This window comes from Bacillus sp. PK6-16 (genome assembly GCF_056530295.1).
Map to the genome: position 1 here is coordinate 886,899 of NZ_CP096511.1, position 230,686 is coordinate 1,117,584.

231 protein-coding genes, 2 tRNA genes, 5 pseudogenes and 11 other annotated features (2 of these 249 only partly in view) are annotated in these 230,686 nt (G+C 36.4%); of the genes and pseudogenes, 187 read left to right on the top strand and 51 right to left on the bottom strand.

Annotation, left to right across the window (positions count from 1 at the left end; all coding sequences use genetic code 11):
- The 7 genes from ytaF to dnaI form a co-directional block, all read left to right on the top strand.
- On the top strand, window positions 1-474 hold the 3' portion of the coding sequence (gene ytaF / locus M1D66_RS04550; RefSeq protein WP_000281744.1) for a sporulation membrane protein YtaF. Its footprint begins 159 nt before the window's first position; only the last 474 of its 633 coding nucleotides appear in the window; the start codon falls outside the window, past its left edge; the stop codon is at window positions 472-474.
- Window positions 475-525: 51 nt separating this feature from the next.
- Window positions 526-1,128, top strand: coding sequence for a dephospho-CoA kinase (gene coaE, locus M1D66_RS04555; RefSeq protein ID WP_086386094.1), 603 nt, complete (start codon window positions 526-528; stop codon window positions 1,126-1,128).
- Between the two features lie 109 nt (window positions 1,129-1,237).
- Entirely contained in the window at window positions 1,238-2,266 is a 1,029-nt protein-coding gene (locus M1D66_RS04560; RefSeq protein WP_000198975.1) for a glyceraldehyde-3-phosphate dehydrogenase, read from the top strand.
- Window positions 2,267-2,656: 390 nt separating this feature from the next.
- On the top strand, window positions 2,657-3,040 hold the full coding sequence (gene speD / locus M1D66_RS04565; RefSeq protein WP_002003660.1) for an adenosylmethionine decarboxylase: 384 nt from the start codon (window positions 2,657-2,659) through the stop codon (window positions 3,038-3,040).
- A gap of 283 nt (window positions 3,041-3,323) precedes the next feature.
- On the top strand, window positions 3,324-3,785 hold the full coding sequence (gene nrdR / locus M1D66_RS04570) for a transcriptional regulator NrdR (RefSeq protein WP_001203687.1): 462 nt from the start codon (window positions 3,324-3,326) through the stop codon (window positions 3,783-3,785).
- A gap of 152 nt (window positions 3,786-3,937) precedes the next feature.
- Window positions 3,938-5,347, top strand: a complete 1,410-nt coding sequence (locus M1D66_RS04575) for a replication initiation and membrane attachment family protein (RefSeq protein ID WP_074618857.1) — start codon at window positions 3,938-3,940, stop codon at window positions 5,345-5,347.
- 33 nt (window positions 5,348-5,380) lie between these two features.
- Window positions 5,381-6,319: a primosomal protein DnaI gene (dnaI, locus tag M1D66_RS04580; RefSeq protein ID WP_000400104.1), complete on the top strand. Its 939-nt coding sequence runs from the start codon at window positions 5,381-5,383 to the stop codon at window positions 6,317-6,319.
- Between the two features lie 31 nt (window positions 6,320-6,350).
- Here the strand turns inward: dnaI and M1D66_RS04585 are convergent, their stop codons facing one another.
- Window positions 6,351-6,548 (bottom strand): DUF4177 domain-containing protein, encoded by a 198-nt coding sequence (locus M1D66_RS04585; protein ID WP_000464458.1) that lies wholly within the window; start codon window positions 6,546-6,548, stop codon window positions 6,351-6,353.
- 234 nt (window positions 6,549-6,782) lie between these two features.
- Between M1D66_RS04585 and ytxC the strand changes: the two genes are divergently transcribed.
- The 7 genes from ytxC (at window position 6,783) to M1D66_RS04620 (ending at window position 13,512) form a co-directional block, all read left to right on the top strand.
- Window positions 6,783-7,664 carry a putative sporulation protein YtxC gene (gene ytxC, locus M1D66_RS04590; protein ID WP_000569625.1) on the top strand — a complete coding sequence of 294 codons (882 nt, stop codon included), beginning with the start codon at window positions 6,783-6,785 and terminating at the stop codon, window positions 7,662-7,664.
- A 31-nt stretch (window positions 7,665-7,695) separates the two neighbouring features.
- Window positions 7,696-7,923 (top strand) — a binding site (T-box leader).
- A 47-nt stretch (window positions 7,924-7,970) separates the two neighbouring features.
- Window positions 7,971-9,908 carry a threonine--tRNA ligase gene (thrS, locus tag M1D66_RS04595; RefSeq protein ID WP_000786083.1) on the top strand — a complete coding sequence of 646 codons (1,938 nt, stop codon included), beginning with the start codon at window positions 7,971-7,973 and terminating at the stop codon, window positions 9,906-9,908.
- 210 nt (window positions 9,909-10,118) lie between these two features.
- Window positions 10,119-10,239, top strand: a sequence feature (ribosomal protein L20 leader region).
- Between the two features lie 63 nt (window positions 10,240-10,302).
- Window positions 10,303-10,806 (top strand): translation initiation factor IF-3, encoded by a 504-nt coding sequence (gene infC, locus M1D66_RS04600; RefSeq protein ID WP_000973215.1) that lies wholly within the window; start codon window positions 10,303-10,305, stop codon window positions 10,804-10,806.
- A 21-nt stretch (window positions 10,807-10,827) separates the two neighbouring features.
- On the top strand, window positions 10,828-11,028 hold the full coding sequence (gene rpmI / locus M1D66_RS04605; protein WP_001125945.1) for a 50S ribosomal protein L35: 201 nt from the start codon (window positions 10,828-10,830) through the stop codon (window positions 11,026-11,028).
- Window positions 11,029-11,065: 37 nt separating this feature from the next.
- Window positions 11,066-11,422 carry a 50S ribosomal protein L20 gene (gene rplT, locus M1D66_RS04610; RefSeq protein WP_001138362.1) on the top strand — a complete coding sequence of 119 codons (357 nt, stop codon included), beginning with the start codon at window positions 11,066-11,068 and terminating at the stop codon, window positions 11,420-11,422.
- A 442-nt stretch (window positions 11,423-11,864) separates the two neighbouring features.
- Window positions 11,865-12,356: a dUTP diphosphatase gene (locus M1D66_RS04615; protein WP_000365050.1), complete on the top strand. Its 492-nt coding sequence runs from the start codon at window positions 11,865-11,867 to the stop codon at window positions 12,354-12,356.
- Window positions 12,357-12,426: 70 nt separating this feature from the next.
- A complete protein-coding gene (locus M1D66_RS04620) occupies window positions 12,427-13,512 on the top strand; it encodes a M42 family metallopeptidase (protein ID WP_144596819.1) in 1,086 nt (361 codons plus the stop codon).
- Window positions 13,513-13,552: 40 nt separating this feature from the next.
- Here M1D66_RS04620 and M1D66_RS04625 read toward each other — a convergent pair whose 3' ends face one another.
- Window positions 13,553-14,170, bottom strand: a complete 618-nt coding sequence (locus M1D66_RS04625) for a TetR/AcrR family transcriptional regulator (RefSeq protein WP_000023661.1) — start codon at window positions 14,168-14,170, stop codon at window positions 13,553-13,555.
- 296 nt (window positions 14,171-14,466) lie between these two features.
- Here M1D66_RS04625 and M1D66_RS04630 point away from each other — a divergent pair, with 296 nt between their 5' ends.
- Window positions 14,467-15,120 (top strand): HlyD family secretion protein, encoded by a 654-nt coding sequence (locus tag M1D66_RS04630; protein WP_001071419.1) that lies wholly within the window; start codon window positions 14,467-14,469, stop codon window positions 15,118-15,120.
- A 12-nt stretch (window positions 15,121-15,132) separates the two neighbouring features.
- Window positions 15,133-16,932, top strand: a complete 1,800-nt coding sequence (locus tag M1D66_RS04635; RefSeq protein ID WP_000095295.1) for a DHA2 family efflux MFS transporter permease subunit — start codon at window positions 15,133-15,135, stop codon at window positions 16,930-16,932.
- Window positions 16,933-16,969: 37 nt separating this feature from the next.
- Here the strand turns inward: M1D66_RS04635 and M1D66_RS04640 are convergent.
- The 4 genes and pseudogenes from M1D66_RS04640 to sspI all read right to left on the bottom strand — a co-directional run.
- A pseudogene (locus M1D66_RS04640) lies at window positions 16,970-17,106 on the bottom strand (DNA-binding protein); the annotation flags it as partial.
- A 58-nt stretch (window positions 17,107-17,164) separates the two neighbouring features.
- Window positions 17,165-17,245, bottom strand: a pseudogene (locus M1D66_RS04645) (CPBP family intramembrane glutamic endopeptidase); the annotation flags it as partial.
- 74 nt (window positions 17,246-17,319) lie between these two features.
- Entirely contained in the window at window positions 17,320-17,877 is a 558-nt protein-coding gene (locus M1D66_RS04650) for an HD domain-containing protein (RefSeq protein WP_000554786.1), read from the bottom strand.
- 176 nt (window positions 17,878-18,053) lie between these two features.
- Window positions 18,054-18,263 (bottom strand): small acid-soluble spore protein SspI, encoded by a 210-nt coding sequence (gene sspI / locus M1D66_RS04655; RefSeq protein WP_000009509.1) that lies wholly within the window; start codon window positions 18,261-18,263, stop codon window positions 18,054-18,056.
- A gap of 82 nt (window positions 18,264-18,345) precedes the next feature.
- Between sspI and M1D66_RS04660 the strand changes: the two genes are divergently transcribed.
- The 5 genes from M1D66_RS04660 to M1D66_RS04680 all read left to right on the top strand — a co-directional run bounded on the left by M1D66_RS04660 (window position 18,346) and on the right by M1D66_RS04680 (window position 25,015).
- Entirely contained in the window at window positions 18,346-19,143 is a 798-nt protein-coding gene (locus tag M1D66_RS04660; protein WP_002026395.1) for a TrmH family RNA methyltransferase, read from the top strand.
- 48 nt (window positions 19,144-19,191) lie between these two features.
- Window positions 19,192-19,420: a binding site (T-box leader), on the top strand.
- A gap of 44 nt (window positions 19,421-19,464) precedes the next feature.
- Window positions 19,465-20,499: a phenylalanine--tRNA ligase subunit alpha gene (gene pheS / locus M1D66_RS04665; RefSeq protein ID WP_000388222.1), complete on the top strand. Its 1,035-nt coding sequence runs from the start codon at window positions 19,465-19,467 to the stop codon at window positions 20,497-20,499.
- An 18-nt stretch (window positions 20,500-20,517) separates the two neighbouring features.
- Window positions 20,518-22,938 (top strand): phenylalanine--tRNA ligase subunit beta, encoded by a 2,421-nt coding sequence (gene pheT / locus M1D66_RS04670; protein ID WP_000498188.1) that lies wholly within the window; start codon window positions 20,518-20,520, stop codon window positions 22,936-22,938.
- A 154-nt stretch (window positions 22,939-23,092) separates the two neighbouring features.
- Window positions 23,093-23,344: a binding site (T-box leader), on the top strand.
- A 52-nt stretch (window positions 23,345-23,396) separates the two neighbouring features.
- A complete protein-coding gene (gene asnS, locus M1D66_RS04675) occupies window positions 23,397-24,788 on the top strand; it encodes an asparagine--tRNA ligase (RefSeq protein WP_000432165.1) in 1,392 nt (463 codons plus the stop codon).
- Between the two features lie 92 nt (window positions 24,789-24,880).
- Window positions 24,881-25,015 (top strand): YuzL family protein, encoded by a 135-nt coding sequence (locus tag M1D66_RS04680; protein ID WP_000039589.1) that lies wholly within the window; start codon window positions 24,881-24,883, stop codon window positions 25,013-25,015.
- A gap of 271 nt (window positions 25,016-25,286) precedes the next feature.
- Here the strand turns inward: M1D66_RS04680 and M1D66_RS04685 are convergent, their stop codons facing one another.
- The 5 genes from M1D66_RS04685 to rnhC form a co-directional block, all read right to left on the bottom strand.
- The gene (locus M1D66_RS04685) at window positions 25,287-26,366 is read right to left on the bottom strand and encodes an RNA-guided endonuclease InsQ/TnpB family protein (protein WP_000084138.1); all 1,080 of its coding nucleotides are present in this window, start codon (window positions 26,364-26,366) and stop codon (window positions 25,287-25,289) included.
- 5 nt (window positions 26,367-26,371) lie between these two features.
- On the bottom strand, window positions 26,372-26,773 hold the full coding sequence (gene tnpA / locus M1D66_RS04690; protein WP_000606465.1) for an IS200/IS605 family transposase: 402 nt from the start codon (window positions 26,771-26,773) through the stop codon (window positions 26,372-26,374).
- Window positions 26,774-26,861: 88 nt separating this feature from the next.
- Window positions 26,862-27,095, bottom strand: a complete 234-nt coding sequence (locus M1D66_RS04695) for a hypothetical protein (protein ID WP_000994754.1) — start codon at window positions 27,093-27,095, stop codon at window positions 26,862-26,864.
- Complete coding sequence (locus M1D66_RS04700) at window positions 27,092-27,361, bottom strand: hypothetical protein (protein WP_000925559.1); 270 nt, start codon at window positions 27,359-27,361, stop codon at window positions 27,092-27,094. Before M1D66_RS04700 ends, M1D66_RS04695 begins: the two co-directional genes overlap by 4 nt.
- 116 nt (window positions 27,362-27,477) lie before the next feature.
- Window positions 27,478-28,413 (bottom strand): ribonuclease HIII, encoded by a 936-nt coding sequence (gene rnhC / locus M1D66_RS04705; RefSeq protein WP_000071610.1) that lies wholly within the window; start codon window positions 28,411-28,413, stop codon window positions 27,478-27,480.
- A 124-nt stretch (window positions 28,414-28,537) separates the two neighbouring features.
- On the opposite strand from rnhC, the gene zapA reads away from it, so the two are divergent.
- The 13 genes from zapA (at window position 28,538) to srtB (ending at window position 44,246) form a co-directional block, all read left to right on the top strand.
- The gene (zapA, locus tag M1D66_RS04710; RefSeq protein WP_000082701.1) at window positions 28,538-28,807 is read left to right on the top strand and encodes a cell division protein ZapA; all 270 of its coding nucleotides are present in this window, start codon (window positions 28,538-28,540) and stop codon (window positions 28,805-28,807) included.
- A 1-nt stretch (window position 28,808) separates the two neighbouring features.
- Entirely contained in the window at window positions 28,809-29,348 is a 540-nt protein-coding gene (locus tag M1D66_RS04715) for a CvpA family protein (protein WP_000565408.1), read from the top strand.
- 55 nt (window positions 29,349-29,403) lie between these two features.
- Window positions 29,404-31,122, top strand: coding sequence for a DNA polymerase/3'-5' exonuclease PolX (gene polX / locus M1D66_RS04720; RefSeq protein ID WP_000867543.1), 1,719 nt, complete (start codon window positions 29,404-29,406; stop codon window positions 31,120-31,122).
- Between the two features lie 19 nt (window positions 31,123-31,141).
- On the top strand, window positions 31,142-33,502 hold the full coding sequence (locus M1D66_RS04725; RefSeq protein WP_000893715.1) for an endonuclease MutS2: 2,361 nt from the start codon (window positions 31,142-31,144) through the stop codon (window positions 33,500-33,502).
- 195 nt (window positions 33,503-33,697) lie between these two features.
- Window positions 33,698-34,387 (top strand): 23S rRNA pseudouridine(2604) synthase RluF, encoded by a 690-nt coding sequence (locus tag M1D66_RS04730; protein WP_000700738.1) that lies wholly within the window; start codon window positions 33,698-33,700, stop codon window positions 34,385-34,387.
- Between the two features lie 109 nt (window positions 34,388-34,496).
- Window positions 34,497-34,752, top strand: a binding site (T-box leader).
- A gap of 115 nt (window positions 34,753-34,867) precedes the next feature.
- The gene (brnQ6, locus tag M1D66_RS04735; RefSeq protein WP_000842650.1) at window positions 34,868-36,193 is read left to right on the top strand and encodes a branched-chain amino acid transport system II carrier protein BrnQ6; all 1,326 of its coding nucleotides are present in this window, start codon (window positions 34,868-34,870) and stop codon (window positions 36,191-36,193) included.
- Between the two features lie 491 nt (window positions 36,194-36,684).
- A complete protein-coding gene (gene isdC / locus M1D66_RS04740; protein WP_000757955.1) occupies window positions 36,685-37,398 on the top strand; it encodes a heme uptake protein IsdC in 714 nt (237 codons plus the stop codon).
- Window positions 37,399-37,421: 23 nt separating this feature from the next.
- The gene (locus tag M1D66_RS04745; RefSeq protein ID WP_000476164.1) at window positions 37,422-37,880 is read left to right on the top strand and encodes an NEAT domain-containing protein; all 459 of its coding nucleotides are present in this window, start codon (window positions 37,422-37,424) and stop codon (window positions 37,878-37,880) included.
- Window positions 37,881-37,904: 24 nt separating this feature from the next.
- Window positions 37,905-40,727 carry an NEAT domain-containing protein gene (locus M1D66_RS04750; protein WP_242555022.1) on the top strand — a complete coding sequence of 941 codons (2,823 nt, stop codon included), beginning with the start codon at window positions 37,905-37,907 and terminating at the stop codon, window positions 40,725-40,727.
- A 69-nt stretch (window positions 40,728-40,796) separates the two neighbouring features.
- Window positions 40,797-41,678 carry a heme ABC transporter substrate-binding protein IsdE gene (gene isdE / locus M1D66_RS04755; RefSeq protein ID WP_002098036.1) on the top strand — a complete coding sequence of 294 codons (882 nt, stop codon included), beginning with the start codon at window positions 40,797-40,799 and terminating at the stop codon, window positions 41,676-41,678.
- Window positions 41,679-41,705: 27 nt separating this feature from the next.
- Window positions 41,706-42,689, top strand: coding sequence for a FecCD family ABC transporter permease (locus M1D66_RS04760; protein ID WP_001036848.1), 984 nt, complete (start codon window positions 41,706-41,708; stop codon window positions 42,687-42,689).
- A complete protein-coding gene (locus M1D66_RS04765; protein ID WP_000403758.1) occupies window positions 42,679-43,449 on the top strand; it encodes an ABC transporter ATP-binding protein in 771 nt (256 codons plus the stop codon). The genes M1D66_RS04760 and M1D66_RS04765 overlap by 11 nt, the downstream gene beginning before the upstream one ends.
- Window positions 43,450-43,481: 32 nt before the next feature.
- On the top strand, window positions 43,482-44,246 hold the full coding sequence (gene srtB, locus M1D66_RS04770) for a class B sortase (protein ID WP_001086120.1): 765 nt from the start codon (window positions 43,482-43,484) through the stop codon (window positions 44,244-44,246).
- 72 nt (window positions 44,247-44,318) lie between these two features.
- On the opposite strand, the gene isdG is transcribed toward srtB, so the two are convergent.
- The gene (gene isdG / locus M1D66_RS04775; protein ID WP_000587818.1) at window positions 44,319-44,642 is read right to left on the bottom strand and encodes a heme oxygenase; all 324 of its coding nucleotides are present in this window, start codon (window positions 44,640-44,642) and stop codon (window positions 44,319-44,321) included.
- 58 nt (window positions 44,643-44,700) lie between these two features.
- Between isdG and M1D66_RS04780 the strand changes: the two genes are divergently transcribed.
- Together M1D66_RS04780 and M1D66_RS04785 are read left to right on the top strand one after the other, a co-directional pair.
- Window positions 44,701-44,847, top strand: a complete 147-nt coding sequence (locus M1D66_RS04780) for a hypothetical protein (RefSeq protein ID WP_479831919.1) — start codon at window positions 44,701-44,703, stop codon at window positions 44,845-44,847.
- Between the two features lie 90 nt (window positions 44,848-44,937).
- A complete protein-coding gene (locus M1D66_RS04785; protein ID WP_001255967.1) occupies window positions 44,938-46,137 on the top strand; it encodes a class I SAM-dependent rRNA methyltransferase in 1,200 nt (399 codons plus the stop codon).
- Between the two features lie 38 nt (window positions 46,138-46,175).
- Here the strand turns inward: M1D66_RS04785 and M1D66_RS04790 are convergent, their stop codons facing one another.
- Both M1D66_RS04790 and M1D66_RS04795 read right to left on the bottom strand, forming a co-directional pair.
- The gene (locus tag M1D66_RS04790) at window positions 46,176-46,370 is read right to left on the bottom strand and encodes a YwbE family protein (protein ID WP_001014310.1); all 195 of its coding nucleotides are present in this window, start codon (window positions 46,368-46,370) and stop codon (window positions 46,176-46,178) included.
- A complete protein-coding gene (locus M1D66_RS04795) occupies window positions 46,371-46,544 on the bottom strand; it encodes a hypothetical protein (protein ID WP_001293578.1) in 174 nt (57 codons plus the stop codon).
- 168 nt (window positions 46,545-46,712) lie between these two features.
- On the opposite strand from M1D66_RS04795, the gene M1D66_RS04800 reads away from it, so the two are divergent.
- The 7 genes from M1D66_RS04800 (at window position 46,713) to M1D66_RS04830 (ending at window position 51,913) form a co-directional block, all read left to right on the top strand.
- Complete coding sequence (locus tag M1D66_RS04800; RefSeq protein WP_000018035.1) at window positions 46,713-47,405, top strand: response regulator transcription factor; 693 nt, start codon at window positions 46,713-46,715, stop codon at window positions 47,403-47,405.
- Window position 47,406: 1 nt separating this feature from the next.
- Entirely contained in the window at window positions 47,407-48,342 is a 936-nt protein-coding gene (locus M1D66_RS04805) for a HAMP domain-containing histidine kinase (protein WP_086386101.1), read from the top strand.
- Between the two features lie 125 nt (window positions 48,343-48,467).
- Window positions 48,468-49,391, top strand: a complete 924-nt coding sequence (locus tag M1D66_RS04810; protein ID WP_086386102.1) for an ABC transporter ATP-binding protein — start codon at window positions 48,468-48,470, stop codon at window positions 49,389-49,391.
- Window positions 49,384-49,545 (top strand): hypothetical protein, encoded by a 162-nt coding sequence (locus M1D66_RS04815; protein ID WP_000931815.1) that lies wholly within the window; start codon window positions 49,384-49,386, stop codon window positions 49,543-49,545. The genes M1D66_RS04810 and M1D66_RS04815 overlap by 8 nt, the downstream gene beginning before the upstream one ends.
- A gap of 34 nt (window positions 49,546-49,579) precedes the next feature.
- Complete coding sequence (locus M1D66_RS04820; protein ID WP_000475536.1) at window positions 49,580-50,284, top strand: ABC transporter permease; 705 nt, start codon at window positions 49,580-49,582, stop codon at window positions 50,282-50,284.
- A gap of 37 nt (window positions 50,285-50,321) precedes the next feature.
- Window positions 50,322-51,191 (top strand): DUF4097 family beta strand repeat-containing protein, encoded by an 870-nt coding sequence (locus M1D66_RS04825; RefSeq protein WP_144596936.1) that lies wholly within the window; start codon window positions 50,322-50,324, stop codon window positions 51,189-51,191.
- 26 nt (window positions 51,192-51,217) lie between these two features.
- The gene (locus M1D66_RS04830) at window positions 51,218-51,913 is read left to right on the top strand and encodes an ABC transporter permease (RefSeq protein WP_144596933.1); all 696 of its coding nucleotides are present in this window, start codon (window positions 51,218-51,220) and stop codon (window positions 51,911-51,913) included.
- A 63-nt stretch (window positions 51,914-51,976) separates the two neighbouring features.
- Here M1D66_RS04830 and M1D66_RS04835 read toward each other — a convergent pair whose 3' ends face one another.
- Together M1D66_RS04835 and M1D66_RS04840 are read right to left on the bottom strand one after the other, a co-directional pair.
- Complete coding sequence (locus M1D66_RS04835; protein WP_144596931.1) at window positions 51,977-52,309, bottom strand: YfjL-like protein; 333 nt, start codon at window positions 52,307-52,309, stop codon at window positions 51,977-51,979.
- Between the two features lie 136 nt (window positions 52,310-52,445).
- A complete protein-coding gene (locus M1D66_RS04840; protein ID WP_000284950.1) occupies window positions 52,446-52,949 on the bottom strand; it encodes a DinB family protein in 504 nt (167 codons plus the stop codon).
- Window positions 52,950-53,129: 180 nt separating this feature from the next.
- Here M1D66_RS04840 and M1D66_RS04845 point away from each other — a divergent pair, with 180 nt between their 5' ends.
- Both M1D66_RS04845 and M1D66_RS04850 read left to right on the top strand, forming a co-directional pair.
- A complete protein-coding gene (locus M1D66_RS04845) occupies window positions 53,130-53,300 on the top strand; it encodes a hypothetical protein (RefSeq protein ID WP_002026384.1) in 171 nt (56 codons plus the stop codon).
- A pseudogene (locus tag M1D66_RS04850) lies at window positions 53,266-53,616 on the top strand (hypothetical protein); the annotation flags it as partial. The gene M1D66_RS04845 and the pseudogene M1D66_RS04850, both read left to right, overlap by 35 nt.
- Before the next feature lie 36 nt (window positions 53,617-53,652).
- Here M1D66_RS04850 and fhuB read toward each other — a convergent pair.
- Window positions 53,653-55,689: a Fe(3+)-hydroxamate ABC transporter permease FhuB gene (fhuB, locus tag M1D66_RS04855; protein WP_086386104.1), complete on the bottom strand. Its 2,037-nt coding sequence runs from the start codon at window positions 55,687-55,689 to the stop codon at window positions 53,653-53,655.
- Between the two features lie 7 nt (window positions 55,690-55,696).
- Complete coding sequence (locus tag M1D66_RS04860) at window positions 55,697-56,671, bottom strand: ABC transporter substrate-binding protein (protein WP_025709894.1); 975 nt, start codon at window positions 56,669-56,671, stop codon at window positions 55,697-55,699.
- Between the two features lie 450 nt (window positions 56,672-57,121).
- On the opposite strand from M1D66_RS04860, the gene M1D66_RS04865 reads away from it, so the two are divergent.
- The 8 genes from M1D66_RS04865 to uvrC all read left to right on the top strand — a co-directional run bounded on the left by M1D66_RS04865 (window position 57,122) and on the right by uvrC (window position 65,959).
- Complete coding sequence (locus M1D66_RS04865) at window positions 57,122-58,276, top strand: BclA C-terminal domain-containing protein (protein ID WP_242555023.1); 1,155 nt, start codon at window positions 57,122-57,124, stop codon at window positions 58,274-58,276.
- 189 nt (window positions 58,277-58,465) lie between these two features.
- Window positions 58,466-60,151: a long-chain-fatty-acid--CoA ligase gene (locus M1D66_RS04870; protein WP_000414744.1), complete on the top strand. Its 1,686-nt coding sequence runs from the start codon at window positions 58,466-58,468 to the stop codon at window positions 60,149-60,151.
- Window positions 60,152-60,257: 106 nt separating this feature from the next.
- Window positions 60,258-60,845 carry a TetR/AcrR family transcriptional regulator gene (locus M1D66_RS04875; protein ID WP_000742223.1) on the top strand — a complete coding sequence of 196 codons (588 nt, stop codon included), beginning with the start codon at window positions 60,258-60,260 and terminating at the stop codon, window positions 60,843-60,845.
- An 11-nt stretch (window positions 60,846-60,856) separates the two neighbouring features.
- Window positions 60,857-61,633 (top strand): enoyl-CoA hydratase, encoded by a 777-nt coding sequence (locus M1D66_RS04880; protein WP_000911292.1) that lies wholly within the window; start codon window positions 60,857-60,859, stop codon window positions 61,631-61,633.
- Between the two features lie 78 nt (window positions 61,634-61,711).
- Window positions 61,712-62,485, top strand: coding sequence for an electron transfer flavoprotein subunit beta (gene etfB / locus M1D66_RS04885; RefSeq protein WP_001029028.1), 774 nt, complete (start codon window positions 61,712-61,714; stop codon window positions 62,483-62,485).
- A 36-nt stretch (window positions 62,486-62,521) separates the two neighbouring features.
- Window positions 62,522-63,499, top strand: a complete 978-nt coding sequence (gene etfA / locus M1D66_RS04890; protein ID WP_000101945.1) for an electron transfer flavoprotein subunit alpha — start codon at window positions 62,522-62,524, stop codon at window positions 63,497-63,499.
- Window positions 63,500-63,710: 211 nt separating this feature from the next.
- Entirely contained in the window at window positions 63,711-64,025 is a 315-nt protein-coding gene (gene trxA / locus M1D66_RS04895; protein ID WP_001018943.1) for a thioredoxin, read from the top strand.
- Window positions 64,026-64,174: 149 nt separating this feature from the next.
- Window positions 64,175-65,959: an excinuclease ABC subunit C gene (uvrC, locus tag M1D66_RS04900; protein WP_000544296.1), complete on the top strand. Its 1,785-nt coding sequence runs from the start codon at window positions 64,175-64,177 to the stop codon at window positions 65,957-65,959.
- Between the two features lie 115 nt (window positions 65,960-66,074).
- Here uvrC and M1D66_RS04905 read toward each other — a convergent pair whose 3' ends face one another.
- Window positions 66,075-66,524 (bottom strand): YslB family protein, encoded by a 450-nt coding sequence (locus M1D66_RS04905; protein WP_000042226.1) that lies wholly within the window; start codon window positions 66,522-66,524, stop codon window positions 66,075-66,077.
- Between the two features lie 300 nt (window positions 66,525-66,824).
- Between M1D66_RS04905 and sdhC the strand changes: the two genes are divergently transcribed.
- From sdhC to M1D66_RS04925, 4 genes are all read left to right on the top strand, one after another.
- Window positions 66,825-67,451, top strand: a complete 627-nt coding sequence (gene sdhC / locus M1D66_RS04910) for a succinate dehydrogenase cytochrome B558 (RefSeq protein ID WP_000678354.1) — start codon at window positions 66,825-66,827, stop codon at window positions 67,449-67,451.
- 13 nt (window positions 67,452-67,464) lie between these two features.
- Window positions 67,465-69,258 (top strand): succinate dehydrogenase flavoprotein subunit, encoded by a 1,794-nt coding sequence (sdhA, locus tag M1D66_RS04915; protein WP_000676750.1) that lies wholly within the window; start codon window positions 67,465-67,467, stop codon window positions 69,256-69,258.
- A complete protein-coding gene (gene sdhB / locus M1D66_RS04920; RefSeq protein WP_001291827.1) occupies window positions 69,251-70,012 on the top strand; it encodes a succinate dehydrogenase iron-sulfur subunit in 762 nt (253 codons plus the stop codon). The genes sdhA and sdhB overlap by 8 nt, the downstream gene beginning before the upstream one ends.
- Before the next feature lie 92 nt (window positions 70,013-70,104).
- Window positions 70,105-70,551, top strand: coding sequence for an acyl-CoA thioesterase (locus M1D66_RS04925; protein WP_000822732.1), 447 nt, complete (start codon window positions 70,105-70,107; stop codon window positions 70,549-70,551).
- A gap of 36 nt (window positions 70,552-70,587) precedes the next feature.
- Here M1D66_RS04925 and M1D66_RS04930 read toward each other — a convergent pair whose 3' ends face one another.
- The gene (locus tag M1D66_RS04930; protein ID WP_000720201.1) at window positions 70,588-71,367 is read right to left on the bottom strand and encodes a M15 family metallopeptidase; all 780 of its coding nucleotides are present in this window, start codon (window positions 71,365-71,367) and stop codon (window positions 70,588-70,590) included.
- A 266-nt stretch (window positions 71,368-71,633) separates the two neighbouring features.
- Between M1D66_RS04930 and motA the strand changes: the two genes are divergently transcribed.
- Both motA and motB read left to right on the top strand, forming a co-directional pair.
- The gene (motA, locus tag M1D66_RS04935; protein ID WP_000344863.1) at window positions 71,634-72,428 is read left to right on the top strand and encodes a flagellar motor stator protein MotA; all 795 of its coding nucleotides are present in this window, start codon (window positions 71,634-71,636) and stop codon (window positions 72,426-72,428) included.
- On the top strand, window positions 72,418-73,206 hold the full coding sequence (gene motB / locus M1D66_RS04940; RefSeq protein WP_001256734.1) for a flagellar motor protein MotB: 789 nt from the start codon (window positions 72,418-72,420) through the stop codon (window positions 73,204-73,206). The genes motA and motB overlap by 11 nt, the downstream gene beginning before the upstream one ends.
- A 26-nt stretch (window positions 73,207-73,232) precedes the next feature.
- Here the strand turns inward: motB and M1D66_RS04945 are convergent, their stop codons facing one another.
- Window positions 73,233-74,060 carry a 5'-nucleotidase, lipoprotein e(P4) family gene (locus tag M1D66_RS04945; protein WP_000782767.1) on the bottom strand — a complete coding sequence of 276 codons (828 nt, stop codon included), beginning with the start codon at window positions 74,058-74,060 and terminating at the stop codon, window positions 73,233-73,235.
- Window positions 74,061-74,402: 342 nt separating this feature from the next.
- On the opposite strand from M1D66_RS04945, the gene M1D66_RS04950 reads away from it, so the two are divergent.
- The 3 genes from M1D66_RS04950 to M1D66_RS04960 all read left to right on the top strand — a co-directional run bounded on the left by M1D66_RS04950 (window position 74,403) and on the right by M1D66_RS04960 (window position 77,066).
- Entirely contained in the window at window positions 74,403-75,287 is an 885-nt protein-coding gene (locus tag M1D66_RS04950; protein ID WP_000058117.1) for an ABC transporter ATP-binding protein, read from the top strand.
- 2 nt (window positions 75,288-75,289) lie between these two features.
- A complete protein-coding gene (locus M1D66_RS04955) occupies window positions 75,290-76,516 on the top strand; it encodes an ABC transporter permease (protein ID WP_242555024.1) in 1,227 nt (408 codons plus the stop codon).
- 118 nt (window positions 76,517-76,634) lie between these two features.
- Window positions 76,635-77,066, top strand: a complete 432-nt coding sequence (locus M1D66_RS04960) for an Rrf2 family transcriptional regulator (RefSeq protein ID WP_000512998.1) — start codon at window positions 76,635-76,637, stop codon at window positions 77,064-77,066.
- A gap of 60 nt (window positions 77,067-77,126) precedes the next feature.
- Here M1D66_RS04960 and M1D66_RS04965 read toward each other — a convergent pair whose 3' ends face one another.
- Window positions 77,127-77,792: an aquaporin gene (locus tag M1D66_RS04965; RefSeq protein WP_000913213.1), complete on the bottom strand. Its 666-nt coding sequence runs from the start codon at window positions 77,790-77,792 to the stop codon at window positions 77,127-77,129.
- A 143-nt stretch (window positions 77,793-77,935) separates the two neighbouring features.
- The gene (locus M1D66_RS04970) at window positions 77,936-78,901 is read right to left on the bottom strand and encodes a DMT family transporter (RefSeq protein ID WP_001201629.1); all 966 of its coding nucleotides are present in this window, start codon (window positions 78,899-78,901) and stop codon (window positions 77,936-77,938) included.
- A gap of 100 nt (window positions 78,902-79,001) precedes the next feature.
- On the opposite strand from M1D66_RS04970, the gene M1D66_RS04975 reads away from it, so the two are divergent.
- Window positions 79,002-79,574, top strand: coding sequence for a helix-turn-helix domain-containing protein (locus M1D66_RS04975; protein WP_000661924.1), 573 nt, complete (start codon window positions 79,002-79,004; stop codon window positions 79,572-79,574).
- 61 nt (window positions 79,575-79,635) lie between these two features.
- On the opposite strand, the gene M1D66_RS04980 is transcribed toward M1D66_RS04975, so the two are convergent.
- On the bottom strand, window positions 79,636-79,821 hold the full coding sequence (locus M1D66_RS04980; protein WP_000038411.1) for a PspC domain-containing protein: 186 nt from the start codon (window positions 79,819-79,821) through the stop codon (window positions 79,636-79,638).
- A gap of 184 nt (window positions 79,822-80,005) precedes the next feature.
- On the opposite strand from M1D66_RS04980, the gene M1D66_RS04985 reads away from it, so the two are divergent.
- The 5 genes from M1D66_RS04985 (at window position 80,006) to M1D66_RS05005 (ending at window position 84,759) form a co-directional block, all read left to right on the top strand.
- Complete coding sequence (locus M1D66_RS04985) at window positions 80,006-81,247, top strand: amidohydrolase family protein (protein ID WP_000219562.1); 1,242 nt, start codon at window positions 80,006-80,008, stop codon at window positions 81,245-81,247.
- A 97-nt stretch (window positions 81,248-81,344) separates the two neighbouring features.
- Window positions 81,345-82,640, top strand: a complete 1,296-nt coding sequence (locus tag M1D66_RS04990) for a purine/pyrimidine permease (protein WP_000732140.1) — start codon at window positions 81,345-81,347, stop codon at window positions 82,638-82,640.
- 165 nt (window positions 82,641-82,805) lie between these two features.
- The gene (gene gerE, locus M1D66_RS04995; RefSeq protein WP_000659484.1) at window positions 82,806-83,030 is read left to right on the top strand and encodes a spore germination transcription factor GerE; all 225 of its coding nucleotides are present in this window, start codon (window positions 82,806-82,808) and stop codon (window positions 83,028-83,030) included.
- Window positions 83,031-83,136: 106 nt separating this feature from the next.
- Complete coding sequence (locus tag M1D66_RS05000) at window positions 83,137-83,799, top strand: type 1 glutamine amidotransferase domain-containing protein (protein ID WP_000919609.1); 663 nt, start codon at window positions 83,137-83,139, stop codon at window positions 83,797-83,799.
- A gap of 321 nt (window positions 83,800-84,120) precedes the next feature.
- On the top strand, window positions 84,121-84,759 hold the full coding sequence (locus M1D66_RS05005) for a TetR/AcrR family transcriptional regulator (RefSeq protein ID WP_001233006.1): 639 nt from the start codon (window positions 84,121-84,123) through the stop codon (window positions 84,757-84,759).
- A 48-nt stretch (window positions 84,760-84,807) separates the two neighbouring features.
- On the opposite strand, the gene M1D66_RS05010 is transcribed toward M1D66_RS05005, so the two are convergent.
- A complete protein-coding gene (locus tag M1D66_RS05010; protein WP_000823847.1) occupies window positions 84,808-85,491 on the bottom strand; it encodes a type 1 glutamine amidotransferase domain-containing protein in 684 nt (227 codons plus the stop codon).
- 545 nt (window positions 85,492-86,036) lie between these two features.
- Here M1D66_RS05010 and M1D66_RS05015 point away from each other — a divergent pair.
- The 8 genes from M1D66_RS05015 to M1D66_RS05050 all read left to right on the top strand — a co-directional run bounded on the left by M1D66_RS05015 (window position 86,037) and on the right by M1D66_RS05050 (window position 91,876).
- Entirely contained in the window at window positions 86,037-87,362 is a 1,326-nt protein-coding gene (locus M1D66_RS05015; RefSeq protein ID WP_025710196.1) for an MFS transporter, read from the top strand.
- A 213-nt stretch (window positions 87,363-87,575) separates the two neighbouring features.
- Window positions 87,576-88,385: a glutamate racemase gene (racE, locus tag M1D66_RS05020; protein WP_000774005.1), complete on the top strand. Its 810-nt coding sequence runs from the start codon at window positions 87,576-87,578 to the stop codon at window positions 88,383-88,385.
- Window positions 88,386-88,566: 181 nt separating this feature from the next.
- Window positions 88,567-89,616, top strand: coding sequence for a spore germination protein GerM (gene gerM / locus M1D66_RS05025; protein WP_001126748.1), 1,050 nt, complete (start codon window positions 88,567-88,569; stop codon window positions 89,614-89,616).
- A gap of 128 nt (window positions 89,617-89,744) precedes the next feature.
- On the top strand, window positions 89,745-90,482 hold the full coding sequence (rph, locus tag M1D66_RS05030) for a ribonuclease PH (RefSeq protein ID WP_001261765.1): 738 nt from the start codon (window positions 89,745-89,747) through the stop codon (window positions 90,480-90,482).
- Between the two features lie 11 nt (window positions 90,483-90,493).
- Window positions 90,494-91,102 carry an XTP/dITP diphosphatase gene (locus tag M1D66_RS05035; RefSeq protein ID WP_000815939.1) on the top strand — a complete coding sequence of 203 codons (609 nt, stop codon included), beginning with the start codon at window positions 90,494-90,496 and terminating at the stop codon, window positions 91,100-91,102.
- A 13-nt stretch (window positions 91,103-91,115) separates the two neighbouring features.
- Window positions 91,116-91,619, top strand: a complete 504-nt coding sequence (locus tag M1D66_RS05040; protein ID WP_242555025.1) for a metallophosphoesterase — start codon at window positions 91,116-91,118, stop codon at window positions 91,617-91,619.
- 108 nt (window positions 91,620-91,727) lie between these two features.
- Window positions 91,728-91,801, top strand: a tRNA-Gly gene (locus M1D66_RS05045).
- A 1-nt stretch (window position 91,802) separates the two neighbouring features.
- Window positions 91,803-91,876 (top strand) — tRNA-Arg (locus tag M1D66_RS05050).
- 179 nt (window positions 91,877-92,055) lie between these two features.
- Here M1D66_RS05050 and M1D66_RS05055 read toward each other — a convergent pair.
- Window positions 92,056-92,148, bottom strand: a pseudogene (locus M1D66_RS05055) (DUF6572 domain-containing protein); the annotation flags it as partial.
- A gap of 152 nt (window positions 92,149-92,300) precedes the next feature.
- Between M1D66_RS05055 and M1D66_RS05060 the strand changes: the two are divergent.
- Window positions 92,301-92,501 carry a hypothetical protein gene (locus tag M1D66_RS05060; protein WP_000124460.1) on the top strand — a complete coding sequence of 67 codons (201 nt, stop codon included), beginning with the start codon at window positions 92,301-92,303 and terminating at the stop codon, window positions 92,499-92,501.
- 84 nt (window positions 92,502-92,585) lie between these two features.
- On the opposite strand, the gene M1D66_RS05065 is transcribed toward M1D66_RS05060, so the two are convergent.
- Window positions 92,586-93,200: a PH domain-containing protein gene (locus M1D66_RS05065; RefSeq protein WP_242555026.1), complete on the bottom strand. Its 615-nt coding sequence runs from the start codon at window positions 93,198-93,200 to the stop codon at window positions 92,586-92,588.
- A 519-nt stretch (window positions 93,201-93,719) separates the two neighbouring features.
- Between M1D66_RS05065 and M1D66_RS05070 the strand changes: the two genes are divergently transcribed.
- The 7 genes from M1D66_RS05070 to ysxC all read left to right on the top strand — a co-directional run bounded on the left by M1D66_RS05070 (window position 93,720) and on the right by ysxC (window position 103,157).
- The gene (locus M1D66_RS05070) at window positions 93,720-93,968 is read left to right on the top strand and encodes a hypothetical protein (RefSeq protein ID WP_001983650.1); all 249 of its coding nucleotides are present in this window, start codon (window positions 93,720-93,722) and stop codon (window positions 93,966-93,968) included.
- Between the two features lie 197 nt (window positions 93,969-94,165).
- Window positions 94,166-95,164 carry a hypothetical protein gene (locus tag M1D66_RS05075; protein ID WP_000358279.1) on the top strand — a complete coding sequence of 333 codons (999 nt, stop codon included), beginning with the start codon at window positions 94,166-94,168 and terminating at the stop codon, window positions 95,162-95,164.
- Window positions 95,165-95,473: 309 nt separating this feature from the next.
- Window positions 95,474-96,751: a trigger factor gene (tig, locus tag M1D66_RS05080; protein ID WP_000105215.1), complete on the top strand. Its 1,278-nt coding sequence runs from the start codon at window positions 95,474-95,476 to the stop codon at window positions 96,749-96,751.
- Between the two features lie 264 nt (window positions 96,752-97,015).
- Window positions 97,016-98,275, top strand: a complete 1,260-nt coding sequence (gene clpX, locus M1D66_RS05085) for an ATP-dependent protease ATP-binding subunit ClpX (RefSeq protein ID WP_000472289.1) — start codon at window positions 97,016-97,018, stop codon at window positions 98,273-98,275.
- Window positions 98,276-98,381: 106 nt separating this feature from the next.
- Entirely contained in the window at window positions 98,382-100,052 is a 1,671-nt protein-coding gene (lonB, locus tag M1D66_RS05090; RefSeq protein ID WP_000119170.1) for an ATP-dependent protease LonB, read from the top strand.
- Between the two features lie 181 nt (window positions 100,053-100,233).
- Window positions 100,234-102,564 (top strand): endopeptidase La, encoded by a 2,331-nt coding sequence (gene lon, locus M1D66_RS05095; RefSeq protein WP_000097289.1) that lies wholly within the window; start codon window positions 100,234-100,236, stop codon window positions 102,562-102,564.
- The gene (gene ysxC / locus M1D66_RS05100; RefSeq protein ID WP_000869116.1) at window positions 102,561-103,157 is read left to right on the top strand and encodes a ribosome biogenesis GTP-binding protein YsxC; all 597 of its coding nucleotides are present in this window, start codon (window positions 102,561-102,563) and stop codon (window positions 103,155-103,157) included. Before lon ends, ysxC begins: the two co-directional genes overlap by 4 nt.
- 33 nt (window positions 103,158-103,190) lie before the next feature.
- Here the strand turns inward: ysxC and M1D66_RS05105 are convergent, their stop codons facing one another.
- Together M1D66_RS05105 and M1D66_RS05110 are read right to left on the bottom strand one after the other, a co-directional pair.
- Window positions 103,191-103,607 carry an organic hydroperoxide resistance protein gene (locus tag M1D66_RS05105; RefSeq protein WP_000359781.1) on the bottom strand — a complete coding sequence of 139 codons (417 nt, stop codon included), beginning with the start codon at window positions 103,605-103,607 and terminating at the stop codon, window positions 103,191-103,193.
- Between the two features lie 2 nt (window positions 103,608-103,609).
- Window positions 103,610-104,062, bottom strand: coding sequence for a MarR family winged helix-turn-helix transcriptional regulator (locus tag M1D66_RS05110; RefSeq protein ID WP_000133922.1), 453 nt, complete (start codon window positions 104,060-104,062; stop codon window positions 103,610-103,612).
- A 416-nt stretch (window positions 104,063-104,478) separates the two neighbouring features.
- Here M1D66_RS05110 and hemA point away from each other — a divergent pair, with 416 nt between their 5' ends.
- The 32 genes from hemA to pheA all read left to right on the top strand — a co-directional run bounded on the left by hemA (window position 104,479) and on the right by pheA (window position 138,024).
- Window positions 104,479-105,813, top strand: a complete 1,335-nt coding sequence (gene hemA, locus M1D66_RS05115; protein ID WP_000547868.1) for a glutamyl-tRNA reductase — start codon at window positions 104,479-104,481, stop codon at window positions 105,811-105,813.
- Between the two features lie 17 nt (window positions 105,814-105,830).
- Window positions 105,831-106,664 (top strand): cytochrome c biogenesis protein, encoded by an 834-nt coding sequence (locus M1D66_RS05120; protein WP_000008991.1) that lies wholly within the window; start codon window positions 105,831-105,833, stop codon window positions 106,662-106,664.
- Between the two features lie 15 nt (window positions 106,665-106,679).
- Window positions 106,680-107,609: a hydroxymethylbilane synthase gene (gene hemC, locus M1D66_RS05125; protein WP_001226407.1), complete on the top strand. Its 930-nt coding sequence runs from the start codon at window positions 106,680-106,682 to the stop codon at window positions 107,607-107,609.
- A 2-nt stretch (window positions 107,610-107,611) separates the two neighbouring features.
- The gene (hemD, locus tag M1D66_RS05130) at window positions 107,612-108,364 is read left to right on the top strand and encodes a uroporphyrinogen-III synthase (protein WP_016123406.1); all 753 of its coding nucleotides are present in this window, start codon (window positions 107,612-107,614) and stop codon (window positions 108,362-108,364) included.
- Between the two features lie 20 nt (window positions 108,365-108,384).
- Window positions 108,385-109,374: a porphobilinogen synthase gene (hemB, locus tag M1D66_RS05135; protein WP_001087065.1), complete on the top strand. Its 990-nt coding sequence runs from the start codon at window positions 108,385-108,387 to the stop codon at window positions 109,372-109,374.
- Window positions 109,374-110,663, top strand: coding sequence for a glutamate-1-semialdehyde 2,1-aminomutase (gene hemL / locus M1D66_RS05140; RefSeq protein WP_000712943.1), 1,290 nt, complete (start codon window positions 109,374-109,376; stop codon window positions 110,661-110,663). Before hemB ends, hemL begins: the two co-directional genes overlap by 1 nt.
- 79 nt (window positions 110,664-110,742) lie before the next feature.
- A complete protein-coding gene (gene spoVID / locus M1D66_RS05145; RefSeq protein ID WP_002024850.1) occupies window positions 110,743-111,753 on the top strand; it encodes a stage VI sporulation protein D in 1,011 nt (336 codons plus the stop codon).
- Between the two features lie 66 nt (window positions 111,754-111,819).
- Complete coding sequence (gene ysxE / locus M1D66_RS05150) at window positions 111,820-112,845, top strand: spore coat protein YsxE (RefSeq protein WP_000350658.1); 1,026 nt, start codon at window positions 111,820-111,822, stop codon at window positions 112,843-112,845.
- A 250-nt stretch (window positions 112,846-113,095) separates the two neighbouring features.
- Window positions 113,096-113,327: a binding site (T-box leader), on the top strand.
- A 37-nt stretch (window positions 113,328-113,364) separates the two neighbouring features.
- Window positions 113,365-116,010, top strand: coding sequence for a valine--tRNA ligase (locus M1D66_RS05155; protein ID WP_000072250.1), 2,646 nt, complete (start codon window positions 113,365-113,367; stop codon window positions 116,008-116,010).
- 93 nt (window positions 116,011-116,103) lie between these two features.
- On the top strand, window positions 116,104-117,405 hold the full coding sequence (locus M1D66_RS05160; RefSeq protein WP_242555027.1) for a bifunctional folylpolyglutamate synthase/dihydrofolate synthase: 1,302 nt from the start codon (window positions 116,104-116,106) through the stop codon (window positions 117,403-117,405).
- A 165-nt stretch (window positions 117,406-117,570) separates the two neighbouring features.
- Window positions 117,571-118,521 carry a hypothetical protein gene (locus M1D66_RS05165; protein WP_000361007.1) on the top strand — a complete coding sequence of 317 codons (951 nt, stop codon included), beginning with the start codon at window positions 117,571-117,573 and terminating at the stop codon, window positions 118,519-118,521.
- A 237-nt stretch (window positions 118,522-118,758) separates the two neighbouring features.
- Window positions 118,759-119,334 carry a Maf family protein gene (locus M1D66_RS05170; RefSeq protein ID WP_001226291.1) on the top strand — a complete coding sequence of 192 codons (576 nt, stop codon included), beginning with the start codon at window positions 118,759-118,761 and terminating at the stop codon, window positions 119,332-119,334.
- A 46-nt stretch (window positions 119,335-119,380) separates the two neighbouring features.
- Window positions 119,381-120,058 carry a RadC family protein gene (gene radC / locus M1D66_RS05175; protein ID WP_001013390.1) on the top strand — a complete coding sequence of 226 codons (678 nt, stop codon included), beginning with the start codon at window positions 119,381-119,383 and terminating at the stop codon, window positions 120,056-120,058.
- A gap of 157 nt (window positions 120,059-120,215) precedes the next feature.
- Window positions 120,216-121,235 (top strand): cell shape-determining protein MreB, encoded by a 1,020-nt coding sequence (gene mreB, locus M1D66_RS05180; protein WP_000466736.1) that lies wholly within the window; start codon window positions 120,216-120,218, stop codon window positions 121,233-121,235.
- Window positions 121,236-121,276: 41 nt separating this feature from the next.
- A complete protein-coding gene (gene mreC, locus M1D66_RS05185) occupies window positions 121,277-122,128 on the top strand; it encodes a rod shape-determining protein MreC (RefSeq protein ID WP_001135488.1) in 852 nt (283 codons plus the stop codon).
- A gap of 14 nt (window positions 122,129-122,142) precedes the next feature.
- Complete coding sequence (gene mreD, locus M1D66_RS05190; protein WP_000975766.1) at window positions 122,143-122,688, top strand: rod shape-determining protein MreD; 546 nt, start codon at window positions 122,143-122,145, stop codon at window positions 122,686-122,688.
- Window positions 122,689-122,723: 35 nt separating this feature from the next.
- Window positions 122,724-123,410 (top strand): septum site-determining protein MinC, encoded by a 687-nt coding sequence (gene minC / locus M1D66_RS05195; RefSeq protein WP_000391521.1) that lies wholly within the window; start codon window positions 122,724-122,726, stop codon window positions 123,408-123,410.
- A gap of 2 nt (window positions 123,411-123,412) precedes the next feature.
- Window positions 123,413-124,210 (top strand): septum site-determining protein MinD, encoded by a 798-nt coding sequence (gene minD, locus M1D66_RS05200; RefSeq protein WP_000503309.1) that lies wholly within the window; start codon window positions 123,413-123,415, stop codon window positions 124,208-124,210.
- Between the two features lie 133 nt (window positions 124,211-124,343).
- Window positions 124,344-125,090, top strand: a complete 747-nt coding sequence (gene spoIVFA, locus M1D66_RS05205) for a stage IV sporulation protein SpoIVFA (RefSeq protein ID WP_000797471.1) — start codon at window positions 124,344-124,346, stop codon at window positions 125,088-125,090.
- Window positions 125,083-125,943, top strand: a complete 861-nt coding sequence (gene spoIVFB, locus M1D66_RS05210) for a stage IV sporulation intramembrane metalloprotease SpoIVFB (RefSeq protein ID WP_000599060.1) — start codon at window positions 125,083-125,085, stop codon at window positions 125,941-125,943. The genes spoIVFA and spoIVFB overlap by 8 nt, the downstream gene beginning before the upstream one ends.
- Before the next feature lie 67 nt (window positions 125,944-126,010).
- Complete coding sequence (locus M1D66_RS05215) at window positions 126,011-127,399, top strand: Rne/Rng family ribonuclease (RefSeq protein ID WP_000855487.1); 1,389 nt, start codon at window positions 126,011-126,013, stop codon at window positions 127,397-127,399.
- A gap of 77 nt (window positions 127,400-127,476) precedes the next feature.
- Window positions 127,477-127,554: a sequence feature (ribosomal protein L21 leader region), on the top strand.
- Window positions 127,555-127,568: 14 nt separating this feature from the next.
- A complete protein-coding gene (rplU, locus tag M1D66_RS05220; protein WP_000270907.1) occupies window positions 127,569-127,877 on the top strand; it encodes a 50S ribosomal protein L21 in 309 nt (102 codons plus the stop codon).
- An 11-nt stretch (window positions 127,878-127,888) separates the two neighbouring features.
- On the top strand, window positions 127,889-128,233 hold the full coding sequence (locus M1D66_RS05225; protein WP_002164192.1) for a ribosomal-processing cysteine protease Prp: 345 nt from the start codon (window positions 127,889-127,891) through the stop codon (window positions 128,231-128,233).
- 3 nt (window positions 128,234-128,236) lie between these two features.
- On the top strand, window positions 128,237-128,527 hold the full coding sequence (gene rpmA, locus M1D66_RS05230) for a 50S ribosomal protein L27 (protein WP_000944958.1): 291 nt from the start codon (window positions 128,237-128,239) through the stop codon (window positions 128,525-128,527).
- A gap of 63 nt (window positions 128,528-128,590) precedes the next feature.
- On the top strand, window positions 128,591-129,139 hold the full coding sequence (locus tag M1D66_RS05235; protein WP_001003581.1) for a sporulation initiation phosphotransferase B: 549 nt from the start codon (window positions 128,591-128,593) through the stop codon (window positions 129,137-129,139).
- Window positions 129,139-130,425, top strand: a complete 1,287-nt coding sequence (gene obgE, locus M1D66_RS05240) for a GTPase ObgE (protein ID WP_000497129.1) — start codon at window positions 129,139-129,141, stop codon at window positions 130,423-130,425. The genes M1D66_RS05235 and obgE overlap by 1 nt, the downstream gene beginning before the upstream one ends.
- A gap of 140 nt (window positions 130,426-130,565) precedes the next feature.
- Complete coding sequence (locus tag M1D66_RS05245) at window positions 130,566-131,273, top strand: response regulator transcription factor (RefSeq protein ID WP_012593337.1); 708 nt, start codon at window positions 130,566-130,568, stop codon at window positions 131,271-131,273.
- Window positions 131,263-132,345 (top strand): HAMP domain-containing histidine kinase, encoded by a 1,083-nt coding sequence (locus M1D66_RS05250; RefSeq protein ID WP_000865400.1) that lies wholly within the window; start codon window positions 131,263-131,265, stop codon window positions 132,343-132,345. Before M1D66_RS05245 ends, M1D66_RS05250 begins: the two co-directional genes overlap by 11 nt.
- Before the next feature lie 94 nt (window positions 132,346-132,439).
- Window positions 132,440-133,216, top strand: a complete 777-nt coding sequence (locus tag M1D66_RS05255; RefSeq protein WP_000114529.1) for an ABC transporter ATP-binding protein — start codon at window positions 132,440-132,442, stop codon at window positions 133,214-133,216.
- Entirely contained in the window at window positions 133,191-135,113 is a 1,923-nt protein-coding gene (locus M1D66_RS05260) for an ABC transporter permease (RefSeq protein ID WP_001011367.1), read from the top strand. The genes M1D66_RS05255 and M1D66_RS05260 overlap by 26 nt, the downstream gene beginning before the upstream one ends.
- A gap of 49 nt (window positions 135,114-135,162) precedes the next feature.
- Window positions 135,163-137,076, top strand: coding sequence for an ABC transporter permease (locus M1D66_RS05265; protein WP_001028680.1), 1,914 nt, complete (start codon window positions 135,163-135,165; stop codon window positions 137,074-137,076).
- A 96-nt stretch (window positions 137,077-137,172) separates the two neighbouring features.
- Window positions 137,173-138,024 carry a prephenate dehydratase gene (gene pheA / locus M1D66_RS05270; protein WP_000621701.1) on the top strand — a complete coding sequence of 284 codons (852 nt, stop codon included), beginning with the start codon at window positions 137,173-137,175 and terminating at the stop codon, window positions 138,022-138,024.
- Window positions 138,025-138,255: 231 nt separating this feature from the next.
- Here the strand turns inward: pheA and M1D66_RS05275 are convergent, their stop codons facing one another.
- From M1D66_RS05275 to M1D66_RS05285, 3 genes are all read right to left on the bottom strand, one after another.
- On the bottom strand, window positions 138,256-138,903 hold the full coding sequence (locus tag M1D66_RS05275) for an MOSC domain-containing protein (RefSeq protein WP_000510698.1): 648 nt from the start codon (window positions 138,901-138,903) through the stop codon (window positions 138,256-138,258).
- 79 nt (window positions 138,904-138,982) lie between these two features.
- Entirely contained in the window at window positions 138,983-139,525 is a 543-nt protein-coding gene (locus tag M1D66_RS05280; protein ID WP_000812275.1) for a transcription repressor NadR, read from the bottom strand.
- A complete protein-coding gene (locus M1D66_RS05285; RefSeq protein WP_000973755.1) occupies window positions 139,525-140,667 on the bottom strand; it encodes an IscS subfamily cysteine desulfurase in 1,143 nt (380 codons plus the stop codon). Before M1D66_RS05285 ends, M1D66_RS05280 begins: the two co-directional genes overlap by 1 nt.
- 152 nt (window positions 140,668-140,819) lie before the next feature.
- On the opposite strand from M1D66_RS05285, the gene nadB reads away from it, so the two are divergent.
- The 5 genes and pseudogenes from nadB to M1D66_RS05310 all read left to right on the top strand — a co-directional run bounded on the left by nadB (window position 140,820) and on the right by M1D66_RS05310 (window position 147,348).
- Entirely contained in the window at window positions 140,820-142,349 is a 1,530-nt protein-coding gene (nadB, locus tag M1D66_RS05290; protein ID WP_001138532.1) for an L-aspartate oxidase, read from the top strand.
- 19 nt (window positions 142,350-142,368) lie between these two features.
- Window positions 142,369-143,202: a carboxylating nicotinate-nucleotide diphosphorylase gene (gene nadC, locus M1D66_RS05295; RefSeq protein ID WP_001092227.1), complete on the top strand. Its 834-nt coding sequence runs from the start codon at window positions 142,369-142,371 to the stop codon at window positions 143,200-143,202.
- Between the two features lie 29 nt (window positions 143,203-143,231).
- The gene (gene nadA, locus M1D66_RS05300; RefSeq protein ID WP_000025338.1) at window positions 143,232-144,338 is read left to right on the top strand and encodes a quinolinate synthase NadA; all 1,107 of its coding nucleotides are present in this window, start codon (window positions 143,232-143,234) and stop codon (window positions 144,336-144,338) included.
- Window positions 144,339-144,563: 225 nt separating this feature from the next.
- Window positions 144,564-144,720 (top strand): annotated as a pseudogene (safA, locus tag M1D66_RS05305) (SafA/ExsA family spore coat assembly protein); the annotation flags it as partial.
- 1,983 nt (window positions 144,721-146,703) lie between these two features.
- Window positions 146,704-147,348: a YhcN/YlaJ family sporulation lipoprotein gene (locus tag M1D66_RS05310; RefSeq protein WP_001093537.1), complete on the top strand. Its 645-nt coding sequence runs from the start codon at window positions 146,704-146,706 to the stop codon at window positions 147,346-147,348.
- A 33-nt stretch (window positions 147,349-147,381) separates the two neighbouring features.
- On the opposite strand, the gene M1D66_RS05315 is transcribed toward M1D66_RS05310, so the two are convergent.
- Window positions 147,382-147,816 (bottom strand): branched-chain amino acid ABC transporter substrate-binding protein, encoded by a 435-nt coding sequence (locus M1D66_RS05315; protein WP_212125566.1) that lies wholly within the window; start codon window positions 147,814-147,816, stop codon window positions 147,382-147,384.
- 432 nt (window positions 147,817-148,248) lie between these two features.
- Here M1D66_RS05315 and M1D66_RS05320 point away from each other — a divergent pair, with 432 nt between their 5' ends.
- Window positions 148,249-148,779, top strand: a complete 531-nt coding sequence (locus M1D66_RS05320; RefSeq protein ID WP_000871175.1) for a BofC C-terminal domain-containing protein — start codon at window positions 148,249-148,251, stop codon at window positions 148,777-148,779.
- Between the two features lie 13 nt (window positions 148,780-148,792).
- Here the strand turns inward: M1D66_RS05320 and M1D66_RS05325 are convergent, their stop codons facing one another.
- Window positions 148,793-149,737: an iron-hydroxamate ABC transporter substrate-binding protein gene (locus M1D66_RS05325; RefSeq protein WP_000823606.1), complete on the bottom strand. Its 945-nt coding sequence runs from the start codon at window positions 149,735-149,737 to the stop codon at window positions 148,793-148,795.
- A 188-nt stretch (window positions 149,738-149,925) separates the two neighbouring features.
- On the opposite strand from M1D66_RS05325, the gene ruvA reads away from it, so the two are divergent.
- Genes ruvA through yajC form a run of 6 tightly spaced genes read left to right on the top strand, consistent with a single transcriptional unit; the run spans window position 149,926 to window position 154,259 of the window.
- Complete coding sequence (ruvA, locus tag M1D66_RS05330) at window positions 149,926-150,543, top strand: Holliday junction DNA helicase RuvA (protein WP_000464511.1); 618 nt, start codon at window positions 149,926-149,928, stop codon at window positions 150,541-150,543.
- A 5-nt stretch (window positions 150,544-150,548) separates the two neighbouring features.
- Window positions 150,549-151,550, top strand: a complete 1,002-nt coding sequence (gene ruvB, locus M1D66_RS05335) for a Holliday junction branch migration DNA helicase RuvB (protein ID WP_000344449.1) — start codon at window positions 150,549-150,551, stop codon at window positions 151,548-151,550.
- Entirely contained in the window at window positions 151,547-151,747 is a 201-nt protein-coding gene (locus M1D66_RS05340; protein ID WP_000138162.1) for a DUF2905 domain-containing protein, read from the top strand. Before ruvB ends, M1D66_RS05340 begins: the two co-directional genes overlap by 4 nt.
- A gap of 19 nt (window positions 151,748-151,766) precedes the next feature.
- Window positions 151,767-152,819: a tRNA preQ1(34) S-adenosylmethionine ribosyltransferase-isomerase QueA gene (queA, locus tag M1D66_RS05345; RefSeq protein WP_000354014.1), complete on the top strand. Its 1,053-nt coding sequence runs from the start codon at window positions 151,767-151,769 to the stop codon at window positions 152,817-152,819.
- A gap of 12 nt (window positions 152,820-152,831) precedes the next feature.
- Window positions 152,832-153,971 (top strand): tRNA guanosine(34) transglycosylase Tgt, encoded by a 1,140-nt coding sequence (tgt, locus tag M1D66_RS05350; RefSeq protein ID WP_000125365.1) that lies wholly within the window; start codon window positions 152,832-152,834, stop codon window positions 153,969-153,971.
- A 27-nt stretch (window positions 153,972-153,998) separates the two neighbouring features.
- Window positions 153,999-154,259 carry a preprotein translocase subunit YajC gene (gene yajC / locus M1D66_RS05355; RefSeq protein WP_000991115.1) on the top strand — a complete coding sequence of 87 codons (261 nt, stop codon included), beginning with the start codon at window positions 153,999-154,001 and terminating at the stop codon, window positions 154,257-154,259.
- 36 nt (window positions 154,260-154,295) lie between these two features.
- Here the strand turns inward: yajC and M1D66_RS05360 are convergent, their stop codons facing one another.
- Window positions 154,296-154,679, bottom strand: a complete 384-nt coding sequence (locus tag M1D66_RS05360; protein WP_000349149.1) for a TIGR04086 family membrane protein — start codon at window positions 154,677-154,679, stop codon at window positions 154,296-154,298.
- 103 nt (window positions 154,680-154,782) lie between these two features.
- Here M1D66_RS05360 and M1D66_RS05365 point away from each other — a divergent pair, with 103 nt between their 5' ends.
- On the top strand, window positions 154,783-155,430 hold the full coding sequence (locus M1D66_RS05365) for a DUF421 domain-containing protein (RefSeq protein ID WP_000454838.1): 648 nt from the start codon (window positions 154,783-154,785) through the stop codon (window positions 155,428-155,430).
- An 80-nt stretch (window positions 155,431-155,510) separates the two neighbouring features.
- Here M1D66_RS05365 and spoVB read toward each other — a convergent pair whose 3' ends face one another.
- On the bottom strand, window positions 155,511-157,070 hold the full coding sequence (spoVB, locus tag M1D66_RS05370; RefSeq protein WP_000198301.1) for a stage V sporulation protein B: 1,560 nt from the start codon (window positions 157,068-157,070) through the stop codon (window positions 155,511-155,513).
- A 185-nt stretch (window positions 157,071-157,255) separates the two neighbouring features.
- On the opposite strand from spoVB, the gene M1D66_RS05375 reads away from it, so the two are divergent.
- The 11 genes from M1D66_RS05375 to M1D66_RS05425 all read left to right on the top strand — a co-directional run bounded on the left by M1D66_RS05375 (window position 157,256) and on the right by M1D66_RS05425 (window position 171,840).
- The gene (locus M1D66_RS05375; protein WP_000886980.1) at window positions 157,256-157,540 is read left to right on the top strand and encodes a post-transcriptional regulator; all 285 of its coding nucleotides are present in this window, start codon (window positions 157,256-157,258) and stop codon (window positions 157,538-157,540) included.
- Window positions 157,541-157,808: 268 nt separating this feature from the next.
- Window positions 157,809-160,073: a protein translocase subunit SecDF gene (gene secDF / locus M1D66_RS05380; RefSeq protein WP_001119069.1), complete on the top strand. Its 2,265-nt coding sequence runs from the start codon at window positions 157,809-157,811 to the stop codon at window positions 160,071-160,073.
- Between the two features lie 156 nt (window positions 160,074-160,229).
- Window positions 160,230-161,123, top strand: a complete 894-nt coding sequence (locus tag M1D66_RS05385) for a cation diffusion facilitator family transporter (protein ID WP_000409745.1) — start codon at window positions 160,230-160,232, stop codon at window positions 161,121-161,123.
- A gap of 101 nt (window positions 161,124-161,224) precedes the next feature.
- Entirely contained in the window at window positions 161,225-163,564 is a 2,340-nt protein-coding gene (gene recJ, locus M1D66_RS05390) for a single-stranded-DNA-specific exonuclease RecJ (protein ID WP_000941229.1), read from the top strand.
- A gap of 47 nt (window positions 163,565-163,611) precedes the next feature.
- A complete protein-coding gene (locus M1D66_RS05395; protein ID WP_000346215.1) occupies window positions 163,612-164,124 on the top strand; it encodes an adenine phosphoribosyltransferase in 513 nt (170 codons plus the stop codon).
- Window positions 164,125-164,334: 210 nt separating this feature from the next.
- Entirely contained in the window at window positions 164,335-166,518 is a 2,184-nt protein-coding gene (gene relA, locus M1D66_RS05400; RefSeq protein ID WP_001262795.1) for a GTP diphosphokinase, read from the top strand.
- Window positions 166,519-166,534: 16 nt separating this feature from the next.
- Window positions 166,535-166,975: a D-tyrosyl-tRNA(Tyr) deacylase gene (locus M1D66_RS05405; protein ID WP_001266965.1), complete on the top strand. Its 441-nt coding sequence runs from the start codon at window positions 166,535-166,537 to the stop codon at window positions 166,973-166,975.
- A gap of 165 nt (window positions 166,976-167,140) precedes the next feature.
- Complete coding sequence (locus M1D66_RS05410) at window positions 167,141-167,317, top strand: hypothetical protein (RefSeq protein ID WP_001242605.1); 177 nt, start codon at window positions 167,141-167,143, stop codon at window positions 167,315-167,317.
- Window positions 167,318-167,371: 54 nt separating this feature from the next.
- Window positions 167,372-167,602, top strand: a binding site (T-box leader).
- A gap of 69 nt (window positions 167,603-167,671) precedes the next feature.
- Window positions 167,672-168,943: a histidine--tRNA ligase gene (gene hisS / locus M1D66_RS05415; protein ID WP_000027084.1), complete on the top strand. Its 1,272-nt coding sequence runs from the start codon at window positions 167,672-167,674 to the stop codon at window positions 168,941-168,943.
- A gap of 12 nt (window positions 168,944-168,955) precedes the next feature.
- Window positions 168,956-170,731 carry an aspartate--tRNA ligase gene (gene aspS, locus M1D66_RS05420; RefSeq protein WP_000840898.1) on the top strand — a complete coding sequence of 592 codons (1,776 nt, stop codon included), beginning with the start codon at window positions 168,956-168,958 and terminating at the stop codon, window positions 170,729-170,731.
- Window positions 170,732-171,072: 341 nt separating this feature from the next.
- Window positions 171,073-171,840: a tRNA threonylcarbamoyladenosine dehydratase gene (locus M1D66_RS05425; protein ID WP_000903179.1), complete on the top strand. Its 768-nt coding sequence runs from the start codon at window positions 171,073-171,075 to the stop codon at window positions 171,838-171,840.
- Between the two features lie 574 nt (window positions 171,841-172,414).
- Here M1D66_RS05425 and M1D66_RS05430 read toward each other — a convergent pair.
- Entirely contained in the window at window positions 172,415-173,056 is a 642-nt protein-coding gene (locus M1D66_RS05430; RefSeq protein ID WP_086386111.1) for an RsfA family transcriptional regulator, read from the bottom strand.
- Between the two features lie 37 nt (window positions 173,057-173,093).
- Entirely contained in the window at window positions 173,094-174,380 is a 1,287-nt protein-coding gene (locus M1D66_RS05435) for a replication-associated recombination protein A (RefSeq protein ID WP_000812943.1), read from the bottom strand.
- Window positions 174,381-174,673: 293 nt separating this feature from the next.
- Here M1D66_RS05435 and cymR point away from each other — a divergent pair, with 293 nt between their 5' ends.
- The 7 genes from cymR (at window position 174,674) to M1D66_RS05470 (ending at window position 181,067) form a co-directional block, all read left to right on the top strand.
- Window positions 174,674-175,090, top strand: coding sequence for a cysteine metabolism transcriptional regulator CymR (gene cymR / locus M1D66_RS05440; protein ID WP_000704116.1), 417 nt, complete (start codon window positions 174,674-174,676; stop codon window positions 175,088-175,090).
- 35 nt (window positions 175,091-175,125) lie between these two features.
- Window positions 175,126-176,271, top strand: a complete 1,146-nt coding sequence (locus M1D66_RS05445; RefSeq protein ID WP_000439882.1) for a cysteine desulfurase family protein — start codon at window positions 175,126-175,128, stop codon at window positions 176,269-176,271.
- Between the two features lie 16 nt (window positions 176,272-176,287).
- Window positions 176,288-177,403 (top strand): tRNA 2-thiouridine(34) synthase MnmA, encoded by a 1,116-nt coding sequence (mnmA, locus tag M1D66_RS05450; protein WP_001038021.1) that lies wholly within the window; start codon window positions 176,288-176,290, stop codon window positions 177,401-177,403.
- A gap of 109 nt (window positions 177,404-177,512) precedes the next feature.
- Window positions 177,513-178,172: a tetratricopeptide repeat protein gene (locus M1D66_RS05455; RefSeq protein ID WP_000066409.1), complete on the top strand. Its 660-nt coding sequence runs from the start codon at window positions 177,513-177,515 to the stop codon at window positions 178,170-178,172.
- Window positions 178,173-178,267: 95 nt separating this feature from the next.
- The gene (gene recD2 / locus M1D66_RS05460) at window positions 178,268-180,604 is read left to right on the top strand and encodes an SF1B family DNA helicase RecD2 (RefSeq protein WP_000528082.1); all 2,337 of its coding nucleotides are present in this window, start codon (window positions 178,268-178,270) and stop codon (window positions 180,602-180,604) included.
- A 127-nt stretch (window positions 180,605-180,731) separates the two neighbouring features.
- Window positions 180,732-180,920, top strand: coding sequence for a hypothetical protein (locus M1D66_RS05465; protein WP_000469281.1), 189 nt, complete (start codon window positions 180,732-180,734; stop codon window positions 180,918-180,920).
- 18 nt (window positions 180,921-180,938) lie between these two features.
- The gene (locus tag M1D66_RS05470; RefSeq protein ID WP_001053553.1) at window positions 180,939-181,067 is read left to right on the top strand and encodes a YrzQ family protein; all 129 of its coding nucleotides are present in this window, start codon (window positions 180,939-180,941) and stop codon (window positions 181,065-181,067) included.
- Between the two features lie 46 nt (window positions 181,068-181,113).
- Here M1D66_RS05470 and M1D66_RS05475 read toward each other — a convergent pair whose 3' ends face one another.
- Window positions 181,114-181,326, bottom strand: a complete 213-nt coding sequence (locus M1D66_RS05475; RefSeq protein ID WP_000242533.1) for a hypothetical protein — start codon at window positions 181,324-181,326, stop codon at window positions 181,114-181,116.
- A gap of 176 nt (window positions 181,327-181,502) precedes the next feature.
- Here M1D66_RS05475 and M1D66_RS05480 point away from each other — a divergent pair, with 176 nt between their 5' ends.
- Window positions 181,503-182,570 (top strand): AI-2E family transporter, encoded by a 1,068-nt coding sequence (locus tag M1D66_RS05480; RefSeq protein ID WP_000793128.1) that lies wholly within the window; start codon window positions 181,503-181,505, stop codon window positions 182,568-182,570.
- A 44-nt stretch (window positions 182,571-182,614) separates the two neighbouring features.
- Here M1D66_RS05480 and M1D66_RS05485 read toward each other — a convergent pair whose 3' ends face one another.
- Complete coding sequence (locus M1D66_RS05485; protein ID WP_000209578.1) at window positions 182,615-182,959, bottom strand: PH domain-containing protein; 345 nt, start codon at window positions 182,957-182,959, stop codon at window positions 182,615-182,617.
- 241 nt (window positions 182,960-183,200) lie between these two features.
- Window positions 183,201-183,420, top strand: a binding site (T-box leader).
- Window positions 183,421-183,460: 40 nt separating this feature from the next.
- Between M1D66_RS05485 and alaS the strand changes: the two genes are divergently transcribed.
- From alaS to M1D66_RS05550, 13 genes are all read left to right on the top strand, one after another.
- Complete coding sequence (gene alaS / locus M1D66_RS05490) at window positions 183,461-186,103, top strand: alanine--tRNA ligase (protein ID WP_000811825.1); 2,643 nt, start codon at window positions 183,461-183,463, stop codon at window positions 186,101-186,103.
- Window positions 186,104-186,179: 76 nt separating this feature from the next.
- Window positions 186,180-186,446: an IreB family regulatory phosphoprotein gene (locus M1D66_RS05495; protein ID WP_000348590.1), complete on the top strand. Its 267-nt coding sequence runs from the start codon at window positions 186,180-186,182 to the stop codon at window positions 186,444-186,446.
- Window positions 186,447-186,449: 3 nt separating this feature from the next.
- Window positions 186,450-186,863 carry a Holliday junction resolvase RuvX gene (ruvX, locus tag M1D66_RS05500; RefSeq protein WP_001221193.1) on the top strand — a complete coding sequence of 138 codons (414 nt, stop codon included), beginning with the start codon at window positions 186,450-186,452 and terminating at the stop codon, window positions 186,861-186,863.
- Between the two features lie 12 nt (window positions 186,864-186,875).
- Window positions 186,876-187,154 (top strand): DUF1292 domain-containing protein, encoded by a 279-nt coding sequence (locus M1D66_RS05505; protein ID WP_000392247.1) that lies wholly within the window; start codon window positions 186,876-186,878, stop codon window positions 187,152-187,154.
- Between the two features lie 223 nt (window positions 187,155-187,377).
- Window positions 187,378-188,448: an endolytic transglycosylase MltG gene (gene mltG / locus M1D66_RS05510; protein WP_000572139.1), complete on the top strand. Its 1,071-nt coding sequence runs from the start codon at window positions 187,378-187,380 to the stop codon at window positions 188,446-188,448.
- A gap of 203 nt (window positions 188,449-188,651) precedes the next feature.
- A complete protein-coding gene (locus M1D66_RS05515; protein ID WP_086386114.1) occupies window positions 188,652-189,293 on the top strand; it encodes an O-methyltransferase in 642 nt (213 codons plus the stop codon).
- Between the two features lie 7 nt (window positions 189,294-189,300).
- Window positions 189,301-190,230, top strand: coding sequence for a peptidase U32 family protein (locus M1D66_RS05520; RefSeq protein WP_000742801.1), 930 nt, complete (start codon window positions 189,301-189,303; stop codon window positions 190,228-190,230).
- A gap of 18 nt (window positions 190,231-190,248) precedes the next feature.
- Complete coding sequence (locus M1D66_RS05525) at window positions 190,249-191,529, top strand: peptidase U32 family protein (RefSeq protein ID WP_000217974.1); 1,281 nt, start codon at window positions 190,249-190,251, stop codon at window positions 191,527-191,529.
- A 17-nt stretch (window positions 191,530-191,546) separates the two neighbouring features.
- The gene (gene udk / locus M1D66_RS05530) at window positions 191,547-192,185 is read left to right on the top strand and encodes a uridine kinase (RefSeq protein ID WP_000537078.1); all 639 of its coding nucleotides are present in this window, start codon (window positions 191,547-191,549) and stop codon (window positions 192,183-192,185) included.
- A 278-nt stretch (window positions 192,186-192,463) separates the two neighbouring features.
- On the top strand, window positions 192,464-192,940 hold the full coding sequence (greA, locus tag M1D66_RS05535) for a transcription elongation factor GreA (RefSeq protein ID WP_000102591.1): 477 nt from the start codon (window positions 192,464-192,466) through the stop codon (window positions 192,938-192,940).
- A gap of 158 nt (window positions 192,941-193,098) precedes the next feature.
- Window positions 193,099-193,779 (top strand): hypothetical protein, encoded by a 681-nt coding sequence (locus M1D66_RS05540; RefSeq protein ID WP_000680877.1) that lies wholly within the window; start codon window positions 193,099-193,101, stop codon window positions 193,777-193,779.
- Between the two features lie 88 nt (window positions 193,780-193,867).
- Window positions 193,868-195,622, top strand: a complete 1,755-nt coding sequence (locus tag M1D66_RS05545; protein WP_242555029.1) for a peptidoglycan D,D-transpeptidase FtsI family protein — start codon at window positions 193,868-193,870, stop codon at window positions 195,620-195,622.
- Between the two features lie 116 nt (window positions 195,623-195,738).
- Window positions 195,739-196,401 (top strand): YrrS family protein, encoded by a 663-nt coding sequence (locus M1D66_RS05550; RefSeq protein ID WP_000897098.1) that lies wholly within the window; start codon window positions 195,739-195,741, stop codon window positions 196,399-196,401.
- Window positions 196,402-196,435: 34 nt separating this feature from the next.
- Here the strand turns inward: M1D66_RS05550 and M1D66_RS05555 are convergent, their stop codons facing one another.
- The gene (locus M1D66_RS05555) at window positions 196,436-196,651 is read right to left on the bottom strand and encodes a YrzA family protein (protein ID WP_000010984.1); all 216 of its coding nucleotides are present in this window, start codon (window positions 196,649-196,651) and stop codon (window positions 196,436-196,438) included.
- Window positions 196,652-196,787: 136 nt separating this feature from the next.
- On the opposite strand from M1D66_RS05555, the gene M1D66_RS05560 reads away from it, so the two are divergent.
- The 13 genes from M1D66_RS05560 (at window position 196,788) to M1D66_RS05620 (ending at window position 208,803) form a co-directional block, all read left to right on the top strand.
- Entirely contained in the window at window positions 196,788-197,426 is a 639-nt protein-coding gene (locus M1D66_RS05560) for a class I SAM-dependent DNA methyltransferase (protein ID WP_000536321.1), read from the top strand.
- A 14-nt stretch (window positions 197,427-197,440) separates the two neighbouring features.
- The gene (gene mtnN / locus M1D66_RS05565; protein ID WP_001217024.1) at window positions 197,441-198,136 is read left to right on the top strand and encodes a 5'-methylthioadenosine/S-adenosylhomocysteine nucleosidase; all 696 of its coding nucleotides are present in this window, start codon (window positions 197,441-197,443) and stop codon (window positions 198,134-198,136) included.
- A gap of 82 nt (window positions 198,137-198,218) precedes the next feature.
- The gene (locus M1D66_RS05570) at window positions 198,219-199,142 is read left to right on the top strand and encodes an O-acetylserine dependent cystathionine beta-synthase (protein ID WP_001103877.1); all 924 of its coding nucleotides are present in this window, start codon (window positions 198,219-198,221) and stop codon (window positions 199,140-199,142) included.
- A gap of 3 nt (window positions 199,143-199,145) precedes the next feature.
- Window positions 199,146-200,279 carry a bifunctional cystathionine gamma-lyase/homocysteine desulfhydrase gene (locus M1D66_RS05575; RefSeq protein WP_086386117.1) on the top strand — a complete coding sequence of 378 codons (1,134 nt, stop codon included), beginning with the start codon at window positions 199,146-199,148 and terminating at the stop codon, window positions 200,277-200,279.
- A 264-nt stretch (window positions 200,280-200,543) separates the two neighbouring features.
- Complete coding sequence (adhE, locus tag M1D66_RS05580) at window positions 200,544-203,147, top strand: bifunctional acetaldehyde-CoA/alcohol dehydrogenase (RefSeq protein WP_264622648.1); 2,604 nt, start codon at window positions 200,544-200,546, stop codon at window positions 203,145-203,147.
- Between the two features lie 126 nt (window positions 203,148-203,273).
- Complete coding sequence (locus M1D66_RS05585) at window positions 203,274-203,501, top strand: YrhC family protein (protein ID WP_000661263.1); 228 nt, start codon at window positions 203,274-203,276, stop codon at window positions 203,499-203,501.
- A gap of 157 nt (window positions 203,502-203,658) precedes the next feature.
- Window positions 203,659-204,606, top strand: coding sequence for an ABC transporter substrate-binding protein (locus tag M1D66_RS05590; RefSeq protein WP_000748452.1), 948 nt, complete (start codon window positions 203,659-203,661; stop codon window positions 204,604-204,606).
- A 5-nt stretch (window positions 204,607-204,611) separates the two neighbouring features.
- On the top strand, window positions 204,612-205,640 hold the full coding sequence (locus M1D66_RS05595) for a FecCD family ABC transporter permease (protein WP_002024813.1): 1,029 nt from the start codon (window positions 204,612-204,614) through the stop codon (window positions 205,638-205,640).
- Window positions 205,627-206,445 (top strand): ABC transporter ATP-binding protein, encoded by an 819-nt coding sequence (locus M1D66_RS05600; RefSeq protein ID WP_006926759.1) that lies wholly within the window; start codon window positions 205,627-205,629, stop codon window positions 206,443-206,445. Before M1D66_RS05595 ends, M1D66_RS05600 begins: the two co-directional genes overlap by 14 nt.
- Window positions 206,412-206,807, top strand: a complete 396-nt coding sequence (locus M1D66_RS05605) for an ankyrin repeat domain-containing protein (protein ID WP_144596917.1) — start codon at window positions 206,412-206,414, stop codon at window positions 206,805-206,807. Before M1D66_RS05600 ends, M1D66_RS05605 begins: the two co-directional genes overlap by 34 nt.
- A 428-nt stretch (window positions 206,808-207,235) precedes the next feature.
- A complete protein-coding gene (locus M1D66_RS05610) occupies window positions 207,236-207,775 on the top strand; it encodes a GNAT family N-acetyltransferase (protein ID WP_004408018.1) in 540 nt (179 codons plus the stop codon).
- 70 nt (window positions 207,776-207,845) lie between these two features.
- Window positions 207,846-208,304: a GNAT family N-acetyltransferase gene (locus M1D66_RS05615; RefSeq protein ID WP_242555044.1), complete on the top strand. Its 459-nt coding sequence runs from the start codon at window positions 207,846-207,848 to the stop codon at window positions 208,302-208,304.
- Window positions 208,305-208,425: 121 nt separating this feature from the next.
- Entirely contained in the window at window positions 208,426-208,803 is a 378-nt protein-coding gene (locus M1D66_RS05620; protein ID WP_000111564.1) for a hotdog family protein, read from the top strand.
- Window positions 208,804-208,839: 36 nt separating this feature from the next.
- On the opposite strand, the gene M1D66_RS05625 is transcribed toward M1D66_RS05620, so the two are convergent.
- On the bottom strand, window positions 208,840-209,385 hold the full coding sequence (locus M1D66_RS05625; RefSeq protein ID WP_001020693.1) for a helix-turn-helix domain-containing protein: 546 nt from the start codon (window positions 209,383-209,385) through the stop codon (window positions 208,840-208,842).
- Between the two features lie 156 nt (window positions 209,386-209,541).
- On the opposite strand from M1D66_RS05625, the gene M1D66_RS05630 reads away from it, so the two are divergent.
- The gene (locus M1D66_RS05630; protein ID WP_001071553.1) at window positions 209,542-209,946 is read left to right on the top strand and encodes a DoxX family protein; all 405 of its coding nucleotides are present in this window, start codon (window positions 209,542-209,544) and stop codon (window positions 209,944-209,946) included.
- A 22-nt stretch (window positions 209,947-209,968) separates the two neighbouring features.
- Complete coding sequence (locus tag M1D66_RS05635; protein WP_086386120.1) at window positions 209,969-210,826, top strand: VOC family protein; 858 nt, start codon at window positions 209,969-209,971, stop codon at window positions 210,824-210,826.
- A 15-nt stretch (window positions 210,827-210,841) separates the two neighbouring features.
- On the opposite strand, the gene M1D66_RS05640 is transcribed toward M1D66_RS05635, so the two are convergent.
- The 3 genes from M1D66_RS05640 to M1D66_RS05650 all read right to left on the bottom strand — a co-directional run bounded on the left by M1D66_RS05640 (window position 210,842) and on the right by M1D66_RS05650 (window position 216,534).
- Complete coding sequence (locus tag M1D66_RS05640; RefSeq protein WP_000979538.1) at window positions 210,842-211,156, bottom strand: 4a-hydroxytetrahydrobiopterin dehydratase; 315 nt, start codon at window positions 211,154-211,156, stop codon at window positions 210,842-210,844.
- Window positions 211,137-212,891, bottom strand: coding sequence for an aromatic amino acid hydroxylase (locus M1D66_RS05645; RefSeq protein ID WP_000163213.1), 1,755 nt, complete (start codon window positions 212,889-212,891; stop codon window positions 211,137-211,139). Before M1D66_RS05645 ends, M1D66_RS05640 begins: the two co-directional genes overlap by 20 nt.
- Window positions 212,892-213,053: 162 nt before the next feature.
- Window positions 213,054-213,281: a binding site (T-box leader), on the bottom strand.
- 50 nt (window positions 213,282-213,331) lie between these two features.
- Window positions 213,332-213,560, bottom strand: a binding site (T-box leader).
- 220 nt (window positions 213,561-213,780) lie between these two features.
- Entirely contained in the window at window positions 213,781-216,534 is a 2,754-nt protein-coding gene (locus M1D66_RS05650; RefSeq protein WP_242555045.1) for a S8 family peptidase, read from the bottom strand.
- A gap of 229 nt (window positions 216,535-216,763) precedes the next feature.
- Between M1D66_RS05650 and M1D66_RS05655 the strand changes: the two genes are divergently transcribed.
- Window positions 216,764-218,002, top strand: coding sequence for a TolB family protein (locus tag M1D66_RS05655; protein ID WP_000825732.1), 1,239 nt, complete (start codon window positions 216,764-216,766; stop codon window positions 218,000-218,002).
- 39 nt (window positions 218,003-218,041) lie between these two features.
- Here the strand turns inward: M1D66_RS05655 and M1D66_RS05660 are convergent, their stop codons facing one another.
- Together M1D66_RS05660 and M1D66_RS05665 are read right to left on the bottom strand one after the other, a co-directional pair.
- Window positions 218,042-218,164 (bottom strand): DUF4023 domain-containing protein, encoded by a 123-nt coding sequence (locus M1D66_RS05660; RefSeq protein WP_000071866.1) that lies wholly within the window; start codon window positions 218,162-218,164, stop codon window positions 218,042-218,044.
- A 69-nt stretch (window positions 218,165-218,233) separates the two neighbouring features.
- Window positions 218,234-218,572, bottom strand: a complete 339-nt coding sequence (locus tag M1D66_RS05665) for a phosphoglycerate mutase (protein ID WP_086386123.1) — start codon at window positions 218,570-218,572, stop codon at window positions 218,234-218,236.
- Between the two features lie 168 nt (window positions 218,573-218,740).
- On the opposite strand from M1D66_RS05665, the gene M1D66_RS05670 reads away from it, so the two are divergent.
- The 3 genes from M1D66_RS05670 to M1D66_RS05680 all read left to right on the top strand — a co-directional run bounded on the left by M1D66_RS05670 (window position 218,741) and on the right by M1D66_RS05680 (window position 220,631).
- Complete coding sequence (locus M1D66_RS05670; protein ID WP_242555046.1) at window positions 218,741-219,343, top strand: histidine phosphatase family protein; 603 nt, start codon at window positions 218,741-218,743, stop codon at window positions 219,341-219,343.
- An 18-nt stretch (window positions 219,344-219,361) separates the two neighbouring features.
- Window positions 219,362-219,898 carry a delta-aminolevulinic acid dehydratase gene (locus M1D66_RS05675; protein WP_065222835.1) on the top strand — a complete coding sequence of 179 codons (537 nt, stop codon included), beginning with the start codon at window positions 219,362-219,364 and terminating at the stop codon, window positions 219,896-219,898.
- 232 nt (window positions 219,899-220,130) lie between these two features.
- Window positions 220,131-220,631, top strand: coding sequence for a DoxX family protein (locus M1D66_RS05680; RefSeq protein WP_000236592.1), 501 nt, complete (start codon window positions 220,131-220,133; stop codon window positions 220,629-220,631).
- A gap of 41 nt (window positions 220,632-220,672) precedes the next feature.
- Here the strand turns inward: M1D66_RS05680 and M1D66_RS05685 are convergent, their stop codons facing one another.
- Both M1D66_RS05685 and M1D66_RS05690 read right to left on the bottom strand, forming a co-directional pair.
- The gene (locus tag M1D66_RS05685) at window positions 220,673-221,557 is read right to left on the bottom strand and encodes an alpha/beta fold hydrolase (RefSeq protein WP_000819810.1); all 885 of its coding nucleotides are present in this window, start codon (window positions 221,555-221,557) and stop codon (window positions 220,673-220,675) included.
- A gap of 15 nt (window positions 221,558-221,572) precedes the next feature.
- Complete coding sequence (locus tag M1D66_RS05690; RefSeq protein WP_000706687.1) at window positions 221,573-222,406, bottom strand: GNAT family N-acetyltransferase; 834 nt, start codon at window positions 222,404-222,406, stop codon at window positions 221,573-221,575.
- A gap of 261 nt (window positions 222,407-222,667) precedes the next feature.
- On the opposite strand from M1D66_RS05690, the gene M1D66_RS05695 reads away from it, so the two are divergent.
- Both M1D66_RS05695 and M1D66_RS05700 read left to right on the top strand, forming a co-directional pair.
- Window positions 222,668-224,053: an alkaline phosphatase gene (locus M1D66_RS05695; RefSeq protein ID WP_000714912.1), complete on the top strand. Its 1,386-nt coding sequence runs from the start codon at window positions 222,668-222,670 to the stop codon at window positions 224,051-224,053.
- A 54-nt stretch (window positions 224,054-224,107) separates the two neighbouring features.
- On the top strand, window positions 224,108-224,575 hold the full coding sequence (locus tag M1D66_RS05700; protein WP_000732796.1) for a hypothetical protein: 468 nt from the start codon (window positions 224,108-224,110) through the stop codon (window positions 224,573-224,575).
- 77 nt (window positions 224,576-224,652) lie between these two features.
- On the opposite strand, the gene M1D66_RS05705 is transcribed toward M1D66_RS05700, so the two are convergent.
- Window positions 224,653-225,303 carry a GTP pyrophosphokinase gene (locus tag M1D66_RS05705; protein ID WP_000456230.1) on the bottom strand — a complete coding sequence of 217 codons (651 nt, stop codon included), beginning with the start codon at window positions 225,301-225,303 and terminating at the stop codon, window positions 224,653-224,655.
- Window positions 225,304-225,652: 349 nt separating this feature from the next.
- Here M1D66_RS05705 and M1D66_RS05710 point away from each other — a divergent pair, with 349 nt between their 5' ends.
- The 3 genes from M1D66_RS05710 to M1D66_RS05720 all read left to right on the top strand — a co-directional run bounded on the left by M1D66_RS05710 (window position 225,653) and on the right by M1D66_RS05720 (window position 228,206).
- Window positions 225,653-226,279 carry a nitroreductase family protein gene (locus tag M1D66_RS05710; RefSeq protein ID WP_044306410.1) on the top strand — a complete coding sequence of 209 codons (627 nt, stop codon included), beginning with the start codon at window positions 225,653-225,655 and terminating at the stop codon, window positions 226,277-226,279.
- A gap of 194 nt (window positions 226,280-226,473) precedes the next feature.
- Window positions 226,474-226,623, top strand: a complete 150-nt coding sequence (rpmG, locus tag M1D66_RS05715) for a 50S ribosomal protein L33 (RefSeq protein ID WP_001265617.1) — start codon at window positions 226,474-226,476, stop codon at window positions 226,621-226,623.
- A gap of 89 nt (window positions 226,624-226,712) precedes the next feature.
- A complete protein-coding gene (locus M1D66_RS05720; protein ID WP_144596914.1) occupies window positions 226,713-228,206 on the top strand; it encodes a YcdB/YcdC domain-containing protein in 1,494 nt (497 codons plus the stop codon).
- Between the two features lie 43 nt (window positions 228,207-228,249).
- Here the strand turns inward: M1D66_RS05720 and M1D66_RS05725 are convergent, their stop codons facing one another.
- Window positions 228,250-229,170: a hypothetical protein gene (locus tag M1D66_RS05725; RefSeq protein WP_002024823.1), complete on the bottom strand. Its 921-nt coding sequence runs from the start codon at window positions 229,168-229,170 to the stop codon at window positions 228,250-228,252.
- Between the two features lie 152 nt (window positions 229,171-229,322).
- Between M1D66_RS05725 and sigK the strand changes: the two genes are divergently transcribed.
- On the top strand, window positions 229,323-230,036 hold the full coding sequence (gene sigK / locus M1D66_RS05730) for an RNA polymerase sporulation sigma factor SigK (protein WP_000051382.1): 714 nt from the start codon (window positions 229,323-229,325) through the stop codon (window positions 230,034-230,036).
- A gap of 289 nt (window positions 230,037-230,325) precedes the next feature.
- A protein-coding gene (locus tag M1D66_RS05735) for a phosphatidylserine decarboxylase (protein WP_242555047.1) crosses the window boundary here: on the top strand, window positions 230,326-230,686 show its beginning. The gene runs 428 nt beyond the window's last position; only the first 361 of its 789 coding nucleotides appear in the window; the start codon lies at window positions 230,326-230,328; the stop codon falls past the right edge of the window.

Sequence of the window (230,686 nt, forward strand, 5' to 3'; positions counted from 1 at the left end):
ATTGGACATATGATCGCGAAAGTATTTTCACCTGTTATCGCAACGCGTATCGGTGGGCTTGTTCTTATTGGAATAGGGATTTGGGTATTATATCAATTTTTTCGAAGTGAGAAAAAAGAAGAACCGAAGCAAGAGGAGAAGGTCTGGAAATTAGAGATTGCCTCGCTAGGTCTAGTGATTCAAATTTTACGGAAACCGACTGTTGCAGATTTTGATAAATCAGGCACCATTTCTGCAGGAGAAGCATTACTTCTTGGTATAGCTCTTTCTGTAGATTCATTTGGTGCTGGAATTGGTGCATCTTTATTAGGGTATGCACCCGCTATGATGGCGATATTAGTTGCAGTTATGAGTTCTTTGTTTTTATTTATTGGAATGAAACTTGGAACGGTTTTATCAAATATGAAGTGGTTACAAAAATTTACATTCCTGCCTGGAGTATTACTCATCATTATTGGAATTTGGAAAATGTAAGTATGGGCGTGGAACATTAGTTTCGCGCCTTTTATTATGAGGAGGATTATTATGACAGTAGTAATTGGATTAACAGGAGGCATTGCAAGTGGAAAAAGTACAGTTTCTCAAATGTTTCGTGAACTGAGCATACCAGTTATTGATGCAGATATTATTGCAAGAGAAGTTGTAGAGCGAGGAAAAACAGCATATAACAAAATAGTAGAAGTATTTGGAACGGAAGTGTTACAAGAAGATGGAGAACTAGATCGTCCAAAACTAGGAAGTGTCGTTTTCTATAATGAAGAAAAACGATTGCAGTTAAATAAAATTGTTCATCCTGCAGTGCGTGAGGAAATGAATAGGCAAAAGGAAATGTACATAAAAGAAGGTATGCAAGCGGTTGTGTTAGATATTCCTCTCTTATTTGAAAGCAAATTAACAAGTCTCGTTGACCGCATCTTAGTTGTAGCGGTTAAGCCGCATACGCAATTAGAACGTTTAATGAAACGAAATAACTTTTCAGAAGAAGAAGCAACAGCTCGTATTCAATCTCAAATGCCGTTAGAAGAAAAAGTGAAAAATGCAGATGAAGTGATAAATAATGATGGCACAATTATGGGAACGAAAACACAATTGCAGGTAATTTTAAAGAAGTGGAACATTATTGACTAAAAAATTGTGAAATTAATGAAAATGCTTAGTGACATATCCCCTTTTTGTGTTATACTATTATTGGGATTGGAGATAAATAGTATAACGCATTCAAGGGGGATAACATATTATGACTCGTGTGGCAATTAATGGATTTGGACGTATTGGGAGAATGGTATTTCGTCAAGCAATAAAAGAAAGCGCATTCGAAATTGTAGCAATCAATGCAAGCTATCCATCTGAAACGTTAGCACACTTAATTAAATATGATACAGTTCATGGCAAGTTTGACGGAACAGTAGAAGCATTTGAAGATCACTTATTAGTTGATGGAAAAATGATTCGCCTTTTAAACAACCGCGATCCAAAGGAATTGCCTTGGACAGATTTAGGTGTTGAAGTTGTAATTGAAGCAACTGGTAAATTTAATTCAAAAGAAAAAGCAATTCTTCACGTTGAAGCTGGAGCGAAAAAAGTTATTTTAACAGCGCCTGGTAAAAATGAAGATGTAACAATTGTAGTTGGTGTGAACGAAGACCAATTAGATATTACAAAACATACTGTTATTTCAAATGCATCTTGTACAACAAATTGTTTAGCGCCTGTTGTGAAGGTGTTAGATGAGCAGTTTGGAATTGAAAACGGTTTAATGACGACAGTTCACGCTTATACAAATGACCAAAAAAATATTGATAACCCACATAAAGATTTAAGAAGAGCACGTGCTTGCGGACAATCAATCATTCCGACAACGACAGGTGCTGCGAAAGCGCTAGCAAAAGTTCTTCCACATTTAAACGGAAAACTTCATGGTATGGCACTTCGTGTACCAACACCAAACGTGTCTCTTGTTGATTTAGTAGTAGATGTAAAACGCGATGTGACAGTTGAAGCTATTAACGATGCATTCAAAACTGTTGCAAACGGTGCGTTAAAAGGTATTGTAGAATTCAGCGAAGAGCCTTTAGTATCTATCGACTTTAATACAAATACACACTCAGCTATTATCGATGGTTTATCTACAATGGTAATGGGTGATCGTAAAGTGAAAGTACTTGCTTGGTATGATAACGAGTGGGGCTACTCTCGTCGTGTTGTAGATCTTGTAACGTTAGTTGTTCAAGAGTTAGCGAAACAAGAAAATGTGCAACACATTTAAGTGAATAAGGGAGGAGAGGGCAAGGCAATATTTGCCCTCTTTTTTTAATTTTTTCTGAAAAGGAAAAAAATTATATAAGTATATTTTAAAAAGTGGACATACCACGAAACGTTGTGATTACTGCATTTGTGAATCGTTTATTTTTTTTAGGGAAAAGTAAAGAGGAAAATATGACAGAAAATCGAAAAAACTGTTGTTGCAAAATGAAAATAAACAAAGTATACTAACACTCGTAAACTTAAGAGCTGAGGTACGTAGTCACTACTTAAAGGGTTAGGACCTCTCTGGACTAACTTTCCCCCGTGGTAGTGGAGCAAGCCAAATTGCAAATTAGTTTTCAATTCGAACAGTTAGAATAAATTTACAAGGGGGAACTGTAGAATGGATACTATGGATACGATGGGTCGTCACGTGATCGCTGAACTTTGGGATTGCGATTTCGACAAGCTTAATGACATGCCGTATATTGAACAATTATTTGTGGATGCAGCACTAAGAGCTGGTGCTGAAGTGCGTGAGGTTGCTTTCCATAAATTTGCACCACAAGGTGTAAGTGGAGTAGTAATTATCTCAGAATCACATTTAACAATTCATAGCTTTCCGGAGCACGGTTACGCAAGTATTGATGTTTATACTTGTGGGGATCGTATTGATCCAAATGTTGCTGCAGAATATATTGCAGAGGGTTTAAACGCGAAAACGCGTGAGAGCATCGAGCTTCCTCGAGGCACTGGTAGCTTCGAAATTAAGCAGAGAGAAACAAAAGCTCTTTAAAAAAGAACATAATTGATTTAAAATGTAAAGAGGTGTATAATGCACCTCTTTTTTAGTTTATAAAAAAGGGAAAATATAACGTACTCGTTAGTTGAATAAATTGGACTCTTGCAAATGAGGTAGTGCCCTATATACCATCTTATTTTTAAGAATGAGATGATAAAGTGATGCGCTGGAACTTAAAGTGGTAAGAGAGTTAGAATGAGTTATATAATATTGTATATATATTTTAGGTGAAGTGAGTAGAGAAAAATAAAGAGTATAGTGTAAAGGAGTGAATGAATTGCGTTGTCCATCCTGTTCTCATAATGGTACAAGAGTGTTAGATTCGCGTCCGGTAGACGAGGGGCGCTCTATTCGAAGAAGGAGAGAGTGTGAAAGCTGCTTAAGTCGCTTTACGACCTTTGAAAGGGTAGAAGAGTCACCTCTTATCGTTGTAAAAAAAGAAGGCACACGAGAAGAGTTTAATAAAGAAAAGATTTTACGCGGTTTAATTAAAGCGTGTGAAAAAAGACCAGTATCTTTAAGACAATTAGAAGAAGTAACACAAAGCGTGGAACGTGAACTGCGTAATTTAGGTATATCAGAAGTGAAAAGTGATATGATTGGTGAAATTGTTATGGAAGAACTTCGCGATATTGATGATGTTGCTTACGTACGTTTTGCTTCTGTATATCGTCAATTTAAAGATTTAAATGTATTTATTGAAGAATTAAAAGATATACTGCAAAAAGAAAGAGAGTAGAAGTTGTATTTTATTCTCTTTACATACCGTAAGTAATAGGATAAGAGAGCTAGAAGCGCAAGCTAATAGCTCTTTTTCACTAAGAATTTATATAATGAAGATAGAACGAATGAAGTAGAGGATAGATTGGATGAGAGAAAGGAAAAGCAAGAATGGAAAAACAGTCATGGATGGAGCTATTGCCGATTGATCGTTATAAAGTAAGTGCGAAAGGACTACTGCACAATTACGACCGAAAAGTGTTAACGATGTTGTATCAGCCGTTAATAGGTAGTAGAGCTTTTAGCTTATACATGACACTATGGGGAGAGCTTGAGCAAGATCGTGTATTTGGAAAAGAGAATACGCATCATTCCCTTATGGTGACTATGCAAATGCAACTTCCTGAAGTATATGAGGAACGAGTAAAGTTAGAGGCAATTGGGCTTTTGAAGGTATATATTAAGAAAGAAAAAGATATTCGAATGTTCATATATGAGTTGCAACCACCTTTATCTCCGAAGCAGTTTTTTGATGATATTGTTTTAAGTATCTTTTTATACAATCGATTGAGCAGGACAAAATATAATCAAGTAAAGCAATATTTCTTAGAAGAAGAATTTGATTTTGCTTCTTATGAAAATGTTACGCGTTCTTTCAATGATGTGTTTGGTTCGTTTAATCCAGGACAGCTTGAGCATGCGCAAGAAGACCTTCGTATTCCAAAAACGACAACTATGCCAAGTAACGAGAAGGGAGACGCTCCGAAAGTTTGGAATGATTTCTTTGATTTCTCTTTATTTGTAGATGGATTGTCCGCTCTTGTTCCTAAAAAGGCGATTACAGATCAAGTGAGAGACTGCGTTATAACACTTGCTTACGTGTATGGTGTAGATGTGTTATCGATGCAAAATATCGTTCTTGGTGCAGTGACAGAGATGCAAACAATTGATATGGAAAGGCTTAGAAAAGGAGCGCGCGATTGGTATCAATTTGAAAATGGTCAAGCATTACCGGTATTAAGTGAAAGAGTACAGCCTCATGCTGCACGTACGATGAAAGAGAAAGAGCCTTCATCGCAAGAGGAGATGCTAATAAAGCAGCTAGAGGAAATCTCACCAAAACAACTATTGAAAGAGATTTCTGGTGGTGCAGAGGCAACGAAAGCGGACTTGCAGATTGTTGAAGATGTCATGATTAATCAAAAATTGACACCAGGAGTTGTGAATGTACTTATTTATTACGTTATGCTACGCTCAGATATGAAACTTGCGAAAACGTATGTCGAGAAGATTGCTGGGCATTGGGCACGTAAAAAGGTCGGTACAGTAGCGGACGCGATGGCGTTAGCGAAAGAAGAGAACCGTCAGTATCAAGAGTGGGCTGAGACGAAGAAAAAAGGCCGTACGGCGAAGAAAACGGTGCGGAAAGAAATGGTGCCAGATTGGCTTAAGGAAGAAGAGCCGAAAGAACAAGAGAAAGAAACAGAGAAGAAAGATGTAAGTGTAGAAAAAGATGCAAGTACGCTAGAAGATGAAAGAAAACGACTAGAAGAAGTGTTAAAAAAATATAAGCGTGATTAATAGAAGAGAATGAACGCTCTTTGAGGTGAGAAAATGGAGCATATTCAAAATTCATTTGCAAAATTAATGGAAAATGAAAACTTTAAAAATAGATATGAAGTATTAAAGGCAGAAGTAATGGCGCATCCGCGTGTGAAAGAATTTATAGACGAACATAAGGGTGAAGTAACGACTTCTATGATTGAGCGCAGTCTTGTGAAGTTATATGAATATATTGGACAAAGTGTAGGTTGCGTGGATTGTCCGGATTTAGGCTCATGTAAAAATATGCTACAAGGGTACGAGCCAAAGCTTGTTATTCAAGGGAAGATGATTGATATTCAATACGATCGCTGCGTTAGAAAAGTAGCGCATGACGAGAGAAAGAAATATGAAAAACTTGTTCAAAGTGTATATATGCCAACGGATATTTTACAGGCAACTATGGAAAACTTAGATCCTTCTGATTTAAATGCACGTATAGATGCGATTGGTGCAGCGAATGAATTTTTAAGTACATATGAACCAGGTAAAAAAGCACAAGGTTTATATTTGTACGGTAAATTTGGTGTAGGAAAAACGTATTTGTTAGGAGCAATAGCGAACGAGCTTGCTCGAAAGAAAATAAGTTCGATGCTCGTATACTTCCCGGAATTTTTACGTGAAATTAAAAGTTCAATTCAAGATAATTCGATTGGTGAGAAGATTGATGCGGTTAAACGCGTACAAGTTTTAATGTTAGATGATATCGGGGCAGAAGCGATGTCAAGCTTTGTCCGTGACGATGTACTCGGTGCAATCTTACAATTCCGTATGTTAGAAAACTTACCGACGTTCTTTACGTCTAATTTTGATTTTAAACAACTGGAACACCATTTAACGTATACGCAGCGTGGCGAGGCTGAAGAAATGAAGGCAGCACGTATTATGGAACGAATTAAATATTTAGCGAAACCAATTCCGATTGGTGGGAAAAACCGTCGTCATAAGTAAAAGAGCAAGCTGAGAAGCTTGCTCTTTTGTATTATAGTGATATTTTCTTTTCAAATATGAGGTCGAAATATTCAGGTTGTCCAGAACTGCCAATCGTAGGGGCAACAATCTGTACGAACCTCCAGCCATTTCTAGCATGTTCTTGAATAATTTCTTGGTAGTCTTCAGCTGGTTTTGAGCGAGTGAACCCCCAATGTAGTTCGACTTTTACGAATTTATATTCAAACATTCGGATACCCCCTTTTATTGATAAGTAAAGTATACAATAAAAATTCATAGTAGCTTGTATCATTTTTTTCTCCCTCCCTTAATATATATAAAATTAGCAAGCCATATTGAGTGGATTTTCTAACGATAGGAAATGTAATTCTACTAAGAGTGAACTTCACGTGGAACGGACTCTTATAGGATTTGTAACGTATAGATACAGTCCTTTAGAGCGGGGATAAAAGGGGGGACAAAAGTGATTGAAATTTGCTTCGAAGAAAAAAATGATGCTATGCACGTATATAGACAATTGCTGAAAAGAGCGGAAGTGTTATATAAGGAAACGAGTGTGTATTTACAGGAACAAAAAGTGGTGATTCACATACCAGTACGTGAATCGAATTATATTGAAAAGATCTTATTGCCAGTAATGGTGTATTTCATTGTGAATGTGAAACAAAATGAGTGGATTTATACGATTTTAAAAGAAAAGTTTTTTTATGAAGAACAAGAAGAGTGTCATCAAATATTGCACATGGCACATGAGATTTTAAAGGGAAAAAGAAAAGGTGTAGCTCAGGATTTAACGCGTAACGCATTTGAGTCATATATTAAGTCTTCTTTAAATAATTGGCTTTGTGATCCGCTCTCATTCTCGTTTTCATCATATATCCGTTTTCGTCTTCGTACATATAGGGAAATGGTGGCTAAACTTGCGGAAGTGGCAATTGATGAATATAAGATGGAGCAAGAATACCAAATGTTCATTGAGACGCTTCGGCAACAAGTAAGTAGCCGTAAATCACGTTTGTCTTGCGTGCATCTTATTTTTGATGAAAGCTTTATCTTTTATGATGATAAAGGTAGACGTTTAAAACAGGAGAAGTTGGTCCAATATATAGATGAGGAATTATTAAAGCAAAATGATGTATATATTGATACGAAAGTAATTGCGCCGCTTCTTTCTATTTCGCCCAAAAAGATTTATTTATATACGAAAGAACAAGACCATAATATGATAATTACTTTGCGAAATGTGTTCCAAGAACGGGTCCAATTACATGGATTACATGATTTTGAGCGCAATGTGAAAAATTTAAAAAATAAAGGTAACGCCCTTGATTTTCTAAGTTTTTGAGCATATAATTACCTACATAAATGAAATATATTGAAATGTCATGATGAGGACATGAGTAGTTTTCTACGATTTTCAGAGAGGGAAGCCTTAGGGTGTGAGCTTCCTAGTACGGGATTATTACTTACCACCTCTAAACTTTAGCAGTGAACGGTTTTCTAGTAATTGCTAACGGACAACACCGTTATGTTGAACTTGAGCAATTAACAATTATGTTAATTGGAACAAGGGTGGAACCACGAATTCAACACTCGTCCCTTTTTACGGGATGAGTGTTTTTTATTTTGAGAAAAAGAGGAGTGACCAGTGATGGCAGATGTAGTTAAAATTACTTTCCCTGATGGAGCTGTGAAGGAGTTTCCAAAAGGCGTAACAACTGAAGAAATCGCAGCTTCTATTAGCCCAGGCTTAAAGAAAAAAGCTGTAGCTGGAAAATTAAACGATGAGATGATCGATCTTGTTACACCAATCGAAGAAGATGGTGCAGTTTCTATCATTACATTAGATTCTGAAGATGGCCTATATATTTTACGCCATTCAACAGCCCACCTTTTAGCACAAGCGTTAAAACGTTTATATAAAGATGTTAAGGTTGAGCTCGGCATTGGTCCAGTAATTGAAAATGGCTTCTACTACGATATTGATATGGAAGAAGCAATTACAGTTGAAGACTTCAAGAAAATCGAAAAAGAAATGCAAAAAATCGTGAACGAGAACTTAGAAATCGTTCGTCATGAAGTACCACGTGCAGAAGCAATTCGTCGCTTTGAAGAAATCGGCGATGAGTTGAAATTAGATTTAATTAACGATCTTCCAGAAGATGCAGTTATTTCAATCTATGAGCAAGGCGAATTCTTCGACCTTTGTCGTGGTGTTCACCTTCCATCTACAGGGAAAATTAAAGTGTTTAAATTATTAAGCGTTGCAGGTGCTTACTGGCGCGGCGATAGCAATAATAAAATGCTACAACGTATTTACGGTACTGCATTCGTTAAGAAAGCGGAATTAGATGAGCACTTACGTATGCTTGAAGAAGCGAAAGAGCGCGATCACCGTAAATTAGGTAAAGAATTAAAACTATTTACTAATAGCCAAAAAGTAGGACAAGGTTTACCACTTTGGTTACCAAAGGGTGCAACAATTCGTCGTATTATCGAGCGTTATATCGTTGATAAAGAAGCAAGCTTAGGCTATGATCACGTATATACTCCAGTACTAGGAAGCAGAGAGCTTTATGAAACTTCTGGTCACTGGAACCACTACCGTGATGGCATGTTCCCATCAATGGAAATGGATAACGAAGAATTAGTTCTTCGTCCAATGAACTGTCCTCATCATATGATGGTTTATAAAAATGATATTCACAGCTACCGTGAATTACCAATCCGTATTGCGGAACTTGGAACAATGCACCGTTATGAAATGTCAGGTGCGTTATCTGGATTACAACGTGTACGCGGAATGACTTTAAACGATGCGCATATTTTCGTTCGTCCAGATCAAATTAAAGAAGAGTTAAAACGTGTTGTAAACTTAACTCTAGAAGTGTATAAAGATTTCGGTTTAGAGAACTACTCATTCCGTCTATCTTACCGCGACCCAGCAGATACTAAAAAGTATTATGCGGATGATGAGATGTGGGAAAAAGCACAAGGTATGTTAAAAGAAGCTATGGATGAAATGGGTCTTGATTACTATGAAGCTGAAGGTGAAGCGGCATTCTACGGTCCAAAACTTGACGTTCAAGTTCGTACTGCTCTTGGAAAAGACGAAACACTTTCAACTGTACAATTAGACTTCTTGCTTCCAGAACGCTTTGAATTATCATACGTTGGTGAAGACGGTAAACAACATCGTCCAGTTGTAATTCACCGTGGTGTTGTATCAACTATGGAACGTTTTGTAGCCTTCTTAATTGAAGAATACAAAGGTGCATTCCCAACATGGTTAGCTCCAGTTCAAGTACAAGTAATTCCAGTTTCTCCGCAAGTACATTTAGACTATGCGAAGAAAGTACAAGACGAATTGCGTCGTGCTGGTATCCGTGTTGAATTAGACACTCGTGAAGAGAAGATCGGTTACAAAATCCGTGAAGCACAAATGCAAAAAATTCCGTACATGCTTGTAGTAGGTGACAATGAAGTAACTGAAAACGGCGTAAACGTACGTAAATATGGTGAACAAAAATCAGAAACAATCGCATTAGATGCTTTTGTTGACATGATTAAAGTAGAAGGAAAACGATAAGAAAAAGCCGCGGTATACCGCGGCTTTTTTATGTAATATACTTGAGAAAAATTAGAAAAAATAACCATGTAACACTTATCATAAAAAAGTATTGCAAGTATGTTAGTTGTTTGTTACAATATTTCTTGTTGTTAGTAAAACACATCGCGTCTTCTTGACAGACGTCATGTCCTATGATAAACTCATCAAGGATAATAGAATATTGTTTTGTGGAACAAGTAGAAGCACCCGCTTCTCACCTGATGGACGCATTCGCAGTTAACAGGTAAATGTATTTCTTACTTAAGATTTTACAAGTGTGGGTGTCGTATGCCCGCACTTTTTTTGTTCGGGTTCTATGACTACAAAATATGTTCTGAGAAAACCTTGGAGGTGGCTTACTATTAGCAAGGATATGATGATTAACGAGCAAATTCGTGCACGTGAAGTACGTTTAGTTGGCGCAAATGGCGATCAACTTGGAATCAAGTCTCGTAATGACGCTTTAGACTTAGCTGCAAATCTTAATCTTGATTTAGTATTAGTTGCTCCAAATGCGAAACCGCCAGTATGCCGCATTATGGACTACGGTAAATTCCGCTTTGAGCAACAGAAGAAAGAAAAAGAGCAGCGCAAAAATCAAAAAGTAATTAGCATGAAAGAAGTTCGTTTAAGTCCAACAATTGATGAACACGACTTTAACACAAAACTTCGTAATGCTATCAAGTTTTTAGAGAAAGGCGACAAGGTTAAAGCGTCAATTCGCTTTAAAGGACGTGCCATTACTCATAAAGAAATCGGTCAACGTGTTTTAGATCGCTTCTCAGAAGCTTGTGCTGAAGTTAGTACAGTTGAATCTAAGCCTAAAATGGAAGGACGCAGTATGTTCTTAGTTTTAGCACCGAAAAACGATAAGTAATAGATAGAGGAGGAAATACCTATGCCTAAACAAAAAACTCATCGCGGCGCTGCAAAGCGTTTCAAAAAGACTGGATCAGGTAAACTGAAACGTTCTCACGCTTACACAAGCCATTTATTCGCTAACAAATCTACAAAAGCTAAACGTAAACTACGTAAAGCTGGTGTAGTAAGCGCTGGTGACTTCAAACGCATTCGTCAAATGCTTGACAACTTAAAATAAGTTCGGCTGATATATAGAACAATTAGGAGGTAATATTATGCCAAGAGTAAAAGGTGGTACAGTTACTCGTCAACGTCGTAAAAAAGTAATTAAATTAGCAAAAGGTTACTACGGTTCAAAAAATACATTATTCAAGGTTGCTAACCAACAGGTTATGAAATCTCTAATGTATGCATTCCGTGACCGCCGTCAAAAGAAACGTGACTTCCGTAAATTATGGATTACACGTATCAACGCAGCAGCTCGTATGAATGGTCTTTCTTACAGCCGCTTAATGCACGGTCTTAAAAATGCTGGCATCGAAGTTAACCGCAAGATGCTTGCTGACTTAGCTGTTCATGACGAAAAAGCTTTCGCTGAATTAGCAACAGTTGCAAAAAACAACATTAACTAATTAATTAGTTGAAACCTTAGAAGAATTTTCTTCTAAGGTTTTTTTATTTGTATTCAAATAGAAGTTAGAAGTGAAAGAAATTCTAAAGATTAACGGCTATGTTGTTATCAATATGACAAAATCAATATAAAAGTTATAGCAGTATAGAAGAATATATATATGAAGTCAGGAGAATACTCCTGGCTTTTTTCAATTCTGCCCGTTTGGAAAGAAGAGTATCTTTCCTAGCTGAAACGACACTGCTATAATGGAAAGATGATATGGAACTTTCATCAGATGAACAATTTAAGAGCGATGACTGAAACGTATTTGTAAATTAAGGACAAGCTATTTTATAAAGAGTTAGATAGCTGACTTATTCATAAGAACTGAAACATAATAATGAACTTTGAGATGAAACAACATTGTTGCGTAAAATGCGATGTTGGAGGAGGACAATAGAATGGACTTACTACAACTATTTAAATTACAAAAAGAATTAGATGACCGTATTGCAAAAGAACATGACTTACAACCGAAAAAATTATTAAAAGAAAAAATGTTAGCTCTTCTTGTAGAAATTGGAGAACTTGCAAATGAAACACGTTGTTTTAAATATTGGAGCAACAAACCAGCATCAGAACGTGAAGTAATATTAGAAGAATACGTAGATGGTTTGCATTTTATTTTATCAATCGGAATTGATTTAGGTATTGATAAAAACTTCCTATTCTATAAATGTGCACAGACGAATAAAACACAAGTGGAAATTTTCTTAGACACATATGCGAAAGTAATTCGTTTTACAGATCAACCATCTATTACAAACTATATTGAATTATTTACGAGCTATCTTCGACTTGGACAAGCACTTGAATTTGAACAAGAAGAGATTGAAAAAGCATATTTAGATAAAAATGAAGTAAATCATCAGCGTCAAACACAAGGATACTAATTTAATTTTTGAATATTTCAATTTAATTATTGTATAATGAATTGACTGAAGAAAAAGGAGGGTGTTGGCAATGACAAAATTAGACGCGACATTGACAATGCTAAAAGAATTAACAGATGCACGTGGTATTGCTGGTAATGAGCGTGAACCACGTGAAGTAATGAAGAAATATATTGAGCCGTTTGCGGACGAACTTTCTACTGATAATTTAGGGAGTTTAGTTGCGAAAAAAGTAGGGGAAGAAAACGGCCCGAAAATTATGGTTGCAGGTCATTTAGATGAAGTTGGATTTATGATTACACAAATCGATGACAAAGGTTTCCTTCGCTTCCAAACGGTTGGTGGCTGGTGGTCACAAGTTATGCTTGCGCAACGCGTGACGATTGTAACGCGTAAAGGAGATGTAACAGGTGTAATTGGTTCAAAACCACCGCACATTTTACCTCCAGATGCTCGTAAAAAGCCAGTTGAAATTAAAGACATGTTCATCGATATCGGTGCTTCTAGCCAAGAAGAAGCGATGGAGTGGGGCGTACGACCAGGAGATCAAGTTGTACCTTACTTTGAATTCCAAGTGATGAAGAATGAAAAAATGTTACTTGCAAAAGCATGGGATAACCGAATCGGTTGTGCAATTGCAATTGACGTATTAAAACAATTAAAAGATGAAAAGCATCCAAACGTTGTATATGGCGTTGGAACTGTACAAGAAGAAGTTGGTCTTCGTGGCGCAAAAACATCTGCGAATTATATTAAACCAGATATCGCGTTCGCAGTAGATGTTGGTATCGCTGGAGATACACCGGGTGTAACGTCAAAAGAAGCACAAAGTAAAATGGGCGATGGACCACAAATCATTTTATATGATGCTTCTGTTATTGGACATACAGGTTTACGTGATTTCGTAGTTGATGTTGCTGATGAATTACAAATCCCGTATCAATATGATTCAGTAGCAGGCGGAGGAACGGATGCGGGTGCGATTCACATTGCTGTAAATGGTATTCCTTCTATGGCAATTACAATTGCAACGCGCTATATCCATTCTCATGCGGCAATGTTACATCGTGATGATTATGAAAATGCAGTGAAGTTAATTGTAGAAGTTATTAAACGTCTTGATAAAGAGGCTGTACATAACATTACATTTAATTAATAGAAAAAGCGAAGGAGCTTCTCCTTCGCTTTTTTATGTTTTAAAAAGGCCTTTCTAATCCTGCAGCAGTATGAGCCCCTAAAATAATTAAACGAGTTAATTGCATCGCCATAAAATGCGGGGTATATATCATTCCTCTTTTTAACCATGACATAATCATTCCGATGTGAGCCCCTGTCACATAACTAATCAAAATATCACGAGGAACCATAAGATCTTCATCATCTGGTTGTGAAATAGACAAGCTTAATGTTAAATGCACTTGTATTGTTTTCATCATTTTATAAGAGTAGTTTCCGGCAGCTTTATCCCCAAGCATAACGTTATAAAAGTTTACATTTTCTGCGATATGTTCGAATAAAGCCAAAAATGTAGGATGAGGTGAATCAAATGTAAGTTGAAAATCTTCTTTATTTCTATTTTTCGGTTTAATTACTTCTGCTAGCTTCTCTAACATTTCTTCAATGCTTTTGTCTAATAGGTCATATTTATCATGGTAATGGCTATAAAATGTAGCGCGGTTTACAGGAGCGCGTTCTGCGATATGTTGCACAGTTACATTTTCAAAGCCTTTTTCGCCTACTAAAGCGACAAAAGCATCCTGAATGAGTTGTCTCGTTCGCTTTACACGTGGATCATTTGTATTTTTAATAGACATTTTCCTTCTCCTCGTTTAATTTTCTATACTTAAACAACATATTGGTATTATATTGTTGTTTAAGCAACATTTCATACGTAAATTGTCGGTTGTAGATTCAAAATAATTATTTATAATTATAAACGATAGTCCTTCAGAAATCAGCACCGCTCGCAGGTAGATAAATTTCGATTTACGCTGCAGATGGTGTGATTTTTTTGTTAAAAGGTTAATATAATTAACAATTAAACAATCTAAACAATAAGGACATAAATAGTTTAGAAAAAAATTATATGCGATATAAGGAGAGGAATGCAATGAATCAGTTTCGAAGAATGGTAATTATCAACATTATCACATTAATTGTACTAGTTGGCGGCGGTATTGGCGGTTATTACTATTACAATCAAACGGAAAATTACTTAAAAACAGACAATGCAAAGATTGATGGAAAGGTAATTCCGGTTGCTTCACCAGTAGCAGGTAAACTAACTGACTGGAAAGCTGAAGTAGGAAAAAATTATAATGAGAACGATAAATTAGGTACTGTTACTGTAGCGGCAGCTAATGGAGAACAAACAGTAGATGTAACAATTCCACAAAATGCAACAGTTGTACAATCAAACGCGACAACAAATGCTTTCGTTGGAGCGGGTAGCCCGATTGCTTATGCATTTGATATGAACAATTTATGGGTAACAGCAAACATTGAAGAAACAGATGTTGATGATGTTCAAAAAGGTCAAGATGTAGATGTGTATGTAGATGCATACCCAGATACAACGTTAACAGGAAAAGTAGAACAAGTTGGCTTAACAACAGCGAATACATTCTCTATGTTGCCATCAAGCAACGCAACAGCGAACTATACGAAAGTAACACAAGTAGTACCAGTTAAAATTTCTTTAGATCATAGCAAATCAGTAAATATTGTTCCTGGCATGAATGTGACAGTTCGTATTCATAAGTAAGGGGGAGATGAGATGTCCTCAATTGTAATTGCAGGATATGCACTATTTTGTATAATCGTCTTCTTCCTTGTAAATCGTCTTTTACGAAAGAAAAAAACGAAAATGGGAGAAGAACAAGTCCCAGCCGTAAGTAAAATAGAAGTAAGTAAAGTTGAAACAGAAGAGAAAGAAATTGAACGAAAGCAAGAATCGGAAATTTCTAATGTAGTTGAGTTAGAAACAGGAAAGCAAGAAGAAGTAAAACAAGAAAAAGAAGTGCCGAAAAAACAAATGTCTATGCCTGTAGAGAATGTGAACGTAAAAGCAGTTGTAGCTGTATTAATTCTAGGCATGTTCGTTTCTATTTTAAACCAAACAATCATTAATGTTGCATTACCTCCGTTAATGAATGAATTTAATGTATCAACTTCAACAGCACAATGGTTAATTACAGGCTTCATGCTTGTAAATGGTATTTTAGTACCGATTAGTGCCTTTTTAGTTTCACGATTTACGTATCGTAAATTATTCGTAGCAGCAATGTTATTCTTCACGGTAGGATCTATCATTTGTGCTACTTCAGGAAACTTTACAATGATGATGACAGGTCGCGTAATTCAAGCTGTTGGTGCGGGTATTTTAATGCCGGTTGGTATGAATATCTTCATGACGTTATTCCCGCCTCATAAACGCGGAGCGGCGATGGGATTACTAGGTGTAGCGATGATTTTAGCACCAGCTATCGGACCAACTGTAACAGGTTGGGTGATTGAAAACTATAGCTGGAACTTAATGTTCTATGCGATGTTTATTATCGGTTTAATTATTACGTTCCTATCTTTAAAATTCTTTACACTAGCTCAGCCAGTGTCTAAAACGAAATTAGATATATTCGGTGTGGTTAGTTCAAGTATTGGACTAGGAAGCTTATTGTACGGATTTAGTGAAGCTGGAAATAATAGTTGGACTAGTGCAGAAGTCATTATTTCACTTGTTATCGGTGTAATTGGTTTAGCGTTATTTATTTGGAGAGAGTTAACAACGGACAATAAAATGCTTGATTTACAAGTATTTAAATATCCAGTATTTACTTTTACTTTAGTAATTAACGCAATCGTTACGATGGCATTATTCGGAGGTATGTTATTGCTTCCAGTATATCTGCAAAACATTCGTGGCTTTACGCCAATTGAATCTGGTTTACTACTTCTTCCAGGATCATTAATTATGGGGATCATGGGACCAGTAGCGGGTAAATTGTTCGATAAATATGGCATTCGTCCATTAGCGATAATTGGATTGGCAATTACGACGTATGCGACATATGAATTTACAAAATTATCGATGGATACACCGTATAGCGTTATTATGACGGATTATATTATACGTTCAATTGGTATGTCATTCATTATGATGCCAATTATGACAGCTGGTATGAACGCGCTACCGATGAAATTAATTTCTCACGGTACAGCAACGCAAAATACGTCAAGACAAGTAGCGGGTTCAATCGGAACAGCTATTTTAATTACACTTATGACGCAACAAACGACTGCTCACGTAGCTGATTACGGCAACATGTTAACAACATCAAACCCAATTTTAGTTGATAAAGTACACGGCATGGGTCAAAGCTTAGCGGCCTTAGCTGGATCAGCTCAAGCAGGAGACGCGATGAGCACACAACTATTATATGGACAAATTTCAAAGCTATCTGCAATTAACGGTATTAACGATGCCTTCTTAATCGCAACGATACTAGCAGGTATCGCTTGGGTGTTATCGTTCTTCTTACAATCAGGCAATAAACCAAATAGAAAAGCAGGGAATTAATTTCCCTGCTTTTTTGTTTTCTTATACAAGGATTCAATTAGATATAGAATGAATCACCTGCAGACATGAGAACCCAGAAAATAACCCCCAGTAGTCCCCTATGTTGTGTATACTTTTACATTGTGCTTGTAATCCATTTATCCTCGCTAATAAGACAATTAAAAAAATTAAAATTAGTATAAAGAAGTTGTTATAAAAAGAGTAAAGAGAGGTATCATCATGATACCTCTCTTTATCCTAAGAATGCTAACAGATTATTCATAATATGAAATAACATAGCTGGAATAATGGATTTTGTTTTCAGGCGTAATATTTAAATATTACATATAAAGGTGTATTTTCCGCAAAATAACAAAAGAGGTATCACCCTGTAGTGATGCCTCTTTCTCATTGATAACTATGTTCTGTCTTGTTATTCAATTTTGCTTGCTCTATTTGCAATTCACGCTCTACCAATCGATCTAATTGCTGAATTGCTTTAAGTGCTTTTTCATAAGAAATTGTTCGATAATGATGCGCTCCGCCCGGTTCTTCATCTGCTTCGTCTGCCCATTTAATAATATTTTGAAGAGATGTTCTTTCAATTTCTTGTTCCACTAAGAAAGAATCTGTATGAAGAAGAATTGCAATAGAAATTTCTTTTGCTAGTTTTGGATGTTCTCCTAATCTAATAAGTAATTTATGTGCTCTTTCAGCGCCTTTAATTGCATGGATATCATTCTTTTTATATAAGTCATAATCCCATTCGCCGCCTGTGTACCACGTATGATGTCCGATATCATGAAGGAAGCCAGCTTTTGTGGCAGCATCGACTGAGGCGTGATGCTTTTTGGCTAGGTGAAACGCATGGTAAGCGACAGCGATCGCGTGGACCATTCCAGAACGGTTTACGTATTTTTGTGTAATGTGGTGTTTAAAAATTTGTTCAAGCGTAATACGGTGCATAAAACATTCACTCCTTTTATCTTATGGTGTATATGAAGAAAAATCGATCGGTTTAAATGTATTTTGAACATTGTACTCCATCATAGTTCGTTAGTAAAGTAGAAATGTTTAGGAGAAGAAAAAATTTTTCTGCAAAAAAATCACCTTAGCTTATGCAAAGGTGATTTTCAAATTGCTTATTTTTTTAATCCTTGCTCTAGTGTTTCTAACATTTCGTGCTTTTCATTTTCATCAGCGTTTTTCCAAATGACTTCAAATAAAACGCCAAGACCTGGAAGCATTTTTTCTTCACCGCTTTGAATTGCATCGACGATTGTTTCTTGTAATTGATCTTGTGAATTTCCAGATACATTCGCTAATACGGCACCGCGTAAATTAAAACTCATTGCTTTCACCTCTTCTTCAGAATTGAAACTGACGTTAGTTTTTGTTCTTTTTTATGTAAATATGTATGAAAAATAGGCTATAATGATAAGACAAGAAGAGAGGGAAATACATATTATGAAAAACATTGATTCAGTACAAAATCCGCGTGTAAAGCAGTGGAAAAAGCTGCAAACGAAAAAAGAACGCGATAAAAAAGGTTTATTTTTTGTAGAAGGATTCCACTTAGTCGAGGAAGCTTTGAAGACAGGGATTGTAACAGAACTTATCGTTTCAGATCAGACAGACCTTCCGAAAGATTGGACAGTTAATGATGTGGAAATGTACATCGTACCTGAGGCGATTGTAAAAATACTTCGTGAAACAGAAACGACGCAAGGTGTATTTGCTGTTTGTGAGAAGCATGAGAAAGAAGTAGCTCTTACTGATGGGAAATTCCTTTTATTAGATGGCCTGCAAGACCCAGGTAATTTAGGAACAATTATTCGTACAGCTGATGCAGCTGGTATTCACGCCGTTGTGCTTGGAGAAGGTTGTGTTGATGTTTACAATAGTAAAGTACTCCGCTCTACACAAGGCTCTATTTTCCACTTGCCAATTGTAAAAGGGAACTTAGAAGAATGGGTAGACAAGTTAAAAGAAAATAACGTTCCTGTATATGGAACAGCTCTTGAAAATGGAGTTCCGTATGGTGAAGTAACGCCGGCTGGCAGTTTTGCATTAATTGTAGGAAATGAAGGAAATGGCGTACGCCAAGAAATTCTTGCAAAAACGGATCAAAACTTGTATATTCCGATTTACGGCGGGGCAGAATCATTAAATGTTGCGGTTGCAGCAGGGATTTTAACGTATTATTTGCAAAGCCCGGTTGCGAACAAATAAAAAACTTCTTATAATAAGTTGAAGTACATTATATTAAAAGTTAAATAACGAAAAACGTTGATAGAGAAGAGTAACTTACAAAATCGCCATATAGGGAGAGAGTGCCGTAGACTGAAAGCATTCTTATGGTAGACGGAAGTGAATTCACCTCTGGAGTTGACGCCAGGACCATGTATATGTAAAGGCGTTCCGGTCAGAATTGATCGTTATAACTAATGAGTGGGCAGACTTGTTCTGTCAATTTAGGGTGGTACCGCGAATTTACCTCGTCCCTTTTTGGGAGCGAGGTTTTTTTATTTTTAAAATTAGGAGGGTTCCAAAATGGAAGCACGTTTAAAAGAGCTAAAGCAAAAAGCGTTAGAGCTTATTGAAGAAGCGAAAGAGCTAAAGGGCTTAAACGACGTACGCGTAGCGTATTTAGGAAAAAAAGGCCCAATTACAGAAGTATTACGCGGCATGGGAAAATTATCAGCAGAAGAGCGTCCACGTATGGGAGCATTAGTAAATGAAGTACGTGAAGCGATTCAAACGCGTCTAGAAGACAAAATTAGTAACTTAGAAAAAGCAGTAATCGAAGCGAAACTAGCTACTGAAACAATTGATGTTACATTGCCAGGTCGTCCTGTTGAAACAGGTTGCCACCATCCGTTAACAGCTGTTGTTGAACAAATTGAAGATGTATTCATCGGTATGGGTTATGAAGTAGCTGAAGGAACAGAAGTAGAAAAAGACTACTACAACTTCGAAGCACTAAACTTACCGAAAGATCACCCAGCGCGTGATATGCAAGATACATTCTACATTACAGAAGAAACGTTACTACGTACACATACATCTTCTGTGCAAGCACGTACGATGGAAAATAATAAAGAAAAAGGCCCAATCAAAATTATTTGTCCTGGTAAAGTGTATCGCCGTGATGACGATGATGCGACGCATTCACATCAGTTCATGCAAATTGAAGGTCTTGTAATTGATAAAAACATTCGTATGAGTGACTTAAAAGGTACACTGCAAGTATTCGTGAAAAAGATGTTCGGTGAAGATCGTGAAATCCGTCTTCGTCCAAGTTTCTTCCCATTCACAGAGCCATCTGTAGAGATGGATATTTCTTGTATGATGTGTCATGGCAAAGGTTGCGGCACTTGTAAAGGAACTGGCTGGATTGAAATTCTAGGCGCAGGTATGGTTCACCCGAACGTACTTGAAATGGCTGGTTATGATTCAAAAGAATATCAAGGTTTCGCATTCGGTATGGGCGCAGAGCGTATCGCAATGTTGAAATACGGAGTAGATGACATTCGTCATTTCTATACAAATGATGTACGTTTCTTACAACAATTCAAACGAGCGTAAGGGAAGGAGAGGATAAGTATGTTCGTATCATATCGTTGGTTACAAGAGTATGTAGATATTAAAGATGTAACAGCACAAGAACTAGCAGACAAAATCACGAAAAGTGGTATTGAAGTAGAAGGCGTTGAAGTATTAAATAAAGGTGTAAAAGGTGTTGTAGTTGGTCACGTATTAGAATGTGAAAAACACCCAGAAGCTGATAAATTAAGCAAATGCTTAATCGATATCGGTGAAGAAGAGCCAGTTCAAATTATTTGTGGAGCTGCTAACATTGCAAAAGGTTTAAAAGTACCAGTTGCAAAAGTTGGAGCTGTACTTCCTGGTAACTTCAAAATCAAAAAAGCAAAACTACGCGGTGAAGCTTCTCACGGTATGGTTTGTGCTCTTCAAGAGCTTGGTATTGATGGAAAGTTAGTTTCAAAAGAATACGCAGATGGTATCTTTATCTTCCCAAGTGACGCTGAAGTTGGTGCAGATGCACTTGAAATTTTAAACTTACACGATGAAGTACTTGAGCTTGGCTTAACACCAAACCGTGCAGATTGCTTAAACATGTTAGGTGTTGCATATGAAGTAGCTGCTATTTATGGCCGCGAAGTAAAACTTCCAGCTATCGACTTACAAGAAACAGCAGAAAAAACTTCTGATTATATTTCTGTAAGTGTAGAAGCGAAAGAAGAAAACCCATTATACATTGCAAAAATGGTTAAAAACGTAAAGATTGGTCCATCACCAATGTGGATGCAAACTCGTCTTATGGCAGCTGGCATTCGTCCAATTAGCAACGTAGTTGATATTACAAACTACATTTTAATGGAATACGGTCAACCGTTACATGCATTCGATTACGATAAATTAGGTTCAAAAGAAATCGTTGTTCGTCTTGCAAAAGAAGGCGAAAAAATTGAAACGTTAGATGATCAAGAGCGTACATTACAAAGCCACCACCTTGTAATTACAAACGGCACGAAAGCTTTAGCTGTTGCTGGTGTAATGGGCGGGGCGGATTCTGAAGTTACAAATGAGACAGTAAACGTTCTAATTGAGTCTGCATACTTTGCAGGTCAAACAGTACGTCGTACATCAAAAGACTTAGGTCTTCGTAGTGAATCAAGTGCACGTTTCGAAAAAGGAATCGACCCAACACGTACATTTGAAGCAATTCAACACGCAGCTGCTTTAATGGCGAAATATGCTGGCGGTGAAGCACTTGAAGGTGTAGTAGAAGCTGACAACTTACAAGTACAAGAGCGTACAGTATCTGTTACTGCTGAAAAAGTAAACCGTGTATTAGGTACAAATATTTCTGCGAGTGAAATGGGTACAATGTTCACAAACTTGAAATTCCCATTCACAGAAGTAGAAGGAACATTCCATGTAAATGTACCAGCACGTCGTCCTGATATTACAATTTCAGAAGACTTAGTAGAAGAAGTGGGTCGTCTATACGGTTATGACCACATTCCAGTTACATTACCTTCTGGAACGATGACTCGTGGTAAATTAACATCAGCACAAACGAAACGTCGTAAAGTACGCCGCTTCTTAGAGGGTGCTGGTTTATATGAAGCAATCACGTATTCATTAACAAGCGCTGACAAAGCGAAACAATATATGGTTGAGCCAAACGAAAAGGCGCCTGTAGGTCTTGCACTTCCAATGAGTGAAGAACGTAGCCAACTTCGTTTAAGCTTAGTACCGCAATTACTAGAAGCAGTTTCATACAATGTCGCTCGTAAAAACGACAGCGTTGCTTTATACGAAGTAGGTTCTATCTTCTTACCGACAGAAGAAGGAGAACTTCCGAAAGAAGAACAGCATCTTGCAGGTGTTATGACAGGTCTTGCTCTTCACCATGCATGGCAAGGTGAGAAGAAAGTAGTAGATTTCTTCGTTGTGAAAGGTGTACTAGAAGGACTATTCGACGTACTTGGCGTTGCAAACCAAATCACATATGCACCAGCAAAACGTGAAGGTATGCACCCAGGACGTACAGCTGACATCGTATTAGATGGCGAAGTAATTGGTTTCATCGGTCAATTGCACCCAGAAGCAGAAAAACAATTAGATGTGAAAAATACATTCGTATTTGAATTATCTCTTGTAAAAGTATTCGGTGCAGACGCTGAAGAAACTTACTACTCAGCAATTCCACGTTTCCCATCTATGACACGTGACATGGCTGTTGTAGTAACAAAAGAAACAAAAGCTGGTGAAATGAAGCAAGTCATTGCTGAAGCTGGCGGAGAACTTCTGAAAGATGTAACATTATTTGACTTATACGAAGGTGAAAAAATGGAAGAAGGCAAGAAATCACTTGCATTCTCTATGACTTACTTCGATGCAGAACGTACATTAACAGACGAAGAAGTAACAGAAGCACATAACCGTGTACTAACAACGGTAGAAGAGAAATTCGGTGCGGAGTTACGTAAGTAATTAGAAAATTGCCGGATATATTCCGGCAATTTTTTTATTGGATTGGTTGTCGGATACTCTCGGTAAGTCGATATATTACAAAAATCGCTCATATATTTTCCGACACCTTGCATCTTTCTCTCGAATGTAGTACATTAATTTTAGTTTAACAAAATGAAAGACGATGATAAGGAAAAGTAGTATATACTATAATCCAAAGCGAGTCAGGGACGGTGAGAGCCTGATGAGGCGGTATATGTGAAGAACACCTTGGAGTTGCTAACCGAAATTGAATCTTGTATTCAAGAGTAGACTTAGACGGGAATCCGGCCTGTTACAAACCGGGAAGTATGTATTACATACGAGTTAAAGTTGGTCTTTATGACAAATTGGGTGGTACCGCGAAGTTTAACCTTTCGTCCCTTTATGGATGAAAGGTTTTTTTGTATTTAAATATATGAGCAAAGGAGAATTTCACTATGGAAAACACATTAGTAAAAAGTCTGTATAGAGATACAGATAAATACGCAGGTCAAACAGTACAAGTATCAGGGTGGATTCGTAACTTACGTGATTCAAAAGCATTTGGTTTCATCGAATTAAACGACGGTAGCTTCTTCAAAAGCGTTCAAATCGTTTTCGATACAGAATTAGATAACTTCAAAGAAATTGCAAAACTTCCACTTAGCTCTTCAGTTAAAGTAGAAGGTAAAGTAATTGCAACGCCTGGAGCGAAGCAACCATTTGAAATTAAAGCAGAAAAAATTGATATCGAGGGCTTATCAGATTCTGATTACCCACTTCAAAAGAAGCGTCATACGTTTGAATACTTACGTACAATCGCTCACTTACGTCCAAGAACAAATGCATTCTCTGCAACGTTCCGCGTACGTTCTATCGCAGCATTTGCGATTCACCAATTCTTCCAAGAGCGTGGATTCGTACATGTTCACACGCCAATCATCACTGGTAGTGATACAGAAGGTGCAGGCGAAATGTTCCGCGTAACAACGCAAGATTTAAACAACGTACCAAAAGGCGAAGACGGACAAGTTGATGAAACAAAAGACTTCTTCGGCAAAGAAACAAACTTAACAGTAAGTGGACAGCTGAACGCTGAAGCTTATGCATTAGCATTCCGTGATGTATACACATTCGGACCTACATTCCGTGCAGAAAACTCAAACACAACTCGCCACGCTGCCGAGTTCTGGATGGTTGAGCCTGAGATTGCATTCGCTGAACTAGGTGACGTAATGAACCTTACAGAAGATATGCTGAAATATGCAATGAAATACGTATTAGAGCATGCACCAGAAGAAATGGAATTCTTCAACAGCTTCGTTGATAAAACAGTTCTAGAGCGTATGAATAACGTAATTAACTCTGACTTCGGTCGCATCACTTATACAGAAGCAATTAAAGTACTTCAAGAATCAGGTGCTGACTTCAAATACCCAGTAGAATGGGGTATTGACTTACAAACAGAGCACGAAAGATACTTATCAGAAGAAATCTTCAAACGCCCTGTATTCGTAACTGACTATCCGAAAGACATTAAAGCGTTCTACATGCGCTTAAATGACGACGGTAAAACAGTAGCTGCTACTGACCTTCTAGTTCCTGGCATCGGCGAATTAATCGGCGGCAGTCAACGTGAAGAAAGAATGGACGTTTTAGTAGACAGAATTAAAGAATTAGGTATGAACGAAGAGGACTACTGGTGGTACTTAGAACTTAGAAAATACGGCGGTACAAAACACGCTGGATTCGGTCTAGGTTTCGAGCGCTTCCTAATGTACATCACTGGCATGGCTAACATCCGTGACGTAATTCCATTCCCAAGAACTCCAGGTTCTTCTGAGTTCTAAAATATGAAAAAAGCGAGAGGATTTCCTCTCGCTTTTTATTTTGTATAGTTTATTCTCCTGTAGCAAAAAGTAACGCGAAGGGGTGAATATAAATGAGTAAAAAAGTGAAAAAAGATCATTCGAGATCGGGCCTAGGTTCTCCAGAAGTAGAAGGACAAGGAACGACAACACATGAAACAGGTTCTCATAAAGTATCTTCATCTAATAAGAAGCAGAAACAAAGCTAACATAAAAAGGAGAGTCTTGGCGACTCTCCTTTTTATGTGTTACATCTTTTTATCATGAATCTCTTTTGTAATGTTATCTACATCCTTGTCTAATCGATCGAAATAGAAAAACCACATTGAGACTCCCACGACTAAAGTCGCAAGCCCTAATCCTTACGGATTGACGGGTGGGATTCTTGAATGACTAAACGTTCGCAGTCCATTTCTGTTTTGAACAGACTTCAAGATGAGGGCATCTCATTGCCCCTCCTAAGACAGTGCGTATAGCATCTTAGGCTGATTGACTGTTACCATCAATCACAGTTGCGTAGCGAATATTCATCGCCCCAACAATATCACGATGTTTCTCAAATCCACATCGGCATTTGTATTTTCTGTCTGGTGCTTTGTTCTTTTCAGAACATTTCGGACATGTTTGACTTGTATAAGCAGGGTTCACATATTCTACCTTAATACCAACTAAATTCGCTTTGTATTCAATGAATTGTGCTAAACGATAGAATGACCAAGTGTGTAGATTTTTCTCGTTTTTACGGCTTGTTCTTGCCGTCTGTCTAATATTCGTTAGTTGTTCTAAACGAATAACAGAAATGTTATTATCGGTTGCAAAGTCAATGATTTCACGACTTACTTTGTGGTCTTGGTCTTGCATCCATCTTTGTTCTTTATCATCAAGTTGTCGAATGGCATTTAATTTCTTATTTTCACCTAACTTCTTACGAACACTACGAAACTTACGTTTCATATATTTGTTTTGTCTACCATTGCCGAAGAAACGAACTTTCTCATCGTCTGTGATGGCTACCGCAGGGACTTTAAGACCTAAATCTACCCCTAAAATCTTCGTTCCTGTTTTTTCATTTGTAGGAATTGTGACAGATATTTGAGCAATCCACTTATTAGATTTCTTCGTGATACGAAGTGTACCTAACTTGTGTGTTAACAAATTAAAATTGCGATTATATTTATCAGTTAATAAAGCACGAACCTTTAAGCGAGTTGATTTTCCATTTACCATGAGTGGAACTGAAATGTGCGTGAAGTCAAACGAATAGTTTTGATTGTTCCATACACAAACAGGTCTCTTTAGAATCGGAATAACTTTGTATTTACTTTTTTTCACCTTTGTAGAAAACACACTTTTAGCGTCTTTAATTGCTTGGTTCTTCACTGCGCTTGGAAGATTCGCTTCAACATCTTTTGTACTTTTCTTAGTGCCCTTCTTCGCTTCAGCCATTTCAGATACAAGTGTATTAATGACTTTAATATACTCATAGCTACTTTGTTCCAATAACTGAATTTGTTCTTTTGTTGGAAGCAATTTAACTTTGACTGTGATTGTTTGTGACACAATTTTCACCCCCTCGTCTTTTGATTTTCAACATACTGTTTAATTGTCTCAGTCGATACATTTCCAGCAGTAGAAACAAAATAGGAACGTGTCCATAGACTTGGCAAGTGTTGAAGATGAGGAAACTCTCCTCTCAAACGCTTCGATGTCACTCCTTTAATTTTCGCCATTGTGTCAGCAGGACTAAGTGTTGGTAGTGTATTTAAGAACAAGTGAACGTGGTCTTTGTCGCATTCCATTGCGACAATAGCAACATCCATTTCTCCGCATATTTCTTGAACCAACTCTTTGAAACGTTCTTCTACTTTTGTGTTAAGAAAAATCTTTCTTCTGTATCGCGGGCAAAACACAAAATGGTAGTTAATTAATGACACAGTTGTTTTGGTTCTTCTATAATCATTTATCATATTCACATTGTATCAGTTTTACTTTTAAACTACACCACAAAAGATACCAATATTTTGAATACTTAAAGTACCACAAACTTAGCGATTTTTAGTGGTACTCCGTATCCAACCTCACTTTCATCCCATGCCTAAAGGCGATGGACTTTCCCGTTCGGAAAGGGCTGTAATAGATGGCCATCACGCCAAGATTATCAGATATATTTTCAAATGTAGATTTAGTAGTGAAAAAAGCTCCCCAAATGGTAGAAATAGTGAGGTAAGATAGAGGACCTACGATGTGTACGAATGCATAAAGTACCTTTTTAACTTTTACAGCGTTCATATGAAAGACCGCCTTTTTCTAATCATACATTCAAGTTCCTCACAGAAGTGTTGTAGTTTTGCTGGATTATGTATTAACGAGCGAGCATCGTGTTTCCCGATAAACCTGCGGACCCGAAAGTTTAATAAGAAAGATCGGCCATAGCGCTCTATTAAATCGTTGAACGCTCGTTGTTCACTTAGCAGCTGAATGTTTTCTCTAATTTCAAACTGCCTTTCGTGTGGATTACCTAGTAAAATATTTAGAATCATTTGTAGAAGTAGCAATGGGAATCTCCTCCTATGTTAGAATAATCTGTATATTGTAATTATAACAAAACTATAAGGACAATAGTAGGATAAAACAAAAAACAGGAGTTTGTAGGCTCCTGTTTTTGTCGATACTATTTTAGTAAGCGAAGCGCCTTTTCCGTATTAGCAAAATGCAGTTTCACAAACTCAGGTAATCGTTCTTTACCAAGCTTTTGAATTAATTTAGCGGCGGCGATATCAACTTGTTTACCTGCACCTTTTGGAAGGGGCATACCAGCTTTTTTACTTAGTTCATCAAATTGTTTTACGAATGAGTAACGAGCTAAAATGGAGGCGGCGGCTACTGCTAAATGGACGCTTTCGCCTTTCGTTGCGAAGTAAACATTTTCACGTTGTACCTGTTTTTGTTTTGCTAAATATTTGTAGTATGTATCAGGCTGTGTGAATTGGTCGATTAAGACGCCTTCAGGTTTTGTAGGTGCCATTTTAGCTAATAAGTTTGTAATAGCTTTATTATGTAGCAAAGCTTTTAGTTTACCTTGGTTGTTTCCTTTATCAAATAGCTCGTTATATTTTTCGTTATGAAGAACGAGAGAACTGTAAGGAACAACGTGAAGAAGTTGTTTCGCAATGGCAGTAATTTGTTCGTCATTTAAGTTTTTAGAGTCTTTTACACCAAGTTCTTTTAGTAGTGGAATTTGCTTCGCATCCACATATACAGCAACGACTGTCATCGGCCCGAAGAAATCACCAGTACCCACTTCATCTGACCCTACGATAGACATTGTACCGATGGAAGCAGGCGGTGCATAACGGTGTGAATCGACAGATTTTTTTACAGCTGTTTTGGGAGTTTGGAAGACAGTTTGCCAACGGGCAGCTTCTGCTTCAGCACGTCCACCTTGGAACATTACTTTTCCGGATTTATACGCTGTAATTGTGCAAGATGGCACCTTTGCCATGAAGATCCCGCCTTGCGGAGTTTTCGGGCTAAGCGAGTGTTTATATTGTTGTTTCATGTCTTCAATTACTGTAGAACTTGTTTGAATTACGATAGAATTTGACATAATGGTCGCCCCTTTTTTTATATTGTTATTTTTATCATATCGGATTGTTCTTTCTGTTTCCATATTATGAAGGTTCATGGTATGATAAACTTTAGGATTCTGTACGTGATTGGAGGCCGGTGAGTTGTCACAACAAAAGGGAAAGAAAAGTCGAATTAATGTAGAAATCTATGGTCAGCAATATTCAGTTGTTGGCGATGAAAGTACAAGTCATATCCGCATGGTAGCAGCGATTGTGGATGATAAAATGCGCGAACTCAATGCCAAGAATCCTTCGCTTGACACGAGTAGACTAGCGGTATTGACGGCGGTAAACGTCATACACGATTACATAAAATTAAAAGAAGAACATGAGAAATTGAAAGAAAGTATGACAAAAAAAGGAATGGAATAACATGATTGATATTATTATCATTTTACTGCTTGTTATGGGATTTTTCCTCGGCTTACGCAGAGGGTTTATTCTGCAACTTGTAAAGTTAACAAGCTTTATTATCGCATACCTTGTTGCATACTGGTACTGTAAAGATTTAGCGCCAGCACTTGCGAAATTTATTCCGTATCCATTTGATAAAAACGTATCTGTTCCAGAATGGATTGATGCAAATAATATTGAGACAGTATTTTATCAAGCGCTTGCGTTTATCATATTGTTTATTATCACTAAAATTGCACTTTCATTACTTGGTAATTTGTTAAATATGTTTGCAGAAATACCGGTTTTAAAGCAAGTAAATGCGTTTGCGGGGGCAATCCTCGGATTTTTAGAAGTATATATTATTTTGTTTGTCTTAATTATCATTGGGAACATTCTTCCGATTGAACAATTACAAACACCATTACAACAATCATCAATTAGCAAAATAATTGTAGACGATACACCGATTCTCTCTGAAAAGGTGAAGGAACTATGGCAGACAGGTAGCAGAGTATAACTTCTCTTTTTTCGGAAAGAGAAGTTTTTTTCTATGAAAGAAAGGCGGGACAATGATGAAAGTAAATAAAAAACAAGTGATCAAATTATTAGAGACAATCGGGCTTTTTATGGAATTAAAGGGCGCGAATCCATTTAAAATATCTGCATTTCGTAAAGCGGCAGCAGCGTTAGAAAGTGATGATCGTAGTCTTTCTGAAATTGAAGATTTCACAAAGATTCCAGGCATCGGAAAAGGAACAGCAGCCGTTATTCAAGAATATATAGAATCGGGAACATCTGAAGTATTACAAGAACTTGAAAAAGAAGTACCAAGTAGCTTATTGCCGTTATTAAAACTACCAGGACTTGGTGGTAAGAAGGTAGCTAAGTTATATAAAGAGCTTGGTGTTGTTGATATGGAATCGCTAAAAGCTGTTTGTGAGGAAAATAAAGTACAAGCTTTAGCAGGTTTCGGTAAGAAGACAGAAGAGAAAATATTAGAAGCAATCGATCAAGTAGGCTCTCGTCCAGAACGTTTACCAATTGCGATGGTATTGCCTATTGCCGGGGAAATAGAGGAGAAATTGTCGAATATTGCTGAAGTAATTCGTTTCTCTCGCGCTGGTAGTTTGCGCCGTGTTCGTGAAACAGTGAAAGATTTAGATTTTATCATTGCAACGACAGAACCAGCAGCGGTACGTGAGCATTTACTACAATTTGATAATATGATTGAAGTAATAGCAAGTGGAGATACGAAAGTTTCTGTCCGTCTTCAATATGAATATGATATTTCAATTGATTTCCGTTTAGTAAAACCAGAAGAGTTTATTACAACTCTTCACCATTTCACAGGATCAAAAGACCATAATGTAAAAATGCGTCAAATCGCAAAAGATAAAGGCCAGAAAATTAGTGAGTACGGTGTAGAGAACTTGGAAACAGGTGAAGTGAAAACATTTGAGACGGAAGAAGACTTCTTTGCTCATTTCGGTTTGCCATTTATTCCGCCAGAAGTGCGTGAAGATGGAAAAGAAATTGAATTAATTAAAGAGTATCCGAACTTAATTCAGTTTTCCGATATACAAGGTGATTTACATATGCATACAACTTGGAGTGACGGTGCTTTTTCTATTGAAGAAATGGTACAAGCGTGCCGTGCTCGTGGATATAAGTTTATGGCGATTACTGATCACTCGCAATATTTGAAAGTGGCGAACGGTTTAACGAAAGAGCGTCTTCGTGAGCAAGCGAAAGAAATTGAACGTATGAATGAAAAGTATCCAGACATTACAATTTTACGCGGAATTGAAATGGACATTTTACCAGATGCCTCGCTTGATTTTGATGATGAAGTATTAGCAGAATTAGATTATGTCATTGGAGCGATTCACTCTAGCTTCTCACAAGACCGTGAAACGATTATGAAGCGTCTACGTACTGCACTTGAGAATAAACATGTCACAATGATTGCCCATCCTACAGGACGTCTTCTCGGGCGTCGTGAGGGTTATGATGTAGATACAGATTTATTAATTGAACTAGCAAAAGAGACAAATACAGTTTTAGAATTAAATGCGAATCCGAACCGTCTAGATTTAAGCGCGAAATTATTAAAACAAGCACAAGATGCTGGTGTGAAAGTAGCGATTAATACGGATGCTCATACGCTTGAAATGTTAGAAGATATGGAAACAGGTGTAGCAGCAGCACGTAAAGGTTGGATTCAAAAAGATAACGTGATTAACACGTGGGATATTGAACGTTTATTAGACTATATTAAACGTAATAAGTAATACAAGGGGGACCTGCAACATGTTAGAAAGAACGTTGCGTGTATTAGAATACAATAAAGTAAAAGAACAATTACTTGAACATACAGCATCTTCACTTGGTCGTGACAAAGTGAAGCATTTAGTGCCGAGCACTGATTTTGAAGAAATTGTAGAAATGCAAGATACAACGGATGAAGCAGCGAAAGTTATTCGTTTAAAAGGTAGTGCACCATTAGGTGGTATTACGGATATTCGCTCAAATGTGAAGCGTGCAAAAATTGGGAGTATGTTAAGTCCAAATGAATTACTTGATATTGCAAATACGATGTATGGTAGTCGTAATATGAAACGCTTCATTGAAGATATGGCTGATAACGGTGTCGAGCTTCCGATTTTAGAAACTCACGTCGCTCAAATTGTATCTTTATATGATTTAGAAAAGAAAATTACAAATTGCATCGGTGACGGCGGTGAAGTAGTCGATAGCGCAAGTGATAAACTGCGTGGTATTCGTACTCAAATTCGTACTGCGGAAAGTCGTATTCGTGAAAAGTTAGAAAATATGACGCGCTCTTCAAACGCGCAAAAGATGCTGTCTGATTCGATTGTAACGATTCGTAACGAACGTTACGTAATCCCAGTAAAACAAGAATATCGCGGCGTATATGGTGGTATTGTTCACGATCAATCGGCTTCTGGACAAACGTTATTTATTGAGCCACAAGTCATTGTAGAATTAAATAATGCACTGCAAGAAGCACGTGTGAAAGAAAAACAAGAAATCGAACGCATCTTATTAATGTTAACAGAAGAAGTGGCAGTAGAAGCGGATATCGTTTTATCAAACGTAGAAGTAGTTGCAAATCTTGATTTCATCTTTGCGAAAGCTTTTTATGCGAAGCGAATTAAAGCGACAAAGCCGATTGTAAATAACGAGCGTTACATGGACTTAAGACAAGCACGCCATCCGCTTATCGATCCAGAAATAATCGTGCCAAATAACATTATGTTAGGTAAAGATTTCACGACAATTGTTATTACAGGACCGAATACAGGTGGTAAAACAGTTACGCTGAAAACAGTTGGTATTTGTGTGTTAATGGCGCAATCTGGCCTTCACATTCCAGTAATGGATGAGTCAGAGATTTGTGTATTCAAAAATATCTTTGCTGATATCGGTGATGAGCAATCGATTGAACAGAGTTTAAGTACGTTCTCCTCACATATGGTGAACATCGTTGATATTTTAGAAAAAGCTGATTTTGAAAGCTTAGTTTTATTCGATGAATTAGGTGCTGGAACAGACCCACAGGAAGGGGCTGCACTTGCCATTTCAATTTTAGATGAAGTATGTAATCGCGGTGCTCGCGTTGTTGCAACGACGCATTATCCAGAATTAAAAGCATACGGATATAACCGTGAGCAAGTTATTAATGCGAGTGTTGAGTTTGATGTAAATACATTAAGTCCAACTTATAAATTATTAATCGGTGTACCAGGCCGTAGTAATGCCTTTGAAATTTCGAAACGTCTTGGATTATCTGATCGCGTTATTGAGCAAGCACGCAATCACATTAGTACAGATACGAATAAAATTGAAAATATGATTGCGAAGTTAGAAGAAAGCCAGAAGAACGCAGAGCGTGACTGGAACGAAGCAGAAGCGCTTCGCAAACAATCTGAAAAACTGCATCGTGAATTACAACGTCAAATCATTGAATTTAACGAAGATCGTGATGAACGATTATTAAAAGCGCAAAAAGAAGGAGAAGAAAAAGTCGAAGCTGCAAAGAAAGAAGCAGAAGGCATTATTCAAGAACTTCGTCAATTGCGTAAAGCACAGCTTGCAAATGTGAAAGACCACGAGCTAATTGAAGCGAAGAGTCGTCTAGAAGGCGCAGCGCCAGAGCTTGTTAAGAAACAAAAAGTAAATGTGAAAAATACTGCACCGAAACAACAGTTACGTGCAGGTGATGAAGTGAAAGTATTAACGTTCGGTCAAAAAGGTCAACTACTTGAAAAAGTAAGCGATACAGAGTGGAGCGTACAAATCGGTATTCTGAAGATGAAAGTGAAAGAATCTAATATGGAATACATTAACACACCGAAGCAAACAGAGAAAAAAGCAGTTGCAACGGTAAAAGGTAGAGACTATCATGTTTCATTAGAACTTGACCTTCGTGGTGAACGATTTGAAAATGCAATGGCGCGCGTTGAGAAATACTTAGACGATGCCCAGCTTGCAAGCTATCCTCGCGTATCAATCATTCACGGTAAAGGGACAGGAGCACTTCGCCAAGGTGTACAAGATTACTTGAAGAAGCATCGCGGTGTAAAAACCTTCCGTTACGGTGACATGGGCGAGGGAGGCCTAGGCGTAACAGTTGTCGAATTAAAATAGAAAACAACGAAACAAAGGGGAAACCATTATATGTTTATGGACAAACTTGCAAAAGTATTGTTAGCTTGTTGTGGAATATTTTTGGTGATTGGGGTTATTTATTTAGTTGTTTTTGCGAAGTGAAAAAGCGTCAATCGTGGCAGAATGATATTGCCATAGATTGACGCTTTTAATATATGTGAAAAGGAATAGAACATGAAAATCAACCAATACATAAGCGAAGCAAAATCATGCTCAAGACGTGAAACAGACCGCCTTATTAAAGCTGGACGCGTGGCTATTAATGGCGAAATATGTACGCACGGTGCACTTGTGAGCGATGGTGATGTTGTAACGATTGATGGACAGGTTATTGCGAAAGAAGAGAAAGAAAAGGTGTATATCGCATTCCATAAACCAGTCGGAATTACTTGTACAGCAGCCGATCATATTGAAGATAATATTATTGATTATATCAATTACCCAGAGCGAATCTTTCCAGTTGGGCGATTAGATAAAGCATCGGAAGGACTTATCTTATTAACGAATGACGGCGGCATTGCGAATCAAATTTTACACGGTGATCATGAGCACGAGAAAGAATATGTTGTCACAGTCGATAAACCTTTTACGGACTGGTTTATTGATGAGATGTCCCGCGGTGTAAAGATTAAAGATGGAATGACGAAGCCGTGCAAAGTGACAAGAGTCGATCAATCAACATTTCGTATCGTTTTAACGCAAGGAATGAACAGGCAAATTCGTAGAATGAGTCGTGCTTTCGGATTTACTGTAATAAAGCTAAAGCGAGTACGCATTATGAATATAGAGCTAAATGAGCTTGAAGTTGGAAAGTGGCGGAGCGTTACAGCTGAAGAGTTAGAAATTTTAATAGGGCAGTTATAGGGAGGGGAAATTTTCTCCCTATATTTTTTTTGTCAGAAAAAATAAAACTATTGATTTTTTAAAAAATAGCCCATATAATAAAAAACAACAAGTTTCGACAAGATATTTTATAAAAGTAATGATGAGGACATGAGTTGTATTTTACGATTCTCAGAGAGGGAAGCCTTAGGCTGTGAGCTTCCTAATACGAAAAGACAAGCTTACCACCTCTAAACTTCAAGAGTGAACTGCATACATGATGCATTGTAATTCTTGGCGGATAAAACCGTTATCAATTTACACGAGCTATAAAATGAGCTTATTTCGTTATAAATTCATTTTATTAGAATAAGGGTGGAACCACGATTTCAACACTCGTCCCTTTGTTAGGGACGGGTGTTTTTTGCGTTCTTTTACGGGGAAGTATGCTTGAAAGAGGATATGTGACGGATTTTAGTTCAGAATATTTTGTTAATTTATTATTTTAGGAGGTTAGTAGAAATGAAATCATCTTTAAAGTTTTCAGAGATGTTTGCAATAAGTTTAATGTTATTTGCACTGTTTTTTGGTGCAGGTAATATGATTTTTCCACCAGCGTTAGGGCAAGGTGCTGGAACGGACGTATGGATCGCGTTGTTTGGTTTTATCGTAACAGGCGTTGGACTACCTTTATTAGGAGTAATTGTTATAGCTTTAAAGGGAGATATTAATGAGCTAGCAGGACGTGTACATCCTATATTCGCACTTGTTTTTATCACTGCAATTTATTTATGTTTAGGCGTATTCGTAAGTGTGCCGCGTACAGGAACAGTAGCTTATGAGATGAGTGTTGCACCGTTTTTACCAAGTGAGATAGCTGGTCAGTCATATCCACTTGTTATCTTTACACTTATTTTCTTTGCAGTCACTTTCTATTTAGCTTTAAATCCTTCGAAATTAGTGGGTCGTATTGGTAAAGTGCTAACTCCAATATTATTAGCTGTTATTGCAATTATCGTAGGTAAAGCACTTATTACACCAATTGGAGAATTTGGTGCACCGACAGAAGCGTATAGTGCTCCTCTCTTCAAAGGATTTATTGATGGATATTTAACTTTAGATGGACTTGCAGCACTGGTATTCGGAAATGTTGTAATTCATGCGTTAAAAGAAAAAGGCATTACAAATAAAAACAGTATTGCAAAAGTAACAATCTTTGCAGGATTTATTGCAGCGCTTGGTCTACTACTTGTCTATTTAGCACTTGCTTATCTTGGAGCTTCTAGTGTGTCACTTGGAATGGGCGCAAACGGAGGAATTATTTTAACAAATGTCGTGAATCATTTATTTGGTAGCTACGGAACTTTATTACTAGGGATCGCAATTACAGCAGCATGTTTAACAACTTCTGTAGGTATTGTTGCAGCTTGTGGTGATTACTTCTCTTCTTTATTACCAAAGCTTTCTTATCAAAAAGTCGTTTTCATTTTCTGTGTATTAGCATTTATGGTAGCAAACCTTGGGTTAACTCAGTTAAATGCATTAGCATTACCAATCTTAATCGCAATTTATCCAATTGGAATCGTACTTATCGTATTATCACTTGTTGAAAACTACGTTCGTCTTCCATTAGCGATGTATGTGGGCGGGATTGTAGGAGCATTTGCAATAAGTTTCTTTGATGGGTTACACAATGCAAACCTTCAAATTGCAGCGCTAGCACCTATTTTAGATAAGATTCCATTATATAGTGTAGGAATTGGTTGGTTAGTTCCAGGCATAATCGGTATAGGATTTGGTTATATAGTTTCTAAGTTTCAAAAGCAGGAAATTGCTGTAGAAAAATAGAGAAAAGAGGCTTTCTATAATAGAAAGTCTCTTTTTTTGTAAAAAAAGCCGCATATAGAGAAATTTAGATATTAAAAATTTTATACGTAATATAGTTGACAAAAAATTTATGAGTAGGCTAAGATTGACTTAGTTGTGGAAATATTGGAAGGGAAGTGAGGGAAACGGGGTTTCTATAACTATAGTGTTGTTATGGGAAGAGGTGAAAGAAGAGGAGAAGAGAAAGTTTATTTTTTTTGACTTACATTGAGAATGATAATCAATAAATACGTTTTATAATTTTTTCTCAGTTTCTATGCCTTCGTATAAGGAATAGGGTGAGATATTATTTTTAATATCCAATGAGAATGATAATCAATAACGCTTATGTTACATAAAATAATGCTAATTAAATAATAGGTAGAAGAGATTATTTTTTTCTTATGAATTGAGAATAATTATCATTTTCAGAAAAAGTGAAATGAAAGATAACCAAGGAGGAAACAAGAAAAATGAAAAAGGTTTCTGTATTACCCGCTTTTATTATAACGTTCGTATGTATGCTAGCTTTTCTTGTAATGCCATACGGGAATGCTTCAGCAAAACTAGCTGATGGTACTTACGATATTAATTACGTAATTCAAAAAGCGGAAAATGATTCAGCTTCAATGGCAAATGACTATTTTGAAAAGCCGGCAAAATTAATAGTGAAAAACGGTGAGATGAGAGTACAAGTTCCGATGAATCATAGTGCTTGGATTACAGAATTTAAAGCACCAGAGAACGGAAATTTTGTTGATGCGAAAGTTGTTAGTAAAGATGAATCGGCAGATAAAAGAACAGTAGAGTTTAAAGTAGATGATTTATCCAAACCGGCAGCTGTAAAAATTCATGTTGTTGTACCAAGTGCAAACTATGACCACCACTACACAATTCGTTTTGCTTTTGATGCAAATGTAAAAGCTGTAGGTGGCGATAACGGCGTAGCTGCTACAACAAAAAATAATGATCAAGTGAAAACAGATACACAAGTAAAAGAAGAGAAAACAACAGTAGAGAGTAAGGAAACAGCTAAAGAAGCGAACAAAGAAACAAAAAATGAAAATGGAAAAGCTGAAAAAACAGATAATCCAAAAACAGGCGATGAAGCACGTATTGGATTGTTTGCAGCGTTAATTCTTATTTCAGGTGCTTTCTTAATTCGTAAAGTGAAGTTGAGTAAATAAATCTTTTGAAGGGTGATGAATATATGTTTAAACAATTTAAAATGATTATTGCCGTATTTGCTGTTTTATTTACGTTTATCGCAACACTAGGTTTACAAGATGCAAAGGCTGCTACAAAACTAGCTGATGGAAAATATAATATTGCTTTTACTGTATGGAAAGGCGATAAAGATGAATCGTCTAGAATGAATAGTTATTTTGAAAGCCCAGCAACATTAACAGTTAAAAATGGAAAACAATATGTTTCATTTAAAGTGAAAGATAGTGCTTCTATTAAAAGTTTCCAAGTAGAAAAAGATGGTCAATTTGTAGAAACAACCGTGTTAAGTGAAAACAAAAAAGATAATACTAGAGTTGTAGAATTTGAAGTTGCTGACTTGTCAAAAAAACTAAATGGCAAGGTGAAAATTAATATTCCAATTATTAATTATAATGCTTCGTATGATATTCGCTTTGTATTTGATGGGAACAGTATTAAATAATTTTCAAAAGGGAGAGTCGTTCCATTGAACAGGTATACAAAAATTATTGTTGCTATGTTTTTAATGATATTTACATTCGTATCAACATTACAACCACTTGCAGTTCAAGCAGCTACCAAGTTGGCTGACGGTGAATATTCAATTGGCTTCAAAGTTTTAAAAGATACATCAGATGAAGAATCGATGATGAATCAATATTCAGTAAGTCCGGGAACTTTAAAAGTGAAGGATGGGAAAAAGAAAGTATCCTTTACATTAACAAATAGTTCATGGATTACGAAATTTGAAACAGAAAAAGCAGGTAAGCTAGTTGCGACAAATGTAATTAGTGAAGATAAAGAAAAAGATACAAGAGTAGTAGAATTTGATGTAGAAGATGTAGAAAAGGTATTAAATGCAAAAGTAAAAGTAGATATTGATTTTTTAAATTATCATCATGAGTACGACGTTCGTATTGCATTTGATCAAAATAGCATTACACCAATTCATGTAGAAAAACCAAATGAAAAAGAGGACCCAGCTAATAAGCCAGATCCAAATGAAACTACCGATCCAGGTCAGAAGCCCGACCAAAAGCCTGACCCAGATCAACAACCAAATTCTAACACAATTACAGATGGTGCGTACAGCATTCCATTTAAAGTGTTAAAAGATCAAACAGATGAAGAATCTAAGATGAATAGTTACATGGTAAATCCAGGAGTATTAAAAGTAGAAGACGGTAAGAAAAAAGCAATTGTAACACTAAAAAGTAGCTCATTAATTAAAAATTTCCAAACGGAAAAAGATGGCGCATTTGTTGATGCAAAAGTAGTGAGTGAGGATAAGGAAAAAGATACAAGAGTAGTAGAGTTTGAAGTAAACGATTTATCTAAAAAACTAAATACAAAAGTATTTATCGAAATGGCATCAAGAAATTATAAGCAAATGCATGATGTACAACTTTTATTTGAACAAGATAAACTTGAACAAATTAAAAATGAAGAGAAACAACCAGAAGTAGAAAAACCGGAAGCAGAAAAACCAGAAGTAGAAAAACCAGATGAAAATAAAAAACCAGATGCTGAAACAATTAAAGATGGTGAATACAGCATCAATTTTAAGGCATTAAAAGATCAAACAGACGAAATTTCAATGATGAACACATATACAAAAAGTCCAGGTGTGCTAAAAGTAAAAGATGGTAAGAAGTATGTATCATTTACGTTAACGAACAGTTCTTGGATTACAAAATTTGAATTTGAGAAAAATAGTTCGTTTGTTGATGCAAATGTAATAAGTGAAGATAAAAAAACTGATACACGCGTAGTGGAAGTAGAAGTACCAGATTTATCGAAAAAGTTAAATGCAAAAGTAAAAGTAGATATCGATTCAATGAATTATCACCATTTTTACGATATTCAATTTGCATTTGATAAAGGTAGCATTAAGTCGTTAGATAACCAAGGTGAAAATAACAACCAAGGTGGAAACAACAACCAAGGTGGAAACAACAACCAAGGTGAAAACAACAACCAAGGTGGAAACAACAACCAAGGTGGAAACAACAACCAAGGTGGAAACAACAACCAAGGTGGAAACAACAACCAAGGTGAAAACAACAACCAAGGTGGAAACAACAACCAAGGTGAAAACAACAACCAAGATAATAACACAACAATTGATCCAAAAGCTCTTAAAGATGGTGAATACAGCATTGGCTTTAAAGTGTTAAAAGATCAAACAGATGAAATCTCAATGATGAACACATACACAAAAAGCCCAGGTGTATTAAAAGTAAAAGATGGTAAGAAATACGTATCGTTTACATTAACAAATAGTACATGGATTACGAAATTTGAATTTGAGAAAAATGGTTCTTTCGTTAATGCAAAAGTGTTAAGTGAAAATAAAGAACAAAATACAAGAGTAGTAGAAGTAGAAGTAAACGATTTGTCTAAAAAATTAAATGCAAAAGTAAAAGTAGATATTGATTCAATGAATTATCACCATGTCTATGATGTTCAATTTGTATTTGATCAAGACAGTATTAAAGCTTTAGGGACCCAAGGCGGAAACAACAACCAAGGCGGAAACAACAACCAAGGCGGAAACAACAACCAAGGCGGAAACAACAACCAAGGCGGAAACGACAACCAAGGCGGAAACAACAACCAAGGTGGAAACGACAACCAAGGTGGAAACAATAACCAAGGTGAAAATAATAAACCGAGAGTAATAGTTGATCCGAAAAATTTAGTAGATGGCCAATATGATATTACATTTAAAGTATTAAAAGATAAAACAGATGAGATTTCAAAGATGCATGACTATGTTGTAAATCCAGCGAAATTAATCGTAAAAGATGGTAAAAAATATATTGAGATGGTGCTGAAAAATAGTGCGTGGATTACGAAATTCCAAACGGAAAACAAGGAACTATTCGCTGATGCGAAAGTAGTAAGCGAAGATAAAAATGCAAATACGCGAGTAGTACAGTTTGAAGTAGAAGATCTATTTAAAAAATTAAACGCAAAAGTAAAGGTAGACATCGATGAGATGAACTACCATCATTTCTACGATGTACAAATTCAATTTGATACAAATAATATCGGCGCGTTAGGAACTCTTAAAGAGGAACCGAAAAATCCAGTGACTACACCGAAAGTAGATAATGTAAAAACAGTAGGTACTCCTGATTTTAACCGAAATGCAGATGGTCAGAAGAAAAAAGAAGATACAAAAAATGATTCAAAAAAAGAGAAAAATTCAAAAACTGCAGATACAGCACAACTTGGTTTATACATGGTGTTACTGCTAGGTTCACTTGCTTTACTAGTTCGTAAATATAGAGCAGGTAGATTGTAATTTTTGGAGTCTTGATGCATATTCGCGTGTATCAAGACTTGTTTCATATTGTATGGAAAGGAGTGGTGATTGAGAGTGAAGAAAATTGCAAGTGTACTAATGGCTATTATTTTGTTAATGAGTATAGCCGGGTGCTCATCACCAAAAAAAGAATCAGCAAAGCAGGTAAAGAGTGAAAGTAAAGAGCGCGTTGTTGCAACAACAGTGGCTGTTACTGAAATTATGGATGCGTTAGAAGTAGATTTAGTTGGCGTTCCAACAAGCTCTAAAACTTTACCGAAGCGATATAAAGGTTTACCTGAAGTTGGGAATCCAATGAGTCCAGATATGGAAAAGGTAAAGTCATTAAAGCCTTCAGAAGTGTTATCTGTGACAACACTTGAATATGAATTAAAGCCGGTTTTTGATGGTGTGGGTATGAAAGCAAACTTTTTAGATTTAACGAGTTTGAAAAATATGCAAAGTTCTATTAGCGATTTAGGTAAGAAATATGGGCGTGAAAAACAGGCCGAAGCAGTAGTAACTAAATTAGATAAAAAGGTTGCTAGCATTCAAAAAGAAGTAAAAGGAAAGAAAGAACCGACAGTGCTTATTTTATTAGGTGTGCCGGGAAGTTATTTAGTAGCAACAGAGCATTCTTATATTGGAGATTTAGTGAAACAACTAGGTGGTAAAAATATTGTGCAAGGTGAACAAGTAGAATATTTAGCTTCTAATACAGAGTATTTAAAGAAAGCTGATCCAGATATTATTTTACGAGCAGCTCATGGTATGCCTGATGAAGTTGTAAAAATGTTTGATAAAGAATTTAAAACAAATGATATTTGGAAACACTTTGCTGCGGTTAAAAATAACCGTGTTTACGATTTAGAAGAGCGTTTATTTGGAACGACAGGCAATTTAGCAGCAATTGAAGCGTTAGATGAATTGAAAAAAATGATGTATCCGTGATGCATTTTAATATAAAGGAAGAGTAGAATGAATAAAAAAACTTGGAGTTTCCTCATTGTTACTGCATTGCTTATTGTTATGACATCATTGTCAGCGATGAAAGGGAGTTTAGAAGTAGGTATTGTTGAACTTGTACAAGGGATATTTACAGGTGGAAATGAAGATGTTGAAGTCATTAAAGATTTACGTTTCCCGCGTATTATTATTGCGTTGTTCACTGGAGCGGCTCTCGCTGTTTCAGGTGTGCTTTTTCAAGCTGTTATGAAAAATCCACTCGCCGATGCTGGGGTAATCGGTATATCTTCAGGAGCAAGTTTTATGACACTCGTTATTATTACGTTGTTCCCGCAATTCTTTTTCTGGACACCCGTATTCGCCTTTTTAGGTGGTGCGCTTGCATGTTATCTCGTTTATTCGTTTTCATGGAAATCAGGATTAAGCCCGCTTCGCATTATTTTAATTGGTATTGCCATTAATGCAATGTTTACTGGATTAAATGAATCATTCGTTACGATTTGTGGGTATTTTATTAAGAGTATTAAGCAAACGACGACTTCTAACATAACAATGAAGACGTGGGGCGATGTAGAAATAATGGTGACTTATGGAACGATTGGTCTTATTCTTGCTCTGTTCGTAGGAGCTTGGTGTAACTTATTATCGCTACAAGATAAGACTGCGAAAAACTTAGGCTTGCACGTGACGAGAGTTCGTCTTATTATTTCTGCCATTGCAGTACTCTTAGCGGCAGTATCAACAGCGATTGCAGGTGTTATTGCTTTTGTAGGATTACTAGTTCCGCATATTTCAAGACAATTAGTCGGTTCAGACCATAAAGTATTAATTCCATTTTCTGCTCTTGCAGGGGCGTTATTAATTTTGACGGCAGATACAATTGGAAGGTTAATTGTGCCACCTAACGAAATTCCAGCAGCAACAATTATGGCGGTTATTGGTGGTCCATTCTTAATATTTTTGCTTAGAAAGAGTGATAAAGTTCATGGAAATTAAAAATGTAACCTTTTCATACGATAACGTAACAAATCGTTTAAAGTCTGTTAGTAGTGAAATAGAAATTGGGAAAATTACAACAATCATTGGACCGAATGGATGTGGGAAATCAACATTACTTAGTGTCATGTCTAGAAACCACGCTCCTAGCAGTGGAGAAGTAATACTTGATGGGAAAGCGATTGGTGAATATAAACCGAAAGAGTTTGCTAGAAAGCTAGCGGTTGTCCATCAACAAAATGAGGCTCCAGCAGATATTACAGTGGAAAAGCTAATAAGCTTCGGGCGTATGCCATATAAAAATATATTCTCTCCGCAAACAGATGAAGATAGAGAAGCGATTGAGCGTGCACTAGTATGTACGAATTTACAAAGTAAGCGTGATAAGCCAATTTATGCTTTATCTGGTGGAGAGAGGCAGCGAGTTTGGATCGCGATGACATTAGCTCAAAATACACCAATGCTCTTCTTAGATGAACCGACCACATATTTAGATATTTACTATCAGTTAGAAATATTAGAGTTAGTGAAAGAGTTAAATGAAGTGCATGGACTAACGATTGTAATGGTATTACATGATATTAATCAAGCCATTCGTTATAGCGACCATATTATCGTTATGAAAGATGGAGAAATCATTACGAAAGGTATTCCTAATGATGTAATAACAGAAGAAATGGTTAAAGCAATATATGGTGTAGATGTCATTGTAAAGCAGGATGAAGATACCGGATTGTACATGGTACCTATGGGAATCTAAAGGCTGAGCATAATCCGTTTTGAGGTGATAATTTGAATAGTAAGAAAGGACGGAAAAAGAATTCTTTTTTTCAACGCATACTTACAATTGTGTTTTTAGGAATCTTTTTCTATTCAATTTATGAGTTGGGCGGGATTTTCATGGATTATTATGAAAATCGTAAAGTAATGGCTGAGGCACAACATATTTATAAAAGAAGTCCAATGGAAGAAAAATCAGAAGATGGAGAGGTACGTAAACAGTTTCAGGATCTCCAGAAAATTAATCCAGAGATAGTCGGATGGATTACGATGGATGATACACAAATTAATTATCCAATCGTTCAAGCAAAAGATAATGATTACTATTTATTTCGTAATTATAAAGGTGAAGATATGAGAGCGGGAAGCATTTTTATGGACCATCGTAATGATGTGAAATCTCAAAATCGAAATACGATTTTATATGGCCATCGTATGAAAGACGGTTCTATGTTTGGTAGTTTAAAAAAGATGTTGGATGAAGACTTTTTTATGTCTCATCGTAAATTATATTACGATACATTATTTGAAGGATACGACGTTGAAGTTTTTTCAGTATACACGACAACAACGGACTTTTATTACATTGAAACGGATTTTGAAAATGATGCAGCATATACATCGTTCTTAAAGGAAATTCAAGAAAAATCACTGTACAAAACGGATACGGAATTGACGGCTAATGATGAAATCGTAACACTTTCTACTTGTGATTATGCGCTTGATCCAGAGGCTGGGAGGCTAGTTGTACACGCAAAATTAGTAAAAAGAAATTAAAGAAAAAAGTATAGAATATGAGAAGTGATAGATAACGCTTCTCATATTCTATACTTTAAAAAAGGACTGTTTTTACTGTGCTGCGGCCATTGGCATACGTACAACTTTTACATCATAGTAAGCAATTTTATTATCAAGAATATATTCTGGCATTCCGCCTTGATGTGAGTGAGCATCTTTAAATGCAGCGCTCTTTGTCCAACCTTGGAAATCTTCTTTTGCATTCCAGCGAGTGCTAATTGTTACTTCATCATAATCAACTGTATTTTGCGTTAAAAGAACTTCTAGACCTAAAAAGCCTGGCATCGTTTCAACTTTACCTACTTTATTAAAACGCTCAATTAATTTATGTCCATTTCCCTTTGTAATTTTAGCTGTATTTGTAACAATAATCATGTTTATTCCTCCTATAAATGTAGCTATATTTTCAAGAACTCATATACATTAAATGATAATGAAAATCATTATCATTGTCAATGATAAATGTGAACTATATAAGTTTTTTTCTATTATTTTGGACATTGAGATTTTCATTTTAAAACGTAGTAAATATGTGGCAGTTAAGTGCGAGAATGAGCTAGTTGTACTAGCAAAGCAATAATATGGTATAGTGAAACGAGGCTGTTTTTTCAGTCTCGTTTTTCAAATGCTTCCTGTAGAGAAAGCATGCAAATGGAAAGGAAGTTATTATATGCGATCAGAAGTAACAGTAAAAATAAAACCGAAATTTATAAAAGAAATTAAAAGTGGATATCCGCTTATTTTAAAAGATGCGATTCAAAATTTAAATGATGTTCAGGAAGAAGGAACAATCATCAAAGTAGTAGATGAGAAGAACCAATTTATCGGAAAAGGCTATTATGGAAAACAAAATAAAGGATATGGCTGGATTTTAACGAGAAAAGAGAGTGAACAAATTAATCAATCTTTCTTTGAAAGTAAAATCAAATCTGCCTTACATAAACGAAAGCAATTTTACAAATCAAGTGATACGACAGCATTCCGTGTGGTGAATGGTGAAGGTGATGGTCTTGGAGGACTAATTATCGATTATTATGATGGCTACTACGTAGTAAGTTGGTATAGTGAAGGGATTTATACTTTCAGAGATGAGATTATAGCCGCTCTTCAAAAAGTAGCAAACTTTAAAGGTATTTATGAGAAAAAGCGTTTTGATACGAAAGGGAAATATATTGAGGGTGATGATTTCGTAGCAGGAGAGCGCGGCGAGTTCCCACTTATCGTAAAAGAGAACGGTGTAAACTTTGCGGTTTATTTAAATGATGGGGCAATGGTTGGGGTATTTTTAGATCAACGTAACGTTCGAAAACAAATTCGTGATAAATATGCAAAAGGAAGAACAGTGTTAAATATGTTCTCTTATACAGGTGCTTTCTCTGTATTTGCAGCGCTTGGCGGAGCGAGTAAAACGACGAGTGTTGACCTTGCAAATCGTAGTTTAAGTAAAACGATTGAGCAGTTTAGTGTAAATGAAGTTGATTATGAAGCACAAGATATTATTGTAGAAGATGTATTTCTTTACTTCAAATATGCAGCTAAGAAAAAGATGAAATTTGATATGGTCGTACTTGATCCTCCAAGCTTCGCCCGATCAAAAAAATATACATTTAGTGCAGTGAAAGATTATAAAAATTTATTAAAAGAAACAATTGCTATTACAGAAAATAACGGTATTATCGTTGCCTCTACAAATTGTAGCGCATTCGATATGAAAAAGTTTAAAGGCTTTATCGATACAGCCTTTAAAGAAATGAATGGCAAATATAAAATATTAGAAGAACATTCTTTACCAGAAGATTTCCGTACCATTGATCAATTTAAAGAAGGAGACTACTTAAAAGTAGTTTTCATCGAGAAAATTAAAGGTTAATAAAGAAAAGGAGCTCGAGTTTACTTGAGCTCCTTTTCTTATTGAACGATATTTTGTACTCTACCGACTTGTCCGTCCTGCAATCGCACTTTAATGCCATGCGGATGGGAAGGGGAGTTTGTTAAAATATCTTTTACAATTCCACGTGTTAATTTGCCTGTTCGTTGATCTTGTTTTAATACAATATCAACTTCAAGACCGGGCGCGATATTAGAACGTTTTTGTCCGTTCATTTACACACCTGTACGTCTACGTTGGTTGTTTGTTTTCTTTGTTTGTTGGTTTTGTAATTTTTTCGTTTCTTGGCTTTGATTTTTTGCATTTTGACCATTTCCATTTCCTTGCTTTTTCTTAGCAAGTTGTTCGCGCATTAAATCAGCTAAGCTTACTTTTTTGTTTTCTGACATGATAAGTCTCCTTTATATAAAGTTAATTATGAACAATCGTAGTGAATTTCATCATATCATTGTTAAGGAAGGAAGGGAAGTTGGTTTGAAAATTCATATAATTGTTTCCAGTCTGTAGTAGTTACGATACAATTGGATTGTTAACGTTTGTAAAAAGGGGATAGACATATGTCACATCATATTTTATTAGTTGAAGATGATATCTCAATTCAAGAGATGGTGGAAAAGTATTTAATAAAAGAGGGTTTTCAAGTAACAATTGCGTCTGATGGAGAAGAAGGTGTGAACACATATTTAAAAGGTTCATTTGATTTGATTATCCTTGACATTATGATGCCAAAGCTAGATGGCTTAGAGGTTGTACGAATCATTCGAGAAAAAAGTGCTGTTCCGATTTTAATGATGTCGGCAAAAGATACAGATGTTGATAAAGCTGTTGGATTAGGACTTGGAGCAGATGATTACATTTGTAAGCCGTTTTCTATGATTGAATTAGCTGCACGTGTAAAAGCGGGTATTCGGAGGTCTACGAAATATTCGGCTACAGAAACAACAGAAAAGATGATTCAAATTGGTGATTTAACAATTGATCCAATTAATTTTACAGTTGAAAAAAACGGGAAGTCTCTCAAACTTACTTTAAAAGAATTTGAGATTTTAAAGCTATTCGTAAAGAACCAAAATCGTGTATTTACGAAAGCGCAAATATATACATTAGTTTGGAATGAAGAGTATTACGGTGACGATAACGTTATTAATGTTCATATGAGAAGATTGCGTGAGAAAATCGAAAGTGATCCATCTAATCCAGAATATATTAAAACGTTATGGGGCATCGGCTATAAGTTGGAAGTGATGTAATATGGTCAATTTGTTAATAGGTATTATTTTTATATTGTTATGTGTTATTTATATGCAATATAGAATGAGAAAAAATAGTAGTAAAAATTTACGATACACATATGAAAAGTTAGAAAGTATTGTAAATGACAAAACAGGCGAGAAGTTACTCGTTATGACAGATGATCTAGAATTGCAAAAATTATTAGTGGCAATTAATCAATTATTAGATGCAAAACAGAAAACGAATGCAGATCATGCAAAAGTAGAAATTTCGATGAGAAAAATGCTTTCAAATATTTCGCATGACTTGAAAACACCACTAACAGTTATTCTTGGATATACAGAAATGTTAAATAAGGATAAAACGATAAATAAAGAAGAACAACAAATATTACTTGAAAAAGTGCATACGAAAACACTAGAAGTGATGGAGTTAATTCATAAGTTTTTTGACTTGGCAAAATTAGAATCTGGTGACAAAGCAATTGAAATGACAAAAGTAAATATGAATGAAGTTTGCCGCGAGAAGATTTTATCTTTTTATGATTTAGTGACGACGAAAGGTTTTCAGGTTCATATTGATATACCAGAAAGAAATATATACGCACTTGGAAATGTAGAAGTATTAGGTAGGGTATTGAATAATTTAATATCAAATGCGATTACATATGGAGACGATGGAAAGGCACTTGGTATGACGTTAAGAGATGATGAAACGAGTGTATATATAGACGTATGGGATAAAGGAAAAGGGATTGATGAATCTCATATTGATAAAGTATTTGAGCGTATGTACACACTTGAAGATTCAAGAAATAGGTTGTACCAAGGAAGCGGTTTAGGGTTAACGATTACGAAACGGCTTGTGGAAGCGATGGACGGAAAAATTAACCTTTCTAGTAAACCGTATGAAAAAACAATTTTTACAATTGTATTAACAAAGATACAGTTTTAGCTTGTAGAGCAGTAGATTCTACAAGCTTTTTTTCAGCGTAAGGAATTTGTAAGAAACGGGTAAGAAAAAAGAGATTTCCGTTGTCTATTATAGAAATATAGAGTATTGCGAAAGGGGAAAGTAACATGACATATATATTAAAAACGAATCAGTTAACGAAAGTGTTTAAAGGGAAAGAAGTTATTTCCGGTGTTAACATGCATGTGAAAAAAGGAGAGATATACGGTTTCTTAGGACCGAATGGTGCTGGTAAAACAACGATTATGAAAATGATTACAAATTTAATAAAACCAACGAGTGGTGATATTGAAATCTTCGGTGAGAAATTAACAGATACATCTTATGAAGTATTAAAAAGAATGGGGACAATTATTGAATACCCAATCTTTTATGATAAATTAACGGCGAAAGAAAACTTAGACCTACATTGTGAATATATGGGTTATTACGATAAAAATGAAATTGACCATGCATTACATTTAGTGAAACTGCAAGGGATAGATAATAAAAAAGTAAAAGATTTTTCATTAGGAATGAAACAACGACTCGGTATTGCAAGAGCAATCGTGACAAAGCCAGAATTGCTCATTTTAGATGAACCCATTAACGGTTTAGATCCAATTGGTATTAAAGAGTTACGAGACTTATTTAAAATGCTCTCCAAAGAATACGGTATTACATTATTAGTTTCTAGTCATATTTTAGGTGAGATGGAACTAATGGCGGATACAATTGGTGTGATTCAAAATGGAAAACTAATAAAAGAAGTTTCAATGAAGAGTATTAACGGAAAACAAACAGAGTATATTGAAATCACTGTTCCTGATGTGAAACGTGCAACTTATATTTTAGAAGATAAACTTGGTATAAAAAACTACAAAATAATGAGTGGAAACATGATTCGGGTTTATGATACGTTAGCGTCTCAGCAGGCCATTTCAAAAGCACTTATTATGAACGATGTGGAAATTGAAAGTATTAATAAGAAACATAGTTCCTTAGAAGAATATTTCTTAAATGTAATGGATGGAGAAGGTATTCATGCTTAATGGACTGTGGCTGAACCTGGTAAGTGGATTTATCGTAATGCTAATAAGTGGAATTTTATATTATAGAAAACCAGGGCGGAAATGGTTGTTCAGTGTACTAGTGATAGGAATGTTAAGCTTCGTTACTGCTGGAATTAGAATGTTAGCAGCGTAGAGACAGGTATATAAAGAATGGAGGCGTAATTTATATGTTTAAATTAATGAAGCTCGAATGGAAGAAACATAAATTATCTAGTTACTTTAAAGGGGTAGCAATTTGTATTATAGCAATTTTCGCTGCAGTAAGCCTTATGGCGTGGGGATCTAAGGTAGAGGATGATTTGATGTTCTCTAGCTATATGGAATACATGTCTTTAGCAAATATTCTTATTAGAATTACATTTATTATTTTTGCATCGGTTATTTTATCACGTTTAGTGATTGATGAATACAAGAACAAAACAATACAGCTACTATTTATGTATCCACTGCAAAGGAAAATGCTAATGAGTGCGAAATTAACAATTGTTTTTTGTTTTTGTTTTGTGAGCACGATTATCGCTACTTTCATTATTAGTTTGCTCATATTCTGTATGAATCCAATAATGGGACTACTTGAAACGCCTGTTACGATGGGGGAAATAATAGCTATCGTTCCAGCTACTATTATAAGTGCATTTATGATATCTGGTATTAGTTTAATTCCTTTATTTTTTGGAATGAGAAAGAAATCAACACCGACAACGATTACTTCTGCAGTAATAATTGGGATGATGATGAACAGTAACGTTGGTCCTGGAAATGGTCAAGTAAGTATGTTTGATTTTATAGCTATCCCAATCGTGCTCTGTTTATTAGGAATTTTCATTAGCTATCTATCGTTTCGTAAAATTGACAAGATAGATGTGGCGTGAAGCAAGCTTAAAACAAAAACGAACTGGGGTATGAATAGTGAAAAAAATGATAGTAATTGCAATATTATTCATTACAATTGCTAGTGTAGTTTTTGGTATTAAGGTATTTCAGGGGAAAGATTTTAAGAAAGAAAAGTCTTTTGATATAAATAATATAAAAGCAATAGAAGTAGACAATGAAAATTGGAATCTTGAGTTTAAAAGTACAGACGCTAATAAAATAGTAATTTCTGCTCAAGGTGAACAAGCGGATAAAGAGATAGATCCTGTCAAAATAGAAAATGATGAAAATAAAATTATGGTTAAGCAAAAACAAGAGGCGAACAAATTTTTTAATGGTTTTACGTTTAGGAAGAAGAATAGTATATGTATAGCTATTCCGAAGAAAGAAATAGATAAAATTGTATTAAATAATAAATCAGGTGATGTGAAAATAAGAGATATAGTAGTAAAAAGTATCGTGACGAAAGGCAAATCTGGGGATGGAATGATTGTAGGACTATCAGCCGAGAAAGGTGAATTCATATCGCAAAGTGGAGAGTTAGTTGTAAAAGATAGTTCAGTACAAGAATTAAATATAAAGTCTACGACTGGTGATAACTATATCGCAAATGTAAGTAACTCAAATATGAACATCACTTCAACATCTGGGGAAGTATTGCTGAAAGATATGATAGAAGGAAAATCATTATTTATAGAAACAAAATCAGGGGATATTGGCGTACGGTATAAAGGTGTCCCGGCATCATTGAAGCTTATGGCTAAAAGTAATTCGGCTGACGTAATAGTAGATTTAAAAGGACTTAAGAAAGATAAAAGTACAGAAAAAATAAAAGTAGGAACGATTGGTGATGCAAAAAACAAAGTGGAGATTTTAAGTAAGACAGGGGTCATTTATATTGATTAAGTCTTAGGAGGAGGGAGGACACTATCATGCTACATTTAATGAAGCTAGAATTGAAAAAGTTTAAGCTTGGCTGGTACGTGAAGAGAGCAATTATTGCAAATATTGTTATACTGGCATTAATGATCTTTGTGAGCATCATCGCTCAAGTAGAAGGTGATGCAGAAATAAGGAATCCAGAGACGATATTGTTAATGGCTAGCGCAATAGTAAGAGCAACGTTTATTATTTTTGGTAGTGTATTAATCGCAAGGCTAATAATTGGTGAATATAAAAATAAAACAATAATACTTATGTTTTCTTATCCTATTAACCGAAAGAAAATGATGGCTAGTAAGTTGGCTATTACAGCGATAGTAACATTTATAACAGTTATTGTATCTAACATTTTAGTAGTAGGAATTTTCTTTGGGATAGATAGTTATTTTTCAATTCTTCCTAATTCATTCACAGTAGATCAATTGATGCAAGAAGGAATAAAACTAGTTCCTTTAGCCATTGCAACTGCGGGAATGAGTTTAATCCCATTATATTTCGGAATGCGTAAACGTTCCGTGCCAACTACAATTGTTTCATCTCTTATCGTTGTCTCAATTGCAATGAATAGCAACCCATCGTTTTCTACAGCAACTTTTCTTCCTCTTCAACTAGCATTGGCAGCAATTGGAGTTGTGATTGCGTATTACGGCATTAAAAATATAGAGAAGGAAGATATAGCAGTATGATAAGAATACGTAAAAGGAGTTGGTGTTATACTAACTCCTTTTTTGTATATATATGCTTCGTTACTACTCTGTAAATTTAGAGTGTTTACTTAAATAATCTTGTACTCCTGGAGAAATGTTAAAGTTATTTGGACTTTTATATTCGATAGTAAACTCTCCGTCAGTACTTGTTTTAAAGGAGATCGCATAGCTATTCATTTTAGCATTGTAAGAAGTATTTTTGACTACCGCATCTAAATCGAAGTATTTTGTAATATATTCTTTTGATTCCGTAATTGCTACTTGTTTTCCCCAAGGGGTACCATAATAGGTGAAATAAAGAGATACACTAATAACTCCAATAAGAGAAGTTAGTAAAATAGTTCCCATAGCTATTTTTTTATTTTTTGTATTCAATTTGGTTACTCCTCTTCGTAATATGTATTCATTTTAACCTATCTTTTCCATAAAACAACCATTAAGAAAAAATAGTTTCACATGAAACAAGTTACAGAAAAAGACAAGATATGTAAACATCTTGTCTTTTTTGTCGTTACATTTTAGGAGCTTCCATTCCAGCCGCAGCCCATTCTTCTTTTGCGGGGCCATATACGCCAGGAACTGTTAAGCCAGCTTGTCGCATTAAAACCGTCATTTGTCCGCGGTGGTGATTTTGATGATTAATGAGTGTCATTAAAAATATAGAATTCGGCATAGGGCGACCAAAGAAGTCATTAATAGTAGCTAAGTCTTTATCAGTCCATTTACTTTGAAGTGTTTCAACAAAAGCCGCGTTTACTTTACGGTATTCATCTGCAATTGTTTTTGCAGAAGTTGGAACAGGATAATCTTTCGATTCTCCTTCAAACTTTAGCCCTGTGCCAGATAGTATAACAGGAATTGCCGTCACGATATGCCAAGCAACTCTTCCTAAAGTCCAATGTTCAGGTGCAATTTCTTGTGATAAAGATGCATCGGTTAATGAATCAAGCATTTTCTGAGTAGACTCTGCTTCGTATGTCCATGATTGCAAGAAGCCGTCAATGGTTTGGTACATAGTTATCCCTCCTATTTTTGTTCATAGATTAAATTCGTGAGAGATAATATAATCCCTGTTCCACAAGAAATAATTAATTAAGCATTGCTACAATATGAAAAAATTGGAAAATGTTTGTAAAAGTGTCAGGGAACGAATGTGCTCATTCGCATATATAATGAATAAAGAATGGTGATAAGGGTGAAGGATATAGAAATAGTAGAAGGTCTTCGAAAACAAGATATGTTAGCATTACATACAGCAATTGATCGATATGGAGATTTAATTTATAAGGTAGTTCATAGTATTTTAGATACGGCACAGAGTAAGGTGTTAACGGTTGTATGTGTTTTTTATGGATCGTTATTATAATGAAGTTGATTTAAAAGTATGTGTATGGAATGAAGTAGCTTATATGAAAACAATATTAGACCGTAAAGGTGGAAGTGAGTTTCTGCATATAAAGTATAAAAATGATAAAGAATACGTATTATTGGGAAATGCTGATGATTACAGAGAGTTATTTCAAATAGTAGGTAGGTTGAAAATAGCGAATGGAATAGAATTGAGATTACAAGATAAGAAATTAAAGAGAAAGTTAACTTTAAAACGAAGTGTGCTCAATATAATCATGTATTCACTTGTTATATATATTATGTACAAAGCCTATATTAATTTTATGCCATAATAGGAAAAGACGGCTTCACATATATGAAGCCGTCTTTTAATTAACTTTCTTCCCACTCTTCCTCATCAACCATAAGAAATAAGGTGCTCCAAGTACAGCAACGACAAGACCAGAAGGAATTTCTTTCGGATATGCGATTGTACGTCCAAGTAAGTCAGCAACAGAAAGAAGGATTGCTCCAAATAGTGCTGAACAAACGAATAGTCTTTGATGATTCATACCAACAACAATTCTTGCTAAGTGAGGTGCGACAAGGCCTAAAAAGGCAATTGTACCGACAGCAGCGATATTTACTGATGCAAGTAGTGTCGCTAGCACAATCAGAGCAAGACGTGTCTTATTTACTGGTTGCCCAAGTCCAGTTGCTAAATCGTCTCCAAGTACGAGAACGTCAAGTTGTTTTATTAAGAAAAAGATAATGAATACAAGAATTAGAGATGGATATAGAATGATATTTTCTAAGTGATTCCATCCTCTTGCATACGTACTGCCAGATAACCATGTTAAAGCAGCGGCAACATTCAAATTGGCTCTAACGATAAAGATTTGAATAATTGCTGAGCCAAGCGCAGAAATACCAATCCCTATTAAAGCGAGAGCTGTTGGACTAAATCCTGATTTCCATGAAAAGAAGAGGACAATTCCTACTGCAAGTAGTCCTCCGATAAATGCACCAATTGGTAGAAAGAAACCAGGAAGTGCAGGAAAGACATACATAATCGTTAAAGCACCAACACCAGCTCCCGATGAAATACCAATAATAGAAGGATCGGCAAGTGGATTTCGTAATATACCTTGGAAAACAAGCCCACTTATTGCAAGGCATGCGCCAGCAATAGCAGCAACGAGCATTCTTGGTAAACGAAGATTCATCATCATATTTTTATCAAATTGTGTTAATTGACCTGATATAACATTTATAATGCTTTCGATATAAGCGTTACTACCGATTGTAACACCAAGAGCAATCGTCACAATACAAAGTGTGATAGATATAATGATTACCTTTTTATAAGAGTAATAGCGGGAACTAGCTCCAGCTGTATTCGCACCGTTATCATTCATATATTGTTTCGACTTCATCATTCGATACACTAAGTAAATAAGCCAAGGAGATCCAATCATTGCTGTGACTGCCCCAACAGGAAGTTCTGCACCGGTTGGATCTATTAATCTACCGACAACATCTGCTCCAAGCAATAATACTGCCCCCCATAAGAAAGAAGAGAGAAGAAGAGTAAAGTGTTGACGGTATCCGATAAGGCGCATTAAATGAGGTGCAACTAAGCCGACAAAGCCAATTGGTCCAACAACAGTAACAATTACTGCTGTTAAAAAGATTGCAGCAATGAAGGCGATAAGACGTGTTACTGCTGTTTTTTCACCAAGAGAAATAGCAACATCATCACCAAGTAAGAGAATGTTGAGTTTACGAGACATAAATAGTAAAACTAGGAAAGAAATAATGATAAATGGAAAAGCAAATTGAACGCCATCCCAGTTATTTTGAATAAGAGAGCCAGCTCCCCATAAAAATAAACCAGCTGTTTCATTTTCATAGAAAAGCTGCATCGTTCCGGTAAAGGCAGAGAGCATTAATGTAACAACCATACCAGCTAATGCCATTCTAAGTGGGGTTCCCTTTTTTCCACCAGAAATACGGTATACAAATAAAGCAGTAATAGCACCGCCGATAAATGTGAACAGAAGAGAATTCATTTGTAAACCTTTCGGTAAGAAAATTGTAGCCGCTACTAGAAAGAAATATGCGCCAGAGTGAATACCCATTGTACTGGATTCAGCAAGTGGATTTTTCGTTAACGTTTGTAAAATAACCCCTGATGCAGCAAGAGCGCCTCCAGCTAAAATGGCAATTACAGCTCTAGGTAATCGAAGCATGATTAAAGTTTGATGTTCTAGCGATTGGTTCGGTGAGATAAGAGCATCAATAATCATACTATAGGAAATGTTTGCTTGACCTTGTCCGATATGAATAAAGAAAAGGAGGAGCAAGAGAGCTGCTCCTCCTCCGAATACAAGACTTGCTCGAAGTGTATGTTGTAAGCTATTCATTGTGTAATCACTTCTTCGCTGTCATTACATCTGCTACTTGTGTTGCTAAAGATGTTGCAGACTCAGGACCACCGAAAATCCAAGTGTCGCCTTTTAATTTATACATTTTGTTTTCTTTTTTGAACTTTAATTCTTCCCAAGCAGGGTTGCCTTTTAGTTGCGTGTCAAAAATGTTATCTTCATCCGCTACAATGTAAATGAAGTTTGAATCTTGTACACTTTGTAATGATTCTACAGTTGTTTGTTTGAAACCATCTGGCTCAGATTTTCCTGCTTCAAAAGTATTTGTTAAACCTAATTTTTTTGTAACTTGTAAAGCTAAAGAATTGTCAGTTAAGATACGGAATGTTGGTACGTTTTTAGCAGTAAATGCTTGTGCCATTGCGATGTTTTTATCTTTTAAGTCTGCTTTCTCAATTTTTGCTTTTGCATCAGCGAATGCTTTATCCATATCAGCTAATACTTTTTTACCTTCTTCTTCTTTTCCAACTGCTTTTGCAATTTGTTTAAATGTTTCTGTCATTTCAGCAAAGTGATCGTTATTACTTGTTGATGGATCAAACATAACTGTTGGTGCAATTTGCTCTAATTCATTTTTAATTGCTTTACCACGGAATGAAGCTGTGATAATTAAGTCTGGCTTTAAACGGCTAATTTCTTCTAAGTTTGGTTGTTGACGTGTCCCTACATCTACAACATCTTTACTCGGTTTTGTTTTTGTATTTACCCATTTATTATAATTCTTAATGTCTGCCATCCCTACTGGCTGAACACCAAGTGTTAATAAGTCTTCTGAATATACCCACTCAAGTACAACTACTTTTTTCGCTGGTTTATCTAACTTCGTTTCCCCTTCAGCGTGTTTAATTGTTATAGCTTGATTTTTATTGTCCGCTTTTGTTTCTTTTTTCTCCTCTTTTTGCTGTCCGCATCCAACAGCGAATAGAAGAACTACTATGAAAATACTGAGAATTTTCTTCATCTTCTGCCCCCAAATTAAGTGTTTTTTATAACTAGCACCATAAGTGAAAATGGTTATCAATTACAACACCCAAATCATACTATGAGGGTATTTTAAGTGTCAATATATTTTTAAAATTTTGACGAAAAATAACGAACTATACGGATTTTTATATATTATAGTCGCTATTTATGAAGAATAAGCCTCTTTACTAAAAATATTGGCGAATGTGGAAAGTTTAAATGGGAAAGTGGCTGTGTACGATAGTGTAATGTGTATTGTTAATAGTCTGTGGAGATAAGGCGAAAGTACAAGCAAAAGGAGAGTGAATCGCATGTAATAATTACTAGAATGTATGGAGGAAATCTGGTTTTATCCCCGACTAGGCAAAGTATTTCTTTGTTATTTAGATAGGTGTTTTTTAAGTCGGTGATTGTGCTAAAAAGATCGAATGTAAAGGAAGTGATCAACATGTCTTCATGGAGCAATAACGTAAATGGATATTGTGGGTGTAATAATCAAAATGGTGTACATGTTGATTCATGCTGTTTTAGTTGCGATGGGACAGTTCCTAAGGTTGGTCCGACAGGGGCAACGGGAGCAACGGGCCCAACGGGAGCGACAGGTTCAACAGGCCCAACAGGAGCGACAGGTTCAACAGGCCCAACGGGAGCGACAGGCGACACAGGGGCAACGGGAGCAACGGGTCCAACAGGAATAACAGGAGCGACGGGTTCAACAGGCCCAACGGGAGCGACAGGAATAACAGGAGCGACGGGTTCAACAGGCCCAACGGGAGCGACAGGAATAACAGGAGCAACGGGCTCAACAGGTCCAACGGGAGCGACAGGCTCAACAGGAGCGACAGGCCCAACGGGAGCGACAGGCGACACAGGGGCAACGGGAGCAACGGGTCCAACAGGAATAACAGGAGCAACGGGCTCAACAGGTCCAACGGGAGCGACAGGCCCAACAGGAGCGACAGGCCCAACGGGAGCGACAGGCCCAACAGGAGCGACAGGCCCAACGGGAGCGACAGGAATAACAGGAGCAACGGGTCCAACAGGTCCAACGGGAGCGACAGGAATAACAGGAGCAACGGGTTCAACAGGTCCAACGGGAGCGACAGGAATAACAGGAGCAACAGGCTCAACAGGTCCAACGGGAGCGACAGGAATAACAGGAGCAACAGGCTCAACCGGGGCTACAGGTACAAGTATCACGGCGACATATGCATTTGCAAATAATACGTCAGGAACAGCGATATCAGTACTTCTAGGTGGAACGAATGTCCCGCTTCCGAATAATCAAAATATCGGTCCAGGTATTACGGTTTCCGGGGGAAATACAGTATTTACGGTTGCAAATGCTGGAAATTACTATATTTCATATTCGATTAATATAACGGCTTCATTATTAGTTAGTTCACGGATTACAATCAATGGAGCACCACTTGCTGGAACAATCAATTCTCCTGCGGTAGCAACCACATCATTTAGTGCAACAATTATTACAACTCTTGCAGCAGGAGATGCTATTAGCTTACAATTATTTGGTTTGTTAGCTGTTGCGACATTATCAACAACTACCCCAGGAGCGGTATTAACAATTATAAGATTAAGTTAATGAGAAACTCTCTTACTCTTTTAAGAGTAAGAGAGTTTCTACATATAATAAGAAGTTAATGAAGTAAAGCATAGTTATATAAAAGTCAGAATATTATGATTGTAACACTATGGTGACTATAATATAATGAAAATAACCATCATGAATGAACATTCATTTATTTTTTATGTATTTGAAGGGGGAATGAAGGTGGAAAAACCATGGTTGAAAAGTTATCCAGAGGAAATTCCTAGTACGATTTCTTATGATATTCAGCCGCTTCATAGATATGTAGAACAGATGGCATCTCGCTACCCAGAAAAGAAAGCGCTTCACTTTTTAGGGAAGGATATTACGTTTTCGGACTTCCATGATAAGGTGAAGAGGTTTGCAAATTATCTTCAAAAGCTCGGTGTGGAAAAGGGTGATCGAGTTGCTATTATGTTGCCAAATTGTCCGCAAGCTGTAATTGGTTATTACGGCACATTACTTGCGGGAGGTATCGTAGTACAAACAAATCCACTGTATACAGAAAGAGAATTAGAATATCAGCTTCATGACTCGGGAGCAAAAGTAATTCTTTGTCTCGATTTAGTGTTTCCAAGAGTAACGAATGTTCAATCTGCTACAAAAATTGAGCATATTATCGTAACTCGTATTGCAGACTTTTTACCATTCCCTAAAAATCTATTGTATCCATTTGTGCAGAAAAAACAGTCGAATTTAGTTGTGAAAGTATCAGAGAGTGAAACGATTCATCTTTGGAATTCAGTAGAAAAAGAAGTGAATACGAATGTTGAGGTGCCTTGTGATCCTGAAAATGATCTAGCCCTTTTACAGTACACAGGAGGAACAACCGGATTTCCGAAAGGAGTTATGTTAACGCATAAAAACCTCGTCTCTAACACGTTAATGGGAGTTCAATGGTTATATAATTGCAAAGAAGGAGAAGAAGTCGTTCTTGGGGTTCTTCCATTTTTCCATGTTTATGGTATGACAGCTGTTATGAATTTAAGTATTATGCAAGGATACAAAATGGTCCTTATTCCAAAGTTTGATATGAAAATGGTGTTTGAAGCGATTAAGAAGCATAAAGTGACATTGTTTCCAGGGGCACCAACTATTTATATCGCTCTTTTAAATAGTCCGCTTTTAAAAGAATACGATATTTCTTCTATTCGTGCTTGTATTAGTGGATCAGCACCACTGCCAGTAGAAGTACAGGAAAAGTTCGAAAAAGTTACAGGTGGTAAACTAGTAGAGGGATATGGTTTAACAGAATCCTCTCCGGTTACACATAGTAATTTTTTATGGGAAAAGCGAGTGCCAGGTAGCATCGGAGTTCCGTGGCCAGATACAGAAGCAATCATTATGTCACTTGAAACTGGTGAGGCATTACCGCCAGGAGAAATAGGGGAAATTGTAGTGAAAGGTCCTCAAATTATGAAAGGATACTGGAATAAGCCAGAGGAAACAGCGGCTGTATTGCAAGATGGCTGGCTCCATACAGGGGATGTTGGCTACATGGATGAAGATGGATTCTTCTATGTAAAAGATCGCAAGAAAGATATGATTGTCGCGAGTGGATTTAATGTGTATCCTCGTGAAGTTGAAGAAGTATTATATGAGCATGAAAAAGTGCAAGAAGTAGTGACAATTGGAGTTCCAGATCCGTACCGAGGAGAGACAGTTAAAGCATTTGTTGTGTTAAAAGAAGGTACGGAGTGCTCTGAGGAAGAATTAAATCAGTTTGCACGTAAATATTTAGCGGCTTATAAAGTGCCGAAAGTATATGAGTTTAGAGATGAATTGCCAAAAACGACAGTAGGGAAAATTTTACGCCGTGTTCTAATAGATGAAGAGAAGAGAAAGAATGAGGATGAGCAAACGGGCTAAGGCCCTTTCTTTTTGAAAAAATAGGATTGACACTTTTCTAAATAGTCAGTATTATAAGAATATGAATGACTATTCATTCAGTCATCTTCTTGAAGGGGACAGTAAAGTGAAGAAAAATAGACCGAAATACAATCAAATTATTGATGCGGCAGTCATTGTGATTGCGGAGAATGGGTACCACCAAGCGCAAGTTTCTAAAATCGCAAAGCAAGCTGGGGTAGCTGATGGCACGATTTATTTATATTTTAAAAATAAAGAAGATATATTAATATCCTTATTCCAAGAGAAGATGGGAGAATTTGTCGAAACAATTCGTCAAAAAACAGCAGGAATTGAAAGCGCTGTATCGAAGTTATTCATGTTGGTAGAAACGCACTTCTTGCTGTTGTCGCAAAATGATCCGCTTGCTATCGTTACGCAATTAGAGCTAAGGCAGTCCAATCAAGACTTGCGCCTTAAAATAAATGAAGTATTAAAAGGCTACTTACAAGTTATGGATGAGATTTTAGAGACTGGTATAAAACAAGGTGAATTTCAAGCAGATTTAAATGTTCGCGTGGCAAGACAAATGATCTTTGGAACAGTAGATGAAGTTGTGACCAATTGGGTAATGAGCGATCATAAGTATGATCTGGTCGCACTTTCAAAAACGGTACACGGGCTACTTATTGCAGCTTGTGGTTATCGTCAATAATGGGAGGGATCATGTTGAAATTCCTATCTGTAAGAGTTGAAGATCATATCGCGGTGGCGACGTTAAATCACGCACCAGCGAATGCGATGTCTTCACAAGTTATGCATGACGTTACTGAATTAATTGATCAAGTGGAAAAGGATGATAACATTCGTGTTGTTGTTATTCACGGTGAAGGACGTTTCTTCTCAGCAGGAGCAGATATTAAAGAATTTACATCTGTTACTGAAGCGAAGCAAGCAACAGAATTAGCACAGCTTGGACAAGTTACGTTTGAGCGTGTTGAAAAATGTTCAAAACCAGTTATTGCGGCAATTCATGGAGCGGCACTGGGCGGCGGCCTTGAGTTTGCTATGTCTTGCCACATGCGCTTTGCAACTGAAAGTGCAAAACTTGGTTTACCTGAATTAACACTTGGATTAATTCCTGGCTTTGCAGGTACACAGCGCTTACCACGTTATGTTGGGAAAGCGAAAGCTTGTGAAATGATGTTAACAAGTACACCAATTACTGGTGCAGAAGCATTAAAGTGGGGACTTGTTAACGGATTGTTCTCTGAAGAATCTCTTTTAGATGATACGCTTAAAGTTGCAAAACAAATTGCTGGAAAAAGTCCAGCAACAACTCGTGCTGTACTAGAGTTATTGCAAACGACAAAATCGTCTCATTACTATGAAGGTGTACAACGTGAATCACAGATTTTTGGTGAAGTATTTACGAGTGAAGATGGAAGAGAAGGTGTAGCTGCATTTTTAGAAAAGCGTAAACCTTCATTTAGTGGCAGGTAGTTCAATTATTTTTTTAATATAAATTAACAGAAAATTAAAATTGATAGAATCTTTCTGAAAAACAAGGGGGTAAATGGAATGAACATCTACGTACTCATGAAACGAACATTTGATACAGAAGAAAAAATCGTAATTAAAAACGGTGCAATTTACGATGGCGAAGCGGAATTCATCATCAACCCTTACGATGAATATGCAATTGAAGAAGCAATTCAAGTAAGAGACGCACAAGGTGGAGAAGTTACAGTTGTAACAGTCGGTGGCGAAGATAGTGAGAAAGAACTTCGTACTGCATTAGCAATGGGCTGTGATAAAGCTGTATTAATTAATATTGAAGATGATGTAGAAAATGGTGACCAGTTCACGACAGCAAAAGTGCTTGCTGAATATTTAAAAGATAAAGATGCAGATTTAATTTTAGGCGGAAACGTTGCAATTGATGGTGCATCTGGACAAGTAGGACCACGCGTAGCTGAAGCGTTAAATATTCCGTATGTAACGACAATTACAAAACTTGAAATTGACGGTACAAATGTGAAGATTGAGCGTGATGTTGAAGGTGATACAGAAGTGATTGCAACTTCATTACCAGTTTTAGTAACAGCACAGCAAGGTTTAAATGAACCGCGTTATCCATCGCTTCCAGGTATTATGAAAGCGAAGAAAAAGCCGCTAGAAGAATTAGAATTAGATGATTTAGATTTAGAAGAAGATGATGTGGAAGCAAAGACAAAAACAATTGAAATCTATTTGCCTCCTAAGAAAGATGCAGGAAAAGTGTTACAAGGCGAGCTGCAAGATCAAGTAAAAGAACTTGTATCGTTGCTCCATACAGAAGCGAAAGTAATCTAATAAAATACGAAATTATATATGCAGGAGGGAAAATCTATGGCTCGTAAAGTATTAGTAATGGGTGAAGTTCGTGATGGATCGCTACGTAACGTTTCTTTTGAAGCGGTAGCAGCAGCAAAAACAATTGCAGAAGGCGGTGAAGTAGTAGGTCTTCTAATTGGAGACAGCGTTGCCTCTTTTGCAAATGAATTGATTCATTACGGTGCAGATCGCGTTGTGACAGTTGAAAATGATAAATTAAAATCATATACATCTGATGGTTATGCACAAGCGTTTTTAGCTGTACATGCTGAAGAAAATCCAGAAGGTATCGTTTTTGGACATACAGCACTTGGTAAAGATTTATCACCAAAATTAGCAGCGAAGCTTGAAGCTGGTTTAGTTTCTGACGTAACTGCTTTAGAGGTTGAAGGTGGAAATGTTATCTTCACTCGTCCAATTTACTCTGGTAAAGCATTCGAGAAGAAGATTGTAACAGACGGCATCTTATTTGCGACAGTGCGTCCAAATAACATTGCAACTCTGGAAAAAGATGAGTCTCGCAGCGGTGACGTATCTTCTATTACAGTTGATGTGAAAGATTTACGTACAATCATTCAAGATGTTGTCCGTAAAACAGCAGAAGGTGTGGATCTTTCTGAAGCAAAAGTTATTATCGCTGGCGGACGTGGTGTGAAGAGTGAAGAAGGCTTTAAGCCATTAAAAGAGTTAGCAGACGTACTAGGCGGCGCTGTTGGAGCATCTCGTGGTGCTTGTGACGCTGAATACTGTGATTACTCATTACAAATTGGTCAAACTGGTAAAGTTGTTACGCCAGACTTATACATTGCATGTGGTATTTCTGGTGCGATTCAGCATTTAGCAGGTATGTCTAACTCAAAAATAATCGTTGCGATTAATAAAGATCCAGAAGCAAGTATCTTTAAAGTAGCTGACTATGGTATTGTCGGTGACTTATTCGAAGTTGTACCTCTTTTAACAGAAGAGTTTAAAAAGTTAAAAGTACATTCATGATTTAAGTACCCTTGAGTTCCAAGTGAAGTACCCCTATATATAGAAAAAGGTGAGAGATCCCCTGTCTCTCATCTTTTTAGTATTTAATCCGTATTTTTATATAGTATAAAGGAACATTTTTTTGTTACAATACATAACGATACATATTATTCGCCACGTATATAAGTTAATGATATACTCTTGGTAGAATATACTTGAAGGAGGAAATAAAATGGCAATTGTAAACGCAAATGACCAAAGCTTCGCAGCAGAAACTAGCGAAGGTGTTGTATTATTAGATTTCTGGGCACCTTGGTGTGGACCTTGTAAAATGATCGCTCCTGTATTAGAGGAAATTGATGCAGAACTAGGCGAAAAAGTAAAAGTAGTAAAAGTAGACGTTGATGAAAACCAAGAAACTGCTCGTCAATTCGAAGTAATGAGCATTCCAGCTCTTTTCGTATTAAAAGACGGTAAAGTAGTTGATCAAGCGTTAGGTTACAAACCGAAAGAAGCGTTAGTAGAATTAGTTTCTAAACACTTCTAAAATAAAAAAAGCTACCATTTGGTAGCTTTTTTTATTTTCTTTTTTACAGTCTTTCCGTTACAATAAAAGAACGTATGTTGGGTGTTTGGGCATAGTATGTTTTCAAGGGAAAATAAAAATGCTAAGTATGTGGAAATGGAGGGAGACGAGTGCACGAACATTTGAAAGAGAAGTTGGCTATTTTACCAGATCAACCTGGTTGTTATTTGATGAAAGATAAGCAAGGAACGGTTATATATGTCGGAAAGGCAAAAGTGCTTAAAAATCGTGTGCGCTCGTACTTTACTGGTTCACATGATGGGAAAACACTGCGGCTTGTAGGAGAAATTGTTGATTTTGAATATATTGTAACCTCTTCGAATTTAGAAGCACTTATTTTAGAGTTAAATCTAATTAAAAAATATGATCCGAAATATAATATTCAATTAAAAGATGATAAAACATATCCTTTTATTAAAATTACGGCGGAGAAGCAACCGCGCTTACTCATTACTCGAAACGTAAAAAAGGATAAAGGGAAATATTTTGGTCCTTATCCAAATGCACAATCTGCTCATGAAACGAAAAAACTGCTAGATCGTATGTATCCACTTCGGAAATGCACGAATATGCCAGATAAAGTTTGTTTGTATTATCATATGGGTCAATGTTTAGCGCCTTGTGTGAAAGAAGTGACGGAAGAACAAAATAAAGAAATTGTAGATGAAATTATTAAGTTTTTAAATGGTGGACATAAAGAAGTTCGTTCAGAACTAGAAATAAAAATGTATGAGGCCTCAGAGAAACTAGAGTTTGAACGTGCAAAAGAGTTGCGTGATCAAATTGCTCATATTGATGCGATTATGGAAAAACAAAAGATGATTATGAGTGACTTAGTAGATCGTGATGTGTTTGGATATGCAGTGGATAAAGGATGGATGTGTGTTCAAGTTTTCTTCGTTCGAAAAGGAAAGCTAATTGAACGTGATGTTTCTATGTTTCCAATTTACGATGAACCAGAAGAGGGTTTTTTAACGTTTATCGGCCAATTTTATGAAAACAGTAGTCATTTTAAGCCGAAGGAAATTGTCGTTCCAGGAAGTATAGACTCGGAATTAGTAGAGCGCTTTTTAGAAGTGGAAGCGACGCAGCCGAAACGTGGTAAGAAAAAAGACCTTGTAGAATTGGCAAATAAAAATGCGAAGATTGCTCTTGAAGAGAAGTTTTACTTAATTGAACGTGATGAAGAACGAACGATTAAAGCGGTAGATCATTTAGGGAAGCAGCTTGGGATTGAAACGCCGTATCGTATTGAAGCGTTTGATAACTCAAATATTCAAGGAACAAATCCCGTTTCTGCAATGATTGCTTTTATCGATGGGAAACCGGCGAAGAAAGAGTATCGAAAATATAAAATTAAAACGGTTCAAGGGCCAGATGATTATGAGTCTATGAGAGAAGTTGTGAGGCGCCGTTATACAAGGGCGCTTAAAGAAAATTCACCTTTACCTGATTTGATTATTATTGATGGAGGAAAAGGCCATCTAGCGGCTGCGAGTGATATTTTAGAGAATGAGCTCGGATTATATATTCCGATGGCAGGTCTTGTAAAAGATGATAAACATAAAACCTCCCATTTAATTATTGGGGATCCACCGGAACCTGTGATGCTTGAGAGAAATAGCCAAGAATTTTATTTATTGCAGCGTATTCAAGATGAGGTGCATCGATTTGCGATTACATTCCATCGTCAATTACATGGGAAATCTGTCATTCAATCAGCATTGGATGATATTCCAGGAATCGGTGATAAACGGAAAAAGGTATTGTTAAAACATTTTGGTTCATTAAAGAAGATGAAAGAAGCTTCTATAGAGGAATTTGTCGAAGCGGGTATGCCGAAAAATGTCGCGGAGACGATTTATACGTATTTAACAGATAAGAAGACGTTGTAGTTTACAACGTCTTCTGTTTTTTGGTATAATTTCTGAAGATTTAAAATAAACTCATCTGAATGAAAATACAAAAAAGTCAACTAAACTGATATGTCTAGTTGACTGTAGGTAATGCTTACACTTCAATGAGATCTTTTATATCCCATTTTACAAGAAATGTAATAGAGTCAGAACGTTTTTTCTTTTCTTCGTATGACTCTGCAACGACGTTCCGTTGCTTTTGGATTTGTTCAGCGATGAATCCGGCTTCTAGTTGATAAGAAGAATGTCGTTTTTGTTTTTGACGTTCTGCGATGAGTGTGCCTTTAAGTTGGAACTGCATTTCACGACGCTTATGTTCAACAATGCTTAAAGTGCCCCAGCCAGCCTTTTCAAAGAACTGAATGACTTCTTCAATTGTTTCTAGCGGATATTTTCTTGCAAGGTTTCTACCAGACCAGTATAAAATACCATCTAAATCGTTGCCGATTAAATCAGGTAGTAATTCTTCACGTAGCAATTCATAAGCGAAGGCGTTCAATGAAACATCTTCTAAAGATGTTGTATCGATTGTATTTTTACTCACAATATTCCCCTCTTTCTATAGGGATTATTATATAACATTTCACATTTATAAAAACAGATTTTTCTTTAGGAAAATCTGAATATATAAGAAGAAAAAAAGAATTGGCAAATTATATGCAAATTATGTATACGTTTTCTTGACGCTTCGACAAAAATAGGAGTAAAATGAACTTGGTATCAAATTATGCTGAAATATTTCGAATAATTTTTTCAGTTTTTCTTATGCCAATAGTGAAAAAACATTATTGTCATAAACTAATCTGAAAACAGCAGTCAAACATTCAAGGGGGGTAATGGGGACATGAAAGGCCGCGAGTATACGTTTCGTAAGTGGCACTCATTAATGGGGGTCATCCCGGTTGGTGTCTTTTTGACGCAACATTTAATTGTAAACAACTTTGCAACACGAGGAGCAGAGGCTTTTAACAAAGCTGCAGGCTTTATGGAGCTCCTTCCATTCCGGTATGCGCTAGAAATTTTCATCATCTTTTTACCGATACTGTACCATGCTATATATGGCTTATATATTGCATTTACAGCTAAGAACAATGCGGTTTCTTACGGTTATTTCCGTAACTGGATGTTCGTCTTCCAAAGAATTTCAGGTATCGTTACGCTGATCTTCATTTCTTGGCACGTCTGGGAAACTCGTATTCAAGCAATGTTAGGTAAAGAGGTAAACTATGATATGATGGCAGATATTTTAAACAATCCAGCTATGTTTGCATTCTACTTAGTTGGTGTTGTTTCAACAATTTTCCACTTTGCAAATGGACTATGGACATTCTGCATCAGCTGGGGAATTACAGTATCTCCACGTTCACAAAGAATCTCTACTTATGTAACATTAGCTATTTTCTTAGGTTTATCTTATGTAGGTGTGAGTGCATTATTAGCGTTCATCGATCCACAGCTAGCAAACCAGTAAGGAGTGGGAGAGCATGAAAGGGAAACTTATAGTAGTCGGCGGTGGCTTGGCTGGCTTAATGGCAACGATTAAAGCGGCAGAAGCAGGAGTAAATGTTGAACTGTTTTCTTTAGTACCAGTAAAACGTTCACATTCTGTATGTGCTCAGGGCGGAATTAACGGTGCCGTAAATACGAAAGGTGAAGGGGATTCTCCATGGATCCACTTTGACGATACAATTTATGGTGGGGACTTCTTAGCGAACCAACCACCAGTTAAAGCAATGTGTGAAGCAGCACCTGGTATCATTCATTTAATGGACCGTATGGGTGTTATGTTCAACCGTACGGAAGAAGGACTTCTTGATTTCCGTCGATTTGGTGGAACGCAACATCACCGTACAGCATTTGCTGGTGCAACAACTGGACAGCAATTACTTTACGCATTAGATGAGCAAGTACGTCGTCACGAAGTAGCAGGACTTGTAACGAAATATGAAGGTTGGGATTTCTTACGAGCTGTTGTTGATGATGAAGGTGTGTGCCGAGGAATCGTTGCACAAGACTTACAAACTATGGAGATTAGAAGTTTCGGAGCAGATGCCGTGATTATGGCAACAGGGGGCCCTGGTATCATTTTCGGAAAATCAACAAACTCCATTATCAATACAGGTACAGCAGCTTCTGCTGTATATCAACAAGGCGCATATTATGCAAACGGTGAGTTCATTCAAATTCACCCAACGGCAATTCCTGGAGACGATAAATTACGTCTTATGAGTGAATCTGCACGTGGTGAAGGTGGACGTGTTTGGACATATAAAGATGGTAAACCATGGTACTTCTTAGAAGAAAAATATCCGGCTTACGGAAACCTTGTACCTCGTGACATCGCAACGCGTGAAATCTTTGATGTTTGCGTAGAGCAAAAACTAGGTATTAACGGTGAAAACATGGTGTACTTAGATCTTTCTCATAAAGATCCAAAAGAACTAGATATTAAACTAGGTGGAATTATTGAAATCTATGAGAAATTTACAGGGGATGATCCTCGTAAACTACCGATGAAAATCTTCCCAGCTGTTCACTATTCAATGGGCGGACTATGGGTTGATTATAAACAGATGACAAATATTCCAGGTTTATTTGCAGCAGGTGAGTGTGATTATTCTATGCACGGTGGTAACCGTCTTGGTGCGAACTCACTATTATCAGCAATTTATGGTGGTATGGTAGCAGGACCAAACGCAATTGAGTATATGAAAGGTCTTTCTAAATCATCTGATGCTGTTTCATCTACTGTATATGAGCAAAATGAATTAATCGAAACAGAGAAATTTAACAATATTTTAACGATGGATGGTAACGAAAATGCGTATGTTCTTCATAAAGAGCTTGGAGAATGGATGACAGATAACGTTACAGTAGTTCGTGAAAATAAAAAATTATTAGAAACAGATGCGAAAATTGAAGAATTAATGGCTCGTTACAAACGTATTAACATTAACGATACAGCAAGATGGAGTAACCAAGGTGCTTCATTTACACGCCAACTTGCAAATATGTTTGAGTTAGCACGTGTTATTACAATTGGCGCATATAACCGTAATGAGAGCCGTGGGGCGCATTACAAACCTGAATTCCCAAATCGTGATGATGCAAACTTCTTAAAAACTACGATGGCAAAATTTGAGGGAGAAGGAAATGCACCAGCATTCCATTACGAGGACGTTGATATTTCGTTAATTAAACCGCGTAAACGTGATTATTCTTCAAAACACGATGTAGCTGCTAAGGGTGAAGAGAAGGGGGATAAACAACATGTCTGAGAAAACAATCCGCCTCATCATTACGAGACAAGACGGGCCAGATGCGCAAGCGTTTGACCAAGAATTTGAAATTCCATATCGTCCGAATATGAATATTATCTCAGCACTTATGGAAATCCGTCGTAATCCTGTTGATTCAAAAGGGAACCAAACAACTCCGATTGCATGGGATATGAACTGCTTAGAGGAAGTATGTGGTGCATGTTCGATGGTGATTAACGGAAAACCACGTCAATCATGTACGGCACTTATTGATCAATTAGAGCAACCAATTCGCTTAAAACCGATGAAGACATTCCCGGTTGTACGTGACTTACAAGTTGATCGTAGTCGCATGTTTAATGCTCTAAAACGCGTTAAAGCGTGGATTCCAATTGATGGTACGTATGACCTAGGTCCAGGACCAAGAATGCCTGAGAAAAAGCGTCAATGGGCTTATGAGCTTTCAAAATGTATGACATGTGGTGTTTGCTTAGAATCATGTCCAAACGTAAACAGTAAGTCTGACTTTATTGGACCAGCACCGTTATCACAAGCTCGCTTATTCAACTCACATCCAACGGGTGAAATGCATAAAGCAGATCGCTTACGTGCAATTATGGGAGATGGAGGACTAGCAAACTGTGGTAACTCTCAAAACTGTGTGCAATCATGTCCGAAGGGTATTCCTTTAACAACTTCAATTGCGGCATTAAACCGTGATACAACAATTCAATCGTTCAAAGATTTCTTTGGTAGCGATAATAACTATTAATAAATATTGCCTCTTCATATCGAAGAGGCAATATTTATAACTATATTTTTCTGTTTATTCTGTTTATTTCAAGGTGAAAAGGAGAGATAACAATGAAGAGGATTTCTTATATTGAAGACTTTGAGCAATGGGAAAGTGGTTTTTCGTTTTACAACCCTGTAAAGGTTCGTTTTGGTGAAGTAGATATGTTTGGACATGTAAATAATGTCGTTGCGTTTACTTATTTTGAAGAAGCTCGTATTGCGTTGTTTAAAGAACTTGGATTTATGCAAGAGTGGACACATGCATCATCAGAAACGATGATCGTTGTTGCGGATTTACAATGTAATTTTATTAAGCAAATATATTTTGATGAACAGCTGAAGGTGTATGTAAAGGCAGGATCGGTCGGGAATTCTTCTTTAGATTTACATTATATGGTGAAGAATGCAGCAGGAGAGATTTGTTTAGTAGGTCGTGGAATGATGGTTCAAGCTTCGAAAAAAACAGGAAGAGGCGAACCATGGCCTGAAGAATGGAAGAAGAAATTACTACAATAATAGAGTGAAAGAAAAATAAGAGAGCAATTTGCTCTCTTATTTTTTGTCTTCCATCGCTTCTTCTAATGTTAAGTGATGTTTATATAGGTATGTAGCGTATGGATTACCAACGTAGCGTAAGTGCCATGGTTCATAGGCATATTCTGTTGTATCTGTTTTATCTTCTAAGTAACGAATGACAAAGCCGAATTCATGAGCATGTTCCGCGACCCATTTTCCTTCTGCTGTCTCTCCGAAGATAGGCTCTAATTGAAATTTAGCTGATTTTGAACTAATATCCATTGCTAAACCCGTTTGGTGTTCACTTGTACCAGGAATTGCGCTTACCGAATTAGCTTCGGCTTTTCCTTGACGTCTAACGTATGTATCATGCAACGATTTTTGGCGTTTGTATGAACGATAACCAGATACAGCTGTAAGATCAAGCCCTTCTTTTTTCGCAGCTTTGAACATGTTTTCAAGTGCCTCGGCAGCATCTTTGCGCAGCAATGTTTTTTCTTTATCTTTTGGACTAATAAATGGTACATTTGGTCTCGTTAAGTCTTCAGGAATGTATCCATCTGGTAGTTTTCGATGTTTATTAATTAAGACAAGATTAGATTTTGGATTTGTTACAACTGAAAAGTCATTGTCTATTTTCTTTGCATTATGATCAGCTTTTGGAAAAGCAGGAATCTCTTCTTTTTTATGGTTATTATGCTTTTGACTTTCGACAGCTTTTGCTTCATTATGTAGTGGTGTTTTAGAACCAAAGTAAGCGAAAGATGTGATCCCGATTACAATAGTAGTGGCAGAAATAATTATTATCTTTTTCATGATGCCTTGTAATCACAGTCCCTTCTTCATAAAATGTGTATTGTTTTTTTATTATAAATCTAGTTTGTTGGAAAAGGAATATAAGAGTCATAACGTAATAGAAATGCAAAGAAAATGTCAGAAAATGTGTGAATTTGTAGTATTTTTTTATATAATTCATTTCTTATCTTTCATGATTTGCATTTTTTATGTAATATATATACATAAGAAGATGTAGCGATTATCGAGAATAAAGAACTTCTTGTATAGACTAGGAGTGAATGGGAATGGATTTTGCAACAATTATTGGACTTGTTTTAGGATTTGTAGCAGTGGTAGTAGGGATGGTCGTCAAGGGCGCTGACGTAACAGCCTTATTAAATCCTGCCGCAGCATTAATTATTTTTATCGGTACATTTGCTGCAGTATGTATTGCATTTCCGATGAATCAACTAAAAAGGGTTCCAAAACTATTTAAAGTTCTTTTTGGTTCAAATAAAAAGGATTTAAGTTATGAACAGTTGCTAGAATTATTTGTTCATTGGACATCTGAAAGTAGAAAATACGGTATTTTGTCTTTAGAGCAACAATTAGACAAAATTCAAGATGAATTTCTTTTGCGCGGTATGAAATTTGTGATTGATGGCGTATCCGCAGAAGATTTAGAGCAGATTTTGGAATCTGAATTAGAGGCAATTGAAGAAAGACATGCAAAGGGAGCTGCTATTTTTTCACAAGCTGGTACGTATGCACCGACATTAGGAGTTTTAGGTGCTGTTATCGGTCTTGTAGCTGCGCTTGGTAACTTAACTGATATTGAAAAGTTAGGTCATGCTATTTCGGGTGCGTTTATTGCAACGATTTTTGGTATTTTTTCAGGTTACGTATTATGGCATCCATTTGCAAATAAGTTAAAGCAAAAATCTTCAGCTGAAATTGAGAAAAAACGTTTAATCATTGATTGTTTATTAATGTTACAAGAAGGTACATATCCGTTTATTATGAAGAACCGCATTTTAGGTGCACTTTCTGCAACTGAGCGTAAAAAGCTAGAAAAAGGAGCAGAAAAAAATGCGGAGTAAGAAAAATAGAAGAGGCAAAAAGAAAAAACATGATGAGCATATCGATGAAACGTGGTTAATCCCATATTCTGATATGTTAACGTTGTTATTTGCATTGTTTATCGTTTTATTCGCAATGAGTAGTATAGATGCTGCGAAGTTTAAACAGATGGCAGTTGCTTTTCGAAGTGAATTAGCTGGGGGAACAGGTAACAAAGAATTTTTAAGTGATCAAAAGCCAAATGATGAAAAAGAATTATCAGCAAGTAGCCTTGAGGCAGAACAAGCAAAAAAACAAGAAGAAGCTAGAGCTAAAGAAAAAAAAGAGATGGATGAATTGAAAGCATTACAAAAAAAGATTGATCAATATATTAATGAAAAACAATTATCTTCTTCTTTTCAAACTAAATTAACTGAAAAGGGATTAATGGTGACAATATTAGAAAATATACTGTTTGATTCGGGGAAAGCAGATGTGAAATTAGAATCTTTAGGGATTGCAAAAGAGATGTCTAGCTTACTTGTTTCAGCGTCACCTCGTGAAATTACAGTATCGGGTCATACGGATAATGTCCCTATTGCCAATGCGCAGTTTGCGTCGAATTGGGAATTAAGTACGCAGCGGGCAGTTAATTTTATGCAAGTATTACTGCAAAATAAAGAATTACAACCAGAAAAATTTAGTGCGATTGGATACGGAGAATACCGTTCAATTGCTCCAAACGATACACAAGAAGGAAAGGCAAAGAATAGACGTGTGGAAGTATTTATCTTGCCTTTAACAGAGAAAGTAAAATAAAAGAGGATGGCGAATGCCATCCTCTTTTATTTTACATCAAATGATTTTAAGTTGTCGCGACGGATTTTATCTTTTTCTGCATCTGATTTTTTGAAATCATAATCATATAAAGCGCCTTCCCAATCGCCATACATTGGATTCGGGAAAATAATGAATTTCTCACCAAATTGTGCTTTTGAATCTGCTACTGTTTGGTTACGATCTTTTACAGATTTTCCATCAAAACCTGTGAAATCAGATAAGTTATCACCGAAGAATAAGACAATATCATGGGTTTGAGAAACGAGTTCACGGCGTTTTTCTTTTCCTTTTTCTTTCGGATCTTGTAGTAATATATGTTCTTTCGTTGCTTGAGGAGCACCTACACGCTCAAGATTTTTAATTGTTGCATCTAGTTGATTCGTTTTACGATTTGAGATGTAGTAAATATCTACACCTTTAGACTCTGTATATTTTAAGAAATCAATTGCGCCTGGAAGGGCTTCAGCTTCAGCTTTGTTAATCCAATCATCCCATTTGTAAGGATAGCCTTTGCCTGTTTTTACGCTCATTGCCTGATGAGGACTGTTATCTAAAACAGTTTCGTCTAAATCAAGCACGATAGCAGGTTTTTTCTCTGTCCCTTTTGCAAGAATTGCATCAAGCTTTAATTGACCAATGTTGTACCCTTGGTAGTAAAGTGCTTTCGTTTCACCGGCTGTTTGATACCATAAATCAGCCATTAATTGTTGTTCTGTTAATTTTACTTTCTCTTCTTTCGCCACTGTTTTCTCTGGTGTTCCTGAACATGCTACAAGTGATGTAGATAGAACCGCTACAGATAATAAAGTGGTAATGCCCCTCTTCATCTTCATATGTATCCTCCTTGATGTTAGAAAATCATTTTATATTATATATTAAAATATAATATTTTTATATGAACATTTGCATATTGTCTTTTGTATATATAGTAGTATGTCCTATATTAGAAAGATGAGCAAAATAATAATAGTTGTTTTGACAAGTTTTATTGTCGTAATGACAATTATAATTGACAAAAAGAACTTTGTTATTTACAATTTTAACTAAATAGAACAAATGATGGATTCATGACGATGTTTACATATAAGAGGATGAAGCGTGGTGCTATATTTTGTCTTGAATAAACATAGTCTTTGAAAGAGAGTACGAATGATACTAAAGGGGAGGCTTTATACTTGAGTTTACAAATTCAAAACTTAACGAAACAATTTGGGGAATCAAAAGCAGTTAACGGTTTGCAAATTTCGTTACCAAAAGGTGAAGTACTAGGGTTACTTGGACGAAATGGTGCAGGGAAAACAACAACAATCAAAATGCTTCTCGGATTATTAACGCCTAATGAAGGTTCGATTACATGGGATGGAAAAGCATTTGGAAATAGTGGTGTAACAATTGGGTATTTACCAGAAGAAAGAGGTTTATATACAAAAAGTAGAGTAATAGATCAGCTGCGATATTTTGGTAGATTAGAAGGAATGTCGAAGAAAGAAGTGGATCACGCTATTGATCACTGGTTAGAGCGTTTAGCGATACCAGAATATAAATTTAAAACGGCTGGAGAGCTTTCAAAAGGGAATCAGCAAAAAATACAATTAATTGCTGCTCTTCTTCATAATCCGGAACTTCTCATTCTAGATGAACCATTCAGCGGCCTTGATCCAGTTAATGCTGGGATGCTAGCTAGTATTATTGAAGAACAAGTACAGAGCGGAAAGACGATTATTTTATCAAGTCATCGTATGGAACAAGTAGAGGCTTTTTGCCAACATGTATGTATTTTGAAAAAAGGTGAAGCAGTCGTAAAAGGACAGCTAAGTGATATTAAGAAAGAATACGGTTTCCGTAATTTAACGATTGAAGATACAGTAGAGAATGAAAAGGGATTAGAAGCTATACATGTATCGTATGAAAAACAACAAGGCCTTCTTTATGTGAAAGTACAAGACGATGCGGAAGCTCTCAAGATTTTGCAACAGTTGCAAGAGCAAGGTGTTAGCTTACGACAATTCAAAATGTTAGAGCCGACGTTAAACGAAATCTTTGTAGAGAGGGCGAAATAACGATGCGTAAATTTTCTCACGTATTTTCATTTTATTTTAGGGAAGCGTTTTTATCTAAGAAATCATTAATTACGAGTGCGATTTTATTTTTAGTTGTGTTTGGGATTTTTGCATTTAATCATTTTACTTCAGGCGATGATAAAAATAAGGATAAAGATAAAATTGCAGTTGTAGTAGAGAGTTCCACATATAAAGTACAAAAAGATGAGCTAAATAAGCTATTGCCATCAGCAAAAATAACAATTGGTTCAAAGGATGATTTTGATAAACTGCATAAGCAAGTAGAAGAAGGCGATTTAGATGGTCTATTCCATGTGACGGAAAAGGGTGGGGCTCCATCGATTACATATATGTATAATGGATTTCCAAGCCAAGCAACTTCTGCAATTATGGCAGGATATTTAAAGCAACAATATACGATGGTGACGATTGCCAAAAATAATGTTTCACCAGAAATTGCACAGCAATTACAAACAGAAATTCAAGTAAAGCAAGAAGCGATAAAAGATCGTACATCTTCTTTCGGAATTGCCTATTTCTTTACATTTGCTTTATATATGTTTATTGTAGCGTTCGGAAATACAATCGCAATGAATATTGCATCTGAAAAGGCGTCACGTGTAATGGAAGTAATGCTTCCGAAAGTGAAGCCTCTTACGATGTTGTATGCGAAAATTTTAGCGGTTGTTTCAACGGCGTTATTGCAACTTGTCATATTGGCGTGTGGTTATCTTATTCCATATTTGTTAGGCTGGGTCGATTTAGAAAGTGCCTCACTATTTGGTATTCCAATTGACTTTACGAAATTAGATGCAAAGGTTATCAGCATGTTTCTTGTTTATTTCATTACGGGATATTTACTTTATGCGATGATGTATGCTGCTGCTGGAGCTGTCGTGTCTAAGACGGAGGATTTACAAGCTGTATCTTTCCCGGTAATGATTTTAATTATGGCTGCATTCTTCATTAGTATTAAATCATTAAGTGATCCGAATAGTACTATCGTTGTTGTAAGTTCTTACGTTCCATTTTTTACACCGATGGTTACTTTTTCACGTATTGTAGCTGGTGAAGCAGGTATGCTAGAAATTACGATAACATTAGCAGTCTTATTGGCGACAATTGCGATATTAAATGCTGTTACAAGCCGCATTTACGTAAACGGCGTAATGAATTACTCAGATAAAGTGAAATTTAAAGATTTAGCGAAATTTATAAAGCGTCAATAATGAGAGAAAAGCATGATTTCCTATTGAAATCATGCTTTTTCTTTATGTATAAATTAAAAATAGTATATAATAATAAGAGTCGTCTTTTAATAGAATGAATAAAAAGGAGGGTGTGCAGATGGGGATTAGTAGTCGTTTTACAGTAGGTGTTCATATGCTGACATTACTTGCGATAGATCGAAACTCTCGCTGTACCTCTGAATGGATTGCCGGTAGTGTGAATACAAATCCAGTTGTGATTCGTCGCATTACAGGAATGTTGAAGAGAGCAGGGCTTGTTGATGTACAAGCTGGTAAAGGTGGTACGACACTTGCTCGAGATTTAGAAGAAATTACATTACTTGATGTATATAAAGCAGTGGAAGTTGTAGAAGAAGGACAACTATTTTCCTTCCATGAAAATCCCAACATTGAATGTCCAGTAGGAGCTAATATTCAATCAGTATTAGAAATTATTTTAATGCAAGCGCAAGAAGCGATGGAAAACGTACTTGCAAATGTAACGGTAGATCAATTAGTTACAAATTTAAAGTCTAAAATGAAAGAATAAAAAAAGCGAGCTTCCTCATAATGAGGGCTCGCATTTTTTTATTCAGAAATATTGAAAATTCTATTTTTCAGTATTTAAAATGAATTTACCTACGATAGCTGCGAAGATACCACCAAGAATTGGTGCTACGATGAATACCCATAGTTGAGAAAGTGCTTCTCCACCAACAAATAAAGCTGGTGCGATACTACGAGCTGGGTTAACAGATGTTCCAGTTAACGGAATTCCTAATAAGTGAATTAAAACTAATGTGAAACCAATTACTAGTCCAGCTAAAGAAGAACTTCCTTTTTTACCTGTTACAGCAACGATAACTAAAATAAATACGAAAGTTAAAATGAACTCAACTAAAAATGCTCCAGATAAACCAAGAGTTCCGAAACCATTTTGTCCTAAATTATCTAAAGGTGTTTTAGCAGATTTTAAAATTGTTACTAACGTTGCAGTTCCTAATAAACCACCTAAAATTTGAGCTAATACATAATAACAAAGTTCCATAGCGTTCATTCGTTTGTTGATGAACATAGCTACTGATACTGCTGGGTTAATGTGACATCCAGAAATTGTTCCGATGCTATATGCCATAGCTACAATAGATAGACCGAAAGCCATAGCGATTCCTAATGTTCCAATTCCTTCAATTCCGCCGCCAGTGACAGCTACTCCAGTTCCGAATAATACAAGTACAAATGTACCAATAAATTCAGCGATTGCTTTTTTTAACATAATTTACCTCCTATTAATGCGCATGAAACGTATTATAACATAAGTTTTAGTATAAACAGCCAATGAAATACTATTCTGATAAGGCGAAATAGGGGGACAATAAAAAAGAGTATGGTTCATCTCTATAGAACCATACCCTTTTTTTATGCCGATTTTTTCTGTTTAACAACTGGAACAGAACGGTTTAAAATACTATTTGCAACCATTCCTAACATGATAATAATCATTCCGATGAGAGAAAGTCCTTCAGGGAGTGAACCATTTAAGAAAATGATTTCTCCAAGTACGGTAAAGACCATCGTTCCAGCTTGTGTTGCTTCAACAGCTCCAAGTAGAGCGAGGTTATCTTTTGCTAAGTCAGTAGCAAAGAAAAATGTCATCGTTGCAATAACGCCGGAACATAACGCTAACAAAAATCCTTGAAGCATTTGGTTGGATGTTGGAATGCCAGTAGTAGAAAATCCGTATATACCAAGCAAGATTGTTATAGGAAGACTTCCAATTGCCATTCCTAATACACGTTGGAACGTATCAAGGCGTCCACCAACAAGCTCCATCATTTTTCGGTTACCGAACGGATATAAGAAAGCGGCTAATACGACAGGTAAAAAACCTGAAATGAACTGAGTCATTGTAATATGGCCTGCGGCAGTTGCTTGCATACAAATTACACCAAGTAAAATAAATAATGCAACATATAAGCTACGAAGTGGAATTTTTCCACGTACAAGTTTTGTACCTGATTTTGTTTCTATTTTCACGAAAAATAGTGGTGATAGTAGTAAACCAGCTAAAATCGTAACTTGCCAAGTTCCAGCAACGAGCCAAGCTGGAGAAAAGACAGCTGCGAAACTTAATAAAGAATAAAAACCAATACCGGCAACAGAACCCCACCCGATCCATGCCAATGGATGTTTTTTTAACTCTTCCCATAATCCCCTAAAGTTTTTGCGAAATAAAACGATAAGGAATAAAATAGGAAGAGCAAATAAAAAACGGAAGGAAGCTGTCCAAGCCCAGCTCGTTCCAGATACATTCATTGCTCTATTAATAATAAAGGTTGCAGAAAAAAAGGCCGATGATAAAAGACCTAATAAAATTGCGCGCATGAAGTATAGCACTCCTTTCGAAAATAAATAATTATGTATAGTATAATATACTTTTAATTATTAAAAGTAAACTATTTTATACTTTAAGGTGGTTTTATATATGAAAGAAAATGAAGATATGCAAACGAAAGAAGTCATTCAACAAGTTGGACAGTTATTGAGACAAATTCGAAATGAACAGAAATTAAGTTTAGAAGAATTAGCCCATAAAACAGGAGTTAGTAAATTAACATTAGGAAAGATCGAAAGAGGGGAAACAAATCCGACACTAGCTGTCATTTGGAAAATAACGAAAGGATTATCAATTCCTTTATCCAGATTAATGGTTGTTGGAGAACCTGTAGCTGTTGCGCGCTGTGGAGAAGGATTTGCAGTAGATGAAGGACAAGCGTGGCATTTAGAAACGATGTTCCGTTATACGAAAGAAACAGGGATGGAAATGCACCGTGCTTGTTTACGATCAAATAGTATATATGAGCCAGAAGCTCATCATGAAGGTGCGATTGAGCTTGTAACGGTAATGAAAGGGAAAGTGTCTATTCAAGTGGAGAATGATGTATACGAATTAAATGAGTTTGATTCCATTCAATTTGAAGCGAATAAGAAGCATATTTATAAAAATGAAGAAGAAGAAGTGGCGGTATTACATTTAACGATGAAATATTCTTCATGAAAAAATCACCTATAGGATTCTATAGGTGATTTGCTCTTCTTAAGTATGTGAAATAATGCCGTTAGTACGAACGTGGCATAAGTAATAAACAAATGAAATAAACTAAAAATCCTGTCCCAAAACATAAAACAGCAATAACCCAAATGATACGAATAAGAGTAGAGCTAATATCAAAATATTCTCCTAAACCACCACATATACCAAATAGCATTTTATCAGTTTCGGATTTACATAACTTTTTTGACATATTCCAATCAACTCCTTTTTATATCAAACTGCATACTTTTATTCTATATGGAAATTTATGAGAAGACTATGGGGTTGTATTACATTTTTTTTGTGAGAAGTGATCGTATTAATTGTCTTAATTTTCAGTGGATATTAAACTTGTAGTTATGAGGTGATTTTTAATAAAGGGTGGGGAAATAGAGATGACAGTATATTGGTTGACTAACGTAATGCTTGAATCAGGATATACATATGAAGAAGAGAGAATTTCACAAACAGAAACAGAATTATGCAGTTTACTTATTGAAGATGGTCGAATTAAAAAAATTATAAAAGGGATTGTTCAAGAGGAAGATATAGTAACTTTTGATGCTAAGAACTTATTAATGTTGCCAGCTTTCAAAGAGATGCACATTCACATTGATAAAACATATTATAGTGGCCCATGGAAAGCTTGTATGCCAGCAGAAAGTATTTTTACACGTTTTAATGAAGAAGAAAAAATTTTACCAAAGCAATTAGCGACTGCCCAAAATAGAGCGGAAAATATGCTAGAGTTACTACTGCAAAATGGTGCAACGAATATTAGAACGCATTGTAATGTTGATCCAATTATTGGGCTTGGTAATTTGGAGGCGACGTTAGCGGCATTAGAAACATATAAAAATCGAGTATCTAGTAGAATTGTTGCGTTTCCGCAACATGGATTATTGCGCAGTAATTCTGTGCAACTCGTGAAAGATGCGATGCGTATGGGTGCTCATCTAGTCGGAGGAGTAGATCCAGCTACAGTGGATAATGACATCGAAAAGTCATTACATACAATTATGGATATCGCAGTCGAATTTAATGCGGATGTTGATATTCATTTGCACGATGCGAATAATCTTGGAACGTTTACGATGAAGAGATTGGCAAGTTTAACAGAAGAAGCAGGATGGCAAGGCCGTGTAACGATTAGTCATGCACTTGGACTTGGTGGTGTTACTGATAAAGAGGCTGAAGAAGTGGCAGAAAGACTCGCAAATGTAAATATTGATATTACTTCAACAGTGCCAATTGGTAAACAAGTAATCCCAATTCCGTTATTAGATAAAAAAGGTGTTAAGGTTTCATTAGGCAATGATAGCATTACAGATCATTGGTCACCGTTTGGAACAGGTGATATGCTTCAAAAGGCGAATCGATTAGCAGAGCGTTTTGGGTGGAGTGACGAAAGGTCTTTAGGAAAAGCACTCCGCTTTATTACAGGAGGAAAAGAAGCGTTAAATAAGGAAGGGAAACGAGTATGGCCGAATGTAGGGGATGAAGCGAGCTTTGTTTTGACGAATGCGACATGCGCTGCTGAAGCAGTAGCACGTCAAACAGAAAAACGTTTAGTCGTGTATAAAGGAAATATTGTTGTTGGAAGTTTAAATGAGGTGGAATTAAATAATCTTGTGTAGAAGAATCGTTTAAATATTTTGAGGAGGGTTCTAATGGTGAGTATAGAACTCTTCTTTTTTATTCTTACAATATATTTTTATAGGAAAGCTAGAAGGGATGAAAAAATTGGACAATCAACATAACCAAAATCATATTATGGGAACTTTACAATGGTTTATATTTTTATTAGCAAATTCAATCGCACTACCAATTGTCGTTGGCGGATTATTTCATCTTACGACGGAAGAAATATTTTATTTAATGCAGCGTACGTTTTTTGTAGTTGGTATATCTTCTTTTTTACAAGGATGGCTTGGGCATAGACTACCAATTGCGGATGGGCCGGCTGGATCTTGGGTTGGTGTATTTACCGTACTTGCTTATGCAACGGCCGGACAAGATCAATTACATAGTACACTGCAAATTTTAGAATTAGGAATGATAATCTCCGGTATTATTTTAATAGGATTAGGAGTAACTGGTTTTATAGGACGTATTTTATTTTTATTTACGCCGCTTGTGACAGGGACGTTTTTACTTTTATTATGTTTACAATTAAGTGGTGTATTTTTAAAAGGAATGTTAGGAATTACAGCTACTATTTCTCAAATCGACGGATTTACAGCAATGATCGCGTTTAGTATATTTCTGTTCGTTATTATACTATCTAATTTTGGAAAAGGCTTTGTCAAAAGTTATGCAGTTTTAATAGGATTAATTAGTGGGTGGATTATTTTTCTCATTGCAGGAAAAGTGACAATCCCATCTCAAGTAACTCATTTTGTGCAACTTCCACATATATTTGCTTGGGGACTTCCAAAATGGAATACAGGTATGGCTGTATCAAGTTTTGTTATGGTATGTATTTTAGTTTCGAATACGGTGGCAGCTATTATAGCAATTAATCAAGCAACTATTCATAAAGCGACTATTGAACAAAAACAGTTGAAAGATGGAACATGGGTTGGGGGGATTTCGCATATCATCTCTTCTGTATTTTCAACTGTAGGTGTCGTTCCGTTACCAGCAACGGCAGGATTTATACGTTTAACAAAACAAAAATATATCCGATCGTTCTTAATGGCATGTGCGTTACTAGTCGTAATGTCTCTTTTTCCAAGTATTATTCGTTACTTAGCATCTTTACCATCAGCTGTCGCATCGGCTGTTTTAATGGCTTCGTTCGTACAGTTAATTGGAATTGGATTTAATAATATAAAACAAGTGCCGATGAGTGAAAGGAATGTAACGATTTTAGGCGTTGCAGTATTATTTGGCAGCGGCGTTATGTTTTTACCGTCTGGAGCACTCCAATCCTTGCCGTCTGTTATGCAATATATATTCGGTAATGGCTTATTTGTAGGTACGGTTGTAAGTATATTGCTAGAACAAATATGGCGCGTTGGAAAGTAAGTGGATAAAAAGAGTGTACGCACTGTATAAAAGTCTAAAATAACATAGGAAATAAAGCCCATTTTCATTCACCACCTGCACATTTCGTTCATACAATATCTTGACTAAATAAACACCCAACTTACACATACACAGCTCTGGCTTAAGCAAGGAGGGTTATACCAGTTGAAGGAAAAAGCGTATCAATCTAAACCTTTACTCACAAAGAGAGAGAGAGAAGTATTTGAATTGCTGGTTCAAGATAAAACAACGAAGGAAATTGCAGGTGAACTTTTTATAAGTGAAAAGACAGTTCGCAACCACATCTCAAACGCAATGCAAAAGCTAGGGGTTAAAGGACGTTCACAAGCAGTTGTGGAGCTTCTTCGTATGGGAGAGCTCGAATTATAAGAAAGCAGCCGACTTTTATATAAAAGTCGGCTATTTTTTTGTTTGCTTCACTTGCTATATGAATGATAAAAACGTTTCATACATAAATAGGTAATAAGGAGGGGATATGTTGAAAAGGATATTGTTAGTTTCAACAAGTGCTCATGATATGAATGGACACCCGACTGGTTTGTGGCTTGAAGAGCTCGCAGCTCCTTATCATGTATTAAAAAAGGCTAAGTTTGATGTTGATATTGTGTCAATAAAAGGCGGGAGAGTACCTATAGATAGAGTGTCTATTCCGAATGGTATACCTCGCGAATTCAAGCATGTAGCTTCTTTATTGCAAAATACGAGGCCGATTTCAAATGTTCATTTTTCGGATTATGATGCGGTTTTATTTGGTGGTGGGCACGGGGCGATTGTAGATTTTCCAGGTAATCCATATGTAGCAAATTTGATTGAGAATATGTATAACAATAACCGGATTGTAGCGGCTGTTTGTCACGGAGTAAGCTCTTTAATCGGTGTGAAAAATAAGGATGGCTCGTTTTTTGTTGCGGGTAAGCGTATAACAGGTTATACAAACGATGAAGAAAGAGCTGTACATTTAGAAAAGCGCGTTCCGTTTTTGCTAGAAAGTAAGTTGAAAGAAGAAGGAGCTTTGTTTTATGTAGCCCCCAATTTTACGCCGCATGTAGTAGTAGATGGTCATTTAATTACAGGACAAAATCCACAGTCTAGCGTGGAAATAGGTAAGGCTATAAAAAGGGCTGTAAATAAATTATAGAAAAAGTACCCGCTACTAACAAAGGTAGTGGGTATTTTTATCCCTCTATTTTCCAGGTAGTAGGACCGCGATTGGTGAGGGCTAATAATCAGTGGGGGATGAACAAAACTCCCACTGATTAAAGTTTCACTTTATTCTAAAATTCCCGCCTCAAAATTGGTTTGTAACCGTCCAGTTGGTAATAATTGATTATAGTTTTTTATGTATAGTATATGAAAATGTAATAAACTAAAAAGGCATAATGAGTATAATAACTTCATTTATAATCATTCGTGAATTTGCTATACTATTTTGTATGGACAAAAGGGGAGGCTCTTTTAAATGAGAAAAGTCGCATGTGCAAATACTTATATTAATAAAATAAAGCCCATTATTAGAAAGACAAGTTTTAGCCAATTGAAAATAGATGAAATTGCGAAATATATGGATATTAGTAAAGCTACTTTATATAAACGTTTTTCTTCGAAAGATGAAATTATTGAGGCGGTAGTAGAGGATTTCATGAACTATCTACTCGAAGGTGATGCGGATAATCAAGATGAAAGTATGTCATTTACAGAACGTTTCCAAAAGACGTTTATCCATTCTTTAAAATGTGTGACATATATTTCGGATGTTTTTTTGCAAGATTTGAAAGAAGCATATCCGCATTTGTCGGATCAATTAGTCGCTGCCCAACAAAATCGTAACCATAATTTGCAAATGTTTTTTGAAGCGGGTATGGAACAAGGTTATTTTAATAAAATGAATGCACAATTATTTATGGTACAAGATGATGTGATGTTAAGACGTATTATAGATCATTCTTTTTGTATTCAGTACGATATTACGTTAAAGAAAGCGATACTTGATTTTTATCAATTAAAGAAGTATCAACTTTTTAAACCAGAGTATATAGAAGCAATTGATGATTCTGAAATTGAAAAAGAAGTTATTGCTATTTTGCAAATGATTTCGTAAAAAAGCAGATCTCCCTTAATAGAGGAGAATCTGCTTTTTTAGTACATATTATTTTTGCAATTGTTTTAATACTAATTCGGCTACTAGACCACCTGAAGCTGGGTTTTGACCAGTGATAACACGATTATCTTCTAGAGCATAAGCTTCCCACGGTTGCGCGGCTTTTTCGTAAAGTCCTCCATTTTTAATGAGTTCATCTTCTGTTAAAAATGGAACGAATTGATCTAATTCAGCTAATTTTTCTTCTTCATTTGAAAAGCCTGTTACCTTCTTACCGCTAATTAAACGATCCCCATTGCTTAATGTAATATGAAATAAACCAGCAGCTCCATGACAAACCGAAGAAACAATTCCGCCGTTTTCATAAATATTGCGGCTAATATTTTGAAGTTCTTTATTTTCTGGGAAGTCCCAAATAACCCCGTGGCCACCTGCGTAATAAATAACAGCGTAGTCTTCTGGATTCACTTCACTTGGTTTCATTGTAGAACCGAGGCGATTCATAAACTCTTTCTTTTGATACCATTCCCAATCGATACTCTCCGCCATTGCTAAACTATGTGGATCAATTGGTGTATAACCGCCTTGTGGACTGACGTAATCAACTTCGTAACCCGCTTCTTCTACTTTTTTTACGAAATGTACAGCTTCACCAAGCCAAAGTCCGGTAGCCCTATTTAAATTTGGGTATTTTTCTACGCTTGTTAATACAACTAACATTTTTCTCTTCATCATAATCCTCCTATAATGTCTCTTCTATATAAAAGTTCTGTATGCGTTTCATTTTATTAAGTTAAAAAATGTAAATTTGAATAATCATGCCAGTCCTCCTTATATCGGCTTCAAAATTAGTGTATAATAACTTTTGAACAAAGTAAACTAAAAAGGCTTAATTAGTTTACTTTGTATATTTTTCGTTGACAAACTGTAATGCTGAAACTATGATAGTTCCATGAATATCGAACAACATACGTGTTTCGTTTCGAATTCAATTTACCCCGCATTAACGGGCAGTAAGACCTCCATCTCAAAATTCAGCGGAAGCAAAGAAGTTAGGTGGGGGTTGGGCTGCCCGTAAAAGCCCGATTGGTGAGGGCTAATAATCAGTGGGGGATGAACACAAACCTCACTGATTAAAGTTTCACTTTATCGCGCGATAAATTAGCAACTTTTACACATTTAATGAAGTTGTTTAGTGGTGATACAACATTTAAATAAGTTCATTTTTTTATCTATAGTTTGATAGTTTTAAAATTGCAATCAGGAGAGTGTTACACATGGGGAAAGATATAAGAAACCATTCGAAATGGTTTGTTTTTACATTATGTTTTATTGTTTTGTTAGGACCGATGAACGCTGTGTTATTTAATGTAGCGCTAGAGGATATTGCCAATGATTTATCAATTAGTCAATCGAAAGTAAGCTGGGTTGTAGTAGGGTATTCCTTAGTTGTCGGTATTGGTTCGATAATATATGGAAAGCTGGCTGATCGTTACAGTGTAAAAAGACTATTAATTATTTCTATTATCATATTTGTAGCTGGTTCTATTGTTGGATTTATGAATCAATCTTATGAAATTATCATTTTCGCAAGGTTAGTGCAGGCGAGCGGGGGAGCAGCGTTTATTGCGCTTAGTATGATTGCGGTGGCGAAATTAGTTGCTCCAGCTAAAAAAACAGGTGCGTTAGCAATGATTAGTTCTTCTATTGCATTAGCGGTTGGTATTGGACCTTTAGTAGGTGGGGCAATTACAAATACGTTAGGGTGGCCGTATTTATTTTTATTTATGGTTATTTCAATGATTGGTATTTTCTTACTCGTAAAATTTATGCCAGAAGAGGCGCGACATACAGATGAAGTGTTTCGCTTTGATTTCATTGGAGCAGTTTTATTATTTGTATTGATTACGACCATTTTATTAGGAGTTAATATTAATAGTTGGCTTTTTGTGTTATCTGTTGTTTTTCTATTTTTATTTAAGGCTCATATGAAGAGAACAGAGTCGCCGTTTATTGATATTGAGTTATTTACAAATAAACCATTACTTCGTTTAATAGCGGTCGGATTTATCATTAATGTGGCGTTATGTGCTAGTTTATTATTATTACCATTACTGTTAGGAAGAGGACATGGATTGTCTCCATTCGTTATTGGAATTGTATTGTTTATTGCATCTCTCTTTGGTATTGTATCTAGTTTTATTACCGGAAAGATTATTCCTTCGTTTGGGAATGTGAAGATGATGTATGTAGCTTCTGTAGTTATGATCATTGGCTTTTTAATTTTAGGGATTATTCCGGACGGGAACTTACTCTTTATTTTATTTGCGGTTATTTTAACATTTATGAGTTATTCGGCAATTCAAGTATCATTAAACACATTTATCCCGAAAACATTAAATCCAGCTAAAGTTGGAGTCGGTCTTGGTTTATATAATTTAATTAACTTTTTCGGTATGGCATTTGGACCAGCTGTAGCGAGCAAAATTATGGAATCTACAAATAGTTATCGATTAAATTTTATTTTGATCGTCATTTTAATTGCTGCTCATTTCTTCTTATTAATGGGAATGTCTTCTTTTCAAAAAAAGATGGAGCAATGAATATGCACTTTATATAGAAGAAACCGACTTTCTTATAGAAGGTCGGTTATTTTTCTATCTTGCAAATTACGAAAAAAAGGAGCAAAATAAAAAAGGTCCTAGTCTATACATGGGAAAATGAAAATTTTCATACAGAAGCATTTGAAGTGAGCGAACTTAAAGTGTGTAAAATATAATGATAAACATAAAAGATGATGAATGAGAAAACGGGTGATGAAGTTGAATAGAGCAATCGGTGTTATCGATTCAGGAGTTGGCGGTTTAACAGTAGCGAAGGAATTAATTCGTCAGTTGCCGAAAGAGCGTATCATATATTTAGGAGATACAGCACGTTGTCCTTATGGTCCACGTTCTCGAGAAGAAGTACGTCAATTTACGTGGGAAATGACAGAGCATTTACTAGACTTAAATATTAAAATGTTAGTTATTGCGTGTAATACAGCAACTGCAGTTGTATTAGAAGAGATGCAAAAACAATTACCAATTCCAGTAGTAGGAGTTATTCACCCAGGATCACGTACAGCTTTAAAAGTGACAAACACGTATCACGTTGGGATCATTGGAACGATTGGAACGGTGAAAAGTGGTGCATACGAAGAGGCGTTAAAGTCTATTAATAACCGTGTTATGGTAGAAAGTTTAGCTTGTCCACCTTTCGTTGAACTTGTAGAGAGTGGGAATTTCGAAAGTGAAATGGCGTATGAAGTTGTAAGAGAAACGTTGCAACCACTGAAAAGTACCGATATTGATACACTTATATTAGGGTGTACACATTATCCGATTTTAGGACCTGTTATTAAAAAAGTAATGGGAGATAAAGTGCAACTAATTAGTTCTGGTGATGAAACAGCACGTGAAGTAAGTACAATCTTATATCATAGTAAAATGTTGAATGAAGGAGAAGAACAAAGCGATCATCTCTTCTTAACAACAGGAAAAATAGGCTTGTTTAAAGAAATTGCATCAAAATGGTTCGGTCAACCGATTGAAAATGTGAAGCATATTCATTTAGAAAAAGAATAATAGTAGAATTTATATAAGTGAGCTCCTGAGAAATCAGGAGTTTTTGTTTTATCTTGCTATTTGCTGGGGAGTAAGACTCCTGTTGATTAAAGTTTCAATTTATAAGAGGCGCAGCTTGTTCTAAAACGTGAAACAGCTCGTATACATAATAGTACAAACTTAGATTTTAGGGGGGAATGGCATGCCTAAATCCACTTTTAAATGGGTTGTTGGTGCTACTGTGAGTGCTGTTTTACTAACAGGGTGTGGCTTTATAAATCAAGAGAAAGCAACTGAACAAATTGATCCGCCAAAACAAGTTACGTATACAGAGGGTGGGAAGAAAGAAGTAGCTAAAAAAGATAAGCAAGGGCAAATGGTAAATAGAGAACTATACCTTGTTGATAAAAATGGTTATGTTGTACCACAAACGTTAGCTATACCTACTCCGAAAGCAAATGAGACTGTGAAGCAAACGTTAGAATACCTTGTGAAAGATGGACCGGTAACGAATTTATTACCGAATGGGTTTCGTGCAGTCATTCCGGCGAATACAACGATGACCTTAGATTTGAAAAAGGACGGAACGGCAGTTATTGATTTCTCTAAAGAAATGAAAAACTATGCGAAAGAAGAAGAGCGTCAAATCGTTGAATCTATAGCTTGGACGTTGACGCAATTTACAGAGATAAAACAAGTGCAGTTCCAAATAAATGGTGAGAAATTGGCAAAGATGCCGGTTGGTGGTACACCGCTTGGTGAAGGAGTGAGCCGTGCAAATGGTATTAACTTCGATGATGAACAAGTAGCAGATGTAACAAATACAAAACCAGTCACACTGTATTTTATGGCGCAAAATAATAATAAACAGCAATACTACGTACCAGTCACACGCCGCGTTGCGGAAGGTAAAGAAAATGACTATGCAACAATTATAGATGAACTTGTAAAAGGTCCGATCCATCAATCGCTCCTGAATGATTTTAATCCAGGCGTTAAGCTTATTACGAATCCGAAATTACAAGACGGAAATCTTACATTAAACTTTAATGAAAATATATTTGTAAACCCAGATAAAAATATGATCTCAAATTACGTATTGAAGTCGTTAGTTTTATCTTTAACAGAAAAGAAAGGTGTGAAAAATATTTCTATTGAAGTGAATGGAAAAGCAAATCTTATAGATGAAAAGGGCGGAAAGTTAATAAAACCTGTAGATCGTCCAGAAAACGTGAATACAGGTAGTTTTTAATCGTCAATAATTTGATATACTTAAGTAAGAAAGAGGAATTGCTTTTTGGGTTCCTCTTCTTTTATTGTATACATATCATACATTTAAATTTGGCTATACTAACAAGTAGTTATGAGGAGGTTATTTTTATGCGAGTAGATGGTAGAGAGAAAACAGAATTACGCCATATACATATTCATACGAATTATTTAAAACATCCAGAAGGATCAGTGTTAATTGAGGTTGGGGATACAAAGGTAATTTGCTCAGCGACAATTGAAGAGCGTGTCCCGCCATTTATGCGTGGAGAAGGAAAGGGCTGGGTAACAGCTGAATATGCGATGATTCCACGTGCGACAGAACAACGTACAATTAGGGAGTCAAGCAAAGGGAAAGTAACAGGACGTACAATGGAAATCCAGCGCTTAATAGGACGAGCATTACGTGCGGTAGTTGATTTAGAAGCGCTTGGCGAGAGAACAGTTTGGATTGACTGTGATGTCATCCAAGCAGATGGTGGAACGAGAACAGCTTCTATTACAGGTGCATATGTAGCGATGGTATTAGCTTTCGAGAAATTATTACAAGCAGAAAAAGTATCTAAAATTCCAGTAAAAGATTATTTAGCAGCAACATCAGTAGGAATTGTTGAAGAGCAAGGTGTTGTTTTAGATTTAAACTATGCAGAAGATTCTAAAGCAGACGTTGATATGAATGTAATTATGACTGGAAAAGGTCAGTTCGTTGAAGTGCAAGGAACTGGAGAAGAAGCGACGTTTAGTAGAGCGCAGTTAAATGAATTACTTGATGCAGCAGAACAAGGCATTTTCCAACTGATTGATATGCAAAAAGAAGCGTTAGGTGACATCGTATCTCATATAGAGTAGAGGTGGAAAGTATGAAACAAGTTGTTGTAGCGACAAAAAATATGGGGAAAGTACGTGAATTTGCTGAGTTATTTGAGCGATTTGATTTAGAAGTGAAATCATTACACGATTTTCCTCATATTGAAGAAGTCGAAGAAACTGGTGAAACATTTGAAGAAAATGCGATCTTAAAAGCGGATAGTTTGAGTAGACAGTTGAATGCAATTGTAATTGCGGATGATTCAGGTCTTATTGTAGATGCGTTAAACGGGAAACCAGGCGTGTATTCAGCTCGTTTTGCTGGAGAGCCAAAAGATGATCAAGCGAATATTGATAAAGTTTTACAAGAATTAAATGAAATACCGTTTGATAAGCGTAAAGCTCGCTTCTACTGTGCATTAGCAGTAGCTTTCCCTGAAGGTGATAAAAAGCCTGTCATTGTAAACGGGACATGTGAAGGATTTATTTTAGAACAACGCCGCGGAGAAAATGGCTTTGGATACGATCCGATCTTTTATGTGGAAGAGTACAAAAAAGCAATGGCGGAATTAAGTTCAGATGAAAAAAATGCTATTAGTCACCGCGGACGTGCTCTTCGTAAGTTAGAAGAAAAAATCCCGGAATGGTTTTTAGGAGAATAAGGGAGAGAGAATGATGAAAGCTTTAATCGTAAGCGATAGTCATAGCTCTGTGAAGGAATTACAGCAGTTGAAAGAGAAGTGTGAAGGGAAAGTAGATATCATGATTCATTGCGGTGATTCAGAGCTAACATCTGCTCATGAAGAACTGCAAGGTTTCCATGTTGTAAAAGGAAACTGTGATTATGCTAACTTTCAAGATGAAATTGTAACTGATGTAGATGGAATTCGCTTCTTAGTTGTGCATGGACATCGCCATAATGTGAAAATGACATTACAAACGCTAGCGTACCATGCTGAAGAAGTGGGAGCGCAAGTTGCATGCTTCGGGCATTCTCACGTATTAGGTGCGGAATTAATCGAGGGCGTTTTATTTATTAATCCAGGCAGTATTTTATTACCACGTCAGCGTGTAGAAAAGACATTTGCTTTATTAGAAATGGATGAAAATCAAATGGAAGTTCGTTTTGAAACGTTAGACGGACAACTAGTTGAACAGGCAGTTTTTAAAAGAGGATAAGAAAATTTATCCTCTTTTAAAAAAGGTGTTGACTTTATGTGTGGTTATACATATAATAAATATTGTCGATAGGGCAACGGCGCTAACGAAGAAAAGAAAATAACATATGCGGGTGTAGTTTAGTGGTAAAACAAGAGCCTTCCAAGCTCTGGTCGAGAGTTCGATTCTCTTCACCCGCTCCATGTCCCAGTAGCTCAGCCGGATAGAGCATACGCCTTCTAAGCGTACGGTCGGGAGTTCGAATCTCTCCTGGGACGCTAAAAAAACCTTGTTATCAAAAGATAACAAGGTTTTTTGTTTGTCTAAAATTTGATGTTTGGGTTATAAGTGTAGTTCATGCTTAATATCTGCGAGTTTTCCTTTGATATTAAGCAGTTGCATATGTACTTTTTTCTTAAATAAAAAGAGCGCCATTTATGCGCCCTATTCATCTTATTTAATTTAAAGAATTAATAGGTTTATGATGGAACTCAAATCCATATCCAGATTCTCTTAATTGTTTACTTGCAATATTATAAAATTCTTTACCATTCTAGTACGGTTGAGCAGCAGTAATCGGAACTTATCCCCGGCAGTGTGTTACAATTAATAGAAGCGGAAAATGAGAATCTCCAATTGACTGGACCTGTGATTGGTTAGATGGTTTAAGAAGGTCGTATAAAAAAGGGAGATGGCGCAAAGATGGCGAGATCAAATGAGAATGATTTAACGGAGAAATTGGCAGAAGGCCACCGGAAATATGGTGATGGCAATTTTACAGTACAGAACATCGGTGATGAAACTAACCCGAATTGGACTGTCGTAAAAAATGTGAGGAAGGGATCGGCAGGCATTCGCGAAGGAGAAGATATATTAAGACTGCGATCAAAATATATAAAATAGTACGGAAATGGGCGGAGCGGGAGCTCGAATTTCTCCTGGTACGCTACAAAAACCTTGTTATCTTTTGATAACAAGGTTTTCTGTTTAGTTATTAATAAACTTCTCAAATACAAAACCATAATCTTTCACATTATATTGTTTCTTCGTATCAACAAGCCAGTTAAAGGCGATCTCGTTCATCTCTTTAAATTGCTCTGCTAAATTTACTTGTGCGTTTGAAATGCGGCTAAAGGCATTAGATGCCATATCTAAACTTTTATGTGCATATTGTAATGTAATATCGTTGTCGTATGAAATTTCTTCGATTTTAAGTAAAGCCTTATATAAATCTTTTAATTCTTCAATATGTTTTTTATGAACATCAATTGAGTAATGTTCATCGCCCATTTGAAGCTTAATTTCTACATCTAAATCAATCGTTCCTGCAGTTTCAAGTGCTACGTTTTTAATTTGATATTTACTATAACTAAAGCGGCGTAGTGTACGTTTTTTACTTGTTGCGCTTGTACCGTCTAAGTGAATTAACCCTTTGTTTGTGAAGCAATATTCATCTGATTTCGATTTAATTAGAAAGTAAATTTTCTCCCCATCTTCATGCATTACATAATCATCGGCATCGACCTTATCATAGTCTTTAGGTGTAATAACAGAACCTACATCGCTTAGTCCTAATACATCTGCGGCCATTTTTTTAAACATATATAATCCCCCTTGTAAATTAAATTCTTAATTGTACAAAAATATATTAACATGATTTTCATCCTTTGTTTTCTTGTAATACGAAAATATCTGAAGGTAAGTTGAGAAAAGTAATGAATAATTATTTTGATCCTAAATTATTTAGTAAATCTATTAGTTTAAGATTGGATTCTCCGAAAAATAACCAAGAGAAAAAAGTTAATTTTGCAAGTGATTATAGAGAAATTCCGTGAAAGCACCTCAAGCTATGTGAGGTGTTTTTCTATCCTCTTTTGAAATCTTACAATTCTGTAAGGTAACTGTAAGGTAGTTCGATGGTAACAAATTGCTAATCTTTTATAATGAAGATAACAACGATAAAACGAGGAGGCAGAAATGATGAAAGGATTAGTTGTAACGGGCTTAACGGTTGCTTTTGGATTTGTAGCGTATGAGAAATTAACGTATGTAGTTGATGTTGTGAAACATTTGATTGCTTAGAGAAAACAGTCATGAGAGGGAAAGGGAATGAGTGAATGAATGGAATGGTTATTTGGAATTATAGGTACTTGTAGTGTAGTGTTATTGTTCTTTGTCCCAAGTGGTATACTTAGTTCGACAACAAGTTTGTTCTTCTTAAGTTTGTTTGCTTGTACGATGCTTATTATTATGTTTTTAATGAAGCGAAGTAAACCAATCTTCTATTTTAGCATGATTGTTATGGCAATTATTGTTCTCCAAATTATTACCCTTGTAATATACCCCACAATTATAAAAGCTTTCCATTAATGATGAATCCTCTGCGTTTGTTGCTGGGGATTTTTATTTGTACAATTTTAATTTTTAGTAGAGATTTATTCGTATTGGAATGTAAAAATTAAATATTTTCATATTTCAAATAAATAATTTGGGGATGTTGTGTTCTCATTACGCATTTGATATATTTACTTTGAACATAATTAAAATCAAGAAAAAGAGGCGGACGTATGGATAAAAAAGAAAATACGGTCGTATTGTTTCCGCAGCTATCAGAGCGCTATATTGATGAAGGTTTTTTAGCGTTGAAAGAGCGGAAGTTCGAAGATGCATTGCGCTGCTTTGAAATATTACGTCAGTATAATGCGGAAACGGAACAAACGGAATTAGCTTCAGTTATTTGTTTACTCGAATTAAAACGTATGGAAGAAGCGAAAGACAAATGTGAACAGTTGCTTAAAACAGGAGTTGTCTTATTTGGTGATATTCTTGAAACGTACGTGACTATTTTAGTTCAAACAAATGATTATGAAGGTGTTATTGAAACTGTTGAAAAGGTTTTACAAACGAAAGATATAATGCCTGATCAAAAGGAAAAATTAGCGCAGCTTGCTTTATTTGCAGAAGGTATGCTAAATGAGGGAGACGCATCGCTAGTGGATTCAAATTTTGAGTTGAATGAGTTTACTAATGAAATTTTTGGAGAAAACTTTGGACAGAAGCTAAGAGCGATTCAGCGACTTTCATTAAAAGACTTAGATCTTGCATTACCTGTTTTAAAGAAATTTTTAATAGATGAAGAGCAACACCCCTATTTGAAAACTTCTATTTTGTATAAAATGATAGAAAGTCAGGTAGAAGAGGAAATAGAGGTAGAAAAGTTTGGGAATACGATTAAGGTAATTCCAGCATTTACAGGTCATAATGAGGAGCAATCCAATAACATTATACATAAATTATCAAGTCGATTAGAGCAAAATTATCCCGATATATTTGAAGCGATGGTTACATATTGGAAAGAATTGCAAATCAGCATTTTCCCATTCGCTCTATTAATGGATAAAGAAGAGATTTGGTCAGCTGTTTTAGAGAGAATTGGAAGAAAGCGTTTCGGATTGGCTATTGATGAAGAAGAGCTTATGGCAGCATACAATATCGAATTGGAAGAGTTTCATATTGCCTATCAATGGTTATTACGTGTTGAAAGAGAAGGATATTTGCCCGTATAATTATGAAAAAGAATCGTTCAGTTCTTGAAACGAGCATATTCTATGTTATAATGTAAGGGTTGCAAAAGGCAGAAAACTGCCTGTTTGTAAGAGAAGAGAAGTGTAATTCTCTTACTTAATATGTTTCATATTATTCTCGAACAAAATATACCGTAGTTGTCTTCTGGGCAATTAGTAGATTGGAACATTATATCTGAAAGCTTTTGCTAGAGGATTATTTGTGTATTTGTTATTTCAAAAAAGAGATAATGAAGATCTTAATCTATAGAGGTATGTGCATACATTATTATAGTTGGAGGGAAAGAATAAATGTCTACAAAATGGGAAAAATTAGAAGGTAACGTTGGCGTTTTAACAATCGAAGTTGATGCTAAAGAAGTAAACAACTCTATCGACGCTGCGTTCAAAAAAGTAGTAAAAACAATTAACGTACCAGGTTTCCGTAAAGGAAAAATGCCTCGTCCATTATTCGAACAACGCTTTGGTATTGAATCTTTATACCAAGATGCTTTAGATATCATTTTACCAAAAGCATACGGTGAAGCGATTGAAGAAGCTGGTATCTTCCCAGTTGATCATCCTGAAATCGACATCGAGAAGTTCGAAAAAAATGCTAACCTTATCTTCACTGCAAAAGTTACAGTGAAACCTGAAGTTAAATTAGGTGAGTACAAAGGTTTAGCAGTAGAAAAAGTTGAAACAACTGTAACTGACGAAGATGTAGAGAACGAATTAAAATCTTTACAAGAACGTCAAGCTGAACTAGTTGTTAAAGAAGAAGGAACTGTTGAAAACGGTGATACAGCTGTAATCGACTTCGAAGGTTTCGTTGATGGCGAAGCATTTGAAGGCGGAAAAGGCGAAAACTACTCTCTAGCAATCGGTTCTGGTACATTCATCCCAGGTTTCGAAGAGCAAGTAATCGGTCTTAAATCTGGTGAGTCTAAAGACGTTGAAGTATCATTCCCAGAAGAGTACCATGCTGCTGAATTAGCTGGCAAACCAGCAACATTCAAAGTAACAATTCACGAAATCAAAACAAAAGAACTTCCTGAGTTAAACGACGAGTTCGCTAAAGAAGCAGACGAAGCGGTTGCAACTCTTGATGAATTAAAAGCAAAACTTCGCACAAACTTAGAAGAAGGCAAAAAACACGAAGCTGAGCACAAAGTACGTGACGAAGTAGTAGAATTAGCTGCTGCTAACGCTGAAATCGAAATTCCAGAAGCTATGATCAACACTGAGTTAGATCGTATGGTTCGTGAATTCGAGCAACGTTTAAGCCAACAAGGTATGAACCTTGAGCTTTACTACCAATTCACAGGTACTGATGCTGACAAATTAAAAGAGCAAATGAAAGAAGATGCACAAAAACGTGTAAGAATCAATCTTGTTCTTGAAGCTATCATTGAAGCTGAAAACATCGAAGTTACTGAAGAAGAAGTAACTGCAGAAGTTGAAAAAATGGCTGAAATGTACGGTATGCCAGTAGACGCTATCAAGCAAGCTCTTGGAAGCGTAGACGCTTTAGCTGAAGATCTTAAAGTGCGTAAAGCTGTAGACTTCTTAGTAGAAAACGCTGCATAATAAAATAACAAGGCACGATTAAAATCGTGCCTTGTTTTATAAATATAGAAATATATTTATAAAACTTTTCGATGGAGAAGGAAAAGTTCCTTTACAAGTCGAATATACATATTTCAAAAGTTTTAAAAATTTTTTATTTGTACATAACTAGTCATATTATTTGTATTTCTCGCCACGTAGTGACATAATATGTATTTACATACGATACATTTATCGTGTACATACGAAGGCAAGAGGTTAGCACTTTGTAAGGGGTGTGAAAATATGTTTAAATTTAATGATGAAAAAGGGCAATTAAAATGTTCTTTCTGTGGTAAAACACAAACGCAAGTTCGAAAGTTAGTGGCAGGTCCAGGTGTTTACATTTGTGACGAGTGTATCGAACTTTGTACTGAAATTGTACAAGAGGAGCTTGCGAAGGACGAAGAAGTAGAATTCAAAGATGTACCGAAACCGGTAGAAATTCGTGAAATCTTAGATGAGTATGTCATCGGGCAAGATAGCGCGAAAAAAGCACTAGCGGTAGCGGTATATAACCATTACAAACGCATTAATTCTAACAGCAAAATTGATGATGTAGAATTAGCGAAGAGTAATATCGCACTTATCGGGCCAACAGGTAGTGGTAAAACATTACTGGCACAAACTTTAGCGCGTATTTTAAATGTTCCATTTGCAATCGCGGACGCAACATCTTTAACAGAAGCTGGATATGTTGGGGAAGATGTAGAAAATATCTTACTAAAATTAATTCAAGCAGCTGATTATGATGTAGAGAAAGCGGAAAAAGGAATCATTTATATTGATGAGATTGATAAAGTGGCACGTAAGTCCGAAAATCCATCAATTACACGTGATGTATCTGGTGAAGGTGTGCAGCAGGCACTTCTGAAAATTTTAGAGGGTACTGTAGCAAGCGTTCCACCTCAAGGTGGTCGTAAGCATCCACACCAAGAGTTTATTCAAATTGATACAACGAACATCTTATTCATTTGTGGTGGAGCGTTTGATGGCATTGAGCCGATTATTAAACGTCGCCTTGGTGAAAAAGTAATTGGATTTGGTTCTGAGAAGAAAAATGCTGATGTAAATGAGAAGCATGTTTTATCTCACGTATTACCAGAGGATCTTTTAAGATTTGGTTTAATTCCAGAGTTTATCGGTCGTCTTCCAGTTATTGCGAACCTAGAGCCACTTGATGAAGATGCTCTTGTTGATATTTTAACGAAACCGAAAAATGCACTTGTTAAGCAATTCCAAAAATTATTGGAGCTTGACGATGTTGAGTTAGAGTTTGAAGAAGGTGCACTAATCGAAATTGCGAAAAAAGCAATTGAACGTAAAACGGGTGCTCGTGGACTTCGTTCTATTATTGAAGGCTTAATGCTTGATGTAATGTTCGAACTTCCATCTCGTAAAGATATCGAGAAGTGTATTCTTACAAAAGAAACAGTAGCTGATAATGAGCCGCCAAAATTGGTGTTACAAGACGGTACTGTACTTGATACAAAAACATCTGCATAATGCGAAAGGGAAACAGCAATTTTTATAATTGCTGTTTTTCTTTATGTTTAGCTACGTTCCTCCGCGGAAATACTAAGAGATAAAATATTGCGGGAGGAAATAAATAATGAGCTGGACAAATATATTTTTAGTTGTTCAACTTGTTTTTGGTGTAATTGTCGGATTGTATTTCTGGCATTTACTTCGAAATCAACGAACACAAAAAGTTTCAATTGATCGAGAATCGAAAAAAGAATTAGAACAGCTTCGTAAAATGCGTGAGATTTCTTTAACAGAGCCGCTAGCAGAAAAGGTGCGTCCTACAACCTTTTTAGATATTGTAGGGCAAGAGGACGGAATTAAGTCGTTAAAAGCGGCTCTTTGTGGTCCGAATCCGCAACATGTAATCATATATGGCCCGCCAGGTGTTGGGAAAACAGCGGCAGCACGTCTTGTATTAGAAGAAGCGAAACGAAATCCTAAATCTCCATTTCGTACGAATGCAACATTTATTGAACTTGATGCGACAACAGCTCGGTTTGATGAACGTGGTATCGCAGACCCTTTAATAGGTTCGGTGCATGATCCGATTTATCAAGGTGCTGGGGCGATGGGGCAAGCAGGTATTCCGCAACCGAAAAAAGGTGCTGTAACAGATGCACATGGTGGTATTTTGTTTATTGATGAGATTGGCGAGCTCCATCCGATTCAAATGAATAAAATGTTAAAGGTGTTAGAAGATCGAAAAGTATTTTTAGAAAGTGCGTACTATAGTGAAGAAAATACGATGATCCCAACATATATACATGATATTTTCCAAAAAGGCTTACCGGCAGATTTTCGCTTAGTTGGAGCAACGACACGTTCGCCAGAGGAAATTCCTCCTGCTATTCGGTCACGTTGCTTAGAAGTATTTTTCCGTGAATTAGATACGGAAGAAATTCAAAAAGTAGCGAAAAATGCCGCGGAAAAAGTGGAAATGCAAATAGGTGAAAATGGTATTGAAATGATCGGGATGTATGCAAGGAATGGACGAGAAGCGATTAATCTCGTGCAAATCTCTGCTGGTATGGCGATAAATGAAGAACGTTCTTTCATTAAGGATGAAGATATAGAGTGGGTTGTTCACTCAAGTCAGCTTACACCGAAATATGAAAAGCACATTTATCCGATTCCAAGGATTGGTCTTGTAAATGGTCTTGCTGTATACGGACCAAATACAGGTGCATTATTAGAAATTGAAGTAACAGCAATCAAGGCGAAAGATAAAGGATCGGTAAATGTTACCGGAATTGTGGAAGAAGAAAGTATTGGTAGTCAAACGAAATCGATTCGTCGTAAAAGTATGGCGAAAGGCTCTGTTGATAATGTATTAACAGTACTTCGTTCTTTAGATGTGTTGCCAGAAGGATATGATATACATATTAATTTTCCAGGTGGTATCCCGATTGATGGCCCTTCTGCAGGAATCGCTATGGCAACAGGTGTATATTCTGCGGTACACCGCACATATGTAAATAATGAAGTAGCGATGACAGGGGAAATAAGTATACACGGAGAAGTAAAGCCTATTGGTGGCGTATACGCAAAAATAAAAGCTGCGAAAAAAGCGGGAGCTAAGAAAGTCATTATTCCTGCTGAAAATATGCAACCATTTTTGTATACGATCAAGGGAATTGAAATTATTCCTGTCCGTAAGTTAAAAGAAGTATTTGAGTTAACGTTTATGCAAGAAAATATGCATAGAGAGCTAGATGTACATACTCACGTAGACGAAACTGATGCACAATCTATGTAAAAATAAACAATAATAAAATTTGCCAGACTTCGTTTAAGTTTGTATGCTTAATCGGAGTCTTTTTCTTTTCGTGAGGTAGAAAAACAAGCTATTTACAATTGCGCGGAATCTCAGCAATTGCATCTAGGTGTATTGTAATATAAAATAGTTGAACAGGAGTTTAATTTATTATGGAGGTGCTATGTCTAGTATGAATACGAACGAAAGAATCGTGCCCCTCCTACCATTAAGAGGCGTTCTCGTATATCCAACGATGGTTTTGCATCTTGATGTAGGACGTGATAAATCGATACAAGCACTAGAGCAGGCGGCAATGGATGAAAATATCATCTTTTTAGCAATGCAAAAAGAAATGAATATCGATGATCCGAAAGAAGATGACATATATAGTGTAGGTACAGTGGCGAAAGTGAAGCAAATGTTAAAATTACCGAACGGTACGCTTCGTGTCCTTGTGGAAGGTTTACATAGAGCAGAAGTAATAGAGTTTATCGAAGAAGAAAATGTAGTACAAGTGTCTATTAAAACGGTAACTGAAGAAGTAGAAGATGATTTAGAAGAGAAAGCTCTTATGCGTACGTTACTGGAGCATTTCGAACAATATATTAAAGTCTCGAAAAAAGTTTCAAATGAAACATTTGCAACGGTAGCTGATGTGGAAGAACCAGGGAGATTAGCTGATCTAATTGCTTCTCACTTGCCGATTAAAACGAAGCAGAAACAAGAGATTCTAGAGATTGTATCTGTAAAAGAACGATTACAAACACTTATTTCAATTATTCAAGATGAACAAGAGTTACTTAGCCTAGAAAAGAAAATTGGGCAAAAAGTGAAACGTTCCATGGAGCGCACGCAAAAAGAATATTTCTTACGTGAGCAAATGAAGGCGATTCAAACTGAACTTGGCGACAAAGAAGGCAAGGGCGGAGAAGTAGAAGAACTTCGTGAGAAAATTGAACAGTCAGGAATGCCGGAAGAAACAATGAAGGCTGCGCTGAAAGAATTAGATCGTTATGAAAAGTTACCAGCAAGTTCTGCGGAGAGTGGTGTTATTCGCAATTATATTGATTGGTTATTAGCGCTTCCGTGGACAGAGGCAACAGAAGATATAATTGATCTTGCTCATTCGGAAGAGATTTTAAATAACGATCATTACGGTCTTGAAAAAGTGAAAGAGCGTGTACTTGAATATTTAGCTGTACAGAAGTTAACGAATTCATTAAAAGGACCTATCCTTTGTTTAGTAGGCCCTCCTGGGGTCGGCAAAACTTCGTTAGCGCGTTCAATTGCAACATCATTGAATCGTAACTTCGTCCGTGTATCTCTTGGTGGTGTGCGTGATGAATCTGAAATTCGTGGTCACCGCCGTACATATGTTGGAGCAATGCCAGGACGCATTATTCAAGGCATGAAAAAGGCGAAAACAGTTAATCCAGTCTTCTTATTAGATGAGATTGATAAAATGTCTAACGATTTCCGTGGAGATCCATCAGCGGCATTACTTGAAGTATTAGATCCAGAACAAAACCATAACTTCAGTGATCATTACATTGAAGAACCATATGATCTATCGAAAGTTATGTTTGTAGCAACTGCTAATACACTTTCAAGTATTCCAGGTCCATTACTTGACCGTATGGAAATCATTTCGATTGCTGGCTATACAGAACTTGAAAAAGTACACATTGCTCGTGAGCATTTATTGCCGAAACAATTAAAAGAACATGGCTTACGAAAAGGTAATTTACAAGTGCGTGATGAAGCGCTGCTTGAGATTATTCGTTATTATACACGTGAGGCTGGTGTTCGTACGCTAGAGCGCCAAATTGCAAAAGTTTGCCGTAAAGTAGCGAAGATTATCGTTACAGCAGAACGTAAACGTATCGTTGTGACAGAGAAAAAGATTGTTGATTTACTTGGTAAACACATATTCCGTTATGGGCAAGCTGAAAAAACAGACCAAGTTGGTATGGCAACAGGTCTAGCTTACACAGCAGCAGGCGGCGATACACTTGCCATTGAAGTTTCTGTAGCGCCAGGAAAAGGGAAACTAATTTTAACAGGGAAACTTGGGGATGTTATGAAAGAATCAGCACAAGCTGCGTTTAGTTATATACGTTCTCGTGCAGAAGAGCTTCAGATCGATCCGAATTTCCATGAGAAAAATGATATTCATATTCACGTTCCAGAAGGAGCAGTTCCAAAAGACGGACCGTCAGCAGGTATTACGATGGCAACGGCACTTATTTCTGCGCTAACAGGTATTCCTGTAAGTAAAGAAGTGGGTATGACAGGTGAAATTACACTTCGTGGTCGTGTATTACCAATTGGTGGTTTAAAAGAAAAAACATTAAGTGCTCACCGCGCAGGCTTAACAAAAATTATTTTGCCAGCAGAAAACGAGAAAGATTTAGATGATATTCCAGAGAGCGTAAAAGAAAACCTTACGTTTGTGCTTGCATCTCATTTAGATGAAGTATTGGAGCACGCATTAGTAGGAGTGAAACAATGAAAGTAACAAAAGCAGATATTGTAATTAGTGCTGTTAAACCAGAACAATATCCAGACAGTGATTTACCAGAAATTGCATTAGCAGGTCGTTCAAATGTGGGGAAGTCTTCCTTTATTAATAAAATTTTAAATCGTAAAAAGTTAGTACGTATTTCTTCTAAACCAGGAAAAACGCAAACGCTGAACTTTTTCTTAATCAATGAGATGATGCACTTTGTTGACGTTCCAGGTTATGGATATGCGAAAGTATCTAAATCGGAGCGCGCTGCATGGGGGAAAATGATTGAAACGTACTTTACAACGCGTGAACAATTAGACGCAGCTGTATTAGTAGTTGATTTACGTCACCAACCAACAAGTGATGACGTGATGATGTATGATTTCTTAAAGCATTATGAAATCCCAACAATTATTATTGCGACGAAAGCCGATAAAATTCCGAAAGGGAAATGGCAAAAGCATTTAAAAGTTGTAAAAGAAACGCTTGCTGTTGAAATTGGCGATGAAATTGTTCTATTCTCTTCTGAAACAGGACTTGGAAAAGAAGAAGCGTGGAAAGCAATTCATAAATTTACAAAAACAAAAAACGCGTGACGAATGTCGCGCGTTTTTGTTTTGCTAAATTTTTTAGCGTACGTTTAATGTAACTTCAATATTTCCTCGTGTTGCTTTCGAGTAAGGACATACACCGTGAGCCGCTTCCACAAGTTCTTGTGCTTCGCTATGTGAAACGCCAGCCACATGTACATCAAGTACAGCAGATAGGCCGAAACCACCATCTGTATCTTTTCCGATAGAAACGTGAGCAGTTACTTCTGTACTTTCTACTTTCACACGTTTTGTACGAATGACAAGTTGTAATGCACTATCGAAACAAGCTGCATAACCAGCTGCAAATAGTTGTTCTGGATTTGTTGCTTCTCCGCCTGCACCACCTAGTGCTTTCGGCATTTTTACATCAAGATTTAATATGCCATCATCTGAAACTACTTTCCCATTTCTTCCACCTGTTGCTGTTACTGAAGCAGTATATAATTTATCCATATTTATTCCCCTTTTCCATCATTAATTGTTTTCATTGTGTCAATCAGTTTATTTAGTTGAATTAATAAAGAGCGATATTCTTGCTCTGTAATTCCTAAGTTTGTAGCCATCGTTGTCGGTAATGAACAAGCCTTTTCCTTTAAATCTTTGCCTTGTTCTGTTAATTCAATACAAACTTTTCGCTCGTCTTCTTTGGAACGAACACGTTTTACAAGTTTTAATGATTCCATACGTTTTAACATAGGTGTTAACGTACCAGAGTCTAAAAATAGACGTTCTCCAATTTGTTTTACTGTTAGTCCATCTTGCTCCCATAGTACGAGTAAAGTAATGTACTGGGGATACGTAATACCCATTTCTTCTAAATAAGGTCGATAAAAACGAGTAACCTCTCTAGAGCAGGCGTAAATAGAAAAACAAAGTTGGTTATCTAGATGCAAAGAGTCTTCTGTCATAAATAACTCCCTTCTAATTAAGTTGCGCACAATTTAATTTTGTAAAACTAATATAACGAAAAAGAAGTGCAATGTCAAATACATTGTATTGAGAAAGTCTTTGTTACATTTTGGAACAATCATACATATTTTCCTTCATGATGAAAGAAGATAGGGAAGATGATGTTATAATTTATATGGAATAGTTTCCATCACTTGATTATGAGGGCTTTTTTTGGTAACGTACAAATAGAGTTATTAATTTATAATCATTATAAAGTAGAAATTTTTTTATTAGTGTTACTGAATCTCCTTTATTACATACGGAGAATAATTAAAAAATAATCGGTTGTTCACACGATTGTCAGATTCATAAGAGGAAAGTTGTATTATGATAGTAGATAAAGTGATAAAACGGGTGAAGGGGGACATGCTGCGTGCATATTCTTGTTGTTAGTGTAAATTATCGAACAGCCCCTGTAGAATTTCGTGAGAAACTCACATTTCAGGCAGCAGAACTAGAGCGAGCGATGACTACATTACAAAATCAAAAGAGCGTGTTAGAGAATGTCATTGTGTCAACTTGTAATCGCACTGAGATTTATGCTGTTGTCGATCAATTACACACGGGACGGTATTATATTAAGAAATTTTTAGCTGATTGGTTTCAGCTTGAAATAGAAGAAGTCGCGCCATATTTAACTATTTTTGAACAAGATGGCGCAATAGATCATTTATTCCGCGTAACGTGCGGTTTAGATTCAATGGTAGTCGGAGAAACGCAGATTTTAGGTCAAATAAAAGATAGCTTTTTAGAAGCGCAACAAGTTAAAGCAACAGGCACAATTTTTAATGAATTGTTTAAGCAAGTCATTACATTAGCAAAACGTGCCCACTCAGAAACAACAATCGGGGAAAGTGCAATGTCTGTTAGTTATGCTGCTGTTGAGCTTGGAAAGAAAATATTTGGCGAGTTAACAGATTGTCATGTGCTTATTCTTGGTGCTGGTAAAATGGGCGAACTTGCACTACAAAACTTATATGGAAGTGGTGCTCGTAAAGTAACAGTTATGAATAGGACGCTTTCGAAAGCAGAAGTAATGGCTGAGAAATATATGGGACATGCAAAATCGTTAAGCGAATTACAATGTGCATTATTAGAAGCAGATATTTTAATTAGTTCAACTGGTGCATCTGAGTATGTCATTACGAAAGAGATGATGACAAAGGTGGAGAAAATGCGCTCTGGTCGTCCATTATTTATGGTTGACATTGCAGTGCCGCGTGATATTGATCCAGCGATTGATGAGCTAGAAGGTTCTTTCTTGTATGATATTGATGATTTACAAGGAGTAGTGGAGGCAAACCGTGCTGAGCGTTTGAAAGAGGCAGAGAAAATTCAATTTATGATTGAAGAGGAAATTGTTCTATTTAAAACGTGGTTAAGTACACTTGGTGTTGTTCCATTAATATCAGCTCTTCGTGATAAGGCACTTGCAATCCAAAGTGAAACGATGGTAAGCCTAGAGCGAAAAATACCAAACCTTAGTGATCGTGAGAAAAAAGTCATTAGTAAGCATACGAAAAGTATTATTAATCAATTATTAAAAGACCCAATTTTAGTAGCGAAAGAAATAGCTGCTGAAGAGGGAGCGAGCGAAAAATTAGCGTTATTTGCAAAGATTTTTGATTTAGAAACGGAAGAAGTAGAGAGTCGTGCGGAAGAAGTAGAACATAAAAGAGTGTGGACACCATCCGTTCCATCTTTATAATTTGGAAGGATGATCGGATGAGTTTTTTAAATAACAGTATTATTTATCATATTGCAATTATTTTATATGCTTGTAGCATTAGTTTATATTTTATAGATTATTTCCAAAGTAACCGAAAGGCGAACCGATTTGCTTTTTGGTTACTTGCGATTGTATGGGTCCTGCAGTCTATTTTTATGTTGCTTAGAGCTACAGATTCAGAAACGAATCCTATTTTAACTTTATTATCAGGGATTTATTTTTATGTTTGGTTATTGATTACGATGTCGTTAGTTATTAATCGATTTATGAGAATTGACTTTTTAGTCTTTTTTACAAATGTTGTAGCATTTGGCGTAAGCGCTTTTTCTATTTTTACACCGCTCGGAAAGATGTCGCCAGTACTTGCGGAACAATTAGTTTCAGAACTTGTATACGTGCATGTCGGTATGGCAATTATTTCTTACGCAACGTTTACTGTATCGTTCATTTTTTCTATTATGTATTTATTGCAATATCGCCTATTAAAAAAGAAAAAATGGAATGCGAGATTAAGAAGGTTAGGGAATTTACCGAAGCTAGAATCTATGTCTTACGGATTAAATTTATTTTCTGTTCCATTTTTCTTACTAGCAATTTTATTAGGATGTATATGGGGATATACAAAATTGGATAATTTCCATTGGTATGATACGAAAGTAATCGGATCTTTTGTCGTTCTATTTGTGTATTGCACAGGTTTATATTTACGAGCGGCAGATGTGTTGCAAGGTAAGAAAATTGTACAGTGGAATATCGGATCGTTTCTCGTAATGCTAGTAAACATTTTTCTATTAAGCAGTTTATCCAATTTCCACTTTTGGTATTTATAATGAGGAGAGAGAATTATGCGCAAAATTATTGTAGGATCACGAAAGAGTAAACTAGCATTAACGCAAACAAACTGGTTTATTGATCAGTTAAAAGCCCTAGGTCTACCATATGAATTTGAAGTGAAAGAAATTGTCACAAAAGGTGATGTTATTTTAGATGTTACTCTTTCAAAAGTAGGCGGAAAAGGCTTGTTCGTTAAAGAAATTGAGCATGCGTTACTTACGAAAGAAATCGATATGGCTGTACATAGTATGAAAGATATGCCAGCCGTACTTCCAGAAGGTTTAATGATTGGCTGTACACCAAAGCGTGTTGACCCTCGTGATGCTTTTATCTCAAAAAATGGAGCATCGTTTAAAGAGTTAGCGGAAGGTGCTATTTTAGGTACGAGTAGTTTAAGACGTAGTGCACAGCTACTCGCTGCGAGACCAGATTTACAAGTGAAGTGGATTCGCGGGAATATCGATACACGTTTACGTAAATTAAAAGAAGAAGATTACGATGCGATTATTTTAGCGACAGCTGGATTACAGAGAATGGGCTGGGATAATGATGTTATTACAGAACATTTAGATGATACGTTATGTGTACCTGCTGTAGGACAAGGTGCATTAGCGATTGAGTGTCGTGAGGATGATAAGGATTTATTGCAGTTGTTAGCGCATATTAATGATACGATAACAGAAAGAACAGTGGCAGCGGAGCGAGTATTTCTTCATAAACTTGAAGGTGGATGCCAAGTTCCAATTGCTGGATATGCAACCCTTACAGAAAACGATGCAATCGAATTAACAGCTCTTGTCGGCTCTATGGATGGCTCTGTTTTATTAAAAGAGACAGTAGTGGGTACTAATCCTGAGGAAGTAGGGTTAGAGGCCGCGGACCGTTTAATTAAACAAGGCGCCAAAGAACTCATTCTTGCTGCAAATAAGGAGCAACAATAAATATGAACGCTCTCGCTGGAAAAACGGTATTGATTACACGTGCCCAGCATCAAGCGAAACAAATGAGTGTAGCAGTGAAAGAAAAGAGCGGAATTCCATTGGAAATTCCGCTTTTGCGTATGGAAGGTATGTCTCATAGGCAAATTCAACATATTGAAGAGCAGCTACATTCATACGACTGGGTTATTTTTACGAGCAGAAATGGTGTAGCTTTTTTTCTAGATAGTTTAAAAAAGAAACTACCGCTAACCATTAAAATCGCTGCGGTAGGTGTGAAAACAAAATTAGAGTTAGAAAAAAGGGGCTATCAAGTTCATTTTGTTCCGACTTCATTTGTTGCAGAAGCATTTGCAGAAGAGTTTCTAAAAGAATTAAGTGGAAACGAACGTATTTTATTTCCGAAAGGGAATTTAGCAAGAGAGGTAATTCCGGTTGCACTTCGGGAAATTGGTGTTTCTCTAGATGAGCTAATCGTATACGGTACGAAAGTGAATATAGAAAAAAAGCAAGAACTTATAGCAGCATTGAAGTTAGGGAAAGTAGACATTATTACATTTACGAGCCCTTCAACTGTTACTAGTTTTGTTCGTTTACTTGAGGGTACAAACTGGAGAGAATGGACAAAAAAATGTACAATTGCTTGTATAGGACCTATTACGGAAAAAGAGGCAAGTCTTTATTTTCCGTCTGTTATTGTGCCGAAAGAGTACACTGTAGAAGCATTACTACAATATGTTTGTGAATCTATAAAATGAAAGAATGGGGATAGAAATCTATGAACTCTTTACAATTTAATCGTCATCGTCGTTTAAGACAAAGCGGGGGCATGCGTGCACTTGTGCGTGAAACGTTTTTACATACGGAAGATTTTATTTACCCTATTTTTGTATTAGAAGGTGAAAATGTTCGTAATGAAGTTCCTTCTATGCCGGGCGTATATCAAATGTCTTTAGATTTATTGCAAGCTGAAATGCAAGAAGTTGTTGATTTAGGTATTCGTTCTGTTATTGTATTTGGTTTACCTGCTGAAAAGGATGAAGTTGGATCATCAGCATATTGTGATCATGGAATTGTACAACGTGCTATTCAGCAAATTAAAGGTGATTTCCCTGAGCTAGTAGTAGTTGCAGACACATGTTTATGTCAATTTACAAGCCATGGTCATTGCGGTGTAATTGAAGATGGGATTATTTTAAATGACGAGTCTCTTGCAGTTCTTGCGAAAACAGCTGTAAGTCAAGCGAAAGCAGGAGCGGATATTATTGCGCCATCAAACATGATGGACGGCTTCGTAACAGCAATTCGTCATGCATTAGACGAAAATGGTTTTGGACACGTGCCAGTTATGTCGTACGCTGTGAAATATTCATCAGCATTTTATGGACCATTCCGTGATGCTGCGCACGGTGCACCGCAATTTGGTGACCGTAAAACATATCAAATGGATCCGGCAAACCGTATGGAAGCATTCCGTGAAGCAGAATCAGATGTAATGGAAGGTGCAGATTTCTTAATCGTAAAACCAGCTCTTTCTTACTTAGATATCGTTCGTGATGTGAAAAATAACTTTAATTTACCAGTTGTCGCTTATAATGTAAGTGGTGAATATTCGATGATTAAAGCGGCAGCGCAAAATGGTTGGATTAATGAAAAAGAAGTTGTTCTTGAAAAATTAATTAGTATGAAACGTGCAGGGGCAGATTTAATTATTACGTATCATGCAAAAGATGCAGCAAGATGGTTACAAGAAGGAGGCGCTAAATAATGAAAAAGTTTGATAAGTCAATTGCAGCGTTTGAAGAGGCGCAAGACTTAATGCCTGGTGGCGTAAATAGCCCGGTTCGTGCCTTTAAGTCTGTTGGGATGAATCCGTTGTTTATGGAGCGTGGAAAAGGCTCTAAAGTATATGATATCGATGGGAATGAATACATCGACTACGTATTATCATGGGGTCCTTTAATTCATGGTCATGCAAATGATCGTGTTGTAGAAGCGTTAAAATCTGTTGCTGAAAGAGGTACAAGCTTCGGTGCACCAACAGAAATTGAAAATAAATTAGCAAAACTTGTTATTGAGCGCGTGCCATCAATTGAGATTGTGCGTATGGTTAACTCTGGAACGGAAGCAACAATGAGTGCACTACGTTTAGCTCGTGGTTATACAGGTCGTAATAAAATCTTGAAATTTATTGGTTGTTACCACGGTCATGGTGATTCGTTATTAATTAAAGCTGGTTCTGGTGTGGCGACTTTAGGTTTACCAGATAGTCCTGGTGTACCAGAAGGTGTAGCGAAAAATACGATTACAGTAGCTTATAACGATTTAGAAAGCGTAAAATACGCGTTTGAACAATTCGGTGATGATATTGCTTGTGTAATTGTAGAACCAGTAGCAGGAAATATGGGGGTTGTTCCTCCGCAGCCTGGATTTTTAGAAGGTCTTCGTGAAGTAACAGAACAAAACGGTGCATTGCTTATTTTTGATGAAGTAATGACAGGGTTCCGAGTAGCTTATAATTGTGGCCAAGGTTATTATGGCGTAACGCCTGATTTAACATGCCTAGGTAAAGTAATCGGTGGTGGTTTACCGGTAGGAGCATACGGTGGTAAAGCGGAAATTATGCGCCAAGTTGCGCCAAGCGGACCGATTTACCAAGCTGGTACTTTATCAGGTAACCCACTTGCAATGGCGGCAGGTTATGAAACGTTAGTACAGTTAACGCCAGAATCATATGTAGAATTTGAGCGTAAAGCTGAAATGTTAGAAGCTGGATTACGTAAAGCAGCTGAAAAACATGGCATTCCGCATCATATTAACCGTGCAGGCTCTATGATTGGTATTTTCTTTACAGATGAACCCGTTATTAATTACGATGCAGCAAAATCTTCAAACTTAGAATTCTTTGCGGCTTACTATCGTGAAATGGTAGAACAAGGTGTATTCTTACCACCATCTCAATTCGAAGGTTTATTCTTATCGACAGCACATAGTGATGCAGATATTGAAGCGACGATTGCAGCAGCTGAAATTGCAATGTCAAAATTAAAAGCGTAGTGTATTAGAGAAAATCGCTCTCCATAAGGGGAGCGATTTTTTTTATTCATAAAGTAAGCTTCCCACACATAAATCTGTAATGACATATAGTTTGGGAGGGGGAAAAGAAGTGGCTACAGATCATTCATTACGATTTTCATTAAAAGAATCTGTGTGGTTCCAAAAAGGACAGGAAGTCGAAGAACTTTTGTCAATTTCGTTAGATCCAGACGTTGAGATAGAAGAGCTTGATCATGAAGTAATCGTGAGAGGACAATTAGATTTAACGGGAGAGTATGTTGCACGAAAAGATGATTCCGCGTATTCATTAAGAGAACTATCGCCAGCAAAGTCAATTGATTATGTAGAAACAAGAGAAGATGGGGTTAATGAACTTGTTCATTCCTTTCCACTTGAAATATCAATTCCGAGAAATCGAGTGAAAGTAATTGAAGAGCTATATGTATCAATCGAGGAATTTGATTATGAATTAAAGGAAAATGGTTGCTTACAATTATTAGCGGATATATCTATTACCGGTTTGTGTGATGAAGAGAGAAGTGAGGATGAAGTTGAAGAGGAAGAAACGGTGTATGCTGAGTTAGAAGAAGATTCAGCGCAAGAGGATGAAAATAGACCGGCGCCGCATGTAGAAGAACCAGCATATAAGGAATCAGATGAGTGGGAAGATTACGCGTTTGAACCGTTCCAATTAGAGGAAAGAAAAGAGCAGGAATTAGAAGAAGAGAAAATAGAAGAACATGAATTTGTGGAACGTGAAGAGGAGCAAGAAACAACGCCGCAATTTGAACTGTTCGGACGAAAAGATTTCAAGAAAGAAAAAGCGAAAAAGCAGGAAGAACAAGAAGAAGAGTACTCACAGCGAGATGAAAATGCGCTTTATTTAACAAAACTATTTACGAAAGAACCGGAAGAAGAATTTACAAAGTTAAGAATGTATTTCGTGCAAGAAGGGGATACAATTGAATCTATTGCAGACCGTTATGAAACGTCTGTACAAAATTTATACCGTGTCAATCAAACAGAAGATATATTTTTAAATACGGGGCAAATTATTTATATTCCCGTTTCAAGGGTAAAGGCGAAATAAGGAAGTGAGTGTTTTCACTCACTTCCTTTCTTAGAGGCTATGTTTTGAATAGAAAGGGTTATTCGTATGGATATTGAGTTGCGAAATCACTATGAACCTATCGTGAGGCAATATAGATTGGATACGCAGCATATGGAAGAGCACGGAAATGTAATGAAAATTTATACGAATCAAGGTCCATATGCACTCAAGAAAATAGAAGGCAGAAAGTTAGAGCGGAATAACTTTCTGCATCATATTCAATATTTGAAGGAGAAAGGTTTTTCAAATTATGTACCTATATATCATGCGACGGATGGAAGTTATATTTTAAGTGACGGGACGTATAATTATTATTTAATGCCTTGGTTAGAACGTGCAGAAGGAAACGGTGAGGACAATGATCAATACCATAAAATGTTTCAGACACTTGGAACGTTGCATCAAAAAACTGTGAAGGAAGAAACGTATACGGAAGAAGATTTAGAAAAACATTATACAAGTATATCCGATCGTTGGGAAAATGATGGTGAGATGTTAGAAGAGTTTCTCGTAGAATCTGAATCAAAATGGTATATGTCCCCGTTTGAATTGCAATATTGTACGTACTATCATCATGTAATGAGAGCGCGTGAATTTGCAACGAAGCAATTAAATGAGTGGAACGATGCGATGAAAGAAAAAGAGAAAACGCGTATTACTTTTGTGCATGGTAATGTGTCACTGAATCATTTTTTATTTGACTATGAGCGGAATGGCTATTTTATTAGTTTAGAAAAATCGAAGTTTGCAACGCCTGTGCAAGATATAGTAGGTTTTTATTCACGGTCTTTAAACACATATCCAATCGCAAGAAGTGATCGGTTTGAATGGTTTCAAATGTATCAAAAAAATTTCCCTTTTACGAAAGAAGAGCAACTACTTATGTTTGCGTATATGACGTATCCATCACAATTTATTCGGCAAATCCAGTCTTATAAGAAAAGAAGAGATAATCGCAACGAGGAAAATGAACTGCGCGGAGTAAAGAGTTTGCAACAATCGCATTGGCTCGTTAGCAATATAGAATATTTCCTGTCACAATTACAAGCTGCCCAGCAAGGGAACGGATAAAGTAAACATTCCCCGCTGATGATTAGCCTTCACCAATTGGGCGTTTACGGGCAGCAGGGCTCCCATCTAACTTCTTTGCTTCAGCTGAGTTTTGAGGTGGAGGTCTTACTGCCCACAAATAGCGTGGTAAAGAAGATAAGTAGAGGATTCTACTTATCTTCTTTTTGGCACGAAAAGCTGTAGTTTTAAATTTATCTTGACGAATAAGGTTTCGTTTTTTACACTATTGTATATAATAATTAACAATCATATAAATGCCTTGAAGGGGAAGAGTATAACATGAAACGTCTTCAGAGAGGAGAATCATTAGCTGGGAGATTCTCTAGATAGTTATGTTAGAAGGTAGCCCTGGAGCATCTTTTCTGAACAGAATAGTTCTTATTAGGAAAAGACGGATTTGTCCGTTATCAAATTAAGAGTATAAGCAAATTATGAATTTGTTTGTAAATAAAGGTGGTACCGCGATGTCCCTCGTCCTTTTTGGATGAGGGACATTTTTTATTTTAAGGAGGGAAAATAATGTCAAACACGGAAAAGAATTTACCAACTAAATATGATCATATGTCCGTTGAAGAAGGCCTTTATCAATGGTGGCTTGAAGGCAAATATTTTGAAGCAACAGGAGACGAGAAGAAACAACCGTATACAATTGTAATTCCACCTCCGAACGTAACTGGTAAGTTACACTTAGGTCATGCTTGGGATACAACTCTTCAAGATATTTTAACTCGTACGAAGCGTATGCAAGGATACGATGTACTATGGCTTCCGGGAATGGACCATGCTGGTATCGCAACACAAGCGAAAGTAGAAGGAAAACTTCGTGAAGAAGGTATTTCACGTTACGATCTTGGCCGTGAAAAATTCCTTGAAAAAGCTTGGGAGTGGAAAGAAGAGTACGCTTCTCACATTCGTCAACAATGGGGGAAAGTTGGTTTAGGACTAGACTATTCTCGTGAACGTTTCACATTAGACAAAGGTTTATCAGATGCGGTTAATAAAGTATTCGTTCAATTATACGAAAAAGGCTTAATTTACCGTGGTGAATATATCATCAACTGGGATCCAGCAACACGTACAGCTCTTTCTGATATTGAAGTAATTCATAAAGAAGTTCAAGGTGCATTCTACCATATGAACTATCCGTTAACAGATGGTTCTGGTCATATTCGTCTTGCGACAACTCGTCCAGAAACGATGCTTGGTGATACAGCAGTAGCAGTTCATCCAGAAGACGATCGTTACAAACATTTAATCGGAAAAACAGTTACACTTCCAATCGTAGGCCGTGAGATTCCGATTATTGCTGATGAGTACGTAGAAAAAGATTTCGGAACGGGCGTTGTAAAAATTACACCAGCTCATGACCCGAATGACTTTGAAGTAGGTAACCGTCATGACTTACCACGCATTTTAGTAATGAACGAAGATGGAACAATGAACGAAAAAGCTGGTAAGTATAACGGTATGGATCGTTTCGAATGCCGTAAAGAATTAGTAAAAGACTTACAAGAAGCTGGCGTATTAGTAGAAATCGAGCCACATATGCATTCAGTAGGTCATAGTGAGCGTAGCGGTGCAGTTGTTGAGCCTTATTTATCAACACAGTGGTTCGTAAAAATGGCTCCACTTGCTGAAAAAGCAGTAGCGCTTCAACAAAAAGAAGAAGAAAAAGTAACGTTCGTACCAGAGCGTTTTGAAAACACATATTTACGTTGGATGGAAAATATTCATGACTGGTGTATTTCTCGTCAATTATGGTGGGGACACCGTATTCCAGCTTGGTACCATAAAGAAACTGGTGAAGTATACGTAGGTACAGAAGCACCAGCAGATATTGAAAACTGGAATCAAGATAACGACGTACTTGATACATGGTTCAGTTCAGCGTTATGGCCATTCTCAACACTTGGTTGGCCAAATGAAGATTCAGCAGATTTCAAACGTTACTATTCAACAGATGCACTAGTAACGGGTTATGATATCATCTTCTTCTGGGTATCTCGTATGATTTTCCAAGGTTTAGAGTTTACAGGAGAGCGTCCATTTAAAGATGTATTAATTCACGGTTTAGTTCGTGACGAGCAAGGTCGTAAAATGAGTAAATCTCTTGGTAACGGTATTGACCCAATGGATGTTATCGAGAAGTACGGTGCAGATGCAATGCGTTTCTTCTTATCAACAGGAAGTGCACCAGGTCAAGATTTACGTTTCAGCATGGAAAAAGTAGAATCTACTTGGAACTTCATTAATAAAATTTGGAACGCATCACGTTTCGTATTAATGAACATGGATGATATGAAGTATGAAGAAATCGATTTAACTGGTGAAAAATCAGTTGCGGATAAGTGGATCTTAACTCGCTTAAACGAAACAATCGAAAGCGTAACACGTAACATGGATAAATATGAGTTCGGTGAAGCTGGTCGTTCATTATACAACTTCATTTGGGACGATTTCTGTGATTGGTATATTGAAATGGCGAAACTTCCACTATACGGTGAAGATGAAGCAGCTAAGAAAACAACTCGTTCTATTTTAGCTTACGTATTAGATCAAACAATGCGTCTATTACACCCATTCATGCCATTCGTAACAGAGAAAATTTGGCAACATTTACCGCATGAAGGCGAGTCTATTACAGTAGCTGCGTGGCCAACAGTTCGCGAAGATTTACAAGATACGGAGGCTGCGGCAGAAATGCACCTTCTAGTTGATATCATTCGCTCTGTTCGTAACATCCGTGCAGAAGTAAATACGCCAATGAGCAAAAAAGTTCAAATGCAAATTAAAGCAAAAGATGAGGCTGTACTTGCTCAACTTACGAAAAATAGCTCTTACATTGAGCGTTTCTGTAACCCAAGCGAATTAACAATTCAAACAGACTTACAAGCGCCAGAAAAGGCAATGACTGCAATCGTATCAGGTGCAGAGTTATTCTTACCGTTAGCTGATCTTATCAATCTTGATGAAGAGAGAGCTCGTCTTGAGAAAGAACTTGAGAAGTTCGATAAAGAAGTAGAACGTGTACAGAAGAAACTTTCTAACCAAGGTTTCGTAGCGAAAGCTCCTGCAGCGGTTATTGAAGGAGAGCGTGCGAAAGAGCAAGATTACCTAGAAAAACGCGAAGCAGTTCGTCAACGTCTAGCAGATCTTGAAAAGTAAAAATGTTTTTAGAGACTCACTATATTGGTGAGTCTCTTTTCTTTGCGTATAATAGAACTATGAAAGTTGTCTTTTGAAAGGGGAAAAACATACGTGATACATACATACGAAGAAGCGATAGGGTGGATCCATAGCCGATTGAAATTTGGAATTAAGCCAGGATTAGAAAGAATGAGATGGATGTTAGAAGAACTTGGAAATCCAGAGCGTCATATAAAATGTGTTCATCTTGCTGGTACAAATGGAAAAGGTTCAACGTTAACATATATGCGTTACATGTTAGAAGGCGCGAAATATAAGGTAGGAACGTTTACCTCTCCTTACATCGAATCATTTAATGAACGCATTAGTGTGAATGGAACACCAATTGCAGACGAAGAGATTACTGAACTTGTAAAGCTGGTAAAACCAGTCGTGGAAAAACTAGATGAAACGGATTTAGGGGAAGCGACAGAGTTTGAAATTATTACTGTTATGGCGATTTGCTATTTCGGCAAATTCAATTTCTGTGATGTTGTTTTATTTGAAACAGGGCTTGGTGGACGTTTTGATTCTACCAATGTTATACACCCTGTTCTCACGATTATTACGAATATCGGTCACGATCATATGCATATTTTAGGAAATACACTAGGAGAAATTGCATATGAAAAGGCGGGGATTATTAAGTCTGGCGTGCCGGTAATTACTGGTGTACAAGATGAAGAAGCTTTGCAAGTCATTCAAAATGTTGCAAAGGAAAATCATGCAAACTTATACGAGATGGACAACCATTTTACAGCATTACATAAACAGTCTAGTGAAGATGGAGAACGGTTCGATTTCACTTGTCCTTTCGCCTCTTTTGAAGATGTGCGAATCACAATGAAAGGCAGCCACCAAGTAGGAAACGCAGCACTTGCGCTTATGGCAGTCATGTATGTAAAAACATACTTATCATTTTTAATTGAGGAAGAAGAAATAAGAACTGGATTACAGGAAGCGTATTGGGTGGGGCGCTTTGAAAAACTGCAAAGTAATCCAGACATTATTATAGATGGTGCTCATAATCCAGAAGGTATCGAAAGCCTTGTGAAAACAGTAGAAGCGCATTACAAAGATAAAAATGTAATAGTGTTATTTACTGCCCTTGGTGATAAACAATTACATAACATGGTAGGTCAATTAGAAACCATTGCAGATGAAATTATTTTTACAACATTCGCCTTTGATCGTGCTATTTCTGCTGATAAGCTTGCATCATATTCACAGAAAGAATCAAAATTAGTTTTTGAAAATTGGAAAGAGGCAATTGATACAAAAGTTGAAATGATAGCAGAAAATGATGTTTTTATCATAACAGGTTCTCTTTATTTCATTTCTGAAGTACGAAAATATATTCGCCAGAAAAACTAGATAGTCTTTGCTATCTAGTTTTTTTGTTCTACAAATGAAGTCAAATGCATACATATAAGATAAATATATAGGGTTATTTGGCGAATTCCTCTGACAAATATCTCGTTTTTTTATGAAATGAATATGATATGATGCGGACAACGATAAGAGGTGAGGTGTGAGTGTATGGACAAGCAATCACGAACGATCTCAGTGAAAGTGAATGGAACAGAAGCGAAGTATGAGGAAAAAAAGAAAGATGAATTTGAATGGATGGTAGTAGAAAGTGAACGACCGAAAAATGTTGTTCCGTTTCAAAAAGCGAAATCAATGTCTGTGGAAAAATACCGAAAGAAGTGGAGTAATACATTAATTGTAATCGTTGCAACTGCAATCATTATCGGTACGGCGTTTGGAATGGGGATGCTTCATTTACTTACTGGACAAGGAACGACAGGAGGAAGTGAAGTGACAGCTTCAAGGCCGACTGGAAATGGAGAATCAAAGGTGGGTGGAACGGCAGAACAAACACCAGCACCGAAAGAAGAAAAACAAAAAGCACAGGCAGGAACGTCATTGGATCCGATGAAATTATTTTTTGTTCAAGGGGGGCTTTATTCTTCTGAAGAAAAGGGACAGGCAGCTCTTGAAGAATGGAAAGGCAATGGGGGCATTGGTGCTTTGAGACCGAGCGGTGATAAGTATGCAATAGTTGTTGGTATTGCTAGCGATGAACAGTCTATAAATCAATTAATGACTAAGTATAAAAATGATGGTGTCTCCGTTTTAAAAAAGAACTGGGATATAACAGATAAAGCATTGCTGAAAGATGATAAAGAAGTAGGGACATTTTTAACAAAAGTGCAGCCATTATACACTCATTTAGCAAAATATGCTTCTAGCGTACAAGTTGGTGGAAAAAGCAGCGCAAAAGATATAGAAGCAATTGAAAAAGAATGGAAAAAGGTTGAAAAAGAAGGGAAAAGTATGAAACAAGAAGAAGCAAAGAAACTGTATATGTATACGTCGGTAGCTGTACAAACAGTAAAAGATGGGAAGATGGATAAGGAATCTTTGGCGAAATTAAATCAAGTTATTATTGATGGTTTACTCTCGTATGAAAAAATTGTTTCGTAGAAAGTGAAATGATAGGATAATAAAATGAGTAAGAAAGAAGTACATGTACTTCTTTCTTTTCTTTTCTTTTGAATTTAGAGCAAAGTGCTTTCTCTATGACAGGAATATAATCGTATGCAATAAAGAAGTGTTATTTTAGTTAGAGAAATTAATATTTCTTTCATTTGTGGACAAACTATTCCTTTGATACGATTAATATAAATTGTTCTGCTTCATGTGAGAAAGGAAGGAGAAAATATGAGAAAAATAATTTTAGCTTCAGGGTCACCTCGGAGGAAGGAATTGCTTGAGTTAGCTAGTGTGCCATTTGAAATCGTTGTAAGTGAAGTAGAGGAAACAATTGGTGCATATTCATCGCCTTCTGATATTGTAATGTCGCTTGCCTTGCAAAAAGCATCAGCGGTGGCAGAAAATAATAGTGATCACATTGTGTTAGGTGCAGATACAATTGTTACATATGAGTCGCGTATTCTTGGTAAGCCTTCGAATGAGGATGAGGCGAAAGAGATGTTACAATTACTATCAGGGAAAACACATGAAGTGTATACAGGTGTTGCGATTATAGCAAAAGAAAAAACGGTTACTTTTTATGAGCGTACAGAAGTTACATTTTGGGAGTTAACAGAAGAGGAAATTGATACATACGTCGCGTCGAAAGAACCTCTTGATAAAGCCGGTAGTTATGGGATTCAAGGTAAAGGATCTATTTTCGTTCAAAATATTCAAGGGGACTACTATAGTGTAGTTGGCTTACCAATTGCACGTCTCGTTCGGGAATTAAAACAATTTGATATTGATGTAACCCATGCGTAAAATTGCATGGGGTTTTCTTTGAGAGAACAAATAAAGGGGTGGAGAGATGAACGGTATTCGTGATGTTGTAAGAGAAGAACAGCCACGGGAGCGTTTATTGTTAGAAGGTGCTGGAAGTTTATCAAATCGAGAGCTTCTCGCAGTGTTACTCAGAACAGGTTCTAAAGAAGAAACAGTTTTAAAGTTGTCAGATAAAATTTTACATCAATTTGATGGCTTACGTATGTTGAAAGATGCAACATTAGAAGAGCTAATTAGTATACATGGTATTGGGATTTCAAAGGCATCGCAACTTATGGCAGCCTTTGAACTAGGCAGAAGAATGGTACGTTTAGAATATCAAAATAGATATAGTATTCGAAGTCCAGAAGATTGTGCGAAATACATGATGGAAGAAATGCGTTTTTTACAACAAGAGCATTTTGTTTGTTTATATTTAAATACAAAAAATCAAGTTATACATAGGCAAACGATCTTTATTGGAAGTTTAAACACGTCAATTGTACACCCGAGGGAAGTTTTTAAAGAAGCCTTCCGTCGTGCAGCAGCCTCTATCATATGTCTTCATAACCATCCCTCAGGAGATCCCACGCCGAGCCGTGAAGATATTGCAGTAACAAAACGCTTAGTAGAATGCGGCCAGATTATCGGAATTGAAGTGCTTGATCATATTATAATAGGTGACCATAAATTCGTGAGTTTAAAGGAAAAAGGTCATATTTAAGACTATGCTTTTTACTTATTTTGTTTTATAATGTGATTTATGAGTTTTTTGTAGAAATTTATCTACAAAAAGGATAAAGATATAAAAAACGTACTGTTTTTATAATATAAAGTAAGAAAAAATGAGTCCGTGAAAACAAGAAAGGAAGATAAATAATATGTTTGGATTTGGTGGATTTACTCGCGATCTTGGAATAGACTTAGGAACTGCGAACACGCTTGTATATGTAAAAGGAAAAGGTGTAGTTTTACGTGAACCTTCAGTAGTTGCGTTACAAACTGATACGAAACAAATCGTTGCTGTAGGTAGCGATGCAAAACAAATGATTGGTCGTACACCAGGGAACGTTGTGGCACTTCGCCCGATGAAAGACGGTGTAATTGCTGATTATGAAACAACTGCAACAATGATGAAATATTACATTCAACAAGCTCAAAAATCAAACGGTTTCTTCTCACGTAAGCCGTATGTAATGGTATGTGTACCATCTGGTATTACAGCTGTAGAAAGACGTGCAGTAATCGATGCGACTCGTCAAGCGGGTGCTCGTGATGCTTATCCTATCGAAGAGCCATTTGCAGCAGCAATTGGTGCAAACTTACCTGTTTGGGAACCAACTGGTAGTATGGTTGTTGATATCGGTGGCGGTACAACAGAAGTTGCAATTATTTCTCTAGGTGGTATTGTAACAAGCCAGTCAGTCCGTGTTGCTGGTGATGATATGGACGATTCAATCATTCAGTACATTAAGAAAAGCTATAACTTAATGATCGGTGAAAGAACAGCTGAAGCATTAAAATTAGAAATTGGTTCTGCAGGCGAGCCAGAAGGTATCGAGCCTATGGAAATTCGCGGTCGTGATTTAGTAAGTGGTTTACCAAAAACAGTACTAATTCAGCCAGAAGAAATTGCAGATGCATTAAAAGATACAGTAGATGCGATTGTAGAATCGGTTAAAAATACGTTAGAAAAAACTCCACCTGAATTAGCGGCTGATATTATGGACCGCGGTATCGTATTAACAGGTGGCGGGGCATTACTACGTAATTTAGATAAAGTAATTAGTGAAGAAACGAAAATGCCAGTTCTTGTTGCAGAAGATCCATTAGATTGCGTAGCAATTGGAACAGGTAAAGCATTAGACAATATCGATCTTTTCAAAACTGCTGCTCGATAATATTGCAAAATAAAAATCAGTGAAATTAAGAGGGTGTGAACGTGCCACAGTTTTTCTTAAACAAAAGATTAATTGTTTTGTTGGTTAGTATTATTCTTCTCGTGGCATTGATTGGAATCTCATTGAAAGAACGGAACAGTTTAACATGGCCAGAGCAGTTTGTTAAAGATACTGTCGGTGTTGTAGAACGTGTATTCCAAAAGCCAGCGAAATACGTAGCTGGATTCTTCGAAAATGTAGAGGATGTAAAGCGCACGTATGAAGAGAATAAAGAATTAAAAGCAAAATTAGATAATTATGCAGGTCTATCAGGGAAAGTAAAACAATTAGAAGATGATAACAAGAAGTTACAAGAGCTAACTGGTAAAAAAGAGTTAAATAGCGGGTATACTGAAATTCCAGCTACTGTTGTTTCTCGTAATCCAGATAAATGGTACGATTTAATTGGAATTGATAAAGGGGCACAGCAAGGAATTAAAAAAGATATGGCTGTAGTAACTTCACAAGGGTTAGTTGGAAGAGTGAAAAGTGTATCTCAGTTTACATCATCAGTAGAATTACTAAGTTCTATGAGCCGAACAAATCGCGTTTCTGCTATTGTACAAGGGCAAGAGAAAATCTTTGGATTGATTGAAGGTTATGACAAAGAAAAGCAATTACTTCTTTTCACAAAGATTGGCTCTGATGCACCAGTAGAGAAAGATCAACTAGTTGTAACATCTGGACTGGGTGATATTTTCCCGAAAGGTCTTGTAATTGGAAAAATCGTTGAAGTTCAGCCGGATGCATATGGCTTAACAAAAACAGCTTATGTAAAACCTGCCGCTGATTTAAATGACGTAGAGCATATTACGGTTGCTAAACGTGCAACACCTTCAGCGCCATTAGAATAGGAGGAGAAGAAGAGATGATGAAGATATTAAAAAGAGCAGCTCTTCCTCTTTTGCTCCTTTTTGTGTTTCTCTTTGAAAATATGTTTGCTACTGTTGTTCCAACGGATGTGTTTTGGAAAGACAGCATAGCAGCACCGCATTTCTTTATAATCGTCTTATGTTTTATTACAGTGTATTATAGTCCGGTCCAAGGGATTTATTACGGACTATTATTTGGCTTCTTATTTGATACCGTATACACAGAACTTGTCGGGATATATATTTTTGCTTATCCGATTTTAGCTTATTTAGTATATAGTGTGATGAAAGTACTACAATTGAATTTATTTATTGTTGTTTCTATCATATTAGCTAGCGTTGTAGCACTAGAGTATTATGTGTATGGATTCTTAACTTTATTAGGACGTACTCATATGCCAGCGTATGTCTTTTTCACAGATCGTCTCCTTTCTACTTTATTGTTAAATGCTATTTTCTTATTGATAGTTTGTTTCCCACTGAGACGATATATAGTGCGTCTTTCAAAAGCGATGGAAGAAAAAGAAAAAAGGATTTTCTAATTTTATGTCGAATTGAATCGGTGGGGTGAACTTTAGTGGAAGAAAAAAAGCAACAAAATGTAACGATAAAAGGGACAAAAGATGGGATAACGCTTCATTTAGATGATTGTTGTTCATTCTCAGAATTATTGATGGAATTAGACGAAAAACTTTCTACACATTACTACGATGGTGATGGGCGCTCTTTAATTGAAGTGCATGTGAAAGTAGGAAATCGTTATTTAACAGAAGTCCAACAAGAAGAGATTCGTACGTTAATTCGTAATAAAAAGAATCTTGTTGTGGATTCAATTGAAAGTGATGTTATCACTAAAGCAGAAGCAATAGCTTGGAAAGAAGAAACAGAAATTGTCCCTATTTCCAAAATTGTTCGCTCTGGACAAGTTTTACATGTAAAAGGAAATTTGTTGTTAATTGGAGATGTTAATCCAGGCGGAACGGTTATCGCTGGGGGGAATATTTTTGTCGTAGGATCATTAAGAGGAATTGCACATGCTGGGTATTATGGGGATTCGGATGCTGTAATCGCTGCATCTGTTATGAACCCGATGCAACTTCGAATTAGTGATGTGGCAATGCGGGCTCCGGAAGAGAAAGAAGACGGAGCGGAGGCGGCAGAATGTGCGTATATTAATGAGAACAATCACATTGTTGTCGATCGCCTGCAACTTCTCACTCATCTTAGACCTAATTTAACAAAGTTAGAAAGGGGAATTGTATAGCTGTGGGAGAGGCAATAGTAATTACATCTGGAAAAGGCGGAGTAGGTAAAACTACTACATCTGCGAACATTGGTACGGCCCTAGCGTTATCTGGAAAGAAAGTGTGCTTAATTGACACAGATATCGGTCTTCGAAATTTAGACGTAGTAATGGGGCTGGAAAATCGTATTGTATTTGATCTTGTTGATGTCGTTGAAGGGCGTTGCCGTTTACCTCAGGCTCTTATTAAAGACAAACGTTTTGATGATCTTTATTTATTACCTGCAGCACAAACGAGTGATAAATCAGCGGTAACACCTGAACAAATGGATGAATTAATACAAGTATTACGTCAAGATTATGATTACATATTAATCGATTGTCCTGCGGGGATTGAGCAGGGATTTAAAAATGCGGTAGCTGGTGCGGATAAAGCAATCGTTGTTACGACTCCAGAAGTATCCTCAATGCGCGATGCGGATCGTATTATTGGGCTTTTAGAAAAAGAGGATATTGAACCACCCAAACTTGTTATTAACCGTGTACGTAGTCATATGCTTCATGAACAGGATATGTTAGATGTTGATGAAATTGTACGTACATTGTCAATCGAGCTTCTTGGTGTTGTCGAAGATGACGATGAAGTTATTCGAGCTACAAATACAGGTGAACCTGTGGCGTTGCAACCAAGCGGAAAAGCAGCGTTGGCTTATCGTAATATTGCAAGACGCTTGTTAGGTGAGAATGTACCATTACAAGCATTTGAACAAGAAAAGGTATCGGTATTTGCAAAGGTGAAAAACTTCTTTGGAATCCGTTAAGAGCACTTCGCACATATGCGAGGTGCTTTCTTTTTTCTTCACACGAATATCTTTCTTTCTTAGCTCATACATATGTACAAACTGTATACAACTGTTTCTAATGAAATTAGCTTAACGAAAGAAAGGAGACAGTATGAAGAATAGACGCGTAGAAGAAATTAAAAAGCGGATTGCAAAAAGGAAGGCCGAGCAAGAAAGGATGGAGGAAGAGCAGTATTTTAACGGAGGGAATTTTGATAGTGAAGCAGTATTTATTGAAGATGGAGAAAAGGAAATGCATCCTTTATTTCGAAAGGAAGTCTTTTTCTTCAAAGTTTTATTATCAGCAATATTAGTTCTTTCGGTTGCTATTTTATATAAAAATGCTCCTTCTTCATTCAATGGAGCTAAAGCTGTTACAGAAAAAGTGATGAAAGAGGAATTTCAGTTTGCTACTGTAGCGAAATGGTATGAAAAGCAATTTGGAAAACCGCTTGTATTCTATTCGCCGAACGAGAAAAAAGAAGGAAGTATTCAGCAAAAAGATTATGCAATTCCTGCTTCTGGAAAGGTAATGCAAGGGTTTCAAAAAAATGGCCAAGGTGTATTTGTCCAAACAGCTACAAATGCAAAAGTGGAGTCAGTAAATGAAGGGTTAGTTGTTTTTGCAGGCAAGAAAGAGGAACTTGGAAATACAGTTCAAATTCAACATGCAGATGGTACGGAGTCATGGTATGCAAACTTAAACGATATGTCAGTGAAATTATATGATTACGTTTCAAAGAAACAAAAAATTGGAACGGTGAGTAATGATACAAATGATAAAAATGGAAAGTTTTATTTCGCGATAAAAAAGAATGAGAAATTTATTGATCCGATCCAGGTGATATCATTTGATTAAATATAGGGACGTTTTAACGAAAATTTCCGTGCATCCATTATTTTGGGTTATTATTGTCATTGGTATTTTTACTGCGCGTTTTAAAGAGTTACTACTGTTATTTTGTATTGTTCTTATTCATGAACTTGGGCATGCTTTTGCAGCAGCACACTATAATTGGCGTATAAAAAGAATTCAGCTTTTGCCGTTTGGTGGCGTTGCCGAGCTTGAGGAACATGGTAATAAGTCATTGAAAGAGGAACTTGTTGTCGTAATTGCAGGACCGATTCAACATGTTTGGATGATGCTGGTAGGTTATATGTTGTTCAAAGCTGGTTGGCTGAATGCAGATTTATATTATTTCTTCATGTGGAATAATATAATTATTTTAGCATTTAATTTACTTCCTATTTGGCCGTTAGATGGCGGGAAAGTATTGTTTAATGTATTATCATATCGTTTCCCTTATTTACAAGCACATGAAAAGATGATGCAATTGTCATGTGTTTTTTTTAGTGTAATATTAGGATGGCAGTTACTCTGGAATAGTAACAATATTATGATGTGGGTACTACTCGTATTTTTAGCAGTGTCATTATATCAAGAGTGGAAACAAAGACGGTATGCATTTATGCGTTTTTTATTAGAACGTTATTATGGAAACAAAAGAGGAATCGAAAAGATTGCACCTATTGAAGTGCAAACGGAAGATCGTTTATATACGATCTTCACAAAATTTCGTAGAGGATATAAGCATTCTATTATCGTCCGTGGAAAATATAAAGAGCATTACACATTGGATGAAAATGAATTGCTCTATGCATATTTTACTGAAAAACGAACAACTTCATCAGTTGAAGAATTAATCGGTTAGTGTTGACGATAGCACTAACCTTTTATTATTGTAAAAGCAAAGAAGATTATAAAGTGAGGAAATAATTTTGAAAACGTTATATGTGAATTACGCTGGTTCGGAAAAGCGCGTTGCAATTGAAGAGAAGAAAAAGATTGTTGAGTTTTTATGGAAACGTAATGAAGAGCAAGAGATTGTTGGGCATATTTATGTTGGACGTGTCGTAAGAACAATTGCTGGAATGAATGCAGCTTTTGTAAACATCGGTTTAGAAAAACATGCTTACCTTTCATACGATGATGTACCATCTTCTTATCGTATACATGAAGGGCAAGCGATACTCGTACAAGTTGTGAAAGAGGCAATTGATACGAAAGGGCCTAAATTGACAGCGAATATAGAATTTACCGGGAAATATGTCGTTTATATGCCGTTTGATGAGATGCGCGCTGTTTCTCGAAAAATAAAAAATAATAAAAGAAGACAACAGTTACTCCAAATTGAAATAGAGGGAACGGGGGGATACATTTTCCGTTCTGCTTCTGAAAAAGGAGCAATTGAAGAGATACAAGCTGAAATGCAAGGGTTACAACAGTTGTATGAAGAGTTAAAAAGAAAAGAGGGTCAAGGAAAGGCGCCGTTATTACTTCATCGACCGGCGACCTTTTTAGATCGTGTATTTCAAGAGAACCCAATTGAAACAATTGAAAAAGTAGTTGTAGATACAAGAAGTATAGTAAAGGAATTAGAAGACAAAGTTGGAAAAGAAAAAGTATCTTTTTATAATGAAAAGTCTTCGATGTTTAACCATTTTGGAATAGAGCGTGAGATTGAGAAGGCACTCCAAAAAATTGTTTGGCTTCCAAATGGTGCTTATTTAATTGTAGAACAAATGGAGACGATGACTGTAATTGATGTGAATACGGGCAAGTTTACGGGAAAACAAAATTTACAAGATACAGTACTTCGCACAAATGAGCTAGCCGCTGAAGAAATTGCACGCCAATTAAGACTTCGTGATATTGGTGGTATGATATTAATTGATTTTATTAATATGAAAAAAAGAGAAGATAAAGAAAAGGTAAGAGAATGTCTCATAGCTGCTATGCAAGATGACCGCACATATACAAGGGTGCTCGGCTTTACGGAGCTAGGGATTTTGGAAATGACACGTAAACGTAAAAAGCATTCTTTACGGGACGTATTATTAAAAGAGTGTGTACCTTGCAAAGCGACGGGTTATGTGATGTCGCATGAAACAATTGCGTATGAGTTAGAGAGAGAACTAATCACATATGGCAATATAGAAGATGAAGCAGTATTAATCGCTGCGCCTAAAGAACTGCAAAAACAGTTTTTGCAAAAAGGATTACAAAAAAATATTCCATTTGAAATTTATTTCAAAGATGATATTATCGAAAAGTATGCTATCGTTCGTTTTGGAAGTAAAAAAGAAATTGTAGAACGGAAAAAATAGTTAGCAGAACATTTATTGACAACCGTCTATGATTCATGATAACATCTTTATGTTATAGTTTATAGCACCTAAACGGCTATATGCTACAACCGCACAAGACAGGTTCCCTAAAGGCATTTATGTCTACCTCGTTTTTGGCGAGTCTTAGTAATTAAGAGGAGGTGCAAGTATGTACGCAATTATCGAAACAGGTGGAAAACAAATTAAAGTTGAAGCTGGTCAAGCAATCTACATTGAAAAATTAGATGTTGAAGCTGGTGAAACTGTTACTTTTGACAAAGTTCTTTTCGTTGGTGGCGAAAACGTTAAAGTTGGTAGCCCAGTTGTAGAAGGTGCAACAGTTACTGCGAAAGTTGAAAAACAAGGTCGCGCTAAGAAAATCATCGTTTTCAAATACAAAGCGAAAAAGAACAATCGTAAGAAACAAGGTCATCGTCAACCTTACACTAAGCTAGTTGTTGAAGCTATCAACGCTTAATTCTGGTTAACATGATTAAAATTACGATAAGTCGCACGAAATTAGGAAGTATCCAATCATTTAAAATGACTGGACATGCCGATTATGCGCCACATGGACAAGACCTTGTCTGTGCTGGAACTACAGCGGTTGTGTTTGGTTCTATAAATGCAGTGGAACAACTTTGTAATGTGCAAGCAACTATTGAACTCGGAAGTGATGGCGGATTTTTAACGTATGAATTGCCTAATGATTTAGACGTTCATGCAGCAGAAAAAGCACAAACGCTTTTAGAAGGATTAGTTGTTTCGCTTAAGACGATCGAACTTGATTACGGAAAGTATATCCGTTTAATAGAAAAAGTGCAGGAGGTGTAACGTATGTTAAGATTAGATCTTCAGTTTTTCGCATCTAAGAAAGGTGTAGGTAGTACAAAGAACGGTCGTGACTCTCAGTCAAAACGTCTTGGTGCTAAACGCGCAGATGGTCAAACGGTTACAGGTGGTTCAATTCTTTACCGTCAACGCGGTACAAAAATTTATCCAGGTGTTAACGTTGGTCGTGGTGGCGATGACACTTTATACGCGAAAGTTGACGGCGTAGTACGCTTTGAGCGTCTTGGTCGTGACCGCAAACAAGTGAGCGTATATCCTGTTGCTCAAGAAGCATAAGAACTCACGGAAAACTCTAACCTGAGTGCAGGTTAGAGTTTTTCTATATTAAGGGGTATCTAAATGAATGAAAAATGGACAATTATAGATGCATTGCGCCATTCAAGACATGATTGGCTCAATCGTATGCAGATGGTGAAAGGAAACCTTTCCCTTGGAAAAGTGGAAGAAATTCATAGTCTCATCGATCGTTTTGTCCAAGAAGCGAGACAAGAATCCAATCTGATGGGGCTATCAATGCCTTTATTTTCAGAGTGGATTTTAACATATAATTGGAAACAGCAGCCGTGCTTATTGGAGTACGAAGTATTAGGGAAATTACATAACTTATCTCACTTAGATGAGACTGTATGTACATGGGCGAATCAATTTTTCTCGATGCTTCAGCATAGTTTAGACGTATATGTTGAAAATTATGTTTGTATCACAATTGAATGTGACGCGGATAATGCTCGTTTCTTTTTTGATTTTCGTGGTAAGCTAACGAGTGTAGAAGAACTACAGAATTGGCTTGCGACCCAAAACAATAAATGGTATTCCATTTCTTATACAGTGCGAGACGAAGAAGTCTCAGTTATATTACAACCAATTGAAAAAAGTGTGGTGAAATAATGTTTGTAGATCAGGTCAAGATATATGTAAAAGGCGGCGACGGTGGTAATGGTATGGTTGCGTATCGTCGTGAGAAGTATGTACCAAAAGGTGGCCCAGCAGGTGGCGACGGAGGTAAAGGTGCAGATGTTGTTTTCGTAGTTGAGGAAGGCTTACGTACATTAATGGACTTCCGCTACCAACGTCATTTCAAAGCTGATCGCGGTCAGCACGGAATGAGTAAAGGTCAGCACGGACGTAAATCTGAAGATTTACTTGTAAAGGTTCCGCCAGGAACAGTAGTAAAAGATGAAAAAACTGGTCAAATTCTTGCCGATTTAGTAACGCATGGACAAACTGCTGTAATTGCAAAAGGTGGCCGTGGTGGCCGTGGTAACTCACGTTTCGCAACAGCTACGAACCCAGCGCCAGAAATCGCTGAGAACGGGGAACCAGGTCAAGAGCGTGATGTTATTCTAGAACTTAAAGTACTAGCAGACGTTGGACTTGTTGGATTCCCAAGTGTAGGTAAATCTACATTATTATCTGTTGTATCATCAGCGCGTCCGAAAATTGCAGAGTATCACTTCACAACAATCGTTCCGAATCTTGGTGTTGTTGAAACTGGTGATAACCGCAGCTTCGTTATGGCTGACCTTCCAGGACTAATTGAAGGCGCACATGCTGGCGTCGGACTTGGACACCAATTCTTACGTCATATTGAGCGTACACGTGTAATCGTGCATGTTATTGATATGTCTGGTTTAGAAGGCCGTGATCCATATGAAGATTACGTAACGATTAATAATGAATTAAAAGAATACAATCTTCGCTTAACTGAGCGTCCGCAAGTTGTTGTTGCAAACAAAATGGATATGCCAGATGCAGAAGAAAACTTACAAGCATTTAAAGAGAAAGTGGGAGAAGAAGTGAAAATCTTCCCAATCTCAGCTGTAACAAGACAAGGTGTTCGTGACTTACTGTTTGAAGTAGCGAACTTAATAGAAACAACACCAGAATTCCCAATACATGAAGTTGCGGATGAGTCTGATACAAGTGTAATGTACAAATTTGATACTGAAGGTGTTAAATTTGAAATTACACGTGAAAGTGATGGCACGTTTGTTATCTCTGGTTACGATATCGAGAAAACATTCAAGATGACAGACTTCTCACGTGATGAATCTGTACGTCGTTTCGCTCGTCAAATGCGCGGAATGGGTATTGATGAAGCGCTTCGTGCACGTGGTGCAAAAGACGGAGATATTGTAAAAATTCTTGAATATGAATTTGAATTTATCGATTAAGACTGCCGAAATACGGCAGTCTTTTTTTATATCGTAAAAATCGGATTTGTATAGGAAAAAATCCCCACTAATTAAATTTTCAATTTATAATAAAAAGGGGAGTGGTTTTAGAAGAATTTTTTTATGGGGAGAAAACGAGCATGTATAAAATATTAATTGTAGAAGATGATGAGAAAATCGCGGGAATATTAGAAGAGCATTTAGAAAGATATGGCTATCAATCATTTAGAGCAAGTGATTTACGTCAAATAAAAGATGAGTTTGTAAAAATAAATCCTCATCTTGTGTTACTTGATATTAATTTACCGTACTTTGACGGTTTTTATTGGTGTCGTCAAATTCGTACTGTATCGAATGCACCGATTATTTTTGTTTCTGCAAGAACAGGAGAAATGGACCAAGTAATGGCGATTGAAAATGGCGGCGATGATTATATTACGAAGCCATTCCATTTAGATATCGTAATGGCAAAGGTGAAGAGTGCGCTTCGCCGTGGTTACGGAGAGTATGCCTCTGCTGCTGAGAGTGATTGTTTAGGTGTAAATGGACTGTTGTTATTCCCGTCTCAGCATATTGTTGAGTGGCAAGGACAACAAACTGAACTGACAAAAAATGAGTTTTACTTATTAGAGTGTTTAATGAAACAGGTGAATCAATATGTAACGCGCGAAGAACTGTTAGAAGCTCTATGGGATGAAGTAGCATTTGTGGATGATAATACATTAACCGTAAATGTAAAACGTGTAAGGAAGAAACTAGAGGAGTTAGGCATTAAAAATGCAATTGTAACGAAACGTGGATATGGTTATGCGCTTCTTACGGAGTGGGGCGAAGGGCATGAAGGTTAAAAATTACCTCATGGACCGCTTTTCTTTAATTCTTTCTTACATTGTTAGCCTTTGTTTATTTGGGCTCGTTTTACAGTTGCAAAGTCTTTTAGAAAAGAAATCCATTGATTGGAGTACGTGGTTATATGGACTTTTATTAGGAACAGTTGTGTTTACTGTATACCTCATTTACGATTACCGAAAACGGAGTGTGTTTTTAAAGAGGATCGAAAAGTATGTTACTGGTGGAAATACATTACATGACTCTTTACTTATTGATGAATCTTATACATCAGAGCAAGAAATGGTCGTTGAATCTTTTACGTTATTAAGACAGCAATATATGAATGAAGTTCATAAACAGCATGCGAAAGAGCAACAGCAAATGATATTTATGAACCAATGGATTCACCAAATGAAAACACCAGTATCTGTTATTGAATTATTGCTGCAAAAGTTTGGCAAAGAGCATCGTGAGGCAAGAGCAACAGTTGAAAGTATTCGTGAAGAAAATAATCGTATACTAAATGGTTTAGATTTAGCGTTACATATGGCAAGGTTAGAGCAGTTTGCGAAAGATTATAAGGTAGAAGTAGTAAATGTTATAGATGTCGTGCGAGGTATTATTAATGAAAATCGGAAATCCTTCATTCAATCGTCTGTATTTCCGAAAGTGATGTTTGAAGAAGATACTTGTATGGTTGCCTCTGATAGAAAATGGCTAAGTATTGCTATAGGTCAAATTGTTGTAAACGCAATTAAGTATACAAAAATTTCAGCGGCAGAGAAAAAAGAAATTCAATTTCAAATTGAAGAGAAAGACCAAAAGGTGTTATTACATATTAAGGACAATGGAATCGGTATTCCAGAGCAAGATGTAAAGCGCATATTTGATCCATTCTTTACGGGGGTAAATGGCCGTAAAACGAGAGAAGCGACTGGAATGGGTTTATATATTACGAAGGAAATTTGCGATAATTTACATCATGGAATGTATGTCCAATCGGCTGAAGGAGAAGGGACAACATTCACGTTCCAATTTGCAAAAGATGAAGAATATCATACATTGATGAGAAAAATGACAAAACTGTAAGATAACAAAACGTTTTGTAAGGGAAATCACTCGTTTCTTTTTCTTATTTTTCTTATAGTAAATGTAAGAAGAAAACACGTAGGGGGGATTAGAAATGAGTGTTCTTGAAGTAAAAGGATTAACGAAGGTGTACCAATCAAAAGGTTCAGTAGCGACGACTGCTTTAAACGATATAAATTTTAAAATAGAAGAAGGCGAATTTGTAGGGATTATGGGTCCTTCAGGAAGCGGGAAAACGACGCTTTTAAATTTATTAGCAACAATTGATAAGCAAACTTCAGGTCATGTGCTTGTAAATGGTGAAGAAATTAATCAAATGCGTGCTGCAAAATTAGCGGAGTTTCGCCGTACACATTTAGGGTTCATCTTTCAAGATTTTAATTTACTTGATACGTTATCCATTAAAGAAAATATTATTTTACCACTTGTAATGGCGAAGAAATCTGTAAATGAAATCGATGCGAAAGTACTGGAAATTGCGAAGTTTTTAAACATCGAAGAAATTTTAAATAAAAAAGTATACGAAGTATCTGGGGGACAACAACAACGTGCAGCAGCAGCGAGAGCAATCATTCATGAACCGACGTTAATTTTAGCAGATGAGCCAACTGGAAATTTAGACTCGAAGTCAGCGAAATCGCTAATGGGCGCTCTGCAAGATTTACACGAGCAAAAGAAAGTAACGATTGCAATGGTTACGCACGATCCAGTAGCGGCTAGTTATTGTGAACGTATCCTGTTCATACGCGATGGGGAAATTTTCTCGGAAATACATAAAGGAAGAACGAAACAAGCCTTTTTCCAAGAAATTCTGGACGTACTTGCGATGCTAGGAGGAGAATATCATGAACTTTCGCCAGCTCGCGCTTAATAACGTAAAAGGAAATTGGCGTAACTATAAAGCGTTTCTTATAAGTAGTTGTTTATCGATTGTCGTATTTTTCATGTATGCTTCTTTTATTTATCATCCAGATGTCATAAGCGGTAATATTAGTATGAGAAAGATGATCACAAAAGGATTAGAATCGATGAATTATATTGTGGTCATCTTCTCGGCACTCTTTATTTTATATGCAAATTCAACGTTTTTACGAGCAAGAAAAAAAGAGTTTGGTTTACTAACATTAATAGGCGGAACGAAATCGCAGCTCGGCCGAATGATTATATTAGAGCAACTGATGTTAGGTAGTATTGCAATTGTAATTGGTATTGGGGTTGGAATGCTTTGTTCAAAATTATTTTTCCAAGCGTTAAGCGTATTATTGAAAATAGATAAGACACTTCCACTTGTTTGGAATAGTAAAGCAGTTCTTATTACAGCTGGCGTATACTTTATCCTATTTTTAATCCTATCATTGTTTAGTGTTTGGACAGTAGGACGCTTGCAAATTATTGATTTATTAAGAGAAGCTAGAAAGCAAAAAGTAGAGCCGTTTGCATTTACATGGTTATGTGTAGTTGGTATAGGATGTATTATTGCTGCATATGTACTTAGCTTCCAAGTAACGTTTCTGAATTTCCTCATCCTCTTTTTACCAGTGGTAGGACTGACAATTGGCGGAACGTATTTATTATTTACACAAGGTAGTACAGTTGTATTAAAAGCATTACAAAAAAGAAAGCAATCTTTCTATACGTATCCAAATATGTTTGTTCTTAGCAATCTTATTTATAAAATGAAAGATAATGCTCGTTTTCTATTTGTAATTTCTATTATTACGGCGGTAGTATCTTCAGCAGTAGGTACACTGTACGTATATTTTGAAAATATGAGTGCGAAAACGGTAGAACTTACACCACATGCTATTTCATATGAGGAAAAGGGGTTAAATACGCATAATCTTATTAATGAAGAAAAGGTACAGGAGCTTGTGAAGAGACACGGGTTTGAAGATGCGCGAAAAGTAACCTACGTTAAACTACCGGCAACACAGAAAATAACGTTGTTTAATAGTGAACATGAAGTACCGATGACGATTATTTCAGAAAAAGAATATAATGCAGAAGTGCGCAAACAAAAGAGAGAGCAACCTACAGAAGTTCATAATGCACCAGGTAGTGCAACGATGGTTATGGTTGATATGTCAAATGAACTGATGAAGATAGATCGTACGAAACCGTATGAATTTACAATTAACGGGCAAAAGCAGTCTGTTCAATTAAATAATCCAACGCAGTATTCTGTTTTTAATGATAGTGAATATCTTATTGTAAATGATCAAGATTTTGAGAAATATGAAAAACTCGTACCAGATGAAGAAAAGACGAAATATTACGGTTATTATATCGAGGATTGGAAAAATACAGAAAATCTTGTATTAGATTTGAAAAATGAAATTGCACCAGAAAAGCAAGGAGAATTGAGAAATTCAGTGTTTGCGTATAAGGATATAAGAGAAGGTGGAGCAATTACAATGTTCATCGGTTTCTTCGTAGCGGTACTATTCTTCTTCTTCGCTTGTAGTATGACATACTTTAAATGGTTTAACGATAAAGAACAAGATCGTATGCAATTTAAATCGTTAAAGAGAATCGGTATGACAGATAAAGAAATTCGCAAAATTGCGATTCGACAAATGGGAGTTATCTTCTTTATCCCAATTTTAATCGGTTCCATTCATAGTGGATTTGCTCTTCATACGTTAGGGAAAATGCTTTATATTGATTTATGGAAATCAGGTGCGCTTGTAATTGGAGCATACATTTTAGCTTCTGCCATTTACTTTATGATCGCGCAAAGAGGATATTTAAAACACGTAAAAAGCTAGGGGAACCTCTAGCTTTTTGCCTATGTAGTAAGTTACAGGAGGACGATAGATGAACATTTGGCAACTAGCGCTGCAAAATATAAAAGGGAATTGGCGTAATTATAAAGTGTTTTTCTTAAGTAGTTGTTTTGCAATATTTGCTTCTTACGCATATATGTCTGTCATTGTGCATCCGTATATGCAAGAGACGATGTGGTATCAAAACGTACGTTGGGGACTTATCATATGTAATGTTATAATCATTTCTTTTTTCGTCATATTTATTTTGTACTCTACTTCTATTTTCATAGAAGCACGTAAGAAAGAATTAGGGTTATATATGTTAATGGGAGCAACGAAATCTAACGTAATAGGAATGATTATGACCGAACAAATTTTAATCGGGGTCTTCGCGAATATTTTCGGTATTGTGCTCGGTATGATATTTTTAAAACTCTTTTTTATGGTATTTAGTATGTTACTGGGGCTTCCGAAAGAACTCCCTGTCATATTTGACGTAAGGGCGATTAGTGTAACATTTATTACATATATGGTCGTTTTTATTTTGTTATCTTTTATAAGTGCTTTACGTATATGGAATATAAAAATCATTCGGTTATTGAAAGAATTTCGAACAGATAAAAAAGAGAAGAAAACATCAAAGTGGCTTTGTTTATTCGGTTTTGCTTGTTTAGTGGGCGGGTATGCGTTGGCGCTACAAGTGACGATGACTACGATAGCAATATACTTTTTCCCTGTGTCTATACTTGTCTTTTTTGGAACGTACTTTTCTTTTACACATGGAGCTACCCAAGTGTTAGAAATGATAAAGCGAAATAAAAAGATTATGTATACATATCCGTATTTATTTATAGTGAATCAATTGTCACATCGAATGAAGGAAAATGGTCGCTTTTTCTTTCTGATGTCTATGGCAACGACGTTTGTAGTTACAGCAACAGGTACTGTGTTCTTATATTTTTCTAGCATGCAAGATATGTGGCGAACTGGAGGGGTACACTCGTTTTCGTACATAGAAAAAGGTATTTCTACTCATGAAGTCTTTGAGGAAGGTGCGGTTGAAAAATTACTGCATCAATATGAGTATGATGATTTTCAATATATGAGTTTTGTTGGAGTTTATGCATCCTTTCAGTCTAATAAGGGAGAAACAACAATAGTACCGCTTATAAAAGAAAGTGAATATAACCAAGAAGCAAGGAAACAAAAACAGAAAACGTATCGTCCTAAAAAAGGTACAGTGACACTCGTTTATTATAATAAATACAATAATTCGAATGTGTATAATCAAAAAGAGATTCAATTGCAAGTAATGAATCAACCATATCAATTCGTATTTAACGGTCAGAAAGAAGGGGTTCAATTTAACCATCACCCTTCGTACATTAATGGTCTGTTCTTCGTTATGAATGATGAAGATTTTGACAGTATAGCAAATCAGGTTCCTGATTCTGAAAAAATGATATATAGAGGCTACACATTATCAAATATCGAAAAGACGAAGAAATTAAATGAAGATTTACGGAGACATATAAAACAAGATAATAATAATGCATTTCGAAGCAATATGGAGTTGTATGTAAATATGAAAGAAGGCGGCGATATTACTCTATTTGTAGGCTCATTTATTAGTATATTATTCTTTCTCACTTCATGTAGTATCGTGTATTTTAAATGGTTCCATAATATTGCATCGGACCGAAAGCAGTATGGTGCACTCTCTAAACTTGGAATGACGAAGGAAGAAGTATGGAAAATTTCGCGTTGGCAATTATGTATGCTATTTTTTGCGCCAATTATAGTAGGGAGTATGCATAGTGCAGTTGCATTATATACGTTTCATAATACGCTTTTTATGGATGGATCATTAAGAAAAGTAGGTTTGTTCATTCTGTTTTATATCGCGGCATGTATCATTTATTTCTTCTTCGCTCAAAGAGAGTATAAGAAACATTTAGACTAGCGAATGCTAGTCTTTTTTAAATATTCGAAATTTACATAGAAGAATATAAAAAAGTATGGTATAACAGTAAGAAAACGAAAAAGAGGGGAAAAGACGATGATTCGAGTAGGATATTTAGGACCAGAAGCAACATTTACAAATATGGCGGTGAGTCGTTTTTTTCCGGAAGCAGAGCATGTACCGTATCGAACGATTCCAGATTGTATAGATGCAGCTGCAAATGAAAATGTAGACTTCGCAGTTGTACCGTTAGAAAATGCAATAGAAGGTTCAGTGAATATAACGGTTGATTACCTTGTACATGAGCAGCCGCTTTCCATTGTAGGAGAAATTACAGTACCAATTCAGCAGCATTTACTTGTACATCCGCAGTATGCAGAAGTGTGGGATGAAGTATATGCAGTGCATTCTCATCCGCATGCCATTGCACAGTGCCATAAATTTTTAAATGAAGAATTAAAAGGAGTAACTGTTCGAGATATGACATCTACAAGTGCTGCTGCACAATATGTGAAAGAACATCCTGAAGAGAAAATTGCCGCTATTGCAAATGAAGCGGCTGCAGAAAAATACGGATTAACAATTGTGAGACGTAGTATTCATACGCATAAAAATAATCACACACGTTTCTTAGTACTCCATAAGAAAAAGAAAGCAGTACTCCCGAATAACGGAGAGAACCGCGGAGAGAAAACGACGCTTATGATAACGTTACCTGCAGATTATGCAGGTGCCCTATATCAAGTGTTATCAGCTTTCGCATGGAGAAAATTAAACTTATCAAAAATCGAATCGCGTCCGATGAAAACAGGTCTTGGAAATTACTTTTTCTTAATCGATGTCGATAAAGCATACGATGACGTATTATTGCCAGGCGTAACGATGGAACTTGAAGCACTCGGTTTTTCTGTTACTGTGCTGGGGAGTTATTCTTCTTATTGGTTGTAAGATGTAGATGGAATGTTGGTATTTGTCTAATCGTCAATATCATTTCATTGCCTAATATATTTTTTAATAGATTAATAAAATCCCACCTGCAGAAGGTGGGATTCTTTATCCCGCTATTTGCCGGGCAGTAAGAGCCCCACCTCAAAATTCAGCGAAAGTGAAGAAGTTATGAGGGGATCGGGCTGATAATCAGTGGGGAATGAACAAAACCCCACTGATTAAAGTTTCACTTTATTTCAACTTCGCAAGACGATCTTCTAATTGACCACGCCAAATATCAGCTAGTTCTGGAACAGCAAGAATCTTCTCGATGCCATCTTTATCTTTTCTATTATGAAAATAAATTTCGTTAGAGAATAAAACAGAAACATTGCTTGATGGACGTTCTAGTAATGTAATTTTTGAATCTTTACGTACAGTACCTTCTTGAAGAACGCGGCATAGGTAGCCAGTAAATCCAGTTGCTACAATACGCGGCAGTATGCCAGGGATGCCAAGGCGTTTTGAAATTGTGCTACAAGGTACGCGCGCTTGTGTCACTTGAATAATCGCTTCACCTAATTTGTATGTATCTCCGATGCAAACATCATGCTCTAACATATTTGTTACGGTAATGTTTTCGCCAAATGCGGAAGCTGGAAGTGTTGTTTGAAATTCTTTTTCCCATAGTGCGTAATGCTCGTGTGAGTACACACAAACTGCGCGATCAGGTCCACCGTGGTGTTTTAAATCTGCTACATCATCACCAAGGAAGCCATCTTTTGATAGGAAAGCTTCTTCGGTAAGTTCTTTACATATACCGGTAATCATTTCTTTATCTTCGCTATATTTCATTTGTTTCGGTTTCCCAATGCTAAAGTGAACGAGTTCAATTCCCATATTTGATCTCCTTTACGATTGATTACAATATTATAGCATTAAAAAAGCACAGAGAATGATAAAAACTCTGTGCTTTACATTAATAAACGAGAAATCCTGCTTTATCTAAAGCTTCGCAAGCAGCATCTAACTTCTCTTTAGAATCTGCTTCAATTGTATGTAAGTGAATACCATCTGTTAGTTGCGATAGATAGGAAGCGTTTGTGTTTTCGATTTTTTGTAAATATTGCTCTACATCAAAGCGATTGCTTACCATAATGGATGCTGTTAAGTCACCGTATACAGGATGCTCAACTTTTACGTCTTTAATCGTAACGCCGTGGTCAACAAGCATTGTAAGTTCTTGACGTACTTCTGCTGGTTTGTGCTGGCATACGATTACGCGTTCAAAAGTTTGTTGTTTCTCTTGTGGCTTTAAATATAAATAGCCTTGAGCAGTTGCAATAATTGGTTCGTTTCGTGCTTTAAGCAAGGAAATATCTTGCACGATAACTTGTCTACTTACGTTCGTCTTTTTCGATAGTTCATTCCCCGATAACGGTTCATTTGCAGCAAGAAGCCACTGGAGGATAAGCTGTCGTCTTTCTTCACCTAAAATCTTTTTTTGTTCATTTTGTTTCATTATGATTTAACACCTCTATAAAATTGATTTCCAATTGTGTGTAGTGCATGAATAGTAGTATCAATTTGATCTTTCGTTGTTTGTTGTCCGAAAGAGAAGCGGACATATTGTTTTGCCTCTTCATACGTTTTTCCAATTGCAAGCATAGTTTTCGAAGGTTCTTGTTTACCGACTTGGCAAGCACTTCCGGTGGAAATGGCGATACCATGGCGATTACATTCTAGCATAGTATATTGACCTTCTATTCCTTTTATTGTAACCCCAACAATATGTGGTAAACAAGAAGTAGAATGACCTTCTACTTCAATTTCTAGCGGAAGTGTTTGTATTTGCTCTAAAAAGTAGGATCGTAACTCTTTAAAACGTAAACTTTCTTCCCATTGAGTTTTTAATATATTTTCAGCAGCTGTTAAAAAAGATGCGATGCCGGGAACGTTCACTGTACCTGGGCGAAATCCTTTTTCGTGAGAAGTTCCTGGAAATACTTGTTCCCAGCGAGTTTGCGGATTTATGTAGCAAGCGCCGACACCTTTTGGTCCGTATATTTTATGTGCTGAAACAGAAAGACTATCAATCCCCATCTCAAAAACATGGATAGGCAGTTTACCAAACGTTTGCACACAATCCGTATGAAATAAAACATTATATTTTTTTAAAAGTGCCCCGATTTCTGTAATGTTTTGAACGGTTCCGATTTCAGAGTTTCCATGCTGTATACTTGCTAGCACAGTATCTTCCGTAATAGCTGCCTCTAAATCTACTAAACAAATGAGTCCATTTTTATCAACAGGAATTTCAGTGATCGTATAGCCTTTTGATTTTAGGGATTGAAAATAACTTCGAATGGATGCATGTTCCATAGGTGTCGTAATAATATGCTTCTTATTTCGGGCATTTAGAAGTGATTGGATTGCAAGATAGTTCGATTCCGATCCACCACTTGTGAAAAATATTCCTTGTTCTTTTCCTCCAATCATTTCCGCAAATGTTTTTCGGCAAACTTGTAATAAAGAAGAAGCCGTTCCTCCAATATCATGTAAACTTTGTTCATTTCCGAAGTATTGCGATGCTGCTTTTATATATGTTTGTAACGCTTCCTCGCTCATAGGTGTAGTAGCTGCATAGTCAAGATATATCATCATGTAAGTTCCTCTCTCTAGTAAGAGTTACATTTCTTTTACTTTTTAAATGGTAGTGAAAATAAGAATTATAAAAAAACTCTTGTCATTATTTTAAAACTATGTAAATATAGGTGTCAAGACAGTTGAAAAGTGTAAAGTAGGAGGCAACAATTATGCCAAGCGCAGATGTCTTAATTATTGGAAGTGGCGTTGCGGCACTTCGTGTTGCAAAAGAGATTTGTCACGAAAAGAATGTGATTATTATCACAAAGGAGACGAAACGTAATAATAATACACATTTAGCTCAAGGTGGAATTGCCGCAGCGGTAGCTACATACGACAATCCTAATGATCATTTTGAAGATACGCTAGTAGCAGGGTGTCATTATAACAATGAAGAAGTGGTCCGTTATTTAGTCGAGGAAGGACCGAAAGAAATTAATAACCTTATTGAAAATGGAATGAAATTTGATGGAGATGAAACAGGTCCTCATCTTGGAAAAGAAGGAGCGCATCGAAAACGTCGTATTTTACATGCAGGTGGCGATGCAACAGGAAAGAATTTATTAGAGCATCTTATTCAAGAAGTAGCTCCATACGTTACGGTAGTGGAACAGGAAATGGTGCTCGATTTTATTATAGAAAAAGATAAATGTGTTGGGGCTTTAACTCGCAACAATAAAGGAGAATTGAAACGTTACAATGCAGATTATACGGTGTTAGCTTCAGGTGGTATTGGCGGTTTATACGCCTTTACTTCTAATGATGAGACGATTACAGGCGATGGACTTGCAATGGTGTACCGTGCAGGCGGAGAGCTTGTAGATTTAGAGTTTATACAATTTCATCCGACGATGTTATACGCGGGTGGGCGTTGTTCTGGTCTTGTGTCCGAAGCTGTTCGCGGAGAAGGAGCTGTCCTTATAAATGGAAAAGGGCAGCGTTTTATGATGGATATACATTCCGAACAGGATTTAGCGCCTCGTGATGTAGTCGCAAGGGCTATTCATGAACAGCTACTTGCGGGTGAAAAAGTGTACTTAAACATCGAAATGATTCAAAACTTTGAACAACGCTTTCCGACCGTGTCATCGATATGTAAAACAAATGGAGTCGATATAAATAAAAAACGTATTCCAGTCGTGCCTGGTACTCATTTTCACATGGGCGGCGTGAAAACGAACTGTGATGGAGAGACGTCTATTCCGAACTTATACGCAGTCGGTGAAGTAGCTTGTAACGGGGTTCATGGTGCAAATAGATTAGCGAGTAATTCATTATTAGAAGGTCTTGTGTTTGGAAAAAGAATCGGACGACACATTTTATCTAGAGAGACAAAAGAAAAGGTGAACATGCTAGCCGAAAAGGAAGCAAAGTTTATCGTTCTGAATCATTTACCGACGAAAGAAGAAATACAAAAATGCATGATGAAATATGTTGGGATTGTGCGAACAGAGCAAAGTTTATCTTATGCGAAGAGATGGCTTAGTAAGTATGGTGTTCGAAATATGATATTACAACATGATGTTCTTACGAATGAAGAGATAACGCTTATTAATATGTTAACGGTTTGTGAGCTTATAGTTGTGTCAGCCTTGCAAAGAGAAGAAAGTATTGGCGGGCATTACCGGAGTGATTATCCAGATAGAAATATAGGAAAGAAAGAGATTGTTCGAGTAAAGAGAAAACGACAACTTGTGTGATGAGGGGAAGAGGGGCTTTATGAACACGATAAAAGTTAAAGAAGCATTAAATCGATTTTTTTTAGAAGATATAGGGGAAAGAGATGTAACATCTCAGCTTATTTTTCCAGATAACTTGCTTTCGAAAGGAACGTTTCTTGCGAAGGATACAGGGGTCTTTGCAGGACGTTTAGTAATTGAATCAGGATTTAAATTAATTGATGAGAGAATTGAAGTAGAGCTTCATAAAAAAGATGGGGACCTTGTAGAAAAAGGCGAAATCATTGCAACTGTGCAAGGTCCAATTGCATCGTTATTAACAGCAGAGCGCGTTATATTAAATGTTATTCAGCGTATGAGCGGAATAGCGACGATGACGCGTAAAGCGGTTCTTGCTTTAGATAGCAGTCATACTCGCATTTGTGATACGCGAAAAACGATGCCAGGACTACGTATGTTTGATAAGCATGCAGTCGTGTGCGGCGGTGGATTTAATCATCGCTTCGGTTTATATGATGGTGTCATGATTAAAGACAATCATATTGCGTTTGCTGGTTCTATTACAAAAGCTGTTACATCAGTGAAAGAGAAGTTAGGACATATGGTGAAAGTAGAAGTCGAAACAGAAACTGAGGAACAGGTGAGAGAGGCTGTTGCTGCTGGTGCTGATATTATTATGTTCGATAATCGTACGCCAGATGAAATCCGGGAGTTTTCAAAAATTGTACCAAGCGCTATCGTTACAGAAGCTTCAGGGGGCATCACAATTGAAGATTTACCGAAATACGGAAAAACAGGGGTAGATTATATTTCACTTGGAGCGTTAACACATTCAGTGAAAGCACTTGATATTAGTTTCAATATTGAAGGATAAGGAAAGTGGCTTAGAGGGGAGAAACGTATATGAGTATTTTAGAACAAGTACAGCCAATTGAAACGATGTTACCAGAGCGTTATTACACGATGTCAACGGAAGATATGGAAAAGCGTGTTCGTGAAATTAAAGAGAAAATGGGGAAAATGTTATTCATTCCAGGGCATCATTATCAAAAAGATGAAGTGGTACAATTTTCAGATGCAGCAGGGGATTCACTTCAGCTTGCGCAAGTTGCAGCGAGCAATAAAGACGCAAAATATATTGTGTTTTGCGGGGTGCACTTTATGGCGGAAACAGCAGATATGTTAACGACAGATGATCAAGTTGTCATCTTACCAGATATGCGTGCAGGTTGTTCGATGGCGGATATGGCAGATATTGAACAAACAGAAAGAGCATGGAAAGAGCTCACGAAATTATTTGGAGATACGATGATTCCGTTAACATATGTGAACTCTACAGCTGCAATTAAAGCGTTTTGTGGTCGTAACGGAGGAGCAACAGTAACATCTTCTAATGCAAAGCAAATGGTATCTTGGGCGTTTACTCAAAAAGAACGTCTTGTCTTTTTACCAGACCAACATTTAGGGAGAAATACAGCGTACGATTTAGGTATCCCGTTAGATAAAATGGCAGTATGGGACCCACACACAGATTCATTAGAGTACGATGGGGATATAGAAGAAATTCAAGTGATTTTATGGAAAGGGCATTGTTCTGTTCATCAAAATTTTACAGTGAAGAACATTGAGAGCATACGAAAAAATCATCCTGATATGAATATTATTGTACATCCAGAATGTTGCTATGAAGTTGTAGCTGCTTCAGATTATGCAGGCTCAACGAAATATATTATTGATATGATTGAATCAGCGCCATCTGGTAGCAAATGGGCGATTGGTACAGAAATGAATTTAGTGAACCGAATTATTCAGCAACATCCAGATAAAGAAATTGTTTCACTTAATCCATTTATGTGTCCGTGCTTAACGATGAACCGAATTGATCTGCCTCACTTATTATGGGCACTTGAAACGATAGAAAGAGGAGAAGAAATTAACGTTATTAGCGTAGATAAACAAGTAACGACAGAAGCGGTTTTTGCATTAAATCGTATGTTAGAGCGTGTGTAAAGCAACGGTATTCCCGTTGCTTTTTTTCATACATATAATCATAACGAGAACGAAATGGGCATACATTGTTTTGAAGAAATCATTGTGGTTCTTTATGCTTATTCCGCTTCGAATGATATTGAAAATCGAAGAAGTGATAAAAGTGAAAAGAAGTTAATGTTATTTAGAAAGAGTTACTTCATGAGATTTGTTACTTATAGATAAGTTATACAGGAGGGGGAAAATTTGAAAATTCATATCGTGCAAAAAGGGGATACCCTTTGGAAAATTGCGAAAAAGTACGGAGTGGATTTTGACACGTTGAAAAAAACAAATACACAACTTAGTAATCCAGATTTAATTATGCCAGGTATGAAAATTAAAGTGCCATCCAAGAGTGTTCACATGAAACAACAGGCTGGAGCAGGTTCAGCGCCTCCAAAGCAATACGTAAAAGAAGTGCAGCAAAAAGAATTTGCAGCAACACCAACTCCGCTTGGAATAGAAGATGAAGAAGAAGTTACGTATCAATCAGCACCAATTACACAGCAGCCAGCTATGCAACAAACACAAAAAGAAGTGCAAGTAAAACCGCAGAAGGAGATGCAGGTAAAGCCGCAAAAAGAAGTACAGGTGAAACCACAGAAGGAGATGCAGGTAAAGCCACAAAAAGAAGTACAGGTGAAACCGCAAAAAGAGGTGCAAAAAGAACAGCCAATTCAAAAAGAAAAACCAGTTGAAAAACCGTCTGTTATTCAAAAACCACCTGTGATAGAAAAACAAAAACCGGCGGAAAAAGAAAACACGAAGTTTTCGGTAAATGTATTACCGCAGCCGCCACAACCACCAATAAAACCGAAAAAAGAATATAAAATTTCAGATGTAATAAAAAAAGGAAGCGAGTTAATTGCTCCTCAAATTAGTAAAATGAAACCTAACAATATCATTTCTCCGCAAACGAAAAAAAACAATATAGTATCGCCGCAAGTAAAGAAAGAAAATGTAGGGAATATAATATCGCCGCAAGTGAAGAAAGAAAATGTAGGGAATATAGTATCGCCGCAAGTGAAGAAAGAAAATGTAGGGAATATAGTATCGCCACAAGTGAAGAAAGAAAATGTAGGGAATATAGTATCGCCACAAGTGAAGAAAGAAAATGTAGGAAATATAGTATCGCCTCAGGTGAAGAAAGAAAATATAGGGAATATAGTGTCACCACAAGTGAAGAAAGAGAATGTAGGGAATATAGTGTCACCACAAGTGAAGAAAGAGAATGTAGGGAATATAGTATCGCCAAATGTATCGAAAGAAAATGTAGTTATTCCACAAGTCATACCGCCAAATATTCAAATGCCAAATATTCAAATGCCAATTATGGATAACAACCAGCCACCGAATATAATGCCAATTATGGATAACAACCAGCCACCGAATATAATGCCAATTATGGATAACAACCAGCCACCGAATATAATGCCAATTATGGATAACAACCAGCCGCCGAATATAATGCCGATTATGGATAACAACCAGCCACCGAATATAATGCCAATTATGGATAACAACCAGCCGCCGAATATAATGCCGATCATGGATAACAATCAAATGCCGAATATGATGCCAATCATGGATAACAATCAAATGCCGAATATGATGCCAATCATGGATAACAATCAAATGCCGAATATGATGCCAATCATGGATAACAATCAAATGCCGAATATAATGCCAATTATGGATAACAATCAAATGCCGAATATAATGCCAATTATGGATAACAATCAAATGCCGAATATGATGCCAATCATGGATAACAATCAACCTCCCAATATGATGCCCTATCAAATGCCGTATCAACAGCCCATGATGCCGCCGAATCCGTATTATCAACAACCAAATCCATATCAAATGCCATATCAGCAAGGAGCGCCGTTTGGACCGCAATATACGTCTATGCCAAACCCGAATATGATGCCAATGGATAATAATATGCCGCCGCTTGTGCAGGGTGAGGAAGATTGTGGATGCGGAGGAGAAAGTAGACTATATAGTCCACAACCAGGCGGTCCGCAATATGCGAATCCTTTATATTATCAACCAACTCAGTCTGCATATGCACCACAGCCAGGAACGATGTATTATCAACCAGATCCACCGAATGTATTTGGAGAGCCCGTTTCAGAAGAAGAGGACGAAGAAGAAGTTTAAAAAGGCGGGAGTATTCCCGCCTTTTTTGCATTCCTGTTAAGTAAGAAAATGAAGTTTTTTTATGAAGTGCTAGAAAATTCCTAGTGAAATATTAACAGTGTAAAAACCTTCTCGGTTACTCATCATAAGAGGGAGCTTTTCAGTAGAGAAGCTCATTCTAACAGAGGGGGTTTTTGTATTGAATACGAAAGTAAAAGTGATTGCTGCTTCTTTGTTAGTTACCAGTGCATTAGCTGCATGTGGTACACCGAAAGATAACAATGCAATGGATGGACGTAACTACAATTACGAGCGTACATCTTATAATGATACACACCAGTATCGTGATAATGTGACACGTAATGATCGTTATACAGATTATGTAACATATAGAAATGGTCGTAACGATACAGGATACAATTATTATCGAGATGTAAATTACAATGGACAAATTGCTAATCCGCATCCAACTCGTAATATTACAATGAACAATTCATACATTAACAATGATGGTAAAACAGCTGAAAGAATAACAAATCGTGTGAAACGTATGAATAACGTAGACCGTGTGTCTACAGTTGTATATGGAAACGATGTAGCGATTGCGGTAAAACCACGTAACACAGTGACAAATGAAACGGCGATGGCGAACGAAATTCGTCAAGCGGTTTCAAATGAAGTTGGAAACAGAAACGTATATGTTTCTGTAAGAAATGATATGTTTACTCGTGTCGATGCAATGAGTACGCGTCTACGTAACGGTACAGTTACAAACGATTTTAATCGTGACATAGTGAATATGTTCCGAGACATTCGTTACGGTTTAACTGGTACAGTGCGATAACAAAACAAAAGAGGAAGGGATAGCCCTTCCTCTTTATTCATCGTTGTCTTGTAAGCGACGTTTTTTAATAAAATAACTAACGGAATAAGAAACTAAAAAGCATATGAAAAGAATACTACCTGTTAAAATAGCTTCAAACAGTGGTCTTTCTGGACTGAAAATAATATAAATAATAGCCATAACGATTCCTACAATAAGGGAGCGGAAGACAAGTTTATAATAAGGAGTTAACTTTATTTCCTTTTTACTTTCTTCTACATCGATTGAAACACTTAACTGTAAATAACTAAGGACGATACTTGTAAGAATAAATAATAGCCATAATGGAGATTTCGTAATTTGATCCATTCCTTCAGTGAATCCGATGTAGCTTAAAATTCCAATTATACCAAGTGACTGAAAAAGAAAGGCGATACGCACGTTTTTTAATGTTTGCAGAATGAGACGTTCATCCTTTATTTTTTTCATAATATCCATCTCCTGTTTTATGATGATTTCGCTGTTATATTAATTGTAACATATATGTTGCAATTATCAATTTATAATTGACATATCGTTCGTTCGGATAACAGAGGAAATAAAATATTTTTATAAACATGTTGCATTTATACTTTATTAATGTTATATTAGCAAAGCGATGAGCTAATTTACGTAAGACGAGAGATATGCTTAAGTGCTAAACACGCGAATGTGGTCGCCTGGTCTCTCGCCGTAAACGCATCAAGACGCCTGCTTTGCAGGCGTCTTTCATTTTATATAAAAGTAAATGATACATACAGATGAGGTAAATCCTTATCTGTATTTTTTTATTTTTCGAAAGAAATGAAATGTGGATAAAACCCCCATTTCCGGAAAAACTACTAATGAAAGTTTGATTTTGCCTAAAAGAGGTGAACGGAAATGAAATGGATACTGATTGCGATGCAAGCTTTCGTTATGATGTTTTGTTTCGTTTATGAAACGAATGTGAAGGCGGAAGGGCCAGTACCAGAAGTAACGAAAAAAGAACCTGAGGTTACAATTTTATTAGAGCGTATGTATGTTGATGGCGAAGTAAGCGAAGAAATACTTACAGAAAAAGTGACGGATTTAGAAAAGTTTTTACAGCAGTATAAAGAATGGCAGCTCGTTGATCGTGATGATGTACAAATTGTATTGCAAAAGAAAGTTGATGATATTTCTCCGTTATTGAAAACGAGCGGGTATTTTGGTGTTTCAGAGGAAGGGATATTACAAATTTTCAAAGGTGTACCGAAAAGTGATAATGCGATCCATTCTTTCTTTCAAATTGATATGAAAAAGCTTGAGAGCTATGAGCGTGCGAAATTGAAACGTGGCATTCGTATTAAATCAAAAGAAGGTTTTGTGAAGACGATTGAAAAAATGAAGCAATACGCAGTTCAAAGTAAGAAAAAAAGCAGCTCATGGTGAGCTGCTTTTTTTCTTATTTGTTTTTAGCTAAAATTTCTTTTGCGATTTCATCAATTAGCATATCTTTTCCGATTGGATTGAATGCTTTCGTATTGAAGACTTCATTTGATACTTCATATACGTGATTATTTTTAACTGCTTTATTGTCTTTCCAAACGGCACTGTTTTTGTAGTCTTCGTAAACTTTATCAGCTTCGCCGCCGAAGTTTACAATAAACATTTGGTCAGGCTGGAATGCAACTAGACCTTCTAGTGATACTTGCGCCATCGTTTGTTTTAAATCCGTACCTTTTGTTGCTGGAAGTTTTAAGTCATTAAAGATGATGTCACCGTATCCGAAGCTACCGTATACACGGAAGTTTTGTGGTGTAACTGCAACGAACATAAAGTTCTCATCTTTTGTTTTCTCTTTAATTTTTTTAGATAAAGAGTCTGCTTTTTTATCGTAGTCTGCAATCCATTTGTCTGCTTTCTTCTCTTCGTCAAATAGCTTACCTACTTCTTTAAACTTACCACGCCAGTCTTCTAAGTTTGTTTCTAGAACAACTGTAGGTGCAACCTTTTCTAGTTGATCATAAATTTTTAATTGACGGTTGTTTAAAATAATTAAGTCTGGTTTTAAAGCAGTAACAGCTTCTAAATCAACTTTAGGTGCCCAGTACCAACCTACTGCTTTTACTCCATCTAACTTGTCTGTTAAGTGATTTTGGATTTTATCTTTATATGTATTTGCTGTACCAACAGGTTTGTGTCCAAGAAGTAATAGTTCTTCTGTTGATCCAGATAAGTCAACAATTCTCTTTGGATTTACTGGAATTGTAGCTTCACCTTTAGCATGTTTTACAACTTTTGTTTTCGGTTGTTCTTTTGCCTTCGATTCTTCTTTTTGAGAAGAACAGCCAACGATAGAAAGAACAACGAGCATAATAGTAAATAAAATAAATAGCTTACGTTTCATCCTGATGTAACCCCTTTAATTAGTATTGATAATCATTATCGACTTCTGTATATTAAGGTGCTTTAACCTTTCTGTCAATGGAAAATAACAGAAGTTTCAAGTGGAGAACATTTGTTGGGGCAGTCTCGCTTTTCTATCATTAAATATGTTAAAATGGAATACATGATTTAAGAGGGAGAGATCGTATTTTGTTTGAATATGTTACAGGTTACGTGGAGTATGTAGGGCCGGAATATGTCGTAATTGATCATAATGGAATTGGTTATCAAATTTTCACACCGAATCCGTATGTATTTCAAAGAAGTAAGCAAGAAATCCGTGTCTATACATATCATTATGTGAGAGAAGATATTATGGCACTTTACGGGTTTAAAACACGTGAAGAGCGTTTATTATTTACAAAGTTGTTAGGCGTGTCTGGCATTGGGCCAAAAGGAGCTCTTGCAATTTTAGCTTCTGGTCAAACAGGACAGGTCGTTCAAGCGATTGAGCATGAAGATGAGAAGTTTTTAGTGAAATTCCCAGGCGTCGGAAAGAAAACAGCACGCCAAATGATTTTAGATTTAAAAGGAAAACTAGCAGATGTCGTACCAGATGCATTTGTTGATTTATTCTCAGACACAGAACGTTTTGATGAGAAGAAAGGTTCATCAGCTGAGCTTGATGAGGCACTGGAAGCTCTGCGCGCACTTGGATATGCAGAACGCGAAGTTTCTCGTGTTGTACCAGAGTTATTAAAAGAATCATTAACGACGGATCAGTATATTAAAAAGGCACTTAGTCTTTTACTAAATGGTAAGAGGTGAGTATAATGGACGAACGTCTCCTTTCAGGGGAATCTGCATATGAAGATGCGGATTTAGAATATTCATTACGGCCACAGACGCTCCGTCAGTATATTGGCCAAGATAAAGCAAAACATAATTTAGAAGTATTTATTGAAGCGGCGAAAATGCGTGAAGAAACGTTAGATCACGTGCTTTTATATGGACCACCAGGTCTTGGTAAAACGACGCTTGCGAATATTATTGCCAATGAGATGGGCGTTAATGTTAGAACAACTTCAGGTCCCGCAATTGAAAGACCAGGAGATTTAGCTGCTGTATTAACAGCGCTTCAGCCAGGGGATGTATTATTTATTGATGAAATTCATCGTTTGCATAGATCAATTGAAGAAGTATTGTATCCTGCGATGGAAGACTTTTGCCTTGATATTGTAATTGGAAAAGGGCCTTCAGCACGTTCTGTACGCCTAGATTTACCGCCATTTACATTAGTTGGAGCAACAACACGTGCTGGAGCATTATCTGCACCGCTTCGTGACCGCTTCGGTGTACTTTCAAGGTTAGAGTACTACACAGTAGATCAGCTTTCTGCGATTGTTGAACGTACAGCGGAAGTATTTGAAGTTGAAATCGATTCGTTAGCTGCATTAGAAATTGCAAGACGTGCTCGTGGTACACCTCGTATTGCGAATCGTCTTTTAAGACGTGTACGTGATTTCGCGCAAGTTCGTGGTAACGGAACGGTTACGATGGAAATTACACAAATGGCATTAGAGCTACTGCAAGTAGATAAATTAGGTCTAGATCATATTGATCATAAATTACTGCTTGGTATTATTGAGAAATTCCGTGGCGGTCCAGTTGGATTAGAAACGGTTTCAGCAACAATTGGAGAAGAATCTCATACGATTGAAGATGTGTATGAGCCGTATTTATTACAAATTGGCTTTTTACAACGAACGCCAAGGGGCCGAATTGTAACGCCGCTTGCGTATGAACATTTCGGAATGGAGATACCAAAAGTATGACGGAGATGCCAAAGCTGCTTATTACAGCCGGGATCTTACTCATCGTTGTTGGATTAGCTTGGAAGTTCATTGGAAGGCTTCCAGGCGATATTTTTGTGAAAAAAGGAAACGTTACCTTTTATTTTCCTATCATTACATGTATTGTGTTAAGTATTGTATTATCTTTTATTATGTATATAATAAATCGATTTAAATAAGAAATAGGTGGATATAGCTATGGATATAAATCTGTTTGATTTTCATTTACCAGAAGAACTTATTGCACAAGTCCCGTTAGAAGATCGTGAAACATCAAGATTAATGGTGTTAGACCGTGAAACAGGTGATATTGAGCATAAACATTTTACGGATATTCTTTCTTACTTACATGAGGGGGATTGCTTAGTTTTAAATGAAACGAAAGTTATGCCTGCTCGTTTGCACGGTGTGAAAGAAGATACAGGCGCGCACATTGAAGTACTTCTTTTAAAACAAGAAGAAGGTGATAAGTGGGAAACGCTTGTAAAGCCAGCGAAACGTGTAAAAGAAGGAACTGTTATCTCTTTTGGTGAAGGGAAATTAAAAGCAACTTGCACAGGAACTGCAGATCAAGGTGGACGCCAGCTTGAATTTTCATATGATGGCATCTTCTATGAAATTTTAGATGAACTTGGGGAAATGCCGCTTCCTCCATATATTAAAGAGACGCTGGAAGATCGCGATCGCTATCAAACAGTATATGCGAAAGAAATCGGTTCAGCAGCAGCGCCGACTGCGGGACTTCACTTTACAGAAGAGTTACTTGAGAAGTTAAAGCAAAAAGGCGTTCAGTTAGCATTCATTACACTTCACGTAGGACTTGGAACATTTAGACCAGTTTCTGCAGACACGATTGAAGAACACCATATGCACGCAGAATATTATCATATGTCTGAAGAGACAGCGGCATTATTAAATCGTGTGAAAGAGAATGGTGGACGTATTATTACTGTAGGTACGACATCAACTCGTACGTTAGAAACAATTGCAACAGATCATGACGGTAAGCTCTGCGCCGCTTCTGGATGGACAGATATTTTCATGTATCCGGGATATGAATTTAAAGCAATTGATGGTTTAATTACAAACTTCCATTTACCGAAATCAACATTAATTATGCTTGTAAGTGCATTTGCAAATAGAGATAATGTACTTCATGCTTATAATGAAGCAGTAAAAGAAAAATATCGTTTCTTTAGCTTCGGTGATGCAATGTTCGTTGCATCTCACGCTAAAATGAGAAACAAATAAAAGGAGTAAGTTATGACAGCAATTCGTTATGAATTTATTAAGACATGTAAACAAACGGGTGCCCGTTTAGGTCGTGTGCATACGCCGCACGGTTCATTTGATACACCAACATTTATGCCAGTTGGTACACTTGCAACAGTTAAGACAATGTCACCAGAAGAATTAAAAGCAATGGATTCTGGCATTATTTTAAGTAATACGTATCATTTATGGCTACGTCCAGGTCATGAAATTATTCGTGAAGCAGGCGGCTTGCATAAATTTATGAACTGGGATCGTGCAATCTTAACAGATTCTGGTGGTTTCCAAGTATTCAGTTTAAGTGACTTCCGTCGTATTGAAGAGGAAGGCGTTCACTTCCGTAATCACTTAAATGGAGATAAATTATTCTTATCACCAGAAAAAGCGATGGAAATCCAAAATGCATTAGGTTCAGATATTATGATGGCATTTGATGAGTGTCCACCATTCCCAGCTACTTTTGAATATATGAAGAAATCTGTAGAGCGTACGAGCCGCTGGGCAGAACGTTGCTTAAAAGCGCATGAACGTCCGCAAGATCAAGGTTTATTCGGTATTGTACAGGGCGGGGAGTACGAAGAGCTTCGTCGTCAAAGTGCGAAAGATCTTGTTTCAATGGACTTCCCTGGTTACGCTGTAGGTGGTTTATCTGTTGGTGAACCGAAAGATATTATGAACCGTGTTCTTGAGTTTACAACACCACTTCTTCCAGATAATAAGCCTCGTTACTTAATGGGTGTAGGTTCTCCTGACTCGTTAATCGATGGCGCAATTCGTGGTATTGATATGTTTGACTGTGTACTTCCAACTCGTATCGCTCGAAATGGTACATGTATGACAAGTGAAGGTCGCCTTGTTGTAAAAAATGCGAAATTCGCAAGAGACTTCGGTCCGCTTGATCCAAACTGTGATTGCTACACATGTAAAAACTACTCACGTGCGTACATTCGTCACTTAATGAAATGTGATGAAACGTTCGGAATTCGTTTAACGTCTTATCACAACCTTCATTTTCTGTTAAACTTAATGGAGCAGGTGAGACAAGCTATTCGTGAAGACCGTCTTGGCGATTTCCGCGAAGAGTTCTTTGAACAGTATGGCTTTAATAAACCGAATGCTAAAAACTTCTAATACATAATTTAAAAGGAGGAACAAAAGATGAATGCAGGTATGATGAATATCGTTATGATCGTTGCGATGTTTGCGATTTTCTATTTCTTATTAATTCGCCCGCAACAAAAACGTCAAAAAGCAGTTGCTCAAATGCAAAGTGAGTTAGCAAAAGGTGATGCTATCGTAACAATCGGTGGTTTACACGGCACAATCGAATCAGTAGATGAGACAAAAATCGTTATTAAATCTGGTGGTTCACACTTAACTTTCGATCGCAATGCGATTCGTGAAGTTGTGAAAAACTAATGTGGAAGGCCCTGCATGAAATGTGCAGGGCCTTTTTTAGTTACTTTGCTTTGACATATTTACACCGAAAATACCACCGAGTGTACTCGCCCCCATTAATGCTAATTGATATAGTAATTGTGAGTTCGATAAGGTTTGAGAAAAGCCTAAATAGTTAACTAGAAAGACGAGTACAGTGAACGTGAGCCCTGTTGTGAAACCTACTAGCCAACCTTTTCCTTGAGCCTTTTTGCCGGCAGTAAATCCAGACATAAGCATAGATAAAAGAGCGAGTATAAAAATAGTAACGGTTAATGTCCCTTCATTTATATTCGTAAACTTTAATAAAAGAGCCATAATCATACTAGTAATAGATGCGAGAATTAGTAGCGTAACAATACCGAAGCCAATTGCAGTTGATAATTTTTTCGTTCCATCCATTTATGCATTCCTCCTTTTTAATACAAGCATATTTTCCTTTTGCCCAAGTTAGACTAGTTTCTTTTTTATAGGGGAGTCTATACGTAAAAAAGGAGATGTAGAAATGGAATGGATATCGGTAATTGGACGGACAATGCTTTTGTATATCATCATCTTAATTATTTTTCGTCTTATGGGTAAACGTGAGATAGGAGAGCTAAGTGTATTAGATTTAGTCGTATTTATTATGCTTGGAGAAATGGCTGTAGTAGCAATTGAAAATACCGATAAATCACTTTGGCATCAATTAGTTCCGATGACTTTTCTTATGTGCATACAAATCATTTTGTCAGTCATTTCATTAAAGTTTCAACGATTTCGGCATTTAATAGAAGGTGAACCAGCAATTATTATTAATGCGGGAAAGATTGATGAAAAAAAGATGAGAAACCAACGATATAATATTGATGATTTAATGATGCAATTAAGGGAACAAGGAGTTGGAGATATTCGGGATGTAGAATATGCTATTTTGGAACCGTCTGGGAAGTTATCTGTCTTTCAAAAACAAAAAAATAAACAAGATACATTGCAGTTTACGCTTCCTCTTATTATTGATGGAGAAATTCAATCTAGTCATTTACAAATGATTGAGCATACAGATGAATGGCTTATTGAGAAATTAAAAAACTTAGGTTATAACGATATAACACAAATTTTATACTGTAGTTTTCAAAATGGACAATTTTTTGTTGATGTAAAAGAAAATTAGAGACTTATCCTTTGGAAGAGTAAGAATGATTAGTGTAACTAATAATCAGTGGAGATTACCCCACTGATTAAAGTTTCACCTTATTTCAAAAATGAAAGCTTACGAATGATAGGGAGACGACTTAACTCTTCTTTTCGAATGAGTTTGAAAGTGAAGAGAAGTACGATATAAACAATTGTTGTTAAAGTGATTTCCCATAATGTTTGTATGCCAAGGGAATGAGAGAAAATAATATATTTATGAAGATAAAAACCGAAGGCGCCTGCGATACCGATGGCAAGTCCGCCGAAAATATAGTCTTTTGCGTAAATGGTAAATGTAATCTTTTTTAAAACAGTAGCGTAGTGAAGAAATGTTACTGTTACAATATTTGCAGCAATAGCAAGTGCAACCCCCATCATTTGAAACTCTGGCCTTGATGCTAGTACAAAAATAACGATTAATTTCACGATGGCACCAATAAATGTATTCATCATTGCGGCTCTTGCTAAGTTTAAAGCTTGCAAAACAGAGGTAAGTGGACTTTGGAAATAATGAAATAAAAAGCAAGGCGCAAGAAGTTGAATGAATGCTGTTGCGCTGTCTGATCCATACATAAGAGTTAAAACAGGAGAAGCGAATACGTATAATATAACGACAGACCATCCGCCGGTAATTAATGAAATTCGAAGTGCTTGTTGTAAACGGTGCTCTACTAATTTATGTTGTCTTTTTGCCATTGCTTCACTAATAGAAGGAACGAGCGCTGTAGAGAGAGCGTATGTAATAAAGGCGGGTAGTGATAGGAGCGGGAATGCATAACCGTTTAATATACCGTATTGCTGGGTTGCAACAGAAGCAGCGACACCAGCGATTGCTAAGCTTTGCATAACGACAATAGGTTCAAAAAAATATGAAACGGAGCCGATTAAACGACTTCCTGTAGTTGGAAGGGCAATATCCATCAGAGAATAAAATGTCCCTTTGCTTTCCTTTACAGTAGTGAAAAATCCAGAGCGTATTGATAAATGTTTTTCTCGCTGAAATAACGTGAGTAAAAATAATAAGGATGCAACTTCACCGAGAACAGCTGATAACATAGCGCCGGCTGCAGCATATTCTATGCCGTAAGGTAAAAATAATTGAATGCATATAGCGATAATGGTAATGCGGACGACTTGTTCTAGAACTTGCGCATAAGCGCTAGGTTTCATGTTTTGTTTTCCTTGAAAGTAACCACGCAAAACAGAAGAAACAGCAATAACAGGAACAACGGGCAAAATGGCCATTAATGGATAGTAGGTTCTTTCGTCGGTTAATAATGTTTTTGCTAAAATAGGTGTGAGGAACATAATTCCGATTGTTAAAATGATACTAATAACGGATGTAACAGCTAGTGATACGGTTAATATTTTTTTAACTCTTTGTTTATCGTTCACAGCTTCCGCTTCTGCTACAAATTTTGCGATTGCGACAGGAAGACCAATTTGTGTCAATGTAATTGCTAAAATGAATGTAGGAACGGCCATCATATAAAGACCAACGCCTTCTTCTCCTAAAATACGTGCCATTACTATGCGGTTGATAAAGCCGAGTATTTTTGTAATAAAGCCGGCTATCATTAAAATAAATGCGCCTTTTAAAAAGCTTTGTCTCGTCATGTTCTTCTCCTACCTTCTCAAAATCAATGGAATGATTTACAATAATTTATATGCACGTACGAGACAAGAATGACAAGCATTTAAGAGAGTGAAGTATGATAGTGCTCTTGAAAGTAGTTATTGCTGTCCATTAGAGCGGGATTAAAGCGACTTTTTCGTGCTGAAATAAGAAGGAGATGTTATAGATGTTAGATAGAGAGGCTTTGGTAGAATCATACCGCGGACAGTTACAAGTCGTTTTAGAAAGTAAAGTAGAAGAGTTTCAAATGTTCGGTTACGACCGAGTGACAGATGATGACATTTGGAAGTTTCTTAAAGTGAAAAAGTGGAAGAAGATAGACAGCGATGTTAGATTGTATGAATTAGTTAATGACGTATTAACAGTAACAGCTAATGAATATATGACATATTTAACTGTTGAAGCTTACCAAGCGCCACTTTGGTCATTTGATGAGTACGAAAATAAATAACCGACTGCAATTGGTTTGTTCTTCCTTTTGCAGTATAATGATATGTATTGATAAAGAGAAAATAATTATGTCTAAGATTATATATAAAGGAGGTAGTGAAGAGGAAAATAAATGATGGAAGTGTAGGTAGTGTAAAAGCTTACCTATACAGCTAGTAATGAACTAGCAAAAATTATAGAAAGGAAGTCTACTAACTAGGCGTATGCACACGTATAGCAGTGAATCGTAAGAGATTTATTGAAGTGTTAGTAGCAGAAAGAGGGTACATATGGCAAAACGTGGTACGAGAATTGCTGCCTTTTTCCTCATCGTCTTATTAATCGGTGGAGTAATTGGTGCGGCAGGAAAAGACATAGCAAAAGGAATTAGTCTGGGACTAGACCTTCGCGGTGGTTTTGAAATTCTGTATGAAGTAAAACCAGCCAAAAAAGGTGATAAAATCGATCGAGATGTACTTGTAAGTACAGTAGGTGCTCTTGAAAATCGTGTCAATGTTCTTGGTGTAAGTGAGCCGAACATTCAAATCGAAGGGCAAGATCGAATTCGTGTACAGCTTGCTGGTGTACAAGATCAGCAAAAAGCACGTGAAATGTTATCAACACAAGCGAAATTAACATTCCGTGATGTGGACGATAACCTTCTTATGGATGGAACGGATTTAAAAGGCGGCGGAGCGAAGCAAACATTTGATGAGCAAGGCCGTGCGAGCGTAGGTCTTACACTAAAAAGCGCTGAAAAATTCCGTGAAGTAACTGAAAAAATTTCTAAAATGCCACCACCAACGAATTTAATGGTAATTTGGCTTGACTTTGAAGAAGGAAAAGATTCGTATAAAGCAGAATCTGCAAAACCGAATCCGAAATTCTTATCAGCAGCAACAGTAAACCAAGTATTTAACCAAGCTGAAGTATCTATCGTAGGTGGAAACTTCACAGTTGAAAGTGCGAAACAACTTTCATCTTTATTAAATGCAGGTGCACTTCCTGTTGATTTAAAAGAAATGTATTCAACATCTGTTGGAGCGAAATTTGGTCAACAAGCGTTAGAGCAAACGATTTTCGCTAGTGCGATTGGTATCGCTCTTATTTTCTTATTTATGCTTGTATTCTACCGTTTACCAGGACTTGTAGCGGTTATTATGTTAGGTTTATACATTTTCGTTACATTACTTGTCTTTAACTGGATGCATGCAGTTCTTACGTTGCCAGGTATTGCAGCGTTAGTGCTCGGAGTAGGTATCGCAGTTGATGCGAATATTATTACGTACGAGAGACTGAAAGAAGAGCTGAAAATTGGTAAGTCAATGATGTCGGCATTCCGTGCTGGTAACCATCGTTCATTAGCAACAATTCTAGATGCAAACGTTACGACTCTTGCAGCAGCTGGTGTGTTATTCGTTTATGGTAATAGCTCTGTAAAAGGATTCGCAACAAGTTTAATCGTAAGTATTTTAGTTGGTTTTATTACGAACGTATTCGGTACTCGTTTCTTACTAGGTCTACTTGTAAAGAGCCGTTACTTTGATAAAAAACCAGGATATTTTGGTGTGAAACAAAAGGATATTATTCCATTAACAAAAGGTGTAGTACATCCGCCAACGAGATTTGATCGTATTAATTTCGTAAATATCGGTCATAAATTCCTTATTTTCTCGATTGTAGTTGTAATTGCAGGAGCAATTATCTTACCAATTTTCAAATTGAACCTTGGTATTGACTTTGCGAGTGGTACACGTATCGACTTGCAATCAAAACAAGCCGTTACTGTGTCTGATGTTCATAAAGATTTTAAAGAATTGAACATTGATGTGAAGGAAGAAAATATTGTACCGACTGGAGATGACAATAAAGGTTTCGCAGTTCGTACATTAGGTGTTTTATCAAAAGATGAAATTGCGAAAACAAAAACATTCTTCCACGATAAATATGGTACAGATCCAAACGTAAGTACAGTTTCACCGACAATCGGTAAAGAAATTGCACGAAATGCATTTATCGCAGTATTAATTGCTTCTGCGGTTATCATTTTATACGTAAGTATTCGTTTCCGCTTTACGTATGCGTTATCTGCAGTACTTGCATTATTACATGACGCATTCGTTATGATTGTTATGTTTAGTATTTTCCAACTAGAGGTAGACTTAACGTTTATTGCTGCAGTACTAACAATCATCGGTTATTCTATTAATGACTCGATTGTTACATTTGATAGAAACCGTGAATTATACAAACAGAAAAAACGAGTGCGCGATATAAAAGATCTAGAAGAAATCGTAAATGCAAGTATTCGCCAAACGCTTGGTCGTTCGATTAACACCGTATTAACAGTGTTATTCCCAGTAATTGCACTGCTTATCTTCGGTAGTGAGTCACTACGTAACTTCTCGTTTGCGTTACTTGTTGGACTAGTTGTAGGTACGTACTCTTCTGTTTTCGTTGCCTCTCAAATTTGGTTAATGCTTGAAAACCGTCGTTTGAAAAAGGGGAAAAACAAGAAGAAGGTTGAGAAAGTAGAATCTGAACCGCAAGTATAGAAAAGATGATGTCTCTTTATGAGGCATCTCTTTTTTCGTTTGTGGATACAATAAGATAGCAACTTTTTGATGGGAAGAAGATGGAAGAAAGTGGTGGTGTTATCGCTGTTTTTGTTAAAATAAAAAGATAGGTTAAGAAAAGAAGGGATTTTAATTATGGAAAAAGATGAACGTTTTAAACAGGCCGAGTTTGGTGCTATTGTCGGGATCGTTGGTAATATTATATTAGCGATTGTAAAGGCGGTAATTGGTTATATTGGGAACAGTAAAGCACTGTTAGCGGATGCTGTGCATTCTGCATCAGATGTAATTGGTTCGCTAGCTGTACTTTTTGGATTGCGAGCGGCAAAGCAGCCACCTGATGAGGATCATCCGTATGGTCATGGTAAAGCGGAATCGATTTCAGCGATTATTGTAGCGGTATTATTATTTATCGTGGGACTTGAAATTGCGATTTCGTCTATAAAAGCTTTTTCGCAAGAACTAGAACCGCCGAAAGGAATTACGATATTTGCTGTTGTTCTTTCAATCGTCGTGAAAGAAGGAATGTTTCAATATAAATTCCGATTAGGGAAAAGAGTAAACAGTGATGCAATTATTGCAAATGCATATGAGCACCGTTCGGATGTATTTTCTTCAATTGCAGCTTTAATCGGTATATGTGCAGCTATAATCGGTAGTAAGCTTGGTATAGACTGGCTTGTATACGCTGATCCAATTGCAGGATTAGTTGTTTCACTTCTTGTTGTAAAAATGGCATGGAGCATTGGAGCGGAAGCAATTCATGCAACGCTTGACCATGTTCTTCATGAGGAGGATGTTATTCCGCTTAGAGAAGCAGTTCTTCAAGTAGATGGTGTGAAAAAAATTGGTTCTTTATATGCACGGGAGCATGGTCATTATGTTATTGTCGATATTAAAGTGTCTGTAGATCCATACATTACTGTAGAAGAAGGACACCGTATTGGAAAACATGTGAAAGAAATACTTATGAAACAAGATAATGTACAAAATGTATTCGTACATATAAATCCTTATTCTCCAAATTAAACATCATTAAAATTTTAGTATATAGATATTGCACCGTAGTTTGCATTATATTGTCACCCCTTAATCTGTCTTGTATAATGAACAGGTTAAGGGGTGATTTCGTGTTACAACCGAAGACGCGTTGGAAAGAAAAAGAATATAATGACGAGCGAGTGAGTGAATTAGCAAGTAAATTACAGTTATCGCCACTTGTCGTTTCGTTATTCCTCGGTAGAGGACTCGATACAGAAGATAAGATTTTAGATTTTTTAAATACAGAAAATCAAGAATTTCATGATCCATTTTTATTAGAAGGAATGGATAGAACGGTAGAACGTGTAAATAAGGCGATTCAAAATGGAGAGCAAATATTAATATTTGGTGATTACGATGCGGACGGAGTAAGTAGTACGACAGTTTTATATCTTGCTCTTCAAGAATTAGGTGCAGAAGTAGAATTTTACATTCCAAATCGTTTTACAGAAGGGTATGGACCGAACGAAGAAGCATTTCGTTGGGCGCATAGCGCAGGGTTCTCGCTAATTATTACTGTCGATACTGGTATTGCAGCGGTACATGAAGCGAATGTAGCGAAAGAGCTTGGAATAGATCTAATTATTACAGATCACCATGAGCCACCGCCAGAATTGCCAGAAGCACTTGCGATTATACATCCAAAATTAGATGGCGGTGTATATCCGTTTCACTATTTAGCTGGTGTAGGTGTTGCGTTTAAAGTTGCGCATGCACTATTAGGCCGTGTACCAGAACATTTATTAGAGATCGCAGTAATTGGTACAGTAGCCGATTTAGTATCACTTCATGGTGAAAATAGGTTGCTAGTGAAACGCGGTTTAAAACATATGCGTATGACGAGAAATATTGGTTTGAAGGCATTGTTTAAAGTTGCTAACGTTTCGCAAAGTGAAATTACCGAAGAGAGTATTGGCTTCTCAATTGCACCTCGTATTAATGCGGTCGGGCGTTTAGAAGATGCTGCGCCGGCTGTACACCTTTTATTATCAGATGACCCAGAGGAAGCGAAAGAGCTAGCTGAAGAAATTGATGAGCTGAACAAACTGCGAAAAGATATTGTAAAGCAAATTACAGAAGAAGCTATCGCTGAAGTGGAAAATAACTTCCCACCAGAAGAAAATAAAGTATTAGTACTTGCAAAAGAAGGCTGGAACCCAGGGGTAATTGGAATTGTTGCTTCGAAATTAGTTGAACGTTTTTATCGTCCGACGATTGTATTAAGCATTGATCCTATAAAAGAAACAGCAAAAGGCTCAGCACGTAGTATTGCAGGATTTGATTTGTTTGCAAATTTATCAGATTGTAGAGAGTTATTACCACACTTCGGAGGGCATCCGATGGCAGCGGGAATGACGCTACATATGAATGATGTAGATGAATTACGTCGCCGCTTAAATGAACAAGCAGATGCAATTTTAACAGAAGAAGATTTTATTCCAATTACAGCAGTTGATGTTTTTTGTAAAGTAGAGGATGTAACGCTAGCGGCAATTGAAGATATGCAAAAACTAGCCCCGTTTGGTGTTGGAAATCCGAAACCACGTATTGCAGTAAAAGATGCAGAGTTAGAAAGTATTCGCGCAATCGGATCAGATGGCTCTCATTTAAAAATGGCTCTTCGTGATGGACAAGCAACACTGGATACAATTGGATTTGGCTTTGGTGCATATGCGAAAGAAATCTCTCCAGTTGCAAAAGTATCTGTAATAGGAGAAGCGTCTATTAATGAATGGAATAACTTTAAGAAGCCACAACTAATGGTACAAGATATTGCTGTAGAGGCGTGGCAATTATTTGATTGGCGTAGTATGCGTAATGCAGAAGCAAATTTAGCAGAACTTCCGAAAGAAAAAATAACAATGGTGTATTTTTCTGAAGAGGTATTGAATAAATTTTCTTTAGAGAGCTATAAAGAAAAGCTCATGCATGCTTCAGAAGTAACGCATTTAGATGATCAATATATCGTGTTACTTGATTTACCAAAAGGAACAGATGAATTACGTGAGCTATTTAAGGTAGGATTCCCAGCGCGAATTTATACGCTATTTTATCAAGAGAATAACCACTTATTTAGTACAGTTCCGACGAGAGAACACTTTAAATGGTACTATTCTTTCTTAAGCCAAAAAACACCATTTTCTTTAAGACAATATGGAGAACAACTATGTCGTCATAAAGGTTGGTCAAAAGATACAGTAAATTTCATGACACAGGTGTTTTTTGAGTTAGAATTTGTTACAATAAAAGATGGCGTCATTTTTATGGCAGACAAAAAACAAAAGCGTGATTTAATTGAATCGAACACATATCGTGAGAAAATGAACCACTTACAATTAGAAAAAGAATTGGTTTATAGCACATATCAGCAACTATATACATGGTTTGAAACGATTCGTAATCATAAAGAAGTAGAACAGTTAGGGTAAAGGATTTGTATTTACAAACCTTTTAGATCTGAGGAGGATTCAGAAATATGGATTTCAAGCAACATATCGCAATTGTACCGGATTATCCGAAAGAAGGTATTGTGTTTAAAGACATTACACCTTTAATGAATGACGGTAAAGCATACAAAGCAGCAACAGACGCAATCGTTGAGTACGCAAAAGAAAGAGATATCGATGTTGTAGTAGGACCAGAAGCTCGTGGTTTCATTATCGGTTGCCCAGTTTCTTATGCGTTAGAAGTAGGATTTGCGCCAGTTCGTAAATTAGGAAAATTACCACGTGAAGTAATTACAGTTGACTACGGTAAAGAATATGGTAAAGATGTTTTAACAATCCATAAAGATGCAATTAAGCCAGGTCAGCGCGTATTAATTACAGATGATCTATTAGCTACAGGTGGAACAATCGAAGCGACAATTAAGTTAGTTGAAGAGCTAGGCGGAGTTGTAGCAGGAATTGCATTCTTAGTAGAACTTACTTACTTAGATGGTCGTAAAATGTTAGATGGTTACGATGTATTAGTATTAGAAAAATACTAATCACTATATAGGTAAAACTACGGTGATAAAAAGTACCCGTGAATCTCTTGGAGAGGAGCGGGTACTTTTGTATAATTGAACAAAAAATTATGGTGAAATGTCAGTAAAATCTTTTCCTTTTCACAATTCACAATCATTGGGTTATAATGATAGAATATAATTTATTCTATTAAATAAAGATAAAGTCAATTTTCAATAAAAGGTGATTCGATGGCAAATGAGCAGGTACTAACAGCTGAACAGGTACTCGAGAAAGCAAGTCAATATTTAGCGGATGAAGATATTGAGCTAGTGGCACGTGCCTATGAATATGCACGTGATGCGCATAGCGAACAATATAGAAAATCGGGTGAACCGTATATTATTCATCCGATTCAAGTTGCAGGTATTTTAGTTGATTTACACATGGATCCAGCTACGGTATCAGCAGGTTTCTTACATGATGTAGTGGAAGATACAGAGATTACGTTAGAAGATATTGAACGGGAATTTAACAAAGAAATTGCTATGCTTGTTGATGGCGTTACAAAGCTTGGGAAGATCAAATATAAATCTCACGAACAACAACAAGCAGAAAACCATCGCAAAATGTTTATTGCAATGGCTCAAGATATTCGAGTTATTTTAATTAAACTAGCTGATCGTCTTCATAACATGCGTACATTGAAACATTTGCCTCAAGAGAAGCAGCGTCGCATAGCGAATGAAACGTTAGAAATCTTTGCACCTTTGGCACATAGACTCGGAATTAGTACTATTAAATGGGAGCTAGAGGATACGTCACTTCGCTATTTAAATCCACAACAATATTATCGTATTGTAAATTTAATGAAGCGTAAACGTGCAGAACGTGAAGAATATTTAGACGAAGTAATGACTGGTATTCGTGAGAAATTAAAAGAAGTTGCAATTCAACCTGAGATTTCTGGAAGACCGAAACATATTTACAGTATTTATCGTAAAATGGCACTGCAAAATAAGCAGTTCAATGAAATTTACGATTTATTAGCTGTACGTGTCGTTGTAAATAGTATTAAAGATTGTTATGCGGTGCTTGGAATTATTCATACGTGCTGGAAGCCGATGCCAGGTCGTTTTAAAGATTATATTGCAATGCCAAAAGCAAATCTATATCAATCTCTTCATACGACTGTAATTGGACCGAAAGGTGATCCACTTGAAGTGCAAATTCGTACGAAAGAAATGCATGAAATTGCAGAATTTGGGATCGCGGCACACTGGGCATACAAAGAAGGAAAAACAGCAGAAACAACAGGTACATTAGAGAAGAAACTCACATGGTTCCGTCAAATATTAGAATGGCAAAATGAAGCTTCTAATGCAGAAGAATTTATGGAGTCATTAAAAATTGATTTATTCTCTGACATGGTATTCGTCTTTACACCGAAAGGCGATGTAATGGAATTACCACTTGGATCTGTTCCAATTGATTTCGCGTATCGTGTCCATTCGGAAATTGGGAATAAAACAATTGGTGCAAAAGTAAATGGGAAAATGGTGACGCTGGATTATAAATTAAAAACAGGCGACATCATTGAAATTTTAACGTCGAAACATTCATATGGCCCAAGCCAGGATTGGGTAAAACTTGCTCAAACATCTCATGCGAAAAATAAAATTCGTCAATTCTTTAAGAAACAACGTAGAGACGAAAATATTGAAAAAGGCCGTGAACTTGTTGAAAAGGAAGTACGTGGTCTAGAGTATGAGATGAAAGAAGTATTGGCGCCGGATAACTTAAAACGCGTCGCTGAGAAATTTAACTTTGCAAATGAAGAAGATATGTTTGCAGCAGTTGGATATAGCGGAATTACAGCTTCGCAAATTGTTACGCGACTAACGGACAAGTTCCGCAAACAACGCGAAGAAGAAGAAATTGTTGAAGTTAAAGAAGTCCGTAAACCGATGAAAATTCGAAAATGGGATTCTGGTGTAAAGGTAAGCGGTGCTGATAATTTATTAATCCGTTTATCGAAATGCTGTAACCCAGTTCCGGGCGATGATATCGTTGGGTATATTACAAAAGGCCGAGGTGTATCAATTCACCGCCGTGATTGTGTAAATGTTCATACAGAAGAAGCTGTAGAACGATTATTAGAGGTAGAGTGGGAAGGTAGCCCTGAAAAAGAAATTGAGTATAACGTTGATATTGAAATTTCAGGTTACGATCGCCGCGGTTTATTAAATGAAGTACTGCAAGCTGTTACAGAGACGAAAACATACATTTCAGCTGTTTCTGGTAGAAGTGACCGTAATAAGATGGCAACAATTAATATGTCAATCTCAATTCGTAACTTACAACACTTGAAAAAAGTAGTAGAACGCATTAAACGCGTTCCAGAAATTTATGCAGTACGACGCATGATGCATTAATAGGGAGTGTAGAAAGATGAGAGTTGTTTTACAACGATCAAAGAAAGCGTCTGTCACAGTAGACGGTGAGATCGTAGGACAAATTCCGTTCGGTTTAACATTACTAGTTGGCATTACGCACGAAGATACAGAAAAAGATGCAACTTACATTGCGGAAAAAATTGCAAACTTACGTATTTTTGAAGATGAGAGCGGAAAGATGAATCATTCTGTACTTGATGTAGAAGGACAAGTTCTATCTATTTCGCAATTCACATTATACGGAGATTGCCGCAAGGGCAGACGTCCAAACTTTATGGATGCTGCGAAACCTGACTATGCAGAGCGGTTATACGATTTCTTTAATGAAGAAGTTCGTAAACAAGGATTACATGTGGAAACAGGAAAGTTTGGAGCAATGATGGACGTTTCTTTGATCAATGATGGTCCGGTGACCTTAATTGTAGAAAGTAAATAGTGTTGATAAAAAAGAGAGGGTTATATAATCCTCTCTTTTTTATACATTGTTGTATGTTTTGTTCATTTATTTGGAATCAATAGCAGTTTCGGTTATGTATAACTCTCTCATCAATATGGAACAATAAAAAGTAAAACATCCATATTGAATGTGAGGGATATACGTATGCGTATGAATGAAAAAGGGCATTCTGTTACAAATGGTGCAAATCAACTGTTTAACGTGAATTTTCATGATTTTATTTCAAAAGAGCAAAACAATACTTCAATGGAGCTTGCTTCCGAGTTTGGGATTTCTCTTCAAGATGTAAAGCGTTTAAAGAAGCAGATTGAACGTTCTTAGAGCACTTGACAATCCTACTTAACAAACGTATAGTAATTTTATATTTACATATGAATATAACCGTTGATAGAGAAGAGTAAATGAGACACACATGGAAAGAGAAGGAATGTCTTAGGCTGAAAACATTTCTGCATGATGACTGATTGAATGACACTCTAGAGGTTTCAACTTGAACGGCATATATGCTTAGTAGGGATGAACGCATATTTAAGCGTTATTAAAAAAGTGGAAGCATACGTGCTTCAATTAGGGTGGCACCACGGGTATAATACTCTCGTCCCTACTGTTTAAACAGTAGAGGCGGGAGTTTTTTTATTTTTATTAAGATTAAAACAATTTGAGGAGGAACTGAATATGTCTATTCAAATCCCACGCGGAACGCAAGATATTCTTCCAGGCACTGTTGAGTTATGGCAGTATATCGAAGGGCAAGCACGCGAAATTTGCCGTCGTTACAATTATAAAGAAATTCGTACACCAATCTTTGAACACACTGAGCTATTTTTACGCGGTGTTGGTGATACGACAGATATCGTACAAAAAGAAATGTACTCATTCCAAGATCGTGGAGAGCGTAGCTTAACATTACGTCCAGAAGGTACTGCACCTGTTGTACGTTCTTACGTTGAAAATAAAATGTTTGGTGATGCGACACAACCAACGAAATTATACTATATCGGTCAAATGTTCCGTTATGAAAGACCACAAGCAGGTCGCTATCGTCAATTCGTACAATTCGGTATCGAAGCAATCGGCAGTAATGACCCTGCAATTGATGCAGAAGTAATTGCACTTGCTGTTGAATTTTACCGCGGCATGGGCTTAAAAAATATTAAAGTTGTATTAAACAGTTTAGGTGACGCAGCGAGCCGTCAAGCACACCGTGATGCATTAATCGCACACTTTGAGCCACGTATCGGCGAATTCTGTTCTGACTGTCAATCTCGCTTAGAAAAGAACCCACTTCGAATTTTAGACTGTAAGAAGGACCGTAACCATGAATTAATGGGAACAGCACCATCTATTACAGAATACTTAAACGAAGATTCAGCAGTATACTATGACAAAGTTCAAGAATTATTAACGATGATGGATGTTCCGTTTGAAAAAGATCCGAACTTAGTGCGTGGTTTAGACTACTATCAACACACTGTTTTTGAAATTATGAGTGAGGCAGAAGGTTTCGGTGCAATCACTACATTAAGCGGTGGTGGCCGTTATAACGGGCTTGTACAAGAAATCGGTGGACCAGAAATGCCAGGTATCGGTTTTGCAATGAGTATTGAACGTTTAATTATGGCGCTAAAAGCTGAAAACATTGAATTACCACTTGAACATAGCATTGATTGTTACGTTGTGGCGCTTGGCGAAAAAGCGAAAGACCATGCTGCAAAAGTTGCGTTCGATCTTCGTAAAGCTGGATTGTCAGTTGAAAAAGATTATTTAGATCGCAAAATGAAAGCACAATTTAAATCAGCAGATCGTCTAAAGGCGAAATTTGTAGCTGTATTAGGAGAAGATGAGCTAGATAAAGGCATCATTAACTTAAAAGATATGGCAACAGGTGAACAAGAAGAAGTAGCGTTAGATGTATTTGCTTCATACGTAGCAGAGAAATTAATATAGGGGGAACTTACAGTGGCTGAAAGAACACATGCATGTGGAAAAGTAACAGTAGAAGCTGTTGGACAAACAGTTCAATTAAAAGGTTGGGTACAAAAACGCCGTGACTTAGGTGGATTAATCTTTATCGATTTACGTGACCGTACAGGTATCGTACAAGTTGTATTTAACCCAGAAACATCAAAAGAAGCGTTAGAAGTAGCAGAAACAATTCGTAGCGAATACGTATTACACGTAGAAGGTACAGTTGTTGAACGTGGTGAAGGCGCAATTAATGACAATATGGCAACTGGTCGTATTGAAGTACAAGCAACAAAAGTAAATGTACTAAATGCAGCGAAAACAACGCCAATTATCATTGCTGATGATACAGATGCATCAGAAGATGTGCGTTTAAAATATCGTTATTTAGACTTACGTCGTCCTGTAATGTTCAACACTTTCAAAATGCGTCACGACGTAACAAAAACAATTCGTAACTTCTTAGATACAGAAGAGTTCTTAGAAGTAGAAACACCAATTTTAACGAAAAGCACGCCAGAAGGAGCTCGTGACTATTTAGTGCCAAGTCGTGTACATGATGGTGAATTCTATGCATTACCACAGTCACCACAGTTATTTAAACAGCTTCTTATGGTCGGCGGATTTGAGCGTTACTATCAAGTAGCACGTTGTTTCCGTGATGAAGATTTACGTGCGGATCGTCAACCAGAATTCACGCAAATCGATATCGAAGCTTCATTCTTAACACAAGATGAAATTTTAGATATGATGGAGCGTATGATGACGAAAGTTATGAAGGATGCAAAAGGTGTAGAAGTGAGTGCACCATTCCCTCGTATGAAATATGCTGATGCAATGGCTCGCTACGGTTCTGATAAGCCAGATACACGCTTTGAAATGGAACTAACAGACTTATCTGAGTTTGCTGCAGGTTGTGGCTTTAAAGTATTTACAAGTGCTGTAGAAAGCGGCGGACAAGTAAAAGCAATTAATGCAAAAGGTGCTGCAAGTAAATATTCTCGTAAAGACATCGATGCATTAACTGAATTCGTGAAAGTATACGGTGCAAAAGGTCTAGCTTGGCTTAAAGTTGAAGAAGACGGACTAAAAGGACCGATTGCGAAATTCTTCGGTGAAGAAGATGCAAATGTGTTAATGAGCACATTAGAAGCTACTGCTGGCGACTTATTACTATTCGTAGCAGATAAGAAGAGCGTTGTTGCAGATAGCTTAGGCGCACTTCGTTTACGTCTAGGTAAAGAGCTTGAGTTAATTGATGAAAGTAAATTTAACTTCCTATGGGTAACTGATTGGCCACTTCTTGAGTACGATGAAGATGCAGATCGTTACTTCGCAGCTCACCACCCATTCACAATGCCATTCCGTGAAGACGTTGAGTTACTAGAAACAGCACCAGAAAAAGCACGTGCACAAGCATATGACCTTGTATTAAACGGTTATGAGCTTGGTGGTGGATCACTTCGTATTTACGAGCGTGACGTACAAGAAAAAATGTTCAAAGCACTTGGATTCTCACAAGAAGAAGCGCAAGAGCAATTCGGATTCTTATTAGAAGCATTTGAATACGGTACACCACCACACGGCGGAATCGCATTAGGTTTAGATCGTCTTGTTATGTTACTTGCAGGCCGTACGAACCTTCGTGATACAATTGCATTCCCGAAAACAGCAAGCGCAAGCTGCTTATTAACAGAAGCTCCAAGCCCAGTTGCAGAAGCGCAGCTTGAAGAACTGAACTTAAAATTAAGCCTGAAAGAAGAGAAGTAAGAATAGGGTCTAGATGGTTATACTATAACCGTCTAGACTTTTTTTGAGAGGTTGTTTAAAAAGTCCGGTTTAGATAACTGTCGCATCTCATCGTTGCTTCGCCAGTCCGGTGCTCGAGTAGTATTCCTACACTGCGCTCCTCCTGGCTTCAGCACCTCGATCCGCTCGGTTCTCTAAATCCTCCTTTTTAAACGTGTATTTAGGAAGAAATAAAATTCTGGTCTATGTTTTCATTCTCGAAATATGTATTTTTAGGAATTCTATAACTTTTTCTATACAAATAGTCGGAAAAACGCTAGAATACATGGTAGACCATTTTTGTAATAGGAGTGTAGAGCTGAATGTTACATCAATTTTCACGTAATGAATTAGCCTTTGGTAAAGAAGGACTTGAAATATTAAAAAATAGTACAGTCGGTATTTTAGGAATTGGCGGCGTAGGTTCTTTTGCAGCTGAAGCGTTAGCACGTTCTGGCGTAGGACGTCTCGTATTAGTTGATAAAGACGTTGTAGATATTACAAACGTAAACCGTCAAATTCACGCTTTAGTATCTACTGTAGGACGTTCAAAAGTAGAATTAATGAAAGAGCGTATCGCGGACATTAACCCAGAGTGTGAAGTAATTGGACTAGAAATGTTTTATACAGATGAAACATATGAAGAGTTCTTTAAGTACGGTTTAGACTTCGTAGTGGATGCATCTGATACGATTACGTTCAAAATTCATTTAATTAAACAATGTTTACGTCGTAAAATTAAAATTATCTCAAGTATGGGTGCAGCAAATAAAATGGACCCAACTCGTTTCCGTATTGCGGACATCTCTAAAACACATACAGATCCAATTGCGAAAGTCATTCGTACGAAGCTTCGTAAAGAGGGTATTAAAAAAGGTGTAAAAGTTGTCTTCTCTGACGAAAACCCAATCGTAATTCGTGAAGAAGTACGTAAAGAAATTGTACCAGACGAGAATGCAAAAATTCGTAAGGCGAAATTACCGCCTTCATCAAATGCATTCGTACCATCTGTGGCAGGCTTAATTATGGCAAGTCACGTTGTACGTGAACGCATTAAAAACGTAGAAGTGAAACGTGTAGGGCAAGAATAAAAGAAAAGCATATATCCATTTTGGATATATGCTTTTTTATATGTATTAAAGAAATATGAATATTTGCATCACTACTAGTTCAAATGTAAGTAAGGTTAGTAAGCAATAATCATATTTATCTGATTTATAGGCGGATGTCTTTTTTAGACTGTTAATGGTGAAAAGAGCTAAAGTTAGGACGAGAAGGCCAAGAGTTATTTTGAAGATTATTAATGAAATAGCAACCATCTCCCTTTAAAGGTATATGTTTATAATAACATTTTAGTAAAAAATATCTAATCTGTTGTAGGCGTTTCCTTGTATGACAAGGAGGAATGTTATTGTCAATCTTTGTCGTTAAATGGATATCCTTTATTGAATCGTTGATATATTATAAGTTGTGATAGATAAATTTGAAAAATCGTTGATATATTGTAAGTTGTGATAGATAAATTTGAAAAATCGTTGATATATTGCAAGTTGTGATAGATATATTCGAAAAACCGTTAATATAATTTCATTTACCGATATCTATATATGGTTCACCGAAAACAAACAGGGATGTCACTCAGTTAAAAAAGTGACATCCCTGTTTTTAATTCTCTGCAGAATAAATAATATCTAAATTCCCATTTTGATCGGTTTTGAAAATCGGGGCAATTTGCTCTTCTTGCTCTTCGACTGAAACAAGTTTTCGAGCACGATCCATAATTCGAACAAGCATCGCGTAATCTTCTTCGATTGCTTGTTGTTTTTTTATGAGTACCGCTAATTTCGTTTCAAGTTCATGATTCGTTTTTTGCAGAGAGGTGAGTTGAGCTTGTAATACATCATTTTCAGTTTGCAACTTTGCAAGTGAAGGATTGTTATGTTCTAAATTTTGTAAAAATGAAATGACATTTTGCATTGTAAGATCTTGTTTACTTGGCGTAATATCTTCTGAAAAATCGGCGTCAATTACGAGTTGTTTCGTTTTCGTGAACCGATCTTTTTCTATATTAGCTTCAGAACGTTTTAATTCTTTACGTTGTTTTTTTGCAAGCTGCACCGCATCTTCGTAATTCGGTCTTACTTCAGCATTCCATCTAAAGCCGCAAGCTGCTGAAGTCCGGTTCAACGCATCGCCGACTTCATCAAATGCTTTTATTTGTGTACTTCCGCTGCGAATATGTCGTAAAACAGTTTCTGCTAAAAGGAGATCATCTTCTTTTGTCCATGCATCTTGACGTGTTTTCATAAGCGAAGCCTCCATAATGGTGACGTTTTCGTTTATGTTACCCTTTATTTTTCGTTTTATTCGAAGTTTGTAATCTTTCATAAACAGTAGAAAGTGCTTGCTCAAATTTTCCTGTCGTTTTCGGTTTATAATATTGCTTGCTTTTTATTTTATCAGGTAAGTATTGTTGCCTTACCCAGCCGTTTGGATGGTCGTGCGGATATAAATATCCAATGCCTCTTCCAAGTGATTCTGCGCCTTTGTAATGACTATCTTTTAAATGGCTTGGAATGTCACCTGTTTGACCGTTGCGTAAATCGTGTAATGCAGCATCAAGTGCTTTATAAGCTGAATTTGATTTTGGTGATAAGCATAGCTCGATAACGGCATTTGCAAGTGGGATGCGTGCTTCTGGGAATCCAACTCGTTCAGCTGATTCAATTGCAGCTAGTGTACGTGGTCCAGCTTGTGGGCTAGCAAGTCCAATATCTTCATAAGCCATAATAAGAAGGCGTCTGCCAATGCTTTGTAAATCACCTGCTTCAATAAGGCGTGCTAAATAATGGAGTGCTGCATTTACATCACTTCCGCGCACTGATTTTTGAAATGCTGATAATACATCATAATGAGCATCGCCGCCTTTGTCGTGGACGAAGCTCTTCTTTTGTAAGCATTCTTCTGCAATCTCGAGTGTGATTTCAGCCGCTTGGTCGTCTGTAGTAAAGCTAGATAATACAGCAAGCTCAAGTGCGTTATAAGCGGAACGCATATCACCACCAGAGGCGTTTGCAAAGTGATGTAGTGCTTCATCTGTTACCGTTACTGCATATTCTCCAAGGCCTTTTTCTTTATCTTCCAAAGCTCTTTTTAACCCAATTAAAATATCTTCTTCTGTTAGTGCGTGTAATTCGAAAATTTGACACCTGCTTCGAATAGCGGAGTTTATTGCATGGAATGGATTACTTGTCGTAGCACCAATTAAAGTAAGAAGTCCGCTTTCTAAGTGAGGTAATAGAAAGTCTTGCTTTGCTTTATCTAGACGGTGAACTTCATCTAAAATTAAAACGAGGTGTCGATGCATCTTCGCTTCTTGTACGACAACTTCCATATCTTTTTTATTGTGAGTAACAGCGTTCAATAGACGAAACGGGGTACCGGTACTTCCTGCAATTGCACTGGCAATGGATGTTTTTCCTGTACCTGGAGGACCGTATAAAATCATAGATTGAAAATGATTGGCTTGGACCATTCGCCATAAAATTTTTCCTTCACCAACTAAATGTTGTTGCCCAATAATTTCTTGAATATTTGTAGGGCGCATTCGATGTGCGAGTGGTTGTTTCATTTGGACCGTCTCCCTTAATATATAATCTCGTTCTATCGTATCATTTTTTTCTACGGAATTTGAAATAGGATGCTGTTTTATGGGAAAAATGAAGGATAATATTTTCATTTTTCTTTCAATTGTAATAATTTCCGAGTTTTTCAATGTGATTTTATGTTATCATTTTGATACACAAGTTGAAATTTCTTATAATACTATATTATGCTATAATTTCATAGGATTTTAAATTGTGTTCTTTTTATAAATAAGATATAACCAATAGAAGTGAAAATTTGAAAAGAGGTGCAAAATAGATGAAGATTTCAACAAAAGGCCGCTATGGCTTAACAATTATGATTGATCTTGCAAAAAAGTTTGGTGAAGGTCCGATTTCATTAAAATCAATTGCGCAGGCGCATGACTTATCCGAGCATTACTTAGAGCAATTAATTTCACCACTTCGTAACGCTCGTCTTGTAAAGAGTACGCGCGGGGCATACGGCGGATATGTATTATCTGATCAACCGGCTAACATTACAGCTGGGGATGTAATCCGTGTATTAGAGGGACCGATTAGTGTTGTAGAAATGATAGAAGAAGAAGAGCCAGCACAGCGCCAGTTATGGATGCGTGTTCGTGATGCGGTGCAAGAAGTGTTAGATAGTACAACGTTAGAAGATTTAGTACGTTATGAGGAAGAAAATCACGGGGGCTATATGTTTTACATTTAATTCCTTGTGAAACGATTTGGAAAGAAGGAGATTTAATGGAACGCATTTACTTAGATCATGCTGCGACATCTCCGACTCACCCAGAAGTGGTCGAAAAGATGATTCCATATATGACAGAAATATTCGGGAACCCGTCTAGTATTCACTTTTATGGACGTCAAACGCGCCATGCAGTAGATGAGGCGAGACGAGTGTGTGCACGCAGCATTCATGCGAATCCGAATGAAATTATATTTACGAGCGGTGGTACAGAAGCTGATAATTTAGCGCTTATCGGTGTAGCACGTGCGAACCGTCATAAAGGTAACCACATAATAACGACGCAAATTGAACATCATGCGATTTTGCATACGTGCGAATTGTTAGAGCGTGAAGGGTTTGAAGTGACATATTTACCTGTCGATGAAACAGGGCGTATTCAAGTTTCTGACATACAAAAGGCATTAACAGAAGAGACGATTCTTGTATCTGTTATGTTTGGGAATAATGAAGTAGGGACAATGCAACCAATTGTGGAAATAGGAAAGCTGCTAAAAGATCATCAAGCTTATTTCCATACAGATGCGGTACAAGCTTACGGTTTAGTAGAAATTAATGTGAAAGAGTTTGGAATTGATTTATTATCAATTTCAGCTCATAAAATTAATGGGCCAAAAGGTGTAGGGTTCTTATACGCTGGTGCAAATGTGAAATTTGAACCGTTATTAATAGGCGGAGAGCAAGAAAGAAAACGCCGTGCTGGTACGGAAAATGTGCCTAGTATTGCTGGGCTTCAGCATGCAATTCTTATAGCTGAAAAAACTCGTGAGCAAAAAAATGCCCAATATGAAGAGTTTAAAGATATAATGGTATCTGTCTTCAAAAATGAAGGCATTACTTTCGAGGTAAACGGAAACTTAGAACATCGCTTACCGCATGTACTTAATGTAAGTTTTACAGGAATGAACATTGAACCATTTCTTGTGAACTTAGACCTTGCTGGCATTGCAGTATCGAGTGGTTCTGCTTGTACAGCTGGTTCGATTGATCCATCACATGTATTAGTAGCGATGTTTGGAAAAGACTCCGATCAAATACGTTCATCCGTACGCTTTAGTTTTGGACTTGGAAATACGAAAGAGCAAATTGAAAAAGCGGCGTACGAAACAGTGAAAATCGTGAAGCGATTAACACAAAATTAGCATGGGAGGTGACATGATGAACAAACTACCTCAAGAAACACGCGTTGTCATCGGTATGTCCGGTGGCGTCGATTCATCTGTAGCAGCACTTTTATTAAAAGAGCAAGGTTATGATGTAATCGGAATTTTTATGAAAAACTGGGATGATACAGATGAGAATGGTGTCTGCACAGCAACAGAAGATTACAATGATGTAATTGAAGTGTGTAACCAAATTGGTATTCCGTATTATGCAGTAAACTTTGAAAAACAATACTGGGATAAAGTATTTACGTACTTCTTAGATGAGTACCGAGCTGGTCGTACACCAAACCCAGATGTAATGTGTAATAAAGAAATTAAATTTAAAGCATTTTTAGAGCATGCAATTGCGCTTGGTGCGGATTATGTGGCAACAGGCCATTATGCACGCGTTGCTTATATGGACGGCGAATATAAAATGCTTCGCGGTGTTGATGACAATAAAGATCAAACATATTTCTTAAATCAATTAAGCCAAGAGCAATTATCAAAAACAATGTTCCCGTTAGGTGAATTAAAGAAACCGCAAATTCGTGAAATGGCGAAAGAAGCTGGCTTAGCGACAGCGGCGAAAAAAGATAGTACAGGTATTTGCTTCATTGGTGAGCGTAACTTTAAAGATTTCTTAAGTAACTACTTACCGGCACAACCAGGTGTAATGCAAACATTATCTGGTGAAGTGAAAGGGAAGCATGACGGTTTAATGTATTATACAATTGGACAACGTCATGGCCTTGGAATTGGTGGTAATGGTGATCCATGGTTTGCTGTTGGGAAAAATCTAAAAGAAAACATTTTATATGTTGATCAAGGATTCCATAACGAACTTCTATATGGTGATGAAGTTATTGCTACGAATGTAGGATGGGTAAGTAACAAAGAAAAAGAAACAGAATTTAAGTGCACGGCGAAATTCCGTTATCGTCAAGAAGACAATAAAGTAACGGTTCAAATCGTTGATGAAAATACAGTTCGTATTCTTTGTGATGAGCCAATTCGTGCAATTACACCAGGACAAGCAGTCGTTTTCTATGATGGAGATGAGTGCTTAGGCGGTGCTACAATTGATGAAGTATACCGTAGTGGTAAGAAATTGGATTATTTAGGATAAATGAGAAGCCTCTGCCGATTAGCGGTTAGAGGTTTCTTTTACATAAAGCGAATTTTCGTTCGCTTGGAAAATACATTCTTTGTTATAATTTGTTGTAGAGGTGAAGGACATGTCAAACAAACTTGAAACAGGTATTCAATATATGCAAGAAGGAAACTGGGAAGAAGCAGCTAAAAATTTTACAGAAGCAATCGAAGAAAATCCGAAAGATGCGCTTGGATACATTAATTTTGCAAATTTATTAGACGTATTAGGTGATAGCGAGCGAGCGATTTTATTTTATAAACGCGCACTAGAGTTAGATGATAAATCTGCAGCTGCCTATTATGGTTTAGGAAATGTATATTATGGCCAAGAGCAATTTACTGAGGCGAAAGCTGTATTTGAACAAGCAATGCAAGCTGGATTACAATCAGCTGATGTAACATTTATGTTAGGTATCACACATGTACAGCTTGGAAATGATCGTCTTGCACTACCATTCTTACAAAGAGCAACAGAATTAGATGAAAACGATGTAGAAGCTGTATTCCAGTGCGGACTTTGCTTCGCGCGATTAGAACACGTTCAAGAGGCGAAACCTTATTTTGAAAAGGTATTAGAAATGGATGAAGAGCATGCAGATGCATATTACAATTTAGGTGTTGCGTACGTATTTGAGGAAAATAATGAGAAGGCTCTCGCTTTATTTAAGAAAGCAACTGAAATTCAGCCAGATCACTTTTTAGCGGGTAATGGCGTTCGTTTATTAGAGCAAGAAGCTGAATAAGATAAAAATATAGTTTAATGGGTAGTTATCCCTCATCTAAAAAGGTGGGGGATGTACTGCTCATTAAAGTGAAAATATCGGAAAGGAGAGGAAAGATGGGAAATCAACATGCAATGGATTTGTTTGAGGAAGAGAAAAAGTTTATAAAAGCGCAAGTTCTTCATACCATTTTCCACAACGAAGAAAACCTCTATTCCGTTGTCAGTATGAAAGTCATTGAAACGAATGAAACGTATGACGAAAAGAAAGTAATGATAAACGGTCATTTTCCCCGCATGCATGAAGATGAAGTGTTTACATTGACAGGTCATTTTAAGGACCATCCAAAGTATGGAAAACAATATATGGTTGAAACATTTAAAAAAGAATTGCCGCAAACAAAAGCAGGTATGGTGCAATATTTAGCGAGTGATTTATTTAAAGGGATAGGAAAGCGTACAGCTGAGAAAATTGTGGACCATCTCGGAGAACATGCTATTTCTAAAATTATGGATGACCCTGAGGCATTAAATGGTGTTGTTAATAAACAAAAGGCTCAGGAAATATATGAGACAATTGTTGAACATCAAGGATTAGAGAAAGTAATGAGCTTTTTAAATGGCTACGGTTTTGGAACGAAACTTTCTATTAAGATTTACCAGCAATATAAAGAGATGACATTAGAAGTGATTCGTAATAATCCGTATCAACTTATTGAAGAAGTGGACGGGATTGGTTTTGGAAGAGCGGATGATATAGGGCGTGCGTTAGGGATATCGGGTAATCATGACGACCGTGTACGAGCGGGATGTTTTTACACATTAGAGAATGTCTCATTACAACTTGGTCATGTTTATATGAGGAAAGATCAACTTGTAAGAGAAACGATGTCACTTTTAAACAATCAAGAAGGAAGAGTGACTGAGGAAGATATTATAGGTTGTATTGAAACGATGCAAAGTGAAGGGAAAGTCATCATAGAAGAAGAACGAGTGTATTTAGCGACGTTATTCTACTCTGAAAAAGGTGTTGTAAAGTCTATTCGCAGGCTTATGAATCAAGAAGAAACACCTTCATTTCCAGAAGCGGAAGTGTTAAAAACGTTAGGTGAAATTGAAGAACAACTGAACGTACAATATGCACCGTTTCAGCAAGAAGCAATTCAAACGGCACTTCATAAACCGATGATGTTATTGACAGGTGGACCAGGAACAGGGAAAACAACAGTTATTAAAGGGATTGTTGAAATGTATGCGTCACTTCACGGATTATCGTTAAATCCGAATGAATACAGTGATGATAATCCATTTCCAATACTATTAACAGCTCCAACAGGAAGAGCAGCGAAGCGGATGAGTGAATCGACAGGACTTCCAGCTTGCACAATTCACCGTTTACTTGGTTGGACGCCAGAAGGATCTTTCCAGCGTAATGAAACGGATCCTGTCCAAGGTAAGCTCCTTATTATCGATGAATTTTCAATGGTTGATATTTGGCTTGCAAATCAGCTATTTAAGTCGTTGCCGACGAATATTCAAGTTATCGTTGTAGGTGATGAAGATCAGTTGCCATCTGTAGGACCTGGACAAGTATTAAAAGATTTATTAAATGCAGGCGCAGTTCCGACAGTGAAGCTTACTGAAATTTATCGTCAAGCGGAAGGCTCATCAGTGATTCAACTTGCCCATGCGATAAAAAATGGAACGCTACCACCAGATTTAGCGCAAAACAAAAAAGATCGTTCGTTTATCAGCTGTACAGGGGCTCAAATTGTTGAGGTTGTGAAAAAAGTTTGCGAAAATGCTAAAACAAAAGGCTTTAGTGCAAGGGATGTTCAAGTATTAGCACCGATGTACCGCGGGCCTGCTGGTATTAATGTATTAAACGAAGCGCTGCAACAAGTATTTAATCCGAAGAGGGAAAAGAGTAAAGAAATTGCTTACGGCGATGTTGTGTACCGAAGAGGCGATAAAGTACTGCAACTCGTGAATCAGCCGGAGAGCCAAGTGTTTAATGGTGATATTGGGGAAATTGTTTCGGTGTTTTATGCGAAAGAGAACGTTGAGCAACAAGATATGATTATCGTTTCATTTGATGGAATTGAGGTAACGTATACGAAGCCCGATTTAAATCAAATTACGCATGCATATTGTTGTTCCATTCATAAATCACAAGGTAGTGAATTTCCGATTGTTATTATGCCAATCGTGAAAAGTTACAACCGTATGTTACGTCGTAATTTAATTTACACGGGTATTACAAGAAGTAAGAAGTTCCTTATTATTTGCGGGGAGGAAGCAGCTTTCCAATCTGGTGTAAATCGCCTTGATGATGCAATGCGTCAAACAACTTTAGCTAGTCGCTTGCAAGAATCACAAGGAGAAGTACAGATGGTCACAGTTAATGGCGAGGAAATGGACGTGGAAAACATTTCACCGTATGATTTCATGTAACAAGGTGAAATTATATAGTGAAACTTTCAAACGCATAGCGTTGAAAGGCTCCAGTAATGTATAAATGAATGCAGTTTGGACATAATGGCGAATAGAATCTGGGAGACTGTAAGGAGATGAAAGCCATATGTTCATTTGTCCAAATTGCAAAGGGAAAGACATTGGAAAAATAGGTGTCAACCAATTTTATTGCTGGAATTGTTATATCGAATTATCGGTTTCAAAGGGGAAAATCCATACACATCAAGTTGAGGAAGACGGTTCATTAAGCTCTCTTGATGATTTATTTGATGAGAATGAAAGAACGATCGGATAACGAAAAGGGGGATTTACTTTGAATCTACGCAATTCATTAATCGCATTAGGTGTTGGAGCTGCAGCATATCAATATGCTCGTAAACAAGATGTATTTTCAAAACGCAATATGAAAAAAGCACGTAAGATGATTAAGTCTTACTTATAATCATTTCGATAAATTGAAAAACTCCCTTGTAGACAAGGGAGTTTTTTTATGCACCCATATGCAAATAAAAAAGTCCGATCTCTGAGAAAAGATAAGATAGACCGTAGCAGCCAACGCCAAGTATTCCATACTGCCATAATTGCTTCGCTTTTTCTTTACGTGAGGAATGAATAAAGAACCCCTTCCAAATACCGAACCCGATACAAATCCATTCAAGAATCATAAAAATTGCTGATAATCCAAGCATAAACAAAACCATAATTGGCCCTCCTGATTATATTAATTCATGCTGTATTCTCAGGGGTGGTTGTCCTTGTTATGTTATTTATATGTACGTCTTTAAAAAACAGTATGGTCCGTATGAAAAGATTTTAAAAGTTTCGCACATAACCTACCCCATTTATTTTCAAAATAAAGGTGGAGGAGGTTTTTCATGTGAAGAATCTTAAAATCATTTGGATATATCGTTTAGGATTATTGTTACTTGTTTTTCTTTGTCTGCTCGTCTTTTTAAAAATTAAGCCGCTATGGGCACCGATTATTTTTGTATTTAAAGTAGCAATCACGCCGTTTCTTATCGCGTGTTTTATTGCGTATTTATTGCACCCTTTAATTGAAAAAATTCATAAGGAAGGGATGCCCCGTACACTTGCCATTTTGCTCATTTATATCCTTTTCTTTGGCGGAATTGGTTATGGGATTTATAAAGGAACACCAGTCGTTATTAAACAGTTACAAGAGATTAATGAACAATTTCCCCAGTTTACAAAGATGTACGATTCGTGGATGGATGGCGTTACAGAACAAACAGCGAATTTCCCTTCGTTCATTCATGAAAAGGTGAAACAACTTTTTGTGGGTGTGGAAACGAAGATTCAAGCGCTTTTAAATAAAGTGATGAGTACAGCTCGTGGTGTACTCGATTCATTGCTCATTATTTTCTTAATACCGTTCATTGTATTTTACATATTAAAAGATTATGGTGAGTTTTATCATATCTTTTGGAAACTAGTCCCAAGTAAATGGCGAGGTACGGGGCAAATGCTTGCGAAAGAAATTGATAAGTCACTTGGAAGCTATATTCGAGGACAGTTATTTGTTTGTTTAGTATTAGGGGGAGTATCAGCTCTTTCTTTTTGGTTTATCGGTATGAAATATCCATTATTGCTTGGCATTATTATTGGGGTAACGGATATAATCCCATACTTCGGTCCTATTTTAGGAGCGATCCCGACGTTAATGATTGCAGCAACAGTATCAACGAGTTTACTTATTAAGGCGGGGATCACGATTGCGATTTTGCAATTTGTGGAGAGTAACATTTTATCGCCTTACATCGTTGGTAAGTCACTTCGTATGCATCCCGTTATTATTATGCTTGCCTTACTAGTTGGGGGAGAGGTAGCTGGGATTGTAGGGTTACTAATATCTGTTCCGATTTTAGCAGTTATTCGCACTGTCATTGTTCATGTGAGACCGCTCTTGAAAAAAGAAGATGTGTAAGTATAGAAGCCCTCTATGTAAGAAATAGAGGGCTAATCATATATTTATTTAGAAAGCTGCTCGTGTATCTTTTGAACGAGGGAGCTCACATCATTTGTTTGAATATGTTTTATTTTTTTCCATTCGTTATCATACATAAATATAATTTGATTGTTGAAAAGACGCTTTTGTTCTTTTAGATTAGAAATTTTTGCGAAAGAGTACTCTTCAAATATTGGATTCTTACTTACATCTGGCCCATAAAAGAATAGTCTTTTGTTCGTTAAAATTAGCAATCCTGGCCTTGCGACGGAACGATAAATAAATATGTCTAATGAACATGCTGCGTAAAATAATATCGTTTCGTCAGTCGCTAATATGTTTTTAGCTTTGCTAAGTAAGGTTGTCATTGTGATCGCTCCTTTATTTTATTAACAATAATTTAATTATAGCAAAAAAAGTAATATTTAGAAATTTTTATAAATCATTCTTATAAGGAGATTCCGATTTGTTAATAAATGCATACTATATGAAAAGGCTGTTAAGAATGAATAGTAGAATACCTATGATAAATAAGCAATTAATACAATATAAATGATTATCTACATTGACAAACTTAAGAGAATTCTATTATATTTAGTCATATAATACATTAAATCAATGACGGAACAAGTACGTTACAGTCCATTTCTAGAGAGAAGCTTCCATATGGCTGAAAGAAGCTTTAGATGAAGGGTAACAGAAAGCTAATCCTGAGAGCAGCTAATCACTGCCGTCTTGCCACGTTACGGCACCATGAGGTGATGAATTGATTGTTATTGTAATCAATTCATAATTAGGGTGGTATCGCGAGTTAACTCTCGTCCCTTTTATAGGGACGGGAGTTTTTTATATTTAAGGAGGAAAATACAATGAAACAACTAACAGGCGCACAAATTCGTCAAATGTTTTTAGACTTTTTCCAAGAAAAAGGACATGCAGTAGAACCTAGTGCATCACTAGTTCCGCATGAAGATCCATCTCTTTTATGGATTAATAGTGGTGTAGCTACATTAAAAAAATATTTTGATGGACGCGTAATCCCACAAAATCCACGTATTACAAATGCTCAAAAATCAATTCGTACAAACGATATTGAAAACGTAGGGAAAACAGCTCGTCACCATACATTCTTTGAAATGTTAGGAAACTTCTCAATTGGTGATTACTTCAAAGAAGAAGCAATTACATGGGCTTGGGAATTCTTAACGAGCGACAAATGGATCGGATTCGATAAAGAATTACTATCAGTTACAATCCATCCAGAAGATGAAGAAGCATTCACAATTTGGAATGAGAAAATGGGCGTTCCAAAAGAGCGTATTATTCGCTTAGAAGAAAACTTCTGGGATATCGGTGAAGGACCAAGTGGACCGAATACAGAGATTTTCTATGACCGCGGAGAAGCTTACGGTAATGACTTTAGTGACCCAGAATTATATCCAGGCGGAGAAAACGAGCGTTACTTAGAAGTATGGAACCTTGTATTCTCTCAATTTAACCATAATCCAGACGGTTCATATACACCACTTCCTAAGAAAAACATTGATACAGGGATGGGTCTAGAGCGTATGACATCTATCGTTCAAGATGTACCTACGAACTTTGATACAGACCTATTCATGCCGATGATTGGTGCAACAGAAACAATTTCTGGTGAAAAATATCGTAATGGCGATTTAGAAAAAGATATGGCATTCAAAGTAATTGCTGACCATATCCGTACAGTAACATTCGCTGTTGGTGACGGTGCTCTTCCATCTAACGAAGGCCGTGGTTATGTATTACGTCGTTTATTACGCCGCGCTGTTCGTTATTCGAAGAAATTAAACATCAACCGTCCATTTATGTTTGAATTAGTACCGGTTGTTGGAGAAGTAATGAAAGACTTCTATCCAGAAGTACTTGAAAAGAAAGATTTCATTGCGAAAGTTGTGAAGAACGAAGAAGAGCGTTTCCATGAAACACTTCATGATGGTGAAGCGATTTTAGCTGAAGTAATTGCAAAAGCAAAAGAAGAAAAAACAACTGTTATTTCTGGAGTAGATGCGTTCCGTCTATATGACACATACGGTTTCCCAATTGAATTAACAGAAGAATATGCAGAAGAAGCTGGCATGACAGTTGATCATGAAGGTTTTGAAAATGAAATGGAAAAACAACGTGAGCGTGCACGTGCTGCTCGTCAAGACGTTGATTCTATGCAAGTTCAAGGTGGTGTCCTTGGAGAAATTAAAGTAGCGAGCGAATTCGTTGGTTACGGTACAGTTGCAACAGAAAGTAACGTTGTTGCACTTGTGAAAAACGGCGAATACACAGACAGCTTACAAGCTGGTGAAGAAGGACAGTTAATTCTTGATGTAACACCATTCTATGCTGAGAGCGGTGGACAAATTGCAGACCGTGGTTACCTTCTTGCAGATGGTGTGAAAGTTCTTGTAAAAGACGTACAAAAAGCACCAAACGGCCAAAACTTGCATAAAGTTGTTGTTGAAGAAGGTACATTAACGAAAGATGCGGCTGTAAAAGCTATTATCGATACGAAAAACCGTAGTAGCGTTGTAAAAAATCATACAGCAACTCACTTACTACACCAAGCATTAAAAGACGTACTTGGAACACACGTTAACCAAGCAGGTTCTCTTGTAACTTCTGAACGTCTACGTTTTGACTTCTCTCACTTCGGTCAAGTACAAGCTGACGAATTAGAAAAAATTGAGCGTATGGTAAACGAAAAAATTTGGGAAAGTATTGATGTTGAGATTTCTCAAAAAGCAATCGAAGAAGCGAAAGAAATGGGCGCAATGGCATTATTCGGTGAAAAATACGGAGATGTTGTACGCGTTGTACAAGTTGGCGATTACAGCTTAGAGCTTTGTGGTGGTTGTCACGTTGATAATACAGCTTCTATCGGTATTTTCAAAATCGTTGCTGAGTCTGGTATTGGTGCAGGAACTCGTCGTATTGAAGCAGTAACTGGTAAGTCTGCATACGAATTAATGAACGATCAAGTAGGTTTATTAAAAGAAGCAGCAGGAAAAATGAAAACAAATCCGAAAGATATTTTAACAAGAGTTGATGGTCTATTTGCTGAAGTGAAACAACTGCAAAAAGAAAATGAATCTCTTGCTGCAAAATTAAGCAATATCGAAGCTGGAAACTTAACTGATTCTGTAATGACAGTTGATGGTGTGAATGTATTAGCAGCGAAAGTAAATGTTGCAGATATGAACAACTTACGTACGATGATGGATGATCTGAAAAATAAATTAGAGTCAGCAGTTGTTGTATTAGCGTCTGTTAATGACGATAAAGTAAACATCCTAGCAGGTGTAACGAAAGACTTAATTAGCCAAGGTTACCATGCTGGTAAACTTGTGAAAGAAGTAGCTTCTCGTTGCGGCGGTGGCGGTGGTGGCCGTCCTGATATGGCACAAGCAGGCGGTAAAAACCCAGCTCAAGTCGAAGAAGCTTTAGCATTTGTACAAGAGTACGTTAAATCTGTTTCAAAATAAAGAGATAGTAGTGTACAATGGTAGGGAGAGGAGAAGTTCTTCTCCCTATACTTACTATATAAGTGAGGTGCTTGAAATGGACGGTTTTGATAAAACAATGAAGTTTAGCATTCAAGATGAAAAACAGAGTGTCCATGTAAATGATGTACTTTTAACTGTGTATGATGCACTTCAAGAAAAAGGCTATAATCCGATTAACCAAATCGTCGGTTATTTATTAAGTGGAGACCCAGCATACATACCTCGCCATAAAGATGCACGTAGCATCATTCGCAAGCTTGAACGTGATGAGTTAATTGAAGAGCTTGTGAAGTCTTACTTGAAACATCATCGTGAGGAGTAGTTTATGCGGATATTAGGTTTAGATGTAGGTACAAAAACAGTCGGAGTTGCAATTAGCGACGAAATGGGCTGGACAGCACAAGGATTAGAAACAATTAAGATTAACGAAGAACGAGGTCACTTTGGTTTTGATCGTATTTCTGAGTTAGTAAAGCAGTACAATGTGGACAAAATAGTAGTAGGTTTACCTAAAAATATGAATGGTACAATTGGCCCACGTGGTGAAGCGTGCCAACAATTTGCAGAAAACCTACGAGAGCTGTTACAATTAGACGTTGTAATGTGGGACGAGCGTTTGTCAACGATGGCAGCGGAACGTCTACTCATTTCAGCCGATGTAAGCCGTAAGAAGCGAAAGCAAGTAATTGATAAGATGGCTGCAGTCGTAATCTTACAAGGATTTTTAGATAGTAAATAAGAGGTGACCAAAATGGAAGAAAATCAAATTACAATTGTAGACGAAAAAGGTAACGAACATTTATGTGAAATTATTTTCACTTTTGACGCTGAAAAATTTGGCAAAAAATCATACGTAGTCTTCTCTCCAATCGGTGAAGTAGACGAAGATGGAGACCAAATTTATGATGCAATGGCTTATGAGCAAAATGAAGAAGAGGGCGGAACTTTACTTCCAATCGAATCTGAAGAAGAGTGGGAAATGGTACAAGAAATGTTTAACACTCTAGCTGATGAGCAAGAAGCTGAATAATAAGTACTGAAAAGATGGACGATATACAGTCCATCTTTTTTTGTATTTATATGTAAAATGAAAGATTTTTTGTCGAAACTGTGTAAGTCTTTGTAGTATAATGAGACGGATTGTAGAAAAATAAATTGTCAATTAAAAAAGATAAGTGAATTTGTTGCGTTTTTACATCGTGCTGTATAGAAAAGTGTACATACGGTCTACAATTAAGTAAGGAGGAAATGTTTTGATAGAGAATCAAGTGAAAAAGAAGCGTAGACGCATCTTTTTATTTTCGATTATTGCACTGCTTTTAGTTTGTGGTTCAGTCTATGCGTATATTTCATCCGCATTAGGACCAGTTGATAGCGGGAATAAAAAAGAGATTGAAGTAGAAATTCCGAAAGGATCATCTACAAGTAAAATTGGAGAAATTTTAGAAGAAAAAGGCGCTGTAAAAAACGGTACAGTTTTTAGTTTTTATACAAAGGCTAAATCGAAAAGTTTACAAGCAGGTACATATTTATTAAATCCTTCAATGAATGCTGAAGATGTGATCGAACAAATGTCATCTGGCAACGTGCATCGTCCAGCTCTTTATAAAGTGACGATTAAAGAAGGGGCGCAAGTAACTGAAATTGCAGAAACGATTGCGACAGAACTAAAGTGGAATAAAGATGATGTTACGCGTCAATTAAACGATAAAGCATTTATTCAAAAAATGCAGCAAAAGTATCCGAAGTTATTAACGGATAAAATCTTTGATAGTAATATTAAATACCCATTAGAAGGTTATTTATATCCTGCAACGTATTCGTTTTATAAGAAAGATACGACGTTAGAAGAAATTGTAATTCCAATGCTTGAGAAAACAAATGCAATCATTGTTCAAAATGAGGCGAAAATGAAAGCGAAGAATTGGGATGTTCATCAGCTTTTAACATTATCTTCACTTATTGAAGAAGAGGCAACTGGTTTTACAGATCGTCAAAAGATCTCTAGTGTCTTTTATAATCGTTTAACAAAAGGTATGCCGCTTCAAACGGATCCAACGGTATTATATGCACTTGGAAAGCATAAACAACGTGTATTATACGAAGACTTAAAGGTCAACTCACCGTATAATACATATGTTGTAAAAGGATTGCCGGTAGGGCCGATCGCAAACTCTGGTAAACATTCAGTGGAAGCTGCGTTAGAACCTGCGCAAACAGATTATTATTATTTCTTAGCTGCACCAAGTGGTGAAGTGTATTATGCGAAAACATTAGAAGAGCATAATGCATTAAAGCAAAAATACATTACGAAAAAACAGTGAAATGGGGAGGGATAGCGAAAAAAGTCGCACATCCCTCTTTTTTGTGGTAAAATATATCGGGTTAAAAACTGGCAGAAGAATCGTTTTTAATATCAAAACGGGACGTACAAGCTAAGGGTAAAGCTGGCTTGTATTTTTATTGCATTCTATGTGTGAAAAGACGTCATAGAGGCACTTCTCCATGTAAATAAGGAGGACCATTTATGGAGGATGCAGTTAACGAGTACCTATTATCATTTATTGATCCGAAAGATAAATTAATTCTTGAAATGGAAGAATATGCAACAGAAAATCATGTGCCGATTATGGATCGACTTGGAATGGAATTTATGCTGCAATTTTTACGTTTAATTGGACCGAAAAGCATTTTAGAACTTGGAACAGCAATCGGTTATTCTAGTATTCGTATGATGCAAGCTATTCCAAATACACGTATTGTGACAGTTGAGCGCAATCGTGAGCGATATGAAAAAGCACTTGAATATATAGAACGTTCCCCAGTAACAGATCGTATTTCAGTTATTTACGGTGATGCGTTAGAGACAGGTGAACAAGTAAAAGAACACGGGACATTTGACGTTATTTTTATTGATGCAGCAAAAGGACAGTATCGTCGCTTTTTTGACTTATATGAACCGTTATTAAATCCTGGTGGAGTAATTATTTCAGATAATGTTATGTACCACGGTCTTGTAACGACAAAAGAGAAAATTGAAAACAGACGTACACGTGGTTTAATCCGTCGTATTAAGACGTACAATGAGTGGCTTATGAATCATGAAGGATATGATACAACGATTTTCCCAATTGGTGATGGAGTAGCTGTTAGTAAAAAGAGAGGGTGACCAAGGTATGAAGAAACCTGAATTGTTAGTAACGCCAAGAGCGGTGGCGGATATCGAACCTCTTGCGAAAGCAGGAGCAGATGCGGTAATGATCGGTGAGCAAAAGTTTGGTTTACGTTTAGCAGGGGAGTTTTCACGTGAAGATGTAAAACAAACTGTGAAGATTGCACATGAAAATGGTGTGAAAGTATACGTAGCCATGAACGCTATGTTCCACAACGATAAAGTAGAAGAATTAACAGATTACGTTTCATTTTTAAACGAAGTAAATGTAGATGCAATTGTTTTCGGAGATCCAGCGGTATTAATGGCTGTTCGCGAAGTAGCACCAAATATGCAGTTGCACTGGAATACAGAAACGACAGCAACAAACTGGTTCACTTGTAACTACTGGGGACAAAGAGGAGCGAAGCGCGCTGTATTAGCTCGTGAGCTGAGCTTAGATGAAATTGTTGATTTAAAAGAAAATGCTGAAGTGGAACTAGAAGTACAAATTCACGGTATGACTTGTATGTTCCAATCGAAGCGTTCATTAGTAGGAAACTACTTTGAGTATCAAGGACGTAATCTTGACATTGAAAAGAAAAAATATGAAGAGAATATGTTCTTATATGACCCAGAGCGTAACAATAAATATCCAATTTATGAAGATGAAAATGGTACTCACATTATGAGTCCCAACGATATTTGTTTCATCGATGAATTAGAGGAACTAATCGAAGCTGAAGTTGATAGCTTAAAAATCGACGGTGTACTAAAAAGCTCTGAATACATTATTGAAGTAACGAAGAAATATCGTCAAGCGATTGATTTATGCGTAGAAGATCGTGATGCATATTATGACGTGAAAGATGATCTATATAAAGAAATAGAAGAAATGCAACCAGTAAATCGTCCGTTAGATACAGGATTCTTCTTTAAAGAAACGGTTTACTAAACGAGGAGGGTGTAGGAAATGACTGTACAAGAAATTTCACGAGTGATCGATGGCAAACGTGTTATTGTGAAGAAACCTGAACTGTTAATCCCTGCGGGTAACTTAGAAAAATTAAAAGTAGCTATCCATTACGGGGCAGATGCTGTATATTTAGGTGGACAAGAATTTGGTCTTCGTTCGAATGCAGGTAACTTTACGCTAGAAGAAATGGCAGAAGGCGTTGAGTTTGCAAAGAAGTATGGAGCAAAAATATACGTAACAACAAATATCTTTGCACATAATGAAAATATGGACGGGCTAGAGGAATATTTAAAAGGGATTGAAAAAGCTGGCGTAACGGGAATTATCGTTGCTGATCCGCTTATCATTGAGACTTGTAAACGCGTAGCGCCTTCTGTTGAGGTGCATTTAAGCACACAGCAATCACTATCCAACTGGAAAGCAGCACAGTATTGGAAAGAAGAAGGTTTACATCGTCTTGTATTAGCTCGTGAAGCAAGCTATGAAGAAATGAAAGAAATTAAAGAAAAAGTGGATATTGAAATTGAAGCATTCGTACATGGTGCAATGTGTATCGCATATTCAGGAAGATGCACATTAAGTAACCATATGACAGCGCGTGATTCTAATCGTGGTGGTTGTTGCCAATCTTGCCGCTGGGATTATGATTTAGTTCAAACAGTATCACAACATAAAGATGCAAAAGAGCTTCCTCTATTCCAAGAAGGAGATGCTCACTTTGCGATGAGTCCAAAAGATTTAAATTTAATTTTATCAATTCCGAAAATGATTGAAATCGGAATCGATAGCTTAAAGGTAGAAGGACGTATGAAATCAATCCATTACGTAGCGACTGTAGCAACTGTATATCGTAAAGTAATTGATGCTTATTGTGCGGATCCAGATAACTTTGAGTTTAAACAAGAATGGTTAGATGAGCTTGATAAATGTGCAAATCGTGATACAGCTCCTGCATTCTTTGAAGGGGTTCCAGGACATCAAGAGCAAATGTTTGGAAATCATAGTAAGAAAACAACGTATGATTTTGCTGGTTTAGTGTTAGATTATAATGAAGAAACGGGCATCGTAACGATTGAGCAACGTAATCATTTCAAACCAGGACATGAAGTGGAGTTCTTTGGACCAGAAATAGAAAACTTTACGCAAACGGTGGAGAAAATTTGGGATGAGGATGGAAACGAATTAGATGCAGCGAGACATCCGTTGCAAATCGTGAAATTCAAAGTGGATCAACGAGTGTATGTGAATAATATGATGCGCAAAAGCATACTTCAATAAGAAAGAGTGATAGTCGAATGGGGACGAATAAGCCTGTTGTAATTGGAATTGCTGGTGGTTCGGGATCAGGTAAAACGAGTGTAACGAAAGCGATTTTTGACCATTTTAAAGGTCATTCTATTTTAATCTTAGAGCAAGATTATTATTACAAAGATCAAAGCCATTTACCAATGGAAGAGCGTTTAAAAACAAATTATGATCATCCGCTTGCGTTTGATAATGATCTGTTAATTGAACATTTGCAGCAGTTGCTTGCATATGAGCAAATTGATAAGCCTGTATATGACTATACATTGCATACGCGTTCAGAAGAAATTATTCCAGTTGAGCCGAAAGATGTAATTATTTTAGAAGGAATTCTTATTTTAGAAGACCCACGTCTTTGCGAGTTAATGGACATTAAATTATTCGTTGATACGGATGCTGACCTTCGTATTCTGCGCCGCATGCAGCGTGATATTAAAGAGCGCGGTCGTACGATGGATTCAGTTATTGATCAGTACGTAAATGTTGTACGTCCAATGCACAATCAATTTATTGAGCCTTCTAAGAAATTTGCGGATATTATTATCCCTGAAGGTGGACAAAACCACGTTGCAATTGATATTATGGTGACAAAAATTGCAACAATTCTTGAACAAAAAGTAAATTTGTAATAGCATAGTAAAAGATATACGGTAGGAAGGGATTTTTTCCCTTCCTATCGAATACAATGAAACATGCAACCTCATCTATATATAGGTGAGGGCATATTTATATCAACTTTCCATACATATCTTCTTTATATAAAGAAGAATTGGAAATACGGGGTTGTATGTGACAACTCCGCTAGTGCAAGGGTACTAGAAACCTCCGCTAACAATGGAAGCGGAGGAGTTTTCATATGGAACTCCTCTTTTTTTCGGGGGATTGGTATATAAAAGGAGTGGAAAATATGTCAACAGAAAAAACATACCCTATGACGCAAGAGGGTAAGCAAAAACTAGAGAACGAACTTGAGCAATTAAAAACAGTAAGACGTAAAGAAGTAGTAGAACGTATTAAAATCGCACGTAGCTTCGGGGACCTTTCTGAGAACTCTGAGTACGATGCAGCGAAAGATGAGCAAGCGTTCGTAGAAGGACGTATTACACAATTAGAAAATATGATTCGTAATGCAGTTATCATTAAAGATACTGGCGAAGTATCAACTGTTGTTACATTAGGTAAAACAGTAACATTTAAAGAATTACCAAACGGAGATGAAGAAGCGTACACAATCGTAGGTAGCGCGGAAGCTGATCCATTCGAAGGAAGAATTTCTAACGATTCTCCAATCGCAAAAAGCTTATTAGGTAAGCAAATTGGTGAGAAAGTAACAATCCAAACACCAGGTGGAGAAATGCAAGTAGAGATTGTCTCTGTAAAATAAAAAAAAAGATTCTCCTATCGGGAGAATCTTTTTTTTCTGTAGAATGAAAAAAATTGTGTAAACCTTAGAGTGATTCGACAAAAAATGTCAAAAAAACACTTTAAGCTTTGATATCATAATTAGAGACCATAGGTTTTAAAAGGGAAAAGGGGCTAATTATGAAACATAAAATCTTTACAGGATTGGTTTGTAGTATCTCCATATTAGGACTTGCTGCATGCGGAACGAATGAAGAAACTACATCATCAAAGGGAGAAAAAGTAAAGCAAGAAGAAAAAAAGGATATTAAAGCAACTGAGAGTTCAAAAGCCTTAGAAAATCCACAAGATAAAAAGGAATTTAATGATTTTGATGTAGCGTATCAATTAGCAATTGTCATGAAAATATTTCAAGATGTAACGATTAAGTATGATTACGCAATTGGGAATCCAGATTATTTATTGCGAGATTCGATGGATCAAAAAACAATAGATGATATGAAGAATATGTTACAAGAACAGGCGAAGAATAATGATAAAATTTTAAAAGATGAAGTGAATCAAGCATATACATATTTAAAACAATCGAAAGTAAGTAATAAAGATGATATTCAAAAAATAATAGATGCACAAAATAATTATTTACATATTGTAGATAAGATGATTACTTGTATTGATTCTGTAACAGTTGAGAATGCAAAAGAAAAAAGAAATGAAATGGATAATTTCAGTAAGGACTATTTAAAAGTAGCGGCTAATGTAACAACTACTGTAATTGAAGTTGCTAAAAACACTGGAGTGAATGAAACTGAATTTAAATCGCTTCTTACGAAATTTTTAGAGAAGCCAAAAAAACAATAATAGCTTTATATAATATCTATTTTTGTTTTGGAGCTTGTATAAATAAAATAGTACCTCGTCTAAACTACAATAGACGAGGTGTTTTTTTATGAAAATAAAACGGAGAATTACAATTGTTTTAATTTGTTTTATGAGCGTTATGTTTGTATTGCTTTGTCGTTTAATCCAAATTCAAATTATAGATACAGAATCATTTACTGATCGCAAAATAAATTTAATTGAAAAAAGTGTTACGCAACGTACACAATCCATTACAGTAGACGATGGACGTGGGCAGTTTATAGATCGTAATGGTAAAGAAATAGGTGAGGAAAAATATCCTGTTTTAATTATTTTTCCATTTTTACAAATAAAAAATGACATGTTAGAGAAAATCGCGCATATCATTGGTGTGTCGAGACAAGAGATTAGAAGACAAATGAAAAATAACAAAAATGCATTTACCCTACAAGGAGAAACTGCTCCATTTCGAGTGACACGAGAGCAGATGGAGAAGGTAAATGAATTACATGTATTAGGTATTGTAGCAGCTGAAGTGCGATTAAAACAAACTGGAGAAATCAGTCATTTAATTGGTGATGTAGGGGAGAACGAAAGGGAGTTTCAAAAGCGATATGGAGAATTGAAAAAAATTTCAAAACAAACGCCGATAGGTATTTCAGGATTACAGCAATCATTTGATGAATTTCTATTGACTGATGGAGAGGCAAAAGTATTATATCAAGTAGATCGGCAAGGAGAACCAATTTTCGGAAAGCAAGCGAAATACACTTCACCAGGAAATCCGTTTTATCCAGTTAGGGTTCAAACTACTTTACATAAAGAGTTGCAGCAAAAAGCAGAAGAAGTGATTGAAGCAAACGAAATAAAGAAGGGGGGATTAGTATTACTTGATGTAAAGACAAATGAAATATTAGCGATGGTTAGTAAGCCGTCTTTACAAGTAAGGGATGAGAATTTATATAAAACTACACTTGAAAATCAAATGTTAACGCCACATTTTCCAGGCTCTGTTTTTAAAACAGTAGTTGCAGCTGCAGTCATTGATCAAAAAGTAAATTTGTTTAATCGGACATTTAACTGTAATAAAGATTTATATGGTGAAAACGACCCGCAAGTTAGGATGGGTACGCTTAACTTTAAAGAGAGCTTTGCTAGGAGCTGTAACAGGACATTTTCCGAGTTAGGTAACGAGCTATTACAAAAGGATAGGACGGTGTTAGAAACATACGTAGCAGCTCTAGGAGCAAATGAAAAGGTTGGATGGAAAGGCTCTGTATTTCATACACCTCATTTTGAGCAAATGTCAGAAGAGAAAGGCACTACTATTTGGGGGAATGAAGAAAATAAAAGTAATAAAAAAGCGGTAGAACAAACAGCGATTGGACAGAAAGATGTACGTATATCACCTCTAGCAATTGCCAATATGATGGCGACGATTGCGAGGAATGGAGAAAAGATGGAAGTGAAAGCTGTTGAAAAAATAGTATATAAAAATGGAGCGGATTTTTTTACATTTGAGAGCCATACGTTAAATGGAAAACAGCTTTCGTATGAAACAGTGAAACCATTACAAGAGTTATTAAGAGGCGTTGTAACAAGGGAGAAAGGAACAGGAACGGCATTCCGTTCGTTGCCACTAAGTGTCGCTGGAAAATCCGGGACAGCGCAAACGGGGAAAGGGACGAGGGTGAATCGCTGGTTTGCAGGTTATTTTCCGTATGAGAATCCAAGATATGCTTTAGTTGTTGTTGATCTAGAGACTGATAGCAAAGTGAATAAAGTTACACCTATTTTTAAAGATATGGTGGGAGCAATCTATCAATTGGAGAATGAAAAGTAATCTTGCAATTTATAATGAAATGTCTTCATTTCATGAAAATATCATTGTAAATGTTCAACCTTTCTAGATTTAATGTTACAATAGCAATTAGGAAAAACTGCATGGAGGTTTGGAGAATGGCAGGAGGATCAAGATTCCAACAGAAACAACAAAAACGTCGTCAAAACGGTGTTTTAAATATTGCAATCGCTATTGTATTACTATTAGTAGCTATTGTAGCATATCAATTGTTCGTTCCTAGTACGAAAGAGCAAGCATCTTCTACTGATAAGAAAGTCTCTCAACAAACAACAAAGAATGAGAAAGCTGGAAAATCAGAAGATAAAGAATCTGCTAAGAAAAAAGAAAAAGAACAAGAGCAAGCAGAAGCTAAGAAAAAAGCTGAAGAAGAGAAGCTAAAGGCTGAAGAAGAACAGAAAAAAGCTGAAGAAGAAGCGAAAGCTAACGAGAAAGTATCAGCTGAAAAAACTGTATCTAAGGCAAAAGAGGCTTACACAAAACCTTCTTGGAAAGCTGTAGGAACAGAACAAGGTTCATCACCGGCGATGACGTTTAAACAAGGGTCATCAGATTGGAATGAGATGCAAAGTGCAATTGCTGCAGGTGTTGAGATACCGAAAGAGCAATTAGTATTCCATTTTGTTGGAAGAGACAAAACTGGAAAGAGCAAAGCTTATGGTGATGTTCAAGATAAGCAAAGTGGGAAAAGATATTACGTAAATATTGATTGGGTAGACAATGAGGGCTGGAAACCAGTACTTGTTCAAACTCTAAACTAAAAAAGAGAAGCTCCTTAGGAGCTTCTCTTTTTTGTTAACGCAATTTCTTTAATTTAAAATGAACAACCGCGCTATAATACGGTCTTTTGCTTTCAGGATCCATAACCATTTGATGAGAGATGTGATGAACTTCAAGCATAAGTGCTTTATTATTATCAATTTGTTCACTAATTTTTCGTTCTAAAGAAGCTAAGTCTCCCGCTTCAAAAAACTCTACTTTATCTTCTAACATTTCAAAGGTAAATGACATGAAGACGGCCCCTCTCCTATGTAATCAACTATAGTGTAACAAAGAAAAGAAGGAAATACCATGTACATTTCAATTGACATTTTTAGAAAGAGGGAATATCATACTGATAAAACCGATAAGAAAAAGGGGAATTTTTATGGGTACAGAATTTAATGGTTTATTTGATGAGTGGGCTCATACGTACGACTCATTTGTACAAGGCGAAGATATACAATATAAAGAAGTTTTCGCCCATTATGAGGACATTCTAGAGGATGTAGTTAACAAGTCATTTGGTAATGTATTAGAATTTGGTGTCGGTACAGGTAATTTAACAAATAAATTATTACTTGCTGGCCGCACAGTTTACGGTATAGAACCGTCGCGTGAAATGCGCATGATTGCAAAAGAGAAATTGCCAAAAGAATTTTCAATTACAGAGGGTGATTTTCTTTCGTTTGAAGTTCCAAATTCAATTGATACCATTGTAAGCACCTATGCATTTCATCATTTAACAGATGATGAAAAAAATGTAGCGATTGCGAAGTATAGTCAATTGCTAAACAAAGGTGGTAAAATAGTGTTTGCTGATACGATATTTGCAGATCAAGATGCATATGATAAAACTGTTGAAACGGCACAAGAAAGAGGTTTCCACCAGTTAGCAAACGATTTGCAAACGGAATACTATACACGTATTCCAGTTATGCAGACTATTTTTGAAAACAATGGCTTCCATGTAACATTCACGAGATTAAATCATTTCGTTTGGGTAATGGAGGCAACTAAGCAATAGAAAGAGGGATTAGATTGAGAATTGCTGTAATTGGAGCAATGGAAGAAGAAGTACGTATTTTACGTGACAAATTAGAACAAGCAGAAACAGAAACGGTTGCAGGTTGTGAATTTACGAAAGGGCTATTAGCAGGGCATGAAGTAATCTTGTTAAAGTCTGGTATTGGTAAAGTAAACGCAGCGATGTCAACGACAATTTTATTAGAAAAATATAAGCCTGAAAAAGTAATTAATACTGGTTCAGCTGGTGGATTCCATCATTCTCTAAACGTTGGTGATGTAGTTATTTCCACTGAAGTTCGTCACCATGACGTAGATGTAACAGCATTTAACTATGAATATGGTCAAGTACCAGGAATGCCGCCTGGATTTAAAGCTGATGAGGCGTTAGTTGCATTAGCTGAGAAATGTATGCAGGCTGAAGAAAATATTCAAGTTGTAAAAGGTATGATTGCAACAGGGGATTCATTTATGAGTGATCCGAACCGCGTTGCAGCCATCCGTGATAAATTTGAAAATCTTTATGCGGTAGAAATGGAAGCAGCAGCTGTTGCACAAGTATGCCACCAATATGAAATTCCGTTTGTTATCATTCGCGCACTTTCTGATATTGCTGGTAAAGAATCAAATGTTTCATTTGATCAGTTTTTAGATCAAGCAGCTCTTCATTCTACAAACTTTATCGTAAAAGTGTTAGAAGAGTTAAAGTAATGTAACAAAAAGGCAACTGTCTCATATAAAGAAAATACATACAGTTGCCTTTTCTTTATTGGCAAACAAGGGGGAGAACACGATGAATGTATATCGTGGAGTTCATGAGTTAATTGGTCATACACCAATTGTAGAAATTACTCGTTTTTCACTTCCGAAAGGGGTCCGTTTATTTGCAAAGCTTGAATTTTATAATCCAGGCGGAAGCGTTAAGGATCGTTTAGGAAGAGAATTAATCGAAGATGCGCTAGAAAAAGGGCTTGTTACCCAGGGTGGAACAATTATTGAACCGACTGCTGGGAATACTGGTATTGGACTGGCACTTGCAGCATTAGAACATGATTTACGTGTCATTGTTTGTGTACCAGAGAAATTTAGTATTGAAAAACAAGAATTAATGAAAGCACTAGGTGCAACTGTCGTGCATACACCGACTGAGCAAGGAATGACCGGTGCAATTGCTAAAGCAAAAGAGTTAGTAAATGAAATACCGAATTCATACTCTCCAAGTCAGTTCGCAAATGAGGCAAATCCTCGTGCATATTTTAAAACATTAGGACCTGAACTGTGGGACGCATTGAATGGAGAGATTAACATATTTGTTGCTGGAGCAGGAACTGGCGGTACGTTTATGGGGACTGCATCTTACTTGAAAGAAAAAAATATAGATATTAAAACAGTTATCGTAGAGCCAGAAGGATCTATTTTAAATGGTGGTAAGGCTGGTTCACATGAGACCGAAGGAATTGGACTGGAATTTATCCCCCCATTTTTGAAGACATCTTATTTTGATGAAATTCATACGATTTCTGATCGAAATGCATTTTTACGAGTGAAAGAATTAGCGCAAAAAGAAGGACTTCTCGTTGGAAGCTCTTCAGGAGCAGCATTTCATGCGAGCTTACTTGAGGCAGAGAAGGCAGCACCAGGTACAAATATTGTAACCATTTTTCCAGATAGCAGTGAGCGCTATTTAAGTAAAGACATATACAAAGGATGGGAATAAAAAATGAGAGCAAAGACAAAGTTAATTCATGGTATTCGCATAGGAGAACCTTCAACTGGGTCTGTAAACGTACCGATTTATCAAACAAGTACGTACAAACAAGAAGCAGTTGGTAAGCATCAAGGATATGAATATTCACGTACAGGTAACCCAACACGTGCAGCATTAGAAGAAATGATTGCTGTATTAGAAAATGGGTATGCTGGATTTGCATTTGGTTCAGGAATGGCTGCTATTACAGCGACAATTATGTTGTTCTCAAAAGGTGACCACGTTATTTTAACAGATGATGTTTATGGCGGAACATACCGCGTTATTACGAAAGTATTAAACCGTTTCGGTATTGAGCATACATTTGTAGATACAACAAACTTAGAGGAAGTTGAAGAAGCGATTCGTCCAAATACGAAAGCAATTTATGTGGAAACACCAACGAACCCACTACTAAAAATTACTGATATTAAGAAAATATCTACTCTTGCTAAAGAGAAAGACTTATTAACAATTATTGATAACACATTCATGACGCCATATTGGCAGTCGCCGATTTCTTTAGGGGCAGATATTGTGCTTCATAGTGCAACGAAATATTTAGGAGGTCATAGTGACGTAGTTGCAGGTCTAGTAGTTGTAAATAGCCCACAACTAGCAGAAGATCTTCACTTTGTACAAAACTCAACAGGAGGTATTCTTGGGCCGCAAGATAGCTTCTTACTACTTCGTGGTTTAAAAACATTAGGAATTCGTATGGAAGAACATGAAACGAATTCACGCGCTATTGCTGAGTTCTTAAATAATCATCCAAAAGTAAATAAAGTATATTACCCAGGTCTTGAATCACATCAAAACCACGAGTTAGCAACAGAACAAGCAAATGGATTTGGGGCAATTATCTCATTTGATGTAGATAGTGAAGAGACATTAAATAAAGTACTTGAGAAATTGCAGTACTTTACACTTGCTGAAAGTTTAGGAGCAGTAGAAAGTTTAATTTCTATTCCATCTCAAATGACACATGCATCAATCCCAGCTGATCGCCGCAAAGAATTAGGAATTACAGATACATTAATTCGTATTTCTGTCGGTATTGAAGATGGTGAAGATTTAATTGAAGATTTAGCACAAGCGCTAGCATAATAAAAAAACGCACTGCTCTATATTAGCAGTGCGTTTTTTTATTACGTTATTTTGTGAAATATTTCACAAAATAGACATACACAAACGAAATGATTTCATGTATATTGAATTCAGGAAATGTTACTCACGAACAAACTTGTGAAACATTTCACAAACAATGAAATTCATGTAGGAAAGCATCTCTATTTTTTTATGTTAATTGGGACTTATTTTGACCTATAGGGACATATAAGGACCGTGATAGTAGAATAGGAGGAAATTTACATGGTAGTCAAAGAGAAAGTTGTAAATGAAATGCAGGAAGTAAAAAAGATGATTGATACGCTAGTAAATAATGGTCAACAAGCTTTACAAGCATTAGAAAGTTTTACACAAGAGGAAATTGACAACATTGTTCATGAAATGGCATTAGCAGGTGTTGATCAACATATGCCGCTAGCAAAATTGGCAGTTGAAGAAACTGGCCGTGGTGTATATGAAGACAAATGCATTAAAAATATTTTTGCCACTGAATATATTTGGCATAGTATAAAGCAAGATAAAACGGTAGGAATTATTCAAGAAGATTCTCATGAAGAAATAATAGAAATCGCGGAACCTGTCGGTGTAGTAGCTGGGGTAACGCCAGTAACGAATCCAACGTCGACAACAATGTTTAAAGCGTTAATTGCGATAAAAACAAGAAATCCAATTATTTTCGCGTTTCATCCTTCCGCACAAAAATGTTCTGTGGCAGCGGCGAAAACAGTATATGATGCAGCGATGAAAGCTGGTGCACCAAAACACTGTATTCAATGGATTGAAAGACCGTCTGTTGAAGCGACGAAACAATTAATGAACCATGATGGTGTAGCACTCGTTCTAGCAACTGGAGGCGCTGGTATGGTGAAATCAGCTTACTCTACTGGAAAACCAGCGTTAGGCGTTGGGCCTGGTAATGTACCGTGTTATATAGAAAAATCAGCACATGTAAAACGAGCTGTTAATGATTTAATTTTATCGAAAACATTTGATAACGGTATGATTTGTGCATCGGAACAAGCAATCATTGTCGATAAAGAAATCTATGATGATGTTAAAACAGAAATGATTGAAAACAATTGTTACTTTGTAACAGAAGAAGAAAGAAAAAAATTAGAAAAGCTTGTTATAAATGAAAATACATGTGCAGTAAATAGTGATATTGTAGGGAAATCAGCACAGTATATTGCCGATTTAGTTGGGATTACTGTTCCTGAACATACAAAAATGCTTGTAGCTGAAATTCAAGGTATCGGAGCAGCATATCCGTTATCTCGTGAGAAACTGAGTCCAGTATTAGCTTGTGTGAAGGCGAATTCATTAGAAGAAGGATTTACATATTGCGAAGAAATGTTGAACCTAGGTGGTTTAGGACATTCAGCAGTTATCCATTCTACAAATAAAGATGTGCAAAAGCAATTTGGGTTACGTATGAAAGCTTGCCGTCTCATTGTAAATGCACCTTCATCACAAGGTGGAATAGGGGATATATATAATGGATTTATTCCATCACTTACACTTGGTTGTGGTTCATACGGAAAGAATTCAGTTTCCCAAAATGTAACAGCCACTCATTTATTAAATATAAAAAGGCTGGCAAATAGAAAAAAGAATATGCAGTGGTTCAAATTGCCACCAAAAATTTATTTTGAAAAACATGCTACAGCTTATTTAGCAAATATGCCTAACATTTCACGTGCATTTATTGTAACGGACCCTGGAATGGTTGAACATGGCTATGTCGATACAGTCGCGCACTATTTAAACAAGCATGCAAATGATGTGAAAGTTGAAGTTTTCTTTGAGGTCGAACCAGATCCATCAGATGAAACTGTTTTTAAAGGTGCGGAAATGATGAGAAGCTTTAAGCCAGATGTAATTATCGCACTTGGTGGTGGTTCAGCTATGGATGCAGCAAAAGGAATGTGGTTATTCTATGAGCATCCAGAAACGACATTCTATGGCATTAAACAGAAGTTTTTAGATATAAGAAAACGTACATGTAAATATCCGGAATTAGGAAATAAGGCGCAGTTTGTTGCGATTCCAACGACATCAGGAACGGGATCAGAAGTGACACCATTTGCGGTTATTACAGATAAGAAAAATAATATAAAGTATCCGCTTGCAGATTATGAATTAACACCAGATGTAGCAATTGTTGATCCGCAATTTGTAATGACAGTACCACCACATGTAACAGCAGATACTGGTATGGATGTTTTAACACATGCAATTGAGGCGTATGTGTCTGTTATGGCAAATGACTATACAGATGGATTAGCATTAAAAGCTATTGATCTCGTATTCAAATATTTACCGAGAGCATATAAAGATGGAAATGATGAAGAAGCAAGAGAAAAAATGCATAACGCTTCTGCAATTGCAGGTATGGCATTTGCAAATGCTTTCCTCGGTATTAATCACAGCTTAGCACATAAAATTGGACCAGAATTCCATATTCCGCACGGACGCGCAAATGCCATTCTAATGCCGCATGTAGTCCGCTATAATGCTATTAAGCCAAGAAAACACGCATTGTTCCCAAAATATGAGCACTTTGTGGCAGATGAAAGATATGCACATATAGCGAGAATGCTCGGGCTTCCAGCAAGTTCGGCAGCAGAAGGGGTGGAATCACTCGTCAAAGCAATTATTGAGCTTGGAAAAAGCTTAAATATTAATATGAGTATTGCAGGACAAGGAGTAGATAAAGAGCAATTTGAAGAGGTTGTTGGAGTATTAGCAGAAAGAGCTTTTGAAGATCAATGTACAACTGCTAATCCAAAGTTGCCGCTTATTTCAGAACTGAAAGAAATTTATATGGAAGCATATAAAGGTGAATAATGATTACAAAAGAGCCGCAGTAAAGCGGCTCTTTTTTTATTGGAAAACATCTCCCAGAATGGCTGTATTTACTGGTCTTTCAGTTTCATAGAATATGATACAGTGAAATGGAGGAGTGAGAATATAATGAAAGAATTAAAAGGAAAAATAGAAGACTATACTCGGTTCGGACAAATTCTTCTCGCTGTAAGTACATTGTTAATGGTTGGCTTGTTGATTCCGAATGGAGCAAAAGAGACAATCCAATTTTTTGTTATGATGGGGAGCATCGTTATATTTTTAAGTTTATCGTTCTTTTTCTTTCAGCGTGTGAAAGTGATGCGTGACCAGCTAGAGGAAAATGAATGTGAATAATATTGTTAACTAGAGCGCGGCGAAAAGAAAAAATATTTTTGTCACGCTTTTTGTTTTTTGTAGAAAAATGTATGCGTTTCGTGTTGACAATGATAATCCTTATCAATTAAAGTAGAATAGTAGTTAATGATTATCATTATCAATTAGAGGTGAAGGAATGAAAAAATCTATTACGCTATTTACAGCGATTTTATCTATTTTTTTCTTGTTAATAGGTTGCAGTGCCAAAGGGGACGAAAAAGCGTCTGCAACCAAAACAGAAAAAGGAAAAGAGAAAATCGAAATTACCGACCTATCAGGAAGAAAGGTAACATTCGATAAAGTGCCAGAAAATTTTGCGACATTAAGTATGGGGGACATGGATATTATTCATGCTTTAGGTGGAAAAATAGTAGGTCGCCCGGATACGAAATTAACTCTTCCAGAGGAGTTAAAGAAAGCACAAGTAATTGGGAATGCACATCAACCGAATTTTGAGCAAATTGCTAGTTTAAAGCCCGATGTACTTGTTGCTAACAATGGATTCCAAAAGAATGTGCCAACGGTTGAAGGACAAGGAACGCAAGTTATCATTTCTTCTGCGAATTCTGTACAAGATATTCAAAAGAATATTGAATTATATGGAACGGTAATGAAGAAAGAAGATAAAGCAAAAGAAATTAATCAAAAAATGAATGATCAAATGAAGAAATATGAGAAAAAGAGCGATGTGAAAGCATTGCTAGTGTATGGCGCACCAGGTACTTATTTAGCGGCATTACCAACATCTTTATCAGGTGATATTTTAGAAAAAACAGGCGGAAAAAATATTGCTTCTGATTTTCCAGAAACGAAAGAATATCCGCAATATGCACAGCTAAGTGTAGAACGTATTATTGAGGCGAATCCAGATGTGATTTATTTAATTACACACGGAGATCCAAAAAGTGTGAAAAAAGCATTCGAAGGCGAAATGATGAAAAATGAAGCGTGGAAAAATTTAGAGGCAGTAAAACAAAACCGCGTAGTTATTTTGCCACCTGATTTATTTGGATCTAATCCTGGTACAAAAGTTACAGAAGCAATGGATTTTATGTATAAAAGTATACAAGATGTAAGGAAATGATACGTATGGAAAGTAGTGAAGTAGTAAGAGAAAAGGAACATCCTTTTGCGAAAAAAAGATGGATAATAGCAGTTACTTTAGTTGTATTAACAATCCTAGGTCTCTTGTACGGTCTTTTCGCAGGAAGTTTATCCTTTTCTATACGAGATATTTTAACAGGTATACAAGAGGAAGGTTCGACAGTTCATCGAATTGTATGGGATCTTCGCATACCGAGAGTGCTTATTGGGTTTATAGTAGGAACATGTTTAGCTGCATCTGGTACACTGCTACAAGGGGTTATGAGAAACCCTCTTGCAGATCCTGGTATTATCGGAGTTTCATCTGGAGCAGGCCTTGTAGCAATTGTCATCATGATTTTATTTCCACAGCATCTAGCTTTTTTACCACTAGGGGCGTTTTTAGGAGCTTTCATAACAGCGATGGTTATTTATGCTTTATCATGGCAAAAAGGGGCACCACCTTCAAGAATCGTCTTAGTAGGGGTGTCGATCAATGCATTAATTGGTGCAGCAACGTCAGCATTAATGTTATTACATAGTGACAAAGTACAATCGGTGTTACCGTGGTTAGCGGGCGGTATTGGTGGTGTAAGTTGGGCACATTTAAACATGATTATTTATTATGCAATATTCGCCATTATATTAGCTTTCTTTGGTATTAAGCATATTCGAGTGTTAATGCTTGGAGATGAAATGGCAAAGTTATTAGGACATAATGTGGAAAAAAGTCGGTTTTATTTAATCGTAGTAAGTACATTATTAGCTGGAATTGCAGTAAGTGTGTCTGGTCTTATTGGATTTGTCGGTCTTGTCGTACCACATATGCTACGTTTATTAGTTGGAAATGATTATAGATATTTGCTACCTTTATCATGCCTTGGCGGCGGGGTATTACTTGTTTTTGCGGATGCAATAGCTCGAAGTTGGTTTGACCCAATCGAATTGCCTGTTGGTATTTTACTGTCCTTCTTAGGTGGTCCGTTCTTCTTATATTTAATTCATAGAGGAGGAAAACAAAGTGATTTCCGTTAACAAAGTGTTTTACGCACACTCTGAAAGATTTCAAATGCAAAATATGAATGTACATATTAAGGCTGGAGAAATCGTTAGTTTAATTGGTCCGAATGGATCGGGAAAATCTACTTTGCTTCGTTTAATAGCAAGGCTACTGAAACAAAGCGAAGGGGACATCATTTTAGATGGGAAAAATATTCATATGATGAAGAGTGCTGATGTAGCGAAGCAATTAGCAATGTTACCACAAATGCATGATCATCAATTAGATTTAACAGTGAAAGAACTAATTGAGTTCGGAAGAGGTCCACATAAATCATGGAGTAGCCGCTTAAATAAAGAAGATGAAGAAATTGTTGATTGGGCATTGTCTGTTACAAATCTTGAAGGGTATGAATATCGTCTTTTACATTCTTTATCAGGAGGGGAACGGCAACGTGCTTGGATTGCGATGACATTAGCGCAACGTACAAATGTCTTATTATTGGATGAACCAACAACCTTTTTAGATATCGTTCACCAGTTGGAAGTAATGGAACTTGTGAAACGATTAAATGAGGAGTTTGGAATGACAATTATAATGGTTTTACATGACATTAACCAAGCTGCTCAATATAGCGATCGTTTACTTGTATTAAAGCGAGGAAAGATTCAGTATGATGGTATACCAGAAGAAGTACTATGCCATGAAATGTTTCAACATGTATTTGGCATAGATGTAGATATTTTTCAAGGAAGTGACAAGCCTTTTTTTACACCGAAACGAATTTCTAAAAGGGGAGAAGAGCGATGCAAACAGAAGAGCGTATTACCACGGAATTAGTAAGAGAATTTGTTATGGCAGCTCACGGGGATTTAGAGAAAGTACAAGAGCTATTGGTTGAATCACCAAGCTTACTTCACGCCGCTTATAATTGGGGTGGATCAGATTGGGAAAGTGCGTTAGGCGCATCGGCACATGTAGGTCGTAAAGATATTGCTCTTTATTTACTAGAAAAGGGTGCTCGGATGGATATTTTTGCAGCAGCTATGCTTGGTGAATTAGAAGTTGTACAAGCTATTTTAGTAGCTCAACCAGAAGCATTGCGTGCATCTGGCCCTCATGGTATTTCTCTTCTTCAACATGCACGAATGGGTGGAGAGAAATCTAAGCGTGTATATGATTATTTAGCAATACTATCTTAATGAACGAAGGAAGTTCTTATGAGCGGTAAACTTTTCACTTGAAACAATTGGAAAGTTTACCGCCCGTTAGAACGGGATAAGTATCTAGTATATTTGAAAATCCTACACCCCCCTCAATTGTAGTTTTCTTTATGCTAGTTATGATATGGATGCAGTGGACAATATTTGTCTACTGCTTTTTTTAGTTATTTGGAATGAATATTGTGTATTTTATCGTTGGTTCATTTATCCCGCTAATTTCCAGGCAGTAAGACTTTTGCCTGAAAATTCAGTTGAATTAAAGAAGTTAGACGGGAGATCCACCGCCCGTAAACGTCCGATTGGTAAAGGCTAATAATCAGTGGGGGTGAACAAAATTCCCCACTGATTAAAGTTTCACTTTATAATAAATAGTAACATACCGTATACATACAAAACATGATCGTGAAATGAAGAATAAATTAGTGGAAAGGAGTGCCAGCATGTTTCATACAGAACGTTTACAAATTCGCAAATATACAATGGATGATTTACAGTTCTACGCTTCACTATGGGGGAACGAGAAGGTAATGCGTTATATTGGAAATGGGACATTAAAAACATATATGCAGTGTAAAAAAAGTCTGGAGGAATGGGTGATTCCTAGCTATAAAAACGGTCTCGGTTTATTTGTATTGATTGAAAAGGAAACGGGAACAAGAATTGGTCATGCAGGGCTGGTAAAGCAGAAAATAGATGGAAAAGAGGAAATTGAAATTGGTTATTGGTTACTTCCTCAGTATTGGGGAAAAGGGTATGCAAAAGAAGCGGCGGCAGCATTTCGTGACTATGGTTTCCAAGCATTACGAATGAATAAATTAATTTCTCTTATTAATCCGAATCATCCTGCCTCAATATTTGTTGCTAGAAAAACTGGGCTCAGCTACGAGAAAACAACGTCATTTCATGGAATCGATGCTCTAGTTTATTCTATTAAGCGTGTTGGATGAAAAAATTACTTTTTTAAAGGTAAATTGCATTTTTTGAAGAATGGTATATGAAAATAAAGGGAGGGATTACATGTACATTTATCATAATGGACTTATTATTCGTGAGGGAACGAGTAGTGTACCAGCATATGCAATTAAAGCTTTATTTGAAGATGCCGGTTGGAGTAATGATAATATCCCTTCTTGGCAAATTGAAAAATTTACGATGGCATTCGAAAATTCAACATGGGCTTTCACAATTTGGGATGAGGAAGAGATGATTGCGATGGTTAGAGTCATTTCTGATGGAATTATGATTGCGAACATAGTAAATTTAGTTGTGAAGTGTGAATATAGAGGGAAGGGATTAGGTAAGAAGCTTGTAGCTCTTTGCCTGCAAAAACTTCCCCACGGTGATTGGTTTGCGCATACATCAGCGAACAATTTTGATTTTTATAGAAGCTGTGGATTTGAAGTTAGAGAGCTATCGAGAAATGGAACATGTGCGTATTATGGATATCAAGTCGCAAAAAGAGATGGTCACCGATAAATGAATGGAAAGTAAAAAAGTATAGCGAGGTAATTTTGAGACTTTTGATAATAGAGAATGGATTGAGGCCCGTTTTATGATAAAATAAAAGAAAATTCTGTTTATTATTAGGGGGATAAAAATGAGTGTAAAAGCTGGGGATGTATTTAAATATGAAAGAAGATTTACTGAGGAAGAAGTTTTTGAATTTGCAAATATTACCGGTGATAAAGGTAGACACCATGTGGAATACGATGAAAATGGAAGATTAATGGTTCATGGTTTATTGACTGCTAGCATTGGGACGAAAGTGGGAGAAGAGTTACATTACATAGCAAGAGAATTAGTAAGTGAGTTTATTAGACCAGTTTTCACAGGAGATACGATCACTTGTGAACTAACTTTAACAAATGTTGAGCAAATGGAAGGCTATAAAAAAGTTTCAATCGAGTCAGTTTATCGCAATCAGCATGAAAAGACTGTACTAGTTGGGACAAGTTATGGAATTATAAGGGGATAAAAAAGAAGCCTGTTTAACAGGCTTCTTTTTTATTATTTAGTAAACACGTTTTCGATTTTCTGCATAACTAGAGATGAGTAATAATGCAGTTTCTTCTCCTATATTACGAACAATATGAGGAACACATGCATTCCATGAGAAAGAATCACCTTCTTCTACAATTGCAATATCTTCACCGTGCTGAACTTCTAATTTTCCGCGTAATACAAGGTGACATTCTTCCCCTTCATGGGCATTTGGTGAATTTTCTTTCGGGAATCCAGTAGGGATTTCTACTAAAGATAGGCGAAGGCCCCCTTGCTCCGCAACATGTTCAATTCTTTGCTCATCTTTGCCGTATACACTGTATTTCCGTTCTTCTTTTTTGACAATTTTTAATCGATCTTTTTGCTCTAACAATAAATAGGGAAGGGGAACGTTTAAAAAATTGGAGATCGTTTCTAAAGTTGAGATAGATGGTGATGTTTTATTATTTTCAACCTGACTCATAAATCCTTTAGAAAGACCTGTTCCCTCACAAATTTGTGCGATTGTTATGCCCCTACGTTGACGAATTTCACGTATTGCAGAACCAATATTCATAAAATCAAGCTCCTTTTTGTAAACAACTATTTGTATCATAGCAAAAAAAATATATTTTTTCCCAGTGAAAATGAATTGACGAATAAAAAAAATTAGTGTATGTTTTGTAATGTAAATAAAAGTTTTTTATAAGAAAACTATAAAGGAGAGAAAGAAATGAATCAACATATTGGTAACTTAATTATTCGTATCGTGTTAGGGGTAACATTCTTCATGCACGGTTTAACAAAATTCCAATCAGGAATTGACAATATTGCAGGGTGGTTTACAAGCATTGGTTTACCAGGAGGACTTGCATACGGTGTAGCAACATTTGAATTAGTTGGAGGCCTATTATTAATTCTAGGTTTAGGTGTAAGATATATTGGATTATTATTTGCGCTTGTTATGGTTGGAGCAATCGTAAAAGTGAAATGGTCAGCTGGTTTATTGGGAGATGGAAAAAATCCTGGTTTCGAATTAGAACTTGCATTATTAGCAATGGGTGCATATTTATTTGTTGCAAAAGCTGATGGTTTTGTAGATAATTTCTTAAAAGAAAAAATGTCAAAGAAGAACTAATTTAAATGGGGGGGCTAACAAGATGAGTTTTCAACTTCATCCCGATACAACACTTGATGTTGTTCATTTATACGTATCTAATGTAAAGAAATCACTAGAGTTTTATACGGAAGTACTAAGTATGAAGGTGCTAAAAGAAGAAGAAGCAGTCGTTACATTTGGGAATGAAAATGATGAACCACTTCTTATCATTGAAGAAAAGAAAGAAGCTTTTCCGAAACAAAGAGCAAGAACAGGGTTATATCATTACGCAATTTTATTACCAAGTAGGCAGGATTTAGCGAATGTTCTTCGTCATCTTGTAGAGATGGTATATCCACTACATGGCGGAGCCGATCATTACTTTAGTGAAGCTCTTTATTTAGCTGATCCAGATGGAAACGGGATTGAAATTTATCATGATCGACAAAAAGAAGTTTGGCGTGATGAGAATGGAGAACTCCCATTTGTTAGTAACCCGTTAGCTGGTGAAGAATTATTACAGCAAGGAAGTGCATGGAATGGATTTCCAGTTGGTACTGTGATGGGGCATATTCATTTCCATGTAGCTGATTTAGAGGAAGCGAAACGTTTCTATGTTGATGGTCTTGGTTTTGAAGTAACGATCCCAGCTCGTAATGGAGCGTTGTTCGTATCAGCAGGTGGTTATCATCATCATATCGGTTTAAATACGTGGCAAGGTGAAGGGGTACCGCCGCAAATGCCAGGTTCTGTTGGTTTAAAATATTTCACAATTGTACTAGCGGATGAAAAACAAAAAGAGCAAGTATGTGAAAGCTTAAAAAATATTGGCAAGATTGCTACGTACAAAGATGGAATATTACAAGTCGAGGATCCATTTGGACATTGTATCCATTTCAAAATAAAAGGAGAAGCCTAAAAAGGCTTCTCTTTTTTATTTTCTTATAATTGCGTTTTCGTTTTGTAAAAATAGTTCATCAAATTGTTTTGCAAGCTCAAAATCTAGTTTCGTTAAACCTTTTGCATTCCAAGATGACAAAGTAATAATAACTGCTTTATACTGGATAAGGATAAATGGATGGTGATTATGTTCTTCTGATAGTTTGGCGGCTTCAGAGACAAATTCGACTCCTTTTAAGTAGTCGGAAAACATATATTTTCGTTCAATCCATTTCTCATCTTTTACCATCCATTTATCTACCTTCAATAATTCCTCGTGAACTTCTTCTTCAGTTAATCTTAGCATCATTTTTCACATCCTTTACTGGAAGTAACGCAAGACCATTGTTAATAAGGCGTGTTACAGCTTCGTCAGTTGTGAAAGTAGAAAGTTGATGTAGTAATGCTGCAGATGTTTCATGCCCTTTGTTATGCTCTAAAAGTAACTCTAATACTTCAAGGCGCAGCAACCATTCTTTCGCATAAAATTTATTTAATACTTCTTGAATTGCTACTAATTGATCGATATGCGCTTCGTGTAAAATCCCCTCACTTCGAATATCTCGAACTGTTTGATACATACGTTCAAGTTCATTCAGTACAAGTGGAGCAGGAATTTCTTGAACTTCTTCATCCATTGGGAAAAATGCTGCTGCATCTGCGGCACCTGGGAATACTGAAGTGATTTGTGAGCCAACAGCCATATCAAATGCGCCCCATGAAGCATCAAATAAAACGCGGGCGTTATAAGTAACTGTGCAATCGATAAAGGAAATAAGAGCAATTTTCTTATCGTTTTTTACAATATCTGTTACTGTTCCTTTTACATGAATACCACTTGCAAAAGTAAACTCAGCGATAGTTCCAATTGTAATTCCTAATGATTGTAGTTGTTCGTCTGTACAATTTTCTAATGCAATATTTTCAGTGAGTAATCCAATTGGTGTTCCAAATCCGTCACTGTGTACAGAAGTAGAATGATTCGCTAACTGTTTATTATGAAGTGCTAATGCCGTTGGCGAATTTGTTCGCATGTAAATTAATTCACCTGCATCGTTTTCAATTGTCTCGCTAAATGTACCTGTAATTTGTAATCCGCTATTTAGCTCAGCTGTTGCATAGTTCTCAGAGCGAATTGCTTTTTCTAAACCTTCTTTTCCACCTGTTTTAAAGGCCATTGTTTTAGAAAATGTTTCAAGCGCATCTGTTAATTCTTCAAAGGACTTGCAAACGAATAGTTGTGGTTGCATTTTTGTTACGTCATAAGTTGTCCCTGTACATGCTTCGATAGAAAATGGAACTTTTTCTACAGCGTCTGTTAAGCAATGTTTGCTTTCGCCAACAGAAGAAAGGAGACCAGCACCATATATTTTTGGATCATCTATATTTCCAATCAATCCATATTCTACTGTCCACCAGAAAAGACGTGAAATTTGTTCAGCTTCTGATAAACCAGAAACTAAGTTTTGTTTTTCAATTACAGCATTTTCAGCAGCCTTAACTTCATCAGGAGTAGAAGTAGGGCTTTCTTTTACTATCGTTAATGTACGAACAGCTTCAAATGCATCATGTTCTTCTTTTGTAGAGAAAGCTTTTGCACCAATTTGCCCAAAACGTTTCACATATTTTGCATATGTAGGATCAAGTAAAATCGGTGCGTGTCCTGCGGCTTCGTGTACGATATCTGGCGCTGGTGTGTACTCGATATTTTCTACTTTCCGAATATCTGTTGCGATTGGTAGTAATCCGTGTCCTTGGAAATCGAAGAATGCTACGCCGGGAATAAGTCCGTCAATCGTTACAGCACCCCAGCCACTTGGTGCCAAACACTCATTCATTTCTTCTACTTTTGGAATTGAATCTATATTAATACCAGATGATTGTAGTCCGTTCACATAGGCTGGATGAGCAACGTCTTTTAAGAAGCTATGATTTTGTCTCATAATATAACGCCACACAGCGTGATTCACCGGTGTGTATTGATCATAATGTTGTGTGGATACGAATGGTTTTAAATGTGATGGAATTTCTGTTTTCTTTGTCATTTAGACATCCTCCTTTTTTTCAATAAAATTGAATATCGATTTCGTATAGCTTGTATCACCTCCTTTCATTTTTGTAAGCGCTTATAAAATTTTATCATAAGATTCGGAATTATTTAACATCTGTTTCTGTGAGAAATAGAAAAAGCCCCTATCGGAAAGTCCGATAGGGGCGAAAGAATCGCGGTACCACCCTATTTGTAAGTGAAAATATACTTACATCTCAATTAATGATAACGGAAAAATTCCGTCTTTTCCTTCATGCATAAAAGCACTACGAAAAAGAAGCTCCAGAATTGTAATTCATACTTATATATGTGCTAATTTCCACCGACCATTAGCTCTCTGTAACAGGGATATAAGATACTACTGCGATTCTTTCAACGCGTATATATGAAATTGTGTAAGAGGATGGACGCAAAAAAGTCCCTATCGGAAAATCCGATAGGGACGATAAAAATCGCGGTACCACCCTATTTGTAAACAACTAATTGTTTACCACTCACTTTACGATAACGGAAAGATCCGTCTTTCTCTTCATGCATAAAAAGCATTACGGGAAAGAAGCTCCAGAATTGTAATTCACGCTTGTATATGTACTGATTCGCACCAACCATCAGTTCTCTGAGACAGTGATATAAGTCGCTACTAGTATTCCTTCAAAGCCGATATATAATTCGTTCAACTAAACTATGTTTTGTATTATAAAACTATATTAAAAAAATTGTCAACAAAAATTTTTTATCCCGTGTTAATGAGCAGTAAAATTCCTACCTCAAAATTCGGTTGGAGTAAAGAAGTGAGAGGGGAGATTAACTGCCCGTAACTCCCGATTGGTGAAGGCTAATAATCAGTGGGGATGAACGAAATCTCCACTGATTAAAGTTTCACTTTATTTCACTTCTAAATTAACAGTTAAATTAGAGGTATTGCCAGCTGCATCAGTTGCTACAATGTGAATAGTATTTTTTCCTTCTTGTAATTGAGTACGATCGAAATAAATGTCATAGCTTTTCTCCCAAGGGTTCAAGAATGCCTGGTCCCATACACCATTTCCATTAATTTCATATTGCATTCTCACTGGAATACCAGGTGCTATCCAACCAGATTCTGACATCCAATCTAGTAGAATATCATCAACTTTTCCTTTAATTACGAGATTTTCTTGGTCAACTTCGTATGTTAACTTAGGTGCAGTTCGATCAAGAAATACAGCAGCTGTTTGTTTTGTTTCTCCGCCAGAATTAGAAGCAACTGCTTCGATTTGATATAGTCCGTCAGCTAAAGGAGTGCCATCGGCTTTTGTACCATTCCATTTGAAAGGTTTGTATCCAGGAGTTGCATTTTTAGCTTGATGGATAATCCCTTGATACGTTACACGTTCTTTCGTAACTAAATTTGCATGCAATGTGACATCATCCACAGGCGCAACTAAATAGTAGTTGATGAGATTATCATCTAGTACGTGGTCGCCATTTGGGCTAAAAGTAGAATTAATAATTTCAAGTCCATCGATACGTTTATAATCTTTAGGATCGATACTAAATGTGAATGGAATTCGAATTTCTTCTTTTGCCCCTTGTTCTTTTACATATACATTTCCAGTATACACACCTTGTGGTAGTGAACTATCTACAGTGATAGTAAATGGTTTTTCGGTACTACTATTCGGTTGTATGCTAATCGATGAAGGGACAGAAGCTCTTACTTTTGTGTTTGTGTTTGCATCTAGTAATTCCACACGAGTTGAAAAACTTTTCTTTTTACTAGAAAGGTTTTGTAATGTAACATTTTGCGTCAGTTTTACTTTTCCGCTATTGGGCTTAATAAGACCGAAGCTGACATTGTTAGGTTTTACTAATACATTTGTTTGAGCTGCTTTCGAAATGTTAATTAAACCAGATCCTTGTGCCATAACAGGGTATGCATTTTCATTGACATCATGTAATGTTTTGGCATTGTTGGCAAGAGCCGCTTTCAATTGTTCTGTCGTCCAATCAGGATGCATTTGACGCAAGAGGGCAACCGCTCCAGCTACTTGCGGAGCAGCCATACTTGTTCCGTTATGCGATTCATAGCCGCCTCGCGGTACTGTACTAGTAATTTGTACTCCAGGTGCAACAACATCAGGCTTTATTAGCCAACTTCCTTGTGATGGTCCTCTTGAACTAAAGTTACCGATAAGTTCTGTTTGCTTTGGTTGTCCAATTTTTATATTTTTCTTTCGTTTTGTAATTAAAGTTTTTAATTCTTCCCCATTTGTATTTGATAATTGCATTACTGGGACAGCTAGATGTTCACGTGAAAAATATTCCGGCATCATATTAATTTCTTTTTCGCTAGAGATTAATAACACACCAAGTGCACCAGCTTGCTTCGCTTGTTCTGCTTTTACTAATGTACTAGAAGTACCTTGTAAAATAAGTGCGAATTTCCCTTTCACATCTTGTTTTGCATAATCACTTGGATTGCCATAACCAACATATACAAGAGGAGAATCATTTCCTATTGGAAAATCGGATTTTGATAATGGTAACCCTTGATATGTTTTGCTGGAACCAGTTACTTGGAATGTTGGAAACGGGATAGAAACCGTAGATGCTCCAACAGAAATGACACTACTTGCGTTACCGGGAGCATCAACAGACCAAGGTTTTGGTCCGTCATTTCCATTTGAAACGACAGCAGTAACACCAAGTTTCGCTGCTCGTTCTAACGTTAATGTTACAGGCTGATCAGGTACATTTAAATCCTGCCCAAGGGAGAGGTTTAACACATCCGCACCATCTTGAATTGCTCGCTCAATTCCTTGGATAATATCATCTGTTGTACCAGTTCCACCGTCATTCATTACACGATAGGCTAGAATAGAAGCGTTTGGAGCAACGCCTTTAATTTTTCCGTTACCCGCAATAATTCCAGCTACATGAGTACCATGTACGTTACCATCCATTGGATCGTTATCTTCATCAACCGTGTCATATCCACCGATATAATTTGCCTTTAGGTCAGGGTGTGTATAGTCTACGCCAGAGTCGATAATGGCTACTTTCATGCCTTTTCCATCAAGCGGTTTGCCAAATGGATCTTTTAAATTCCACGCTTCAGGTGCACCAATTGTCGGTCCGCCGATATTTGGTGCTTCTTCGTTAATAGCACTTTTTGATGTTTCATGCAATTTATATGTTAAGTTCGGATAGACTGCTTTTACTTCAGGTAAAGAGGCAAGAGAGGTAATTTGATCTCCAGGAATTGAAATAGAGAATCCGGAAAATAACGTATTATACACTTCTTTAATTTTTGCACCAGGTGCTTTTTCTTTTATTTTCTTAGTCGTATCTTCTTGTGCTTTTTTGAGCTCAGCATGATAAGACTGTGCATTACTATTTTGTAAATCTGGAGCATGCTGAATATTACTTTGAGCAGCGAGAGGTGCATGTTGTAATTCTACAATTACTGATATTTCTTTTGTTGTTTTCGTTTCAACATTTTGAGCGATTTTATGTTCTCCCCACTGTTCAATCGTTGTTTTTAATTGTGGACTAAATTGCTTCTCCTTTTGTAGTGATTCAGCATGAGCACTTAAAGCTCCAAAACTAGAAAAGACAAGCGCCATGCTTAATAGTGTAGATGTAGTTTTTTTCATTGATACTCCCCCTAATAAAAAAGTGCCAATATTCAGAAATAAAATCTTGCATTTTAGTTAGAAATTATACATATAAATGTTGGCTAAACTATACTTTCGACATAATTCATACCAATCCTCTATGGATTGAAAATTTCTTGGGAAATTTTTTCTGATTATGTCGAATCGATATTTTTCACATATTGTAGGGATAAAGTGAGGAATGCTATGAGGGAAATGGAGTGATGGTATGAAAAGGCTAATAGTAAGTAGTAGTGTAGTGTTGTTTATGTTTTTATGTTCTATCACTATTACTAGTGCAGAAAATAATAGTGTGAAAGTTGCTTTTATTCGTCATCATAATCTTTGGATTAAAGTTGATGGGAAAGAAATACAGATTACAAAAGGAGAGTACATAACAGGGCCGAAGTGGTCATATGATGGGGAATGGCTAGCGTATGTAAAAGGGAAGAAACAAAGTATTCTTGAGTTATATCGGCTGAAAGATGGAAAGAAAGTTACGCCGTTTCACTCAGAAGCATCGAATTATCAATGGTCACCAACAGAAAATATAATTGCATTTATATTTACAGGTACATTAAATACATTTGATGTAGAAAAAAAGAATGCAGATTTTGAAAATGTATCGGCTGGTGTAGGGGATTATGCATGGTACCCCGATGGAAAGAACTTTCTTGTATCCTCTGAAGCGCACTTACTTCCAACAGGATGGACAGGGGCTCAGCTATATGAAGTGCAAAAAGATGCACATATGAATCCTCACAAAATGAAGCATTTGTATGCATTGCCAAATGAACACGATGATTTCCTAGCGCTAGTAGCAAGTGGCTTTAAGTGGTCACCAGATCAAAAGTGGATTTCATTTTTAGCAGTACCGACAGCTTCATGGTCAGCTGATAGTAATACGCTTTGCTTAGTTCGTGCAGACGGCAGTCGGTTTGAAAAAGTAGATCAAATGTTATTAAACGCACAATGGTTTCAATGGGCACCATCAAAAAATATATTAGCTTATATTGAAGGGAGCGGAAGAGTTGCATTAGAAAATAAACATTTAAAAGTAAAGGAATTGCCAGCACTTCAGCAGAACATATTTACGCCGAAAGGATATGTTGATTGGGATTTTGTATGGAAGAACGATAGAGTAATTATCGTTTCACGAGCAAAAGAGGCAGGGATAGAAACTCCACCAGAAAAAAGGCCACTACCATCTTTATATGAGGTCGATAGTACAAGTAATGCACAGCATCAAATCACAAAGAAAACGAACAAGCAAGGGGATTACCACCCAATCTTCATGAAGAAGAGTAATCAATTAATTTGGATACGTTCAGACCGTAAGAAAGCGGATGTATGGCTTGCTCATAAAGATCGGAAGCAGGAAAAGAAGTGGATTGAAAATATAGATGTACCAGCGTGGTATTATGAGAAATGGAATTGGGGAAATGTTATCTCGGTGAAAGAAGAATAAAAAAACTGCCTAAAAGATCATTTTAGGCAGTTTTAATTGTTATTTATGTGTTTTATTTGGCTTTTTTTTCGCTGGGTTTCCGTTCCCTTGGCGCTTTCTATTTTGTTCATCTTTTGCTTGTTTTTCATGTAGTGTATCTAAAAATTCATTCGAGTTACTCATGTTTATATCTCTCCTTTCATTTTGTCATGATTACTATAACCATTTAGGAGGATAATCATGAGTTAGAAGTTAGGCACTTAATTTTCTTCGATAATGTAAGTAAAATATTCCATACATAACAAATAGCATGAGTAAAACTTGTAACTCTACATTTTCTTTTAAAATAGCTGCGATAGTGTCTGGTAAGTACGGTGATTTATCGTTTGTGCTTAAACCTAACCATTTATTTAAGAGGCTAATGGTACAAAACATAAAAACACCGGACCAGCTTGCCGTAATTGCTTTTTGCTTAATTTTTGTTTCACGTTCAGCATCTGTAATCCAAGGATTAGCAGTTTTATCACTACTAAAGAAGCCGTTTATATATCCCCATACAATCATTCCAATAAAGACAATTATCCATTTCATATATGTAATTCTCCTTTCTGTGTAAAAAGTTTTTTACATATAATATTGTAATATTTTACAAATTTTCATGTCAAATGTTTTTTACATATTGGTTTTCATATAGCAGGAATAAAGTATGAGATAGGGAAGAAATATGTAAGAGGATTTCATAATGAGAGGAGGAAGGGGATGAAAATCGTCTTTGTTCGGCACGGGGAAGGAGAACATACAAGGGATTTGCCATCAAGTTTAAAAGTGCTTCATCCGCTATTGACGGATGAAGGAAGGAATCAGGCTAAATTACTTCAATGCAATGTGCCATTACAAGAGACGGATATATTAATTGCTAGTCCTACACTTAGAACTTTGCAAACGGCGACAATATGGAGTGCGAAAGTTGCTTGTCAAAAAATCGTTCATCCATATGTATCTCCGCGTATTTTTCCTTATCGAGAAGAAGCGAGAACATTACCGTGCGATTATATAGTAGATCAGGGAATGATAACAAAGTTATTTCCGCATTTTTCGATAGAGAAAAGCTCAAATAATCAGTTATGGAAGGAAGGTATAAACACTATTTCAGAGAATAGTTTTCAGCAAATAGTAGATGAATTTCTTCTTTGGCGTTATGAACTGGGTGCGGAAAGAATTTGTATTGTATCTCACGATGGAACAATTACAGCATATAGGCAATATTTACAGAAAGTCGTTTTAACTAGATCAGATTTTTTGAAAGAAACAGGTATATATGAAATGGATTTATCCCATAAAAGTCTGATTGATAAGGGCTGATTATAGGATGGAGGTTGTTTGTTGAATATTGCATTAGTAGTTGGTTTTAATTCGGATTTAGAGGCGCAATCAATACGAGCATCTCTTGAATATTTTGGTGCAAGGGTTGTTACATATTGGATTGGTAGACCGAAAGATTTTGTGGGAGTTCTTTCTGGAAAGAACTTATTTAACGATATTAATTATATTATTTTTTGCTTTCATGGTGAAGAAGGGAAGTTTGTCATGGAAGAGTTAGGCGAAGAAGTATATGAACAAGATGAACCGAGAGGGTATTTTGGTGCAGAAGAAATTTATGAATATGCAAAATTGCATAATACACATATTGTCAATAGCGGGTGCACGTTAGGGGAGCAAAATCTAGCAAAATCTTTTTTACGTAGTGGTGCGAAATCATATATTGGATCGATTGATTATGTAGATGGAAATGCAGCACTTATGTTTACTATACGCTTATTTTATGGGGTTATTAACCATGGGAAAACGTTAGAAGAAGCCTTTCAAGAAGCGAGTTTAATTGATGAGGAGACACATACATTTCGATTCTATAATTAGTGTGAAACACATTTAACTCACATTTTTTTTACATTTTTTTCAATGAAAATGGTTATCACTTGTGGTATGATATGTTCAAGTTTTTACAGGTAATAAAAGTTACTATATAAACGTTAGTTTTTAATGTTTCATACGCATGTCACAGATTATTCATAATTAACGTTTGAAAAATAAGTAACTAATGTTATTATATTATCTGTAACTAACTTAATTACAACTTTAGGAGGAAGATATGGTTATTCAATTTTTAAGAGAAAACAAAGCAGTTTCTTTTGCATTAGCAGTAATTCGAGTATATCTTGGTTACACATGGTTAATGGCTGGAATCGGTAAACTACAAGGAAAAGGATTCGATGCAACAGGTTATTTGCAAGGGGCAATTGAAAAATCTAAAGGTGCACAACCGGCTGTTCAATCTTGGTGGGCATCATTCTTACAAGAATTTGCAATTCCAAATGTAGATTTGTTTAATACACTTGTAACATGGGGAGAAATTTTAGTCGGAATTGGTTTAATTGTAGGCTGTTTAACAAAAACAGCGGTCTTTTTTGGTCTTGTAATGAACTTTTCCTATATGTTTAGTGGGTCAATTGGTGTGAACCCTGAGATGGTTATCTTATCTATGTTTGTTCTTGTTTCCGGTATGAACGCTGGGAAATTTGGAATGGATGGCTTCGTTATCCCGAAAGTATTAGGATCAAAAACTCCAAAACGCCAAAAGCAAGCTGCTTAATATATGAAAACGGGTATCTCATTTTGAGATACCCGTTTATGTTATTTTTCAACTTTAATCGGATTGTTCTTAAAGAAATCTTTTACATACCCGACAAATTCTTGTGGTTCTTGGCGAAATGGTGCATGATAACCTTTTTCAATAATATGTAAAGTGCTATTTTTTAAGAATTGATGATACGTTTCTCCTTCTTTCCAGGAAACGCTACTATCATTTCTGCCCCATATAATTAAAGTTGGCTGTTTTATTTCATTTGCATTAATTTTAAGACGTCTAGGCCATAATTTCATTTTATTATAATGCTCTTCATCATTACGTTTGAATTTCACTTTGCTTTCATCATAATCTGTAATAGAAGAAACGGCATTTAAATCAGTCGACAATTGTGGTTTTGGTGAGCCTTGTTTATTAACGAATGTATGAGGGCCACCTGTAGCATCAGTTAAAATAAGGTGAGTAACTGCTTCAGGATATAAATATGTTAAATTTAGAGAAATTTCTCCCCCCATGGAATGCCCCAGTATTGCGAATGAATCATACCCTAGTTTTTTCATTAATTTATAATACAAATTTGCATGAGTTGGAAAAGAATAATAAAAATCCATTGGCTTAGATGAGCGCCCGAATCCTAAAGCATCTACAGAAATAATTGTATGATCTTTTGCTAAATCGGAGTAAATCTTTTGAAAACCATCTGATGACCCTCCAAAGCCATGAATCATAAGTAAAGGTGGTTTTTCATTACCAATCTTTTTAAAGTAAATGGTTTGACCATCTATTTCTACCATTTTTTCCTCGGTAGCTAGTTTCGCTGTAATTGTATTTTTAACTTGTTTTACTTGTTCTACTGGCTTTTCTGCTGCACTACATCCTACTAATAGTGTAAGAGTAAGACAACCTACCATAAAATAGCTAAATCGCTTCAATTAGGTGTCTCCTTTCTAACATAACGCTGTATCTATCATAGCAAATAGCATATTACGATTTCCAGGAAGTTGGCTACCATTTTTTATCATAAGAGGTGAAAGGAGCGTTTCTTGGAAATTTTCTGTTTGAAGAAATTGACGAAATGTAAATTGTGAGTGTGGAACATCAATTCGTACTATACCATTCCAACATTCACATATCTTTTTTAATAATTGGATAGCATCTTCTTCTTGCTTGGCGATAAGTGGATTGATACATAATATATTGCCCTTTTGTATGCATAATGAAAAAGCTTCTATACAGTTATTTCTTTCAATTTTAAAAGAGTATACGGCCCTTGGTAATAGCAAAGAGTAAAGTAGAGAACGATTCATACCAGTTGCAATTTGATCCAGAGAAGTAAGAGATATAAGGTCTTCTTCTTGTACTTGTTGTAAGTGAGAAGGATACGTCTTAATAGTCTGCTTTTCAAAACGATGAATCGTTGTTGCTGTTTGAAATCCACATGATGTGTATAGAGGTTCGCCAGCTTTTGTCGCAATAAGTGCAATGGGTTGTTTTGGATGAATTTGTTCCAAGCAATGATTTAGCAACATGCGCCCTAATCCGCGTCCTTGAAAATTAGGGTGAACGATTAACATACCAATGGAAGCGAAGTTACTTGGAAAGGGAAATACTCCTCCAGTCGCAATGAGTTTGTTTTCATGAATGTAACCTACAAGTGTGCCGATAGAAAGATACATTTCGAATTGTTTTTTCATAAAAATTTCATCGTGTAACCATCCAACAGATTTGCAAAGATTAAGTAATTCAAAAATAAAAGACTCATTTAGCTTTACTATTTTCATAAAGGCTCACCGCATTTCTATTTATTTTCATAAAAATAGAGTCAAAATGTAAAAAAAGAGATTTACGTTAAATGAAATCCAACTTGTTTATATTTAAATTGTAAAGGGCGGGATGATTGATACAAAAAGACAAAGTTATACAAATTATAACTGATATTTACATAAGTTAACAAAAAATTTACATACAGCTAATTTTCTCTTAATAGTCTTCCATTAAATTTGATAGTGGGAAATGAATAACCTAATTAGGGGGACAAGACAGTGAAAAAGTTTGTGAAAAAAGCATGGCCATTTGCAGTTGTGGCATCATTAGCAGTTACTTCGGTAGCAACATGGAATTTTACTCGTTCTAGTGAGGTTAATGCAGATGAGAACGGAAGCAATGCAAAGATTAAAAATGTTATCGTATTAATTGGGGATGGTATGGGCCCTTCATATATGACGGCTCACCGTTATATGAAAGATAATCCAAAAACCTTTGAAATGGAATCTACAGAATTTGATAAGCATCTTGTAGGAACACAAAAAACATACCCAGAAGATGAACATGAAAATATTACAGACTCTGCATCGGCAGCAACAGCTATGTCAGCAGGGATTAAAACATATAATGCTGCAATTGCAGTTGATAATGATAAAGCGGAAGTGAAAACAGTTCTTGAGCAAGCGAAAGAAAAAGGGAAATCAACGGGACTCGTTGCAACTTCTGAAATTACACATGCAACACCAGCTGCTTTCGGTGCGCATGACATTAGCCGTAAAAATATGGACGCAATTGCAAATGATTATTTTGATGAGAAAATTAAAGGGAAGCATAAAGTAGATGTTATGCTTGGCGGCGGCGTAAAGAACTTTGTTAGAAAAGATCGTAATCTTACAGAAGAGTTCAAGAAATCTGGTTATAGCTATGTAACGGATCGAGATCAATTGTTAAATGATAAAAATGATCAAATTCTTGGTTTATTTGCACCAGGTGGATTAGATAAAATGATTGACCGTAATGAGAAAACACCTTCATTAGAAGAAATGACTAATGCAGCAATTGAGCGTTTGAACAAAAATAAAAATGGTTTCTTCTTAATGGTGGAAGGAAGTCAAATCGACTGGGCTGGACATGATAATGATATTGTTGGTGCAATGAGTGAAATGGAAGACTTCGAAAAAGCTTTCAAAGCAGCGATTGAGTTTGCGAAAAAAGATAAAAATACGTTAGTTGTTGCAACGGCAGATCACGCTACTGGTGGATTATCTTTAGGTGCCAATGGCGAGTATAACTTTAAAGTAGATCCAATTAAAGCTGCAAAGCGTACACCAGACTTTATGGCAAATGAGATTGCAAAAGGTGCAAATGTAGAAGAAACATTGAAAAAGTATATTGATTTACAATTAACTCCAGAAGAAATTCAAGCTGTAAATGATATAGCTCCTTCAAAAGATGTAACAAAGATTGATAATGCAATTGAAGATATTTTCAATAAGCGCTCGGTTACAGGCTGGACAACGGGTGGACATACAGGGGAAGATGTGAACGTATATGCATTTGGTCCAGGTAAATACTTGTTCTCTGGCGTTCAAGAGAATACAAATATAGCGAAACGTGTCTTTGATATTGTTGGCGGTGGCGATCCGAATAAAGGAAGACGCTAATTAAGAGCGAAAGTGAGGCGAAATGCCTCACTTTTCTTTTTAGGAGTTGGGAATATGAAAAAGTTATTTAGGAAATTAAGATTCCTTTTAGTATTTGTAGTATTACTAGTCGGATGTCAACAAGAAGAGAATAATGTAGAACAAAAATCTACTACTAAAAAAACTGAGGAAAAGGTACAAATAACAAAAGAAGAAGAGAGATCTATTCAAGATGTTATTCATACATTTGTGCGAACGACGAATGAAAAAAATCTTGCAGAACATATGGAGTTATTTTCAAAGAAGATGCCTAGTGCTGAAGACTTAAAAACACAAAAAGAAGCCGCATTTCAAAAGGGAAATAAGAAAATTGAATTGGAACATATAGATATGAAAGTTAGTAAAGTAGGGTATGTTATTGTTGAAACGAAAGAAAAGGAAGTAGACGACAGTATCACTCTTCAAAAGAAAGTACAGTATGCCCTTGGAAAAGAAGAGGATAAATGGAAGATTGAAGAGGTTCGAACAATAGAGAAAAAATAACGTGAAACTTTAATAAGTGTAGGAGTCGTACTTCCCAAAATGGTAGAAAAAAGGTTCTCATTGGCGAGAACCTTTTTTTATAGTGGTAGCATAATTTGATTTGAGCATGCCTCAATATCATCAATATCTTGACGGATTGTGGCCATTTTATTATCAAGATCTTCAGCTTTCATTGCTGCATCATGTAGTTCATCTTTTAAATACTCCGGTATTTTCCCTTCATATTTATAATAAAGTTTGTGTTCTAAACTTGCCCAAAAGTCCATTGCTAGTGTACGTAACTGAATTTCTGCAAATACATCTTTTGTACCAGAATTTAGTGATAAAGGGTATTTAATAATCATGTGTAAACTTTTATATCCGTTTCGTTTTGGGTTAGCGATATAATCTTTTACTTCTATGACTTCCATATCTTCGCGTTTTTGAATGACTTCTTTCAAATGATAGATATCTTCTACGAAGCAACATGTAATACGAATACCAATAATATCTTGTAAATGTGTTTGAGCGTTTTCAACTGTTGGTAATAAGCTTTTGCGCTCTAGTTTTTTAATAATACTTTCAGGTTGTTTTAGTCTTGTTTTTATATGTTCAAACGGGTTGTAATCCTCTAGAAATTGAGCTTCCCGGTTCATAATTTCAAATTTAGTTTTTAACTCTTCTAAAGCAAATGTATATGGTAATACAAAAGCTTTCCAGTAGTTAACTGTTGATTGATTATATTCCATTTATATACACACCTTTTCCTATTTGCAAGTGAGGTCGTTATTATACTAAATACCAAATCATATAAGCGCAAGCAGCAAATGATGAGATCATAAAGCGATATTTAGTTTTCATACTTTCAACTCCTTTCGAGTAAGATTTTATATAAATAAACGTGATTGTTAATAAGTTCACTATGTACAGTTTCTATAGTAATAGATTCGTGTGAATTTCGTATGAACTAATTGTTTCAGCTTTTTGTCTTTTTTGCTGTTAATCATAATTATTATTCGGATTTAAAGTGTTTTTATTTGATTTATCTATTTGTATAAATTAATGTATATTTGAATTTATAGTTATTGAGGAGGATATATGGTGAACTTTGAAGAATTAGCAATTGCTAGACGTTCTGCAATGAAATTTATACAAGGTATAGAAATCCCTAATGAGGATTTTAAAAAAATATTTGAGTTAACTAAGCTTTCTCCATCTTGCTATAATTTGCAGCACACACATTATGTTGTAATTCGTGATCAAGAGCGAAAAGAAAGATTAAAAGAATTAGCTTTCGGTCAATATAAAGTATCGAGTGCATCAGCGGTAGTGCTCGTTTGTGGTGATAAAAAAGCATACCAAAATGTTGAAAATATTTACTTCGGTATGAAAGTTTTAAAAATGATTGATGAATGTGAATATGAAGATACAATTAGGCAAACGAAAGGTTTATATGAAGGAAAAGGAGAGCGTTTCATGGAGGATGAAGCGATTAGAAATGCTTCGTTAAGCGCGATGACTTTTATGTACGCAGCTAAATATTATGGCTATGATACATGTCCAATGATTGGTTTCGATGAAAAAGCAGTACAAAGTGAATTAAATATGCCGGAGCATATAGTACCTGTTTTAATGATTACGATAGGAAAAAGTGATACGACTAAAACTCGCCCACGAGGATATCGAAAGCCGATTAGTGAGTTTGTTACATACGAATCGTTTTAATAAAGTGAAACTTTAAATCAGTAGGGGTCTTTGCCCGTTAATGCGAGACAAAATTTATTTAACTATAAAAAACAAGGGGATTCTAAATGGAATCTTCTTGTTTTTGCAATTGACAAATAGAATGAAGTTTTATAATATATAAATCGTAATCATTACGTTTTAGTTGCAATCTTTGAAAGAAAGGAGAATTAAATATGCGTGTAAATATTACATTAGCTTGTACGGAGTGCGGCGATCGTAATTACATTTCTAAAAAAAATAAACGAAACAATCCAGAACGCATCGAACTAAAAAAATATTGTCCACGATTAAAGCGAGTAACGTTACATCGTGAGACGAAGTAAAAGACTAGAGATATCTCTAGTCTTTTTTTTATAGTTCTTTGGTTTTGTTTGTTATAATTACCTTAAAATGTAATAAAGGGAGCGGTATGATGAATCAAAAAGATAAAGAAAGAAAAGAGCGAGTGGCTCATATTATTAACATTCCAGATGAATATAGTCTTGTTGTAGATGATCAAGAAGGGGTTGATGACCCGTATCATCTATTATGGTGGGAGCATAAAGAGGATCAGGAGAGAACGATACAAATTACATTGAATAGACATACTGGTAATTTAATTGAGTTTAGGATAGATGATGAAAATTCTTTTTCAAGTGGTAAGGAAGCGATAGAGGAGAAGAAGGCAAGGGAGATTGCAAATGCGTTCTTGAAAAAATATACAAAAGAAGGATATGAATTCTATACATATGTAACGGTTAAGGACGACAGGCGTGGTTGGAAAGAAGTAAATTATATGCAAGAAGTGAATAGCTATCCATTGCCGAATACAGGGTGCGTTGTGCGAGTGAACCCTTCAGGTAATGTTGTGCAATTTCATTACAATGGACAAAAAGCTATAGAGAAAAAACCGTTATGGCCAAGTGAAATTGTTGAGGAGAATATCGTTTTAGAAAATTTGAAAGCTAGACAAGATATGAGACTTGTATTTATAGATTTAACATACTCTTCATGTGAGTATGAAAGCGGGGAAGAAGTAAAAGGGTACCATCTTGTATATGAACCAGAGCCTAGTCATGCGTTTATTGATGCAAGTACAGGTAAAGATTTATATGAGCCAGATCATTATAAATTGCCTTCGGCTGTAGCTGTTGGAAAATCGAGAAAAGGTAACGAACGAGGTGACGTATTCGAATTATTTGACTGGAATAAAGAAGGTTTTACAAAAGTAGATGAGACGGAAAATGATGATGAAATAAGGATGAAATTTGTTCCGAAAGAGGAATTACAAAAACAGAAAGAAGAAAAGAATCCGTATTTAATGAATGAATTCTTTAAAAAGCATTTACCGATGTTGAAATATAATAATTTAGTTAGCGTTACAATTGATAAATTAACCAATGAATTAACTGGTTTTATAAAACTGACAGATGATAAAGAAGTAAAGCAAATACTGTCTAGAGAGGAATGTTTACAAAAAGCACTTCAATTTTTAGAACGAGTTATTCCAGATATCAAACAATATCTGCGTCTTTGGGAGGAACGTGAAGAAGCAGAAGATGGGATTGAAAGATTTATCTTTTCTGTATATATAAATGATATTCCGGCAGAGTATAACCAATTTATAATCAACATCAATGCAGAAAATGGTGCTGTTATGCACTACTCGGGGGAGTCTAGCAACTTTATAAAAAAATTACTTACATATGAAACAACACCAAAATTAATAAAAGAAAAAGCGTTAGAAATATACAGAGAGGCTATCCGAGTTAAATTAGAATGGTTTTTAGATCGTGATGCAGAGGAAACGAAATACAAACTACTGTACAAACAAACGACAGATGAAAAACATAAAGAACCTTTTGATTGTAGTCAGGAAATTCGTTATATTGATGCCCAAACGGGGAGAAAGATTTGGAGTAAGTAAAATAAAAAGAGTTATTTTTCAAAGAAAATAACTCTTTTTATTTTTATAATTTGCCTGTTCGCTTTTCAAAAGTAAATGTGATAGGAAGATTGGAATGAGAACTATCACTTTTAAATATTACTTTCCATTCTTTAGTATGGGCTTTAATTTCAAAATTAAGAAGATTCATCGCTCTACGTTTATCTATTTCTAAAAACATATTATGAATTTCTGGTTCTTGCTGTAAATTAAGAGCCTTTAGTGTGACTGTAAATGTGAAAAAATTCTGCCCTTCATATACTATTTTTGATATTTTTGTTTTTTGTGTATTTAACAGCACATAAAAACGGTCTGATGGAGTTAATTGTACAGAGTCATCAGTAATTTCATTCTCGCTATTATGAAGTTCAACTAAGAAAGATGTACTATGGGAAGAATCTTTTTTGCTTGTAATCTGTAATTCAGTAGGAATCATCGGTATTTCATAAAAGTCATTCCTTATTATATTATTGTAATCCTCTGAAAATTTACGGACTTCTTTTGGAAAAGAGTCTTCTTGTGTACTTAAAAAAGTTTTATGTTGCTTTGGAATTTTTTTACTAAAATTTAATGTTTCTTTAAAGTAATAATTGGATCCAGTTAAAAATAAAAAACTACAAATTAATAAAAAAATTCGATACAGATTTTGAAAATGAAAGAACAATAGTATACATGTAATAATTCCAATTACATAGAAAATAAAGATAAGTAGTTCTAGTTTTGAGTGAAACGAGAAACCATAGTTATGAAAAAATTTTATTCCAGTTATAATTTGAGCTCCAAAAAATAAAGAAATTCCAAATTGAAAAAATAATAAATCAGGCCCTCTTTTAATAACAAAAGTAATGAACGAAATGAAAAGTAAAAATACCCCTAAATAAATTGTTACATTTAATAATCGTTCTAATGTAATCATGAATAATGTCCCCTTTAATAGCATATTCATATATAAATAACAATTTTATATAATTATAATATAACAATAAAATATTTTAAATGTTGGAAGTGTTGAGTTTTATAAATAAACTGTACAGACACAAACAACCTCACGCCCACATACACATAATAAAGACCACTATTTTGGCGGAGGTGAAAGGTTTGAGTCTATTCGCCGCAATTGGATATATGGTTCGAGAAGTGTTTGTCTTTGTTTCTTATGTGAAGAATAATGCGTTCCCGCAGCCGTTATCATCAGATGATGAGAGAAAGTACTTAGAGTTAATGGAGCAAGGTGATGCTCAAGCGAGAAATCTTTTAATTGAACATAATTTACGGCTTGTAGCTCATATCGTTAAAAAATTTGAGAACACAGGAGAAGATGCAGAAGATTTAATTTCAATTGGTACGATTGGGCTCATTAAAGCGATCGAGAGCTATTCTGCAGGAAAGGGAACGAAGCTTGCGACGTATGCAGCACGCTGTATTGAAAATGAAATTTTGATGCATTTACGTGTACTAAAGAAAACGAAAAAAGATGTTTCACTTCATGATCCGATCGGGCAAGATAAAGAGGGCAATGAAATATCGCTTATTGATATATTAAAATCAGAGTCTGAAGATGTAATTGATATGATTCAGCTTAGTATGGAGTTAGAAAAAATTAAAGAGTATATCGATATTTTAGACGAAAGAGAAAAAGAAGTGATTGTGAAACGTTTTGGACTTGGGCTAGATAAGGAGAAAACACAGCGGGAAATCGCTAAGGCGCTTGGTATTTCTAGAAGCTACGTATCACGGATTGAAAAGCGTGCTTTAATGAAAATGTTCCACGAGTTTGTCAGGGCAGAGAAAGAGAAAAAAGCGAAAGAGTAAAGTGTATTAGAAGCAGCCATATTTAAAATGGGCTGCTTTTCTTATTGTAAATAAGAAAAGAAAACGCGTTATGCTAAGAAGAAATACATGTTCACTGTTGAAAATGACGGATTCTATCTGTAATATTAGAAGGTGCTAAATAATTTAAGAATAATACCATACTTAGTTTTCTGTATATATAATAAGGCTGCTTTATATGATATGTGGGAATAAGAACCAATTTTACATATGATATAGAAAGAAAAGAAGGGAAAACTAAAGTTATAGACTGATTAGGGGGTTTCGCAATTTGCGACGTACATTATATCGACTTATGATAGAACTTACAAATGGTCGCTTTACTTCTTATATATTACGTAAATTTGCACAATCTCGTTTGAGCTCTATCATTATTCCATCGTATGCGAAAGTTTTTCAAATTAATCAAGATGAGATGGAAAAGGGTTTGAAGGAATATAGAACATTGCATGAATTATTTACGCGTAAGCTAAAAGGAGGAAAGCGTAGTATTGATACAGATGCATCGAGTATCGTTAGTCCTGTTGATGGTGTTTTTGCAGATCATGGTCCTATTGAGGATACAAAAACATTTGATATTAAAGGAAAGCGCTATTCAATTGTGGATATGCTAGGTAATGAAGAACGTGCAA

Excerpts from the sequence above, each read along its gene's own strand:
- M1D66_RS05455 (WP_000066409.1), top strand. The coding sequence starts at position 177,513 with ATGTCAAACAAACTTGAAACAGGTATTCAATATATGCAAGAAGGAAAC.
- M1D66_RS04630 (WP_001071419.1), top strand. The coding sequence starts at position 14,467 with ATGAATCAGTTTCGAAGAATGGTAATTATCAACATTATCACATTAATT.
- adhE (WP_264622648.1), top strand. The coding sequence starts at position 200,544 with ATGGTAGTCAAAGAGAAAGTTGTAAATGAAATGCAGGAAGTAAAAAAG.
- mnmA (WP_001038021.1), top strand. The coding sequence starts at position 176,288 with ATGAACAAACTACCTCAAGAAACACGCGTTGTCATCGGTATGTCCGGT.
- secDF (WP_001119069.1), top strand. The coding sequence starts at position 157,809 with ATGGCAAAACGTGGTACGAGAATTGCTGCCTTTTTCCTCATCGTCTTA.
- M1D66_RS04960 (WP_000512998.1), top strand. The coding sequence starts at position 76,635 with ATGGGGATTAGTAGTCGTTTTACAGTAGGTGTTCATATGCTGACATTA.
- M1D66_RS04725 (WP_000893715.1), top strand. The coding sequence starts at position 31,142 with ATGTTAGAAAGAACGTTGCGTGTATTAGAATACAATAAAGTAAAAGAA.
- queA (WP_000354014.1), top strand. The coding sequence starts at position 151,767 with ATGGATATAAATCTGTTTGATTTTCATTTACCAGAAGAACTTATTGCA.
- dnaI (WP_000400104.1), top strand. The coding sequence starts at position 5,381 with ATGGAGCATATTCAAAATTCATTTGCAAAATTAATGGAAAATGAAAAC.
- polX (WP_000867543.1), top strand. The coding sequence starts at position 29,404 with ATGAAAGTAAATAAAAAACAAGTGATCAAATTATTAGAGACAATCGGG.
- M1D66_RS05485 (WP_000209578.1), bottom strand. The coding sequence starts at position 182,959 with ATGACAACCTTACTTAGCAAAGCTAAAAACATATTAGCGACTGACGAA.
- tgt (WP_000125365.1), top strand. The coding sequence starts at position 152,832 with ATGACAGCAATTCGTTATGAATTTATTAAGACATGTAAACAAACGGGT.
- M1D66_RS05605 (WP_144596917.1), top strand. The coding sequence starts at position 206,412 with ATGCAAACAGAAGAGCGTATTACCACGGAATTAGTAAGAGAATTTGTT.
- M1D66_RS04815 (WP_000931815.1), top strand. The coding sequence starts at position 49,384 with ATGCTTAATGGACTGTGGCTGAACCTGGTAAGTGGATTTATCGTAATG.
- M1D66_RS05705 (WP_000456230.1), bottom strand. The coding sequence starts at position 225,303 with ATGGAATATAATCAATCAACAGTTAACTACTGGAAAGCTTTTGTATTA.
- M1D66_RS05235 (WP_001003581.1), top strand. The coding sequence starts at position 128,591 with ATGAATGAAAAATGGACAATTATAGATGCATTGCGCCATTCAAGACAT.
- M1D66_RS05110 (WP_000133922.1), bottom strand. The coding sequence starts at position 104,062 with ATGACAGAAGACTCTTTGCATCTAGATAACCAACTTTGTTTTTCTATT.
- M1D66_RS05015 (WP_025710196.1), top strand. The coding sequence starts at position 86,037 with ATGGGGAAAGATATAAGAAACCATTCGAAATGGTTTGTTTTTACATTA.
- M1D66_RS05670 (WP_242555046.1), top strand. The coding sequence starts at position 218,741 with ATGAAAATCGTCTTTGTTCGGCACGGGGAAGGAGAACATACAAGGGAT.
- isdG (WP_000587818.1), bottom strand. The coding sequence starts at position 44,642 with ATGATTATTGTTACAAATACAGCTAAAATTACAAAGGGAAATGGACAT.
- M1D66_RS05245 (WP_012593337.1), top strand. The coding sequence starts at position 130,566 with ATGTATAAAATATTAATTGTAGAAGATGATGAGAAAATCGCGGGAATA.
- hemC (WP_001226407.1), top strand. The coding sequence starts at position 106,680 with ATGCGCAAAATTATTGTAGGATCACGAAAGAGTAAACTAGCATTAACG.
- M1D66_RS05505 (WP_000392247.1), top strand. The coding sequence starts at position 186,876 with ATGGAAGAAAATCAAATTACAATTGTAGACGAAAAAGGTAACGAACAT.
- M1D66_RS05640 (WP_000979538.1), bottom strand. The coding sequence starts at position 211,156 with ATGATGCTAAGATTAACTGAAGAAGAAGTTCACGAGGAATTATTGAAG.
- rplT (WP_001138362.1), top strand. The coding sequence starts at position 11,066 with ATGCCAAGAGTAAAAGGTGGTACAGTTACTCGTCAACGTCGTAAAAAA.
- M1D66_RS05225 (WP_002164192.1), top strand. The coding sequence starts at position 127,889 with ATGATTAAAATTACGATAAGTCGCACGAAATTAGGAAGTATCCAATCA.
- spoVID (WP_002024850.1), top strand. The coding sequence starts at position 110,743 with ATGACATATAGTTTGGGAGGGGGAAAAGAAGTGGCTACAGATCATTCA.
- M1D66_RS05595 (WP_002024813.1), top strand. The coding sequence starts at position 204,612 with ATGGAAAGTAGTGAAGTAGTAAGAGAAAAGGAACATCCTTTTGCGAAA.
- pheA (WP_000621701.1), top strand. The coding sequence starts at position 137,173 with ATGATTCGAGTAGGATATTTAGGACCAGAAGCAACATTTACAAATATG.
- speD (WP_002003660.1), top strand. The coding sequence starts at position 2,657 with ATGGATACGATGGGTCGTCACGTGATCGCTGAACTTTGGGATTGCGAT.
- M1D66_RS05475 (WP_000242533.1), bottom strand. The coding sequence starts at position 181,326 with ATGGTTTTGTTTATGCTTGGATTATCAGCAATTTTTATGATTCTTGAA.
- ruvB (WP_000344449.1), top strand. The coding sequence starts at position 150,549 with ATGGACGAACGTCTCCTTTCAGGGGAATCTGCATATGAAGATGCGGAT.
- spoIVFA (WP_000797471.1), top strand. The coding sequence starts at position 124,344 with ATGAAGAATAGACGCGTAGAAGAAATTAAAAAGCGGATTGCAAAAAGG.
- M1D66_RS05075 (WP_000358279.1), top strand. The coding sequence starts at position 94,166 with ATGGATAAAAAAGAAAATACGGTCGTATTGTTTCCGCAGCTATCAGAG.
- M1D66_RS04745 (WP_000476164.1), top strand. The coding sequence starts at position 37,422 with ATGTTTAAACAATTTAAAATGATTATTGCCGTATTTGCTGTTTTATTT.
- rph (WP_001261765.1), top strand. The coding sequence starts at position 89,745 with ATGCGAGTAGATGGTAGAGAGAAAACAGAATTACGCCATATACATATT.
- M1D66_RS05385 (WP_000409745.1), top strand. The coding sequence starts at position 160,230 with ATGGAAAAAGATGAACGTTTTAAACAGGCCGAGTTTGGTGCTATTGTC.
- M1D66_RS04615 (WP_000365050.1), top strand. The coding sequence starts at position 11,865 with ATGGACTTACTACAACTATTTAAATTACAAAAAGAATTAGATGACCGT.
- M1D66_RS04860 (WP_025709894.1), bottom strand. The coding sequence starts at position 56,671 with ATGAAGAAAATTCTCAGTATTTTCATAGTAGTTCTTCTATTCGCTGTT.
- M1D66_RS05120 (WP_000008991.1), top strand. The coding sequence starts at position 105,831 with ATGAGTTTTTTAAATAACAGTATTATTTATCATATTGCAATTATTTTA.
- M1D66_RS05690 (WP_000706687.1), bottom strand. The coding sequence starts at position 222,406 with ATGAAAATAGTAAAGCTAAATGAGTCTTTTATTTTTGAATTACTTAAT.
- M1D66_RS04575 (WP_074618857.1), top strand. The coding sequence starts at position 3,938 with ATGGAAAAACAGTCATGGATGGAGCTATTGCCGATTGATCGTTATAAA.
- hisS (WP_000027084.1), top strand. The coding sequence starts at position 167,672 with ATGTCTATTCAAATCCCACGCGGAACGCAAGATATTCTTCCAGGCACT.
- M1D66_RS05155 (WP_000072250.1), top strand. The coding sequence starts at position 113,365 with ATGTCAAACACGGAAAAGAATTTACCAACTAAATATGATCATATGTCC.
- M1D66_RS04730 (WP_000700738.1), top strand. The coding sequence starts at position 33,698 with ATGAAAATCAACCAATACATAAGCGAAGCAAAATCATGCTCAAGACGT.
- spoVB (WP_000198301.1), bottom strand. The coding sequence starts at position 157,070 with ATGACGAGACAAAGCTTTTTAAAAGGCGCATTTATTTTAATGATAGCC.
- M1D66_RS05540 (WP_000680877.1), top strand. The coding sequence starts at position 193,099 with ATGAAACATAAAATCTTTACAGGATTGGTTTGTAGTATCTCCATATTA.
- M1D66_RS04625 (WP_000023661.1), bottom strand. The coding sequence starts at position 14,170 with ATGTCTATTAAAAATACAAATGATCCACGTGTAAAGCGAACGAGACAA.
- M1D66_RS04880 (WP_000911292.1), top strand. The coding sequence starts at position 60,857 with ATGTTGAAATTCCTATCTGTAAGAGTTGAAGATCATATCGCGGTGGCG.
- M1D66_RS05575 (WP_086386117.1), top strand. The coding sequence starts at position 199,146 with ATGAGAGCAAAGACAAAGTTAATTCATGGTATTCGCATAGGAGAACCT.
- recD2 (WP_000528082.1), top strand. The coding sequence starts at position 178,268 with ATGGGAAATCAACATGCAATGGATTTGTTTGAGGAAGAGAAAAAGTTT.
- M1D66_RS05445 (WP_000439882.1), top strand. The coding sequence starts at position 175,126 with ATGGAACGCATTTACTTAGATCATGCTGCGACATCTCCGACTCACCCA.
- M1D66_RS04695 (WP_000994754.1), bottom strand. The coding sequence starts at position 27,095 with ATGAACGCTGTAAAAGTTAAAAAGGTACTTTATGCATTCGTACACATC.
- etfA (WP_000101945.1), top strand. The coding sequence starts at position 62,522 with ATGGCTCGTAAAGTATTAGTAATGGGTGAAGTTCGTGATGGATCGCTA.
- M1D66_RS04785 (WP_001255967.1), top strand. The coding sequence starts at position 44,938 with ATGCGATCAGAAGTAACAGTAAAAATAAAACCGAAATTTATAAAAGAA.
- M1D66_RS04760 (WP_001036848.1), top strand. The coding sequence starts at position 41,706 with ATGAATAAAAAAACTTGGAGTTTCCTCATTGTTACTGCATTGCTTATT.
- M1D66_RS04795 (WP_001293578.1), bottom strand. The coding sequence starts at position 46,544 with ATGTCAGAAAACAAAAAAGTAAGCTTAGCTGATTTAATGCGCGAACAA.
- M1D66_RS05425 (WP_000903179.1), top strand. The coding sequence starts at position 171,073 with ATGTTACATCAATTTTCACGTAATGAATTAGCCTTTGGTAAAGAAGGA.
- lon (WP_000097289.1), top strand. The coding sequence starts at position 100,234 with ATGTCTAGTATGAATACGAACGAAAGAATCGTGCCCCTCCTACCATTA.
- M1D66_RS05435 (WP_000812943.1), bottom strand. The coding sequence starts at position 174,380 with ATGAAACAACCACTCGCACATCGAATGCGCCCTACAAATATTCAAGAA.
- racE (WP_000774005.1), top strand. The coding sequence starts at position 87,576 with ATGAAGTTGAATAGAGCAATCGGTGTTATCGATTCAGGAGTTGGCGGT.
- M1D66_RS05105 (WP_000359781.1), bottom strand. The coding sequence starts at position 103,607 with ATGGATAAATTATATACTGCTTCAGTAACAGCAACAGGTGGAAGAAAT.
- sspI (WP_000009509.1), bottom strand. The coding sequence starts at position 18,263 with ATGAGTTTTAATTTACGCGGTGCCGTATTAGCGAATGTATCTGGAAAT.
- brnQ6 (WP_000842650.1), top strand. The coding sequence starts at position 34,868 with ATGAAATCATCTTTAAAGTTTTCAGAGATGTTTGCAATAAGTTTAATG.
- M1D66_RS05165 (WP_000361007.1), top strand. The coding sequence starts at position 117,571 with ATGGACAAGCAATCACGAACGATCTCAGTGAAAGTGAATGGAACAGAA.
- M1D66_RS04865 (WP_242555023.1), top strand. The coding sequence starts at position 57,122 with ATGTCTTCATGGAGCAATAACGTAAATGGATATTGTGGGTGTAATAAT.
- M1D66_RS05430 (WP_086386111.1), bottom strand. The coding sequence starts at position 173,056 with ATGAAAACACGTCAAGATGCATGGACAAAAGAAGATGATCTCCTTTTA.
- M1D66_RS05170 (WP_001226291.1), top strand. The coding sequence starts at position 118,759 with ATGAGAAAAATAATTTTAGCTTCAGGGTCACCTCGGAGGAAGGAATTG.
- M1D66_RS05555 (WP_000010984.1), bottom strand. The coding sequence starts at position 196,651 with ATGTCATTTACCTTTGAAATGTTAGAAGATAAAGTAGAGTTTTTTGAA.
- ysxC (WP_000869116.1), top strand. The coding sequence starts at position 102,561 with ATGAAAGTAACAAAAGCAGATATTGTAATTAGTGCTGTTAAACCAGAA.
- tnpA (WP_000606465.1), bottom strand. The coding sequence starts at position 26,773 with ATGATAAATGATTATAGAAGAACCAAAACAACTGTGTCATTAATTAAC.
- M1D66_RS04830 (WP_144596933.1), top strand. The coding sequence starts at position 51,218 with ATGCTACATTTAATGAAGCTAGAATTGAAAAAGTTTAAGCTTGGCTGG.
- M1D66_RS05255 (WP_000114529.1), top strand. The coding sequence starts at position 132,440 with ATGAGTGTTCTTGAAGTAAAAGGATTAACGAAGGTGTACCAATCAAAA.
- trxA (WP_001018943.1), top strand. The coding sequence starts at position 63,711 with ATGGCAATTGTAAACGCAAATGACCAAAGCTTCGCAGCAGAAACTAGC.
- gerM (WP_001126748.1), top strand. The coding sequence starts at position 88,567 with ATGCCTAAATCCACTTTTAAATGGGTTGTTGGTGCTACTGTGAGTGCT.
- M1D66_RS05010 (WP_000823847.1), bottom strand. The coding sequence starts at position 85,491 with ATGAAGAGAAAAATGTTAGTTGTATTAACAAGCGTAGAAAAATACCCA.
- cymR (WP_000704116.1), top strand. The coding sequence starts at position 174,674 with ATGAAGATTTCAACAAAAGGCCGCTATGGCTTAACAATTATGATTGAT.
- M1D66_RS04965 (WP_000913213.1), bottom strand. The coding sequence starts at position 77,792 with ATGTTAAAAAAAGCAATCGCTGAATTTATTGGTACATTTGTACTTGTA.
- pheT (WP_000498188.1), top strand. The coding sequence starts at position 20,518 with ATGTTCGTATCATATCGTTGGTTACAAGAGTATGTAGATATTAAAGAT.
- M1D66_RS04945 (WP_000782767.1), bottom strand. The coding sequence starts at position 74,060 with ATGAAGATGAAGAGGGGCATTACCACTTTATTATCTGTAGCGGTTCTA.
- nadC (WP_001092227.1), top strand. The coding sequence starts at position 142,369 with ATGAACACGATAAAAGTTAAAGAAGCATTAAATCGATTTTTTTTAGAA.
- isdC (WP_000757955.1), top strand. The coding sequence starts at position 36,685 with ATGAAAAAGGTTTCTGTATTACCCGCTTTTATTATAACGTTCGTATGT.
- ysxE (WP_000350658.1), top strand. The coding sequence starts at position 111,820 with ATGGATATTGAGTTGCGAAATCACTATGAACCTATCGTGAGGCAATAT.
- mreB (WP_000466736.1), top strand. The coding sequence starts at position 120,216 with ATGTTTGGATTTGGTGGATTTACTCGCGATCTTGGAATAGACTTAGGA.
- M1D66_RS04980 (WP_000038411.1), bottom strand. The coding sequence starts at position 79,821 with ATGTCAAAAAAGTTATGTAAATCCGAAACTGATAAAATGCTATTTGGT.
- M1D66_RS04810 (WP_086386102.1), top strand. The coding sequence starts at position 48,468 with ATGACATATATATTAAAAACGAATCAGTTAACGAAAGTGTTTAAAGGG.
- M1D66_RS05680 (WP_000236592.1), top strand. The coding sequence starts at position 220,131 with ATGGTTATTCAATTTTTAAGAGAAAACAAAGCAGTTTCTTTTGCATTA.
- M1D66_RS05570 (WP_001103877.1), top strand. The coding sequence starts at position 198,219 with ATGAATGTATATCGTGGAGTTCATGAGTTAATTGGTCATACACCAATT.
- M1D66_RS05375 (WP_000886980.1), top strand. The coding sequence starts at position 157,256 with ATGTTAGATAGAGAGGCTTTGGTAGAATCATACCGCGGACAGTTACAA.
- yajC (WP_000991115.1), top strand. The coding sequence starts at position 153,999 with ATGAATGCAGGTATGATGAATATCGTTATGATCGTTGCGATGTTTGCG.
- M1D66_RS05620 (WP_000111564.1), top strand. The coding sequence starts at position 208,426 with ATGAGTGTAAAAGCTGGGGATGTATTTAAATATGAAAGAAGATTTACT.
- M1D66_RS05665 (WP_086386123.1), bottom strand. The coding sequence starts at position 218,572 with ATGAAATGGATAATTGTCTTTATTGGAATGATTGTATGGGGATATATA.
- M1D66_RS04780 (WP_479831919.1), top strand. The coding sequence starts at position 44,701 with ATGAAAATCATTATCATTGTCAATGATAAATGTGAACTATATAAGTTT.
- M1D66_RS05395 (WP_000346215.1), top strand. The coding sequence starts at position 163,612 with ATGGATTTCAAGCAACATATCGCAATTGTACCGGATTATCCGAAAGAA.
- M1D66_RS05285 (WP_000973755.1), bottom strand. The coding sequence starts at position 140,667 with ATGATGATATATCTTGACTATGCAGCTACTACACCTATGAGCGAGGAA.
- M1D66_RS05615 (WP_242555044.1), top strand. The coding sequence starts at position 207,846 with ATGTACATTTATCATAATGGACTTATTATTCGTGAGGGAACGAGTAGT.
- M1D66_RS05545 (WP_242555029.1), top strand. The coding sequence starts at position 193,868 with ATGAAAATAAAACGGAGAATTACAATTGTTTTAATTTGTTTTATGAGC.
- M1D66_RS05645 (WP_000163213.1), bottom strand. The coding sequence starts at position 212,891 with ATGACAAAGAAAACAGAAATTCCATCACATTTAAAACCATTCGTATCC.
- M1D66_RS05650 (WP_242555045.1), bottom strand. The coding sequence starts at position 216,534 with ATGAAAAAAACTACATCTACACTATTAAGCATGGCGCTTGTCTTTTCT.
- M1D66_RS05005 (WP_001233006.1), top strand. The coding sequence starts at position 84,121 with ATGAGAAAAGTCGCATGTGCAAATACTTATATTAATAAAATAAAGCCC.
- M1D66_RS05340 (WP_000138162.1), top strand. The coding sequence starts at position 151,547 with ATGACGGAGATGCCAAAGCTGCTTATTACAGCCGGGATCTTACTCATC.
- M1D66_RS04955 (WP_242555024.1), top strand. The coding sequence starts at position 75,290 with ATGCGTAAATTTTCTCACGTATTTTCATTTTATTTTAGGGAAGCGTTT.
- rplU (WP_000270907.1), top strand. The coding sequence starts at position 127,569 with ATGTACGCAATTATCGAAACAGGTGGAAAACAAATTAAAGTTGAAGCT.
- M1D66_RS04560 (WP_000198975.1), top strand. The coding sequence starts at position 1,238 with ATGACTCGTGTGGCAATTAATGGATTTGGACGTATTGGGAGAATGGTA.
- alaS (WP_000811825.1), top strand. The coding sequence starts at position 183,461 with ATGAAACAACTAACAGGCGCACAAATTCGTCAAATGTTTTTAGACTTT.
- M1D66_RS04660 (WP_002026395.1), top strand. The coding sequence starts at position 18,346 with ATGATAAGACAAGAAGAGAGGGAAATACATATTATGAAAAACATTGAT.
- rnhC (WP_000071610.1), bottom strand. The coding sequence starts at position 28,413 with ATGTCAAATTCTATCGTAATTCAAACAAGTTCTACAGTAATTGAAGAC.
- M1D66_RS04765 (WP_000403758.1), top strand. The coding sequence starts at position 42,679 with ATGGAAATTAAAAATGTAACCTTTTCATACGATAACGTAACAAATCGT.
- M1D66_RS05315 (WP_212125566.1), bottom strand. The coding sequence starts at position 147,816 with ATGAAAAAAATAAAGGATGAACGTCTCATTCTGCAAACATTAAAAAAC.
- sdhC (WP_000678354.1), top strand. The coding sequence starts at position 66,825 with ATGAAAGGCCGCGAGTATACGTTTCGTAAGTGGCACTCATTAATGGGG.
- M1D66_RS05525 (WP_000217974.1), top strand. The coding sequence starts at position 190,249 with ATGACTGTACAAGAAATTTCACGAGTGATCGATGGCAAACGTGTTATT.
- tig (WP_000105215.1), top strand. The coding sequence starts at position 95,474 with ATGTCTACAAAATGGGAAAAATTAGAAGGTAACGTTGGCGTTTTAACA.
- M1D66_RS05250 (WP_000865400.1), top strand. The coding sequence starts at position 131,263 with ATGAAGGTTAAAAATTACCTCATGGACCGCTTTTCTTTAATTCTTTCT.
- sdhA (WP_000676750.1), top strand. The coding sequence starts at position 67,465 with ATGAAAGGGAAACTTATAGTAGTCGGCGGTGGCTTGGCTGGCTTAATG.
- rpmA (WP_000944958.1), top strand. The coding sequence starts at position 128,237 with ATGTTAAGATTAGATCTTCAGTTTTTCGCATCTAAGAAAGGTGTAGGT.
- lonB (WP_000119170.1), top strand. The coding sequence starts at position 98,382 with ATGAGCTGGACAAATATATTTTTAGTTGTTCAACTTGTTTTTGGTGTA.
- relA (WP_001262795.1), top strand. The coding sequence starts at position 164,335 with ATGGCAAATGAGCAGGTACTAACAGCTGAACAGGTACTCGAGAAAGCA.
- fhuB (WP_086386104.1), bottom strand. The coding sequence starts at position 55,689 with ATGAATAGCTTACAACATACACTTCGAGCAAGTCTTGTATTCGGAGGA.
- M1D66_RS05000 (WP_000919609.1), top strand. The coding sequence starts at position 83,137 with ATGTTGAAAAGGATATTGTTAGTTTCAACAAGTGCTCATGATATGAAT.
- M1D66_RS05280 (WP_000812275.1), bottom strand. The coding sequence starts at position 139,525 with ATGAAACAAAATGAACAAAAAAAGATTTTAGGTGAAGAAAGACGACAG.
- sdhB (WP_001291827.1), top strand. The coding sequence starts at position 69,251 with ATGTCTGAGAAAACAATCCGCCTCATCATTACGAGACAAGACGGGCCA.
- M1D66_RS05520 (WP_000742801.1), top strand. The coding sequence starts at position 189,301 with ATGAAGAAACCTGAATTGTTAGTAACGCCAAGAGCGGTGGCGGATATC.
- motA (WP_000344863.1), top strand. The coding sequence starts at position 71,634 with ATGGATTTTGCAACAATTATTGGACTTGTTTTAGGATTTGTAGCAGTG.
- M1D66_RS05495 (WP_000348590.1), top strand. The coding sequence starts at position 186,180 with ATGGACGGTTTTGATAAAACAATGAAGTTTAGCATTCAAGATGAAAAA.
- hemL (WP_000712943.1), top strand. The coding sequence starts at position 109,374 with ATGAAAAAGTTTGATAAGTCAATTGCAGCGTTTGAAGAGGCGCAAGAC.
- M1D66_RS05590 (WP_000748452.1), top strand. The coding sequence starts at position 203,659 with ATGAAAAAATCTATTACGCTATTTACAGCGATTTTATCTATTTTTTTC.
- M1D66_RS04635 (WP_000095295.1), top strand. The coding sequence starts at position 15,133 with ATGTCCTCAATTGTAATTGCAGGATATGCACTATTTTGTATAATCGTC.
- M1D66_RS05275 (WP_000510698.1), bottom strand. The coding sequence starts at position 138,903 with ATGGGAATTGAACTCGTTCACTTTAGCATTGGGAAACCGAAACAAATG.
- hemD (WP_016123406.1), top strand. The coding sequence starts at position 107,612 with ATGAACGCTCTCGCTGGAAAAACGGTATTGATTACACGTGCCCAGCAT.
- M1D66_RS05560 (WP_000536321.1), top strand. The coding sequence starts at position 196,788 with ATGGGTACAGAATTTAATGGTTTATTTGATGAGTGGGCTCATACGTAC.
- M1D66_RS04970 (WP_001201629.1), bottom strand. The coding sequence starts at position 78,901 with ATGCGCGCAATTTTATTAGGTCTTTTATCATCGGCCTTTTTTTCTGCA.
- M1D66_RS04790 (WP_001014310.1), bottom strand. The coding sequence starts at position 46,370 with ATGAACGGACAAAAACGTTCTAATATCGCGCCCGGTCTTGAAGTTGAT.
- M1D66_RS04925 (WP_000822732.1), top strand. The coding sequence starts at position 70,105 with ATGAAGAGGATTTCTTATATTGAAGACTTTGAGCAATGGGAAAGTGGT.
- asnS (WP_000432165.1), top strand. The coding sequence starts at position 23,397 with ATGGAAAACACATTAGTAAAAAGTCTGTATAGAGATACAGATAAATAC.
- rpmG (WP_001265617.1), top strand. The coding sequence starts at position 226,474 with ATGCGTGTAAATATTACATTAGCTTGTACGGAGTGCGGCGATCGTAAT.
- M1D66_RS05365 (WP_000454838.1), top strand. The coding sequence starts at position 154,783 with ATGGAATGGATATCGGTAATTGGACGGACAATGCTTTTGTATATCATC.
- M1D66_RS05465 (WP_000469281.1), top strand. The coding sequence starts at position 180,732 with ATGTTCATTTGTCCAAATTGCAAAGGGAAAGACATTGGAAAAATAGGT.
- M1D66_RS05035 (WP_000815939.1), top strand. The coding sequence starts at position 90,494 with ATGAAACAAGTTGTTGTAGCGACAAAAAATATGGGGAAAGTACGTGAA.
- M1D66_RS05660 (WP_000071866.1), bottom strand. The coding sequence starts at position 218,164 with ATGAGTAACTCGAATGAATTTTTAGATACACTACATGAAAAACAAGCA.
- M1D66_RS05325 (WP_000823606.1), bottom strand. The coding sequence starts at position 149,737 with ATGAAACGTAAGCTATTTATTTTATTTACTATTATGCTCGTTGTTCTT.
- M1D66_RS04620 (WP_144596819.1), top strand. The coding sequence starts at position 12,427 with ATGACAAAATTAGACGCGACATTGACAATGCTAAAAGAATTAACAGAT.
- ruvX (WP_001221193.1), top strand. The coding sequence starts at position 186,450 with ATGCGGATATTAGGTTTAGATGTAGGTACAAAAACAGTCGGAGTTGCA.
- M1D66_RS05700 (WP_000732796.1), top strand. The coding sequence starts at position 224,108 with ATGAAAAAGTTATTTAGGAAATTAAGATTCCTTTTAGTATTTGTAGTA.
- M1D66_RS04990 (WP_000732140.1), top strand. The coding sequence starts at position 81,345 with ATGAAAAAATTGGACAATCAACATAACCAAAATCATATTATGGGAACT.
- M1D66_RS05260 (WP_001011367.1), top strand. The coding sequence starts at position 133,191 with ATGAACTTTCGCCAGCTCGCGCTTAATAACGTAAAAGGAAATTGGCGT.
- M1D66_RS04975 (WP_000661924.1), top strand. The coding sequence starts at position 79,002 with ATGAAAGAAAATGAAGATATGCAAACGAAAGAAGTCATTCAACAAGTT.
- udk (WP_000537078.1), top strand. The coding sequence starts at position 191,547 with ATGGGGACGAATAAGCCTGTTGTAATTGGAATTGCTGGTGGTTCGGGA.
- hemB (WP_001087065.1), top strand. The coding sequence starts at position 108,385 with ATGAACTCTTTACAATTTAATCGTCATCGTCGTTTAAGACAAAGCGGG.
- M1D66_RS04680 (WP_000039589.1), top strand. The coding sequence starts at position 24,881 with ATGAGTAAAAAAGTGAAAAAAGATCATTCGAGATCGGGCCTAGGTTCT.
- M1D66_RS05060 (WP_000124460.1), top strand. The coding sequence starts at position 92,301 with ATGGCGAGATCAAATGAGAATGATTTAACGGAGAAATTGGCAGAAGGC.
- M1D66_RS05585 (WP_000661263.1), top strand. The coding sequence starts at position 203,274 with ATGAAAGAATTAAAAGGAAAAATAGAAGACTATACTCGGTTCGGACAA.
- motB (WP_001256734.1), top strand. The coding sequence starts at position 72,418 with ATGCGGAGTAAGAAAAATAGAAGAGGCAAAAAGAAAAAACATGATGAG.
- M1D66_RS04985 (WP_000219562.1), top strand. The coding sequence starts at position 80,006 with ATGACAGTATATTGGTTGACTAACGTAATGCTTGAATCAGGATATACA.
- M1D66_RS05610 (WP_004408018.1), top strand. The coding sequence starts at position 207,236 with ATGAAGAATAAATTAGTGGAAAGGAGTGCCAGCATGTTTCATACAGAA.
- infC (WP_000973215.1), top strand. The coding sequence starts at position 10,303 with ATGATGATTAACGAGCAAATTCGTGCACGTGAAGTACGTTTAGTTGGC.
- M1D66_RS04715 (WP_000565408.1), top strand. The coding sequence starts at position 28,809 with ATGATTGATATTATTATCATTTTACTGCTTGTTATGGGATTTTTCCTC.
- M1D66_RS04585 (WP_000464458.1), bottom strand. The coding sequence starts at position 6,548 with ATGTTTGAATATAAATTCGTAAAAGTCGAACTACATTGGGGGTTCACT.
- M1D66_RS04820 (WP_000475536.1), top strand. The coding sequence starts at position 49,580 with ATGTTTAAATTAATGAAGCTCGAATGGAAGAAACATAAATTATCTAGT.
- M1D66_RS05625 (WP_001020693.1), bottom strand. The coding sequence starts at position 209,385 with ATGAATATTGGTTCTGCAATACGTGAAATTCGTCAACGTAGGGGCATA.
- M1D66_RS05725 (WP_002024823.1), bottom strand. The coding sequence starts at position 229,170 with ATGAATATGCTATTAAAGGGGACATTATTCATGATTACATTAGAACGA.
- M1D66_RS05265 (WP_001028680.1), top strand. The coding sequence starts at position 135,163 with ATGAACATTTGGCAACTAGCGCTGCAAAATATAAAAGGGAATTGGCGT.
- nadA (WP_000025338.1), top strand. The coding sequence starts at position 143,232 with ATGAGTATTTTAGAACAAGTACAGCCAATTGAAACGATGTTACCAGAG.
- M1D66_RS05710 (WP_044306410.1), top strand. The coding sequence starts at position 225,653 with ATGGTGAACTTTGAAGAATTAGCAATTGCTAGACGTTCTGCAATGAAA.
- nadB (WP_001138532.1), top strand. The coding sequence starts at position 140,820 with ATGCCAAGCGCAGATGTCTTAATTATTGGAAGTGGCGTTGCGGCACTT.
- M1D66_RS04650 (WP_000554786.1), bottom strand. The coding sequence starts at position 17,877 with ATGCACCGTATTACGCTTGAACAAATTTTTAAACACCACATTACACAA.
- etfB (WP_001029028.1), top strand. The coding sequence starts at position 61,712 with ATGAACATCTACGTACTCATGAAACGAACATTTGATACAGAAGAAAAA.
- pheS (WP_000388222.1), top strand. The coding sequence starts at position 19,465 with ATGGAAGCACGTTTAAAAGAGCTAAAGCAAAAAGCGTTAGAGCTTATT.
- M1D66_RS05360 (WP_000349149.1), bottom strand. The coding sequence starts at position 154,679 with ATGGATGGAACGAAAAAATTATCAACTGCAATTGGCTTCGGTATTGTT.
- greA (WP_000102591.1), top strand. The coding sequence starts at position 192,464 with ATGTCAACAGAAAAAACATACCCTATGACGCAAGAGGGTAAGCAAAAA.
- M1D66_RS05070 (WP_001983650.1), top strand. The coding sequence starts at position 93,720 with ATGGAATGGTTATTTGGAATTATAGGTACTTGTAGTGTAGTGTTATTG.
- thrS (WP_000786083.1), top strand. The coding sequence starts at position 7,971 with ATGGCAGATGTAGTTAAAATTACTTTCCCTGATGGAGCTGTGAAGGAG.
- M1D66_RS05320 (WP_000871175.1), top strand. The coding sequence starts at position 148,249 with ATGAAATGGATACTGATTGCGATGCAAGCTTTCGTTATGATGTTTTGT.
- M1D66_RS05405 (WP_001266965.1), top strand. The coding sequence starts at position 166,535 with ATGAGAGTTGTTTTACAACGATCAAAGAAAGCGTCTGTCACAGTAGAC.
- M1D66_RS04840 (WP_000284950.1), bottom strand. The coding sequence starts at position 52,949 with ATGTACCAAACCATTGACGGCTTCTTGCAATCATGGACATACGAAGCA.
- M1D66_RS05040 (WP_242555025.1), top strand. The coding sequence starts at position 91,116 with ATGAAAGCTTTAATCGTAAGCGATAGTCATAGCTCTGTGAAGGAATTA.
- M1D66_RS05410 (WP_001242605.1), top strand. The coding sequence starts at position 167,141 with ATGCGTATGAATGAAAAAGGGCATTCTGTTACAAATGGTGCAAATCAA.
- M1D66_RS04800 (WP_000018035.1), top strand. The coding sequence starts at position 46,713 with ATGTCACATCATATTTTATTAGTTGAAGATGATATCTCAATTCAAGAG.
- rpmI (WP_001125945.1), top strand. The coding sequence starts at position 10,828 with ATGCCTAAACAAAAAACTCATCGCGGCGCTGCAAAGCGTTTCAAAAAG.
- M1D66_RS05630 (WP_001071553.1), top strand. The coding sequence starts at position 209,542 with ATGAATCAACATATTGGTAACTTAATTATTCGTATCGTGTTAGGGGTA.
- M1D66_RS04930 (WP_000720201.1), bottom strand. The coding sequence starts at position 71,367 with ATGAAAAAGATAATAATTATTTCTGCCACTACTATTGTAATCGGGATC.
- M1D66_RS04805 (WP_086386101.1), top strand. The coding sequence starts at position 47,407 with ATGGTCAATTTGTTAATAGGTATTATTTTTATATTGTTATGTGTTATT.
- M1D66_RS05655 (WP_000825732.1), top strand. The coding sequence starts at position 216,764 with ATGAAAAGGCTAATAGTAAGTAGTAGTGTAGTGTTGTTTATGTTTTTA.
- clpX (WP_000472289.1), top strand. The coding sequence starts at position 97,016 with ATGTTTAAATTTAATGATGAAAAAGGGCAATTAAAATGTTCTTTCTGT.
- M1D66_RS05515 (WP_086386114.1), top strand. The coding sequence starts at position 188,652 with ATGGAGGATGCAGTTAACGAGTACCTATTATCATTTATTGATCCGAAA.
- coaE (WP_086386094.1), top strand. The coding sequence starts at position 526 with ATGACAGTAGTAATTGGATTAACAGGAGGCATTGCAAGTGGAAAAAGT.
- M1D66_RS05065 (WP_242555026.1), bottom strand. The coding sequence starts at position 93,200 with ATGTTTAAAAAAATGGCCGCAGATGTATTAGGACTAAGCGATGTAGGT.
- M1D66_RS05635 (WP_086386120.1), top strand. The coding sequence starts at position 209,969 with ATGAGTTTTCAACTTCATCCCGATACAACACTTGATGTTGTTCATTTA.
- mreD (WP_000975766.1), top strand. The coding sequence starts at position 122,143 with ATGATGAAGATATTAAAAAGAGCAGCTCTTCCTCTTTTGCTCCTTTTT.
- M1D66_RS05720 (WP_144596914.1), top strand. The coding sequence starts at position 226,713 with ATGAATCAAAAAGATAAAGAAAGAAAAGAGCGAGTGGCTCATATTATT.
- obgE (WP_000497129.1), top strand. The coding sequence starts at position 129,139 with ATGTTTGTAGATCAGGTCAAGATATATGTAAAAGGCGGCGACGGTGGT.
- radC (WP_001013390.1), top strand. The coding sequence starts at position 119,381 with ATGAACGGTATTCGTGATGTTGTAAGAGAAGAACAGCCACGGGAGCGT.
- M1D66_RS05550 (WP_000897098.1), top strand. The coding sequence starts at position 195,739 with ATGGCAGGAGGATCAAGATTCCAACAGAAACAACAAAAACGTCGTCAA.